Raw genomic sequence first — 172,085 nt, forward strand, 5'->3', positions numbered from 1 at the left:
AATCTGCAACGTTCTTGCCACCAGCTGGTAGATTCTCTTCTTTACGAGGATCGACATATATCTCGTCAGTTTCTTGCGACTCTTGTTGTGGACCATCGATATTAGGTTCGTGCTTACGCCCTTCGTAACTGTCTTTTGTATTATCTGGATGTAATGCTGGCTTATCATTGACCTGTAATTTTTGTTCATTATTCAATTCGTTGGTGGCAGTCATAGCGCATCCCTCACGTCAGTATGTAAAATATGTTCATTCAAGCATTTATGTGGCATGCTATTTATCTGTACGCAAATCATTTTCAATAAAAGAGGTCTGCTCGTCTTTACTTAATACTTCAGGCGCATCGACTGCTTTATTATCTTGAAGGTTTTGCGCAATTTTTTGACTATCTGCGTGTTCAGCAGCTTTTTTGATATCTGATGTGTCATTATTGGTATTGCTCATGATTGCTTCCTATTTTTATAATTCGTTGATTTAGACAGTTTCTACTCTTTATAGTAAAGCTATCAATTGTGCTTAAATTACTAGAATGCTGTCTTTTTATTAAACGATCAAATCAGTTGGCCAATAGCATTGGGGCTGACCTTGATTATAGGGATGAGATAAAGGGCTGCACCAGTGTGCTGCCGTATCAATATGTGAATAAATGTGAGGTTACAAGACAGTTTGTAACTTATGCAGAACGTTTGCCCAAATAAAAACCCAAGCGTAGAGAGTCATCTACGCTTGGGTTTTATGGATCATGCAGACGCCTTTACCGCTATAAAAACGTCGTTAAAATATTGAGCTAGACTGATGCTCCAACGCCGTTAATCACTTTTAATAAATACTCTTGGGCGATATGCGGCGTTTCACCTGCAGCTGGTTGTAGCTGTTGCCAAACACCATCACCATTAAGTTTCCACGCTTGGGTATTGTCTTTCAGGTAATTAAGTAAACCGTCTTGATATACCTGTTCAAACAGTTTTTTATCTTCGATTGGAAATGCCACTTCGACACGATGGAATAAATTACGATCCATCCAGTCTGCACTACCACAATACAAGCGTTCGTCGCCATTATTATAGAAATAATAAACGCGCGTATGCTCTAAAAAACGCCCGATAACAGAGCGTACGGTAATGTTTTCTGACAGACCTTTTACTTGCGGACGCAAACAACACATAGAGCGTAAAATGAGTTCTATTTTGACGCCTGCTTGCGAGGCATCGTATAACTTGCCAATCAATCGACGTTCGGTTAAGGCATTAACCTTAACGATAATGTGGGCGCGCTTGCCTGCTTTTGCATGAGCAATCTCATCATCGATAAAGCGCATCAACTTCTCATGCAAGGTAAAAGGTGCATGCAGTAGCTTTTTGAGATTGGCAGGCTTACCCATCCCCGTCAGCTCTTGAAATATATTATGTACATCCTCTGAGATATCAGGATCTGCGCTAAATAAACCATAGTCAGTATAAACTTTGGCATTGGCAGCATGATAGTTACCCGTACCTAAATGCACATAGCGGCGGATTCTATCATCCTCACGGCGCACAATGAGCATCAGCTTGGCGTGGGTTTTATAGCCAACAATCCCGTAAACAACGACCGCACCCGCTTCTTGCAAATAATTGGCGACGGCGATATTAGAGGCTTCATCGAAACGCGCACGCAGCTCGATAACGGCCGTGACTTCTTTACCATTACGAGCAGCAGCAGCCAATGCTTTAACGATTTCCGAATTGGTGCCTGAGCGGTACAATGTCTGCTTAATCGCTAACACTTTTGGATCGCTCGCCGCTTGCCAAAGCAGATTGATAATTGGTGAAAATGCATGAAAAGGATGGTGCACCAGCACATCACTTTTACGCATGGCGGCAAACATACTGGTCGCTTTGTCCAGCTTATCCATCTCGCGGCGGAACTCTTTTGGCACCACATGGGTAAAAGGCTGATAACGCAGTGCTGGAATATTAAAATCGAATAATAAACGCGTTAAGTTGACAGGACCATTGACGCGGTACAACTGATTGTCGTGCAGCTCAAACTCATTGAGCAAATAGTCACTGATAGGCGTTGGACAGTCGGTGGTGACTTCAAGACGCACCTTATCACCGAAGCGGCGGTTTTCTAGCTCGCCCTCCAGAGCCTTGGCAATATCCTCAACATCATCAGCCAAATCTAAATCCGCATTGCGCGTCAGTCTAAACTGATGGCAGCCTGTCACATTCATCCCAGGGAATAGCTCACCGATATGCTCATGAATAATAGCTGAGAGCATGACGTGATGTTCTTTGCCACCTGTTAGCTCATCAGGCAGACGAATCACGCGCGGCAAACTGCGCGGTGCGGGCACAATCGCTAAATTGATATCACGACCAAAGGCATCTTTACCTTCTAAAGTAGCGATAAAGTTTAAGCTCTTATTGACCAAACGCGGAAACGGATGCGCCGGATCGATGCTAATCGGTGTCAACACTGGCGATACTTGCTCAGTGAAGTAGCGCTTCATCCATGCCGACTGCTCAGCATTTAGCTCATCGCGTTTTAGATAACGGATATCCTCAAGCGCCAGTGCTGGCAAGATATCTTCATTGAGAATACGATACTGCTCAGCGATGGCATCGTGCGTTATTGTAGATATCTCATTGAGCACTTCACTGGGACGCATACCATGAGCACTGGTCGAGACATCACCAATATTGAGCTTTTGCATAATGCCTGCGACACGGATCTCAAAAAATTCATCGATATTTGATGAAAAGATAATCAAGAAAAATAAGCGCTCAAGTAGCGGATGACGAGGGCTTGCCGCCTGCGCTAAGACACGCAAATGAAACTGCAATAAAGACAAGTCGCGATTGATATAACTGCTGGGTGAATAGCTGCCGTCTTCTGAACGTTGCCATGCAACCTGAGTTAAATTGTCATTGCTACTCTCTGTATGGCTTTTATTATCAACTGCTATCACCGTATTATTGATATCAGTGTCCTGCTTATTATTCACATCCGTCACGTCACTACTCCTTTGCCTTATCGATACGCCATCATCTTCAATACCAATTGTCTTTTATAGTCGCTTGTCCACTAAAAAATGTATCACGCTTCTTTCTTCACCCATTACTACTATTCGAAACTATCACTTGACACTACCACTCAAAAACATGGCTCTATTTTTTACAAATTGGTAGGTGCAATCCATTAAGCCGACTGTGGCAACACCGCATTGTTCATGCGCTTTTTGATAATACGTTGCTTATTGCGTAAGCGTCTATCACCCTGATTGTCTTCGTAATATTTTGGATTGGTCAACATAGCAATAAGTAAGGCTGATTCATCACGATTCAGCTTGGCCGCAGACTTATCAAAATAGTGTTGAGCTGCCGCTTCGATGCCATAAATACCATTGCCAAACTCTGCCACATTGAGGTAAGCGGTCAAGATACGTTGCTTGTCCCATAATGTTTCAATCATGACAGTGATAATCGCTTCCTCAATTTTACGAACATACGAGCGATGCGAGGTCAAAAATAAGTTTTTTGCTAGCTGCTGGGTAATCGTCGAGCCACCAGCTGACATCTTACCCGTCTCTTCATTTTTCTTTTGTGCCGCTTTGATACCTTTAATATCAAATCCATTGTGCTGACTAAACGTCGAATCCTCACTCACTATCGCGGCTTGTTTGGCAGATTTTGCGATGGCATCATATTCAGCCCAAGTCTGGGTGACAGTACCGCCGGTCAAACGATGAGTCAGCATAAACATGCTGTTATTAATCGGCTGCGTTTTCCAAATTAATAGTAGCCCAGCGACTAACACATGAAATGCGACGACCAACAGCATGATTGCCATCAATAGACGTTTGAAAAATTTGCCAAAACTTGTCATGCGCGATATCCAAGTGAGTGAAAAGGTAATAAGATAAGATGAGGTGAAGAGTCAGTAATTAAAAACAGCATGTCATCTTACCTAATCTCACAATCGCTGTCATTATTTACCCTACTTCTTTATCATGTCATAGAGTTTAAGTGAAAAAGGTCAGGCAGTATTCATACTGCTAGTCGAAGCCTTAAAAACCATCACTTTGCGACACGTATTAAGACAAGAGAATAAATATGTACGATGATGATAATATAAAAGTGTTACGGGAACGTATGGTTGCCGCAAATCCCAATCTAGGGGATGCTGAAAATAGCGATAAATGGTGGCTACTTGGGACGTCTGGCTGTCATTTATGTGACATCGCAGCGCAATTGCTGACTCAGTTTCAAGCCGTACAGCCGATTGCTTATAAACAGGTCGATATCGCTAATTTCGACGAAGCACTGATGATGGAATTTGCCACCACTATTCCTGTGATTTTGACACCATCAAAACGATTAAACTATCCATTTTCAGTCATGGATTTACAGCGTTTATTGTAACCCTGCCAACGCTGCTCGCTTATTCAACACAGCCGTGAACAAGCTTTATTCCTTCTAATTCAAAACATTACCCATCACTTTATTCGGTTTTAGCCAATATATTGATAGCTAATCTTTCCCTTTTTATTATAAGCTTAAGGTCGTCTGTATAATAATGCAGTGAGTGTCGACAATTTAGTGAGCAAAGGAATGCCACCATGAATCAGAGCTTAAGACCTGACAAAGCTACTCTAGTAGAGTTGTTTCGCGATTTTATTGAGCCTCAATATGTGATCAATGATGAGGAGACTCAAAAGCCTTTTGAGTGTGATGGCTTATCGGTGTATTGCGATATGCCATTCATTACGGTGCTCCCAAAAACCGTTGAGCAGGTTTGCGAGGTGATGCGAATCTGTTATCGCTATCAAATCCCTGTAGTGGCACGTGGTGCCGGTACGGGTTTGTGTGCAGGCGCGATGCCCAATCCTGATGGCATCTTATTAGTGTTGTCGCGATTTAAACATATCCTTGATATTGATCCGCTTGCCCGTAGCGCGCGTTTGCAGCCAGGTGTCCGCAACCTTGCTATTAGTGAAGCGGCAAGTCAATACGGCTTGTACTATGGTCCAGACCCTTCTTCACAGATTGCGTGCTCCATCGGTGGCAACGTCGCCGAAAACTCAGGCGGCGTCCATTGTCTCAAATATGGTCTTACTACTCATAACTTATTAAAAGTTGAAATGGTCACAGTCGAAGGAGATCTCATTACTATTGGTAGTGAAGGTCTTGATAGCAATGGCTTTGATTTGATGGCTCTGATTACCGGCTCTGAGGGTCTACTTGGGGTGATTACTGAAGTGACGGTCAAGCTGCTACCTAACCCTGAAAAGGCTCAGGTCATTATGGCCGCTTTTGATAACGTTCAGACCGCAGGGGACGCGGTTGGTGGCGTGATTGCCAAAGGTATTATTCCAGCCGGACTTGAGATGATGGACAGCCCCGCCATTATAGCCGCCGAAGCGTTTGCTCATGCAGGCTACCCAATTGACGCCCAAGCTTTGCTGCTGTGTGAGTTAGATGGTAGTGAGGCGGAAGTTCAAGAACAGATTGCAGAGGTTGAGCAGCTGTTTATCGAGCTTGGCGCAACCACAACACGTGTCTCGCAAAGTGAGGTGGAGCGCGCCTTATTGTGGAAAGGTCGAAAATCGGCGTTCCCCGCTGTCGGACGAATATCCCCTGACTACTACTGCATGGATGGCACCATTCCGCGTAGCCAACTTGCCCACGTCCTAACAGAAATGCAAAAACTTTCAGATCAATATGGTCTGCGCGTTGCCAACGTATTTCATGCTGGGGACGGCAATTTGCACCCGCTTATCTTATTCGATGCCAATGTCCCAGGAGAGCTTGAGCGCACTGAAGAGTTTGGCAGCCGTATTTTAGAGCTTTGCGTCAAAGTGGGCGGCTGCATAACTGGTGAGCATGGGGTTGGGATCGAAAAAATCCGCCAAATGACGATTCAGTTTAATGATCAAGAGCTGACACAATTTCATGCAATCAAGCACGCCTTTGACCCAATTGGTACGTTAAATCCGGGTAAAGGTATTCCCGTGCTCAAGCGCTGTCAAGAGTACCGTACCCTTGACAGACCGCAACACAGCCATGATTCTCAACCACAGCAAGGAGATCTGGCATGACAGACATCAGTCAAGAGCTGATTGCGCGGGTAAGACAAGCCAGCCATGACGGCACAGCACTACAGATCATGGGCGGGGGCAGCAAGCAGTTTATGGGACGTGAGCCAATAGGCGAACCCATTAGTCTTAGTGAACACAGAGGCATTCTCAGTTATGAGCCGATCGAATTGGTGCTGACTGCCCGTGCTGGAACCCCAATTAATGAAATTAACAACGCCTTGGCCGAACACAATCAGTGCTTAGCATTTGAGCCACCGACATTTAATGGGCAAGCAACCTTGGGCGGCACAATGGCGTGCCATTTATCAGGCCCAGCAAGACCTTGGAGCGGCTCAATAAGAGACCATATTTTAGGCATTCGTCTCATTAATGGCCTCGCAGAAGAGCTGCGCTTTGGCGGTCAGGTGATGAAAAACGTCGCTGGTTATGATGTCTCACGGATGCAAGCAGGTGCTATGGGCACTTTGGGTATTATTACTGAAGTCAGTCTAAAAGTCATGCCTAAACCTGCCGCCACTGTTACTATCAAGCAAGAGATGGATGCTGCAACGGCAATTGAGACTATGAACCGTCTCTCAGGACAATCCAAACCTTTGACGGGGGCTTGTTGGTTTGACAATCATTTGTATTTGCGCTTGGCAGGCGCACGAAGTGCTGTAGATAGTACCGTCAAACAGTGGCAAGGCGCGGCATTAGAAGATGCAGATGCGTTTTGGTCCACGCTTCGTGAGCAGCAATTGGATTATTTCTTAGACGCGTCCTCATTGTGGCGGTTTTCGGTAAAAAGTAGCGCCGCGCACATGCTACCAGATGGGGACTGGCTGATTGACTGGGGCGGCGCACAGCGCTGGCTTCGTGGCGACTTTACCGCGGACAAATTAGAAGCACTCGCTGAGGCCGCAGGCGGTCAGGTTAGCCTTTATCGCGGTGGTGACAGGAGTCAGGAAGTCTTTCATACTCAGTCTGAGGCGCTCCAAAAGCTCCATCAGCGCCTCAAACACGCCTTTGATCCAAATGGGGTTTTCAATCCCAATCGTTTATATAGCTGGATGTAAATTGGCTCGATGACAAGGAAGTCATAATGCGAACTCAAATCAATGTAAAATATTTGGATCATCCAGATATTCAAGAAGCCGACGATATTTTGCGCACTTGCGTTCACTGTGGATTCTGTAATGCCACATGTCCCACGTATCAAGAGCTTGGCGATGAGCGTGACGGCCCTCGCGGTCGTATTTACTTATTAAAACAAATGCTTGAAACTGGTGATGTCAGCGAAAAATCCCAACTTCATTTAGACCGCTGTTTGACTTGTCGTAGCTGCGAGACCACTTGCCCTTCTGGGGTTAAATATGGCCGCTTGGCTGAAATCGGCCGCGATATTATGGAAGAACAGATATCGCGACCTGCCGATCAAAGACTCAAACGTTGGCTTATCAGAAAGATACTACCCTATCCGTACCGATTTGGGTTTCTTTTACGACTCGGGCAACTGTTTCGCTCCTTTTTGCCACACGACTTAAAAGCCCAAGTTCCTGTTAAGCAACTCACCCGTCCGCGACCCTCACAGCAACACTCGCGTCAAATGCTGGTGCTAGAGGGCTGCGCCCAACCTTATGCCACCCCCAACACCAACAATGCCGCCGCCCGAGTACTTGATAAACTAGGCATCAGTTTAATCGCTGCGCCAGATGCTGGATGTTGCGGCGCTGTGAGCTATCACCTACCATCTCATGAAGAAGGGCTTGCGTTCATGCGGCGCAATATCGATGCGTGGTGGCCATATATCGACGCTGGGGCTGAAGCCATTGTCATCAGTGCCTCAGGCTGCGGCTCGATGGTTAAAGAGTACGGCGAAAAACTCAAACATGACGATGCTTATGCGGCTAAAGCCAAGAGCATCAGTGCGCTGACCCGAGACCTAAGCGAGATTTTAATCAAAGAGGATTTGGAGAATTTGGTAGTAAAACAGACGAGTCGCAAGACCGCTGTCCACTGCCCATGCTCGCTACAACATGCTCAACAGTTAGGCGGTTACGTTGAGCAAATATTACAACGCGCTGGGGTTGAGCTCTCTAAAACCCAAAACGGACATTTATGCTGCGGTTCCGCTGGCACTTACTCGCTCCTTCAACCTCAGCTGAGCCAGCAACTACTCACAAATAAAATTATCGACCTGACCATCGATAACCCAGATCAGATTGTGACGGCCAACGTCGGATGCCAATTACATCTAGGCAGTCATGCGTCCGTTCCAGTCAAGCACTGGATCGAATTGTTAGATCCACAATAAAACCAACTATGATGAGTTTATTCGATTATAAATGACAATCATAATCAACTCTTAGCTACTTTAACAAAAGATACAAGGCATCAGCTAATTTCTAAAATAGGTTCTTTACCGCCATTTGGATGACGCCCGCATTACCAAGAAAACTACGGGCTTCTTTTGGCTTAATACTGATAAAGAAAAGAGAAGTATCCTTTAATGATATTTCAAAGATGACTTCAACTACATATACCAAGGATGGTTCATTATGTACACTTTTTTGGCCTTAGCGCCTATTCTAGTAGTCCTAGTTTTGCTTGTAATGTTGCGGCTTCCTGCCAAGATTTCTATGGGCGTTGCATATTTAGTAACTGCGCTATTAGCATTGTTCGTTTGGCAAGCCAGTGGCGCCCAAGTCGCAGCCGCTACCGTAAACGGTATCATCGTCGCACTCACGCTTTTATTTATTGTATTTGCGGCTATTTTATTGCTCAATACTTTAAAGGAAGGCGGTGCTATTGTCGCTATCCGTAAAGGCTTTATGGATATATCACCCGATAGACGCATTCAAGTCATCATTGTGGCCTGGTTATTCTGCTCGATGGTAGAAGGCTCATCAGGATTTGGTACGCCTTCTGCTATCGGTGCGCCGTTGTTGCTCGCTTTAGGTTTCCCAGCGATGGCCTCGGTCATGGCTGTGTTAATTATTCAGTCGACGCCCGTATCATTTGGTGCCGTTGGTACCCCAGTATTACTGGGCGTTTGGACCGGCATCAATGATAAGGAAGACATAACGCAAGCGATTGCGCCGCTCTCAACTGAAAACTATCTATTACAAATTGCAGGTAACATCGGTCTGATACATGCGCTGGTGGGTTTTTTAATTCCGTTACTTTTGAGTGGGTTTTTGACCCGATTCTTCGGGAAAAATCGTTCCTTCGTTGAAGGGCTAAAAGTATGGCCTTTTGCGATATTTGCCGGTCTCAGCTTTACCGTTCCTTATTTTTTAGTCGCTAAATATCTAGGTCCTGAATTCCCATCCTTGGTTGGCGGTTTTATTGGTCTCATGATTGTGCTTCCTGCAGCAAAGCGCGGCTTTTTAATGCCTAAAGAGATTTTCGATTTTGCACCACGTGCTAAATGGGATAAAGACTGGCTTGGCTCATTACCTGAAGAAAAGTTTGATGATTCCATTGCACCAAGATTTTCTCTAGTTCGGGCATTTTCTCCTTATCTCATCGTTATTGGCCTATTAATCATCACTCGAGTCATTGCACCGCTTAAAGCATTCTTGACTGGAGATTTGACCACTATAGAATTTACCAATCTTTTTGGTACAACTATTTCAAGTAAAGTACAACTTGCCTACTCTCCAGGTACTATTCTAATTATTGCTTCCTTAACCTGTATCTTGTTGTTCAAAATGAATGGACAAGCTGTCAAACGTAGTTGGAGTAGTTCTGCAACAACCATGGTAGCCGCTGCCCCAGCCCTACTGTTTTCGGTACCTATGGTACAAGTGTTCATCAACTCTGGGTCAGCTGCTGAAGTCGCGAATTCGCTACCTGCTATGCCCATCTTACTGGCTGAAAGTGCCGCAGAGGCCTTTCAAAACGCATGGCCACTCGTGTCTCCTTGGATTGGCGCGATGGGAGCGTTCATTGCAGGCTCAAATACCGTCAGTAATATGATGTTCTCTTACTTTCAGTGGTCAACCGCCAGTCAAATTGGCTTTGATACCAACCTTGCTGCACAAGTAGTAGCACTACAAGCGGTCGGCGGTGCAGCTGGTAATATGATTGCGGTGCATAACGTCGTTGCTGCTTGCGCGGTGGTTGGTCTGATGGATAAAGAAGGCTATGTTATTCGCAAAACCTTAGTAGCAATGACATACTATGTTATTCAGGCAGGGCTAATCGGTATGGGTATTATTTTCGGTCATATGTGGTGGTGGATTTTGGCTATTATTTGGCCAATCGCATTTTTTGGAATTATGGCAATAACGAGTAAAAAAGCCGTTACTTAGCATGAGCTAGCTATACTAGTGAACTAGTTTAGCCCTATGAATCCACAATAATGACTCAAATTGACGCTATTATCTTAATTGTGATAGCGTCAATTTTATTTCACGGTTAAGATAGTATCCTTCAATAACCAACGACAGAACATTGATGACAACAACATCATAATTAATGAACGGTTACCAAATAAGCATCAGGGAAGACCTCATGAAAAATTTGAGCAAAATTACTGAAATTGAAGACCTGCGCCGCGTCGCCGAACGTAAAGTACCGCGTATGTTTTATGATTATGTCGATTCAGGCTCATGGACTGAGACAACTTATCGTAGCAATGAAACCGACTTTGACCGTATCAAATTACGCCAGCGCGTATTGGTAGATATGGACAATCGCAGTCTAGCAACCCAGATGATTGGTGAAGAGGTAAAAATGCCCGTCGCCATCGCGCCCACTGGCTTTACCGGCATGATGTGGGCGGACGGCGAGATTCATGCTGCGCGGGCAGCAGAAAAATTCGGCGTGCCGTTTTCGTTATCAACCATGAGTATCTGCTCTATCGAAGATATCGCCACCCATACCAGCAAGCCCTTTTGGTTTCAGCTATATGTGATGCGCGATCATGACTATGTGGCCAATTTGATTCAGCGGGCGAAAGAGGCCAATTGTTCGGCATTGATCCTTACCGCGGATTTACAAGTGCTGGGACAGCGCCATAAGGACATCAAAAACGGCTTGTCTGCACCGCCTAGACCTACACTTGCCAATATCGTCAACTTGATGACCAAACCCCAATGGTGCCTAAATATGCTCGGCACCAAGAGACGCACGTTTGGTAATATCGTCGGTCATGCAAAAGGGGTCGAGGACTTGTCCTCACTGACCGCTTGGACGGAAGAGCAATTTGATCCACGCTTGAGCTGGGATGACGTGGCACGTATCAAAGATATGTGGGGCGGCAAATTAATTATTAAAGGTATCATGGAACCTGAAGACGCCATTATGGCTGCTCGTAGCGGTGCCGATGCGCTGGTCGTCTCAAACCACGGTGGTCGTCAATTAGATGGTGCCCTCTCTTCCATCTCGGCGCTATCCGACATCGTACAAGCAGTGCATGCTGAAAATAGTGATATCGAGGTGTGGTTAGACAGCGGCATTCGCTCCGGTCAGGATGTGCTAAAAGCCATTGCGCTTGGCGCGAAAGGCACGATGATTGGTCGCTCCTTTCTGTATGGATTGGGCGCTTATGGCGAAGATGGCGTACGCCGTGCGCTAGAAATCATCCATAAAGAATGTGACATATCCATGGCCTTTTGTGGTCATACCGATATCAATAACGTTACCACTGATATTTTGGTAAAAGGGACTTACGAAAACCTCAAAGTTGCCAATCGTTAAAGATGTCGTTAAAACTATCCACTATTAAGAGCACTACTCCTTAAATCATAATGTCATGCAGATGTATGACATTATTTGACCATACCCTTTATACTCTATTTATAATATTCTAATGATATCTCACCTTTATGACCATTCAACAATTATTAAAAACAGCCCCTGTCACTACTTTGCTATTAATCAGCTTTATTGGGTTATTCATCATGCAGGTACTGACAGGCGTCGATGCCAATAACCCATCGACTGAGGCACTCTTAAAATGGGGTGCCAATGCATTGCCGTTTACCATGGGTGATGAGCCGTGGCGCTTGGTCAGCAGTGCCTTTTTACACATTGGCTTGATGCATTTATTGTTTAATGGATTTGCCATGTATTTCTTTGGGCAGATTGCCGAGCCGATGTTTGGCTCAGCCAAGTTTTTGGCATTGTTTTTACTGGCGGCGATCGGGGGCAACTTACTGAATAACTATGTCACGTGGCACAGTATTTTAGAAGGAACTGGTCAACCGGGTCTATCGGCTGGGGCGTCAGGTGGCATCATGGGTATCGGCGCGGCATTATTAATAGCAGCGCTGTTTAAAATATCGGTCAATGGGATGGTACTCAATCTTAAAAGCTTGATATTTATCATGGGCATCAATCTTGTTTATGGTTTCGCCGTACCGGGTATCGATAATGCGGGGCATATCGGCGGCGCGGTGACTGGCTTAGTGATTGCACTGGCGTTCGCAGTCGCCTACCGTCAGCGTATGAAAATAGCGCTACAAAATACGCCTAACCCAGCTACTTATAAAGACCGCTATCAGACGACTTATATCAATTTTCCAGCAAGCAGCGATACTGATTCTTCTGCTAATAATGAGCACTTTAATAATGATGTCGGTTTTGACAATAACAGCAGTTTCCACCCCGACTCTGCTGTAAACTCACACGTAAATACTCATGCTAATCACAGCCACCTTAGTGAACAAAAAACACCGACTAAATCTATCCTTATTTGGCAATTACTACCATGGCTAGTGATGCTGCTGATTAGTATTGGCTTTGTCTGGTGGTGGCAAGATATTCATGATCAAATACTACAAGTATTAAAAACCATTGAGTAAACCTTCATAGTTATTTATCATTGCTAAACAGTTCATGATAACAACTTATTGGCTTGGTTTTCCCTACTCGCTTCTTGCGATACGATTGCCCCAACTATTTCATCCATTCACGAGACACTATTATGTTTAAACCTGTAGCGCTACCTCATATTCCTACGCGCGCCATGCTTAGCGCATTAACGGCTACTGCGCTATTTAGCGTCACCAGTATGTCCAATGCTGCACTTTTTAAGGACAATTTACCTACTGACCAAGACGCCGTATTAAGCGTGGGTGTCAACGTCATAGCCGTCAACTCAGCCTACGATATGGAAGACAGCCTCGATGTACGTGTGTTGCCAGGCGCGTTTTATGACAACAATAGAGTCTATGTGCGCGGCGCTCAAGCGGGTGTCTACGCGATCAATGATGGGGTCAATCAGTTGTCTGCCTATGCCAAGCTTGCAGGCAGCGAGTTTGATCCTGATGATGCCAATGGCGCACTTCAAGGTCTTGATGAACGTAAGCCATCAGCAGAAGCTGGTTTGAGCTATCAACGCCGCACCCCTATCGGCGGCTTTCGCGCTCAGATAGGTACTGACGTGCTTGACCGTAGCGGTGGTAACACAGCTCGCTTGACGTATCTTGCTAGAATTACTAAGGATAAGCTAACGGTCTATCCAAGCATTGGCTTCGAATACAACGATGCTGACTATAATGAATACTATTATGGCGTCAGTGAAAAAGAGTCGGCGGAGACAGGCGTTGCCGCTTATAAATCCAATTCGAGCTTGAACCCGTATGTCAATATCAGTGCCAACTATGATTTCAATGAGCGCTGGGCATTGTTTGCCAATCAAAGCGTGAGTTATGTACCAAATGAGCAATACGATAGCCCAATGGTCGATTCACGTACTGAGTCAACCTCGACGCTTGGTTTGCTTTATAAGTTTTAATTGAGCTTAGATTTTTGATATGAAAAAGACCTTACCACATCACGCGGTAAGGTCTTTTTCATATCAAAAGTATTAAACACGCTAGATAATAATTCAATCTTAACTTAATAACTTGTCGTATATGATTACTTTTCCTACTCTTAGATATTGCCATCAATCCAACGATACTTTCTTATAAGCGACTCTGTTTTCGTTTCAAACCTTCTTTCGTCTTCAGAAATAACAGCTTTTAACAACCAGCCAGCATCTTTACCCGCTGATTTTACAGAATCTTCTTTATTTTTATGCTTTTCATATAGCTCAATCAAAGGCGTTCCTTGCCAATGAAAGTTATCACCACCCATCAAATCTCTTAACGAAAACCATTCATCTTTTCTATTCTTACACCAACAATAAACTCCGCCTTGCAAGAAAGCTTTTATATTGTCTTTCTGCTCTCTGGTAATTTGGTACACATCGTGTATTCTATGATCTTCATCTACAAACATAATTCATCCTTGGTTTTTGGTTAAAAATCTGAAGTTAATAATCCGTAGGTTGTGTGGAGCTTATGACCCACAACCTATAGGCTGACTATAAGCAATTAAAATACTAGGTCACCAATAGTTTCATGTTGATTAATGACACACTCAATAAGTATCTTAGACAGCTATTTCATCTAAGATTTTTTGACCATCAGACATGCCAGACATTGTACGAAGAAAAACAATGTTACGATCTAGCATGTTTTTAATTTTAGATGCTGGTAATGGTGTTTCTAGTACAACGAAGTCTACTAAATTCTGATAATGACATGCATCTTTATCGCCGTAATGGTCTTTCTTAAGAGTTTCGCCTGAGCCTTTTCCATAGGCTACGATGCCTACGCCATTTTCATATAAAAACACTGTATCATTTTTCTTTATTTTATTAATATTAAACTTCCATGGATCGTAAAAAGCTGCTGCTACACCTTCACTCAACATCTCTCTATGATCGTTCAAATCATGTTTTTTATTAGTATTTAAAACATAGAAGTCTGTTGGAGTTTCATCGGTAATTTCACCTTCTGTAATCGCTTCCTCCGCAACCCTGACTCCTTCTTCAATTAGTTTAAGCATGACTTCTTGCTTTGAAACTGATAAATATTCTGCAAGATCTTCAATCACTAGTTGGAGTTCTTTTGGAATTCTCACTGTGGTTGCCACTAAATCACTTTTCGCTTTTTTCGAAGCGCGAATCATGCTCTTTATGTCTGACATAATAATTTGTCTCTTACTGAAAGTAACTAAAATATACATTAGATTCTATTTTGATGCAATATATATATATTTAATTAATCTAATTGGATTCAATATAATAGAGATTATATAATCCATAATTTTTGTACATCATAACTATTTAACTTAAGCTACAGCAAAAAAAAGACCTTACCATTCGGCAAGGTCTTTTTACTATTCGAAGAAAGCATTAGATCGCTTACTTAGGATGAACCATATCAGCAGGAATGACCCACTCATCGAACTGCTCTTCAGTTAACAATTCTAACTCAACCGCCACTTGCTTCAAGGTTTTGTTTTCTTTATAAGCCGTCTTAGCGATTTTTGCGGCATTTTCATAGCCAACATGACGGTTCAATGACGTCACTAGCATCAATGAGTTGTGCAAGAAGTCATCGATTTTGTCTTTTACTGGCTCGATACCAACCGCACAGTTTTCGTTGAAGCTGTTGCAAGCATCGCCAAGCAGTTTGATAGACTGCAATAAGTTAAACGCGATAACTGGCTTATATACGTTTAGCTCAAAGTTACCTGATGCACCAGCCATACTGATAGTTGTGTCGTTACCCATGACTTGCGCCACAACCATGGTCATTGCTTCTGACTGAGTTGGGTTTACTTTGCCCGGCATGATAGAAGAGCCTGGCTCATTTTCAGGAATCGTCAACTCGCCAAGACCACAACGAGGACCTGAAGCCAACCAACGGACGTCGTTCGCGATTTTGTTTAAGCTAGCGGCTAGCGTTTTTAGGGCGCCTGACGCAAATACTTCTGCATCACGAGCCGCTAGTGCTTCAAATTTGTTTGGTGACGTAACAAACGGCAAGCCAGTCAAGGTTGACAGCTGCTCAGCTGATTTTACTGCGTAGTCAGGATGGGCGTTTAGACCAGTACCAACCGCGGTGCCGCCTAGTGGCAATTCATATAGACCTTGTAGCGCGTTGTCGATACGAGTCAATGAATGGTCAAGTTGGCTAACATAGCCGCTAAACTCTTGACCCAAAGTCAAAGGTGTGGCGTCTTGTAAATGCGTACGACCGATTTTTACGATACTATCGAACTCTTTCGCTTTTGCAGCTAACGTATCGCGTAGTGCTTTTACGGCTGGAATCAATAAACCATTGATCTCACGAGCAGCGGCAACACGAATCGCCGTTGGGAAGCTGTCGTTGGTAGATTGAGCATGGTTCACATGGTCATTTGGGTGAATTGGCGTGTAGCTGCCGCGCTCAGAACCAGCGATTTCGTTAGCACGGTTGGCAAGCACTTCGTTCATGTTCATGTTTGACTGCGTACCAGAACCCGTCTGCCATACGACCAATGGGAACTGATCCGTTAGACCACCATTGATGATTTCGTCAGCGGCTTGAACGATTAAGTCGCGCTTGTCACCTTCGATACGCTCTAGGCTTGCATTGGTGATTGCAGCGGCTTTTTTGACCAGTGCCATTGCTTCAATCATTGGACGAGGCAAAGTCTCACCACCGATTTTGAAGTTCTCACGGCTACGCTGAGTTTGCGCACCCCAATAAGCGTCAGCTGGGACTTCCACGTTGCCCATAGTATCTTTTTCGGTACGAGTTGCCTGATTCTGTGTCGACATAACTACCCTCTTTGATGGTTTGTTGTATAGCTGCTTCGAAAAAAGTGCAACACACGCTGCACATAAAGGAAAATACGCTGTAAAGTGGCGTTATGATAGCATGACTAAGGCGTGTTGAATATTCACAAATCGCCATTGCTGCTCTCTAAAAACAACAGCCATCATCAATTTAATACATTATTGGATAGTATATCTATGCATCCTGAGTTAAAAAATTCTGAGTCTCAGATATCTACAGTGAGTAATCCGCCCAGACGGCTATTTACCCGCCAGCGCCGCCAATTAAGTGATGGCACACGCAGGCAATATGCTCAGTCCGCAAGCCTGCACCTATCTAAGCTACAGCAGCGGCTACCAAAAAACGCACGTATTGGACTGTACTACGATGGCTTTGGTGAATTACCTACCCAGCCACTGCTAACTTGGTGTCAACGCTTAGGCTATTTTCCGTATTTGCCTGTGGTTGGTTCATTGGGAAATGATGATAAACGCCTGCGCTTTGTGCCCGTTTATCAATCAAAGCTGCTCAATATACCGACGCGGATTCACAGTCTGGGCATGAAACAAAATCACCATCGTAGATTGCTTTGGGCGCGCGAACTGGACGTCATTATCTGTCCACTAGTGGCGGTGGATAAACACGGCAACCGTATGGGCATGGGTGGTGGATTTTATGATACGACACTTGGCAAAAGCTATCAGTCAGGGGCGAAAAAGCCATTAAAGATAGGCTGGTGCTATGATTTCCAAGTGGTCGAGCAACTAGAGCGTCAGCCGTGGGATGTGCCATTAGATGGCTTGATTACGCCAAGTGGCATAAGGTGGTTTTGATGAGAGATAATGATAAAAAATCTGATAAAAAAGAATCTAGCGCTGACAATGTGGAAGAGTATTTGCAAACGTTAGGTAACGAGGACGCTAGAGAGTTACGTTACTACAGTCAAGAACAGCCCTTTAGCGCTGAGGAAATGACAAAGTTAATCAATGAAAAACGCTTAAATGAGTTGCTCGCGCAAAGTGATGCATTTTTGAGTAGTTTAAATGGTGAGATTAAAGATTTTGATGAATAGTATTCAAAATATAGACAGTTTGAGCAATGAATAAAAATTAAAAAGGCGAGCATAGTTACTATTTATGATAGTTGCTATACCCGCCTTTTATATCAAACTTAACCATTTATAACATTAACTAAAGCACCATCGCCGCTATCCAACCAAAGACCAGTAGTGGAATGTTGTAATGCAAGAAGGTCGGCACCACGCTATCTTTGATATGGTCATGCTGTCCATCAATGTTTAGACCAGACGTTGGCCCCAACGTCGAGTCTGACGCAGGCGAACCCGCATCGCCAAGCGCGCCAGCCGTACCGATGATGGCAACGGTTGCCAATGGCGAAAACCCTAAAGAGATACATAACGGTACATAAATCGCGGCCAAAATAGGAATGGTCGAGAAAGACGAGCCAATACCCATCGTCACAATTAAACCAATTAATAGCATAATAAATGCGGCTATCGCTTTATTACCTGCGAATAATGATGCGGCACCATCAACCAAGGGCTGAATCTGCTCTGTCGCTTTCATGACTTCGGCAAAACCCTGCGCCGTAATCATAATAAAGCCAATCATCGCCATCAGCTTGATACCGTCATTAAAGACCGTATCAGCTTCACTCCATTTAACGACACCCGTTGCCATAAAGACGCCAAAGCCAAACATCGAGCCAAGCAAAAGTGAATCGGTATACATCTGCACCACAAATGCCGTCACAATCGCGGCAAGCGCCACCAATGTTTTCATCTTGCTTTGTGTTTGCGCACTAGCCGCGGTTTTGCTTAACGCATCACCCTCTAATACTTCATCATGCGCAGCTTTATCAATTGCTAGCTGCTGATACTGGCGCGGTTTACGGTAACTGATAAATACGGCGACGAGCAAGCCTACAAACATACCCAAAGCCGGAATTGCCATGGCTTTGGTGACTGAGATGTTACTGATATCAATGCCTGCTTCACCGACGTTTTTCAGCATGATTTGATTGAGATAAATATCGCCAAAGCCATACGGAATAAACATGTAAGTGGTCACAAGACCAAAAGTCAGTAGACAAGCAATTAAACGTCTATCGATGTGCATGCGATTGAAAGCGAGCAATAATGGCGGTACTAGCAATGGAATAAAAGCAATATGAATAGGGATTAAGTTTTGGCTAAAGCAGCTCATGGTGATTAAGCCTGCAAACAGCATGTATTTAATCATTCCACTCGTACCACCCGCATCAATGCGTTTGATCACCGCCCCTGCCAGTGACTGTGGCAATCCTGAATGCGCAATCGCCACCGCAAAAGCCCCAAGCAGCGCATATGACAGCGCAATTTGTGCGCCATTACGGATACCTTCTTGAAAGGCGTTCAAAGTATCAGTCATACCCAAACCAGCGATGAGTCCGCCTGCCAGCGCCCCGATTAACAAGCTGAGTACCACGTGTACACGCGCCAAAGACAGCCCTAGCATGATGACGACTGCCAGCAGTACCGCATTGATGGTCATATATTGCCTCTTATTCTGTCTGCTATAGCCTGATTAAGACTTATTAATATCTTATGAACGACGGATATTACCCTTGCCTCTAAACCGCTTGATGCTTAAACCACCGTTTAAGACGCGCGTCAGTTTACCTTATTTTGCACATAAATCCTACGTACAGAACCCAATAGGTATTAGCTACGCACTCTTTACCTATGCTCTGTATACATTGAATATCACGTATTATGTCAAATTACGGATAACCACATGACTCGTGGTCTTTGGATAGATATAACTATTTTGCACAGATAAGCGTGTGACTTTGCCAAAAAGCCTTGCAATTTTATCGGTGAGCACCATTTATCTAAACATGAACCACGAACTTGACTTTACAAGTCTGGTGAACGAGGAAGAATATATGAGTGAACATAAAATTGCCCAAGACAATATCGACATCGATGTCGACGTTTCATCTACTGTTGCTGATGATCAAGAGCGAGACAGCACGCTTGACAATACGACAGATGATGTAGCTGTAACAGCTGATCGCGTTGAAGATGGTGATGACAAGGACAGCACTGTTGAAGACGATGACGCGAAAGACGATAGTATAAAAGGTGACGGTACAGAAAACTATTTACCACTACTAGCATTGCGCGATGTTGTCGTTTATCCGCACATGCAGATTGCTTTGTTCGTCGGTCGTGAGCCATCGGTAAAAGCCGTTGAATTGGCACAGGCTGAGTACGGCAATAAAGTATTGGTCGTGGCACAAAAAGACTCGCTGACCGAAGATATCGATCAAGATAACTTGTATCAATATGGCACCGTGTGCCGCATTGTCAGCACCATGCCGCATGATAGTGATGAAAACTGCATCAAAGTATTGATCGAAGGTCAATATCGTGCGCGTGTCGATAACATAGAAAATCATGATGACTTATTGATGGCGAGATTTGAGCGTGCTGATCTCGATGTCAGTATGGATGAGAGCCAACAGAAAAACACGATTCAAGCATTAACCACATTGTTTGAAAGCTATGCGGATGCGCGTCTGCGTAATGCTCGTGAGCTGACTCGTGTGGCGAAGCGCATTGATGATTTGCTTGAACTAGTTTATTTCATCTCGACCCGTGTGTCGATGGATTTAGATATTAAGCAATCATTCTTAGAAAATGACGACCTCAAAACCCATATCAATACCTTAACCGAATATTTGGTGAAGCAGAGCGCTGAACAAAACATCGAGCAAGATATCCAAGAAGCTGTCCGTCAGCAAATGGAAGACAATCAGCGCGAATACTTCTTAAATGAGAAGATGAAAGCCATTAAAAATGAGCTGTCAGATATGAATGACGGCGCATTTGATGGCGAAGATGATGTGGCTGAGCTAGAGCAGCGTTTAGAAGATGCTGACTTGCCTGAAGATGTGCGCAAAAAAGCGGATCAAGAGCTGAAAAAGCTCAAAATGATGCCGCCAGCCTCAAGTGAATCTTCAGTCGTGCGCAACTATATTGAATGGATTTTGGACACGCCGTGGAATGCGACGACCAAAGTCTCGATCAATTTAGACAAAGCTAAAACGGTGTTAGACGAAGATCATTATGGCTTACAAGATGTAAAAGACCGCATCTTAGAGTATCTCGCCGTACAATCACGAGTGAAAAAACTCCGTGGTCCGATTCTTTGTTTAGTCGGTCCTCCGGGTGTTGGTAAAACTTCATTAGGTGAATCGATTGCGCGTGCAACGGGTCGTAAGTTTGTGCGTATGGCACTTGGCGGCGTGCGTGATGAAGCAGAGATTCGTGGTCATCGCCGTACTTATATCGGTGCGATGCCGGGTAAAATTGTCCAATCACTGGCCAAAGTTGAAGTTAAAAACCCGCTATTCTTATTGGATGAAGTCGATAAGATGGCGCAAGACTTCCGCGGTGATCCAGCATCAGCATTGCTTGAAGTACTGGATCCATCACAGAACGATACCTTTAACGACCATTATTTAGACATGGACTTAGATCTGTCGCAAGTGATGTTTATCTGTACTGCTAACAGCATGGATATTCCACCTGCGCTGCTTGACCGTATGGAAGTCATTCGTCTACCGGGTTATACCGAAGAAGAAAAGGTCAACATCGCGCAGAAATACTTAGTACCAAAAGCCATTAAAAATAACGGTCTCAAAGAAGGTGAAATTGAGATTGTCGAAGCGGCGCTACATAGTATCGTGCGTAGTTATACACGGGAAGCTGGTGTGCGTAACCTTGAGCGTGAAGTCAATAAAATCTGCCGTAAAGTGGTTCGCGGTTCGGTTGAAACACATGGCGCGCGTGCTCCGAAAAAAGCAGAGCGTCAGCTAATCGTGGTCGATGACAAAAACATCGATGACTATCTAGGTGTACATCAGTATGACTACGGTCTGGCGGAAGAAGAGCCTGAGATTGGTCGTATTACTGGTCTTGCATGGACACAGGTCGGTGGTGAGTTATTGACCATCGAAGCGGTGGCGATGAAAGGTAAAGGTGAGCTTAGCTTTACAGGTTCACTCGGCGATGTGATGAAAGAGTCGATTCGTGCGGCGATGAGTGTGGTACGTGCTCGCGGTGATAGCTTAGGTATCGATTACGAAACCTTTAAAACCACGGACGTCCATGTACACATGCCAGAAGGCGCGACCCCGAAAGATGGTCCATCTGCTGGTGGTGCATTGACCACAGCGCTTGTATCTGCATTGACTGGTATCGCGATTCGTCCAGATATCGCCATGACAGGTGAGATTACCTTACGCGGTAAAATCCTGCGTATCGGTGGTCTTAAAGAGAAGCTACTTGCGGCTCATCGTGGCGGTATCAAGCACGTCTTGATCCCAGCGACCAACGAGCGTGATTTGGCCGATATCCCTGATAACGTTAAAGCAGGCTTAACCATTCAGCCAGTTGCGACGATTGATGAGATATTAAAAGTTGCTTTGGTCAGTATGCCAACGCCGCTTAAACCTGCAAAAGTAACGGTCGATAAAACCTCAAGCAAAGCATTGCATAATTAATTGAACATTGATTAAGCCATTCCTATAGATTAAAGAGCCGCTCATCGTAATGATGGGCGGCGTTTTTGTATAAGGCTTATTCATTTTTTCAAATTATCCCTCCTATTTCTAATAAACCTTTCACCATGCTAGCTCTGTAATTATAAGTCGTGACTAAGTTACTTTACTTTTTAAACCCATACGATACTTACATTTATTAACCGATTGTTGCGCATTTGATGAATATCTGCTGATACGGCTTAGTTATACTAATGACGAGATTGAGAAAACTCGATAAATTTCAAATATAAATGGAGATAATAATGAATAAGATGATACTTGCAGGCACTTTACTATGTGGTTCAGCGTTAGCGATGACAGGCTGTCAGACAGTAGAAGGTCAAATGCAAACTGGTAATCCTCTTAGCCAACCCGCCCTAAAATCCACTATCCATTCGGTCGATGGTAAAAAGATGGAAGTAGGACAAATATTTTTACGTCCAGTCGATGGCGGTGTGCAAGTTTACGGTAAGCTAATGAATTTGCAACCGGGCAAGACGGTATCACTCCATATCCATGAAACAGGCAGCTGTGCTGATATGGGTAAAGCAGCAGGTGGTCACTTTAATCCAGACAATAAGCCTCACTCTAATCCTGATGATATGAACGGTCATGCTGGCGATTTGCCGAACCTGACCGCCAATGCAGATGGCGTGGCTACTATTAACTATGTGAATAAGAAAATCTCTGTCGCTGATGCAGGTAAATATAGTGTTAATCGTCTCGCCTTTATCGTGCATGGCGGTGTTGACGACTATACTAGCCAACCAGCTGGTAATGCAGGCGATCGAGTTGCCTGCGGTATCATCGAAAAGAACTAATATCATCTGAATTTAGCTATTCTTGATAGCACAAAAAAACCTCTTAGATTCTAAGAGGTTTTTTATTGTTTAAAAATTTATAGCTTAAAACAATATTGGTGATACAGAAGTTCATATATTAACAATCAATCACCAATATAAAAAGCAAAGGAGACTTACTCCTCTACCCACTCGCCGTTACGCCAATATACACCCCAACGCGTGGCCTTACCATTTTTCTCAGAGCCAATATACTGCTCTTTCTTCTTACGTGACCAGCGTAGAATGGTTGGATTGCCATCTGGATCTTCATCTGGACCTTCAAACAGATACTGGAATTTATCTTCCATTTTATCTTTGATTTCGCGGAGCTCAGCCAGCTTTGGTGCACGTGTCTCGCGTACTTTCGGGAATTTAGACGCCGCCAAGAACATCCCAGCCGCCCCTTCACGCAAGATAAAGTAATCATCGTGCTTGGTTGATTTCAGCTCTGGCAGATGAATAGGATCCATGCGCGGCGGTGCTGCTTCACCCGTTTTTAACACTTTACGCGTGTTATCACATTGCTGACAAGCGAAGTAAGGACCAAAACGCCCCGTCTTTAGCTCCATTTGCCCATCGCATTTATTACAGTCGATGGTTGGGGCATCTGAACCCGGTACTTCAAACTTCCCTTCTTCTAAGATATAGCCGTCACAATCGGGATTATTACCACAAATATGTAGCTTGAGACCACCATCGACGATATAACCGTTCATGGCAGTGCTGCATTTCGGACAACGCTTTTTCTCCATCAAATCTTTAACTTCTGCCGCTTCATCGGCGGCATCGCTTTCATCAAGATTGGCAAAAGCCTCAACTGGCATTAAGTTCTTAGTACCTTTGCAGCGCTCTTTTGGCGGCAAATTATAGCCAGTACAACCTAAGAATACGCCTGTTGAGCCAGTACGCAGTTGCATTGGACGATCGCAAAGATCGCAATGCACGTCGGGCACGTCAGTTGGATCATTTGGGCGCATACCATCTTTTTCTTTGGCACGATCAAGCGTCGTTTTGAAGTCGCCATAGAAATTATCGAGGACATCTTTCCAATCTGTATCGCCTTCTGCCACATGGTCAAGCTTGTCTTCTAGCGCGGCGGTAAAGGTATAATCCATCAAATCAGGAAAGCTTGCAGTCAGTCTGTCGGTGACAATATCACCCATTTTTTCAGCAAACAGGCGCTTGTTCTCAAGCTTCACATAGCCACGATCTTGAATGGTCGAGATGATAGAAGCGTAAGTCGATGGACGACCGATGCCTTTTTTCTCAAGCTCTTTAACCAAACTTGCCTCGGTATAGCGCGGAGGCGGCTTGGTGAAATGCTGACTCGGATCGAGCTTATCTAGTATTAATTGATCGCCTTTTTTCACATCCGGTAACAAGGTATCGTCAGTTTTTGCCGGCGGCATAACCTTAGTATAACCATCAAATACTAACGTACGACCGCGGGCTTTTAGCTCAACATCATTAGCACCTACGAATAGATTCACTGACAGATATTTTGCTGGCAGCATCTGACAAGCGACAAACTGACGCCAAATCAGCTCGTACAGGCGGATTGCATCACGCTCAACCCCTTTAAGCTGCGTTGATTTCATATTGACGTTAGAAGGACGAATCGCCTCATGCGCTTCTTGTGCACCTTGTTTATTACCATAGAAGTTAGGCTTTTCTGGCACGTATTTTGCGCCATAGCTGTCTTCGATATAGCCACGTACGGCAGCAAGTGCATCACCAGATAAGAAAGTCGAGTCGGTACGCATATAAGTAATGTGACCCGCTTCGTATAAGCGCTGTGCCAAAATCATGGTCTTTTTAACTGAAAAGCCCAGTCGCGTGCTGGCTGCTTGCTGCAATGTCGAGGTGATAAATGGCGCACTCGGACGCGATTGCGTTGGCTTCTCTTCACGCTCTTTGACGATAAAGTCACTTGAGTTAAGAACTTCTAAAACTTTATCTGTCTGTTCTTTATTTACCAGCTTAAGCGTCTTGCCGCCTTGCTTGGTCGCTTCTAAGCGAATCGCAATTTGCTCAGCGTCCTTTTTGCTACTGGCAACGTGAGTATCAGCATGAATCTGCCAATACTCTTCTGGGATAAAGGCGCGAATTTCATGTTCTCTTTCTACGACCAAACGCATAGCAACGGACTGGACGCGACCTGCAGACAGACCGCGAGCGACTTTTTGCCACAGCAGCGGCGATACCATAAAGCCAACGACACGGTCTAAAAAGCGCCGCGCTTGTTGGGCATTGACACGATCGATATCAAGTTTGGAGGGCTGCTTAAAGGCATTTTGAATAGCCGATTTGGTAATCTCGTTAAAAACCACACGCTCATATTTACTGTCTGCGCCACCGATGACTTCTTTAAGATGCCACGCAATCGCTTCCCCTTCTCTATCCATATCCGTTGCCAGATAGATTTTGTCAGCGTCTTTGGCTAAAGCTTTCAGCTCTTTAATCACTTTGGTTTTATTTGGCAATACTTCATAAACTGCTGCCCAGTCATGTTCTGGATCGATGCCCATGCGCCGTACCAATGCTTGCTGGGTTTTTTCTTCTTTGCTTAGACTGTCATCTTTTTTAGTCGTTGTTGGTTTTTTTGCACTTTTGCTTGCGCCAACCGGTAGATCACGGACATGACCAATACTGGAGCGTACGATAAAGTCATCGCCAAGGTATTTATTGATTGTTTTTGCCTTGGCAGGTGATTCTACAATCACCAAAGACTTGCCCTTTGGACTGCCTTCGGGATTGCCAGCAGTCGGTGCTGGACTTTTTTTGGTTGCGGTTTTTGCCATATGTGACGACACCATTATTATATGAGTAAATTAAAAGTAAGAATAAATACAGCAGCATGGCAATTTATAATTGTGAGTTATAGTAGCGCGGTGAATCATTATAGTAATAGCTGCTTAAAAAAACGTTTATAAAACAAACAATAACCATAAGATAAAGAGTCAGTTATAAAGACGTTACACTGCTAAGCGTTACACTGTCAACTGTAAATGACTGAGAGTTTGCCAAAAGTTCTTGCATATTGCTTATTAATGGAGATTAAAAAATTATTTTCTACCTTGTAGCTATTTTTATAGGCGCTTTTGCATCTCTGACGCCCATTGTTCAAGCTGTTTTTTGAGCACCAACAAATCTGCTTCAATCAATTTTTGCTGATAGGCGGGATTGGATGAAGGACGCACATAAGCGATATCTTCCCAATAAATCACGATACTATTGGCCTTAGTCAGCAAACCTTTGACAAATGGCTCAATACTGACTGGCAAATCTAGCGGTGCTTTATCCAAGCTAAAATTGGTCTTCTTGATAATCGTATTATTAGTGCTGTTATTAGCACGAATGGCGCTTGGAATCGTGAGCTTAACATCATCTCTGGTGGTATCGACAAAACTACTATCTGGTCGCCATTGCCCATCAATCACTTGATAGCGCGTGTGCGGCAGCTGCACATCATCTAACACTAAACAGTATTGACCTAACATTCCACGCCCATATTCGTTGTCTTTACCTTTGATCCAATCAGGACAACTCACCAGCTTTGGATTCAATTGCAAACGACGCGCGGTCATGCGCAGCTTATCCAAACGCTGATCGATACCGTTAGGTTTGAGCGCCATCATACTCCCTAATACAAATAGTACAATGATAACGCCAACGAATGTTCCCATGATGGTCCGGCCTTTTGGATAAATGAAAATGCGACTAAAAAATAAAACTGCCACTATTTATACAACACGCTACAATAAAGATAGCGATTGCCTAGTTAACTATAAAAAAGTAATCGTTGATTGTTTGAACCGTAACTTTTAACCAGTAATTTTCTAACCAGTAGCATCCTGACAAGCGACTGTTTAACAAATGATTGTCTGAATACTGGCTACTATATAGATGCTTATAATGAGCACGAACCATTAAAAATCAAGCATGCTAAGTTGACAACCATTAACCACTCACGCTTTCGAATCTTGATGATTCAGCTATATGTGCTAACAGATCAAACACTTAGCTCGAATAAAAACCAGCATAATAACAAGATACAAAAAGTTGTCAGCGTCAAAAAGTGCTATGATAAACCATAATTTTAAACGCGCGCAGGTTTATTATGAATTATCTTCTTAAGCGAAACTCATCGACCGCTTCACCAGCGAGTAAATGCGTCCATAAACTCATGAGTAAAACTGGGATTACCCTCTCGCTAGTAGGCGCTGCCTTATTGACCTTATCAGGCTGTGCAACGACGCAAAGTCTCACCCCGCAGCAATGTCAGGAAAGCAATTGGCAAGAAGTCGGCTATGCTGATGGCTTGCAAGGGCGTTCAGGTGCTTATTTTGGTCATTATGCTGATAGCTGCGCAAAGGTAGGTGGTCCCATGCCCAACCGCATACAATGGGAGCAAGGGCGACAGCAAGGTCTCAAAAGCTACTGCACCGAGCTCAATGCTTATAAACTTGGTCGTGAAGGCTATGACTGGCAGCCTGTTTGTCCGCTCGAAGGCATCGAAAAGCTAGAAGAAGCTTACTCCCAAGGACGTTACTACTATATCCGCCAACGTGATCTCGATTATCTACGTTCGCCTTATCCGTTTGGCTATGGGCCTGGGCGCTTCGGTTACGGCTATCCCCCCTTTGGCTATGGCTGGTAGATGTTGAACTTGCTACAAGCTAACAGTACTTTACAATAGCCGCACTTTAGAATAACAGAGCTTTAGAACAAAAAATTGCTTGGAAATAAAGACACGATTTACAATAAAGGAAACCTCGCAAGGATACCCAAGCGAGGCAGGAGAAAAAGTTTATTATTTTAATTGTTCTTCTTATTATCTTAGCAATTTTTCTCTTAATAAGCTTATTGGTTTTGCTGGCAGACTTACTGCTATAGAGGATAGGACTGTCATTAAAGACAGCTGTTAATTAGGGCGTGCTCTCATTAGTAAAAGCTACTCATTAACAAAAGCTATCTTCGTAAGTCCTGCTTGACTGGCAGCCGCTAGTACTTGAGCGACAGTGTCGTACTTACTGTCTTTGTCAGCACGCAATTGTACAGAAGGGTCTTTACCTCCCGCACTTTGCTGTTGTAACCGTGCCTCTAGCTCCTCCATACTAATCGCGTCGCTGTCCCAAAATATCCCTGCATCTTTATCGATGCTAATTTGAATAGCCTCTGGTGGCGCCTCATTCAACGCAGCGCTGGTCTTCGGCAATTCCAATGGCACTGTCGGATTCAGTACGGTCGCCGTCAACAAAAATATAATCATTAATACCAGCATGATGTCGATAAGCGGAATCAGGTTCATCTCACTCATGCTTTGACTATCATCATCACCCAATTGAAATGCCATAATCACTCTCAATACATTTGGTTATTCGCAATACAGCTCGCTTGGCTATCGCCAACGGACTGTCTCATCAGTGGATAATCGTTAAGGCTGCGACGATGCTGCTGAACTATGATAATGAGTCGCTTTCTGAGCATCTGCTGTGTTTGAGTGCATACCCTTTGCTAACGGATCTTGGGCAACGGTTGCTTTGCTGTCTGTTAACGGCTGCTGGGTAACGACCATCTCGGCAGAACGTGCCAATAGGTCATGCGCTCTATCGTTGGCGTGATACATCACACGGCGATTGATACGCACTGCAAGGTTATAAAACACCACGGCTGGAATCGCCACGGCAATACCCAGCCCTGTCATGATAAGTGCCTCACCGACTGGCCCTGCCACTTGTCCCAAACCCGCTTGACCACTCACACCAATATTATGCAGCGCATGGAAAATACCCCATACCGTCCCAAACAAACCAATAAATGGCGCAATTGCTGCTGTCGTCCCAAGAATAGGTAAACCGCGCTCGCTGGCAAAACGGTAACGACCAATATGCTTGAGCAAAATCTGCTCAGTAACCAAACGGCGAGTAGAGGCATCTGCTGCTATCATCTCACCCTGTTTTACTTGAATCTGTTGACTCAAATCATCTGCAACATTGGCGGCCAATTTGCGGCTTTGTAGCACACGAATAATGCCAGTCACCCAAGAAAGTATAGATAAAGCAAGCAACAAAAAGAACAAAGTTTTTGTCACCATGTCGCTGATTTGCCAGTATTGCATAAAGTCCATGTCAGACTCCTTAGAGTATTGTTTCATTATCTAGTATCGCTGCGGCTAATAAATCTATGCATATGACAGCGAGGATATTAATATTTATATATACATGTTGAGTCAGAATATTTATGTTTAAGGAACCATATATTCGATCGGCAAGGTCGCATTGCCTACCACTGGCACACCAGCTTCGGTAAAGGGCTTAAACTTACCAGAGCTAGCTTGTTTTTTCGCAGCTTCGTCTAATAATTTATTACCAGAAGATTGAGCAACACGTACGTTATCAATTCCGCCCTGCTTATTTACTCGGAACACTAAAACAACAGTCAACTTATCACCTGACCTAGCTCTGCGTGCAGCACTAGCCGGAAAACTAAAATTCGGTCGTGACGCCCAATTGGCATTAGTGACTGTGAAATTCACAGGAGCATTACTGACGGCGGCCTGTGCTTTTGCAAGAGCAGCGGCTTCTTTTGCCTCAGCATCCGCCTGTGCACGAGCAGCAGCTTCTTTTGCAGCTTTTTCCTCTGCGGCAACTTTAGCAGCTTTGGCTTCACGTGCAGCTTGAGCATCACGGGCAGCTTGCGCCTGTGCATCACGAGTCGCTTGTGCGTCGCGAGCAGCTTGCGCCTGAGTTTTTTGAGCAGCTCTTTCAGCTCTTGCCGCAATGAGTTCACGTTGCTCATTTGCGACAGTTTCAGCAATTTTAGGATCGACCAGTGTCTCTTTTGGTTTATCTTCGGTCTCTTGTTTTTTCACTGGTACTTTAGGTGCTGCTTTAGGCTGAATTTTCGCTTCTGCCACTACTGGCTTTGTGGGCGTTTTTGGCTTAGGCTGTACTACGGCTTTAGGTTTCGGTAATTGTTGCTCTTCAACTGGAGGTCTCGGTTCCTCTTTAGCGACTGTTTTTACTTCTGCTATAGGTGCCGCAGTTTCTGCTGGTAATGATATAAACTCTATCTCGATAGGTGGCGTGTCTTTTTTTGGTTCAACTTTTATCTCAGGCGTCTTGATCGCCACCAATGCGACTGCCGTCAGCATGTGCAAGCCCACAACTATCATAATAGCCGTGAGTATCAGTTTGCGTGATGGCGCGTCTAAATCCGTTGAACTCATAACACCCTAATATTAATTAACCGAGGTAGAATGGCGTAGATAATAATGCAAACGATAATTATTATCAATAATAAATTTATAATAATTTTGCTTAGCAGGCAAATGATAAGTCAATCATTTACCGTTATTTAAAAAGCAAAACCTACTTAGCCATTCAATCAGCCTTTCTCGAATATCGCTCAGACTTATTGAGTTAAGGCGGTAACAACTTGTGAAAACAGTGTCGTAATAAAAATCATTATCATTTGTATTGATAATGAGTCTCAATTAATCTATCATAGCCCCTGATCGATTATTCATCTTATAAGGTTACAAGATATTAGGGCGTGTTAAACGTCTTAATACCTAAGCGTAAAAACAACCAATAAAAGAACCTTAACGTTAAAAGTAATCACGTCGAGCATTGCATGGTGTGAAGCATCACACCATGCAAGCTCTTTTTATTTTTATATGGTCAATTATTTTATACATACTTTGCCCAACCAACTGATATACAGAGTTATTTATGTCTATTACTTTATTGCCTAACCGCCCTGCTCCTTTTTTCAAACGCTCTTTACTGACTGCCATGATGACCGCACTGGTTGCTACTATCAGTGTGACAGGTTGCAGCTCACCTGAGTCTAACGACTCTGAGCCTGCGGATGCTAAAACTGAAAATAAAACGGCAGATAATGCCTCGAATGTCGCCAATAACGATGCTGTCTCTGTTGAGAAAGTCACGGTCGACACAGTAAAAGGCAATGTCGATTTGGCAATGAATCCATCGCCGTTGGTGGTCTATGATATGACTTTGATGCAGGATTTGGCCGCGCTTGATGTTGCTATCGATGGCATGCCAGGTAGTCTAAAATTAGAAAATTTACAGTCTAAGACACAGCCTGAACCAAAAACAGTCGGCACCATATTTGAGCCAGATCTTGAAGCGTTGAACGCGATGCAGCCGCAAGCTATCTTGATCGGTGGACGCATGGCAGAAAAATATGATGCGCTGTCCAGTATTGCGCCAACGCTTGATATGTCGATTGATACTGCAAATATCTATGAATCTAGTAAGCAGCGTTTGCATGATTTGGGTGCATTGTTCGGTAAAAGTGCTCAGGCAGCAAAACTGCAAGGCAATATCGACGGGCTCATTGATGAGACTAAAACATTAACCAAGGATAAAGGTAAGGGCTTAATGGTCATGGTCAATGGCAATAAGCTGTCTGCCTACGGCGACCAATCACGCTTCGGTTTTATCCATACCGTGCTTGATATTCCAATGGCAGATGACCAAATCGCCGACTCGAGCCACGGTCAGCCAATCTCATTTGAATACCTACAAAAAACCAATCCAGACTGGCTATTCGTCATCGATCGCAGTGCAGCCATTGGTGCAGATGGTGCTGGTGCCAAAGCCGTATTGGACAATCCATTGGTCGCACAAACCAACGCTTGGAGTAAGAACCAAGTGGTTTACCTTAGCCCAGACTCATATCTTGCTTTTGGCGGTTATTATCAGTGGATGCAGGATTTAACGACCATTAAAGAGGCTTTTGCTAACGCTAAATAAATAATGCGTTAAATAAGTAATATGCTAAACAAGCATCATTCATTTTTAGGCAACTGTCATGACTGTCAGTTGCCAACCCTCACTTTAAGTCAGTAGCTGCTATGTCGTTATTTTCCTCTCGTGCGCAGACCAGCGTCAAAGCCCGTCCTACTTTACCAGCCGCATCAACAAGCTGGCAAAAAAGCGCAAGCCATGATCTGAGCGCTAAAAATAGCCGTGCACCTATAGCGCCGTGGGTCATTAACACGGGAAGTCTTATTGTTATGGGGCTTTTGGTGTTATTAAGCTTATCAATTGGTGTCGCTGATTTTTCGTGGTCAGGTATCTTTCATAGCCTTATCAACCATAGTGCCAACTCCGATAGCTCACTGCTACTGGTCAGTCGCCTACCACGTACTGTCGCTATTATCTTGACGGGTATCGCCATGGCAGTCGCTGGGATGATTATTCAAGTGGTGCTCAAAAACCGCTTCGTTGAACCATCAATGGTCGGTGCAACTCAAAGCGCCGCACTGGGATTATTGGTGGTTAGCCTGCTATTTCCAGCCAGTGCGCTCATAGTAAAAATGGGTGTGGCTACCATCGCAGCGGTATTTGGCATGATGCTCTTTATGCTACTGATTCACCGCATTCCGCCGACGGATTTTTTGATGATCCCACTGATTGGTATCGTCTTCGGCGGTATCATTGAGGCGGTGACGACGTTTATCGCCTATCAAACTGAGACCTTACAGATGCTCAGCGTTTGGCAGTTTGGTGATTTCTCCGCTGTATTAGCAGGTCGTTATGAGCTGTTGTGGCTGACAGGTGGACTGTGCGTGCTGGCGTATATCATTGCTGATAAGCTGACCATCGTCGGTTTGGGTGACAATATCGCGCTCAATTTAGGCATCAGCAAACGACAAGTGACGTGGATTGGCGTTGGCATGGTGGCGATGATGAGTGCGGTTGTCGTTGTCACCGTTGGGATGATTCCTTTTGTTGGTTTGGTCGTGCCTAATATTGTTAGCCGATTGATGGGGGATAAATTGCGCCGTAGCTTACCAGCGGTCGCATTATTGGGCGCTTCAGCGGTGCTATTGTGCGATATTATTGGCCGCTCGATACGCTATCCATTTGAAATCCCTGTTGCGACAGTTTTTGGGGTGGTCGGTACGGTACTGTTTTTATGGCTGCTATTACGTGCGCCTGCTGAGCAATAAAACAGCTCGCCATAAAACTGTGTATTAATGAAGACTCAATAAGCCTCTTTGCCGCTTCTCTTTCTTTTATTGTTTTTTTTCTGATTAGATAAGCCTAGCACTATAGGATTTACGCATGCTTTCACCGTCTAAGCTTACTTCCACAAAGACTGGTGCTACGAAAACTAGCACAGCGATAGATAGTCCATATTCCACCTCTGCTATTCAGAGTCAGCTAGCAAAATTTTGGGCATTGATAGCCCGTCATCCAAAATCGATGGCAGCGATTATATTGCTGATCTCGACAATCCTATTTTTGACAGTCAACGTCAACGGACATTGGGACTTTGCGCTACCGCTGCGAGGTAAGAAGTTACTGGCGTTAATGGTCGTCGGTTATGCGATTGGTGTATCGACTTTATTGTTTCAGACTTTGACGCACAACCCTATCCTGACGCCATCACTGTTGGGTTTTGACTCGCTATATGTTTTATTACAAAGCCTGTTGGTCTTCTTTTTGGGCGCAATAAGTTTTACCAGTATCAATCCTCTTGCCAAATTCACCCTTGAAATTGTTTTAATGTTCGGCGCCTCTTTACTATTATTTCGACTACTGTTTTCAAAAAGCAGTCAGGATTTGACGCGACTGATATTGGTGGGCGTTATCTTTGGGGTATTGTTTCGTAGCTTATCAGCCCTGATTGCCAGATTGATCAATCCTGATGATTTCGTCGTCGTGCAATCTGCCAGTTACGCGCAATTCAATACGGTCAATCCACAGCTACTTGGTATCAGCATTTTTATCTGTGCCATTAGCGCACTATTTATCTGGCGCTGGCGTTATCAATGTGACGTATTGATGCTTGGCAAATCACAAGCCATTAACCTTGGCATCAACTATCAACGTCTGGCATTTGGGTTATTAACCGTCATTGCGGTATTGGTCGCCACGGCAACTGCCTTGGTCGGTCCAGTGACCTTCTTTGGCTTATTAGTTTGTGCGCTAACCAATCGTATCGCTCGCCATATGTATCACAGCGAGCGCCTGATATTGGTCAGTTTGGTGGCGATGATTTGCTTGGTACTCGGTCAGACGATATTTGAGCAACTATTGGGCATGGCAGGGGTACTATCGGTGGTGATTGAATTGGCTGGTGGCTTGGTATTCTTAATATTGATTTTTATGACTCAGCGTCGTTAATACCGCACTTATTTAATAGTCATTGATCTAGTAGCCAATCATCTAAAAACCATTGATATAGTAGTAAAAAATTAGATCCTTTGTAAAAATAAGAACCATTATGATTAAACTCAATAATATCTCGCACCATATTGGCAAACAGCAAATTCTTCATGACATTACATTGTCATTACCAAGCGCACAAGTGATTGCCTTGATTGGTCCCAATGGCGCGGGTAAATCTACCTTATTTTCGGTCATGGCACGCTTGCAACCGCTACAGTCGGGACAGGTCAGTTTCGGCGAGCATGATATTGTTAGCTGTCATGCGCGAACCTTGTCCAAAACTGTTGCGATGCTTGGACAAGACAATCAAGTGCAAGGCCGACTGCGCGTGCATGAGCTGCTGATGTTTGGGCGCTACCCTTATCATCAAGGGCAACCAACTGCCGACGATCAGCAAAAAGTTCAAGAAATTATCGAACGCTTTGAGCTTGCACCATTAGCCGAGCGTTTTTTATCGACACTATCAGGTGGTCAGCGTCAGCGGGTGTTAATTGCGATGATTGTTTGCCAAGATACGCCGTATTTATTGCTCGATGAGCCGCTGAATAATTTGGATATGTACCATGCTGGTCGCCTAATGCGTGAGCTGCGCGAGTTAAGCCATACTCAGCAAAAAACCGTGGTCATCGTGCTGCACGATATCAATCAAGCCGCACAATTTGCCGATACAGTGGTCACCATGAAAGAAGGTCAGGTGACGGCTGTCGGCCAACCTGCAGAGGTCATCACCCAAGAAACTATGAAAGATCTGTATAACGTCGATGTTACCGTGCTCAGTCATCAAGGTCGCCCAGTGATTATCGATACGGTTTAAAGGCCGTTTTTTAGCAACCGTTTTTTAAATAACCGTCCTCTAAATACCTCTCTTTCACATATCTGCTTTTAAAGTGACGGTCGTTTTATACCGTCACTCTTTACCTGCACTAGACTGCCATCCACATCACTTCAATTTTTGTGCGGCTTTTAATCGACTTTGACGTCCTTTAACCCATAAATACACACCTGTGCCAGACAAGACCACCACGGCTAACCCAGTCAATGCTAAAAACATCTGATACAACAAATGACCTATGCCATGGCCGATATGTCCCATGTGTAGCGTTGCCATCCATTGGTCAGCTTGATTACCAAATGAGCTTTGATAACCAAAGTTGACACGCGCAACACGACCACTTTGGGCATCAACCGTGATAGAGGAAGCACCGCCTTTTTTGCCGATATCTTGATTGGTTTTAAAGCGCATTTGCCATTGATTATCCTCTTCTACCCAGCGTATGCCCAATAGCTGCTGTACGTTGACGCCATTTTTTTGCGCGGCTATCTCTGCCTCCCTGCTTAAATAAGCAATACTATTAGCCTTGTCTACCTTATTAGTACTGTTCATATTAGTGCCAATAGTAGTCGCTTCATCATTAATAGATTCCGTATTCATCGCAGGCTTCTTTTGTTTATCTCCTTTACTTTCTCTACCTTCAAGACCCACCATTGCTTGCATCACAGGCTGATATACCGATTTTAAATTAAAACCGACACTCGACCACGCAATGACAAACAGCATCAACCACAGCCATAAGCCAAATGCATGATGCAAGTCATAATTGAGTTTAAAAGCATTGGTTTTACGACGGATTTTCCAAGCAGGTAGCCAGCGCTTAAAAAATGAAGCGCGGGGTTTACCAGATGGTTTTCTCAATGCTGCTTGCTGAGATTTATTGGTAATAACCGCTCTTGGAAATGTTAAATAAAATCCGATAAAACAGTTAATCGTCCAAATTAAGGACACAATACCCAGTATTAATTTACCGATATCACCCAGCAATAAATCTCGGTGCAACCAGAATACCTTGTACATCGTATTGCGCCATGCCCACTCCTCTTTATCACGTGTACCGATGATTTCACTAGTAAAGGGATCGACATACACCTCTTGGAACGGGGCGTTAGGAGAATTATCTGCTGCCTGACCTCGCGTTCTATCTACCGAAAAAACTGCTGACTTGTTAGGCTCTACTGACGTTGGCATACTAGAAAATTGATACTGTGGATAGGCGCTGATAACAGCATCATGAAGTGTGGCGATCGGTAGTGGCGGCTTATGTTGCGCCTCAATACTTGCCAACCTATGATTGAACACATCATCCAGCTCATCATGAAACGCCAATAGTGTGCCCGTGATACCAGCAATGATCAAAAAGGCGGCCATCGCAAGCCCAGTATAACGATGAATCCATAAACAGCTCTGACGCAACGTAAGGGGAAATGAAGTCATTAGTCTTGATTGTTTATTCATTGGTTATTGGTATTTAAAAAAATTATGATTGCTAGCACATACTTCACTATTTACTGACCATAAAAAAGCCAGCTATCCTATACAGACAGCTGGCCCTTTCATCTATCATCAGGTGACAATAAGATTAGAACTGGTAAGTTAAAGACGTTTTGATGTTACGTCCCATTTCAAAATCCGTGTAATTGTCATCTAAAGCATTGTTACGTGAGGCATGACTGGCATAGGTTTCATCAAATAGGTTATATACTCCAAGTGTGGCTTTTAAGCCTTCAACTTGAGTCGGTGTATAGCTCATATAGATATCATGAACGTCGTAGTTTGGTTTTTTAACGTCATCGCCACCAGTGTTAGGCATGACTGAAGCAACATAAGTACTGCGCCAGCCAAGCTCGGTAGTCTCTGTTGGGGCATAACCAAGGTTGACCATGTACTTATCACCTGACTCAGAGCTACTACCGCTCACTGAAGAAATGTTATAGCCGGTTTCTTCGCCTTTACTGCGGGCGCGTGCATAGCTTAAACCCATGCTAAAGTTATCTGCTTTATAATCCGCTGCTAGCTCGACGCCTTTGATTTTATAATCTTCGTCTTTGTTAATCACACCCTGACAGCTGCCGCCCAACTCTCCTGTGGCACAATCTAAACCAACTCTACTACCACCTGCGCGTACAAACTCAATATAGTTTTCGATATTGGTTTCGAAGTATTTGGCACTCAGTTGTAGCGCATCATTGCTGGTCGTCAGATCGCGTAAAGTCGTAGTGATACCGACTTCGGCATTGTCACCTTCTTCTGCTTTTAGATTGCTATTCACAAAAGTGTCTTTGCCGTCAGCATTAAAGATGGCTTGGCTTAGATCTGGGCCATTGAACAACTGCGTATAACTGGCAAATACTTGCGTACGTGGTGCAATTTCATAGCTGGCAGCCAATGCACCAACGACGTTATCATACGTTTTTCCAGCAGAAACGAACTCTGGCGATTCATAACGGTCATAGCGAACGCCTGGCGTTAGGGTCAACTTACCCATTTGCCATTGGTCTTCTAGATATACTGATGTATTGGTCGCCTCATCCCTACTCGCTTTGGCGAAGTCTCGTGACATCTCGGACTCTTTTTTGTAATGCTCAACGCCAGCGATAAGCTTATGCGTGCCTGTAATGCCCTCGACGATGCTGCTATCAATCACGCTGGTATTTTGAACTTTAGCACCCGTAGTTTTCACCTGTGCATCAAACTCAAAGCCAGGCTCGCCATCAGAGTTACGTAAGATTTGTGTTTCGGATTGATAAACGTTGCTATCAACATCGATTAAGCGGTTACTTGGGTTATAAGTATAATCAAGCACATAAGTATCGCGTTTTACTTCCTGTGGAATGATTGGGTTCCAGCTATCAGGACCTGGGGTTGCTGGAAAGTCTGGACGTAGTGGGAACTTGCCTTTGTTTTCAGTACGGCTAAAGCTAGCGCCTACATGATGGTCGTCAGTAATATAAGCGCTCGCTTTTAATAAGATATTTTCGCCTTTGCTATCTTGGGTTTGAATCTCACGACCCTTACCATCTTCGCCCGCATTCGCATCACGCTTGCCATAATACGCTAGTAAATCAACGTTTTCTGTCGGTGCGCCATAAACCGTGGCTGAGGTTAATAATTCATCATTGTTGCTGCCATAACCTGCATGCAGTTTGGCACCGATTTTTTGACCTGGTTTGAGCAAATCTGCTGCATCAACGGTTTCAAAAGCAACTGCGCCGCCGATTGCGTCGTTACCCAGCGTCACCGAATTATTACCAACCGCAACCTCGACTTGTTTTAACAAATCTGGGTCGATCGTAACGTCGCCCATGTGATAAAACAAAGCGCCTTCTTGACGCGCCCCATCAATCGTGACTTTTAGGTTGGTATCATCTAGTCCACGTACTCGTACACGCTGATTGACAGAGGATGTGCCACCGACACTAACCCCTGGTATGACGTCTAAAAAATCGCTTAAGTGGCTTGCTTGTGCGGCAGGTGTATAGTCATCTATGTAAACAGAATCTGTTTGCACCTTATCACGTATTGAGCCATTGGCTGTCACCGTAATAGTCTGCAACGTGGTGCTTGGCATGTCTTCTGCAGGCGCAGCACTAGCCGCTTGTGACCATAATACCGCTGCCACGCCCATGGACAATACCGTCATTTGACCAGATAGTTTTGATAACTTTACTTCACGCATAACACACTCACTTTATTGACTATCAAAAATTAGAATTTTTAAGAGCTATTTGCTTTTGATAACAGCTTATTATTGAAAACCATTTTTTAGACGATTAGAGTCTTGACAAAGCCTAAAATTTTATACGAATAACAATACTAATGATAATTGTTAGCATTTAAATAACGAGGGGCATAATAACGAAGTATTAACAATTTGGCAATAATTAATGCGAGAAGCTTAATATTGAAAAATAGCTCTAAATCTAGCTGGCTTATTCTGTTTTATTACTTGCTGTTTTTAGATAAATAGAAATAGCTATCAAACCAAATCTGCTGCGCTATGTTCTTCTAATAGACCGTTATTATTTGAAAGATAAAGCCATCAACATGAAAAAAAACATTGCAATAACCAACCCTTTCACTATACCCTTAGATAGTTGACCAATTAGTCAGGTTTAAACCTACGACTATTAGTCATATTGATAAATAATAGCTAGCTGCTGATATTTATTAGCACAAGGATAAGTGCGACTCTTTGTGAGAAAACTAAGCAATATGAATATAAACGGTGTGTCGACATCCACCTCTAAACTCATCACACTGCTTAGCTCTCTCCACAGAGCTTGGACTAAAAGTCACTTTAGGAGGAAGCCAAGATGAGTGAACACACTCAAGGGAACCCCGATTTACTATACGGATTGCATGATCGCCCCACCCCTACAAAAGCCTTTTTAGGCGCAGTACAACACGTACTTGCCAGCTTTGTCGGTATCATCACCCCCTCATTAATCATAGGCGGCGTCTTAGGTTTGGGGGAGCATATCCCTTATCTCATCAGCATGTCATTGATGGTGTCAGGGGTCGCTACCTTTATTCAGACACACAAAGTTGGACCCGTAGGTTCAGGTCTAATGGCGTTACAAGGAACCAGTTTTGGCTTCTTAGCCGCGGTATTGGCCGCAGGTTTTGTAGTAAAAAACAAAGGCGGGAGTCCGGAGGAAATTCTCTCTGTTATCTTTGGCGTCTCATTTCTTGGTGCTTTTGTTGAGATTTTCTTAAGTCAATTTATCACCAAACTCAAATCTCTGATGAGTCCAATCGTCACTGGTTGTGTAATTGTAACTATCGGTCTGTCATTAACCAAGGTTGGTCTGACAGATTTGGCAGGTGGCGTCGGTGCTGAAGATTTCGGGAGTATGCAGAATCTGATGCTCGGTGGCGGAGTCTTGGTCAGTGTGGTGCTGATTAGTATTGTTAATAATAAAGTCATTCGCTCCAGTGCCATTTTTATAGGTTTGATGCTTGGTCTGATCGCAGCGATTCTCATGGGACGTATTGATTTCTCGTTGGTCTCTCAAGCTTCTATTTTTACGCTACCTGTACCATTCAAGTTTGGTTTTGGGTTTGATTGGCAAGCTTTTATTCCCATTGCCTTTATGTATGTCATTACCAGTATTGAAACATCTGGCGATTTGACGGCGACTTCGATGATATCAGGCGAACCTATCAAAGGGCCTCTATACGAGAAACGTATTAAAGGTGGCGTATTAGGAGATGGTGTCAACTCGTTGATTGCGGCGGTGTTTAATACTTTCCCAGTGACGACATTTAGCCAAAACAACGGCGTGATTCAGATGACCGGTATTGCCAGTCGCTATGTGGGCTTTTATGTTGGGGCCATACTGTTCATCATGGGACTGTTCCCTATTTTGGGTGCTATCTTTACCCAGTTGCCAAAACCAGTGGTTGGTGGTGTGACGTTATTGATGTTTGCAACGGTAGCAACCGCTGGTATTCGTATCCTATCAACCGTCAACTTTACCCATCGCAACATCTTAATCATTGCCACTTCGCTAGGTCTGTCCATGGGCGTGGCTTTTGTTCCTGACGTGTTCGCACAGGCGCCGCAGCTTTTCCGTAATATCTTTGGTTCGGCAGTTACTATGTCAGGTATTGTGGCCATTACTCTTGATATGATTTTACCCAAAAACTACGGTGTCGAATTTGATACGGCAGAGCAACATCTGGATGATGGCCTAAAGCCTCTTAGACAAAAGGCTTCTTAAACGTACGTTAGGGCATGTCTAATTCTTTACCAATAAGCATTACTGCCTTTGGTTCTGGTTCTGGTTCTGGTTCTGGTTCTGGTTCTGGTTCTGCACATTGTCTCTTTTAGCTCTCCTTAATACGAAAGCATTCAGAATAATTTCGTATTAAGGGAGTTCTATAGACGTAAAATGATAATAAATAAGCATTACTCAAGACCACAGCCACGCAAAATGAACGGCACCAAAAAGTCTGCCGCCCGCGCTTCATCCTGCTGATCGTACTCACTCTTTTCCATCAAACCAACGATTTCTGTCTCAAATTCCGCATATCGCTGCGTCGTTGCCCAAATCAAAATCAATAGCTGTAAAGGGTCAGCGATGCCAATTTTGCCTTGCTCATGCCAAGTTTTCATCACTTGCGCCTTGTCTAGCGCCCACTCTTTCATGGTCGCCGACATAAAGTCATGCAGATGCGGGGCACCGCCGATGACTTCAAGGGCAAACAACTTATGGCGATTGGGATGAGCAAACGCTTGATGCAATTTGGTACGGACGAACTTTTCGATGACGATTTTAGGATCGCTATCGACTGTCATGGTGACTAAGCCATCGTTCCATTCTTGAATAATAGAGTGCAGCACAGCTTGGTACAGGTTTTTTTTATTCTTAAAGTAGTAATGAACATTGGCTTTTGGTAGCTCGGCTCTATCGGCGATACCTTGCATGGTCGCCCCACGAAAACCTTGTAGGACAAACTCTTCTTCTGCTGCCGCCAAAATGACGGTTTGATTGTGGGCGCGGATATCTTGCTGATTTCGCTGTACAGGCGCGTCAGACGCTGCTTGTGGTTCTATATCGTTATGTTGAGCCATGATGAATGTTACCTGTCATTATTGTGATGAATAGAGAGTCATATACCAGCCAATAACTGGATTCATATGCTAATTTTTATGAAATATCACCAGCCTCAATAAAATATTTGCATAAAGTAGTTGACCAAATGGTCAGGTTTAAGCAGAATAGCTCATAGTAAACCAATTATTATTCGATAAATACTACTTTAGCATGAGATGTTATCGAGAAATGTTACTCCACCGCTTTTGTCAGAAAAGAAAAGGATGTCATTGTGAAATTATCTTTACAGCAATTTAATGAGCTCTCAACAGCTGAGGCAATTTCACATCTATTGACCTGCTGTACCAGCACCCATTGGGCGCAGGCTTTAGAAAAAAAACGTCCTTTTGCCGATATACCCATACTACTTGCCCATAGTGACCACGCTTGGCAACAAGCACAGACAGAAGAAGCCCAGTTACTAGAGGCTTTTGATGGTCATCCACAAATCGGCAACGTTGACTCATTAAAAGAAAAATACCGCAACACTCAAGACAGTGCTGCCCATGAGCAGTCAGGTGCCAATGATGCCAATGACGAGGTGATTGAAGCTTTGGCACAAGGCAATCAAGACTACCTTGATAAATTTGGCTTTATCTTTATCGTGTTTGCCACTGGTAAGAGCGCGCAGCAAATGCTCGATTTATTGTTAGCACGCTTGCCCAATGATCGCGCTACGGAGCTGGTCAATGCGGCGGCTGAGCAAAATAAAATCACCCGCTTACGTTTACAGAAACTGCTGAGTGACGCTTAACGCATTCAGCCTCATCTGACTCATCTATATAAAAGGAATTATTATGTCAGGTACTCTCTCATCACATATCTTAGATACCCATCTGGGCAAACCAGCCGCTGGTATTGCCGTGACGCTACACCGCGTGAGCACAAGTGGCGAGGCGTCACTATTAGCCAATGGCGTCACCAACGCGGATGGACGCGTGACACCAGATAGCTGGTCGTTTGACCCAACGATTGATATTGCTGAGTATCACTTAGATGTTGGTCGTTATACCTTAACATTTGATACGCAGTCTTATTTCGATGCACAAAATCTCACGGCTTTTTATCCGCAAGTAGTCATCGACTTTATGATAAGTGATAACGGTCACTATCATGTACCGCTACTGCTTAGCGCACATGGCTACAGCACGTATCGCGGCTCGTAGTTTTTAACATCACTATATAAAAGAACATCGCCGTAGCAAAGCACATTGAAAGACTGAAAAAAGCTGAACAAAAGAAAATTGTAAAAAGGACATTTGCAACATGGGCGCTTATTATCTCGATTGGTTTAATTTATTTTTTCGCTGGTTCCACGTCATCGCTGGCGTGGCATGGATTGGTGCGTCTTTTTACTTTGTTTGGCTAGATCTTAGTTTACGTAAACCGCCACAGTGGAAAGCCGACAAAGGCATTTCAGGCGACTTATGGGCGGTACATGGTGGCGGCTTTTATGAAATTGCCAAATACAAGCTCGAACCCGAAGAGATGCCAAAGACCCTGCATTGGTTTAAATGGGAAGCTTATACTACTTGGCTGACGGGTATGGCGATGCTCTCTATCGTCTATTATGCCAATGCAACTGCCTACTTGATTGATCCAAGCAAAGTCGCTTTTGGTAGTAGTGTCGGTGCCATCTCGACCAGTTTATTATTTTTATTCGGCAGCTATTTTATTTATGAGGTGATTGTCCGCAGCCATTTAGGCAAAAACTCCTTTATTTTTAGCACCATTATTTTTATCCTATTAATCATCGCCTGCTGGGGTTCTTATCAGCTATTTAGTGACCGTGCTTCGTTCATTCATATCGGTGCTATCTTAGGTACTGTGATGGCAGGTAATGTGTTTTTTGGCATCATGCCCGCTCAACGAGCGCTGGTAGAATGCGTGAGGCGTGGCGAAAAACCCGGCAAAGAAGTGGCGGACTTGGCACTACAAGCAAAAAATCGCTCGCTGATGAACAACTATTTTACCTTACCGCTGATCTTTACCATGATTAGCAATCATTATCCGATGATGTACTCTCATGCTCACGGTTGGTTGGTATTGGTATTTGTGGGTATCATCACGGCCATTGTACGTCACTATTTTAACCAAAAACATTTAGACAATCATAAGCCGCGTTATTTGGTCATCCCTGCTGTCTTAACCGTATTATTAATTATTTGGATGCGCCCAGAACCAATTGAGCCATTACCTGTTGTCGCTGCTGCAGTCGCTGCTGAAACGGCGACACCAAATAGTGTGCCACCAACAAATACTGATAGTGCAGTCGACGGTTCTACTATAAGCACTGACGCTGCCTCAAATGCAAATCTTACTACCGATGCTTTACCAGTGAGTGCCTCCGCGGACGATGCCATTATGGGTGTCGTACACACGCGCTGTAGCACTTGCCATGCCGCGCAGCCAACCCAGCAAGGATTCGCCGCGCCGCCAGCTGGTATCATCTTGCAGACACCAACTGACATGAAAATACATAAAGCAAAAATCGTCACTGCCGTACAAACGGGCTATATGCCACTGGGTAATCTCACACAGTTGACTGATAAAGAGCGCCAACAGCTCGTTGCCTATACGTCGGGATTATAGATAGCAGTCGTATGATTCAACCGCTATCCCTTAATGACGATGATTTTTTGTATAAAAGCCAGCAATGCAATCGGGCACTTTATTCATCTTCACTGCTAGGTGTAAAAAACAGCCCCTCTTGCTAACCCCTATTTTGCTTTAGTTTATCTAGGATATATTGAAAATGAGTAAAAAAATAATCAGCGATTTTAATCAAGATACCTACCCTCGCGACTTAAAAGGCTATGCTGATAAGCCACCAAAAGCCAACTGGCCAGGCGGTGCTAAAATCGCTGTGCAGTTCGTCCTCAATATCGAAGAAGGCGCAGAAAATAGCGTCATCCATGGCGATGCTCAGTCAGAGCGGTTTTTATCGGATGTCTTGGGTACGCCAGAATTTAACAATCGTCATCAGTCGATTGAGTCAGCCTTTGAGTATGGTAGCCGTGTGGGTGTTTGGCGAGTACTGGACACTTTTAAAGAATACGGTTTGCCGATTACAACCTTCACTTGCGCCGCTGCTGCTGAAAAGACGCCGCACATTATCGAACGAGTATTAGAAGATGGTCACGAAATCGCCAGCCACGGTCTACGCTGGATTACGTATCAAGATATGTACCGCGAAACCGAGCGCGAGCATGTGCGCCGTGCCACTGAAATATTCGAGCGTATGATCGGTGGTCAACCCCTTGGTTGGTACACGGGGCGAGATAGCCCGAATACTCGTGAGTTGGTCGCCGAACAAGGTGGCTATATTTATGACTCCGACTCTTATGCGGATGAACTGCCTTACTGGCTCAATGTCAAAGTAGAAGACGGTAACAAAATCGCTCGTAAGCCGCATTTGGTCATTCCCTATACCTTAGAAACCAATGACATGCGCTTTACCTCAAGCCCCGGTTTTACCAACGCCGAGCCTTTTTATCAATACCTAAAAGACAGCTTCGACACCTTATACGAGGAAGGCGCACACACACCCAAGATGCTGACCATCGGTCTGCACTGCCGCATCATTGGTCGCGCAGGCCGCATCATTGCCCTCAAAAAGTTTTTGCAATATATCGCTAGCAAGCCCGATGTGTGGGTATGCCGCCGTGATGACATTGCCAAACACTGGTATAAAAACCATCCAGCCACAGCCGATAACACTGCAAACTGGATGTAACCATAAGTTTAGACACAAATTTATCGAGGCTCAACACCACTAAGGAACATCAATAATGTCAACAAAGAGTACTTATTACGCACCAACTGGCGGATTGCCTCCACAAACACAGCTACTATCTGATCGCGCTATCTTCACCGAAGCTTATGCGATCATTCCCAAACGTGTACTAACCGACATTGTTATTAGCTACCTGCCTTTTTGGACAGGTATGCGGATGTGGGTGATTGCACGTCCTTTGACTGGTTTTTCAGAAACCTTCTCACAATACATCGTTGAAGTGGCACCAAATGGCGGCTCTCAAAAGCCTGAGCTGGATAGTAAAGCAGAAGCCGTATTGTTTGTTGTTGAAGGTGAAATGGATATTACTATTGAAGGCGAAGCGCATCATCTTGAAGCGGGTGGCTATGCTTTCTTACCGCCGGAATGCAAATGGACGCTAAAAAACAATAGCGACAAGCACGTTAAATTTCATTGGATTCGCAAAGCTTATCAATTTGTAGAGGGTATTGATGCGCCCGAAGCCTTTGTAACAAGCGATCATGATGTTGAAGCAATTGAGATGCCGGGTACTGATGGCGTTTGGAAAACCACCAGATTTACCGAGCAGTCTGATATGCGTCACGACATGCATGTGAATATCGTTACTTTCCAGCCAGGTGGCGTGATTCCATTTGATGAAACTCATGTTATGGAACATGGTTTGTATGTCCTAGAAGGTAAAGCCGTCTATCACTTAAATGGTGAATGGGTAGAAGTGGAGGCAGGTGATTTTATGTGGTTACGCGCATTCTGCCCACAATCTTGTTACGCCGGTGGTCCTGGTCCATTTAGATACTTGCTCTATAAAGATGTGAACCGTCATATGCCGTTTATTCGTCCAGCACGATAAGCCATGCGCAATCACAATAACAATCAGAACAACAAAGCATTCAGAACGATGAGCAATCTAGAGGCATAATCATTAATTCGAATATGTCATTTATTCCCAGATGGTGGTTTAAGTCGCGTACGGGTTTATGGCAAAGTGGCTCATAGCAATTATAAACAGTGATCACCAAAAGTAAGGCAAAGTCATGAGTACTCTTATGAAGACTACGATCGTTGCAAGACCTTTAACCAAAGCTGAGTTTGCGCCCTACGGCACCGTAATTGAGCCCTATGACAAGGAAGCACAGACGCCTGAAAATAGCTACCATATCAATAAAGGCTATGCCTGTCGCCATCACGCCATCGCTGAAGCCAAACTTGACGGCGGCGATGTCGGCATGAGTATCTTTCGCGCCAAAAAGCGTGAATTTCCTATTGCGTTGTCGGTCATGGAATATCATCCATTTGGTACGCAAGCGTTTTTCTCAATGAATGGTCAGGATTATATCGTCATCGTTGCGCCTGCTGGTGCGCCGCCACAGTCTGCGGATGATTTGACCGTGTTTTATGTCAAATCTCATCAAGGTGTGCAATACGATGCTAATGTCTGGCATCATCCGCTACTTGCCCTCGGTTGTGACTCTGATTTTTTGGTGATAGATCGTATCAATGGCGAAGGCAAAAACTGTTATGAGCTGGAGATAGATGATTGGCAGGTGCAAATTGAGCTTGCCAGTGAGCAATCTGCCGTTTAATTAGGATCTGCAAACGAGCTATTAACCATTCATAAAGCCAGTTAATAAAGATTAGCTGGCTTTATTGTGAATGTAGGGTCAATCCTATATAAATAATCATCCTCTAGAAAACAGTAAACATTTAGCAGCGACAGCAAAACATCTACCTAGGCTACTTGCCTTTTATGTACTATCGTACTAGAATACTGAAACGAAGTAAGCATCCTTTTTCTTTTCTATTAAGATGAATGTTATGAGCACAGACCCTTATCAAAGCTTATTAAGCCATTTAGCCAGTTGTCATGACAGCGCCGCTATCGACCTGCTATTCAGTGCGCTATTGACAGAAAAAGAGCAGCAGGAAATTGCCAATCGTATCCGCATTTTTGACTTACTTGAGCACGGTGTCACCCAGCGCGAGATATCTGAACAGCTAGGTGTCGGTATTGCTACCGTCTCGCGCGGCGCTAAAGCCATGCAAGTTCACGATGTGAGTGCCTTATTAACGACTCATAGAGAAAGCACACCTATACAAGATGCTTAACTTATTGAAAAATATGATATTAATATACTCTCTTCTTATTTGATCAATCATTGAACCAATTTGGATATTGTTATGACCTCTCCTAACTCAAAACCTAGCCAACCTGCTGATATTGATATTCCTAGTAAACCACAGCGCATTAAACTCACGCAGGATATTGATTTCTTTGCGTTGTTTAAACGTATTGAGCACGCTTTTGAGACTTGTTATTTACTCGAATCACTGGGCGAAGATGGACATATGGCACGTCATCACGCCATTGGTTTCGACCCCGTGATGACTATTGCTGCCATTGATCGTACAACCCTCGCGATTACTGATAATAAAACCGCTGAGACTAGCCACTATCAGACTGATAATCCTTACGAACTACTGCGTAAAATTACGCCGCAGCACGTCATTGCTCGCGACCAAAGCGGTGGTCTCGTCGGTTATTTGGGTTACGACAGTGTCAATTTCTTTGAACCCAGTCTCAATGCTAAAGCCAGCGACGACTTTGAACCGTTTAAATTTGGCGTATATTTGGATGGTCTAACGCTCGATAAGATGACCGGTGAGATTTTCTATTTTTATTATCCTACCGCGCAGCAAGACAATCGCATCGAGCAAATCAAAGCCCTACTTGATGAGTCAATTCCAAGCTATGAGCCGCCTACGGTTGAGTTTTTGGGTGATGGCATGAGTCAAGAAGAGCATGCCAAAGTCGTTATGCAAGTCAAAGAAGACATCATCTCAGGGCGTATCTTTCAATGTGAGGTCGGTTTTAAATCTAAGTATCGCATCGCCGGTGATAAAATGCCCATTTATGAAAAATTGCGTTCGGTCAATCCGTCGCCGCACATGTATTTTATGAAATTTGCTCAGCAATGCATCATTGGAGCGTCACCAGAGCTGCTATTTCGCTTGCGTCAAGGTGAGATGGAAACTTATCCACTGGCAGGCACAGCCAAGCGCGGCGTCGATGTCGTTGAGGACCGACAGCTTGCTCGCGCCTTATTAAATGATGCTAAAGAGATTGCCGAGCACAATATGTTGGTCGACCTGCACCGCAATGACATTGGCCGTGTGGCACAATTTGGTACTGTAAAAGTACGTAGCCTTATGGATATCAAACGCTTCTCACACGTGCAACATATCTCGTCTGAGATCGTCGGGATTTTGCATCCTAATGAAGATATGTTTAGCGCCCTTGCCAGTAACTTTCCCGCAGGTACTTTGTCAGGCGCACCAAAAGTTGAAGCGATTAAAGTCATCAACGAGCTAGAACCAGATGGACGCGGTGCTTATGGTGGTGCGCTTGGATCGTTTAATTTCAATGGTGATTGTATTTTTGCCATTCCTATTCGTAGCCTATTCATCAACGGTGAGTCTGCCTATGCGCAAACCTGCGGTGGTAATGTTTATGACTCCAATCCTGCTGATGAATATCTAGAAATTCAGCGTAAATTGTCTGCCATGAAAGTGGTATTAGACAGTTTTATGAACCCGTAAATTGCTTATATTTTGCCAAAGAGTTGATAACCAATGAATGTTTTAATTATAGATAACTACGACTCGTTTACCTTTAATCTTTACCAATATATCGGTGAGATCTTACAGACGATGGACAATGATAAAGCCACAAACGTCATGGTTAAACGTAATAATGAGATAACGTTAGCTGATGTGCAGGCAATGAATCTTGACCGCATTATCATCTCACCCGGCCCTGGCGCTCCTGACGACCCTTCCTACTTCGGTATTTGTGCCGAAGTAATTGAGGTCATGGGTAAGACGACACCGCTACTGGGTGTTTGCTTAGGTATGCAAGGCATCGCCCATGTATTTGGCGGTGACGTGATACGTGCTGGTGTACCGATGCATGGTAAGGTCTCATCGATTCGCCATGATGGCGCGGGTGTCTATCAAGGCTTGCCACAAGAGATAGAAATCATGCGCTACCACTCATTGATGGTAAAAGCAGACAGCCTACCAGATTGCTTGGCTGTCACAGCCGTCGTCGCCAATGATGCTCATGCTGAGTTAAACCTAACCGAATCTGCGCTAGCAGGTGATGAAATTATGGGGCTACAGCATAAAGACTATCCCATTCAAGGCGTACAGTTTCATCCAGAGTCATTTGCAACTGAAGGTGCCAAACGCTTGCTGACGAATTTTTTGCTACAGTTGTAAGTCATGATGCTTAAGTTTGGGGAATATGACATCAAAGGATAATAAGCTAAAGAGCAGCGTACTTCTAACTCAAATAAATTGAATTTTATGCCTAACTGACTTGTGTTAGTACTTAATTAACGCTTTAATGATAGACTAAAAAAACAAACAAAAGACAGCCCTTACTCGGGTTGTCTTTTTCTTATGTCAGTATTGTATGATGCCATTAGCTAAAAGGCTTGGACAGTTTGAGGTTTTGAGTTTGGGCATGGGTTTTGATATCACATAAAAATAGAGAGCGATATGGCAAATACCGATGGCATAATGTCAGCGCGGCAGTCATGGATAGGCACCATTCAAATCATCACGGCGGCGGTCTGCTGGGGTACGTTAGGGATATTTTCAACCTACCTCAATCAAATTGGCTTTAGTGGTTGGCAGATTACGATCTTACGTATCGTGACCGCTGCTTTTCTTATTCTTGTTATGCTACCGAAATTATGGCCGCGTCTTATCAAGCTTCGTCGAAAGCAGTGGCTTGGACTGGCATTGCAGTCTTTGATTGGCGTACTTGGTATGTCGGTATGCTACTTTTTTGCTGTGATTTATGTCGGTGCTGGGCCTGCGGTTGCCTTGCTTTATACTGCGCCTGTTTTTAGCTTATTGTTTTCAGCATTCTTGCTTGATGAATCCATTACTCGAAAGTCGGCATTATTGGCGCTCATGGCAGTATTTGGTGTCGGCTTGACGATGCTAGGCGAGCAGGCGCAAGTCAACTGGGGTATTTTACTGGGACTGCTAGCAGGCGTGTGTTATTCCTTATACGGGGTGCTCGGCAAGCGTGCGATGCACGATGCACACCCTGCGCCTTTGGTGTTTTTTACCTCTATTATCATCAGTGCCGGTGTACTGCTATTATTACCTGAAACTTATCAAACCTATGGGCAGTTATTGAGCTTACCTTTACATACTTGGGGCTATGCTTTGGGATTGTCTTTGATTGGAACCGTCGTCCCTTTTGCGCTTTATATGAAAGCGTTAGAGAAATTACCTGCCACTCGTGCATCGGTATTTACGATTTTTGAACCATTGACCGCCATTGCCCTTGCGATATTATTACTGCATCAATCCTTATCTTGGATTCAATATGTGGGCGTGGTGTTAATCTTACTGGCAGCTTTGTTTAATGCAATATTAAACGGTACCGCCACTCGCGTACCACGCTGGCTAAAAAGACGACAAAGAATTTAGTCTGCACTCTTCAAAGGTTTTGAATAGCCCTGTTGCCATTGTTATCAAACGAAAAAAGCCCCAACGATAATGTCATCGTTGAGGCTTTTTGTTGAGTATCTTTCGAAATGTTTAAAAACTTAACCAAGTGCTTTAAAATTGATTAAAGTAAAGGATTTACGACGATAGAAACTCAATGAAGACGGTAATTTTTTACCTCATTACTGTTCAATACGCTGCAAAAAGGCCTGCGTACGTGGATGCGTAGACAATTCGAACATCTGCTTAGGACTGCCTTCTTCGACCACGTGGCCATCCTCAATGAGCACCACATGATCTGCCACATCACGAGCAAATTTAATCTCATGAGTGACAACGACCATCGTCCAACCTTCAGATGCCAGTTGCTTCATCGTTCCCAGCACATCTTGTACCAATTCAGGATCGAGCGCAGAAGTCGGCTCATCAAACAGCAATAGTGACGGTTCGATAGCCAGTGCACGAGCAATGCCGATACGCTGCTGCTGACCACCAGACAATTGGAACGGATACAGATCTGCCTTATCTGATAACCCTACTTTATCAAGTAATGCCAGTGCCTGTTCGCGGGCTTGCGCCTTAGTTTGCCCTTGTACCACCGTCGGCCCAAGCATTAGGTTTTCAATCGCGGTCTTGTGTGGAAACAGGTTATAAGATTGAAATACCATGCCTGATTTACGCTGCAACGCCAGCAACGTTTTCTTCTTAGGCTTGGTAGCAAAATCAACCGTTAAGCTGCCATCATCAAAAGCAATGATGCCTTGATCAGGAATTTCCAGCGCATTCAAGCAGCGTAAAAAAGTGGTTTTACCAGACCCTGACGGCCCTAATATCACCACTACCTTGCCTTTTTCGATGGTCAAGTCGATGCCTTTAAGCACTTGATTGCCACCAAAAGCTTTGTGAATATTAGTGACTTGAATCATAAAGCTTCCTGTTGTACTGATATCTATTTGCTAATAACACACGCTTATCGACGCGGTATTACCATCCTATACTGCCCCAATTATCAAGGGTTTATTTCGCCACATAACGATCGAGTCTGGTTTCAAGCTTACCTTGAATAAAGGTCAAGAACAGACAAATACCCCAATAAATAATGGCCGCTTCGGTATAAACCAACATAAACTCATAGTTACGTGCCGTGATGATTTGTGCCTGCTTAAATAGCTCGGTTACCAATACCAATGATGCCAAAGACGTGTCTTTTACTAGGCTGATAAAGGTATTGGATAACGGGGGTACTGACACCCGAAGTGCTTGCGGCAAAATCACGTGGCGAAAGGTTTGTAGATACGTCAAGCCAACGGTTGAGCCTGCTTCCCACTGTCCTTTCGGAATGGACAAAATCGAAGCACGCACCGTCTCCGATGCATAAGCGCCAATATTGAGCGAAAAGGCTATAATTGCTGAAGGAAAGGGATCAAGCTTTACCCCGATACTCGGCAAGCCGTAGAAAATAATAAATAACTGAACAAGCATTGGCGTACCGCGAATGGCGGACACATAAATACGGGCAAGTCTGTAAATAACCTCATGAAACCAACTGGCACGCGGAACGATACGAATCAATGCCACTGTCAATGCAATCATCATCCCAATCGCAAATGAGATCAATGCCAGCGGTATCGAATAATAGATACCGCCTTTGAGCATCGGCCAAAACGAATCAATGACAATTTGCGCCCGCGCAGGATCCATAAATGGCAATAATGCCAATAAATCAGTGAACATTGACGTAATAGACGCTAGCATTATTTTTGTTGACTTATATCAGCACCAAAGAACTCTTCGCTAAGCTTGGTCAGTGTCCCATCAGCTGCTAATGCGGCCATTGCTTCATTCAGTTTTGCCACGACTTCATCATCACCTTTTATGAGTACTAGACCTGACCCAGTCTGCTCACTAGCAGGCGCTGTCAGTTTGATCTCAAGTGCTGCATCTGGGAATTTTTTTAGATAATCCAATACTGCCAGATTGTCATTCATCGTGAAGTCAGCTCGATCTTGCTTAACCAGTTGAATCGCTTGCGCCATACCATCGACAGGGACGATTTCTGCGCCGTAGCGTTCTGCAAGCTCACCATAGTTACTGCTCAATGATTGCGCAGTACGCAGACCTTTTAAACCTTCCCACGAGCTATAACGATTGTCATCAGTCGGTGCTAAAACAACAGCACCTGACCAGCTATACGGCATGGCTTTGTCATACTTTGCCAAACGTTCAGGCGTGGTCAAGCTTACTTGATTGGCCACCATATCGAAGCGTTTTGAGTCCAAACCAGCCAGCATAGCATCCCACTGGGTCTCTTTAAATTCGACGTCTACGCCTAGTTTATCCGCAACCGCACGTGTCACTTCGACATCATAGCCCGTCAGCTTGCCACTCTCATCATGATAGGTGAATGGTGGATAAGTACCCTCTGTACCGACGTTGATGGTGCCACCATTATTGATACGTTGCAGCAAATCAGAGCCACCCGTCGCGGCACTGTCCGTCGCATTGGTTTCTGCTTCATTGGTAGTAGACTGACCACAAGCGGCAAGTAGCATAGTACTGGCGGCAAGGGCTAAAAGAGTACGACGTTTCATAAGACGTCCTTATAAGAGTGAATGAATAATGCAAAAAAGGTGTCGTGCCAATAAGACCATAGCAACAAATAAGGATAAGACCAGCACAGGCAAATACTATAATAAAGTATTTGCGCCGCATTATTTAGCTTTGGCTGCTCGATTTGAGGATGCTCAGCATATTTTTCAATACTGTTTTTATATTATCTTTGAATTTTTAGACATTTTTTAGGCAGGTCTTAATATTATTATTGCCGATTAAATAGCCATTCATTCATATACTAGCGCACTTCAGAAAGAATAAACGTACAAAAACAGTGAGCATGCGTAAGACTATTATAATTCACCTGAGAATTGATAGCGATCACCGGCATGCCACATCGTCACAAAGGTCAATACTCGACCTGCTGAATAAGTCTGACGACGCAATACCAATGTCGGCGACTGCGGTGCGATTTGCAGTAGCGCGGCAATCTCATCTGGTGCTGCTAGTGCACGAATGGTATAGCGACCGCGCTCCAGTGGACTTTTGGCAATGAGGTAATCACTGGTATTGACCACACTGAAATCCTGCTCAATAAATTCTGGCACCTTCTTCGCATCCACCCAGCGCTCTTCATACTGTATGGGCTGACCATCCGCAAAATGAATGATTTTTACCTCGTATAAAACAGGAGTATCGCTGCTACTATCTGCGCCCGTACTGTCATCCATTATGGTTGTATGAGCGTTTGTGTTAGAGCTTGTATTAGAAGACACAGCTACTTCATCAATATCAAATTTACGCCGTAATTCATCGTTCAACATCGCAGCAGTAAGTACACGCTTACTCACCACTTGTGCCTGATAATCACGATTGGCAGATTTTAGATCCTGCGCGATATTACGCACTTCTACAAAGGTATGATTGAACTGCTGCTGCGCGACAAACGTTCCCGATCCTTGCCGGCGCTCTAGCACTCGCTCTTCGCTTAGTTCTTTCAAGGCGCGATTGACCGTCATGCGAGATACGCCAAATTCTTTTGCCAACGCCATTTCTGTAGAAATTGCATTGCCCGCTTGCCATTTACCAGAGTGAATATTGTCTAATATGGCATTTTTAATCCGCTGATATGCCGGAATTGTCTTTGTCATGTCCGTTTTTAACCGTTAATTTCACCAATAAGAGTAGCGCCATAATATCACGAGATAACGTCATGAGCCTTGGCAAAACACCCTGACTTCTGTCTATCCACCAAAACCCTCACAAAAATAATTAAGTCATTTATAAAAAAATTGCTTGCATGAAAAAATAAACTTTGATAATTTGTATATACAACTTTACAGCGGTACTAAAAAATCTGCTTCGTTTAATCTATATTTCGCTGAATGTATAGACTGACTGTAAAACACTGACTTTGATTACTTTATCGCCCTACTAGCTATTACAAGGATATGTTCATGACTACTGACCATGGAACCAACAACACCAAATTGACTCGCCGTGATGAGAGCCGTAATATCGCTGCACCAACTGGCAGCACCCTTCATTGCAAAAGCTGGCTGACCGAAGCACCTTATCGCATGCTGCAAAACAACCTACATCCTGATGTGGCGGAAAATCCAAAAAGCCTTGTGGTATACGGTGGTATTGGCCGCGCCGCCCGTAATTGGGAAAGCTATGATCAAATCTTAGAGTCGCTGAAAGAGTTAGAAGATGATGAGACGTTGCTAGTACAGTCTGGTAAACCAGTAGGCGTATTTCAGACGCATGAAAACGCACCGCGTGTCTTGATTGCTAACTCAAATCTCGTACCGCGCTGGGCAACATGGGAGCACTTCAATGAGCTCGATCGTAAAGACTTGTTTATGTACGGTCAGATGACGGCGGGTAGCTGGATTTATATCGGTACGCAAGGCATCGTGCAAGGGACTTACGAGACCTTTGTCGAAGCAGGTCGTCAGCATTATGATGGTAGCTGGGCAGGTCGCTGGATTTTAACCGCTGGTCTTGGTGGTATGGGCGGCGCGCAGCCACTAGCCGCGACTTTTTCAGGCGCAACTTCACTGAACATCGAATGTCAGCAGTCTAGTATCGATTTCCGCTTGCGTACTGGTTATGTCGATAAGCAAGCAGACGATCTTGACCACGCTTATGAGTTGATCAAACAGCATACCGACGCAGGTGAAGCGGTTTCAATCGCCCTCCTTGGTAATGCCGCAGATATTTTGCCTGAGATGGTCAAGCGTGCTAATGCTGGCGGTATGAAGCCAGATTTGGTCACCGATCAAACCTCAGCGCATGATTTGATCAATGGCTATCTACCAAGCGGCTGGACCGTTGAAGAATGGAAAGCTGCCCAAGAAGATCCAGAGCAACATGCAGCGCTGACCAAAGCCGCTGCTGAATCTTGTGCGGTACACGTCCAAGCGATTTTGGATCTGCAAGCGATGGATATTCCAGCGACTGATTACGGTAATAATATCCGTCAAGTGGCGTTCGATGAAGGCGTCAAAGATGCCTTTAATTTCCCAGGTTTTGTCCCCGCCTATATTCGTCCACTATTTTGCCAAGGCAAAGGCCCATTCCGCTGGGTCGCGCTCTCAGGCGATCCAGAAGACATTTACAAAACCGATCAAAAAATCAAAGAGCTATTCCCTGAAAATCAGCATATCCATCGCTGGCTCGATATGGCAAAAGAGCGTATTCAGTTCCAAGGCTTGCCTGCGCGTATCTGCTGGTTAGGTCTTGGCGAACGTGACAAAGCAGGCTTGGCATTTAATGAAATGGTCAAAAACGGTGAGCTAAAAGGCCCGATCGTTATTGGTCGTGATCATTTGGATACGGGCTCTGTCGCTAGTCCAAACCGCGAAACAGAGAGCATGAAAGACGGCTCAGACGCGGTATCTGATTGGGCACTCTTAAACGGCATGCTGAACGTGGCAGGCGGCGCAACGTGGGTATCACTGCATCATGGCGGCGGTGTCGGCATGGGCTACTCGCAGCATTCAGGTATGGTCATTGTCGCAGACGGTACAGATGCCGCAGCCAAACGCTTGTCACGAGTGCTCGTCAATGATTGCGGTTCAGGCGTTATGCGTCATGCCGATGCAGGTTATGAGTTAGCGATTAAAACAGCAAAAGATTACGGTCTAAACCTGCCAATGATTAAGTAGCATACCCAAACCATCTTATCAAGGAGGATAATATGATTGAGCAAAACACAACATCTGATCTGCACGATGAAAATGCAACGACATCGTCAAAAAAACTGCTATCGACCCCTGTGGCACTGATACAGCTCATTGTCTTTAGTGCTATCGGTCTGGTGATGTTTTTTGTGCCGTTTACCATTGGTGAAAAAAGCACGATTTTGTTCGATCATGGCGCGACCTATTTGGTTACTCAGCAGCATACTCTGTCGGTGACGTTACTGTTTTTACTTATGCTCTATGGCGTGAGTAAACCGTTTATCGACGGCTCGTGGAATAAAAATATCACTCATATGATTATGACTGCTTTTAAAGTGATCGGTCTGATATTGGCGGTGATGTATGTTGCTAGCGCTGCGCCTGCCTTCATGATGGAAGCAGACATGCTGCCGTTTTTGTTTGAAAAACTGGCATTACCAGTCGGTATGATTGTACCAATCGGGGCATTGATATTGGCATTTTTGGTTGGCTTTGGTTTGCTCGAGATGGTTGGTGTGCTCATGCAGCCGATTATGAAGCCTATCTGGAAAACGCCCGGATCATCGGCGATTGATGCCGTCGCTTCCTTTGTCGGTAGCTACTCTATCGGTCTACTCATTACCAATCGTGTGTATTTGCAAAAGCAATATTCAGCGCGTGAAGCCATTATCATCGCGACTGGATTTTCGACGGTATCAGCAGCGTTTATGGTGATTGTCGCCAAAACGCTTGGGATCATGGAATTTTGGAATATGTTTTTTTGGTCTACGCTAGTGATTACCTTTATTGTCACTGCGATCACCGCTCGAATTCCGCCTATCAGTCTTTTTGATGATAAGGTTGACCGTCCAATTCTTGATCACGCAAGAGGTAAACGACTAGCGGCAGCATTTGATTTGGGTTTGTCTACTTCTCGTCAAGCAACTGACCTCAAACAAATTTTATGGTCTAATTTTCGTGATGGTCTGACGATGGCAGCTGCTATTGTGCCTTCTATCATCGCTGTTGGCTTAACCGGATTACTATTAGCAAAATATATGCCCGTGTTCGATGCGTTGGGCTTGCTTCTTTATCCATTTACATGGCTTGGCGGCCTACCAGAGCCTCTGGTCGCTGCCAAAGGAATGTCAGCAGGATTGGCTGAAATGTTCTTGCCAGCCCTGTTGCTAAGTGACGCAGATATACTGACGCGCTATGTGGCAGGGGTCATCTCTATTAGCAGCGTACTGTTCTTCTCAGCCATGATACCTTGTGTACTGGCGACTGAAATTCCAGTCTCTGTTGGTAAAATGGTCATCATTTGGTTTGAGCGCGTGGTTCTTAGTATTTTGCTAGCCGCAGCGTTTGGACAATTGGCGCTGTATATGAACTGGATTACTTAAAAAATCTGAATTGGTTAAGAAAGTTTCGATAACATAACTGTCAACGATTTATAAACGACAGCATATATACAACAAACAATACCATTAATGTAGCTCATAAAATTAGGATTACAGCCATGACTAATATAAAAAAATTAACCCTACACCCACGCCAGCTTAGCTTTGAGATGCTACGTGCTATCTACGATCAGCCCGTTGTATTGACACTGCCTGAAAGTGCTTACGAGGCGATTGATGCCTCGCACGAAGACGTGCGTACCATCATTGCCCGTGACAAAAGCGCTTATGGCATCAATACTGGTTTTGGCTTACTGGCCAAGACGCGTATCAGTGATGACCAGCTTGAGCTGCTTCAGCGCAACCTGATCGTTTCTCACTCGGTTGGTACTGGGGAAGCATTACCAGATGGCGTGGTACGACTGATTATGGTGATGAAAGTTGCTAGCCTAGCACAAGGCGTTTCTGGCGTACGTCGCGAGGTAGTGAATAGCTTACTTGGTTTAATCAACAATCAAATCACGCCAAACATCCCAGCCAAAGGTTCAGTCGGTGCCTCTGGTGATTTAGCGCCTTTATCACATATGACACTAGCCATGATGGGTGAAGGTCACGTCTATGTCGATGGCAAAAAAGTCCTTGCCGCTGATGCATTAGCGCAGCACGGACTTAAGCCAATCACATTGGCAGCCAAAGAAGGCCTTGCGCTCATCAACGGTACGCAAGTATCAACGGCGCTAGCATTACGTGGTTATTTCTTAGCGCGTGATTTGCTTGAGACAGCAACCATTGTCGGCTCACTGTCGATTGATGCGGCCAAAGGCTCAGATTCACCATTTGATGCCCGTATTCATGAAGTACGTGGTCATCATGGTCAAATTGAAATCGCGAAAGCACACCGTCAATTGATCAAAGGCAGTGCCATTCGTGCCTCGCACGATGGCGAGCAAGATGATCGCGTACAAGACCCTTATTGCTTACGCTGTCAGCCGCAGGTTATGGGTGCCTGTCTTGATATCATTAACCAAGCAGGAAAAACGCTACTCATCGAATCAAATGCCGTGACAGACAATCCACTTATTTTTAATAACGAAGATGGCCCTGTCGCTATTTCAGGTGGTAACTTCCATGCTGAGCCAGTCGCTTTTGCCGCAGATATTTTAGCCTTGGCAATCGCTGAGATTGGCTCGATGTCTGAGCGCCGTGTGGCCTTGCTAATTGATGCGACTTTGTCAGGTGGTCTGCCGCCATTCCTAGTTGATAACGCTGGTGTCAACTCAGGTTTTATGATTGCGCATGTGACCGCAGCAGCGCTAGCTTCAGAAAACAAATCTATCGCCCATCCTGGCAGCGTCGATAGTATCCCGACTTCTGCCAACCAAGAAGACCATGTATCCATGGCAACCTATTGCGCGCGCCGCCTATATGAGATGGCTCACAACACCGCCACCATCATCGGTATTGAGCTATTAACTGCTGGTCAAGGTATCGACTTCCATCGCGGACTAGAGACATCAGAGCCGTTGACAGTGGCGCATCAGAAACTACGCGAGAAAGTGACTTTTTATGATAAAGACCGCTACCTAGCCCCTGATATCGAGGCAGCCAAGCAGCTAGTACTAGACGGTACACTTGCTCAACATTGGCAAGAACTACGTCGCGACTGGTACGAGTCTAAGTAACGGTTAATTGGTACAAGGAGAGCAATGATGACAGTAGCAACCACACCCATTAGCCATACACCTGCTGATATGGCTCAGTGGACAGGCCGTGCTGAGCCGTTTGAGACTGCGCGCGCCCGCTATTGGTATCAGCTCGCCCAGCCTTATGAGAATCAAAATATTGGGCTGGTTGGTTTTGCGTGCGATCAAGGGGTTAGACGCAATCAAGGGCGCGTAGGCGCAAGAGCAGCACCACCTTTGATTCGTCGTGCGTTCGCTGCATTGCCAGTCATTGCCGAGTTGCAACAACGCTTTAATGATCAACTACCATCCTTACTCGGTGATGCAGGTGACATTCACTGTCATGACAACGACGGCTTTGCCGAGCGTACCCTTGAGCAAGCTCAGATCAAATACGCCGATGCAGTTAGCACTATCATTAAGCAAGGTGGCCTACCCATCGGGCTTGGTGGTGGTCATGCCATCGCTTACGGTAGCTTTTTGGGATTGTGGAAGGCGTTGAAAGACACAAATGATAAGACTGTCAGCACACACACAGCGCCTACTATTGGCATTATTAATTGTGACGCTCATTTGGATATTCGTCAGTCTGATGTGGCGACTTCTGGGACACCGTTTCGTCAAATTGCTGAGTATCTTGACGCACACGATCAGCCCTTTCATTATTGCTGTATAGGCGTCAGTCGCTTTTCTAATACCGCCGCGCTCTTTGATCGTGCTGAGCAACTGGGCGTACAGGTCATTAGCGATGAAGACTGTCATTATCAGCCTTGGGACACACTTGCCGAGCAGGTCAAAAGCTTCATAGATCAGGTTGATATTATTTATCTCACCATTGATATGGACTGCCTCCCCTCTAGTGTCGTCCCAGGTGTCAGTGCACCTGCTGCCTTTGGTATTGAGCTGGGTTTTGTTGAGCGTATGGTGAAGCTGATTATGGCATCAGGTAAAGTAAAAATGGCAGACATTGCTGAGATCAACCCGACCTTTGATGTGGATAGTCGTAGCTGCAAGGTCGCTGCTCGACTGCTGGCAACGATTGTAGAACAGCACTTACTTGTCACTTAGATCTCACACAACAAGGTCTTACCAACACAGGTCACTCGCCTCCCAATTATTAGGAGCATACTATGAATGAATCAGAAAATTTTAACGAGCAGACGCTCGACGAATCTACTATGACAGCGTTTGACCACCTCATTATCAATGCCAATATTGCGACGTTTTCAGCGCACTATGGTTTTAATATTTATGAAGATGCTGATAGCATCCCATATGGTCAGCTACATAATGCGGCTATCGGTATTAAAAACGGCAAGATTGCTTGGATTGGTGCACATGAGCAAATCACGACGCATCTGCCTCATTATCAAGAGAATCAAGTCACAGACGTCGATGGTAAATGGATAACTCCAGGGCTTATCGATTGTCATACCCATATCGTTTATGGCGGCAACCGCAGCAATGAGTTCGAAGCGCGTTTGCAAGGTGCCAGTTACCAAGACATTGCTGCACAAGGCGGCGGTATCGTCGCAACCGTCAGTGCAACTCGCGCGGCCAGTATTGAATCGCTATTTACGCAAAGTGAGAAACGTTTAATCGCGCTCATAAAAGAAGGCGTCACCAGCATCGAAATCAAGTCCGGTTATGGTTTGGACTTAGACACTGAACGCAAAATGCTTACCGTCGCTCGCCAGCTTGGTGAAAAGCACGGCATTCATGTGAGCACTACTTATCTAGCAGCGCACGCCTTACCACCTGAATACAAGTCTCACATGCAGGACCGTGCGGACGACTATATTGAGCAAGTCTGCGAGTGGCTACCCATTTTACACTCCGAAGGCTTAGTCGATGCCGTCGATGGCTTTTGTGAAAAAATTGCGTTTAGCAGCGATCAAATCAGACGCGTTTTTGAGGTCGCTCGCTCATTAGACCTGCCAGTCAAACTACACTCTGAGCAACTATCTGACATAGGCGGTAGCGCTTTAGTTGCTGAATATAAAGGGTTATCTAGCGACCATTTAGAACACTTATCAGAAACTGACATAGCGAAGATGGCTGCTAGCAATACGATTGCGGTGATATTACCCGGAGCGTTCTATACCTTACGGGAAACCAAGCTGCCACCGATTGAGGCACTGCGTAAGCATCGCGTTCCAATGGCGATTTCAACCGACTGTAACCCTGGCACCTCACCGTTAACGTCGCTGTTATTAACGATGAATATGGGCTGCACACTTTTTTACCTCACGCCTGAAGAAGTACTGGCAGGATCAACGGTTTATGCAGCGCAGGCTTTGGGATTAGCGAGTAAAGGCAAAATAGAAGTGGGTTGTGATGCTGATTTAGCGCTATGGGATATTGCCCGCCCTGCTGACTTGGCCTATCAGATGGGGCTGAACCCTATCCAAGGCATTATGGTTCGAGGACAATGGCGCGAGACAGCATAGTTAATACACCTTTATTTATCATAATAAAAAAAGCCCCAGTCATTTAATAACTGGGGCTTTTTTAATAATAAACGCGCGGCTTTGCTATCCCATTTTCAAAAAATTGAGTAGCAAAAAAACAACTATTAGCGATATCTATCTAAATTCGTTATTTCTTAAACTTATTTTTAAATACGCTGCCGGTATTGGCATCGACATTCAACCAGACGATACTATTACCTTTGAGGATATCAGCCTCATAATAGGACGCATGATCACTATAATCTCGGTCGTTTTTAAACTCAATCTCTATAACACGGCCGCCGGTTTGTTTTTCAGCAATTTTCACTGCCTGTTTAATATCAATCTTCGCTTGTTTAAGCGCCTTATAATCTGCCATATCATCACTGTCTAATCGATCCACATCCGTACTGATTACTTTACCAGTTGTGGCATCGACTTTGATTTCATAGTTTCGGCTACTGGTTATAAATTCCATCTCATACAAACCACCTTGCGCTTTATCATCATCGTGGTCAAAGCTGGCACTCATCAATAGACCGGATGACTTTTTGGCAGCAATATTAATGGCTTGTTGTAAGCTTATTTTACTGGCTTTAGCGGCTTGCACTTCACTTGCTAATGGCGGACTTGCAGAGGCATAGATTGTTGTACTTAACATAGCCGCACCCACTACTACTGCAGCACGAGTACCTAAGGTCGTTAGCGAAAATGACTTAAAAATCTTGCTCATAACGGTCTCCACAAAATTATTTTTATTGACTGTTCTAAATTAATTATCTTTCAAAAAATGCATATTATCAATAGGACAATCGTATCACTTCATAGAGAATGCTTTGACATTCCATGTCATCGTTGATCTATAAAAAACGCGCCTATCGTTAAAATAGACGCGTTATTCTTTGGTGCTGGCAAATAGTAGTATCAAGTAAGTTTAATAAATACTTATAGTAGATAATGATTTAGAGACAACTATTCGTTAGTAGGCGACTATGATAAAAGTGCTTAGTTTAAAATGCCATAAGCAACCAATGCATCGGCAACCCGTTTAAAACCAACGATATTTGCACCCGCCATATAATTGATATAGCCATTATCCGTTTGACCATACTGTTCTGAGGCATCGGCTGCACTGTCATGAATGTTTCTCATGATGTTTTTGAGGCGCAAGTCTATTTGCTCAAAGCTCTTATACTGACGTACTGAGTTTTGTGACATCTCAAGCGCAGAAACGGCCACACCGCCTGCATTGGCCGCCTTACCTGGGGCATAATGCACACGGTGCAAACGAATATAATCGATGGCTTCGGCAGTCAATGGCATGTTGGCACCTTCGACAACGTATGTAATGCCATTTTCAACCATGAGCTTGGCATCTTCTTCACTGACTTCATTTTGCGTCGCTGATGGAATCGCGATGTCACCTTTAAACTGCCATGGTTTTTGCTTCGCAAACCATTCACCGCCATAAACCTCAACGTACTCAGCCAGCGGTTCGCTTTTTGCTTTTTGCGCTTTAAGCCAATCAATTTTTTCTTGATTCAGACCCGCTTCATCATACAAAGTCCCTTGTGAGTCTGACACAGTGACGACAATGCCGCCCAGCATATGGGCTTTTTCAGCAGCATGTAATGAGACATTACCAGCACCCGAAACCAGCACTCTTTTACCTTTAATATCGTCATTTTGCGCGGTAAGCATGTTCTCTAAGAAATATACAGCGCCGTAACCTGTCGCCTCAGTACGCATCAAACTACCACCGAAGCCAACGCCTTTACCAGTCAAAACGCCGCCGTGTTCGTGCGTTAAATTCTTATACATAGCAAACATATAGCTGACTTCACGCCCACCCACACCAATGTCACCAGCTGGCACATCGATGTCTTTATTCACATAGTGATGTAGCTCACGCATAAAGGCATAGCAAAAACGACGGATTTCACTGTCTGTTTTGCCTTTGGGATCAAAATCAGAGCCGCCTTTACCGCCACCCATCGGCAGTCCAGTCAAAGCATTTTTGAATATTTGCTCAAAGCCTAAGAACTTCAAAACAGATTGGTTGACAGTCGGATGAAATCTCACACCCCCTTTATAAGGACCCAAGGCATTGCTGAACTGGACGCGCCAGCCGCGGTTAACCTGAACTTCACCTTGGTCATTTTCCCAATTAATACGAAAAGCAATAATACGGTCAGGCTCAACGAGGCGCTCAAATATTTTAAAAGCATCATACTCTGGATGGGCGTCGTATAGCGGGGCAATCGTGATTGCAACTTCTTTTACCGCTTGAACGAATTCAGGTTGATGGGCATAACGTGCTTCAACTTTTTCGATGGCCTGACTGATACTCATATCTTTTCCTTAAGGTAAAAATGGTGATCGTGATTATTTACACCGACGTCACGTCGTATTGTATTGATAACAAACGAGGGGATTGTGGACACTGATGTAAAACTGAAATTGCCCCTACACGCTGACTTGTGTAGAGACAAATGGGATTAAAAAAGCTGACTGAATTTATGCTTAGAGGCCAAATTCAGAGACAAGAACATTTTTTATCTCATAATATATATCATTTTTGAGGCGTATAAGTCTAGTGAATATCACCATCATGGAAAGTTATAAGCGATTTTTATTGGCCCAGTCTAAAGTGTGCCTTTTTATAGAACCTTGAGGCATCGACTGAGTAGCCTAAAGATACACTTAATTGTGCTAAAAATAGCCATGTATTACTAAAGCATCTTTTTTTCCTAATGCCTGAGTACATCCAATATCAATAGATATTTATATATTGCTCTCCGTTTCAGAGACGAAAGGTCAATAATGAGCATTAAACGGTATAAAAACCCAAAAACTTAGCTTTTCACTTAAGTCCATGTATATCAATATTAATAGCAAGGGTTTATAATGATTGACTTAGTCGACATTTATTTCCCATCATTACTAACCGTTATTTTATCCATTGAATAACCTGTCACAGAGAAAGCGATATGCGTACAGATTCATTCCAGAAGATTTTGGAAGACCTAAACAGCTCATCAGCCGATGTTGAAGCATCTGCCCTCATTTCTAACGATGGTCTTATGATTGCATCAGCACTACCAACGGGCGTTGATGAAGACCGTGTTGGCGCTATGTCAGCGGCTTTATTGTCATTGGGTGACCGCGCAGGTCGTGAATTGGCACGTGGTGGTATCGATCGTATTATGATTCAAGGTGAAAAAGGCTACGTGATTATGACCTCATCTGGAGATGAAGCAGTACTTACCATTATGGCAAAACCGAATGCGAAACTTGGTTTGATATTCTTAGATATCAAACGTGCTTCAGAAGCCCTTGCAAAACTTATCTAATTGGTGACTTTGGATTTTTGTCGATAGCATATTGTTTTATTATTTAACGTCATATAACACATAACGTGACTGATAAAAATCACTTTAAATCAAAATTGAGTGACTGTCTCATAAAAAATATTTAAAAGGGCGCACATTATTTGTATGGGATAATTGCCTAATAAATATTGGGGCTACTACTGAGCTAAAACGCAATATGATGTTATCGACAAGTACCACACCAGATTGGCTTTTTAATCATTATGAATATAACGATAAATGAAGGAGATTACGATGGGTTCTCCAATCCCTGATGCACACAAGCCTGATATGCCCGCTGAGCAGATTACTCTGACTTACTATGATGGTACATCGCGCACTGTCTATGATACTGGTATTGAACGCCCTTATCCTGATGGCAAACTGATTGTATCGCGCACCGATTTGAACGGTGTCCTGACTCACGTCAACGATGCTTTTGTCGAAATCAGTGGCTACAGCGTTGATGAGCTTATTGGTCAGCCACAATCGATTTTGCGCCACCCTGATATGCCAAAAGCCGCTTATAAAGATTTGTGGGATACCGCAGAAGCTGGGCAAAAATGGCATGGCTACGTTAAGAACTTATGCAAAGATGGTAGTCACTATTGGGTCTATGCGACCGTTGTGCCGAACATTCGTCACGGCGAAACAGTAGGTTATACCTCGGTACGCCGTAAGCCATCACGCAGCAAAATCGAAGCTGCGACGGCTCAGTATGCCCAAATGAATCAAAATGAGGAAGGCTAAATCATGACGACACACAATATGTTAATCGCCCCTGATTTTTCGCCTGAGCGTTTTGCAGGCTGGCACATGTTTAATACTTTGATCCAAAAACGTGCCAACCTAAACATGCACCTAAACATACCTGCCTCACATGCTGAGCAAGAGCAGATTATTGAGGCAGGTGACATTCAGGTCATTTACGCCAATCCTTTTGATGCAGCCACTTTGATCCGTGAGCAAGGCTACCGTGCCGTTGCCCGTCCTATTGGCAAATCAGATGAGATGGTCATTGCTGCTGCGGCAAACAGTGAAATCAAGCACTTAGAAGACATTAAAGCAGGTGCGACCATAGCAATGGCGGACAACCGTGATGTTAAGCTGATTGGTTTACGCTTACTAGAAGCTGTGGATATAGAAGAGTCTGATCTCAACTGGGATATCACTGAGACTTATCAGGCAGCCGCCCGTAAAGTCATCAAAGGTGATGCTCAAGCGGCTTTCTTCTTGGCAGAGATTTTTCATAGCTTTTCACGTCTGACCAAAACTCAGCTGTCGGTGCTGATCGAAAGTGATTTGGCGGATATCAGCCATGTATTACTGATTAAAGATGACTTTCCTGATACAGAAATATTCATGAATGCGATTCTAAATTTGCATAATGATGACGATGGTAAAGAAGCATTGGCTGAACTTGGCATGCCTCAAGGATTTGAAGCCATGGATGAAGAAGATGCTGAGTTTATGATAGATTTGATGCAGACCTTGCTTGATTAGTGATTAATTGGCACGTTGCATCGTTTTGCTTAGTGAGGTCATAGCCTATTGTCACGCCATAGTGGCTGTATCATTTTGACCATACGCTATTAGTCATACAATAGACACTATGACTTAAAGGACACTATTATGTCTGATTTAGACCTTATCAAAGAAAATGAGATGGAGGCGCGCCGAGTATTTCGTTTATACTCGCGTAAAGTTTTTTTGGCACCCAATAACCGTCATTTTCATGAACAACGTATCAATGCCGCATTACTTTTAACTGAAAAAGAGCCGCTACAAGGTGCTGTCGCAGACTTTTTTTATGGCTGCTGGTATGATATTCCTTACGATGTAAATAACCTGTTTACGCGTATTAAAGATCGCTTGTATCCCCATGTCCAGCAAGGGTTTCGCGATTGTATTAGTAAGAAAAGATATATTCAACGCAATAGTATGCTGGCGACCCGCTGGAGTGTTCTTATATCACCATCTCTCAATGAGCAAAAACAGCGATTGCTAATCAGTAGCGACGATGCCAAAGAAATTGCTAAAGACATCACCGCTGAGCTCATGCAGGCGCGTGAGGATAAGGATTGGGGCACGATTGAGCAAATCGAAAACGAGTTCTTTGCTCACTGTATCGCTCGCAATGATCGACTTGCCTTCTCGTTAGTATGGTTTCGCTTGGGTAAAAGCGACTGGCAGTTCGATGAGCGCTGGAACAACTGTCAGCAACACCTTGATCAGACCATTAAGACCTAATTTATCGCCGATTTAACACTTTCATCACAATGGTAGCCGCTATGTCCTCTTACTTAAATGCTGATAAAACGTATCTAACCCTCACTCCAGCCGGTATTTTTGAGGCATTTTCACAAAGTGAGCCCACTGATGAACAGCTGTCATTACAGGATTTACTATCCTATGAGCAGACATTGCTTGCCGCTGATTGGCTTAAGCGCCATTCTGACGAATGGCTACAGAGCTTTATAGAACACGGCTGGATTGAAAAGCTGTCTTTGTTGTTACCTGCACCCAATCTACCGTTGGATCAGTTTTTACCGTATGTGGTTGCCAGCTTATCAGGCAAACGCCGTGCCGCCATTGGTTCTGATGAAGGGTTTTGCCTAGCACGAATCGGTTACAGCCAAGAAGAAGCGGACATGCTCAGTGTCGCAGCTGCTGACTTTTCAGGTTTTATGATACGCCAAAAACAACGCGGCTGGGCGGTCGAAAGCCAAGCCATCTCGTTTTTTCAACAAGTCGACTTACTGATTCCTGAGACCAGCTTTGTATTCTTATGGATTGATGGTTCAGGTTACGCCCTCATCATCGATGGTGAGCCTCTGACTAATAGCCGCGCCTTTGTTGAGATGGTATGGGCATTGAAAACGTCTGGCTTAAGATTTCTTAGCTAATTTAACCAAACCGATCGATATATCGTTAACCATCAATACTATACGCTACCTTACTGACCAGTGCGCTTATATCAAACCAAGCGCACTTTACTCTCCCACCCACGTCCGTTCTCTTTTCAATACCTTTCTTTTCAATACCTTGCTTGGTTTCATCTTCTGCTATGATCGATTTAATACGATTTGGATAAAAGAAAAAGCACTACAAATAGCAAACTAAGCGCGCCTAATGCAGCATCCAATTTGGATAGGATTGACTGTACTGGCTAATTTTATGCAGTAATAAGAAAATCATAATAAGTAACAATAACTTGTCAAATGTTAGGTCATACTACCTGCAATCAATGAAGGATTTTTCCTTCTATTAACCTTTTTACCCCCTCTCCAAAATTTAAATCACTCCTTTAATAACGTCTCCTATTGAAAGTGGCAACCTCTGCCAGACCTTGCATTCTTGCTTATTTTTTAGGAAAGTTTATGACTTCGCTGACCACTGTGCGCGTGCGTTATCAAACGATTGAAATTGGCAACACCGACATTCACATCTGTACCTTGCGTGACAACCAACAATTCAGCGACCCTAACAATGAGGCATTAAATCTGGGTATCTGCTCTGCTTCTTGGCCCATGTTTGGGGTGATCTGGCCATCAAGCTTGGTACTGGCCAATCATATGCTTAACTACGACATTGCTGGTAAGCGTATCTTAGAGGTTGGCTGCGGCATGGCATTATCAAGCTTACTATTAAATCACCGGCATGCAGACATCACGGCGACCGATTATCATCCGACCGTTGAGTATTTTTTGGATAGAAACACCACGCTAAATAATAATAAAGAGATTAACTTTGAGCGCTTAGATTGGGCGGAAGACAATAGTCATCTTGGCAAATTCGATATCATTATCGGTAGTGATTTGCTTTATGAAGATCAGCATATCGATATCTTGGCGGATTTTATAGGACGCCATGCCTTGCCAACATGTGAGGTCATCGTGGTTGACCCTGGTCGCGGACGCAAAAACAAGCTGACCCATAAAATGCTTGAGTTTGGTTTTAGCAGCAAACATATCAAACCTGAAGACACCACCTATCTTGAGTTACCCTTTAAAGGGCATATTTTGACGTTTTCGCGTGAGACGTTATAAATTGTACGTAGGCTTTTCGTATTGTCAGGCTGTGATATTCCAATGAATCATAAAATAAAAAAGACGCCCTTTTGCAGCGTCTTTTTTATTTTTCTAAGGTAATTTATATCCGTCCAACTGAAAATGGTTGTATACGTGAATACATGATTAATGATATGCCATTAGATATCAACTCGACGGCTAACAGTATCCCAAGAATATATGTCGCTGACTGCGGATAGCTGGTAAATATCATGATAGCCAATATAATCGCGAGCAGCCCTGATAATAATATTGGGACAAAAGCCACTGTCCGACGTAGACCGAAAGCAACAACGACTCTGACTATACCCGTTGCCATAAATAAAATAGCAATCACCATGGTCAACGTTAGTATGCCTTGTAACGGATCTTGTAGTAACTCAATACCAATCAATACACCCAGCACACCGCCGATGGCAGCCAACACTTTTCCAGTGGTACTATGTGCTCGAAATAAGGCAATAAACTGTAAGACACCCACTAAAAGAAAGATAAAACCTGCTAACTGCTCAGCGGCCAAAGTGGCGCTAAGAGGATTAAAAAATGCAAAGATACCGCCAACAATACTGATGATGCCAATTATTAACCATAATGTACGATTCATAAGATGACCTTATTTTACATTTAGTAGAAAATAAATTATATCGCAAACCTTACTTTACGTTGTATGACGGTAGTAATATATTCGAGTAGTACTGTTAATAACAGGGTGTGGGCGTTGATTTATCGTCACAAGCCTGATAATTGATTGTTCCACTGCTGCTGCGTAATGTTATAGAGCACATGCTCAGCCAACTGATGGTTAACGTCAAGAGCGGGATGATAGAAGTTGGCTCGGGTATTAATCATGCCAATGCGCTCCATCACTCGCTGCGAGCGCTTATTGATAACCGCCGTAAATGACACAACTTTATCGAGCGACAGCTCATTAAAAGCAAAATTCAACGCCGCACTTGCCGCCTCGGTAGCATAACCCTGTCCCCAGCAATCTTTATGTAGTCGCCATGCAATCTCGACAGCAGGGGCAAAAGACATATCCGCATGAGTATCATTCAAGCCGACAAACCCAATAAAAGCCCCCTTCTCTTTTGATCGGTCTTTTAAACTGACGGCCCAAAGCCCCCAGCCTTTATCGATGATAAGCTGCTGGCACTTATGGGCAATGGCATTACTCACTGCTGTGGACAATAACTTGGGGAAATACTTCATTACTTCAGGATCAGCATTTATTTCAGCAAAAACAGCAAAGTCACTTGCTTGCCACTGCCTAAGGTAAAGACGTTCTGTTTCTATCACTTTTTTCATTTTTATCACTTATGAATCGATAGTACCAATAGGGCTAATACTGCTCATCAAGCCAGCCTTGTTGCTTAGCATGTATCAGTTGCTCAGGCGTGTCAATATCATAGCTCAATTGCTTATTACTGACTGTACTTACCTGACTGGGTGGCAACTCTCTAATGAAATATCGTAGGCCGCTATCTCCTGATAGCACTGCCTGCCATCGTTTGAGCAAACCATAATCAATCGTTAAAGGTAAACCGATAATATTTTGCGTCGATGCATTGGCAGCAGTCGTTTCATTTAAATTCTTATTATTTGAATGCTGCCAGCTACTATAATTACTTGCCACTACAGACCGCTTATCTGCTAGCAATTTTGCTAAATGCTGCTCATCGAGTAAAACTTGATCAACACCCATAATGACGACACGCTCGATTGATGCGCTTGTCAACTGAGTGACTGCCTCGATGGCCAAGGTCAAACTATACGCCATACCTGTTTTAGGCGTAGGATTGACCACCATTTGAATAATAGAGTACTGAAAAGCCAATTTATTCATCGCACTGGCTATCAATGGTTGATTATCAGGAATAACGATAATAATTGCTTGCGGCTTTGTAGAAAGTGCGAGTTTGGTCATGAAGCAAATTAACGGTTCTCCAGCTTTGCACAGTAACTGCTTTGCTTGACCTAAGCGCCGGCTCAGCCCACTGGCTAAAATAATGACCGCATGATTTGATCGCCTTAATGGACTCGTCGGCTTTAGTTGCGTAGATGCTAAGTTAGAAGGATCGCAGGTCATAACAAACTTATCGCTGCACGAGCACTTGTAGCAGTCGTCTCTGTAGAGTCAATATGAGTAGAAAATAGCGTTGCAAAGTTAGTATTTGAAAGAGGCGTGTCTGAAAACTCTGCTGGCGACTTCTGATTATGCACGACCGCATTGACTTGTGCCATGATACCAAGTGCTAAGGCTTCAGGGCCATCTCCGCCAAGCTTATAGCCAATCGGATAATGCAGTTTATTAATACCTAGGTTTAAGATGGCAGGATTTGTAAGCCTTGTACTAATTTCTTCGATTAAACGCTCGGTACGGTAGCGTGGTCCTAATTGTCCAAGATATTTATAGTGATTAGCGTGCTTTAATAATACGCCAAGGCGAGCACGGTCTTGGCTGAGACTATGCGACATCAAAGCAACAGCAGCATTTTCGCTAAGCTTTAGTAAAGTGGCGCTATCATCTAATGCCAATACCATCACCCTATCTGCTTGAGGGAAACGCCGTCGCTTGGCATATTGCGCTCGACTGTCTACCACTGTTACATGCCAATCTTGCAGTTTTGCCATCGTAACCAACGGCATCACATCATTGCCAGCACCGCAAATCAGCAAGCGGATTTGTGGTTGTAGACGCTGGATTAGCCATTCTGTGGCTAGATCATCATGGTCATCTTTTACGACGACGTACTCAGAATTTTTATGGAGCAACTTATTTTCTGACAAATTTTTAACTATATTAATAAGTGTGCTTGAAGCCTTAGACACTATTTCGTTTACATTATTCGCGCCCATAGCAGCGATATTTGCGGTGCTGGCATCAGCATCTAGGCTAAGCCGCATACCGATTTGAAGTTGAGAGTTTGAATGATTGCGCTTATCAAAATGAGTGGTAGAGCGAATGAGTGTTGCAATTGTTAAAGGCTGCTGAGACTGTCGAACTTGACTGATAACATTTAGTAAAGGCATTGCCGTCGCCAACCGTTCAAACAACACGTGTACTCGCCCATTACAGCCTAATCCAAAATTTAACTCGTCCAAATCAACATCTTGTTCATCATATTTATGATCCGTGTCTTTATTATCACTGCCTCTATCAAAGTCAGGATTATCTACTGATACACTCGCTCGCACATTACCATTTTCAGCATATTCAATGTCATCACCCGTCTGGTAAACTTGCACGTTCGCACCGTTACGAGTGAGCCAAAAAGCACGTTTAATAATATGTGGCTCCAAGCAACCGCCGCTAATCATCCCAACCGAACGACCATCCTCACAGATGAGCATCATCGCGCCTGCGCGGCGATAGGCTGACCCTTGGGTATTTACAACGGTTGCCAATACCGCGTCAACCTGTTGTTGCTGAGCCTCGCGTGCCAGCTTAAGAATATCAGCAATTTGATTCATAATATCTCTTATATACTATCTATCATTGATGTCTATATACGGTCTATATCCATCATGGCCAACTTATAAAACCCGCTAACGACTACAATTAGCGGGTTCATATTGTCTATTTATTTGAATAAAAACCTACTCTGGTAGCTCATAAAGCAGCTTATCAAGGGTGATTGGAAAATTATAAACTCGTACACCCACGGCATTGTAAACGGCATTAGCAATAGCAGCAGCAGCACCTGCAATTGCCGTTTCACCAATACCTTTTATGTGCATTGGATTGGTATACGGATCGTCTTCTTCTACCAAGATAACATCGAGCTGAGGAACGTCAGCATTGACTGGGACATGGTATTCTGCAAGGTTATGATTACATAGCCGACCGTCACGCTTATCGTGAATCACCTGCTCCATCAATGCAGAACCAATACCAAATATCATACCGCCATAACACTGCGAGGTCGCGGTTTTATGATTGAGGATACGCCCTGCTGCAAATGCCCCTGTCATACGTTTGACGCGTATTTCACCTGTGACTCTGTGCACCGCAACTTCTGCAAAATTAGCACCAAACGACGCTTGACGATGGCTTTTGGCATTTTTACCTGGTGCAATTTGACCTTTTGCACTGAGTTTTTGATCGTCGTATTGAGCAATGAGATCGGCTAAGGCATATGTCTGAAAATTACTAAAATCATATTTTTCTGATTGAGGCTGTGAATTGCCAATCGTGCCTGCTACTTTATTGGTCGCTTTATCTGTTAAACCAGCCACTTTATCTGCGATATTAGCGCTCAAACCTGCTACTTTTTCTTTTCCTGCGTCTATAGCGGTTTCTACAAAGTTAGCACCATGCTCACCTACCTGCTTAATTTGACCATTATCCAGCTGAATGGTATCGGCATATAGCCCGACCTTTTCTGCGATGGTTTCACGTAGCTGCTGACAAGCAAGATAAATACTACTGCCTGAGCTGGCAGCGCCCATGCTGCCCCCTGAGCCAACCGCAGGCGGCAAGCTGGTATCGCCAAGCCTCATTTCAATATGATCTATGGGAAGCCCTAATAAATCAGCGGCAACCTGAGTAAATACAGTATAAGAACCTGTACCGATATCGGTCATATCCGTCTCGATTACCGCCTTTACGCCCAGCGTTTTTGAGCCATCTACTTGCAGGGTCGCCCGTGCTTCTGATGGTGCTAAGCTGTTGCCGCGAGCTGCCGCTGCCATACCCATGCCCACCCACCAATCGCCTTCTAAGCGGCTGGCAGGTTTGGCATGACGTTGATTCCAGCCAAACTGTTCAGCCGCTTGATCGATACAAGCGATAAGCTGGCGCGTGGAAAACGGGATGTCTTTACTGGGATCTTGTTCAGGCTCATTACGACGGCGCAGCTCGACAGGATCTAGGTTGAGTTGCTCGGCCAATTCATCCATCGCACATTCAAGGGCAATCTGTCCGACTGCTTCGCCAGGGGCACGCATTGAGCCTGACAATACTTGGTTTATATCTACTTGTTTGTAATCGACTCGGCGATTGTCACCGCGATACAAATAATGAGTAGAAAGCGCTGCTGGCTCAAAGAAGGCTTCTCCTGGCAAGTTGCTAGAAACCGTCTCATGGATCATGGTATCGATAATACCGTCTTCACTACAGCCAATTGCGATGCGTTGACGCGTGTTTGAGCGTCTAATCGTCGCCTCCATTACTTGCGGACGTGTCATAGTGATTAACACTGGACGACCCAAATCCTTTGCGGCGAGTGCGGCGGCTATTGATTCTGGTGAAATACCAAGCTTGCTACCAAAACCACCACCGACATAGCGAGCGATCAATTGCACCTTGTCTTCGTCCAAATCTAAAGCATCAACAATTTGTTTTTTGCACGAGGCAAGCATCTGATTAGAGGAATACATAATCAGCTTATCGCCCTCCCAATGGGCAAGCGTTGCATGTGGCTCCATCGCCGCGCTGTTTTGACTTGGCGTATGATAAAAGCGGTCAAGGGTTACCGCAGCATCAGCAAGACTTTGTTCTGGATGTCCTTGTTCTGAATTTTTATCTGAGCCCTTTTTTTCATTGACGTCATGAGCATAGGATAGCTCTGTCGCAAAGTTCAATGACGCCTGAGCGGTCTCATCTTCATAAGTCACTTTGAGAGCTTTTGCACCTTCGGTCGCCGCCTCAAACGTCTCAGCGATGACAACCGCTATCGGCTGACCATGATAAAAAATCTCACTAACGCCTTGCACAGGAGCTTTTTTTGCGCCGCCCTGTTGGGCATTACGTAAAAAGTGCTCAGGATCGGTCACCACTTTAATAATGTCAGGCATACCATCCAAAGAGCGGCTATCGATTTGCTTGACCCACCCTTTGGCAATCGTTGCGCTCACCAAAACACCATATGCTTGATTGTCTAAATGAATCTCTGCCGTATAAGGTGCTTGACCACTAACCTTCAGTGATCCCTCAACACGGTTGATTGGCTTACCCACCAATTTGCTCGCTGTTTTATCAAAAAGCGACTCAACCGGCCCATTCATCATCATTTTTTTGGTCGGTTCTGCTGGCAATATTGAATCCAATAACGACATAATTATGCTCCCTTGCCCACTAATGCGCGTTGAATAACTTGTTTGAGTAGACGGCGGGTCAGTGGTATTTTAAAATCATTTTGACCGCTACCTTTAGCATCCTTTAGCAATAAATCCGCTGCTTGTTTAATGACATTTTCGTTGCCATCAGTACCCGTCAGCAATGCCTCAACGGCTTCGTTGCGCCATGGCTCAGTACCAATACCGCCGAATGCTAGGCGCACTGTGTCCAAACGACCATTATCAGTCACGTCTATTACCGCTGCACAGGAGACTAAAGCAAAAGCATAGGACGCGCGATCACGCACTTTGTCATAAGTGTGCATACCGTTGACAGGTGCTGGCAACACAACATGAGTGATAAGCTCACCAGATTCTAAAATGTTTTCGATATGTGGCGTGTCTTTGGGCAAACAATAAAAGTCTTTAATCGCGATTTTACGCGTTGAACCATCTGCTTTTAGTGTCTCAACAGTAGCATCGAGCAAACGCATCGCTACAGCCATATCGGAGGGGTGCTGAGCAATACAGGCATCGCTAGTACCTAAAATTGCCAACGTACGATTTTCACCATTTATAGCTGGGCAACCAGAACCTGAGTTGCGTTTATTGCAGGCACTATCCGTCTGGTAAAAATAGTAGCAACGAGTACGTTGTAATAGATTACCGCCCGTCGTCGCTCTATTGCGCAATTGTCCCGTCGCACCTGCCAAAATCGCCCGTGAGAGTACAGGATAGTGAGCAATCACTTGCGGATGCGCGGCCAAATCACTATTGGTCACTAGCGTACCGATGCGTAGGCCACCATCTGTAGTCTTCTCGATTTGTGCTAATTCTAAGCGAGTGATATCTACCAGCTTGATTGGCGTCTCAATCTCTAGTTTCATTAAGTCTAAAAGGTTGGTACCCCCTGCGATAAATGAGGCATCTATAGAGCTGGCAGAAGTGGCGGCTTGCTCTGGCGCGGTAGCACGGCTGTATTCAAAGCGTTTCATGAGCGACCTCCTGACGTATTATTATGGTTCGTCGTTTGGCTACTTAGCTGCGCTTCACTAGGTGGTGGCGACCAAATACCCGTCACCTCTGATTTTTGTACTGCGTCAGTTTTAGATAAATCATTCATTTCATTTTCTAAAACTTGTGAAATGGCTTTGATAATGTTGGGATAAGCAGAACAGCGGCAAATATTACCACTCATACGCTCAGCGATTTCTTGTACCAACAACCCATCCGGATTTTGCAAATCTGTAGTGACATGACTGGGCCAGTTTTGTTTAATTTCATCGATGAGCGCGGTCGCTGAACAAATTTGCCCAGGCGTACAATATCCACATTGAAACGCGTCATTGTCCTCAAAAGCCTGTTGCAATGCTGATAATGATTCGGGCATGCCAATACCTTCAATCGTGGTAATGTCATCGCCATCGTGCATGATCGCTAGGGTCAAACAAGCGTTAACCCGTCGCCCATTGATAAGTATGGTACAAGCACCGCACTGACCATGGTCACAGCCTTTTTTGGGACCTGTAATTTTGAGGTGTTGACGACAGACATCTAGCAACGTCGTACGCAGATCAAGATTATCGAGCTGATAATTTTGCTTATTGATGGTTAAGGTCAAAGTAGACATGCTGGCTTCCCGCTGGCAAATAAACATAAAAGAATGGTGGTAAACGCCTCTTAAAAGTAGCGCCAATCGATTTATTATGGCTTATCAAAAACGTTGTTTTGTTTTTACTTTGTAGTTATTGCAGTGTAGTTTTTAATCTATGAGACTTTTAACAGTCAATCTACTTTATGTGGGACTGGTTCAATAAACCACACTTGATACGGCCGTTTTTTAGTGTAAAAAACCCCATAAACTCAATGTTTACAGGGCTATTCGACATCTATGCCTGGCTAAACGGATCGGATATACGTAACACGTTAGGCTTTAGTAATAATGCTCGCTTCACTCAATCGAGACTTTGGTAAATTTGCATTAAAGTCATCTTCACTACGATAACCAAGCGCAATGACGGCAACGGCTGTGTAGCCTTTGCTACGTAGGTCAAACTCTTCATCGAGTGCCTTTAGATCAGCGCCTTCCATCGGTACGGCATCAATCCCTAAAGTAGCAGCACCCAGCAATAATGCACCCATATTTAGATACACTTGCTCGACCAGCCAATGCGGCTCGTCTTTTTGCTCATAACGGCGAATGTCCAAAAACATCTTGCGCACTTGATGCATTTGCTCTTTGAGTTTTGGTTCTGCGAAGCGACCATCCGCCTCTTCTTTATCCAATACTTCATGCAAAAATTCATCATCAGCATAGATACGGCTACAGAAAATGATGACGTGGGAGGCATCTTTCACCTTTGCTGTATTGAACTCAAACATCCCCTCCGTACCTTTTGCGATACGTGCCTTGCCAGCCTCATCATCAGCGATCACAAAGTGCCAAGGCTGTATATTGGTGCTTGATGGACTCAATCGTAGGATATCCTTTAAGCTTTGAAAGTCTGCTGCTGATATTTTTTTATTGGCATCAAACTCTTTGGTGCTATAACGCCAGTTCATGGCTTCAGTGATATTTTTCATTTACTACTCCAAGATTTTTATATCGTAACCTTAAGCAAAAACCAGTTTTATGACCGTTACAGATTGGTTAAGTAATCACCTATTTTGTTAATAAGGCACTTATTAAACAGTCACTTAGACGATATTGTAATCGTTCCCTTATTCTCTTAGCATTGATTTATAAGGCGGTCGACCACAGACAGCTTATATAAAAAACAAATCATGAACTAGGCAGATAAATATGGAACATTCAAAACAGTTACCCTCAGAGCAGTTACCCTCAAAGCAACCACTACGCATAGATATCGTCTCAGACGTTGTTTGTCCTTGGTGCGTCATCGGTTACCGCCAGCTTGCTGAAGCCCTTAAACAAACCAACACCGAACATGAGATTCACTGGCATCCGTTTGAGCTTAATCCAAATATGCCAAGCGAAGGACAAAATATGCGTGAACATATCATGGAGAAGTATGGTTCCAGCAAGCAAGAATCTGATGCTAGCCGTGCTCGATTAATGGAAGCCGGTAATGAGGTTGGTTTTACCTTTAACTTTAACGATGACACGCGTATGCACAACACGTTCAACTTGCATCAACTGCTGCACTGGGCAGATCAGCAAGGTCGCATGCATGAATTAAAGCAGGCGTTATTCGTCGCTCATTTTACCAATGGTCGCAATATTTCCGACAATGCCGTGCTTGCCGATATTGCAGCAGAGATTGGACTAGATCGTGATGAGGCGCTAGCCGTGTTAGCAGACCAAAGGTTCGCTAAAGAAGTGCGCGCAGAAGAGCAACATTGGCAACAACAAGGCATTCAAAGCGTGCCAGCGGTAATTTTTAATAAGCGTCATCTGGTTAGTGGTGCGCAAGGCGTGGAGAATTTTAAGAATATCTTGCAGCAGTTGGCTGACATGCCAGACTAGACTTTCTGACAAGGTTTCGTTAGCTATTCATAAAAGGATCTCTTATGTCTTCTGATACATCTGTCCCTATTATCGTGTTTGATGTCAATGAGACGCTACTCGACATTACCACTCTTGAACCATTATTCGCTCGCCTATTTGGCAATAAAATGCTACTAAGAGAATGGTTTGCGCAATTGGTGCTATATTCGCAAACCATGACGTTGTCAGGACTGTACACACCTTTTGGTGAGCTTGGCGTCAGTGCCTTACAGATGACCGCTGATATTTATAACGTCAGGCTGATAGATAGCGATATCGATGAGTTAAAGGAACGCATGAGCGAAATGCCTGCCCACCCTGATGTAGTACCAGCATTAACCAAGCTGCGTGAGGCAGGGTTTCGACTGGTAACGCTGACCAACTCAGCAAGTAGCGCTTCCCCGACCTCGCTTGAAAAGGCAGGCATCAGCCATTTCTTTGAACAGCATTTTAGTGTTGAAACTGTCAGTAAATTCAAGCCTGCGCCTGAGACTTATCAAATGGTCGCTAAGGAGCTGTCTGTTGAACTGTCAGATTTGTGCTTAGTCGCTTGTCATCTTTGGGATACGATTGGCGCTCAAGCAGCTGGCTGCCGAGGGGCGTTTCTCACACGACCGCACAATACTTTATTATCAGCGCCAAACGTTCCAGCGCCGGACTTTGTAGCAGCAGACCTAACCACGCTTGCCGAACAGATAATTTTTTCCGCTCAAAAATAATTGCCAATGCCAAAAAAATGCCGCCCTATATAAGGACGGCATCTTTGTTTTATAGCATTGTTATTTGATAGCGCTAAATTTATAACCAATTTTGTTACGACTAATTTTTAAAAATGAATCACCGTACGAATACTTTCACCTTTATGCATCAAGTCAAATGCTTCGTTGATGTCTTCTAATGGCATGGTATGGGTAATGAAATCTTGTAATGGAATGTCACCCGCTAGGTAACGCTCAACGTAGCCCGGCAATTCGCTGCGACCTTTTACGCCGCCAAATGCTGAACCGCGCCAGACGCGACCAGTCACTAACTGGAATGGGCGGGTAGAGATTTCTTGTCCAGCACCTGCGACACCGATGATAACTGACTCACCCCACCCTTTATGGCAACATTCAAGCGCTGAACGCATGACATCAACATTACCGATACATTCAAATGAATAATCAACGCCGCCATCGGTTAGCTCAACAATGACTTCTTGAATGGGTTTGTCGTAGTCTTTCGGATTGATACAATCCGTTGCACCCAGTTTTTTAGCCAGTTCAAACTTACTTTCATTGATATCAATTGCAATGATACGGCTAGCTTTTGCCATCGCAGCACCGATGACCGCTGACAGTCCAATGCCGCCTAGACCAAAGATAGCGACCGTTGCGCCCTCTTCAACCTTGGCGGTATTCATGACCGCGCCCATACCAGTCGTGACACCACAACCAAGTAAGCAAACTTCTTCTAATGGCGCGTCTTTATTGACCTTAGCCAATGAAATCTCTGGTAAAACGGTATATTCAGAAAAAGTTGAGCAACCCATATAATGATAAATTGGCTCGCCGTCTTTATAAAAACGTGTCGTGCCATCTGGCATCAAACCTTTACCTTGCGTCTCGCGTACTGCTGAGCAAAGATTGGTTTTACCTGAAGTACACATTTTGCAAACGCCGCACTCTGCCGTGTATAACGGAATGACGTGATCGCCGACTTGCACACTGGTCACGCCTTCGCCGACTTGCTCAACGATACCACCGCCTTCATGACCTAGAATCGCTGGGAACACGCCTTCTGGATCTTCACCAGACAAGGTAAATGCATCGGTATGGCAAACGCCGCTTGCCACGATTTTTACCAATACTTCGCCTTTACGTGGCAGCATCACATCCACTTCTTCGATAGATAGTGGCTGGTTTGGCCCCCAAGCGATGGCAGCTTTCGATTTAATAAATTTATCTGACATAACACTCTCTCTCTTTTAATTAGTTTTATCATTGATTAAACGCAGACCAATTTAGCTTATAGTGCTTACTGAGTAGAGGCAAGCCACCGTTGTCGCAATCTATAAAAGGTTTGATGCTTACCATTATAGTCATTTCTGAAATGATAACAATGTGCTATATTTGCAAATATCTTTTACACAGTGGTAATAATCATGCGCTGGGATGGTATTAGCGAGTTTGTTTATGTGGCAGAGTACGAGAGCTTCACACGTGCGGCAAAAGAGTTGGGCATCTCAACCGCGCAAGTCAGTCGGCAGATAAGCGCCTTAGAGAAGCGACTCAATATTAAACTGCTGTATCGCACGACTCGTAAGGTATCACTGACTGAAGAAGGTCGCGTGTTTTATCAGCACTGCCGCGGTGTGCTCGATGGCTTGGATGCGGCTGAACAAGCAGTAAGTAACTTACAATCAAAACCCCAAGGTAGAATCAAACTGACCGCTCCTGTCACCTATGGCGAGCAGCAATTATTGCCGCTGGTCAATGACTTCATGGTGCAATATAGTGATATCGAAGTGACGGCTTTTTTGAGCAATCAAAAAATTGATTTGGTTGATGGCGGCTATGATTTAGCGATTCGTATTGGTAAATTAAGCGACTCAACCATGATGGCAAAAAAACTTAGCCATCGTACCAATTTCGTCTGTGCCGCGCCTGCTTATCTCAAAAAACATGGCACACCCCATTCTTTGAGCGAGTTGAGTCAACATAACTGCTTACTTGGTACGCGTGATTATTGGCATTTTATAGATTCTAAAAAAGATGCTGATAAAGAAAAAAACATGCGCGTGTCTGGCACTGTGCAATATAACAGCGGTCACAGCCTAGTTGATGCCGCTCTAAAAGGTTTAGGTATTGTGCAGCTACCTGATTATTATGTGCAAAAATACTTAGCATCAGGTGCGCTGGTTAGCTTATTAGATAACTACAGAGAGCCTGAAGAAAGTATCTGGGCCATATATCCGCACAATCGTCATTTATCGCCAAAGATTAGATTGCTGGTAGATTATCTAGCAGAGTGCTTGGCTTAGTGATCCGTTAAATCGTGATGAATTGCGAGCAAAGCGTCGCCATCGACTTACCACAAAAAATCCTCATCAGTGAAGACGCCGATAAAAAGGTCTGGTTGTCTTACAACAATCCTGAATATCTAAAAGAGCGTCATAATATAAAAGGTTGCGATACTGAGATAGATAATATCGCAAAAGCCCTTAATGGCGTTAGTAAAGCAGCAGTTGCGAAATAATCTTTAGGTGCAAACCTGAATAAACAAAAAGGTGAATAGCAAAAGCATAATCCACCTTTTTTATATCCTTAAAAGATTAACTTATTAACAATCCTCAGAAAATGCTACTTGCTCATATAACTCTGTTTTGATCATGTAGCTCTATTTTTAACTTCTTCGCACACTCGATAATCTTTTTTCGACCAGCAGGTATAGCGCCATATTCAATCGCCGTTTCTCGCATTTGTACCGTGACGTCATAGTGCGGATAACTGGCATTACGGTGAAATAAGCGCTTATCCACTTCAATCAGTGCGGCAAAATCATGCAGCTCTTGCAATGTATCAGCCAGCATATGGCACCATTTATAGCCTTTAAATTCTATCTGCATAAAATCTACGTATATCGCCATAGAGCGGCCTCCTTTATTATCTTTAATCTCTTACCATGTGCTAAACAACGCTTTCACAAAATAGCCATCAAAATAATTCACTCGCATCTTTCTTTAGCTGTTTGAGTACAGTTTGATATTCGCTATTGCTGATTTCAAGTGTGCTTAGACGTCCATAACGCAGTTGACGATAGTCCTGCCTCATCTGCATGATTTTTGCTTGGACAATATCTGAATGGCCACTATCTGTTAGCTTACAAGCTTTACTGCTATCAGTGCTACGTGAAACATTTACATCGCTATTTGCATCACTATTGATATCATTGGCTCGATCATTAACAGCCCTAGCCAAGCGCTCAAGCCAAGCCAACTGTCCTTCACTTTCATCACGAGCAAGTGATTTATCCGCTTTACCAATACGTTTTGATAGCTGTGCAAGCGGCAGGTCTGCTGGATGCCAGCGCTTGCGGCGGCGTTGCCAAATGACAAAGACTAAAATAGTCATGACGGTAATAGCACTTGCTGTCAACCAAATAATTTGCTGCATTACTGAGCGGATGTTAAACCATTTGAGCAGCGAGTCAGCTTGTTTGTCCTGATCGTAACCGACGACGTCTTTTTGCCAATAATAACTGGCTTGATCTGAGAGGCGGCGTAAGGTTTGTAGCATTTGATACTGCTGATAGCTGATTTGTGCGCTAGTGCCATCACCGAACATTGCCGCTCCTCGTGCCTGCGTCAGCGCATCCATCCCTTGCTCGACACGCTCAGGTGCAACAAAAGCAGTCGGATCGACACGTACCCAGCCTTGACCCTCAAGCCAAACCTCCGTCCAAGCGTGCGCATCCTTTTGCCGCACTTCCCACACATTGCCACCGCGGCTCAGCTCACCACCTTGATAGCCTGCGACGACGCGTGCGGGTATGCCCGCAGCGCGCAGCATAAAGGTAAAACTGGAAGAATAATGCTCACAAAACCCCGCTTTAGTCTCAAATAAAAACTCGTCAATACGGTTATTATTCAGCCGTGGCGGTGATAGTGTATAACGAAATTCTGTTTGGTTAATCCAGCGTTCAATAGCCGCCATATAGCGTACAGGATCTGATCCTGATTGCGCAAATAACTGCTGTGCCAGTGCTCGTGCTTGCGGATTTCCGTCATCTGGCAAGGCAAGATTCAGACGCCGCAACTCATCTGAAAGAACAGGGTCAATACGCATCGGTGCAAATTGAAATACTTCATAGCGTAACTGCTGAGTGACGGGCTGATCTTTTAATAAGGTAAAGTTTGAAGTAATACTGACATCTTGGCGCTGGGCAAAAGGATAATCAAGTCCAAATAGCCAGTTTTGCTGCGTTGGCTCTAGGATAATCTCATAGCTGGTAGGGGCAACTTTTACTTCATCAGGGACAGTTGCAAAGGCATTCTCAATCCAAGATGGCATTTGCGGTGCAGGCCGCCATTGTTGTTGCTGAGGGCTAGGACGCCAAGTAATTCCATCAAAGTCGCTAAAAACCAAACCGCGCCAATACAACTGCTGTTGCGGCGGGCGATTCTCTGTAAACTCTACCCGAAACGCCAGCTCAGTCGATTGTCCCAAATTGGCAAAATCACCGGGCGACATACTGTCGGAAACGCCAGTGGTTGCTTGCTGACCTGATAGCTGCACTGACCATAATGGTGGCAAACGCGGGAAGAACAAAAATAGCACGACTAATAATGGTAATGCCCCAATAGCCAGCACACCTAAAGTACGCAAGCGACCATCACCGCGAGTGTTGCCATCATCATTGAGCGCAATAAATGCCAATAATATGATAACCGCACCCACAATCACTTCTAAAGTCGTAACCAGACCTTGATCCATCAAAAACAGCGCGGCAAGGACAAACAGTGATAAATTTAAGACCACATAAGCATCACGCCGCTTATACATCTCCCACAGCTTGCTGATGAGACAGAGCACTAAAAATGCCACGCCCATATCCAGTCCAAACGCCGTATTGTAAGTCAGCCATAGACCTGCCAAACCCAATAAAAAGCCGAGCATTTGCATGCCTTGATAGACACGTTTTAAATGCGCTATTTTTTTAAACTTAGCTTTTATAGGCGGCAGCTGTGCGGCGATGCTGACCACCGCAAAACCTATCAACCAAAACGGCAAATGCGCAGCATGAGGTAAGATAATGACAACTTGAGCAATTAGTACCCAATAATAAGCAGGCAAGGCGAATAGCTTACGATACCATTTGGCAGCGCTATCCTGTAGAGAACGATCAGTGACGTTTTGACCCAGTGCCAACTGCTCAAAGCTTGTGGGACTTGTTTCAGGGAAACCTATAAATGTGTTTTCAGCTTCCTTTGTAGGGAATTTTTTAGAGTTGCTCCTATTAGTCATTGTGCTTTCGCCAACCTTAACAAGCACGCTTGTGCAAAACTATCGCCTTCACCCATTGGTGCAGCTAAATGCGTGTCATTTGGTAAGCGCATATGAAATGTCACGCCCAGTTCACCTAATTTCATCACCCCATACGTCAGTTGTGCGAGTTTTTGCTCATGATGTGCTGCTGGCATATCCGCATAATCTAACGTTTGCTCATGACCCACAGGATCCGCAAAGTGCTTGGTAAACATACCCTGACCTCGTGCCACATGCCCCCAAGAGACACGCGCAAGTGACTCACCTTCGATATAATTATCTAGCCGCTCAAAGTCATCCTGTCCTTGTCGATACTGCCCACCTGTTGGTAGATCCTCCAAGCTTGCAACTGAATACTGTACTTGCCAGTCAAATACTTCAGGTTTCGGATATACCCAAGCCTTACGCGCAAAATAGACATAAGACCAAGCACGCATGATTCCTAAAGGATAAACCGTTTTAATTTTTAGCCTTGGTAATTCAAATTGACCACGGTTGTAGGTCTGGACAGGGAGTCGGATAATCTGCTCACCTTGTAACTTCGTGATGAGCATGGCGCTGTACCCATTCGTACTACTTTTACCCTTTTGGTCAGCTGATTGCTCAAATTCAAACAATAACTGCCGTCTTGGTTGACGACTCTCACTGTTCAGTTGCAGTGTAACCAAGGCAGGAGTACCTGCCTCTGTCATAGTTACTTCTAGCAAACGCACTTGTAGACCTGATATGTGCGCAAAAGTGACATGAAAGCTAATCAACCAGACGCTGACAAGATAAAAACACAAGCCAAGCACCAAGTTGTTGCCATAGTTGATACCCGCAATAAAAGTAATCACTAATAGCACGGCAAACAGCAGGCCTTCACGACTAAAAAAAATATAGACATTACGTAGATTGAGGGCAGCACTGTCATTTTTGGGTGCACGTGAGGCAAACCAACGGCTAAGTGCTGACTTGATTGGTACGGTTAAGGCCTTTGGTAAAAAGCTCATGACTACCCTATTCTTGCCATGTAATTGACTATGTGATTAGTATTCGGATAATAGGTTCGAAGATGGTGCCATGTATCGAATCACGGTTTGAACTGCGGACATGGACTGCTAAACGATGACCGGCACTTCTGCTAATATACGTTGTGCGATGGTCTGCGTCGCTTGCCCACCAGTCACATGAGCTGGGACAAAACGCTGACCGAGACGATGATCCGTGACCGCGGCAAACACCGCTTGAATATCCTCAGGTGTCACTTCCATATGCCCCGATACGTACGCATAAGCCTGCGCGGCACGCTGTAGCGACAACACACCACGCGGTGATAAGCCATGATACTCGGAGCTTGCTCGTGTCTTTGCGACCAATCTCTGTAGATAATCTAAGACCACATCCGCAACATAAACTTGTTTAACACCTTGTTGCGCTAATAAGACCGCCTCGGTATCAAGCACCGTATCTAGTCTTTTTAGTAGCTCGCGGCGATCCTGACCTTTTAATAGCTCGCGCTCTGCGTTAGGTGACGGATAGCCGAGCGACAAGCATAGTAAGAATCTATCCAGCTGCGATTCAGGGAGCGGATAGACACCTGCTTGCTGTAGAGGATTTTGGGTCGCAATGACAAAAAACGGCTGCGGCAAAGGATAGGTTTGCCCATCTTGGGTGACTTGCCGTTCTTCCATCGCTTCTAGTAACGCGCTTTGCGTCTTTGGGCTAGAGCGATTAATTTCATCAGCGAGTAGCAGCTGAGTAAAAATAGGCCCAGGGCGAAACTCAAACTGCTGTTTACTTTGATCATAAATACTCATACCTAAGATATCTGCTGGCAGCATATCATTGGTGAACTGTACACGACTAAAGCTCAAGCCTAATAATTGCGCCAAGCCTTGCGCCAACGTCGTCTTTCCCATACCCGGTAGATCTTGCAGCAACAGATGTCCACCTGCCAAAACCCCACTAAGCGCAAGCTTAACCACTTGCGGCTTATCTAGCACAATGTGATTTAACGGCGTTATGAGCTGGGCAATTTTCTGCTGATTGTGACGATAGTCAGCAGCGCTAAAGGTCGACGTATTAATCACCTCTGCTGCTGATTGATGTGGTGTTGTAATGGCTCTATCGATAGCTGCGTGGGTCATAGTCAATTATTGGCTCATTTTTTATGGGATTAATGTTTCTAGGGCGTGTTCTTATTTTGAAAATGGTGATAAAAATGAGATAAATGGCAGCCAAACAAAAGAATAGCGCAGATAATATCAAGATATTAACCAACCGTTTGACGTGGTTTGGCAAGATTTAACCGTTTTTAGCCCATTTAGTCGCTTTCGTTTAGATTGAGGACACGCCATAGATTGGCTATTATTTTGAGTCATCTTCAGCTATCGGTGCGGCGGCACGAAGCGTTGACAGATAAGCGATTACATCCGCGCGTTCTTGGGCATCGGGCATCGGGTTTGACAGCATTTTTGAATCTAGCATGGCTGTTTCCGCATCCGCAATATAAGGGTCGAGTGTTTGCGCATCCCATACCCAACCTGATGTTTTTAACCCGTCACTATAGGTGTAATCTTCTAGCTCAGCGGCTGGCGCACCGTATATATTCATCAGCTGCGGACCTTTTTTATTGAGACCCGCATTCAGCTGATGACATTGACCACAAGCATCTTGATAAATGATCGCACCATTATCAGCATCACCTTCCGTATAGAGCGGCAATGTCACAGGAGCACGATGATCAGGTGGAGTACGTTCCCCGCAAGCACTGAGCAATAAAATAGCAGCAAATATACTGCTTATTTGATATTTATTAATGATAGGCATTTTCGGCAATCTTTGGTTGGGGAATGTCAGCTATAGGTGAACAGTACAAATAATGAAGTCAGGGTCAAACACATGCAAAGTGGAACCCTCTTCACATCTAAACAGCTGCTTGTAAAAACATAACGTTATTTATTAGGATATATCGAGCCAATAAACAACGCTTATAGGACAGTTTGAGTAATGCTGTTGTAATGTATGACCATAAAGAATTTATGAAATATTCAGCCGTGTAGAATATTCTATAAATAAGCACTGTTGATAGTTGCATATCAAACGCACTCTAAATGTCTTTAGGTCGCAACCTTTATCGTACTGCTGGGTTCTTCTAAATAATAGCCTTGTAAATAGCGCACGCCCACGCTCCAAGCAACGGACATGGTCGCCGCATCTTCAATATAAGGCATCAATACGTCCACATTGACTTCATTAGTACGCATAATAAGTGATTTGACAGTTTCTAAATTGTCTGCCGAATCAATACCATCCACATAGCTACGTGCTAAACGCACCATATCTGGCTGCACAAAACTTACAATCTCTATGGATTTGGCAGAAGAGCCGAAGTTATTGATACCCATCTGACAGCTGACTTGATGAAGGGCGGCAAACTGAGTTTTCGCCACTGTGAGATGGTCTGCGACGTCCTTTTCGTTGAACTGCAAGGTTAGCACACCAGCTGCACCGCCCACCGCTTTTATAAGCTGACTGGCGACGCTAGGCAGTTTTTTGTCTATCAATGAGGCACTAGTCAATTGCACTAGCAATCTGGCTTCAGGATGTGTTTTACGTACCTCATTGACTTTTTTACAGGCATTGATGAGCACCCAACGATCTATTTTTTCGAGCAATTTATGCGTCTTGGCGACTGCCATAAATTGATCAGGTGTCAATATCGTGTTGTCCGCATCCGCCAATGGTAACTGCAGATATACTTCAAAAAAGTCGCTTCGGTCATTGTTAATATCATATATTGGCTGGAACGATAACTCAAAACGGCTATTGGCAATGGCATCGATTAAAGACTCAGCAAGTGCATGATCATCACTATTGGCATGCTCGCTTGGGTCATATAAATGATAGGTGCCGCCATGATTAGAGGTTTCTATCATAATCTGATTAATGGCATCTATCGCGCGTTCAAGCAGTATACTTGGCTCTGCGGTATTGGTCTCGATTTTGACAATACCAATACTGACAGTAGTGCTAGTCGTACGCTTATCTACTTCAATGAGCATATCACCGATACGTGAAACAATATGCTCAGCCAGTTTTTCAAGCTCTGTGGTGGTCTTATCCTCGACCAGTATGGTAAAGGCGGTATCACTAAAACGACTCACATGTCCGTCTGATATCAGCTCATCTAATGCATAGGCGACTTGCTTGACGGTCGCATCTACCCCTTGCAAACCTAGACTGCTTCTTATTTTACCAACATTATCGAGTTGAATATACAAAAGCCCAGCCGTTAGTACACCTTGACGTGCTTGCTGGTACACGATTGCCATTTGTTCTTCAAAGCCACGGCGATTATTGATTCCTGTCAGGTTGTCTTTGCATTCAGCGGCTGCCAAACGCTTAGCGACTTCCGCACTATTATTATGGTTTTGTTGGATAATAACCTGCGTCACCGGCTCGCCATCCAAGGTCGCGGCTGCCAATTGTAGCTTTGCTTCAAAAGTACTGCCATCCATCCGCTTACTTTCAAAATTGAATTCGACTTCTTGGCGGCTACCTTTATCAAATTGACGTAAGAACTGTTTGAAACCCTTAACGTTATCACCGCCTGCAATTAGGTCAACGACAGGCACGCCTATAGCATCATTCATCGACTCAAAACCAAAAAGCTGAAGATAAGGATCATTGGCAAAAATATGGATACCCTGATCAATATAGGCGACGGCACTTTTAGAGTTTTTAATCAAGACGTTGGCGCGTTGTTCTGCTTCAGAGAGTACATGTCGCAACGTTTTAAGCTCACGGCGGCTGCGTAAATTATCATGCTGTAGGCAAATAGACATCACTACTGCCATCTCTTGATCTACTTTGAGCGATTTGACCATCGTGCCGCTAATAATATCAGGTAGCCCCTCATCATTATTGGCGGATGCTGCCATCTCTTCATTGAATAGGCAGATCATAGGCAGATCAATACTTTGTTCTTGAACGATGCCCACTACATCGGTAAAACTCATATCATAAGCATTGCCAAACACCAAGACATCCCATGGTTGTCGAAGTGACTTTAATAGCTCTTCTTTATCGTCCAAAAACCCTAAATTGATGGTGTCATAATAGCAACCTAGTAAGTGCACAAGGCGCTCAGCGTAGAGCTGATCGTCATCAATGACTAGTAGGTTTAAGACGGACTGAGTACGCATAAGAAGCCTTTTGAATCTTGTGATCTTATTTTTGTGTTTTAGTTTTGATACCCTACACCTTTTCTAAGCATTAACCTAGCAAGGAAAATACTATCAGGAATAGGCTTAGCAATTTTTATTAGATTGGCATCATTTTCCGAATCAAGGTGACATCTTGGTAAACCAGAAGCATTGTCTAAACGAGAGTAATAAGATCCATCATTATAGACAATAATATGACTGGTTGCAGACTAACTTATCATCATTATTCGGTACAGTTATTCACTGTCATTATTGAACAAAAAAAATTGATGAAGTAACATTTAAGCCAGTATTTATTGACGTTACTATCTGGCGACTTTTTTATAACCACTCAAATAAACTACAGCTGTACCACTTCATACTGGCTGAATTCATCCGTAATCAGCAATCTCTGTCCCAAACGCAAAGGGGTTTGTTTGCTATTAATACGCATAATCACTCTATCATCGGTCTGAAAGTAAGAAGTCGGGACAATCAGAGTACCAGTGGTTTGTAGCCGCTCATTTCTACCAAGGATAAATGCTGGCACAAAATGGCGACTGCGCGTTTCTCCACCTTCTAAACGCAATCCACAAGCCACTAGCTGATGTCCGAGCACTTGCCACTCGATCTCTGGATTTTTGCTATCATAATTAAGCCAGCGCGCCACGCCCATCGACCAATCAGGCGGCGAGATTGTATCAGATCGACAGACTAAAAAGAGGCTCATCATCTGTAATGCTGGCGGTGCAGTCGTCGCAGAATCATTATTATCAGCCACTACGTTAAGATTATCTTTATCAACGCTATCTTTATCAACAATCTCTGTATGAAAGCTGTCTTCATTTAAAGCATCTATTTTCGGTGATAATCGCAAGGTACGAAATAGTGACAAATCATCATTACTATCAAAGGTTTCGCTGGTTAATACGTGGCTGCTGTCTTGTTTTTTATTCACAGTATCATAACGAGGCCGCTGCTCATCTGGTAGCTCTTTCATCGCGATCAAACTGGTAAAGCTATGTGAATGGCTAACCCGATAATGAATATTATTAAAGCCCGTAATCAACACAGCGTCTTCTTTCGCACTATGTTTAGTCGCTAATGTGAGTGGCGGCTGTAGATAGCGGTAATTGAGCGTCATCGCTATCTTATTAAGCAAGTGACTTTCAACCCCTTCACCCCCTTCCTTGACTAAGGCCTGTTTGCGTAATTTAAGATACTCAACCAGCGGGGCAATTTCTATAAATAAACAGTGATAGCGATCGTCGTATGGGTTGATCGTAGAGCTAGCCGTCAGATAAGTTGGTGGATTGTCACTTTGTAAATCAACGAAAACGCGTGTCTCGGTGATTGGCTCAACCGTTGCAACAATATGCTTAGCCCATTCCGGTAACAAACGTTGGACCAGTAGAATATTGGGACGACGCATGGCACGTACATTTAATAAACTGTATAAACAAATTTGGCAGTACAGCTGATGGACCGTCTTGGCACGCTGTGCGCCTGCCGTCACACTCACATTAATCTCAGCCGCATGGTACTGATAGGCAAGATAATACAGCTGATTGATTTTGCACCATAAATAAGATGATGGTTTTTGATAGCACAGTGCTTCTTCACCCAATAGCTTTTGGTACATCAGCAGCGTCTGGTAAATGGCGCTGGCGAGTGTCGTCGATGAAGACTTATCACCATTAAAATAACGCTGCCAGCCATTGCTTGCAGCGTATTTTCGCTGATTATTTAGTAATGAGGTTTTATGGCGTATCACTCTGTCATAAACCATAATCATTGAATAATATAGCGACTTTATTTGAGCCACATAACCCATTTGAATGTCGCTAAGCGGCCCTGTCTCATAAATATAATACTGTCGCAAAGTGGCAATTAACTGATCTGAGGCGTCTATCACCGTCGCCATGAGTGTCAGGCGTTGCGACTCATCTATATTAGCCACACGTAATACTTTGAGTATTTTTGCTAGTTGTTCAGCTTGCTGTGCTTGCGTTTTCGAGGGTAACGTTGCTAACAGTTGTAACAAATATTCTTCTTGACCATTAGCGGATCGCTTAGAGGCTAGTGGCAATGACTCTTCTGTAGAGGATAGGTGCTCTTGAAACGTCGATAAAGTTATCATCAGTATTCCTAGTAACCTTGAGTAACTTGACAGAGGACAAATATTCAACCATGCCGTCTATAACCACACAAGATAAAAGATACAAAGAAGCAGCAATCATCAGAATCGACAGCACCTGTTTTTAGTAATGATTAAGGTATACAGCGCCATATAACTGCATGCCCATCTTCTAAAAACTACTCTTTGTTCACTAATTTTTCAATATACCATAGTGCCTATATTAATGATCATTGTAAATATCAATCGGTACTTTGAAAGGTTTATTTGGTAGCTCTCTCACCAGCTTGGGCACCAAGTAACCGGGGAGTGCCGCTAACAGTGACCAATACAGCTCAATCGATAACCGCTCATCATTATCAAAATGTGCGGCACCAGCAACTTTGTCTAATACATGCAGATAATAAGGCAATACGCCACAAGAGAACAAACGCTGACTTAATTGTGTTTGAACAGCAACGCTATCATTGATCCCTTTCAATAAAACTGCTTGATTTAACAAAGTTATCCCAGCCGCTCGAGCACGTTGCAGATACTCTGCTGTTAAGGCATCGATTTCATTGGCATGATTACAGTGGATTACCATCACAATATGACAGCGACTTTGAGACAGTCTGGTCAATAACGCATTGTCCAAACGTGCTGGTATGACCAGTGGCAAGCGCGTATGTAATCGAATAGTGGTCAATTGTGGAATAGACTCTAAAGTATCTAACCAAGCAAACAACCGCCTATTTGTCACATTCAGTGGATCACCGCCACTCAAAATCACCTCATTAATCTCAGGGTGTGCGGTAATGTAATCAATGATATTTTCTTTGGCATCAGCCGTCGGCATATTGGCACTATAGTCAAAATGCTGACGAAAACAGTAGCGGCAATGAATGGCACAAGCACCTGTAACGGTCAATAATACTCTAGATTGGTACTTATGCAGCATACCCTTGACTGGGTTTTGCGTATTCTCGCTCAAGGGATCCGCCACATAGCCTGTTACTTTGATCTGCTCGCGTTGATCAGGCAATACTTGCTTTAGCAAGGGATCATTACTATCGCCGACACTCATTTTTGCCACAAAACCACGCGGCACGCGCAGCTCAAAATGCTTAGGTACATAAACCTCTGCACGCAATGATTCGAGCTTTAAAATGCTTAACAGCTCATCAATAGACGTAATGGCCTCGGATAATTGCGTTTGCCAGTTTTTTTGTGTGATTAAATGGTTTATCATGACAACCTAATACCTGTGCCCAAAAGTCGATATTATACGCTCTTAGTGCGTAGCCTATCAAAGCATACGACCTATCCTTTAAACACTTAGCGTAATAAGCGATTTTAACGCAGCAAGCTATTCATTCCCTTATCTACCACCATATTTACAATCCCTAGGAGTCTCTTGTGGCAAGTTTTTCTACTAATGAATTTAAAGCTGGTCTAAAAGTCATGCTCGATGGCAACCCTTGTGCCATTCTTGAAAACGAGTTTGTCAAACCAGGTAAAGGCCAAGCCTTTAACCGTGTCAAATTGCGCAATCTTCGTAGTGGTAAAGTATTGGAACAAACCTTTAAGTCAGGCGATAGCTTAGAAGCTGCTGATGTAATGGACACTGAAATGAACTATCTATATAACGATGGTGAGTTTTGGCATTTCATGCACCCTGAAAGTTTTGAGCAGATTCAAGCGGACAAAACAGCGATGGGTGATTCAATAAAGTGGCTAAAAGAAAACAGCAATGCACTATGTACCATCACTTTATTCAACGGTACTCCTCTTTCAGTAACACCGCCTAACTTTGTTGAGTTGCAAATCACCGAAACAGATCCCGGTGTGCGTGGTGATACTTCAGGTGGTGGCGGCAAACCTGCCAAGCTAGAGACAGGTGCTGTTGTCCGTGTGCCATTGTTTGTACAACAAGACGAAGTCGTGCGTGTTGATACTCGCACGGGTGACTATCAAACTCGCGTTAGCCAGTAGCATGTAAACGTCATAGCGCTCGATATAATAGGACTTAACAGCTAGCCTCTAGCTGTTATTTCATAAAAAAGCTGAACCACGGATAAAGCGGTTCAGCTTTTTTTGTGTTTATAAATATTGTCTCTATAGTTGATTTGATTGAAAAATATTCCAAAACGACCGAGTAAAAGTCTATATGGCGTATTTCAAGCAAGGTTCACGCTGTTATTTTTTATAGTGGATGTACTATTGATGAAAGCGATGATAGATAAACTTCTATCAATGTCTTCTGCCAAACCCCTACTCTTCTGCTGATGAATGTTTCTGTATCAGCCAATATTGCACCAATGCATTCAACTGCTCTTGTTTAAAAGGCTTGGTACAATAATCTTGCATCCCAACTTTTAAATACTTTTCGCGCTCACCATCCATTGCATTGGCAGTCAAAGCGATAATAGGTGGCAATGATTGAGGATCGTAGAGTTCATGCAATTTAATCGTGGCCTGTACGCCATCTAAAATAGGCATGTGATGATCCATTAAAATGACATCATAGCGCTCAGGTGAGAGTGCAAAAATCTCAATGGCTTGCTGTCCATCAGTGACATGCGTGACCGTATGACCACTATTATTCAAGGCTTTTTTAGCGATAATGGCATTGACGGTATCGTCTTCAACCAACAATATATGACCGGCACGCTCATGGGTCGGCTCAATCATAGTAAAGTCGTTTGAATTTTGCCACATCTCATATTGGTTTTCATCAATAGTCGTTAGAGGCAAGAAAACACTAAAAGTAGTTCCGACACCCACTTCACTATCCACATCGATATAACCACCCATCAAATTAACCAAAGACTTACAAACAGAGAGTCCAAGACCAGTGCCACCATAAAGACGGTGTGTGAATTTGTTTGCTTGGTCATATGCATCAAATATTGCATCTAATGACTCAGCTTTAATACCAACACCCGTATCTGTGACTTCGAGGCATATAGTCATGACGTCATGATAGATTGCATTATTGATAGCTTCTTGAGCCGTTATTTTATTCAGATCGCTTTCTGAAATACCTTGAGCGCGATATCTATTAATGCTGTCGTTGTCATCGTCAAAATCATCACAATGACAATTGGGTACATGCTTGACCTCAAGACTGACTCGCCCGCCTTCACGAGTGAATTTAATCGCATTATTGACGAGGTTCGCTAAAATTTGTTTGAGGCGTACAGGATCGCCTTGTACATAAGGCGATAACGACTCGGTATAATGATAATCTAAAATGAGCCCACGCTGACGTGCTTTGATAGCAAAGAGGCTGACCACCTCATTACATAATGCGGATAAGTTAACAGGAATAGAATCAATGGTCATTTTTCCAGACTCTACTTTCGATAAGTCTAAAATCCCGTTAATAATCGCCATCAAATGCTCATTGGAAACTTTGATATTGTCCACGTATTCTTGTTGTTCACTGCTAAGTTTGGTTTCACCAAGCATCTCGACCATACCAATAATACCATTCATCGGTGTACGGATTTCATGACTCATATTAGCCAAAAAGTCTGACTTCATCTCATTGGCATGTTTGGCATCACGCTGCTTGTCCTGTAGCTGCAAGGCATCTGCCGCCATCATCGCAAATTGCGCCAATACTTTTGCTTGCTGCTCATTAAAGTCATGATTGGGCTTCATATCCATCACACACAGCGAGCCCAAACGATAGCTTTTATTATCCTCATGCAAGATAATTGGCGCACCAGCATAAAACCGTAGATAAGGCGATTCTGTCACTAATAAGTTTTGGCTAAAACGACTGTCTTCGATCAAGTCCGCCACCACAAAGACCTCGTTAGAGAGTACGGTATAATTACAAATAGCCACTTCACGCGTCGTTCGACAAACACCGCCCAGTCCTTGAACAGACTTTAGATACTGTGTTTCTTCATCCATGAAAGTAATGGCCACGACTGGTACATCAAAAAACAGCTTAGCCAGATCTATCAGACGCTGAAATGCAGGCTCATCATTATCGTTGAGCACATTATACTTCCTAAGCTTATTGATGCGTTCTGCTTCATCTACTGCTACTGGATAGCTGTGTTTAGGTGCGTTAAATATAGACAAGATAGACTCCATTAAATAAGATCAGACGCTTGGCTTAAGACCCGCCTGTTTTATTAATAATTGTAATGCTTCACTCACCATAATCATCGCAACCACCGATGTGACCACTACTGCTGAGCCGTAACCACCACACTGCAAACCGCCCGCCTGACAACTTTTATCTACACGCGGTGGCTCTGTAGAGTAGACACATTTGATACCGAACTTCTCTTTTAATGTACTATTAATGCCTTTTTCGTGGCGCAGCTTATTGCGTAATTTGGCAAGCAAAGGATCTTGATAGCTGTCACGCAAATCGCTCACCCGAATCTGACTAGGGTCTATCTTACCACCTGCCCCGCCTGCACAGACCAGTTTTAGTTTATTAAAACGACAATGTAGCGCGATAGCAAGCTTGGCATTCATATCATCTACGCAGTCCAAAATCACCATAGGTTTGCCTTGGGCAATAGCGGCTTTTGCTTCATCGCGACTTGGCAATAAAGTGGCGACGTTTTCTACGGTTAAAAAATCATCGATCAAATTTAGCGTTACTTTGGGATTTATCTCACGAATACGGGTAGCCATCGCTGCAATTTTACTCTGACCAAAGGTGCTATCTAGTGCAGGCAACTGCCGATTGACATTGGAGGCCACCAGTACGTCCAAATCAATCAAGGTAATGGTACCCACTGCCGTTCTCGCCAAAGCTTCAGCTGCCCAAGAACCAACGCCTCCTACTCCGATAACGTATACATGCGCATCAGCAAAAGTAGTGACAGCTGTCGTACCATAAAGAGTGCGCGTACCTTGAAAACGGCGCTCATATTGTACACTTTCTTCGCTCAGCTCTGCTTTTGTAAAGTCTTCGGTGCCAACTGACTCTGTCATTGTTTGCTCAAATGGTTGTGTTTCATTCATAACAGATTAAATGCTCTTTTAAATTATTTTGATGGCTCTTATATTACTTCAATTTCTTTATTCACGGCTATTTCATTCACTATCATATCAATGGCTAGCAATACAATAAACCATAATTAACCAAGATGTACGACTCTACTATAACGGATAAACCCATTTTGTTTGCAAAGCACAGCAACTGTTGTGCCACAATTGCTTAGCAAGACTGGTGGGTGATACATTGAGCAATTCACTTAAGCTTAGCAACACCCATGGCAGATTGGCCGGTACATTTCTATTATGTACCGGCGCATTACCCCTTTCCTGGTCTGAACTTTGAGTTGGCACTGATGAATTATGGTCTGATATTTGACACATAATAGGCGTCATATCAGGGCAATCTGTTTCTATCACCAAACATTCAACCCCATAGCTATCAACCGCTGCTTGAATAGCGCGGCGCAGTTTCTTAGCATTGGGATTAGTGATTTGACCGGTAACCCCAAGCTTAAAGCCTAATTTAACAAATGCTTTGGCTTCTTGCTTACCACCGCTAAAGCTATGGGCAATACCACCAAGCTTGTGCGCATCGTAATCATGCGCTTTTAGTATGGCTAATGCTTCTGCATGTGCTTTACGAATATGTAGCATCACTGGTAGCTGATGGGTCACCGCCATGTCCAATTGCGACTTAAAAAATCGTACTTGCTTAGCAAATATGTCAGGCGTTTTCATTGCCTCAGTAAAGGTATCTAAGCCAATCTCACCGATTGCTAATGGGCGTTGATCAGCAATCCTTTTTGCCATAGCCGTTAAATGGTTGTCAGTATGCTGTGTAATATAAAAAGGATGCAAACCAACCGCAACATGGCTACTAAAATGTGACACCTTTTGTCGATCGATATTAACTGTCGTAGGTAATGACAGCTTATTTAACAAGCGCTCAGTCTCATACATCCGCTCGAAATGCTGATATAGATAACCCACTAATACGATATGGCGTATACCTTGCTTATGGGCCTGCTGCGCCAGTATTTCTCTATCATCATCAAATATCGGGGCATCAAAATGAGTATGCGTGTCAATGAGAGGATAAATAGTAGGTAATGGCTGTTTGGTCATCTTAGATGAATCTATAGGGGTCATTGATAGACTCCAAAATTAATGTTTTTAAGCGGGGTATTCCGTGGTTTGTCATTTTTATAAATAATCATATTAACGATTACTTTAGTGTGGCTACCTTTTTCGTATAGCTACTTTATTTGAGGTGGTTTAGACAATTAAAAAATCCAGTTAATAAAAGAGCCTTTAAAAAGCAAAAAGACCTTCAATTATTCAAAGCACTTTTATTGAACATGCCCTATTCTTTATTGATATCGTCACTACTTACAACGGTGTGTTCAGTCTTGATATCATGACTATCTTTTACATTTTTCTTATCTAACGGTTTGGTATCAGCTTTTCTACTGCTGCGCCGAGGAATCACCAATAAGGCGGTAGCAGCCACTGCCAACAAAAACCACTTTTTAATATTTGTATGATTCGTCACTGCTTTCGCCTCTACATTTATATCATCATCTGCGATATTTATCAGCAAGTGTTCACATTTACTACTGATTATTCATTAGTATACTGCGATATAAAAACTGCTATGTTTATCTGTGTTATGAATACGCAAACTAATGTACGGTGCGACGCTTATTTATTACACCGTACTTCTATATGCTATAAGAATAGAAGGTGAGCACTTTATTAATGCGTCATTGATAAAGCGCTTTTTTGAGTTCTTAACGATTTAAAGGATAAGTTGTCATACCATTATTGGGACTGTCTACTTTGGTGAAACCTTGAGACTCAGACTTTGCTGCCTGATCGCGCTTAGGAATAAGGGGATTGAGCGGCATCAATTCATAATCTGCGCTAACGTTGCCATTCCAACCTTCCGTACCACTCAATGGCAGTTGTTTAATGGTACCGTTTTTATCAATGACCAGTTGCAGAACGCGCATTTGGTTGAATTTACGCTCGGTGACGCTGGCGACTGCCCCGCCATCACGTAGGATAGTGGGCTGTAAAAATATGATTAGGTTGCTTTTTTGGGTGCTGTCATTATCAGAGCGAAATAGCCTACCAATCACTGGGACATTTCCTAGACCTGGGACTTTTTGTTGACGTGTGGTGCTGTTGTCACGCATCAAGCCACCAAGAGCAATGGTCTGCTGATCATCGGCTAGAATCGTCGTATTGATGAGGCTTTTATTGGTGATCAAACCACTGGCGTTACCCGTACTGCCTGGTACCACCGATGAGACTTCTTGCGAGACCTCCAAGCGTACGGTGCCATTGTCACCAATGTGAGGAATGACATTTAGGTTGATACCAATGTCCTGACGATCAATGGTTTGAAAGGGGTTGCTAGAATCGTTGCCACTGGTGGTAAAGGAGCCTGTAACAAAAGGCACGTTTTGACCCACTAAAATGCTGGCTTTTTCGTTGTCCAACGTCAAAATTGATGGCATAGACAGCAGATTGGCACTGGTAGAAGAATCAAGCGCTTGCAAGATAGCTCCATAAAACTGGGTGTTTCCCTGACTGTCTTTACTACTATTACCAATGCCAATCAAAGCACCAGCTATCGAGCCTGCTGCGGCACTGATACTGGCGGCACCGCCACCTGACAATGCCGCCGCGGCAAGTGATGCAGCACTCGCGCCTACGTTATTGAAGTTGACGACTCCGTAGCCGCTATTGGCATTGCCGAGCGCCCATTGCACACCTAGCTGGGTAGCATCATCACCTGATACTTCTACAATAGCCGCTTGAATCAATACTTGCGCGCGGCGATTATCCAACTGATTGACCGCATCTTCAATCTCAAACATCAGCTCAGGTGCCGCATTGACGATAACGGCATTTTGGGTTTCATCAGCGATAATACTAAAAGGTCGACCGCCAACACCTGTACTACTCGAATTGGTACCAGAAGTCGCTGAGGTCGTCGCGTTGTTATTAGTATTAGTACTACCACCAGACTCATTAGTCAAGGTAGCGCCCGTGCTACTAGACTCGTTCAATGATGCCGACTCTAATGAGGACGTTGCTCCAGAGCTATTAATAGATTGATTGGCGAGCAATCCACGTAGCATGTCTGCAATATGACCCGCACTGGCGTATTTTAATCGAAAAACACGCAGACCACTCAAACGCCTTGTAGGCGTGGTGTCCAATTGATTGACCATCTCTTTGACTTTAGCAATCATCTCCGGACTGCCTTTCACCAACAATCTATCGCTAGAGGTGTCAGCAATGACTTTAAGCTGGTTGTTACCACCTGGTGCTTGCCCGCTACCAGCGCTTGCAACCAAGGCGCTAATCAACTCCATCATACGTTCAGCATCGACGTGACGTAGTGGTATCACTTGCAAACTGTCATTGACGTTGCTATCTAAATCACGGATAAGTGACGTCAGCTGATTAAGGCTATCTGCACGATCGGACAATACCAAGGCGTTGACACCAGGCACAGCGGCAGCATGAGCCGACTGGGGCATGAGCGGACGGATGACACCCAATACTTCTGCGGCTTGGGTATTGGTCAAATAAATAACACGAGTAGCTAACGCTTCACCAACACTGTCACCGCGTAAATCAACGGCTACGCCAGATTGTTTGGCGACATTATCTGGCACCAGTTTAATGGTCGTTCCCGAGTCAATCGCGGCAATACCATTGACTTGCATCACACTCAAAAACAGCTGATAGATTTCGTCACGGGACAAGGCTTTGTTGGAAATTACCGTCACATTGCCATTGATACGCGGATCAAGGACAAAGTTTTGGTCAGTGATGGTTGCCACTTCATTAATAAAGGCTTTGATATCGGCATCTTGTAAGTTGACTTTCCAGCTCTCAGCACTCGCGAAACCCGTACTGGCAGCCCATAATGGTACGGCTAGGCAAAGAGGACGACACAGTCGCATCAGACGCTGTAAAACATGGTACAGAGGCGTGACTGAAAAATTATAAAAACTTACCATATTGATGATTACCTACAGTGATGTCGCTTAGTATGTACTGGATTTATTGTGTACTGAGAGTGCTCAGTTAGCGCCTTTCTCACTTAATTTCTTCTGACAATAACATCATTTAAGTGGCACTATCTAAATGTTCGTTTATTTAAAGTAAGAGTTCTCAACCATTTATTCTGCTCAAAACTGCTGACGAATGGTAATGACTTGATCGCCGCGTTGCACCTCTATTTGCGCCTCACCTGATTGCTGTACCTGTTGCAGCACACCAGCATCTTGAGCAGGATTACTACCCACGCTTTGACCGTTGACCGTTAGCACTTTATCACCTGGCTCAAGTCCTAGGCGATTACGCAGCTTTGCTGGCATTGCAGGCGTCACTTGATAACTTTCCCCTGCTGCCATAACCCCCATTCTGCTCAAATAACTGGCGGGGTTTTCTTGCAATGCTGTCACTGCCTCATCGATAGCGGATTGCGGGCTACTGTCAATGCCTGTCGCAGTGGACTCCTCCTCAGTATTTTGTGTAGGCTGAGGGGCGGTAGGCAACATGCTATTGTCTGGCAAGCGCTGATTACTCACGGCACCTGCGATCATGTCGCTTTGATCTAATGGCATCGCTGCTGGCATACTAATGACGGTTTGCTTGTCGCTGGCATCAGCGATGATGACTGAGTTCCAATCGACAGCGACAAGGGTATACCCACTGTCCTTTAGCGCATCACCGATGCGATAGTTTGTTACCTCACCATTGACATCCAATAGTGCTGAAGACATGCTCTCTGGCATTGCTAACAGAACCCCTTTTAGATTGACATTGGGCGGTGGCTGCACTGCTGCTGCAATAGGATCAGGGTCTGCAAAAATAGCAAATAAACCACTGTAGTCCTTGCCAGATGTCGATGTGTTTTGCAAAGGCGCTAGTGGCAATGTTGGTGCCAATGGGGCTGCGAGCAATAACCATAATAGTCGAGCCGCTGTCCAGCATAGCCAAACAACAGCCAACAATAACACCCAACCTGAAAATCGATTGAGGGTGTTGAGCACAGGTTTTAAGGTGGTAGAAACATTCATCATCTAGCGTGTCCCCAGCCCATTTAGCAGCGGCTGACGCACACTGACGACTGGTGTATCTTGGGGTGCTTGTCCTTTATATTCAGGCATACTTTCTAATAAACGCTGCGTCAAACTGACATCCAACATATTATCGCCATCGATATATAAGTCGCCCAAGCGCTTATCTTGGTTGTTTAATAAATTGATATGGAGTAGGTTTTTATTGTTTTTTTGCTCAGCACTTAGTTCAGCACGCATCGCAGGCATGGTCAGATAAAAAACCTTGCCGCCGCTAGGATAGCCTATTTCACCGCCGACCCATGTCAGCTGACCATCTGCTTGACTGAAACCAGATAGATTTTTTGCTGAATCATTGTCCGCTTTGGCACTTGAGCCAGACTGGCGGGTGAGCGAGACGTTATTGACCTGAATCGGTGTATTGGGCAATTGCCAATCAACCAAATTTGCCAACGTCTCAGGTGCTACCTTGCCGCTCATATTATCCACTTGCCACGAGCTGGTGCCTATTTTTACTTGTCCATTGAGGCGGGTTTGGGCTGAAGTGATATCGACCTCTGCACTTATCTTACCCAATAACAAATGCCATGGCTGCCACGACCATTCTGCCGTACCTGTGAGCGGTGTCGCTGCTAAAGGCATTTGCCAAATGACTGAGCCTTGCCATAAATTACCCGACACATGCTGTACATAAGGCGTTTCCGGAGCATACTTTTCAAGCAGCCACGCCGCTGGCATTTGCAACACAGCAAATAATGCAAATAATACAAACCCAACCAGCCACCACAGCTTACGAGGGCGCTTATGAGACGACGCGGATACTTGGGGCACGGTTGCATAACTCTTGTATAAGACAAAAACGTCATTATCATAACAAACAATGGCATACAGATGACAGAAAAAAAGCCAGTATCTTTTTACCAAAATAATGGCAATAAAGATACTGGCTTTTATCGGCTTATAAGACTGAAAGGCTATTACGATCAAACGGTATAATTACAAAAAACTATGCGTAATAAGCCCGATAATCAGAGTAGATTTTGCTTTGTGCTTAGTTCAAACACTGCTTAGTTAAAATGCTGCTTAATTAAAAGAATATTTAATTAAAATTAATTAAAATTGCACCTTGCTGAATCTAAACCGACATCATCTTGTTGACCACTAAACGATTAGATAGCAAAATCTTCGATACTACGACCTGCTGCTAGTGCTTCAACCAACCACGTTGGCTTACGACCACGGCCAGTCCACGTTTCTTCGTTGTTGTCAGTATTGCGATACTTAATGCTGCGTTTTTTCTCTAGTGTTTCACCAGCTTTCAAAATCTCTTCGATAGAAGCACTGCTGTCTTCTGCAATTTTTTCAAACTGCATATAGGCATCATACAAACGCTGATGTTGTTTTTTGGCAATAAGCTGCTGGGCATTTTCAGTGATGGCACGTAGCTCATCAACGTTTAGGTTTTCTAAATCAATGGCGGTATTTTTGCTCATAGTAAATCCAACTGTAAGATAAAAAATATAACCTTAATAGATCTTATTCACTATTAAGAACTAAGAATGACTTATTCACCATTAAATACAACGATGAATGTCAAAAATCGATATTTTTTCAACCAAATAAAATATTGTTAGCCACAATACCTGAAGGCGTAGACAATATAAACAAAAAATCTTGCTATCACAACAGTAGATTATTATATCTTATATAACAAAAGTCAGCGAATAGTAAAATCAGGTAAATGAAAAAACGGCAATTTATTAATACTTATTCATAAACAGATATTAATTTTAAGATAAAACCAGTCTCTATAAATTATGTTATAAAAACTGCTGAACACATAATTAAATAGACATAAATCCACTAAAAACAGCAATCAATTTTTCCATATTTACCTACCCATTAATAAAAAACATCCTTAATTAATCATGCTGATCACTAAGCTCGCTCATTAAATCGCGGGCTGATTCGGCGCTCAATAAATACGGATTAAAATCAATCGTTGTCGAATACTTTAAATAAATCGCCGCGTTTTTTTCAGTCGGGGAAGCATAATTCATGGACCATTTAGACCATGTGCGATGCTTTAATTCACGTGTCTCAATAACCTGTAAGTCATAATGACGTGGATCAGCAATTAAACTATATAGCAGACGATTGATCTGTGCTCTTGGCCCTTCGATAGTTTGCAAAAAATAATCTTTATTAAATGTCAGCATACCAGTGATGCCATTGGCGGCGTTGTTTAATTGTGCTTGATGCAAAATTTCGTTGAAGTCTTTGGCCGATACATCTGGGTTGGCACGGCTAGCGTATGTCATGCTCATCAAAATGTGCGCATCTTCCATTACTGATGTCATATCTTATCTCTTATAAAAAATCATGGATGTGATGGTTTTTTAGCGTTTATAAATATCAGTCAATTAGCCAATAGAAAACCATGGTTTCTTTTTTGTAGCGGCGCGCACTGCTTCTTGCTCTTGCAGATCTGATAATGTCTCAATCAACATCATGATTTGATTGGTATTCATCAAATAAGGATTAAACTGAGTACCTGTCGAAAATTTGAGCGCAAGCCCTTTATTTTCATCACTCGGAATCAAATAATTCATTGACCATTTACTCCAGTGACGCTGCTCAACTTCACGGCATTCAATGATTTGCAAGCCTTGATGCCGTTCGTCTTTAACCAGTTTTCTGAGCAACTCATTGATGACTGGCCTCGCCCCTTCGATACTTTGTAAAAAGTAATTGTGATTAAATACCAAAGCACCCGTAATACCGTTACGCTCATTGTTTTTCTGAGCTTGTGTCAGGATGCGAGTGACTTCACCTTTAGGATTGTCGGTGTTATAACGGCTAATATAAGTCAAACGTAGAATGATATGCTCACCGTGGTGTATTTTTAGACGATTTAATTCTGCAAGCTCAGCTAATTCCACAAAGTACTCCAATTAATTTGCTAAATTTCTCACCTATAACAGGCTAGCGATTGTCATTCATAACCCGTTATTTGTGGCATAAGTCATTTTTTTCGTACAATAAGTCGTGTATATATTAACGTTGAATTTTCTTGATAAATTCACTCATACCGTGCGATAAATTGCTGCCACTGGTACTCTGTATTTCCTTTACCAAACTCAATAATTGCGAGCTATTCCCGCATTGCTCTAAGCTCAACAAATAACCCCAGGCTTCTACTCGTGGTGCATTTTTTTCAATATAGTTGGCCAACTCCGATTTTATCGTTTCGTAGTTAGCACCAGATAGCTTAGTCTTGAAAATACTACTGAGTGATTTCTTGCCTAGTGCTGCCATTTTATTGGGACTTTTATTATTAAAGGTGCGATCAAACTCTGTCTCAATATTTTGTTCAAACGATGGTAACGATGATTGAGGCTGAGAAGCTGTTGGTGCTTGCGGCGCAGTGGATGTTTGGGAAGCAGCACCCGCTATTTCTATACACTCAAGCCCTAACAGCAACTCAAACAATGGTGCTATGCCGCCAAAATCCGCAAACATTTTGCTGTGGTCAAGCGTATCGAGATAGCTTTGATACGTGCGCTTGCCATCGATCATAATGAGCAATGTTCTCGCTTCACGCGGCAATATACCGAGACTCTGAGATTTAATCTCTTCTCTGCCTAAGTCCGTTTTTTGAAACACATCACCATTATTCATTGTTTGTACTCAGCACTAGCAGTAAGGTGGGCACTCTTATAGTCAATTCATTATAAAAGCGTGATAGCTTTAACCTTTTACATTGCATCAACCCTATCGTAAGCGGTCGACCAGATGAATTTTTATTAATTAATAAAAATCACTTTAAATAAAAGCCCCACATTTAATATTGTGTGAATCGTTGATTCGATTGGATTATATCAACCCACCTAATAGACCGTTAGTATTAATTAAATCCAATAGAACAGACGGTCGATATAGGATATGAAAGGTAGTTTTCATAAATTTCAATATAAAATTTGATAAAATAATGAGAATAGAAAAACCTATAAACTCAATGAAGCAAGCTAATATTTCTTTGCTTTGTATTCTTACTAAATAGTTTACTAACCAATAATTAATTTTTTATTTTTCAAATAATCGCAATGGCATAACCATAAAAACAAACAAACGTTTTACTTAAAAGCACAGCATAGAGGTAAGCAAAATCTATCTTCCTTAACTCTCATATGACTTTTATGCACACTATAGAAGCTTTATTTTTTTAGATCATTTATCACTAGGCATAAAAAAACCCTGCAATTGCAGGGTTCTATAGATTATTCTTAACAGATAACTAAGGTATAAGTTAGAACGGAATGTCATCATCGACAGGACCGTCTGGCATTGCTGTCGGCTTTGATTGCGCAGGCTTTTGAGCAGGTTGATTAAACTGATTCTGCTGAGCAGGTGCACCTTGATTAGTAAAGCTGTTCTGACCACCTTGAGCAGCTGGCTGGTTATAACCGCCTTGCTGTGCTGACTGATTGTTTGCTTGCTGACCAAAGTTGTTTTGATTGCTTTGACCTCCTTGATTGCCATAGCCACCACCTTGACCTTGATTCTGACCGCCAAAGCTATTATCACCTTGACCACCAGTCGCACCATCTAGCATTTGCATTTGCTCAGCACGAATCTCGGTAATATAACGGTCTTGACCATTGGGATCTTGATATTTACGGGTACGCAAGCTGCCTTCGATATAGACTTTGCTGCCTTTACGCAAATACTGCGCGGCAATTTCACCCAAGCGATTGAATAGAGAAATACGATGCCATTCCGTCGCTTCTCTTTTCTCACCACTTTGCTTGTCTGTCCATTGCTCTGACGTTGCAACCGAAATATTGGTCACGCTACCGCCGTTATTAAATTGACGTGCCTCAGGGTCTGCTCCAAGGTTACCGATGATGATAACTTTATTAACTCCGCGCATGATACCGTCCTCTTACTTATGAATAATTTTATGAATCGCTTTAATGACTGTGCAGTTAAGTGCATTCATTAATGATTTTACTTTAATCAATTTTTATTTAAATATCTACAGACTATCTATTAGAGACGACAATCTATGTCGCTTAGATATATATTATAATTTTGGGGTCTAAAAACCATAATCGTGCTATTTTGCCATTTTATTAAACGGATTAATACTATTACAAGTTACTGACTTATAAATTCACTCCGTCCCTTATAAATTTATTTAGAACCATTGCGGTCATTATTGCGATGCATGCTTAAGGTGACACTGCCCAGCTCTACGCCAAACTTTTTCATTACTGAACGATTGAGCATGACATCTTCATTGATAAGATGCATCCAATCATCAAATTTTACTTTGTAGGTTTTATCGTCTACGGGTAACGCTAGCAAGTAATTCCAATGCAAGGTGTTGCCAACCACTTCTCCTGTTGCCTCACCAATGACGTCACCAGCCGTGCCTTTCCAACTACCATCAGCTTGCTTGGTCAATCGCCATATGCGCTGCGATTTTGAGCCATCTGCCCATGAGAATTTTTCGTCCAAAACTATGACGTTATCGCCTTCGTGAGTAGCATTAATATCGACGTAAAAGCGTTTTTTGACCTCGCCATTGCGCCCTTGAAACATGCCCCAGCCATCTATCTGACCTGAGAAAAACTCATGCATATCGAGCGTTGGCGTGGTGTTCTGATAGGCCTGAATATTTTGCGTGGCACAGCCAGAGGTCAGTAGCATGGCTGACAGCCCAAAGCCTATCGCTAGCTTCTTAAACTTACTCATATTAATTCCTTTTAAATAGAGATGAATACTTAGCGGTCACTTATTAATAATGGCTGTCTATACAGTTATTGCCTACTCAGTTCTGCCTATTTATTTTTGTTGCTATAAATCTAAAAATATTACTTATATAGCGTACTAAATATCTAGCGGACTTTGTGCCAAACTCGATAGCTCTTGACGTGAATCATCCGTCAATTGTGTCTTATCAAGTTTCAAATAAGCGACTTGCTCTTTTGCCATCACGACCAGTTCATCAACGCCATCTACTGCCAGCATCTGCCTTGACCAATCTTGAATATTAATGTTTTTGGGAATCGTCACTGTCGTGCTTGATAGATAAGGTGGCTGAGCAATCGGAATGATAATGAGTAACGCAGCGCCCATGATAATCGCCAAGATACCCCATGCTAGCAGATTAGGCTGATTTAATAATAGGCCACCCATCGCACCGCCAACGAACGCCCCAAAAAACTGGCTGGATGAGTTAAGCCCCATCGCAGTCGCTTTATTAGCGACTGGGGCACGCTTAGATATCCACGAGGGAATCGTCGCCTCAAGCAAATTAAAACCCATAAAGTACAGCAGCAAGCCAAATATAATGCCAACGCCGACCTGACTACCCAGCGCAAGTATTGCTAAGGCAGCAGTCATCAAGGCAATCGCACCCAAAAACACTTGGCGCATTTTGCGTTTCTTTTCAGCGATAATAATAAATGGTATCGCGATTGCAAAGCCGATAAACAGTAGTGGCAGATAAACCAATCCCTGCTGACGTACAGACAGGCCTAGCACTTCATTGAGCTGGTGTGGCAGGATAACAAATATCGCGGTCATCGTCAGATGCAGCGCAAAGATACCAATATGTAAGCGATTCAAATCGCCAATCTTGAGGACAGTTGCCAACTGCTGACCGATGGTTTTATTATCTAAGTTGTGTTTGAGCACGCGCATAGGCGTTGGTACAACAACCAACAGCAGCATCGCCAAAATAGCGAATCCTGATGTCAGCCAAAACAGCCCAGAGATACCGAGCGAGCCGACCAATAATGGACCAAAAGCAAAGGCAAGCATGATAGAGGTCGCAATGGTCAAGCCCATCGTCGCCATCGCTTTGGTACGCATCTCCTCACGCGTCACATCAGCCAGTAATGCCATCAATACAGCAGAGACCGCGCCACTACCCGCCAGCGCTCGACCAATGATCACTTCATAGATATCCGTCGCATTTGCCGCAATCATGCCGCCGATGGCAAACAGTATCAATCCCAAAAAGATAATTGGCTTACGAGGGAACTTGTCAGCGGCAAGGCTCATCGGTATCTGAAAAATTGCCTGACCTAACCCATACACCCCAACGGCCAAACCAATCAAAAACGGCGTCGCGTGTGCATAATTGTCTCCGTAAACAGAAAACACTGGCACAATCATAAACAAGCCAATCATACGCAAGGCAAAGATGCCACCGACTCCGAGGATTGCCCGTTTCTCTACGCTATTCATACTTGCCTCACTGGTTGATCATTGCTGGTTTTCACTGCTGGCACTTATGCTGCACCATGATTTATCACTACTGGTTTATCAAGGCATTGGCCTATAAATCAAGCCCCCTAGTATAAGACATTCGCCGTTTGGTTGCCGAGACTTTTGTCTTACTGACGCAGCCTCACATAGCTTATCAACCCAAGCCCTTCATATTACGCGATTATTTTGTTACCAACTGCGTCAGATGCGCAATCACACCTTGAATAATGCGGTCGCCATAACAATAAAGTAAGGGGTCGTAAGTACTGTTACCAAATGCTTTATATGACAAATACCCCGATAAAATGACAATATTTGTTTAAATCTATAACAAACACCACCTGTTACTTGATCCTTATTTGATTTAGATTCGTTCAGTAAAATTAAAATAAAAACACCATTCATATTTTTGATTAATCAGTACATTCATCTCCACTGACACCTTTACTTTTATACCTTTTTTTATAGACATCTTTTTAAATATAATTTTAGCAAATAGGAAACCCATAAACGATGGCACATGACCATATCGCAATACGCGGCGCACGTACTCATAATTTAAAAAACATTGATTTAGACATTCCACGAGATAAATTCGTAGTGATTACTGGCTTGTCAGGTTCTGGTAAATCTTCACTGGCATTCGATACGCTTTATGCTGAAGGGCAACGTCGCTATGTCGAGAGCTTATCGGCTTATGCCCGTCAGTTCCTCTCGCAAATGGAAAAACCGGAAGTCGATAGTATCGAAGGTCTCTCCCCTGCGATTGCGATCGAGCAAAAGTCCACCAACCATAACCCACGCTCGACCGTCGGTACGATTACCGAGATTTACGACTATCTACGTCTACTTTACGCCCGTATCGGTACGCCGTACTGCCCTGAGCATGGCGAGCCGATGGTCGCGCAGTCGGTCACCGAGATGGTCGATCAAGTCATGGCATTGCCAGAAGATACCAAACTCATGATCTTGGCACCGGTGATTCGTGAGCGTAAAGGTGAGCATACCGTTTTACTTGAGCAGCTGATTGGACAAGGTTTCGTGCGCGTGCGTGTCGATGGTGATGTCTACGATACCGATGAGCTACCAACACTGGATAAAAAGAAAAAACATACTATCGAAGTGGTGGTCGATCGCTTTAAAGTTCGTGACGACTTGGGTAACCGTGTCGCTGAGAGCTTAGAAACGGCGCTACGTTTGGGTCAAGGACTGGTCACCCTGCACTTTATGGATGGCAACCCAAAAGAAGGCGGTGACGACAATCAAGTCATGTCAGCCAAACACTCATGCCCTGTCTGTGATCGTGCGGTGCCTGAACTTGAGCCACGTATGTTTAGTTTTAACAATCCATATGGCGCATGCCCTAGCTGTGATGGTCTTGGCAAACGCCAATACTTTGCCGCTGAAAAACTCATTACCCATCATGAAAAATCACTCAATCAAGGCGCAATCAATGGTTGGGACAAACGTCATGCGTATTATTTTGGTTTGCTTAGTACGGTCTGCAAGCACTTCAAAATCGATATGGATGCACCGTGGCAGGATCTGTCTAAAGAACAGCAAGACCTCATCATGCATGGCTCTGGTAAAGAAAAGTTGACCTTTAACTTTACTGATGAGCGCGGCCGAAAAACCAATAAGACGGTACCTTTTGAAGGGGTGCTTCCTTACTTGGAGCGCCGTTATGCCAAGACGCAAAGTAATCTTGTGCGTGATGAGCTGGCCAAATATCTGGCAGATACCACGTGTAATGTCTGTGATGGCGCGCGTCTGAATGAAATCTCGCGTAATGTCCGTGTCGATGACCAAACCATCGCTGAAATCGTCAAGCTCTCTATCGGTGACTCTGCCGATTATTATAAAATGCTAAAGATTGGCGGTCATAAAGGCGAAGTCGCAGAAAAAATCTTTAAAGAAATTAATGAACGTCTAAACTTCCTCGTCAGCGTTGGACTGGATTATCTCACTCTTGCCCGCTCTGCCGAGACACTATCGGGCGGTGAAGCACAGCGTATTCGTCTGGCTAGCCAAATCGGTGCCGGTCTCATGGGCGTGATGTATGTACTCGATGAGCCATCCATTGGTCTGCATCAGCGTGACAATGATCGTCTGCTAAAAACCCTCACGCGCTTGCGTGATTTGGGCAATACCGTACTGGTCGTTGAGCATGATGAAGATGCCATTCGCCAAGCAGATCATGTCATCGATATCGGTATCGGTGCCGGCGTACACGGTGGTCATGTGATCGCTCAGGGTACGGTCGATGACATCATGGCAAACAAAGAATCGCTGACTGGACAATATATGTCTGGCAAAAAGCGCATCGAGATTCCATCTGTGCGTCATAAAGCCAAAACCATAGACGTCGAAGTCAAAGGTAAAGCCAAAGCCCAAAAAGTACCAATGACGATTGAGTTAAAAGGCGCATCAGGCAATAACTTGCACGATGTTGATTTGACGATACCAATTGGCATCATGACTTGTATCACTGGCGTATCTGGCTCAGGTAAATCGACGCTGATCAATCGTACCTTGATGCCACTCGCCGCCACTCAGCTGAATAACGCTTCGACGCTGATTGCGGACAAGCATGACAGCATCAGCGGTCTTGAGCATTTAGACAAAATGGTCGATATTGATCAAAGCCCTATTGGTCGTACGCCGCGCTCAAACCCAGCGACGTATACGGGCGTGTTTACCCCTGTGCGTGAGATGTTTGCCCAAACGCAAGAAGCGCGCGCTCGTGGTTACAAGCCGGGTCGCTTTAGCTTCAACGTCAAAGGCGGACGCTGTGAGATGTGTCAGGGTGATGGTCTTATCAAAGTTGAGATGCATTTCTTACCTGATATGTATGTGCCATGTGATACCTGTGAGGGCAAACGCTATAACCGCGAAACCCTAGAGATTCATTATAAAGGCAAAAGCATCGCAGAAGTACTCGATATGACCGTTGAAGATGCGGTTGATTTCTTCTCAGCGATACCCGCGATCTATCGCCGCTTGCAAGCATTAATGGATGTCGGTCTTGGCTATATTCGTTTGGGTCAGTCTGCGCCGACGCTCTCTGGCGGTGAAGCGCAGCGTGTCAAGCTGGCACGTGAGCTTGCCAAACGCGATACGGGACAGACCCTCTATATCTTGGATGAGCCAACCACCGGTTTACATTTCCATGATATCTATAAGCTGCTCCATATCCTGCATACCCTACGCGACAAAGGTAATACCATCGTGGTCATCGAGCATAACTTAGATGTCATCAAAACAGCGGATTGGGTGATTGATCTTGGCCCTGAAGGCGGTAAAGGTGGCGGTCTGATCATTGCTGAAGGCACGCCTGAGGAAGTGGCGGAAGTGAAAGGCTCTTATACGGGTGAGTTCTTAAAACCGATGCTTGAGCAAGGGTTAAAAGACGTAAGCTAAAACAACTTGGTGAATGATTGATAAAAGGCTACTCTTTCGGGAGTGGCCTTTTTTTGGTGTGGAAAATCAAAGATAGGTGCTATATTTTATTTTTCAAAACTGCAATTACCTTTAAAACCTGCTCACGATTTTTGGCAGCTTTGAGCCATTTGGGCAAACGACTAGCTAATGAACTATTCATCCAAGTATCTACATTTAGATTACGTTGCCTATGTTTAGCCGATACAAAGTCTTCCAAATATTCTAAATGACGCTTGTTGAATGCCCACAAGCTCTCACCCGCACAATCGGTTTGCAACCATAAATTTGCGCCAAAATAACTATCCGTTGGATTTTCCGCGCCCCAATAAAATTTTCTGTGCTCAGCTAATTTTGCTTGATTATAGCAACAACTTGGACAACTCAACCGAGCCTGATCATTATGTAGGGTAACGACTGCTTTAAGTCGACATTTCGGGCAGAAAATTAGCGTGGGATCATCTTTGGTAGGAGTGCTAATAGATAGCCTACTTTCCTCGCTTTCTTGAAACCATTGTTCATTCATAGTGCCGTCCTAGCGCTAATATAAATTTAAAAACAAACCAAGTAAAAAACTGAATATAACGAACCGTATTTAACTATACTAAATCCTTCAAGCAGTGCAAAACGAGACCAAGACATGGCGACAATAGAAGAAAAAATCAGTCAAGCTGAATACATCATTTATCAATTTGAACTAGAAGAGTTAGGAAGAGCTTTTGATATTCTCAATGAAGTTATTGCCGATAATCGAGCAACCGATCTTGAGATCGCTGATGCTTTAAATTTAAAAGGATTTATAGTTGCAGGACCCGCTCCGTGCCATACTGAATATGAAGAAGATGAGACGGGACTGATTTACTTCTTACAAGCTTTAAAGCATAATCCTTACAACCTTGGTGCGTTAATAAACACTGTTAACTCATTTACCGAACATGATATGAGACAAACCTTTACTCGTGAAAATACACCTGCTTTTATAAAGGCTTATGAAGTATTAAGATATGGTATCTACGATACTCTAAATAAAGAATCAAAAAATGATTTGCAAAGACTTTCTGATACATACGATAAATTTAAGCAAAACAGATTGTAACAAACCAGAGAACCCTGTTGAACATTTAGGTTAAATGACTTAAGTAGGTTTGACTAGAAATTCGATAGTAGAGCCTTATATTCTGAGTGATACCATGAAATCTCATCAAAAAATATTAGTAGGATGTTGGTATGGAAAAATTGGTGCCGTATTGCTAATGCTTATGCATCATAAAAGAGAGTAAGCCTAACTTAGCGCAGCAGCTATGGATAATGAGCTTTCCTAAACTGTCGCGATTCAAATAATTAACAATGAGTCTATAATCTTATGAATTTCAATACACATTTAGAAAAGACCAAATTTGCTATTATTAGTGCTCTAGATAGTGACAAATCAGTGTTGATTAGTGAATTTATTGTTATTCTAAAAAATGCGTCTTCTTTACTTAAAGCAGATAATTTTAGTTTTTGGATTGACGAATTGCAAAAAATCGACCATTCAGAAATCCCAATAACAAAGTATGCGGTCGTTGACGCTCAAAAATCATGGAATGAATATGATTCTAGTAGAACAACCTTTGGAAATATATTGTTAGATACATGTGAAAAATTATTTACCTATTGGCAGCAAGATGACCTCTGTAGCACGCAAGGTCAGTTCTACTATTACAAAGATAAGAATACAAATCTAGTCTTCAAAGAAAGTGTGTTTGGTTGTATTCAATATCTTGATAGAGCCATGAATAGGAGTACTGATACTCAATTTGGTATCGCATTGATTTCAGATTTATATGGAGTCGTTATAGTTGATGACTTATATTAAGGGGTCAGATTCTGAGTAACCCTATGAAAACTCATCAAGAAATATTAGTAGAATGTTGGTATGACAAAACAGACATAGAGTCAATTATTCAATGGGCTGATACATTCGTTAAAAATAACGACCACATTCCTGAGGAAGTGTTTGAAATTTTTTATGCGCCTAAACATCATTTTGAAGATATTCTTTTCAGACTGACTGTAGCTACGGAACCAGATTTTTTACCGCAATCATTAAGTACAGAAATTTTAGCAGCTAAATATTTGATCAACTTAATTAAAAGATATTTAAGTGATGAAGTCACTCCTGTAGATATCTGTAGAGTGATTAGCAATATTGATTGTGGTTTTATGAATGCTCCGAGAGATTTACCTGATAACGTTTCATACTACCCTTGTTGGCTTGGCAATTTATACAGTAGCTGTGATTGGTGTGATGAAACATGGACAAAAAATAGTGCTCCTCACTTAAAACAAGATTTGGAGAATCAGTTGCCTTATATTAGTGAGTGGATTAACGATAATAGTCAGTTAAATTAAAAAGCCCTTTTGTTCTGGACCATTAAAAAAGCATCAGCAATTAAGCTGATGCTTTTTTGATACATTAACAATGACTTATGATAGTTTAGCTCACAATAGAATAAAGCCTATTATTTGCTACACTTACCTTTGACGCCCAGCTTAAGCTCTGATATCGCCTCTTTTCCTTCAGCTTCTGAAACCAATTTCAGTCCAGCCCCGCCGACAAATACACCCGGCTTAATGTACTGCTTGATAAAGTAGTTTTGACCAGCTGTCGTATTTACCATCAAGTCGTTTGGAGAAAATTCAGACTCAGTAGAGACTTTATGCGTCATATTTCCTTGCACTTCTTGATGAAAAAATGTTCCGCGTGCTGTCTCACCAACACACTCATCATCAATCCAAACATCTTTCTTCAAACTGGCACCCACAACACTGTTAGAGCGATAAATATATAATCCTGCTTTATCGTTTGAAGGTGATTGAATTTGCTTTAAGGCATCAGATACTTGTGCTTGTTCTGTAGGAATAGAAGCACAACCAGCAAATAGGACTGAAGTCATGGTTAAAAAAGCGATTTTTTTTAGCATAATATTTCTCTAATAATAAAGTTGACCTGACTGACAAAATTTTAATGCCATTGCGGTTTATCATAGAGAAATCAAATCTTAGACTATATAACTCATCATCAGCTTAACGCCTGATTTATAAGCTATAAATGTCTAATACGATCTCTTTACTCCAACTATAATGTATAAATTTTGTTACGGTACAATACAGATTATTTCCTTAAAACTCAACTTAATTTATCAATATTTGCTTATATTATTTTGGAAATCTATTTTTTATTAGGCTCAGGTAATGCCAATAGATAAAAGGTAATACCATCGTGGTCACGGAGCACAACTTGGACGTGATTAAAATGGCAGATTAGGTGTTAGTTTTCTATAAAAGCCACTTCCTAAACAAACTCCCTCTCAATATTCATCACCCGCGCATCTACCGTACGTTCTAGCTTTTCCTCAATCTCACGACACTGCGATTCGACCTCACGTTTAGACAGCCCAACGATCACAAACGTCCATTCGCTAGCGTCATGCCGATCGCGTTCGCTGCTCTCACAGACCGCGACACTTGGCGTATTGCCAAAGCGCGCGTGCAGGCCGCCCATCCGTTGGCGCTTTTCTTTTAGCGAGCCGCAGCCGAGCAATGAAAACGTCAGTGTCAAAATAGCGATGTGCATTTTATCCTCCTTGCCGAAAAAGCTTATAATAGTAGTCAATATAATATTCGATAATGGCTGATAATGGCTGCGCGTCAGCATCCATACCCTTTATAATAGCGTATCAATCGCCAACCAATCTGCGTATCTCACCCATGACCTCTATCAGCTACGTCAAGCAGCAGCGTATCACTCGACTATGCGTGCGCTGCGGCTTACTCCTTATGCAGTATGGCGCTGAATCTGCCGTGGTGGTGGACTTATCCAAGCGCTTGGGGCTTGCTTTAGGCATGAACAGCGTCGAATGTTCGCTGAACTTCAATGCCATTACCCTGACGACCATCTGCGATGAACGCTGTATCACCACCACCAGAGACACAATCAACCAGAGCATCAACGTCAATTTATTGGTACAAATCCAGCAAATCGTCAATAAAACTGAAGCGACTGTCGATCGCAATGAGTTGATTGACCGCACGACGCTTGCTTTTGATGAGTTAGATAAAACGGTCTATCCGACATGGCTAGTCAGTATATTTGTTGGTGCCTCTTGTGCGGCGTTTGCTTATCTGAATGGTGGCAGCTGGTCGATTACGGCGGTGACATTTATCGCAGGTATGGTGGCGATGTTTACCCGTATCTATTTGTCCAAACACCACTTTAACCCTTTTATCACCGTCATTGTGACGGCTTTTATTGCCTCACTCATTGGCGCGACGACGTATTATTTTGATATTGGCAATAATGCCGATATTGCGGTGGCTTCTAGTGTGTTACTACTGATTCCCAGCTTTCCCCTGATTAATTCTTTGTCAGATATCTTAAAAGGCTATGTCAATATTGGCGTTGGACGTGCAGTCTTTACCTATATGCTCACTTTGTCCGCGTGTGTTGGCATCGTAATGGCACTGGTGTTACTGCGCATACAGCACTGGGGGTTTTAGATGTGGTTTATTGAGACCGTTGTGCTGTCTTGCATTATTACCCTTGGCTGGACGCTGATGTTTAGCGTACCCAAACGCTATATCTTGCCGTGTCTACTGATGACGGCTTTGGGATTTGGGTTAAAGACGGCGCTTGTTTATCAGCATGTCCATTTGGTGATCGCCAGCTTTTTTGGGGCGATGCTCGCCAGTTTTTTGGGCGTGTATTTTTCTAAAAAATACACCTTACCACCCAAAGCGCTGATCTCGCCCAGTGTCATTTGTATGATGCCGGGTATCGCCGCTTATAAAGCGATGGTTAGTATGGTACAGATTGGCTATTTTGGCTATTCGGACGAGTTATTTAGCCAAATGATGGTGTATTTGTTTGAAGCCTTATTTGTGACCTCAGGATTGGTACTGGGTTTATCCATTCCGGGATTGTTATTTTATAGACGTCGTCCCATTGTTTAGGTGGGTTTGGGTCAGTTAGACAGGCTTAAATATCTAAAGGCTAGTCTATGCCTAGTTGAATATTGATTGTACTCAAGTCATTCAACATACCCTAACCATAAAAAACTTGTAGGATGGATGGTAAGACCCATTATAGTAGAGTCCAAAACAGCACCAATAATAACTTAACAAAGAGACTTATTATGACCAAACATTATGATTATATCGCCATTGGCGGCGGCAGCGGTGGCATTGCTTCAATCAACCGTGCAGCGAGTTATGGCAAAAAATGCGCCATTATCGAAGCCAACCAACTGGGCGGCACTTGTGTGAATTTGGGCTGCGTTCCCAAAAAAGTGATGTGGTATGGCGCGCAAATTGCCGAAGCCATTCATAAATATGCGCCAGACTATGGGTTCGATGTAGAGGTTAAAGGTTTTGACTTCCAAAAACTGGTGCAGAGCCGTCAACAATATATCGAAAATATTCACCGTTCTTACGACAATAACTTGGCAAAAAATGGCGTAGAAGTAATCAAAGGCTTTGCTAAGTTTGTCGATACCAATACCGTAGAAGTGAATGGCGAACTTATTACTGCCGACCATATTTTGATTGCCACAGGCGGTCATCCGATTCAGCCAGATATTAAAGGCGCAGAATACGGTATCGATTCTGACGGCTTTTTTGCCTTGAATCATTTGCCAAAACGCGTGGCAATTGTGGGAGCTGGATATATCGCTGTCGAAATCGCAGGTGTGTTGAACAGTTTGGGCGCTGAAGTACATTTATACGTACGCCAGCACTCACCGCTACGCTCATTTGACCACAGTGTAGTAGAAGCATTGCTCATAGAGATGGAGCAAGACGGTATTCAATTGCATACCAATACTACGCTCACGGAAGTCAATAAAAACGAAGATGGTAGCCTGACTTTGTGTACCGAAAATGGCAGCCTAGACACGACAGATTGCTTGATTTGGGCGATTGGTCGTGCGCCATCGACAGACAATATCAACCTGCAAGTGACAGGGGTAGAAACGACCGACACGGGCAAAATCAAAGTCGATAAGTTCCAAAATACCAATGTTAAGAACATCTATGCAGTCGGCGATATTATCGAAAACAGTGTTGATTTGACGCCAGTGGCGATTGCAGCAGGTCGACGGCTTTCAGAGCGCTTGTTTAACAACAAGCCTAACGAGCATTTAGACTATACATTAATACCGACGGTTATCTTTACCCACCCAGCTATTGGTACGATTGGCTTGTCTGAAATCGATGCAGTTGAGCGCTATGGCAAAGACAATATCAAATGCTATAACTCAACATTTACCTCTATGTATAGCGCGGTGACCCAGCATCGTCAGAAATGTATGATGAAACTGGTGTGCTTGGGCGATGATGAAAAAGTCATTGGTCTACACGGCCTTGGCTTTGGCGTCGATGAGATGATTCAAGGCTTTGCGGTCGCGATCAAAATGGGCGCGACTAAAGCTGACTTTGACAATACGGTTGCCATTCATCCAACTGGTTCAGAAGAGTTTGTGACAATGCGTTAGTCAAATGCGTTAGTCATTAGCCGCTAGACAGACTGGGCGAGATCACCCACAATTTTAGCAATTAAAAAAAAGGATGCTTATTAGGCGTCCTTTTTATTTTAAGTCATTAAAACAGCCTGTATATCGAAGTGTTAATTACCCAACACCCATTCATCATTCACTTGATAGACCTTAAAATTGGTCTTATTAGTGCGGCTCTCCCCCGCGATCGTCTGGGTGATATCAGCGGTACACATATAAGTATTGTCGCCCTCGACAGTGTCACAGTTGATATTCTCGACGCGTTCAAGCTTTGGCATCATACCTTCCATCATGCCGCTCATGGCTTTTGCCATCTCGTCATTGCCTGCGTTCGCCATCGCATCGTTCATCATGCTATTGGCTTGCTCGTATTGTGCTTCGATTAGGCCTTCAACTGTGCTTTCAGAAGGTGCATTAGAGCATGCGGCAAATAGCGGTGTCAGTAATGCGATGACTGCCAGTTTCTTTAGATTAGTCATGTCAATCTCAATGTATCTGTAATATTACTTCACTATACAGAACTACTTCGAAATGCCCAACTTAATTTTAGAATATAAGTTCAGATTTATGATGAATAGCTCTTACAATGCAAGTGAGATGAAAGAATTAAAGTGCGGCTCATACTGACAGCACATTCACGATACTGCTATGATGCGCTTAACAATGACCGCTGAGAGATGACTGTGTGGCAGGTGTACTTTTTTATATTACCGATTGGTCTGGGAATTATGACCTTGGCAGCAAGCTTGTTATTTTTGTTTGCGTATCTGATGTCTGATGACAATGCCACGCGCTTACCCGCTTTTAACTGGTTCAAGCGCTTAATTATCGTGGCATTTATACTGCTCAGTGTTGGGCTATTTATGACCTTTGGTCATTTTTGGGGTTGATTCAAGCAGATCGGCTGTATTAAATAACCATTTTTTCTAGTTCTAATAGTTCTAAATCTTCACGCTTTGGCTCGCCATTATTACCATCGTTTGGAAACGGCATTTTATTGCCATTCAACTGATAACCACGGCGCTGATAGTAAGCCAACAACTCAGGACGATGGCTTAAAATAGACATGGTCAAATGCGCTGTTTTTTTATCAGCTGCTTGCCCATCTGACTGTAGATGACGAGTAGCAAAGGTTTCTGCGGCGTGTAAAATCACATTGCCAACACCCTTCCCTTGCAACACAGGATGCACCGCAAACATACCGATATAGGCTTTGTGGCTTGAGTCAGCATCGGTTTTGATATCGACAGCGATACAACCGAGTATCTCACCCGTTTCCTCTCCATCACGGTCGCCCGTTGTCGTTTTTGGATAAACGAAGTAATAGTGATTAGGGTCATTGATTACGGCAGCGAGCTCGGCTGACGTGGTTCGAATACCACCAATTAAATCCGCCTCATTGGTCCAGCCTGATGTCTCGCGATAACAGCGATTTAACAATTGCTCAAGTGCATTAATATCATCGGCTTGCGCTTGTCGTAAAAATACGGACTCTCTATCCAAGTGGTCTTTATCTATATGGTTTTTATTCATATTATAGTTTTTCCTTTCCTTGTTTATATTAAAAAAACTGACCCAAATCGATAGGCCAGCCTTAATAGTAATATGTATCCGTTTTGAGTACTAGGGCGATAACGCCTGTGCTTGGTCGATAATATTAAATCCTGCATTGAGCTGTGCACGCGTTGGTGCATGACCACGGCGGAGTAGTTCAGAAAAGGCAACCAACTCTTTATCACGCCCTAAAGTGCTAGCCGCACTAGCACGTGTGTTTTCCCCAACATCATCAAAGTAGTATTCGATATAATCTAACGTATCTGGCGAACCAAACAAGATATTATTATCAGGTGTCTTCGCATGCCCACTATAGCGTAGGCTCTTGCCATATTGCATCGTCCAAAAGAAAGGGATACGCGCGGCGAGCGAGTTGACACTATCATCATTTAATATCGCAGCCGCAGTCACTAAGCCATGTTGCAAAGCCACGCGCCAATGTTCGATGCGCATGCGCCCCATTTGTCCAGAAGCTTTCGCAATATCGCCCAATGCATAAACACCCTCACGCAGCTGCAAATGCTCATCCACTTGCACACCATCTGGCGCGTTTACTCCCTCGAACAATTCTGTACGTGGTGCTACGCCAGTCCCTAAAATGACGATGTCTGCATCGACTTGCTCACCATTTGCTAATTTAATAGCACCAACTTGCGAAAAATTACTGCCGCTATGCTCATTCGCTTTTTCGACCTCAACGATTTCGGTCACGCTGGCATCAAAGACAAACTGAATCCCATTTTCTTCATGCAGCTTGATCAGCGCATTACTGACGGTTTCAGAGACGATATTTCCCATCACGCGATGGTCTTGTCCGATGACCGTAATAGAAGCCGTCGTGCCTGCTTGTGCCAATGCGGAAGCGACCTCCATACCGATAAAGCCAGTACCGACAATCACCACACGCTGATCGTGACTGGCCGCTTTGATCAATTTGGCATCATTCATACTACGTAAGGTATAAACGCCATCAAGTTCAGCCCCTTTAAAGGGAGGAATCTTTGGCTCAGCACCTGTTGCAACCACTAAGAAATCAGCGGTTTGTCTGTCACTATGACCAGTTTTATCTTTAATGACAATCGTACGTTCATTGGGCAATACTTCGCTGACGGTTTGATTCAAGCGCAAATGAATATCGTGTTTGCTCGCCCAATCTGCACCGCCCAGTAGAAGCTTTTCTTCAGGCATATTGCCCGCTAAAAATGCTTTGGACAATAATGGACGGTTATAAGGAGCCTTGTCATCAGCACTAATCAAGGTAATTTTGCCGCCATAGCCAGTGTTACGCAGCTGATGCGCCGTCATAAAACCTGCTGCGCCACCACCCACGATGAACGTATGCGTATCGATAAGCTTATCATTTGCAATCTGTTTATCTATCTTGGCTGAGATATTCACCGTCAAGCTGTCGCCATTATCGGTCACTTCGTATTGAGTCAAGCCTGCTGTCGCTACTGGCTCTAATAGCGTCCCATCGCGGCTATCAAAAGTCGCATGATGCCAAGGACAGACCACACGATTGCCACAACGTAAGCCTGTGCCTAAATCTGCGCCTGCGTGCGGGCATTTACCATCAAACGCCTGAAACTCATCGTCGTCGCGGGTAATTAAAATGATACTATCATCCTCTTGCTTGTACGATTTCATGCCGCCACTGGCAATATCGGCCTTATTAATAGTCACTGTGTGAATCGTTGCATTGGTCATAAGTCTTCCTTAACAGTTATAATGGTTTCCTGAATCAAACGTGTTGAAAATAACCATATCGCATCAGCCAGTTTCAACGAAAAATGTTGTTCTCGATGTGTTTATTTAAATGCTTTTTTAAAACGCTACGCATTGATAGTAGCAAGACACTTTCACACACGCTGTTTTTTTGTATGTTTCCTGCGTTGCAAAACGTAATCTTTAACTGTTAACCCCTATGCTTACCCATTCTTTTTAACTCTTATCCTCAACATAAAAGACGACTTTATGACTTCTCGTGATGACATAACCGATATGAACGCCAGCCCTCAATCTGCTCTTGAAAGCACTCAACCTGATAACGAGTTACCTGCTAATGGGTCGTTTAATAATGAGCAGTTTGATATGGCAAGTGTCGATATTACCGCAGCGACGGATACTGCGCAGTTACCGCAGCCTATTCAACCGCCTGTACAGCAAGCAACCTATAAAGCCCACGCAACAGACTTTATCGTTAACGAGCTATTGCCGCTCGAATTCACAGGCGAAGGTGAGCATTTATGGCTGCATATCCAAAAATCAGGGATGAATACCGCTTATCTTGCCAAACTGCTGTCAGAGTGGGCAGAGATTCCTCTGCGCGATGTTGGTTATTCAGGCCTGAAAGATCGCCATGCCTTGACAACGCAGTGGTTTAGTTTAAGAATACCAAAAAAGCAATTACCAATATCTGAATTTGCACCAGTCGATATCGGAGCTGATGAATCGGTCACTATCCTCGACCAGCAATGGCATAATAAAAAGCTCAATCGCGGCACGCATCGCGCCAATCAATTTATCATCACCTTGCGTGATATCCGCTTTGCTGATTTTGATACAACATTGCCAGTGCCTGAGCAACTATTATCGGCAAAGCAAGATGTCGAGCGGCATTTAGAAAACATCGCTACAACTGGCGTACCCAATTATTTTGGTCCTCAGCGCTTTGGACGAAATGGCAATAATGTCAGAGAAGCATTATCACTGTTTGCGCGCCCACCGCAACAAAGTCGACCACAACCCAAAAAGAGCAAACGCAAGCACGCACCACGTGAGCAAAACACGATGGAATTGTCTGCCGCACGCAGCTTGATTTTTAATGAGATATTGGCAGCACGAGTGCGTGGTGGTAGTTGGAATACTGGGCTGGCAGGTGAAGTGTTTAACTTAGAGGGTTCAGGATCAATATTTACTAGCGACGCCATAGACGACACGTTGCGTACACGCCTTGAGACGGGTGATATTCATCCCACTGCTGCGTTATGGGGCAAGGATAATGATAAAGTCAGCGGCGTGGCGGCAAATATTGAAAAAAACGTGATTCAGCAAAATCCGCTACTAGCTCGCTTGGCAAATGGCTTAGAGCAGCGCGATATAAAAGCACAGCGACGCGCGCTGCGCCTACCTATTGAAGCGCTATCTTGGGAATGGCAGGATAAAGATGAGGCGCAAACATTGATACTCAGCTTTACTTTAACGACAGGTAGTTTTGCGACGAGTGTCTTGGCAAGCGTAACAAAACAATTAATATACTAAAGCGTATTCGATCCTTAAACGATGGCAGCTAGTTATGTGCCATAGAGCGCCGCAATAGTATTGTTTTCTGCCAACATCTCGTTGGCACTCACCACTTGATCACGTCCACAGTCTTTGGCTTCGTATAAAGCCTTGTCCGCCATACAAATTAAGCGCTGGCAAATATCGTGAGGTAGCTGCGCTGTAGGCGTTTGGCGACTCCCGTGTTTACTGCTGTATGATCTAATTCTTTGCGGTTTAGCAAGCGACTGCGCTGCTTCTTTTTTGTTCAGAGTTTCGCAGGCTTGTTTTATGCAAGTACGCTCGTCATGGGTCAGTGTATATAGTCCCAAGCTGGCGGTCACACTAAAGATAATACTGTCATCGACCGTGATGACATGTTTAGCAATAACGCGCCGTAATTGTTCAGCAATTATCATAGCTGTATCGTGAGTCGTATCTGGCAATACAATCAAAAACTCTTCACCGCCATAGCGACTCACGATTGTTTCATCAGTTAAAGACTGCAAGAGCGTCTGCGCAACCTCCACCAAAACTCGGTCCCCTACCTCATGACCGTAGCTATCATTGACATCCTTAAACCAATCCAAATCCAATAAAATAATACTGATGTCTTGATGATCTTCTACTGACTTCAGCACCTGCTTCATTTGCGTCAGACCATAACGGCGGCTTTTTAGTTGGGTTAACTCATCTTGATTAGCATGCTGCAAAATTTCTTTTTTACTGTCATCTAGTATTAGTAACAAGATACGAAACATATAGATGATAAAAATAGCTTTTGGTAGCGCCATATAAATATGTGTCGAACGCCAAAAAAAAGCGGAAGATCGACGCAATTGATTAACACTGTCCCAATGTAGCGTGCCATTTTTAAAAATAGAGGCAGAGATGGCGTTTTCGATCATCGTCATTTCACTATAGTTGATATAACTATAAGTATCGAGAGGAACAACTGTAAGGGTCATTTGACGTAGATTGGGCAAAGTGACGCCAAAATAAGGAATAAATGTGACTGCTAAAATGATGGCTACGTGCCCTAAAAACGCTCGCCATACATAGCGCCGACGTATAAGCATCATCCCTAGCATTGCACCGCCTACTAAGGAAACGCCAGCTACCAAACTACTATGCCCTAACACTAAAATAACAATTGCGATATAGACACTATAGACAGTGATTAGTATGCCTTGCCATTTATACAAATTACGATTGTTTTTTTTGATAGGTGAAAAGTGAGTTGTCATCCATAATAAAAATAAAGCCACCAGTGTCACGCCAAACCATAGTGGATAAAGCAGCCCTATATCGACATAGGTATCATAAACATCGCGGCGCCACCAAACGAACAAACACCACAGCCAGTGTAAAGACACTTCCATCACCATAAATGAAGCTAATAATGAGGTTCTATCAGCAGCTTGCCACTCAAAAATTGCTTGAGAAAGCTTGTTGTAGCCTAGATGGGATATCGATAAAGCCATAATAGGGCTACCGCAAGAGTGAAGGTTATTAAGTCGAAATGAAAACAATTAAGTAAAAATCAAAAGCCTAAATCAACAATAATAATAAATGGTATAAGCTTTTACCTTATTACCATTTCCAAAAACTGGAGTAGATAAGAAAGCGAGTATCAATACTACACTTTGTAAACTAGGTGAGATTTAACACCGACAACTCTATTTATAAAAATTAATACCACACATCTAGTGTGGCGATTTTTGTCGCAGTTATCAACCTATTTAATGGCTTTGTACATCAACATATGACGCCTTGTTTTTGACTAGCTTATCAATTGATACTTCAGGTTAGGCGACTTTTAACACCTTAGCCAGCAATTGACGTTAGACTAAGACAATATCGCAAAAGACTGCCAAACCCCTTGCTGCTCAGGGTTCAATGCCGGTACATCACCCAAACGACGCCACGGCATATTACTACCATGAAAGTCACTGCCGATCGAGGTGACAAGATTGTGCTCAGCGATACTGCGATCAACCATTCTACGCGTGCTGATTGGTTCACTGGTCGCTGGCAGCTCACAGGCATCACCACCAAGATTAGCAAATTCCTCAATCAGCTTACGCACACGGGTGGCTGAAAGCTGATAGCGCGTAGGGTGCGCCAACACTGCCTTGCCACCACAAGCCTGAATCAGCTCAATCCCATGCTGCATCGTGAGCGCTTCGATTGCTACATAAGCGGGCTTATTATCTGCTAAATACTTATCAAAGGCTTTTTGTACCGTCTTGACTTCACCGCGCTCAAACAATACTTGACCAATATGCGCACGCCCGACTGCTTGCGGATTGCCGCCAGCTTTATCAAGTACGGCTTGCCACAGCTCATCATAGTTAATATCTAATAGCTCGCTGAGCTTTTCAGTGATTCGTTGACCACGAGTGGCGCGGCTATCCTGTAATTGCTGCAGCGTTGCATGCATTTTTTCGCGATCGGTAAAATCGAGCCCCAGCACATGGATGATTTTATTGGTTGATTTATTTTTGCCATAACCACCACTGAGCGTGTGCTCACAGCTTATCTCGACCCCATTAATCAGCTGCATATCGCAGGCAATGGCAGCCGCACGCGCCTCATCAATTCCTGCCAGCGTATCGTGATCGGTCAATGCCAATACATTGACGCCGGCCGCATGGGCACGCTGTACTACTTCCGTTGGTGCATAAGTACCATCGGAGCAAGTACTGTGACAATGTAAATCGATTTTCATAAGAGAAGCCTTAGCATTAAAAATTAAAAGTGTAGAAAATAAAAAATGAGCGCATTGGTAAGGAGCCGTTATATTTGGTAGTCGTCACGATTATGAGTCATAATAATCAGGTATTGCTACCCAAGCCCGTGATATAGCATGATTATCGTGTTGATTGCTTTTTTTTGGTGCAGTAGACGTGTAAACTACCCCATACGTTTTTGTCGGACATCCCCTTTGATATGAAAGCTTTATTAGACTTTATTCCCTTAATTGCCTTTTTTATTGCTGCTCGCTACAGTGGTATCCTAGCGGGGGCTGGTGCGTTGCTCATCGCCACCATCATCGTTTATGCCATTCATTTTATTCGCCAAAAAGGCACGTTTGATAAACAGCAATGGGTTGTCTTACTATTAACCATTTTGTTTTGTGGTGGTACTTTATTGTTGCGTGATGATATCTATCTGCGTTGGAAGTCACCTATTATCAACGGTATCTTTGCACTAACACTTTTGGTGAGTGCTGCGATTAATAAGCCACTGATGCAGCTAGCGATGAAAGATGTTTTTTTGCTTACGATGAGTGGCTGGAAAAAACTCACTCTCGCTTGGGCACTGTTTTTTGCCTTTATGGGTATACTGCATTATATCACAGCGTTTACGATGTCAGATGAGGCATGGATTAACTTTAAAACTTATGGCTGGATTCCGATTATGTTGGTATTCGTCATCGCCCAGTTTGCCGTATTAAAAAAGCACCTCAACCCTGCGCTAACAGATAAAACCAGCAAATAATACTCAATTCATCATTTTATAATATAGCCAATGCTATTTCTAAATGCCAATAGTGACAATCATTAATCGCAATTAGCTAGGGCGCATTGAGCAAAAAACTTTAAATTAATCATAATTTTTATTAATCGAGGAAGTCTCATGTCCTTATTTGCCATTATTGGTCATGACGTGGCTAATAGCAGCGCACAACGTCATATTACCCGCGCTGAACATGTCGAACGCTTGCAAGCTTTAGATCATGACAATCGACTGATCATCGCTGGCCCAACACCCATCGAGCATGGCAAAGACGAGATGTCAGGCAGCTTGATTATTGCTGACTTTGACTCTGCAGAAGCAGCGCAAGCATGGGCAAACGATGAGCCTTACTTACGTGATGGCGTGTACAGTCACGTAGATATTAGACCCTTTATCCATACATTGCCGAAAGCTGATGACAACGCATCAGTTAAAGTAGCAAAATCGTGAATCAGTGCCTATCTTTGTTAAAGAGTCGCTCTTATCAGCTTAGCATTGTTAGCGTGATTTTTATGGCGGCTGTTTCAGTACAGGCTGCGCCAACAGTGACGACTATCGATGTGGCTGATCCAGCCATCACGACACCCGTGCCAGCGCAACCCATACCGAACGCTCAACCAACAAAAAACTCAGTGATGAATATCAGCGATACATTAGCGGCGCAATTACAACCATCTGAGAAGGCATTATCTGATGCCAATCAGCAACTTTTAAGCCGTAATGCACAGTTGCAGCGCGAGTTGAATGACTTGCAAACTCAAGTGAATGTTTTGGTCTACGAGAGCAAAGGTCAGATTTTTTTATACGGTGCATTCACGGTCTTAATCAGTTTATTGGTCGGTATTTTTGTTTCTTGGCTGGTGTTTGTCCGCCGTGAACGCTGGTAGCTAGTACCACGCACTTTTTATTGATTTATCTTATGTGACTGTCTATGTCTAAATCCACGTTCGAATCAAAAGATATTTATACATCTTCTTCTACGCCCTCTAAAAACACTCAGTTACTAAGCACCCACTCATCAAATATCACCCCTGCCAAGATTGATTGGCAGATGGATGATACTGGTAATATGGTGCCGGTCTCTGGAGAGTTTGGTGATGTATATTTCTCGCACGCTGATGGCTTAGCAGAGTCGCGTCATGTTTTTTTGGCACATAACCAACTGCCTGAACGACTGGCCAATCTTGCGCCAAAGCAATGCTTTACGATTGCTGAACTGGGCTTCGGTACTGGACTGAATTTTCTTGCTACGTGGCAGCTATGGCAGCAGTTACGCGCACAAAATCCAAAGTTAGCAACTGCAAAACTGCATTTTATTAGCACTGAAAAGTTCCCGATACCCCTTGCCGACCTTACCCAAATACTAGCATTATGGGGACAGCGCGCGCCTGAATTGACAACACTGATCGAGCTATTGCTGGAGGCCTATCCGCCTCTTATCGCGGGTTGCCATCGTTTGAATTTCTTTGATGATAATTTGACCGTTGATATATGGTTGGGTGATGCTGCTGAGAGCTTAGCCAAACTGGCAAATAACCCTTCTAGCTCGCATGCACCTTATGTTGACGCTTGGTTTTTAGATGGTTTTGCGCCCTCTTGCAATAGTACCTTGTGGGCGGATAGTATTTTTGCACAAATGCAGCGCTTATCATGCCCCAATACGACTGCTGCCACCTATAGCTGTGCCGGTATCGTCAAGCGTGCGCTACAAGATTGCGGCTTTCAGATTAAAAAAGTGAAAGGCTTTGGACGAAAGCGAGAAATGCTAACGGCGATCATGACTGACGCTGCAAAGCTAGAAGAGAGCAATAGCGACTCTACTGACCACACTTACAATCAACCTGCTCATAACGCCCATAGCATTGTCATTGGTGCTGGCGTTTCAGGACTGCTAACCGCTTGGTCGCTAGCTAATCGTGGTATTCAAGTCACTTTGCTAGATAAATCAGCGCCTTTGGCGGGCGCATCAGGTAACCCTCGCGCCCTACTTGCACCCAAGATGACGCCCATTCATCATGTCGACGAACATTTGCATACCATAGGCTATCTCTATAGCAGTCGGCTATATCGACGCTTAAATATAGACGCTGAAAAATCAGGATTAGTGCCAATACTTGAACCAACAGGCGCTCTTGATCTGCTTATGAAAGCCAACATTGGCACAGAGCAAATTGCTGATTATCCCGATGAGATGGCCACGACATTATCCTATGAGCAGGCGCAAAATGTCAGCGGGTTAAAAACACAGGATTTATCAGAGAATTTATATTTACCAAAGTCTGGCTTGGTCAATCCACAAGCATTAAAAGCTACTATCCTGATGCATCCGCTCATCCACTTTCAGCAAGTAGACGTTAAGAGTATTAGCGAAACAGAAGCAAGTGTTTGTATTGAAGGCAATAATCAGGATAAGCAGGCGATATCCATTAACGCTGATAATGTGGTAATTTGTGCGGCTTTTGAGAGTCATCAGCTGGACAAGCGTATTTTTGATTGTCGTAAAATTCGCGGTCAGCTTTCTTGGTTTACGCCCACAATCGAGCAGCTCAAAATTTTACCCAAAATACCACTTAAATACAGTGGCTACTGTGCGTTGTTTACCGCGCAAGCAGGCGATGGACAATTGAACACTGTTGTAGAAGAGCAACCTCAGTTTTTACTAGGCGCAAGCTTTATACGTAATGATACCGACATAGATATCCGCCAAGAAGAGCATCAGATTAGCCGCGAAAAACTAGTGACTGCCATTCCCGAGATGGGCTCGGTCATTCCAACAGATCTCAGTTTGTGGCAAGGACGGGCGGGTATTCGCACGCAAACACCTGATTATCATCCCATCGTTGGCGTACTAGCAGACAGTAAACGAATTTGGGTGATGAGTGCCATGGGTGCTAAAGGGTATGCCATTGCGCCAATATGTGCCGAAGCGTTAACAGATATGATGTTAGGAGTATTTGCCCCCTTATCAACAGCGATGCTTGCGCGCCTGTCACCAAATCGCATACGCTTGCAGACACCGCTTACTTAAAAAATTTTAGTCAAAGGTTTAGTGTCTGTCAAACATTAGAGCTGCTGCTCGCTAAAATCGCACCAAAAATTGACTTTCCAGTGTCAGAGTCGTTTGACGTTGAATGGGAAATTATTGATCTTAATTGTAGATGGTTTTACGTGATTTACTATGTTTAAATAAAAGCTCTACCAATGGATAGCCGTATTATTATGAAAGTCTATGCTCTTACAGTTGCAAAATCAAAACCGTATTTTCAGGTTGTTACTGCTATTTTTTTGAGTATCTCACTATTGAGTGCTTGCCAAAAAACACCAGAGCCTGAGACAGACAATGAGAGACCTCCAGAAGTAGCACTACAATCAACACCTGTGACCTCTAACATCAATACGCCTACCGTTGCTGATGAAGCAGGAAATACCGCTGAAACTACTAGCCCAGAACCAGATGTGAGCTTAACTGAGCTAGAAAATGACCTTGGTGCAACAGACTCGGCAGCAAACAATACTGCCCCAGCACCAAATCCAGAACAAGCCATTAAAGGCGCGCAAATTACTGATGTCCGTTATAAAAATGCGGCTGGTGAATCACTCTCTGTCGTTTTTGAAACCTCAGCAGCAGGCGTACTCAATGCTATCGTTACCCTACCCAATAAACCAAAAATGACACTAAGCGCACCAGAAGGTCAAGGTAACAACCCGACTTATCGATCAACCGATGGCAGTATCCAACTGGTCAGTCATGCGGGCGGTGGCAGTATTGATTTTATTAAAAATAATAAAGTCACTAGCTTTGATGCAGTCAGTGCCGAAGCAGAAGTCATCACTGAGTAATTAATTAAAAAATACAACTTAAAATCTTTTAAAAAGTTACGTAACAGAAATCTCTTAAGCATTAAAAAGGCGGCAAATATTTATGGTATTTGCCGCCTTTTTAATGCTATTAACTTTTCTCTATCCAAATCCAGTTACTTTTCCAAACAGACTGACCAGCCAACTGATTACTGCCCACAGTCCCCAACCAACCACCACAATAACGATTAATCCCAACAGATCAGGAATGTGCAAATACAACCACGCAACGATTGGATTGCGCCAAAAGTGACTTTGCTGCTGTTGGTCTTCTAGCGATTGATGCAAAAACGGCCGATCCATGTGCATCGTTTCAGTAATGCCATATTCATCGTGCAGATGCTCATGCACGATGCCTAAGGTCTTACGACTGGGGCGAATAAAAATATCAAGCAGCGTCCCAATACCCGGTATGATACCAACGACCATATCAATGAGTGCCAGTCTGACGGCAGGCGTCATTTTATGTGCTGGCACCCCCAGCTGACGCCCTAATATAAAAGCATAGCTGGTTAAAGCCAGTCCTGCTAAATCTCCTGCCAGCGGAATCGTCGAAAGCGCCGCATCAGCACCCATGCCTTGTTTGGTAAAAGGCACACGTACCAGCGAATCCATCGTATTAGCAAACTTAGCTAATTTACGCTCGGTGGCGATCACTTGTTCGCGTGTTAGCCCATGCTCAGTCAGCTTTGCTTGGTAATCTATGACAGATGCATTGGCATCAGAATTCCTTTTCGCTTTTGACTTTGAGAGCTTCTTAAAGTTATCCATTAAAAGTCGTCCATAGACAAGCGATTGCGATGAGAGCAAAGATATAACGCCCTACCCATATATTGGCTAAAAACGCCTGAAAACAGGCTCTAGCATTACGAGTAGCACAAGTGCTGTTCTGTTTAGCAAACATCATCGCAACTAACGCCAAGCCAAATACTGGCGTCACGCCTAAGCTTGTCGGTGCAAAGTAATGCCAAATGACCGCACCCATAATAAGCAAAAATAATGTTTGTAGCAGCGAGATAATAATCACATCATAGCGACCAAATAATATCGCCGTTGATTTGACTCCAATTTTTAAATCATCCTCACGGTCAGCCATAGCGTACTGGGTATCATAAGCCACGGTCCAACACATATAAGCGACAAATAACAGCCAACACCAAATATCAGGCGCGCCTTGTATCGCTACATACGCCATCGGTATTGCCCAACCAAAAGCGGCGGCTAAAAACACTTGCGGCAAATGGGTAAAACGCTTCATGAATGGATAAATAAACGCCAATAGCACTGCACCAAGCGACCAGTAAAATACCGCAATTGGCAAAAAGAACAGCAAGCCGGCACTGAGTAATACCAATATTAAAAAAGCAGCGATTGCTTCTTTAGCAGACAGACGTCCATCAGCTAATGGACGTCCTTTCGTGCGAGTCACATGACCATCGACCTTACGATCGGCAAAATCATTGATCGCGCAACCTGCCGCCCGCATAAAAATCGCGCCAAGGGCAAATATTACCCATACTTTAAGGCTAGGTAGACCTGCCATCACCCCTTGCTGTTGCGCCTGACCCATCGCCGCCAACATCACGCCCCATAGCGTTGGCCATAGCAATAGCTCAATACCTACTGGCTTATCAAAGCGCGTCAGCTGCAGGTAGGCGTGTAGTTTGTCATTGAATGTCATGGTATTTTAATTATCACTGATAGAATATTCTGTATGCGTATTTTCATAAATCTCTGAAAACTACTAGATTGCATTAATAAATTGACGAACTAATGAATTTGTTGCCACAATTTATTTGCTTCGATGAGCGATAGCTCAGGATATTGCTTGCGTAAGGCTTTAATGGCAGGAATTTTGTCTTTTTGTACGGCTTGTTGACGCAAAAAGGCCAAATAATCTTCAGGACGACTGAACTCTTTTAAACGGGCTTCCAGCCTTAATATTCGGGTGCGCAAAATGATATTTATTAATAATAACCCTGCACCCATGATCCAAATAATTAGCGTCGACATTCCCTGCTCCTAAATCCAATCATTCTCAATTTTGCAAACATAAACTTGCTAACTGCATATGCTAACTCAGCGCACTCATTAGTATAAAAAACAGCCATCAAACAAAATAACCATCAAAGCGTACGGCTTCATTATGCCAGCTCTCACTTGGTTGTTGATGCGCAAGTAACGGCGCAAATTGCGGACGCTTAACGACCACACGCCCCTGTGTTTGTGTGTTTTGTCCGTTTTGACGGACTACTGCTTGCGCACTTTGTAGCAACTGTTTTTCTTGTTCTAGCGTTGGTGGGCTAGCCAATTGGTGTAATGCTTGCATATGCTTGCCCACTTTAGCACCTTTACCCGTTTTGCTATCTTGGTAACTGTCTTCCGGAAACATAGGGTCCAGATACACCACATCAATTGTTTTCGTATCTACTTCTTTAGTGTCATCTATTGTATCAGCTGCTAGAGTTGCAAAATAACCAAGCGCATCAGTATTGATAATATGCAGACGGCTCATCAGCTTTTGCCAATTTGCTAGCCCACTCATACGCTGCTGCTCTACTAACAATAACAATGCCATCAAGGGCTGCTGCTCGAGCATAATGACCTGTGCACCCGTACTGGCTAATATCAAACTGTCATGACCAAAGCCTGCTGTGGCATCGATAACATGACTATCCGATGTTATTTTAGCAGCTTGTAATAATAATTCAGACTTACGCCCCGCGCTCACCACACGGCGTTGCAGCTTATCCCATTCTGGTGCAACGCTTAACCCATCGCTCAGCCATGATAGCTTGTTTTTTTCATCCAACAGCAATATAGGTTGGGTAGCTGTCTGACTTATTTGCTGGCGACGTTTTTGACTGAGCTTATCGGTAAACAGCTCAGTGTCTAAAATGATGGGTAGTTGATAGGTAGTTATCAGCGCTTGTATGCCTGCGACCTGACTATGCTGCGACTCGCTGACATAGCATAGTTGGCAGTGCATAATATTACTACTCTCTTTGAACCCTTGGCGTGAAGCGGTCATCTCTACTTTCCTATTCGCGGCTTATAGACCCATTCCTACAATCGGCTCTAGCCTGCCATTTGATAACCAAAGCCCCAAGCCGCTATTAATACAATAACGCCAGTAATAATGCGTAACCACGCAAATATTTTAAAATCACGACGACTGACCCATTCTACTAGCAAACGGATACAGAGTAAGGCAACGATAAATGACACCACCGTACCTATACCTAATACCAGCCAATCCTCGCTATTGGTCAATACATCATGATGCTTCAGCAAATCCAATAATGCCGCGCCCATGATGACTGGAATACCCAAAAAGAAAGAAAATTCAGCGGAAGCTTTACGTGAGACACCGAGCCATAGCGCACCAATAATCGTCGCGCCTGAGCGCGATGTTCCCGGTATCAATGCCAGACATTGAAACAGACCTATCATCAAGGCTGTTTTTAGACCCACATCCTCAGCTTCTTGCGCAATAATCGTTTTAGGGCGATTTTCTACATAGAATATCAATAAACCACCGATAATCAGCATAATTGCCACGACGATGGGATTAAATAAATATGATTTAATCTCATCAGCGAAGGTAAAACCAACGATCATCACTGGAATAGTCGCCACAATTAAGCTAAGTCCAAGCTGTCTTGGATTACTCATGCCTTCAGCTTTGCCTGTCAGCAAACCCATAAGCGCTTGCCATAGTCTGCCCCAATAATCATAAATGACCGCTAAAATAGCACCAAGCTGCACCACCACCACAAACAAATCAACTTTTTCTTTGGTCCAAAAGTCCATCAAATCCGCTGATAAAATCAAGTAGCCAGTGCTAGAGATGGGTAAAAATTCAGTGATACCTTCAACGATACCCATGATGACAGCTTGAATTAATAAAATGATATCCACGATGGCTTTCCTAAATATGAACCTGTTGGTTAATACCGTTTTTAGAGTATTTTTTTATTTTATATATCGCTGACGATGGCTACGCTTTACCTTGCTCTTTCAGTGTTTTCCACGCTTGATTGCGAAGATACTTTGGTAAAGCTTGCGAGGCTTCTGTGCCGCCTATCGCCATAAATTGAGCAACACCAAGCTGCCCTATCACAGTAGCGTCAGGGTGAATATCTGCCTGAATTATCTGACCGTCATGTAATGTTAATAGCGGCGCACCATTACCAGCGATAGGAATATTAAGCACCGTCTGGCTGTCATAATCGAGCAACTGCTCGGTATCTTCGCCATTTTCTTGATTAACTGCCTGCATAAGGCTATCTATTAGCACATATTGCCCAAAATAAACTTGCTGCATACGCGCATCAAGGGCGCTATACACTTCGGTCAAACCATATTTTTGATACGCCGCTTGCGCAATCACTTGTAGGCTTGAGACCCCCACACAAGGAATATCATGGGCGACAGACAACGCTTGTACCACTGCCGTATTAATTCTTATGCCGCTAAATGCACCAGGGCCGCGGTTAAATATCAAGGCTTGTAAATCAGCAAGGTTGAGCTTAGCCTCAAACAAAGCGGCGTCAATCATCGGCAGAATTTGCTGGGTTTGCTGGCGTTTACCCGTCTCCGTATGACTCGATAGCACTTGACCACTGGCATCTAAAATCGCGATCGAACACTGATCAAACACGGTATCCATTGCTAAAAACATCATAAACTCGGCCTATTCGCTTAGCATTATAAAACAGCGCCTATCATAGCATTTAGGATAGGCAAATTTTATTAATTTCTAAATTTTCATACTTAATCCATCAATATTTATTAGAACACGACAGACGTGAAAAACCCCAAAGCGACTTGCGCCTCGGGGTTTTTATTAACAACTGCTTATTAATACTAGGGCGTGTCCTCAATGCAATAAATTGTTATCTAAATGGGCTAAAAATAGCTAAATTTTGCCAAACGTCGTCAAACAACTAGGTAATATCTCGATATTATCTGCGCTATTTTCTTTGCTTGACTACAAGTTATCTCATTTTTATCATCATTTTCAAAATGAGGACACGCCCTAATTGCTCATTTAATCAAAGACCATTTAAAAACGGGTTTTAAACTTCTTTGGCGCTTGATTCTGCATGTCCTGCATTTGTTTTTGCATCTCTTCAGTGCTTGGCATATTGTTTGGATCCAGACCCATCTGCTTGGCCATTTGTTGTGGGTTCACGTCCTTAACACCGCCTTGCTGACCGCCGCCGCCAAATAAAGGACCGCCACCGCCGCCACCAGCACCGCCGCCACCCATTAGCCCTTGCATTGACTTCATCATTTTACTGATGCCTTCAGGCTTAGAGATCATTTTCATCATTTTTGCCATTTGCTTGTGTTGTTTGAGCAAACGATTGACGTCTTGAATCTCACGTCCAGAACCTGCGGCAATACGGCGCTTACGGCTAGGATTAATCTTATCAGGGTTTTTGCGCTCAAAAGGCGTCATTGAATTAATCAATGCTTCCATTTCACGCACTTTTTCTTCTGGCTTGGCATCTTCGACCGCTTTTTGCATATCCGAGCCGCCCATACCTGGCATCTTATCTAAGAAACCTGCCATGCCGCCCATGCTTTTCATTTGTTGGAATTGGGTTAATAGATCCTCAAGGTCGAAATCGCCGCCCTTTTGCATCTTTTTCGCCATTTTTTCGGCTTTATCACGGTCGATTTTTTGTTCAACTTCTTCGACCAAACTCAGTACGTCACCCATACCAAGAATACGCTGGGCGATACGTTCAGGATGGAACAGCTCTAACGCATCTAATTTTTCACCGCGACCTAAAAACTTAATCGGTTTGCCAGTAATCGCACGTACAGAAAGTGCCGCACCGCCGCGAGCATCACCATCAGTCTTAGTTAAAATCACACCCGTTAATGGCAGCGCATCATTAAAGGCTTTGGCGGTATTGGCCGCATCCTGACCCGTCATCGCATCAACGACAAATAACGTTTCAGACGGATTGACCGCTGCAGTTAACGCCTTAATTTCATCCATCATGCTATCGTCAATATGCAAACGACCAGCAGTATCAATAATCAGAATATCTTGATATTGAATCTTGGCTTCCTCGATAGCACGCAACGCGATATCTATCGGGTTTTCATCAGTGCTTGAGTTGACAAACTTGGCATTCACTTGACCTGCCACTTGCTCAAGCTGGGCAATCGCCGCTGGACGATAGACGTCAGCGGATACTAGCATGACCTTTTTCTTATGACGCTCTTGTAAAAACTTCGCCAATTTACCAGCCGTTGTGGTTTTACCCGCCCCTTGCAAACCAGCCAATAGATAAACAACTGGTGGCTTACCCGTCATCTCAAGCTGCTGATTAGCACTGCCCATCATTTCAGTCAGCTCGTCATGGACGATTTTTACAAAGGCTTGCCCTGGTGCTAACTCTTTGAGTACTTCTGCACCAAGCGCTTGCTCTTTGACGCGCTTTACAAAGTCACGGGTGACCGGTAGCGCGACGTCGGCTTCTAGTAGCGCCATACGCACTTCACGCAGGGTGTCTTTGATGTTGTCTTCGGTCAACTGCCCAGTACCGACGATATTGCGCAGGCTCGACGATAAGCGTTCTGTTAAGGTATCAAACATAAATAACTCTCAGTTAAAATAATTCTTGGTGAAAACAATACTTACTTAAAATAATGCTTACTTAAAACAATACTTAGTTAAACTGGCTTCAGCTCAAATGGCTGATAAATATTATTAGGGAATACCGCAAAATATCCAATCGTATCTTGATAAAAGCAATTATAAAAAAACACTATATTATCAATACTATAGCATCAATACGACGCCAAAATTATAATGGTTTTGCAAATATAGCATTACCTAAGCTTGACGCATCGCTTTATGATCTATGCATATTAGCGCTTATTCAAACAAACTCAGCCAAGCATTTATAAGTAATAAGCAAGATGGTGCTCAATTGGCACCCATTTTATGATAAATTGGACGATTATTCTAATCATTCCGATAATACCACTTTAGCATTAAATTGAGCGGCTATTTTGCGCTCAGTATGAGATGAGGCATTATATCTGTGCACCTTGCATTCTTACTTGCTAGCCTAGCTTATATCTTAGTCAGCGTTTACCTCAGTTGGGCGCTGACTCGGGATAAGCCTATCCATAAAGGCGTCAGTTTGGGATTACTGATGGTCGGCATGCTCGCGCATGCGGCGCTACTTTACCCTTATGTTGTTACGCTTTACGGGCTAAATTTCAATCTTTTTAATATCGTTAGCTTAATCAGCTTATTATTTTTGTTCTTCTATTTTTTATTTTGTTTATATCGCCCTATTGTTAGTCTGGGCATACTGGCAGCGCCAACAGCATTGGTAGGGTTGACAGTTGGCTATATTGGCCGTGCTCCTTATCAACCCATTACGAATATCAGTATTGGGCTTGAAGCTCATATATTACTATCACTTGCCGCCTATTGTGTGCTGCTGATGGCAGCGGTGCAAGCGCTATTTTTGCGCTTACAAATACGGGAACTCAAGCATCATTCTATTCATCGGTTTTGGGTCAACAAACTACCGTCACTGCAAAGTATGGAAAGTCTATTATTCGATATGCTGTTGGTCGGTTTTGTCCTGCTGAGTATCGCATTGGGCATTGGCTTTATCTATGTGGAAGACTTGATGGCACAGCATATTGTGCATAAAACCGTATTTAGCCTGCTGTCTTGGTTATTGTTTGGGGCACTTCTAGTCGGTAACTGGCGTGCTGGATGGCGTGGCAAACGTGCCGCCAACATTACTATTTATGCTTTTATCCTATTAGCCATTGGCTTTGTGGGCAGCAAGTTTGTCTTAGAGATGCTGCTATAAAATCCGCTTTGCAATAGCAATAGGTTTAGAAAAAAGCCGCGAGTATTAATGAATAATACTCGCGGCTTTTTTTAACCTTCTTTTAACGAGCCCTTCCCAATTTGAAATCGCTCTAATTAAAGGCTAATTAAAAACCACGGTTTTATTACCCGCTACAATCACGCGATTTTGTACATGCCAGTTCACAGCGCGTGCCAAGACATTACGCTCGATATCACGGCCAATAGCGCGCAGCTCCGTCACTCCTTGACGGTGAGTGACTCGGTGCACATCTTGCTCAATGATAGGGCCTTGATCAAGCTCAGCGGTGACGTAATGCGCGGTCGCGCCGATGAGTTTCACACCTTTATCATAAGCTTGACGATAAGGGTCAGCTCCCACAAACGCAGGCAAAAATGAATGATGAATATTAATGACTTGCATCGGCCAGCGCTTGACAAAATCAGACGACAATATCTGCATATAACGCGCCAACACTAGCAAATCATTGCCTGCCATCAGCATATGAATCTGCTCTTCTGCCTCTGGTTTATTGTCTTTAGTCACTGGCACATAATGGAAAGTAATACCAAAGTTTTCTACCGCTTGGCGCAGGTCTTCATGGTTACTGACAACAGAGGTGATCTCGCAATCAAGTAAACCTCGCTGATGCCGCCATAACAAATCTAACAATGCATGATCAAACTTTGAGACTAAAATGCCAACCTTCGTCTTAATCGCATTATCATGTAAACGCCACGCCATGTTATGGCGCTTGGCTACCGTATGTGCAAAACTGGCTTCAAAATTATCAATAATCTCGCTCAACCCTGCCAAAGCAAATTCTAAACGCATAAAGTATTGACCGCCCTCATGAGCAGTTGAATACTGATCTAGCGTGATGATATTAGCGCCATAGCGATGAATAAACTCAGATACCGCTTGCACGATACCGGCTTGATCACGGCATTTAATCAATAGCGTGGCAGTATCAATTGCCGTCTTGTTAGACAGGTTACTAGATAGTTTATGAGATGAGTTTTTTGCTGAAGTAATCGTTGCAGTGTCTGACATAGTGCGCCCAATCAAAAAATTAAACTTGCTACTGACTTTCAATATGGTCATTAGCATAGGAAACCGACTATTCTAATCGCTTTTACATAACTTTGCTGATTGAGTTGGTTGTTTTTAGTTATTGAGGTTATGATATGAAAAGAAACTTAATTGTTACTTGTTAGTAACTTAGTGTTTGCTCTTCTATTATTTTATTTATATCACTTGAGGAAAATATTATGAAAAAAATAGTAACTTTATCTTTAATGAGCTTAAGTCTTTTTGGTTGTGGTAGTGATGAGGCTAGGCCAGGAGTAGCACCTAGCATTCCTCCAACGTCAAATCCCTCTATACCACCTACTAACCCAACTGAAGAAGTCTATGATTTAATACCAGGTATTTACACAGGTTTGACCAGTCAAAATGAAGTTGCGGAAGGTTTAGTTGATGATAACAAGAGACTTTGGGTTATTTATTCCGACGACGAAACCCTCTATCCTGATGGTGATGTTTTAGGATTTATTAATAGCAACGAAGGAGTAACAGGTACAAATGGTAAATTTAATGTAATCGGAAAAAACTACTCTTATGAAGCTAGAAATGCTCTCGATACTACTATCACTGGGAATTATCAAATATCAAAAATTCTAAGCGGCGAAGTGTTTGGTTTGCCTATAAACTCTACAACGTACACACTAAATTATGACGATGTTCTTTCTAAGCGAGAACAGACCTTAGCTAGTATTAATGATAAGACATTCACTGGTATCGCATATATTACTGGTGATAGCGAGGCAGGTACCTTAGAAATTAAACTTAGTACTAATGGCGAATTTACTGGTGAAGACGAGCATGGTTGTACAATGAATGGTAAATTAACATTATCTAATTCAAAAAGATATTTTGATAGCAGTGTTACATTTGATGGATCTCCTTGCTATGCTCCGAACGAAACCCTAAAAGGTGTAGGTTTGCTAGATGCAGATAACGAGTTGGTTGTCATTGGTACAGATGATAATAGAAACAAGGGTATCTTCTTTAGTAGTGTAGAATAATACAACTTACAACTAAAAATTAATCTTTACTATTAAATAATCAACAACATAGCCAGTGAATTTCAGGGTATAATAGCCATCCTTTAGATCGACAATAATCATAAAAATATTTGAGTATTCATCTCTTTTATGATATAAATGTCGGCTTTAAAATTTTCTGAATTGGTTAGCCTGTTATTTGCCTTTAGATAGCAGTTTTACCAGCTCAACCTTCATATAGTTTTGTTTGGTGCAAAGCTGCCGCTTGCTGTGTCCATGCCGCAAAAACGTGCAACTTGCCCAGACTGGTATGAGAAAAACTCATACCTCATAGATTAGGAGTTCGCCATGTCTCGAGTTTGCCAAGTGACTGGAAAGCGCCCTATGGTGGGTAATAATGTTTCGCACGCAAACAACAAAACCCGTCGTCGCTTTCTACCAAACCTACACAACCATCGTTTTTGGGTAGAGTCTGAAAATCGTTTTGTACGTCTACGTGTGTCTACCAAAGGTATGCGCATCATTGACAAACTGGGTATCGATAAAGTGCTAGCAGATATGCGCGCACAAGGTCAAAAAGTATAAGTTGAGACTGGCAGCTTAATAGCTCGATAATTTTCGTCATTTAAGCTGCTTTTCTGCTACATCACTACATTTGTAGCTACTTAATATTTTAGATCCGTACCTATCGTTTGAAGACCCCTCATTTACAGGAAAGCTATCATGAGAGATAAAATTAAATTAGTATCAACAGCTGGTACTGGGTATTACTACACCACTACTAAAAATAAGCGCACTATGCCTGGCAAAATGGAGATCAAAAAGTTTGATCCAAAAGTACGCCAGCATGTGATCTTTAAAGAAGCTAAAATCAAATAATTTCCATTTTTATAAATGGTGTTATTTGAACAAAAAAAGGGTTTATCAATTGATAAACCCTTTTTTTATGGCTAAATTTTTAGCTATTTAAATCCGGAAAATTAAAATCAGCTATAGTGTGTCGGCTCTTTGTCATAGACATGCGCATGCCATTGGCTCATCTGCTTTTGCATAATGACCTGAATCGCTGCATGAATCATATGCTGACCTATCGCTTGCGTGTCACTACCGAGCAGCTCTTTAAGCTTTACAGAAAAATCAATGGTCATCAGCGGCGCTTCATCTTGCTCGGTGTCACGTAACAATAAGCGACCATCCTCTGCCTCTACCAACTCAAGGGTAGTCTCTTTGGCAAATCCTGCAAATTGATCCGTACTGTCGTTATCTACTTCTATATCATTATCGATATCATATGGCATGAATTGCTTCCTCATTGTCCCGTCTAATACTGGCAAGAAAAATCGCGCGTCGCAACATTATTGTTTTACAGTAATACGGGTAAAACTATCTTAGTCATAAGATGGATGCTTTGGTCCTGAAATTCAAGGCTTGTCACATAAGTCTTCTACATAAAAGCTTTTTAGGCGTGCTATCGCTGATAGTATTAGCGCCAGTAGCGTAGTTTTGCCACAGTAAATAAGAAGGCAACAAACATACCGAGATAATACATGAGCTTTAACTCTAATGTCGGATCTCGATATTTAAATGGTAAGGCTACAGTAGCGGTGGCGGTCGGAAATATCAACAGCATAAGCAGCCAGTTTTCGATAACATTGAGCCAACCTTGTAAATCTGTACCATGACGCAATGACGCCAGCCCTAACAGCAAACAGGCAATAATTAAGCTGGTAAATAAACCATTTGGTAAGTCTTTTGGATAAATAATATTGGCAATATTGGTCGGTATGATTCTCATGTAAAATTCCAGTCACACTTGTAGCGCGTGACTTAATGATTAAAAATTGTGTAAAAACAGCCTATCATAAATATTGCAGTGCACTACTTATTAAACAGCTTTATCTCTACTAATAAAACGCTAACTGTAAGTACCCATCAACCATAGCATCGATATACAAGACGTCAAATAGCCCAAGCTAATAGCATTCCAGCTCTCTATATGCATGCCTTTAATTTTGTTAAGTATCCGCGAACCTACCCAAAAAAACAGGGGAATACCCAGCATAAATGCCGGCACAATGACCGCAGCATGACGTAATACTTCACCAGTGTCATCGCCGACCATTAGCCGAAAGCCATAACCCGCCAGACTTAGAACCAAGGCAAATACAGCTAAGCCAATGGTAATGCCCTTTGGCACCAAGCTGCGTTGCTGTGTCTCGCCCTGAATTGGCTGCTGAGTGCTTTGCTCTGACTCAGGTAACTCTGACGAATTGATTGAGTTTTTTGTGTCCATATTTCACCTTTACGTAACTTGCCGTTATGCATAGTTATCTGTTATACAGCACATTTTACTACTATTATTTTATGACCAAAATGACTTATGCACGCATTTATCGATCACATAACACTGTTGTTATCCGTTACCATTAGCCAAAGCCAACTCTTCACGCATAGCATCAATAGCCGCTTTATAGTCTTTTTGGTTAAATATCGCAGAGCCTGCAACAAACATATCAGCGCCCGCTTCGGCAATGGCTCGGATATTACTGGCTTTGATACCGCCATCTACTTCTAATCTGATATCACGACCACTGGTGATGATACGCTGACGGACTTGGCGAACCTTGTCTAAAGTGCTTTCGATAAATGACTGCCCGCCAAAACCTGGGTTGACGCTCATCAGTAAGATTTGATCTACCTTGTCCATGACGTAATCTAAATAATGTAATGGCGTTGCTGGGTTCAATACTAAACCACATTCGGCACCGCCATCTTTGATCAGCTGTAAAGAACGATCAATATGCCCACTGGCTTCTGGATGAAAAGTGATAACACTCGCACCTGCTTCCAAAAACTGCTCAATCATGCCGTCAACTGGTGATACCATGAGATGGACATCGATAGGTGCATCAATACCATAATCACGCAGCGCCTTACAAATCATACTGCCAAAAGTCAGATTGGGCACATAATGGTTGTCCATCACATCAAAATGAATCACATCAGCACCTGACTCCAACACCCTTTCAACTTCTTCACCTAAACGTGCAAAATCAGCTGAGAGTATTGATGGGGCGATAAGATAAGGTTTAGAAGGAATAATCATAATTGAGCTACCTAATGTATGTTTGTATAAAAGTTCGATAAAAATATAAAAGAGTTGCTAGCAGTGTTCATAACCGCTACGTATCTATAATAATAACACTGAGTATTTAAATGACTAGCGGGGCTTATACTGGGTTTTACAATAAGCGCGACCGACATCAAAGCCTCGTTTCGCCTGATGCTTGGTGGCTCGGTTGCTCACGCGCTGACGCCATAAGCGAAAAGATGATGGCTTTAGCGATTGGCGCATCAGCTTAATCACGCCTGCTTCATTGAGACCATAGCTATGCTCTATCGCGCCAAACGGTGTTCTGTCCTCCCATGCCATCTCTATCACTCGTGAGACTTGCGCGTCATCTAGCATTTTATCACCCGCTTCATTGACCGCTGTCGCGATAAGCTCATCTGAACTTACCTGTCTGTCATTTGAGCCAGTATAAATATCAACCTGCTGATTATTTTTTAGAGCCGCCGCCATATCGGCTTGCATGATCGCAAGCGATGATTGAACGGTTTGCGATGTGTGAGTTAAACCCCCACTTACTGATGCTGTCAGATTATTTACCATAAAACCTTACCTTTAAAGATGCTTAGCAGATACTCAGCCAACTTCTATTTTATATCAATGAGTGAGCTTGACTAAATAATCAGCGTAACTGACTGTCAATTTTATCTATCAGACTGTCAGTTTAATAATGGGCTTAGCTCATTTGTGCCATACGCCAGTGATGTTCAATATGATCGTTAATCACCGTTTGGATAAAATAGTAGCTATGATCGTGACCCGCCTGATAACGCAAGGTTAAGGGCTGATTGGCTTTGTCACAAGCGCGTTGTAATTTAGCGGTTTGTAGTTGACCCTCTGCTAAAAAATTATCAGCCGCGCCTTGATCTACCAAGATACTTGCATACTGCTGCCCAGATTTTTTAATCATCTGCGCGGCATCTGCCTGTGCCCATCGTGATTTATCATCGCCAAAGTACTCTGTATAAGCGGCTTGTCCCCATGCCGACTCACTGGCCGCACAGACAGGCGATAATGCTGAGACACTGACGAATTTTCCTGGAAACTTAAAGCCCAATAGTAATGCTCCGTGACCGCCCATCGAGTGACCTGTGACACCGATGCTATGGATAGGAAACTCAGAGCGTAACAAGTCGTATAACTCATCAACGATATAGCTTTGCATATTAAAATGCTTTGACCAAGGCGATTGCGTCGCATCAACATAATAGCTTGCACCCTGACCGACAAAATAACGCTCATCATTGGGCACTTCATTGCTATCACTGCCTTCACTACTTCTAGGAGAGGTGTCAGGTGCAATAAAAATTATGCCAAGCTCACTACATTTTTGCTGAAAATGTGCTTTATGAGTGACGTTATCAGCATTACAAGTGAGACCTGATAAGTATAGAATCGCCGGACAACGTCGACCAGCAAGCGCTTCATCTGGCATATAAATGCTAAAGGTCATCGGCGTTTTGGTCGATGACGATTCATGGCTATAGTAATGCTGCTCACCATCGAAACAGCGATTGACGCTGATCTGTGTGATCTTTGAGTTGGTAGATAAACTGTGTTTATAAGAATTATTCATGAGCGATATCCTTTTTATCCAAAGTAAAGTACACGATGACTTATAAAAAGCATTGATAAAGTAATATTAGTACTTTTCCAAAAGCACTTAGTACTCAGTCATTATACCATTCACAAAAATTAGAGTAGTAAGGAAAGCGAGTATCAGTATTACAGATTCTAGACTAAATAAGTTTAATACGGCTCATCGTAATTTTTGGGTTTTGGGTTTACTGTTAGTTGGCAGTGATTGCAGTACTAGCCGCTGGCTGATCAGAAGCACTATCCTCTGCGATATTAATGGCAATAGAATCACTATCATTAATAATGCTGGCAACTGGTGGTCGGGTTTTATCAAACAATACTTGTTCAAATGCTGGCAAAGCAGTCTCCATCAGACTACCTATCACCATCTGTGGCTCTGATGGTTCAAAACCCATCGCACTCTCGCGCTCATTCACACGCAAACGAGCATCCTTAAAGGCCGATTCAAAACTGGTATTGCCACGCAAGCTTTCAGCGAAAAATGCTTGCCCAAAATAGGTCATCTCAGCGGTATTGGTACAGCCAAATGATGCCTTATCCGCCGCTGACGCGGTAATCACCACCGTGGTTGGAGAGGCCAATTCATCGATAAATGAGCCTGAATAGCAGGCTGATACCACAATCACCCGCCAGCGAATACCTGAAGCGTCCAGCGCCTCCCGTAACCATGCGGCGTCTAGATTTTCCATTGCCAATGGTGGATTTGCTAATTGAATGATATTTTCGTTACCGTGTGAAGACAAAGTCAGAAATAACACATCCTCATCGGCATTCATCTGCTGACCAATTTTCTTTAAACCACGCAGAATGCTGGTTTTGGTGGCGATGGGCTCATCTAGCCAACTATAGGTATTATTGATCAACGAGAGTGAATGTCCACTGGTGCCAAAACGCACATCGAACAGCTCACGCACTTTATTAATCTCAGAGCGAAAAACGTCTTGACCAGAGAATCCTGCCACTCCCATAAAATACCAGTCGGTCTTGCCTAAAATGCTAGGATCGATACTATTTAATGCTTGCTGTAGCAAACGAGGCTGCTCATATAATGCTGCTTCTGCTAAAACAGGCTCGACAGGAATCTGCTTAAATATCGGTTGGTCTGCGACATTACGCTGCCAAATCGTCAATAGTGCGACTGCACCTACCAATACAATGACCCGCTCCCACCACGGTATACGTAGACGACGAAAAAAAATCCATAATAATGCTAACGTCTGCCATAAAAACAGCACTAAAAACAGTATGGGTAAAAGCGCATAGCTCCAATCTGGCAACCAACCATAACTGCCCAAAAACTGCACCAAGCTTTGTAATAGTGCAGATAAGGTATCAGCAACTAACCACAATACCACGGGCACAAACATCAGCGTTTGATTGCCAGCGCGCCGTGCCAAAATGATGCCGCCCAATAAAATTATCATCGGCCAAATCAAGTAGCTGACCAACCCTTGCTCATTAAAGATACTGCCATTTTCCGCGGCCAACCACGAAAAAAGCACGTTGCTACCAAGCGCTAAGAGGGCAAAGACAGCAAATTGAATAAAGGTCGGTTTTACCCAAGAAAACGCGCGCGTCGACCCTACTAGCATCCACAAGGTTGCAATAATATTGGCAGCGAAATTGAGTGAAAAACGCTGAAGCGATATAGTTTTTAACGACGCAAGTGACAAAGACTTAGACCTCTAGCCAGCCGAGAAAAGAAAGTGAGCTGATGATGACTTTTGGTGTGGCAGCTACTAAATGTCGTTAATTCACATTTTTTATATAGCGTATGGACATCAATATGACATTCAATTCACAATGAGATGATCATAAGAAACGAATAGCACAGACCAAAAATATGACTAAATAGTTTAGCTCGCTAATCTAACGCGATTGTAACGGATTGTCGGTCAAGAGGATAAGGCTGATTTGTAAAATTCGCTTAAATTTGGTTGAGAACATATAAAAAAGGAGGTCTTGAATCCAAGACCTCCTTTTACTTCAATAATGACTATATTAAAGACCCAATACTATCTCATTAAAAGCTCGTTAACACGTTTTAAATAAGCGGCTGGATCATCTAACTGACCACCATCTGCTAGTAATGCTTGGTCAAAAATAACTTGCGCAAGCTTATCAAAATCGACATCTGATTGCTCACTACTTTCAAGCTTTTTAATCAATGGATGATCAGGGTTAACTTCAAGCGTCGGCTTGCTTTCTGGCACATCTTGACCCATTTGCTTAAGCATTTGAATCATCTGTGGTGATAACTCACCTTCACCAACGACCAAGCAAGCAGGACTATCAACCAAACGCGTCGATACTTTAACGTCTTTGGCACGTTCACCTAATGCCGTTTTCAGCTTATCAACGACAGGCTTCATGGTTTCTTGAGCTTTTTCAGCTTCAGCTTTTTCGGCATCGTCTTGCAAGTCGCCCAAATCAACTGCACCTTTGGCGATGTTTTGTAGCGGTGTCTCATCAAATGAGGTCAAGAAGTTCATTGCCCACTCATCAACACGGCTAGTCATCAAAATAACTTCGATGCCTTTCTTTTTGAACAGCTCAAGTTGTGGGCTGTTCTTTGCTGCCGCTAAATTGTCAGCTGTTAGATAATAGATGGCTTTTTGACCGTCTTTCATACGCGCTTTATAGTCTTCAAAGCTGGTTGTCACACTATCTTGAGTACTGGTTGCATAACGCAGCAATTTGGCAATACGTTCTTGATTGCCCATGTCTTCGCCCAGACCTTCTTTAATAACATCACCAAATTCAGCGTAGAACTGCGCGAATTTTTCTTGCTTATCACTGTCTTCACTGTTGGCTAGACTGGCAAGCAAAGTCAAAATACGACGCGCGTTACCATCACGGATAGATTTCACATCACGCGACTCTTGTAATAGCTCGCGGCTGACGTTCAATGGCAAGTCAGCTGAATCAATGACCCCTTTGACAAACCGCAGGTACATCGGCAACAGTTGCTCAGCTTCATCCATGATGAATACGCGTTTAACATAAAGCTTTAGACCATGCTGCTGCTCACGAGTGTACAAATCTACAGGGGCTTTTTTAGGAATATACAATAGCTGCGTATACTGAACACGACCTTCGACACGGTTATGCGTCCATGCTAGTGGCGCGTCCATGTCATAGGTGATGTTTTTATAAAAATCGATATACTCTTCATCTTCAATCTCAGAAGCTGAACGTGTCCATAGTGCGCTGGCTTTATTAATGGTTTCCCACTCATCAGTCAATACCATCTCGCCACTAGCAGGTGCGTCGTCATTCTCATCTTCCTTGACATCTTCTTGCCAAACTTCTTTACGCATCTGAATCGGCAAGCTGATATGGTCTGAGTATTTATTAACCAACTGCTTAATTTTTCCACGGTCTAAATAGCTGTCTTCGCCCTCACTATATTGTTCTTTTAAATGCAAAGTAATGGCGGTGCCGCGTGTCGCTTTATTGATCGGCTCAACCGTAAAGCTACCCGTACCATCTGATACCCAGCGCACGCCCTTATCCGCAGGCTCGCCAGCTTTGCGCGATTCAACACTGATAGTATCGGCAACGATAAAACCTGAGTAGAAACCAACACCGAACTGTCCGATTAATTGACCATCTTGCTTTTGAGATTCAGATAGCTTGTCTAAAAATGCTTTAGTACCAGACTTGGCAATCGTGCCTAAGTTTTCGATGGCATCGGCTTCATTCATCCCGATACCGTTGTCGGTAAAGGTAATGGTTTTAGCATCTTCATCGACAGCAATGCGAATTTTTAGCTCGCCATCGTCTTCATAAAGGCTGTCATCATTGGTCGCTTCAAAGCGCAATTTATCACAGGCATCAGAGGCATTTGAGACTAGCTCACGGACAAAGATATCCGAATTAGAGTAAAGCGAATGCGTGACTAAGTGTAGCAGTTGCGCCACTTCTGCTTCAAAGGTATGTTTTTTTAATTCAGGGGTGCTTTCATTAGCGGCACTGTCATTAGCAGTGTCTTTATTAACATTAATATCATCAACATTTTTATTGTCTGCTGGGGTCTGTTCACTCATAAAAAACTCCTTTAATTTATGTCAAAAACTTATTATAAAATAGCAATCATTCGACTGTCTCTACTCAGATGCAAATTAAGCAGTTCAGTTTCGAATATCGCTGAGCTGTTTATACTAATAGGGGCGTAGCAGAATATTTCAAGCTAAAAAGCATAATTCAACAAAAACACCGCCCTAGTTTCCTAAGGCGGTGTCGTCATTGCGATAATAGGTTTAGCAATGTCTAATGCCAGTCATATTTTGTGGTTAGATACTATTACAATCCATTACCATTGATTTGTATCATTAATTGATTAAATTCTTTGGTTTTTTTCAGAAAAACCTAACTTGCTTTTGAATCATCCAAGTGCCTTATTCCTTGGAATGACTGTTATTAAGAACGATAAATATTCACAGCGCAAGCACTCTCGATCAGCCTTGCCATCACTTTTTTGAAGCGAATCAACGATGTCAAATCAAATACCGCTGAGCAGTTAACGCGCCATCGGACGAATCGTCAAAATTTGCTCACTACGACCAAAAGGGCCATGGAGGTCATGCAATACAGCACTGGTCAGTCCTATGCCATCATCGCCATACTGTTGCACCGCTTCGATGCCAAGCCAGCGACCTTGCGGCGCACGATGCATATGAATTTGCAAATCTATATTGGGGAACATCCATTCTAACTCTGACAAGCCAAGCCCAAGCCGCGGCACAACGCCATTGGCCGTATCGACCATGCCCAATAGATGCACCAAGTCATCAGTCGGCTCGCCCTCGATCATTTCCACATCATTGGTGATCCAGACCATACCGCGGCCAGGGCGACGCTGCGTATCATCAGCGACCAAGCGCACGCTCTCAATAAAACCGCCTGGCCAGCCTTTCATATCTTCCCAAATGGGCAACTCTTCAGGTTTATGTGCCGCTTTTTGGTCTTCAATGCCTGCAATCTCGCTGGTATCTTGGGTCATTAGACGCCATGCGCGTGCAATAATCGCATCACGGCCGCGACTGCTCATGACTGCTTCAATAAGTTCAATAGTCTTGCCCGGACGAATACAACGCGTGGTAATAGTAAAATCATCCAGTGGAATCAATCCTAAAATATCAAGACTAATGCGCGCAATACGCATGTTTTCTTGCGGCTCATAACCATTGAGCTCAGCTGTGAGCAATCCTGTCGCTGGTGCCATATGCTGTTCATGCTCATTCCAAGCGCCTTGGGCATGTTTAGTAGGCTGATAATGTGCGACGTTGACGCCGTCTTCTCGCTGTTCGCGTTTGGTAAATTTATAATAAGCTGACATGACTGTCCTATGGTTTATTTACTAAGCTCTTGTTGTTTTAATTTAAGAACCTGACGACTCTTAATGACAAAAAATAATGCAATGACCATCGCGGCAATTAATACAGCATAAAAAACATTCTTTTCTTGCATAAAATGTACAATATTACTGCCTAGCACGAATCCCACCACGACGATGACAAACAGATTCACTTTCAATTGTTTGTTAACCTCAGCGAGAGTGGCTTCTGCCAATACAAATCCTTTTTTTTGCTTTTTCATTTTACGTTACCTATTAGATGCCTTGTACAAAGCCTTATCTATTTACCCACTTGGGTGACTGGAATACGCAAGGCTTTAGGCAGACTGAAGATGACATTTTCTTCAATGCCTGACAGCTCACTCGGTAAATCACCACCCCAATCTTGCAGCTGCTGTAGCACTTCTTGAATCAGTACTTCGGGTGCTGATGCTCCAGCGGTGACGCCGATACTCTGCACACCATCCAACCAACTTTTATCCATCTCACTGGCATTGTCGATTAAATATGCACGGCAATTCATCCGCTCAGCCAGCTCACGCAGACGATTAGAGTTTGATGAATTGGGCGAGCCGACTACCAAGACCACCTCACAGCGGCTGGCTAAGTCTTTTACCGCATCTTGGCGGTTTTGAGTGGCATAACAGATATCGTCTTTACGAGGACCTTGAATACTAGGGAATTTTTCACGCAGCGCATCGATGACGCGCGCTGTGTCATCCATAGATAAGGTGGTTTGGGTAACAAATGCCAAACGTTCAGCATTTTGTACGCTCAATGCTGCAACATCGGCTTCGTTTTCAACCAAATGAATGTGGCCGCCATGGCGACGGTTAAAGCGCCCCATAGTACCTTCCACTTCAGGATGTCCAGCATGCCCAATCAATATTGCATCCATACCCTCTTGCGCAAATTTAGCGACTTCGATATGTACTTTAGTGACTAGCGGACAGGTGGCGTCAAATACGGTCAAATCGCGGCGCTCAGCCTCATCTTCGACGGCTTTTGACACACCATGAGCGGAAAAAATAACGATAGAGCCATCTGGCACTTCATGAAGTTCTTCAACAAAGACCGCACCGCGATTGGCCAAATCAGAGACGACAAATTTATTATGTACCACCTCGTGACGGACATAAATGGGCGGCTCAAAACGTGTCAGTGCTTCGTTCACAATCGCAATCGCGCGATCCACACCAGCACAAAATCCACGTGGATTGGCAAGATAAATTTGCATAAGAGGGCCTATCATTAGATAATTTATTATTAAAGCTTAAATACACAACATTAATGTCAAAAGCTTTAATTCAAAAATTGGGATGAATTCATTACGCTACTTTAGCATAATTTGCTTTTATTGCCTTTGAAAATAGCACGGTACTAGAGCCTGTTTTAACTAGAAGCACACACATATTCATACGTTCAAAGTATTTATCCATAGTGGCATCGTTAACTGCACTTAATGCACCAAAAACGTGATTTATGCTAAGTCGTCCTATGCCACCTTTATGCTGCTTCGATCATAACGACTGGCCAATAGCAGCTTTAATTAAAATAAAAGCCAAAAAAGCATTTATAATAGTGCATCAATGACAACTTCTATCGCCATACATGATGGCGATTTTTCTTTTTACCAGTTTTTAGCCGTTTACTAAAACAGCTTTTGCTCTTTTACTCGCACAGATTTTACTAAGACACACTCCATTAGGACAAATTGTATGACAGGTTCATTATTTATTATTACCGCGGCCTCAGGTACGGGCAAAACCTCATTGGTAAAGCAGCTACTTGCCACGACCAATGACTTAACCGTCAGTGTGTCACATACCACACGCGAGCCGCGTCCTGGCGAGATTGATGGTCATCATTATCATTTTACCGACGTCGACAAATTTGTGACTGCCATCGGTGAAAACAAGTTTTTAGAACATGCTGAGGTCTTTGGTAATTACTATGGTACCTCAGAGCAAAGCGTGCGGACGCAGTTAGAAGCAGGGGTCGATGTTATCTTAGAGATTGATTGGCAGGGCGCACTGCAAGTCAAAAAAATCTTTACTGAAGCGATTATGATTTTTATTTTACCACCAAGCCTTTCAACCTTACGTCAACGCCTATCGACGCGTGGGCAAGATACTATGGAGGTGATAGAACAACGCCTAGCCGGCGCAGTGACTGAAATGGCGCAGTACGTCAATTTTGATTATGTCATTATCAACGATAGTTTTGAAGTCGCTTTGACTGAGCTAAAAGCCATTATTGTGGCGGACAGGCAGACACTTAAACGTCAACAGCAGCGTTATCATCGTACCATCAGCAATTTACTCAGCAATAATGTAGAAGAGTAAACCAAGGATAGAACGTCGCTATCAGTTCAATCGATAAGCACTTATTAATAGACACGCAAAAAGCAACTACGCGACTGGGCAAAAAATGCTATAATGTCTCGCTATCCCCCTTTATATTTTGATATTATTTTTATTGAGTGGCGGGCAAGCTCCGTGACTAATAAAAACAACCGAGGTAGCTATATATGGCACGAGTGACGATTGAAGATTGTTTGGATAATGTTGATAATCGCTTTGAACTGATTTTAGTGGCAAGCAAACGCGCACGTCAATTGGCCAAAGGTATCGCAGAACCATTGGTTGATGTTGATAATGACAAGCCTACGGTATTGGCATTACGTGAAATTGCCGCTGGTAAAATCACTCGCGATATCCTAAATCAGCCAGAGCACAACTTTGCCACCAGTTCATTAGATTTGGCACTGTCAGGCGATCATAGCTTTTAAGACACTGTATTGTTAAGATACAGCATTGAAGGTTTGTCGTATGAAAACTATGAAGCTGACAACTGCTTTATAAGATAAATACACACAGTGATGACGTATTGACGAGAGACCACAGCATAGGCTGTGGTTTTTTGCTTGTAATGACAGTTGGCTGTGATATTGTTTTGGCTGTTTTAATCACCATCTATACCTAAAAACCTACCATTGAGTTAGAATTTCTAAACTTTTATAGCGCCTGCTCGCTTAGCAGTTGACATTGAATGCGATTTACGATTAATTAGAGGATGGCCTACCTATTTTTCATAGGTCAGCATTCATTCAGTCACCATTTACCTCGATAGACAGTCAGGCAAATAGGTAATGGAAAATAGGATCGTTACTTTATGAGTCAAACCTTACCCAAACTCAGTCATCATCTAGTCGATGAAGCTCAATATAATTTGCTGCGCTCAGTAGGTTATCTCACTGCTGCTGAACGCCATGATATTATTGATGCCTGTGAGTTCGGTGATATTGCGCACATCAAAGATAAGCGTAAATCAGGAGAGCCTTATATCACGCACCCGATTGCGGTGGCCGAGATACTGGCAGGTTTTCGTTTGGATCGAGATACGATTATTGCAGCGATCTTGCATGATACGGTCGAAGACACCGAAGTGAGTGATGAACAGATTGAGCAGCGCTATGGCAAAATAGTGGCGAGACTGGTCGACGGTGTGACTAAGCTAAAGTCGTCCTCACACAATAAACAGCAAAACAAAGCGGCCACCTTTCATAAAATTTTGACAGCTACCCTTGCTGATCCACGCGTATTAATTATCAAGCTTGCTGACCGCTTACATAATATGTCCACACTGGATGCAGTACGCCCCGAAAAACAACGCACCACAGCACAAGAAACATTGGATTTTTATGTACCGTTTGCACGGCTGATGGGGCTCAATGATATTGCCGATTATATCGAAGTACTCTGTTACCGTAACCTTGATTCTGACATGTACAACAAACTGTCTGATAAGCTGCTACAACACGGGCTTGGGCGTAACTTTCAAAGAGAGGCCATTCATCGATATTTGAGTATTGTCCTCAATAATTTGGGGTTGAATGGTCTGGTCAAAGTTTTAGACAATCGCGTGGTCATCTACCGTCAGTTTTTCCGCAATCGCGGTGAAATCAATGCCCTACTCCGTCATTATGCCTTTGAGATTGTCCTAGATAATATCGAAGCGTGTGACAAACTGGCTTATTATCTGATTAAAAAATATCAAATCGATGATACTCATATCGCTGATAATATTCGTCGTCCGCTACCGGGCGGCAATCAATCGCTCACGCTTATCTATGAGCGTGATAACGATGTCGTCAAAGTGACTATTTTGACCAAACAGATGCAAAGCGCAGCTCGTCTTGGTGTCATCGGTGCAGAGCATGCCTCAGACGTTAGCCAATCGGTTATCCAAGCCTCATTACGCAATATGAAAGACTTGGTCGATGAAGACAACCTAGATGAAAATAGCCCAGACTTTTCAGCGGCGGTCTCTACAATTAATGAGCTGATGGATTACCTACACTCCAGTAAAATCATCTGTTATAGTCCAAAGGGTCGTGCCTATGAGCTACCGCAAGGCGCAACTGCACTAGACTTTGCTTACGCTGTTGGACCTATGGTCGGCAATGTGGCCGTCGGAGCCAATATCGATGGTAAAAAAGCCAAACTTGGCACCGTCGTTAAGAATGGGCAGCTGGTTGAGATAGAAGTCAGTAGCCACTCAGAACCAAAAGCAGAATGGCTAGGATTTGTCGTGACCAATAAAGCGCGTGAAGAAATTTTGCGCTGGTTTAAAGACTTATCCCCTGCTGATAAGCAACACCATGGTCAGCAAGCCTTAGATCGGGCGCTAAAAACCTATCAAAAAAGTCTCGATGATTTGACTGATAGTGACTGGAAGAACCTCACTGAATGGCGTGGCTTGACCGAAAAATCCGAGCTATTTGAGCAGATAAGCTCTGGCACGTTACTACCACAGCTGGTAGTGACTCGCTTGTTTAGCGATGAAGTCAATGATTTACAAGCACAAGAACACAGCGATGATATGACCCAACCGCAACAGCTGATAGTCAATGCGTCTGGGGTTGAGCTTGATTTTGCCAATTGTTGCCACCCTATTTATGGGGACCCTATCGTCGGTCATTTGTCCCGTCATGGTCTGGTTGTTCATCGACACAAATGCTTCTCACTTGATGATATTCGTAAAGACAATCCTTACCAAGTCATTCAACTGCGCTGGCGCAATGATAATGCGGTAAAGCAAGGTGAAGCTGGCGAGCATGACATAAAAAATACTGGAAAGATTCGATTTCCGGCTTATTTAAAGCTATCTATTGCCCTCAGCGACGAACAAATTACTGAAGTAATCTATCATTTGCGCCAATTAAATATAGGGGTAGAAAAAGTAGATGTGCGTAGCAGTGATACCATTATTCATATCATCGTTCGTAGCCGCAATCATCTAGCACAAGGCATCCGTGAGCTACGCTCCTTACTGGGCTTCCCAAACATCATCAGGCTATATCAGCTGTAATGCGCGTGATAGAGTGTAGTGCGTGTAATAAATTATCACCAACACTCACTCAGTAAAACGCTGGATGATAGATTTAGAAAATTTTAGAAAGACCTGAAACAATGATAAACTGTATTTTTTGATTTTTAGCAAATAAACGTAGAGCGTGTCATCATTTGCATGATGAAAACCAAAATGTAAATGATGAATGATACGCCTTTACCTACCAAACCAGAAAAAGACAAAAAGGATATAATATGACTCGTCAAACCATTCAAACTGATAAAGCCCCTGCTGCCGTTGGCACGTATTCGCAAGCCGTCAAAGTCGGTAACACTGTCTATATTTCAGGACAGTTGGGTTTTGACCCTGATACCATGGAGCTAAAAGAAGGCTTTGAAGCACAAGCAAAGCAGGTTTTTGAAAATATCAAAGCCATCTGTGAAGCGGCTGGTGGCAGCTTAAATGACGTGGTTAAATTTAACGTGTCATTAACAGACTTGAATGATTTTGCGACACTAAACGAAGTGTTCGTTGCCAATCTAAGCGAGCCATATCCTGCCCGTGCAGCGGTCCAAGTAGCTGCCCTACCTAAAGGCGGTGTGGTCGAGATTGAGTCAATTTTATATATTGAGTAACTTAAGCCATATCATCATGTAAATGCTAAGGCTTAATACATCAACGTACTTAATTCTCAAACTGTTAAGTCAAAAAGCCATTTCTAAAAAGTAATAATAGCAGTAAGCCCAAATATCACTATTTGGGCTTACTGCTATTATTTTCATCAATATCACGATCTAGATATCTACAAGCTGGTTATCTAACGGCTATTTATTTTAAAACTATTTACCTAAAACTGGGGTGCATGCTATGTTGGTACAAGTTGCTCTACCCGTGCCCCTTTATCGGGTATTTGACTATAGCGTACCAGTAGATATAAACGCCTTATCAAGCCCCTCTTTGCCACATATTGGCTGCCGTGTCGAAGTATCCTTTGGTCGTCAAACTTTAATCGGTATCGTCGTCGCTCATATTCCAGAAGCAAATAGCAGCGTGCCACTCAATAAGCTAAAACCTATCAATAAATGCTTAGATGCTGAACCTATTTTAGAGACCAGTATGCTAAAGCTGGCACACTGGCTGGCGCGTTATTATCACTACCCTCTTGGTGACGTTTTAGCAGTCATGTTGCCAACTCTCGTTCGTCAAGGTAAGCCACTGGATTTACTGATTACCCATTGGCGAATTTTGCCGCAGGTAAGCGACGATGACTTTCGTGCCAATGCCAAAAAACAGAAACAACAATTTGATATGCTTAAGCTGCATGGCGAGCGCGGCGCGAGTGAAGATGTTTTATTGCTAGAGGGGATGGAGAGGAGTTTTTTAAAAGCGCTGGAAGACAAAGGTTTAATCGAGCGCTATATTCAGCCCAAACAATCACCTGCTCCTGTTAAATTAGCAAAATTGCCCCTTGATCTCAATGACGAGCAACAACTCGCCGTTACCGCTATTATTGCGGCTCATGAAGCCAATCGCTACACGGGATTTTTATTAAATGGCATCACTGGCAGTGGCAAGACAGAAGTCTATCTGCAAGCGATGCAAGCCGTATTGGAAGCTGGCAAGCAGGTGTTGATTTTGGTACCAGAGATTGGATTGACACCGCAAACGCGCGCGCGTTTTGCCAGTCGCTTTGCCGCTCACATTGTCCTGCTACATTCAGGTATGAACAATACTCATCGCTTACAAGGCTGGCAAGATTGCCGTACTGGTCACGCTCAAATCATCATCGGCACGCGCTCAGCGGTGCTATATCCTTTTGCAGATTTGGGCTTAATTGTCGTTGATGAAGCGCATGATGGCTCTTATAAGCAGCAAGATACGTTGCGCTATCATGCCGCCGATGTGGCACTTTATCGCGGGCTACAAGCCAATATTCCCGTTGTATTGGGTACTGCTACCCCTTCTCTTGAGCATCTAAAACTGGTCGATGATGGTAAGCTGGTGGAGTGCCTACTACAAACTCGTCCAGGTAATGCGAAGCCTGCAACTATGCAGCTGATTGATGCGCGCCTGCAAAGTACTCATCAACAAACGACGGATGATGGCGCGCGCTATGATACTGGGCTGACCGATGCGCTTATTGGGGCGATACGGCAAACGCTAGAAGCGGGCGATCAAGTATTAATATTTTTAAACCGTCGCGGCTATGCGCCAGTTTTGCTATGCGAAGCTTGCGGTTGGCAGGCAGATTGTCCGCGCTGTGATGCGCATTTAACCGTTCATTATAATAGCCAATCCCAACACAACGCTTATAGTAGCTCCTATTTAAAATGCCACCACTGCGACTGGCAAGCTTATATTCCGACAGTTTGCCCGGACTGTGGCAGTCAAAATTTGGATGCCAAAGGCATGGGAACAACAAGGCTCAGCGAAAACCTGCATGCGATTTTTGCCAATCCACAAACCAGTAAAGTGCTTTATCCCATTATTCAAATCGATCGCGATACGACCAGACGTAAAGACAGCTGGGAGAATATTTATCAACGTATTAATCAAGGCAATCCTGCCATCTTGGTTGGCACACAAATGGTCGCCAAAGGTCATCATTTTCCCAATGTTACGCTCGTCTGCTTGCCCAATGCTGATCGTGGTTTCTTATCCGCTGACTTTCGCTCGCCGGAACATACCGCACAGCTCATGATTCAGGTCGCAGGACGTGCTGGTCGTGGCGATAAATCTGGTCGTGTGCTCATTCAGACGCTGCAACCAGATAATGAGTTACTATTAAAACTGGTAAAAGATGGTTATTTATCCTTTGCTCGCGAGCTATTGCAAGAGCGTAAAATGATGGGTTTACCGCCACACAGTCATGCTGCCCTGATACGCTGTGAAGGCAAAACCCTTACCGCCACGACGCAAGCACTTAAAGATGCGATTGCTATTCTACCAAATGGACATAATTTGGTCGTACTGGGTCCTATCGATGCACCAATGAGCAAAAAGAACAGCCGTTACCACGTACAACTGCTACTTTTAGGCAAAAATCGACAGCAATTACACCATGTATTAAGCCAGTGGTGGCAGCCCGTATTAACTTTGCCCAGTGCCAAGTACCTTAAACTAACTTTGGATATCGACCCTGTCGGTTGGTAGCCTCAGCGTCTTGCATTTATACAGCTCACAGCCTGCTGTTTTCGATAAATAGTATCTGACCTGCATTATTGTACCTCGTCGTTACAGTTTCTAATACCCGACTATGTTAGATTCATAAATGATTGCTTGATGTATCTTGCAAGAATTTATTGTTTAATTTTTATAAAGTCTATTTGCACAAATAATAAACGGATATTCGTTACTTAATCTAAATTAAAGCAAGCTTGAGTATTGTTGTTATGAATCAAAAAAATTCAAACCCTAAACAAGACAATCATTCTCATCAGAGTGATACTGTCAATGTGTCTAATTATCTGTATAAAAATGATGAAAGCAGCTACATTCATGACAATCAAGCCGCTCACAATCACGGTCAGGATAGGCACTTAAAGCAAACAACAGCTCCGCGAGACACTAAAGGTTATCAACGCACCTTACTGTTCAGCTTTATCATTATCACTGGCTATATGTTTATTGAAGCCATCGGTGGCTGGCTGACTGGCAGTTTGGCGCTATTATCTGATGCTGGTCACATGCTCAGTGACGCCGTGGCACTTGGTGCCACTTTGATGGCATTTAAGATTGGTGAAAAAGCAGCTACTCACCAAAAGACGTTTGGCTACAAGCGCTTTGAGATTTTAGTCGCGACAGTCAATGGTGCAACGCTGGTCATTATTGCGCTAATGATTTTTTATGAGGCGATTAAACGTTTCAATTCACCGCCTGAAATTGCTACCCAAGGCATGCTTATCGTGGCCACTATCGGTATGCTAGTCAATATTTTGGTCGCTTGGATGATGCATCGCAGTAGTCGCGATGGAGAGGCGCATGGTCACAGTCACGAAGTCAATAATGGGGAAAATGAGGAAAAAGAACCAGTCAACCTTAATATGCAAAGTGCTTACCTGCATGTATTAAGTGACTTAATGGGTTCAGTTGCCGCTATTGTTGCGGCGCTTTTGATGATGAGCTTTGGCTGGGTTTGGGCAGATGCAGTGGCCTCAGTGATTGTCGCCATACTGATTTTATTTAGTGGTTACCGCGTTGTGCGTGATTCCGTACATATTTTGATGGAAGGCACGCCAGAAGGCATATCTTTGGTGGATGTCGAAGAAAAACTACTTGCCCATCCGCAAGTGCAAAAAGTCCATGATTTGCATATTTGGAGTATTACCAGTGGTCTAAATGCCTTATCTTGTCACGTTGTTGTCGATGGCGAGATGAATATTCATGAATCAAGCATATTGATTGCCAATTTAGAACAAAGCTTGCTCACGCTTGGTATTCATCATGCGACCATACAGGTAGAAAGCGCATCGCACCCGCAGACTGAGGCACATAGCGATGCGCTGGTCTGCGATATCTCAGAACAACAAACAGATAATAACAGTCACATTGGTCACAATCATTAAGCATGAGACATTGAAAATCAGACATTAGACATTGAAAATACTATCCTTCATTTAAATATCCATTTAAACGTCGCCTATGATTGGCGACGTTTTATCAAGTGACGGCAATAATAACGCCGTATGCACCAAATTAGCCAAAGCGCTGTGATTAACCGGATACCTAACCCCAATTCTAAGAACGTCATTCGAATACAAAACTCTCATGCGCCAGTCATGATAGGTGTCAAATAAGCGGGGGCCATATTTTACGCATGCAGCAACCAAAATCCCACTGCTTGCGCCATTCCTGCCACGATCATTCTTAATATTATTTCACCACATACTTTCAAGCAGTCACGCCATTTATCACGGGTAGCGACGGGCGATTGTTCATCAGAAAGGCTCCTAAGCAGTGAGTCTCGATAATTCATTCAATGCTGTCTATTGAGAGGTATATCAACCACTCAAAGTAAGTAACTATAGATAAATGAACAGACTGTGTCTTGAATCAATTTATATCACGCTGGCTTTTTTCATTGTAATAGCTTGTTAAAAATGATGGAAAATTCAGCCGTGCCGCCATATTTTTAATATAAATTCTGTATACTTAGGACTTAAAGACCCTACTCATAACCAATTGATGACCTTTTGCCATGTCGAGACGCTCAGCTCCTTTCGTTGCTCCAAGCTACATTGATGCCCCTATCTCAGCAGAGGGTAAAAAGCATGCCAAAGTATTGCTATCAACACTGCAAGAAGACATTGCCAGCTTTCGAGATGAGCAGTTTCCGCCCGATATTTTGCGTCAAATTCGTGATATGCCAATTTATGAAGGCAATCTAGCCGAAGTCCAAGCATACCAGCAGCGTTGGCAGACATTGCTTGAACGCGCCATGGCGTTTTATCCTGCAGCAAACCTGCCGCCCGATCATCTGCCGCTGCCAGCCAGCCTTGAGATACCGCAATTTATCTATCATGTTCAAAGGCTACATCTGACCAAGACCCGAGCAAAAGAATCTAAAAGCTTTGGTTCAGTCGGCGCACTTACGGATAAGTGTGGCGATTATAGTGCTGATGAAATTGCGCGTATGAGCGCAGTATTTGATAATGATGATGAGGCGCGTTTGGTGGCGCATCGTGAATTCATTGATTTGCGCGCTTATGTATTTTGCCGTGATAGCAAGGGCGAGATGCTGGAGCCTGAACGCGTACGTTTTTATCGGACGGGGCTTATCGTTCATGCGCTGCCCGACTTCAAAATCGTAGACAGTCGCCAGACCCCGCGAAAGCGCCGTAACGATGCTTATAATAACCCACTTGCCGATAATGGTGTGTGGAAGATTTATCGTAAAAAATAACGTATGCTAAGATTTTTTTCTTAATGCCATACCCGTATTGTATTGCTTATTTTATCATGACTGCTAAGGATTCCAGATGTTCGCTGCCGCAACCGGCTCACCAAATTTAATGTTACAAGCTACAATCTTCTTGGGAGCAGCCCTGCTCTTTGTACCCCTTGGCAAACGTTTTGGCATTGCGACGGTCTTAGGTTATCTCATTACAGGATTGATATTGGGGCCCAGTGGACTAGACGTCGCAGGCGACGCTGAGAGCTTGTTACACTTCTCTGAATTTGGCGTGGTCATGCTGCTATTCATTATTGGGCTTGAGCTGCAACCCTCGCGGCTTTGGGCGCTGCGGCGCTCGATATTTGTCCTTGGTGGTTTGCAAGTAGGTCTGACTGGCACACTATTAATGTGGCTGTTACATCAGTTTTTTGCTCTACAACTGGATACTGCTTTTATTGTCGGTTTTGGCCTCGCCCTGTCGTCCACAGCTTTTGTACTACAAATCCTAACGGAGAAACAGCAGCTTTCTAGCACCCACGGTCGTGAAGCGTTTACGATTTTATTATTCCAAGATATTGCCGTTATTCCTTTATTAGCCGTCATTCCTTTCTTGTCAGGGGTGCGCGAACAAAGTTATGATTTGATTTATTTTGGCAAAGTTTTTGCGGTTTTTGCTGGACTGATTTTCGCTAGCCGTTATGTCGTTCGTCCCTTCTTTAAGTTTGTAGCATCTAGTGGTGCATCAGAATTGCTGACCGCCGTTGCGCTATTTATCGTCATGGGCGTGTCTATTTTGATGGGGCAAATTGGTCTATCAATGGCATTGGGTGCTTTTTTGACAGGGGTATTGCTGGCAGATTCTGAGTATCGCCATGAGTTAGAAGCTAGTATTGAACCGTTTAAAGGATTGCTACTAGGCTTGTTTTTTATGTCAGTCGGTATGCTAACCGATGTCAAACTCATTTTGGCAAAACCTATCTTTATCATCGGCTGTGCAATGGCATTGATGGCCATCAAATTCGGTGTCATTACCGCCATTGCAAAGATATCAGGTAATCGCTGGCCAACCAGTATCAGACTGGGTGTGACTCTCGCTCAAGGCGGTGAATTTGCTTTTGTTTTATTCAGTGTCGCTACTGCTCAAAATGTCTTGCGACCCGAGCTTGCCAACACCCTGAACCTTATCGTCACTATCTCCATGGCGCTCACACCGCTCGCATTTTTATTACTTGAGAAAATCGGTGAGCCTTTATTTGCCAAAAGCAAACCCAGCCGAGAATACGATGCCATTCCCGATCATGAACATCAAGTAATTATTGCTGGCTTTGGGCGCGTCGGTCAGATTATCGGTCGTGTACTACGCATGCACAATATTGAGTTTACTGCCATCGAACGCTCAGCGAATCGCGTCGATTTCGTTCGTAAATTTGGTAACCAAGTCTATTATGGCGATCCAAAAAACCCTGAGATATTACGCGCGGCTGGTATCAAAAAAGCCCGTGTGTTTATTTTGGCCATCGATGATTTAGAGCGCTCTATCACCACGGCTCAATACTTACGTAAAAACTATCCAGACTTGATTGTCTTGGCACGGGCACGTGACCGTCAGCATTATTATCGATTACGTGAGGTCGGTGTGCGTCATATTTGGCGTGAGACCTACCTATCGTCCTTGGATATGTCGCGTGAGTCGCTACAACTGCTTGGCATCTCACCAGAAAAAGCGCGCGAGACGGTGCAAACTTTCCGGGACTATGACGATGATTTAATTGAACGTCAGCAAGCGATTTATGATGATGAAGCCAGCATGATTGAATCCGCACAATCAGCCATGGCGGAGCTAGAAAGCTTATTTGATGAAGACATTGATAAAGCCCGTAAAATGGACTTAACGGATTTTTATGACGCACTAAAAAGTAAAGCAACACCTGTTGATAAAAAGGATGACATTACAACTGACTCTAACACTTAAGTATTTATATATTTTAATCAGGCATACAGCTTGCAGGTGCCAGCTTTTTATTTAGCGAACTTATACAGTTCCAATTATCGCTGTCTGGCACATGATAAAAAACCAGTGTCTGCTGATTGAGGTAGCGGATAGGGAACTGAATATTTTGGATGGTCGCAATCACTGCACAATCCGTTTTTACTACGCCAGCGGCTTTGCTATCGATATCAATGCGTATCTGCTGAGTGCCTGTATCAATAGGCAAATTAATTGGACATTGCCCTGTCTGTTGATAAATCAGCGCCACACGATTTTGTGCTGTTTTGGCTGTGTCATACGCATCGAACAGCACTTCATTGGCTTTTGGCTTAGCAATAATTGGCAAAAACTGTACCTTAATTACCATTAAAGCAAAGGCAAAAATACCAAACCCCAATCCTAACCCAAATAAACTGACCCCACCTTCTCGGCGCAGATACGCCTTTTGCGCTGCTTCATCGCGCGGATAATCATTGATAGCATCCGCAATCTCACGCCGCGCCATGCGGTAATAATAAGCATCCGTCCAACGCGCCACCATAAATGACCAAAATAACCAAATGAGCGCGGCAATACCTATGCGTGTCGCCATTTGGTAAGCATCAGGGATAAAAGACATCGCCAAAAATTCAAACGCAACCAATACCAGTGCCACATTGAGCTGGATAAACGACCAGCCTGCCACGCTATAGACAATCGCATCCATATAGCGTTTACGATAGAGGAGCCAAGGAAAGGTTACGAAAAATGCTGCCCAATGCCATTTTGGCGACAGATAACCTTGCGCATCGAACTGCTCAAAACGTTTCAAGTAATAGTGCTGGCTACGATGACCGATGAACCATTTATCGAGTTGTGTACGCTTAGCAGGAGTCAGCTGTTCTTGGTAAAAAGGGGGTGGCGAATCCGTCTCGATAAATAGCATAGTGATGAATCCTATTGACTATGAAGAAAAATTTAAATCCATTACGCATGTTGTATGATAACGCCAAAACCTATGTGCAGAATAGTAAAACAACAGATGAATACCGTTGATTCAATGTAAAAGAGAGTCAAGACAGCCGAATGCAGATCTATATGTGATACGTCATACAAGATCAACACTTTCACTTTTTTATGCTGGATGAACGATAACAATATTAAAAAAGCATTGTCCGTTCACAGCTGTATAGATTTAACTTATAATAAGCGTACATCACCCATTTTATGAAGCCTTGTCAATCCTATGAGTCAACATCCTGATATTAATGATAACATCGATAGTACGAGTACTACCGATGAGCAAGAAACCCTCAGCACCAACTCCGAAAGCCTTACTCATACTGACATTGATGCCAGTGCTAGTAATGATATTGAGCCTGAGGAAAGTAAGCATCTACGTATCGTCAACACCTTTATGAAACGACGTACGCACATGAATAAAAATGCCGAACTGGCACTGACCGCGCCAGAATTTGCTGAGTATCTGGTCAATAACAGTTTCGGTGATGGTGATCTTGATGGTATCGACAATCTACGAACGTTATTCGCTGATAGCCCTAACGGTAGTGAAGCACCGCTTACTTTAGAGATTGGTTTTGGACTGGGTGATTCGTTCATTGAGATGGCAGCAGCCGAACCTAGCCGCAATTTCGTTGGTGTCGAAGTGCACGAGCCAGGTATCGGTAAATGCGCCTATATGGCAGGTACGCAAGCGCTAACCAATGTCAAAATCATCAACGGTGATGCCATTCAATTGCTCAAGCAATTACCAGAAAACCATATTGATCGCATCCAGCTTTACTTCCCTGATCCATGGCAAAAAAAGCGCCATTACAAACGCCGTTTTGTCAGCCCTGAGCGCATGGCAATTGTGACTCGCAGTCTAAAACAAGGCGGCTGGTTCCACACAGCAACCGACTGGGAGCATTATGCTTTTTGGATGGTTGAAGTTTTAGATGGTTTTACTGGCTTAACCAATCAAGCGGGCGCAGGTAACTTTACCAACCGCCCTGACTTTCGTCCAATGACCAAATTTGAGCGCCGAGGCTTAGAGCGTGGACATGGTGTTTGGGATTTAATCTATATTAAAGACTAGATTTAGCTCATTGATCTTTGGTGACTTCTACATAGCGGCTAAATTATTTAGCCGCTTTTTTGTGCTTGCAAATTATCTAATGACAATATTATTTGATTTTTTTTCAGCTACAACCCTTAATAGACAAGCTATAACTATTTTTATTGAAAAAAATAAATTTTTTTTAATACGTGAAACATCGCCATTTTCATAGAATCTGCAAATCGATAACGCTGCAGATAAGAGTAAAAAATATATTGCAGTGTCACACTCACAGGTTACCTATCCACTCAAACATTGATAGTATAAGGGATTCATGAGTTCTCCCCATAAGCTGTGGATAACCCTGTGTATAAGTACGCACTTGACAACAATTTCCCTAGATAGCTCAAAGGATGAGGTAAAATCGTTCAATTTTTATACAATTTAAAAATCATTTAAAATCAGTATCTTACGATGTATTTCATAATACTGTAATATATTTTTAATATATTTTTAAATTAAAACAATCCTCACTGATGTTTCACAAATGCTGAATTTAGACACTTCATTTCTTGTGGACAACTTTTAGTGCTATTGACAAAGGACAGCTTTATCCTATCCAAAATTAGGATGTACTCATCAACTAGATTACACAAGTTATCACATATATACAATGCGACAGTTAGTGTCGTTTAGTATTATCGAACTCTCTATATGGTCCTTGGTTTTTGTTATAATCACCTTATCTAATTAACGGTACTTTAGAAAAACAGTTCATGCTCAACGAGCATAATGTAGCGTATAAATTACACCTGTTGCCATTAATTGCGAACTTAATTTCACTTTTATCATTATTCGATTTTACTGTATAGTAGAGTGATATATCCGATATTACTGTCTATATCATCGATACTCTAACCTATTCACTCTAGCTAGATACTGGACAAACGCTGCCTATTATTTAGATAGCCATCAGCACTATTGAGCCGTTAACCTTCATAGCACGAATATTCTATTTATCATAACAAATTCATAATAGTAACCAATGACTAAAGACAAGGAATCCAGTATGGACGACAATAAAGCCAAAGCCCTTAAAGCAGCACTCGGTCAAATCGAAAAGCAGTTTGGTAAGAACACCATCATGCATTTAGGTGACGATTCAGCTATTATGGATGTCGATGTAGTATCAACAGGCTCGCTGGGTTTGGACATTGCACTTGGCATTGGTGGTCTACCAAAAGGCCGTATCGTTGAGATTTACGGTCCAGAGAGCTCAGGTAAAACAACGATGACTCTACAAGCGATTGCAGAGTGTCAAAAACAGGGCGGCACATGCGCCTTTATCGATGCTGAGCATGCGCTTGACCCTGTCTATGCGCGCAAACTTGGCGTGAATACGGATGATTTATTACTTTCTCAGCCTGATAATGGTGAGCAAGCACTTGAAATCACCGACATGTTGGTACGCTCTGGTGCGATTGATATGATTGTCATTGACTCAGTCGCCGCTCTAACGCCACGTGCAGAGATTGAAGGCGAGATGGGCGACTCTCACATGGGCTTGCAAGCACGTCTGATGAGCCAAGCACTACGCAAAATCACTGGTAATGCCAAACGCTCTAATTGTATGGTAGTGTTTATTAACCAAATCCGTATGAAAATTGGTGTGATGTTTGGTAGTCCTGAGACCACGACTGGTGGTAACGCGCTTAAGTTTTACGCCTCAGTGCGTATGGACATCCGCCGTATCGGTGCGGTCAAAAACGGTGATGAAATCATCGGTAACCAAACCCGTGTCAAAGTCATCAAAAACAAAATGGCACCGCCTTTCCGCCAAGCAGAGTTTGAGATCACTTATGGTGAAGGTACTAACCACTTAGCCGAAGTGATTGACTTGGGTGTTGAGATTGGCGCGGTTGGTAAAGCAGGCTCTTGGTATAGCTATGGCGACGAAAAAATCGGTCAAGGTAAAGCCAACTCTGTGCTGTTCTTAAAAGAAAACCCTGCGATTGCGCAAGAAATCGAAGCTAAAATTCGTGAAGAAAAGCTTGGATCAAAAAAAGAGGCCAAGGCCACAGATGCTGAGAAAGTCAATAAAGAACCAGCTTCTGAAGCTGTACAATAACGGCTTAATTATCAGCCGTTATCAATAATCATGACTTGTTATGAAAATTAAATTGTTATGAACATTAAAACCTTAGCTGAAATACTCGCTGAATCGGATGCCGATACAGCGAGTATTACTAATACTGATTCAAAAAAGCCGTCTAAATCTTTTAAACCGTCTAACCGCTCATATAAAGACCAGTCTAAACAATCGGCTAAAATGCTAAAACGCTCAACCTACTCTCGTAAAGATTATTCATTATCTGACGATGCTGACTTTTCAGTAGAATCCGTTGAGGCTCACTCTTCTACCAATAAAAATTCTGCTAAAACCAAGAAACGCGAAAAGCGTTTTCACCCAGCGGCTAACTTTAGCCCTGAGCCTAGTGACGTGCCTGCTTATCAGCAACCAGAAGCGCAAAGTATCAAAGAGATGCTCGCTGAAGTTAAACAAAATATTGATGGTGAACAAGACGATAGTGCGGCTACTGATAATGCATTGAATAAAGAATCACAGTATATAGCCGATGCCGCCATTACCAACACTTCTACGCATAGCACAGTCGACAGTCAGACGGATAACCTACCCGCTGCTCTTAAAGCCTATTTGCGCACGCCTGAACAACGACAAGCAGAAATAGACGAGGTCAAAGCCGAAAGTCGTTTACGTTGGTTAGCTTTTTATTATTTATCGCGCCGTGAGTATGGCAAGGCTGAGCTCAAGCAAAAGCTCATTGATAAAGAGCAAGCCCCAGATAAAATTGATGCGCTGCTCGATGAGTTTGAAGAAAAAGGCTATCAAAGTGATTATCGCACGACTCTCATGCTCATTCGTGAAAATATCCGTAAAGGTCGGGGTCGCGGGCGTATCAAGCAGGAGTTTTATCGTAAAAAAATAGCCATGCCCAGTAATATCGATGAGTTAATCGATATGGCAAATGCGGAGTCAGAAGAGTTTAGTGAGTTTGTAGATGATAGTGCAGATAATCTAGTAGATGGTGTCGATTGGCTCAAACTGGCAGTCACAGCGCGTACCAAAAAATACGGTGATGACATACCCACTGAACAAAAAGACAAAGCAAAGCAGCTACGGTTTTTGCAATATCGAGGCTTTCAGGGCGATATTTGTTTTGCCGCGCTCAATTATACGCTCGAAACGTTAGATGAGCGCTTTTAACCCATACTCACCTTTTCATAAGAATACTCACCTTTTCATAAGAATACTCACCTTTTCATAAGAATACTCATCTGTACATAAGGCAATATGACTGGGTCGCTCTATTAATAATAGCCGAGCACTTTCCACCAAATTAAACCAGCACCTATCCAAATGACTAAATTGACCACACTCATTATCGCGCCAATACTCCACCACTCTCTTAACGTCACATAGCCAGAGTTAAAAATTACTGGCGCGGTACCTGTTGCATAATGAGTAAGCGTCATCATGATGTTACTCGCTGCAGCCAAGATAAGCGCATATAACATCGGCGGTGCACCCAAGCTTAAACCTACTGCATAAAATGCAGCAAATAGTGCAGTAATGTGAGCCGTGGTACTAGCAAAGAAGTAATGAATATATAAGTATACTAGGGTCAAAATAGTCACAGCCCCTATCCAGCCAAGCCCAGTCGTGCCAATCATCGATTCAATATTGCCAGAAAACCAGCTTATCAGTCCAAGCTTATTAAGATAAGCTGCCATCATAATAAGAGCGCCGAACCAAATGATGGTATCCCATGCTGACTTCTCTTTTAAAATATCGTCCCAAGTCAATACCCCAGTCAATATTAAGGTCGTCAAACCAATAAATGCCGTGGTGGTAGCATCAACGCTATATTGCTCACCTAACATCAATGCAGGAATATTTGCCCACAATAACAGCATCAGAGCAAATACTCCGAGCATGATCTTTTCTTGGCTACTTATTTTCCCCATTTCTGCCAAATTGTCCTTGGCAAAACCTTTTGCATCGGGCGTGACTTTAACGTCAGGTGGATAAATTATGTAAATAACCAATGGCATGACGATTAGACAAAGCATTCCGGGTATAAACATCGCCACTGCCCACGTGGTCCATGACAGCTGTATATCACCGCCTGTGGCTTTATTCACCAAATCTACAACCAAAGGGTTGGGCGCAGTAGCCGTAATAAACATCCCAGAAGTAATGGGATTGGCATGATAGTTCACCATCGCCAAATAGCGACCAATCTTATTTTGCGTGCCTTCCTCGGGTGTCGAGTGAAAGCTTTGCGCGATAGACCTCATAATAGGATGAATAATACCGCCGCCACGCGCCGTATTAGAGGGCGTAATGGGTGCTATCATCAATTCAGCCGCGGTCAAAGAATAAGCCACGCCGATGGTTTTTTTGCCAAAAATGGAAATAAAATAATAGGCAATACGTCGACCCAAACCCGTTTTTATCAAGCCACGCGATATCATGACTGCAATACCAATTAGCCAAATCAAC

Annotated in this window: 156 protein-coding genes (1 of these 156 only partly in view); 73 read left to right on the top strand and 83 right to left on the bottom strand. The window is 43.5% G+C overall.

Going from position 1 to position 172,085, the window contains the following annotated elements; translation table 11 throughout:
• From JFC10_RS03785 to mtgA, 4 genes are all read right to left on the bottom strand, one after another.
• Positions 1-214, bottom strand: the 5' portion of a protein-coding gene (locus JFC10_RS03785) for a hypothetical protein (protein WP_198331735.1). 38 nt of this gene lie to the left of the window's left edge; 214 of the gene's 252 nt are visible here — the first part of the coding sequence; it begins with the start codon at positions 212-214; its stop codon lies off the left edge, out of view.
• 57 nt (positions 215-271) lie between these two features.
• Entirely contained in the window at positions 272-442 is a 171-nt protein-coding gene (locus JFC10_RS03790; RefSeq protein ID WP_198331736.1) for a hypothetical protein, read from the bottom strand.
• Positions 443-785: 343 nt separating this feature from the next.
• A complete protein-coding gene (ppk1, locus tag JFC10_RS03795; protein ID WP_406947319.1) occupies positions 786-2,996 on the bottom strand; it encodes a polyphosphate kinase 1 in 2,211 nt (736 codons plus the stop codon).
• A 185-nt stretch (positions 2,997-3,181) separates the two neighbouring features.
• The gene (gene mtgA, locus JFC10_RS03800; RefSeq protein ID WP_198331737.1) at positions 3,182-3,868 is read right to left on the bottom strand and encodes a monofunctional biosynthetic peptidoglycan transglycosylase; all 687 of its coding nucleotides are present in this window, start codon (positions 3,866-3,868) and stop codon (positions 3,182-3,184) included.
• Positions 3,869-4,095: 227 nt separating this feature from the next.
• Between mtgA and JFC10_RS03805 the strand changes: the two genes are divergently transcribed.
• From JFC10_RS03805 to JFC10_RS03840, 8 genes are all read left to right on the top strand, one after another.
• Complete coding sequence (locus tag JFC10_RS03805) at positions 4,096-4,404, top strand: glutaredoxin family protein (RefSeq protein WP_198331738.1); 309 nt, start codon at positions 4,096-4,098, stop codon at positions 4,402-4,404.
• A gap of 197 nt (positions 4,405-4,601) precedes the next feature.
• The gene (locus tag JFC10_RS03810) at positions 4,602-6,080 is read left to right on the top strand and encodes an FAD-linked oxidase C-terminal domain-containing protein (RefSeq protein ID WP_198331739.1); all 1,479 of its coding nucleotides are present in this window, start codon (positions 4,602-4,604) and stop codon (positions 6,078-6,080) included.
• A complete protein-coding gene (gene glcE, locus JFC10_RS03815) occupies positions 6,077-7,135 on the top strand; it encodes a glycolate oxidase subunit GlcE (RefSeq protein ID WP_198331740.1) in 1,059 nt (352 codons plus the stop codon). Before JFC10_RS03810 ends, glcE begins: the two co-directional genes overlap by 4 nt.
• A gap of 26 nt (positions 7,136-7,161) precedes the next feature.
• On the top strand, positions 7,162-8,373 hold the full coding sequence (gene glcF, locus JFC10_RS03820; protein ID WP_198331741.1) for a glycolate oxidase subunit GlcF: 1,212 nt from the start codon (positions 7,162-7,164) through the stop codon (positions 8,371-8,373).
• Positions 8,374-8,617: 244 nt separating this feature from the next.
• Entirely contained in the window at positions 8,618-10,375 is a 1,758-nt protein-coding gene (locus tag JFC10_RS03825) for an L-lactate permease (protein WP_198331742.1), read from the top strand.
• 202 nt (positions 10,376-10,577) lie between these two features.
• A complete protein-coding gene (locus JFC10_RS03830) occupies positions 10,578-11,765 on the top strand; it encodes an alpha-hydroxy acid oxidase (RefSeq protein WP_198331743.1) in 1,188 nt (395 codons plus the stop codon).
• Positions 11,766-11,893: 128 nt separating this feature from the next.
• The gene (locus JFC10_RS03835) at positions 11,894-12,871 is read left to right on the top strand and encodes a rhomboid family intramembrane serine protease (protein WP_198331744.1); all 978 of its coding nucleotides are present in this window, start codon (positions 11,894-11,896) and stop codon (positions 12,869-12,871) included.
• Positions 12,872-12,993: 122 nt separating this feature from the next.
• Positions 12,994-13,806, top strand: coding sequence for a MipA/OmpV family protein (locus JFC10_RS03840; protein ID WP_193011714.1), 813 nt, complete (start codon positions 12,994-12,996; stop codon positions 13,804-13,806).
• A gap of 140 nt (positions 13,807-13,946) precedes the next feature.
• Here JFC10_RS03840 and JFC10_RS03845 read toward each other — a convergent pair whose 3' ends face one another.
• The 3 genes from JFC10_RS03845 to fumC form a co-directional block, all read right to left on the bottom strand.
• A complete protein-coding gene (locus JFC10_RS03845; protein ID WP_198331745.1) occupies positions 13,947-14,294 on the bottom strand; it encodes a hypothetical protein in 348 nt (115 codons plus the stop codon).
• Positions 14,295-14,447: 153 nt separating this feature from the next.
• Positions 14,448-15,047: a hypothetical protein gene (locus tag JFC10_RS03850; protein WP_198331746.1), complete on the bottom strand. Its 600-nt coding sequence runs from the start codon at positions 15,045-15,047 to the stop codon at positions 14,448-14,450.
• A 217-nt stretch (positions 15,048-15,264) separates the two neighbouring features.
• Positions 15,265-16,668 (bottom strand): class II fumarate hydratase, encoded by a 1,404-nt coding sequence (fumC, locus tag JFC10_RS03855; protein ID WP_198331747.1) that lies wholly within the window; start codon positions 16,666-16,668, stop codon positions 15,265-15,267.
• A 111-nt stretch (positions 16,669-16,779) separates the two neighbouring features.
• On the opposite strand from fumC, the gene JFC10_RS03860 reads away from it, so the two are divergent.
• Positions 16,780-17,499, top strand: coding sequence for a 5-formyltetrahydrofolate cyclo-ligase (locus tag JFC10_RS03860; RefSeq protein ID WP_227685917.1), 720 nt, complete (start codon positions 16,780-16,782; stop codon positions 17,497-17,499).
• On the top strand, positions 17,499-17,738 hold the full coding sequence (locus tag JFC10_RS03865) for a hypothetical protein (RefSeq protein WP_198331748.1): 240 nt from the start codon (positions 17,499-17,501) through the stop codon (positions 17,736-17,738). The genes JFC10_RS03860 and JFC10_RS03865 overlap by 1 nt, the downstream gene beginning before the upstream one ends.
• A gap of 118 nt (positions 17,739-17,856) precedes the next feature.
• Here JFC10_RS03865 and JFC10_RS03870 read toward each other — a convergent pair whose 3' ends face one another.
• The gene (locus JFC10_RS03870) at positions 17,857-19,218 is read right to left on the bottom strand and encodes a Na+/H+ antiporter family protein (protein WP_193011719.1); all 1,362 of its coding nucleotides are present in this window, start codon (positions 19,216-19,218) and stop codon (positions 17,857-17,859) included.
• 586 nt (positions 19,219-19,804) lie between these two features.
• On the opposite strand from JFC10_RS03870, the gene lon reads away from it, so the two are divergent.
• Both lon and JFC10_RS03880 read left to right on the top strand, forming a co-directional pair.
• Entirely contained in the window at positions 19,805-22,237 is a 2,433-nt protein-coding gene (gene lon / locus JFC10_RS03875; RefSeq protein WP_198331863.1) for an endopeptidase La, read from the top strand.
• Between the two features lie 302 nt (positions 22,238-22,539).
• Positions 22,540-23,097 (top strand): superoxide dismutase family protein, encoded by a 558-nt coding sequence (locus tag JFC10_RS03880; protein ID WP_198331749.1) that lies wholly within the window; start codon positions 22,540-22,542, stop codon positions 23,095-23,097.
• Positions 23,098-23,252: 155 nt separating this feature from the next.
• Here JFC10_RS03880 and topA read toward each other — a convergent pair whose 3' ends face one another.
• Entirely contained in the window at positions 23,253-25,919 is a 2,667-nt protein-coding gene (topA, locus tag JFC10_RS03885) for a type I DNA topoisomerase (RefSeq protein ID WP_406947320.1), read from the bottom strand.
• A gap of 288 nt (positions 25,920-26,207) precedes the next feature.
• Complete coding sequence (locus tag JFC10_RS03890) at positions 26,208-26,804, bottom strand: hypothetical protein (RefSeq protein WP_198331751.1); 597 nt, start codon at positions 26,802-26,804, stop codon at positions 26,208-26,210.
• Between the two features lie 434 nt (positions 26,805-27,238).
• On the opposite strand from JFC10_RS03890, the gene JFC10_RS03895 reads away from it, so the two are divergent.
• Positions 27,239-27,778, top strand: a complete 540-nt coding sequence (locus tag JFC10_RS03895; protein ID WP_227685921.1) for a DUF2799 domain-containing protein — start codon at positions 27,239-27,241, stop codon at positions 27,776-27,778.
• Positions 27,779-28,072: 294 nt separating this feature from the next.
• On the opposite strand, the gene JFC10_RS03900 is transcribed toward JFC10_RS03895, so the two are convergent.
• The 3 genes from JFC10_RS03900 to JFC10_RS03910 all read right to left on the bottom strand — a co-directional run bounded on the left by JFC10_RS03900 (position 28,073) and on the right by JFC10_RS03910 (position 30,349).
• A complete protein-coding gene (locus JFC10_RS03900; RefSeq protein ID WP_045444454.1) occupies positions 28,073-28,474 on the bottom strand; it encodes an ExbD/TolR family protein in 402 nt (133 codons plus the stop codon).
• 81 nt (positions 28,475-28,555) lie between these two features.
• A complete protein-coding gene (locus JFC10_RS03905; RefSeq protein ID WP_198331752.1) occupies positions 28,556-29,248 on the bottom strand; it encodes a MotA/TolQ/ExbB proton channel family protein in 693 nt (230 codons plus the stop codon).
• 117 nt (positions 29,249-29,365) lie between these two features.
• Positions 29,366-30,349, bottom strand: a complete 984-nt coding sequence (locus JFC10_RS03910; RefSeq protein ID WP_198331753.1) for an energy transducer TonB — start codon at positions 30,347-30,349, stop codon at positions 29,366-29,368.
• Between the two features lie 505 nt (positions 30,350-30,854).
• On the opposite strand from JFC10_RS03910, the gene JFC10_RS03915 reads away from it, so the two are divergent.
• From JFC10_RS03915 to JFC10_RS03930, 4 genes are all read left to right on the top strand, one after another.
• A complete protein-coding gene (locus JFC10_RS03915; RefSeq protein WP_198331754.1) occupies positions 30,855-31,904 on the top strand; it encodes a siderophore ABC transporter substrate-binding protein in 1,050 nt (349 codons plus the stop codon).
• 101 nt (positions 31,905-32,005) lie between these two features.
• Positions 32,006-33,106 carry an ABC transporter permease gene (locus JFC10_RS03920; RefSeq protein ID WP_265089976.1) on the top strand — a complete coding sequence of 367 codons (1,101 nt, stop codon included), beginning with the start codon at positions 32,006-32,008 and terminating at the stop codon, positions 33,104-33,106.
• Between the two features lie 115 nt (positions 33,107-33,221).
• Positions 33,222-34,286: an iron chelate uptake ABC transporter family permease subunit gene (locus tag JFC10_RS03925; RefSeq protein ID WP_198331755.1), complete on the top strand. Its 1,065-nt coding sequence runs from the start codon at positions 33,222-33,224 to the stop codon at positions 34,284-34,286.
• Positions 34,287-34,386: 100 nt separating this feature from the next.
• Positions 34,387-35,145, top strand: coding sequence for an iron ABC transporter ATP-binding protein (locus tag JFC10_RS03930; protein WP_198331756.1), 759 nt, complete (start codon positions 34,387-34,389; stop codon positions 35,143-35,145).
• A 126-nt stretch (positions 35,146-35,271) separates the two neighbouring features.
• On the opposite strand, the gene JFC10_RS03935 is transcribed toward JFC10_RS03930, so the two are convergent.
• The gene (locus JFC10_RS03935; RefSeq protein ID WP_198331757.1) at positions 35,272-36,600 is read right to left on the bottom strand and encodes a PepSY-associated TM helix domain-containing protein; all 1,329 of its coding nucleotides are present in this window, start codon (positions 36,598-36,600) and stop codon (positions 35,272-35,274) included.
• A 145-nt stretch (positions 36,601-36,745) separates the two neighbouring features.
• On the bottom strand, positions 36,746-38,842 hold the full coding sequence (locus JFC10_RS03940) for a TonB-dependent receptor domain-containing protein (RefSeq protein WP_198331758.1): 2,097 nt from the start codon (positions 38,840-38,842) through the stop codon (positions 36,746-36,748).
• 637 nt (positions 38,843-39,479) lie between these two features.
• Here JFC10_RS03940 and JFC10_RS03945 point away from each other — a divergent pair.
• Positions 39,480-40,889, top strand: a complete 1,410-nt coding sequence (locus JFC10_RS03945) for a uracil-xanthine permease family protein (protein WP_198331759.1) — start codon at positions 39,480-39,482, stop codon at positions 40,887-40,889.
• Positions 40,890-41,077: 188 nt separating this feature from the next.
• On the opposite strand, the gene JFC10_RS03950 is transcribed toward JFC10_RS03945, so the two are convergent.
• Positions 41,078-41,743, bottom strand: a complete 666-nt coding sequence (locus JFC10_RS03950) for a TetR/AcrR family transcriptional regulator (protein ID WP_193011728.1) — start codon at positions 41,741-41,743, stop codon at positions 41,078-41,080.
• 254 nt (positions 41,744-41,997) lie between these two features.
• Here JFC10_RS03950 and uraD point away from each other — a divergent pair, with 254 nt between their 5' ends.
• The 10 genes from uraD (at position 41,998) to JFC10_RS04000 (ending at position 51,051) form a co-directional block, all read left to right on the top strand.
• Complete coding sequence (gene uraD, locus JFC10_RS03955; protein WP_193011729.1) at positions 41,998-42,519, top strand: 2-oxo-4-hydroxy-4-carboxy-5-ureidoimidazoline decarboxylase; 522 nt, start codon at positions 41,998-42,000, stop codon at positions 42,517-42,519.
• Positions 42,520-42,562: 43 nt separating this feature from the next.
• Positions 42,563-42,931 (top strand): hydroxyisourate hydrolase, encoded by a 369-nt coding sequence (gene uraH, locus JFC10_RS03960; protein WP_193011730.1) that lies wholly within the window; start codon positions 42,563-42,565, stop codon positions 42,929-42,931.
• Positions 42,932-43,031: 100 nt separating this feature from the next.
• Positions 43,032-44,357: a urate hydroxylase PuuD gene (locus JFC10_RS03965; RefSeq protein WP_198331760.1), complete on the top strand. Its 1,326-nt coding sequence runs from the start codon at positions 43,032-43,034 to the stop codon at positions 44,355-44,357.
• A gap of 163 nt (positions 44,358-44,520) precedes the next feature.
• On the top strand, positions 44,521-45,501 hold the full coding sequence (gene puuE, locus JFC10_RS03970; protein WP_198331761.1) for an allantoinase PuuE: 981 nt from the start codon (positions 44,521-44,523) through the stop codon (positions 45,499-45,501).
• Between the two features lie 55 nt (positions 45,502-45,556).
• Positions 45,557-46,393 carry a bifunctional allantoicase/(S)-ureidoglycine aminohydrolase gene (locus JFC10_RS03975; protein ID WP_198331762.1) on the top strand — a complete coding sequence of 279 codons (837 nt, stop codon included), beginning with the start codon at positions 45,557-45,559 and terminating at the stop codon, positions 46,391-46,393.
• 184 nt (positions 46,394-46,577) lie between these two features.
• Entirely contained in the window at positions 46,578-47,126 is a 549-nt protein-coding gene (locus JFC10_RS03980) for an ureidoglycolate lyase (protein WP_227685922.1), read from the top strand.
• Positions 47,127-47,358: 232 nt separating this feature from the next.
• The gene (locus JFC10_RS03985; protein WP_198331763.1) at positions 47,359-47,649 is read left to right on the top strand and encodes a Trp family transcriptional regulator; all 291 of its coding nucleotides are present in this window, start codon (positions 47,359-47,361) and stop codon (positions 47,647-47,649) included.
• A 72-nt stretch (positions 47,650-47,721) separates the two neighbouring features.
• A complete protein-coding gene (locus tag JFC10_RS03990) occupies positions 47,722-49,140 on the top strand; it encodes an anthranilate synthase component I family protein (RefSeq protein WP_198331764.1) in 1,419 nt (472 codons plus the stop codon).
• A 33-nt stretch (positions 49,141-49,173) separates the two neighbouring features.
• Positions 49,174-49,821 carry an anthranilate synthase component II gene (locus JFC10_RS03995; RefSeq protein WP_198331765.1) on the top strand — a complete coding sequence of 216 codons (648 nt, stop codon included), beginning with the start codon at positions 49,174-49,176 and terminating at the stop codon, positions 49,819-49,821.
• 282 nt (positions 49,822-50,103) lie between these two features.
• Positions 50,104-51,051, top strand: coding sequence for a DMT family transporter (locus tag JFC10_RS04000; protein ID WP_198331766.1), 948 nt, complete (start codon positions 50,104-50,106; stop codon positions 51,049-51,051).
• Between the two features lie 200 nt (positions 51,052-51,251).
• On the opposite strand, the gene JFC10_RS04005 is transcribed toward JFC10_RS04000, so the two are convergent.
• The 4 genes from JFC10_RS04005 to JFC10_RS04020 all read right to left on the bottom strand — a co-directional run bounded on the left by JFC10_RS04005 (position 51,252) and on the right by JFC10_RS04020 (position 54,773).
• A complete protein-coding gene (locus JFC10_RS04005) occupies positions 51,252-51,995 on the bottom strand; it encodes an amino acid ABC transporter ATP-binding protein (RefSeq protein WP_193011738.1) in 744 nt (247 codons plus the stop codon).
• A 91-nt stretch (positions 51,996-52,086) separates the two neighbouring features.
• Positions 52,087-52,824 (bottom strand): amino acid ABC transporter permease, encoded by a 738-nt coding sequence (locus tag JFC10_RS04010; RefSeq protein ID WP_287045581.1) that lies wholly within the window; start codon positions 52,822-52,824, stop codon positions 52,087-52,089.
• The gene (locus JFC10_RS04015) at positions 52,824-53,660 is read right to left on the bottom strand and encodes an amino acid ABC transporter substrate-binding protein (RefSeq protein WP_193011739.1); all 837 of its coding nucleotides are present in this window, start codon (positions 53,658-53,660) and stop codon (positions 52,824-52,826) included. Before JFC10_RS04015 ends, JFC10_RS04010 begins: the two co-directional genes overlap by 1 nt.
• A 315-nt stretch (positions 53,661-53,975) precedes the next feature.
• Positions 53,976-54,773 (bottom strand): UTRA domain-containing protein, encoded by a 798-nt coding sequence (locus JFC10_RS04020; protein WP_198331767.1) that lies wholly within the window; start codon positions 54,771-54,773, stop codon positions 53,976-53,978.
• Between the two features lie 306 nt (positions 54,774-55,079).
• Here JFC10_RS04020 and hutU point away from each other — a divergent pair, with 306 nt between their 5' ends.
• The 5 genes from hutU to hutI all read left to right on the top strand — a co-directional run bounded on the left by hutU (position 55,080) and on the right by hutI (position 62,321).
• Positions 55,080-56,795, top strand: coding sequence for a urocanate hydratase (gene hutU, locus JFC10_RS04025; protein WP_198331768.1), 1,716 nt, complete (start codon positions 55,080-55,082; stop codon positions 56,793-56,795).
• Between the two features lie 32 nt (positions 56,796-56,827).
• Positions 56,828-58,192, top strand: coding sequence for a YjiH family protein (locus tag JFC10_RS04030; protein ID WP_198331769.1), 1,365 nt, complete (start codon positions 56,828-56,830; stop codon positions 58,190-58,192).
• Between the two features lie 116 nt (positions 58,193-58,308).
• Positions 58,309-59,871 carry a histidine ammonia-lyase gene (hutH, locus tag JFC10_RS04035; RefSeq protein ID WP_198331770.1) on the top strand — a complete coding sequence of 521 codons (1,563 nt, stop codon included), beginning with the start codon at positions 58,309-58,311 and terminating at the stop codon, positions 59,869-59,871.
• Between the two features lie 24 nt (positions 59,872-59,895).
• Positions 59,896-60,939, top strand: coding sequence for a formimidoylglutamase (hutG, locus tag JFC10_RS04040; RefSeq protein ID WP_406947321.1), 1,044 nt, complete (start codon positions 59,896-59,898; stop codon positions 60,937-60,939).
• Positions 60,940-61,001: 62 nt separating this feature from the next.
• Positions 61,002-62,321, top strand: a complete 1,320-nt coding sequence (gene hutI, locus JFC10_RS04045; RefSeq protein ID WP_198331771.1) for an imidazolonepropionase — start codon at positions 61,002-61,004, stop codon at positions 62,319-62,321.
• A 148-nt stretch (positions 62,322-62,469) separates the two neighbouring features.
• Here the strand turns inward: hutI and JFC10_RS04050 are convergent, their stop codons facing one another.
• Both JFC10_RS04050 and gdhA read right to left on the bottom strand, forming a co-directional pair.
• Positions 62,470-63,054 (bottom strand): PepSY domain-containing protein, encoded by a 585-nt coding sequence (locus JFC10_RS04050; RefSeq protein ID WP_198331772.1) that lies wholly within the window; start codon positions 63,052-63,054, stop codon positions 62,470-62,472.
• Positions 63,055-63,326: 272 nt separating this feature from the next.
• A complete protein-coding gene (gene gdhA, locus JFC10_RS04055; protein WP_198331773.1) occupies positions 63,327-64,673 on the bottom strand; it encodes an NADP-specific glutamate dehydrogenase in 1,347 nt (448 codons plus the stop codon).
• 638 nt (positions 64,674-65,311) lie between these two features.
• On the opposite strand from gdhA, the gene JFC10_RS04060 reads away from it, so the two are divergent.
• The 6 genes from JFC10_RS04060 (at position 65,312) to JFC10_RS04085 (ending at position 69,741) form a co-directional block, all read left to right on the top strand.
• On the top strand, positions 65,312-65,674 hold the full coding sequence (locus tag JFC10_RS04060) for a roadblock/LC7 domain-containing protein (RefSeq protein ID WP_198331774.1): 363 nt from the start codon (positions 65,312-65,314) through the stop codon (positions 65,672-65,674).
• Positions 65,675-65,947: 273 nt separating this feature from the next.
• Positions 65,948-66,442, top strand: coding sequence for a PAS domain-containing protein (locus tag JFC10_RS04065; RefSeq protein WP_198331775.1), 495 nt, complete (start codon positions 65,948-65,950; stop codon positions 66,440-66,442).
• Positions 66,443-66,445: 3 nt separating this feature from the next.
• Entirely contained in the window at positions 66,446-67,195 is a 750-nt protein-coding gene (locus JFC10_RS04070) for a PhnD/SsuA/transferrin family substrate-binding protein (RefSeq protein WP_198331776.1), read from the top strand.
• Positions 67,196-67,324: 129 nt separating this feature from the next.
• Complete coding sequence (locus JFC10_RS04075; RefSeq protein ID WP_193012387.1) at positions 67,325-67,942, top strand: hypothetical protein; 618 nt, start codon at positions 67,325-67,327, stop codon at positions 67,940-67,942.
• Between the two features lie 41 nt (positions 67,943-67,983).
• Positions 67,984-68,598 carry a hypothetical protein gene (locus JFC10_RS04080; RefSeq protein ID WP_193012386.1) on the top strand — a complete coding sequence of 205 codons (615 nt, stop codon included), beginning with the start codon at positions 67,984-67,986 and terminating at the stop codon, positions 68,596-68,598.
• Positions 68,599-69,072: 474 nt separating this feature from the next.
• Positions 69,073-69,741, top strand: coding sequence for a class I SAM-dependent methyltransferase (locus JFC10_RS04085; RefSeq protein ID WP_198331777.1), 669 nt, complete (start codon positions 69,073-69,075; stop codon positions 69,739-69,741).
• Between the two features lie 103 nt (positions 69,742-69,844).
• Here JFC10_RS04085 and JFC10_RS04090 read toward each other — a convergent pair whose 3' ends face one another.
• The 8 genes from JFC10_RS04090 to nfsB form a co-directional block, all read right to left on the bottom strand.
• Positions 69,845-70,366: an HdeD family acid-resistance protein gene (locus JFC10_RS04090; RefSeq protein ID WP_193012384.1), complete on the bottom strand. Its 522-nt coding sequence runs from the start codon at positions 70,364-70,366 to the stop codon at positions 69,845-69,847.
• Positions 70,367-70,491: 125 nt separating this feature from the next.
• Positions 70,492-71,067: a GNAT family N-acetyltransferase gene (locus JFC10_RS04095; RefSeq protein ID WP_198331778.1), complete on the bottom strand. Its 576-nt coding sequence runs from the start codon at positions 71,065-71,067 to the stop codon at positions 70,492-70,494.
• Between the two features lie 34 nt (positions 71,068-71,101).
• Entirely contained in the window at positions 71,102-71,770 is a 669-nt protein-coding gene (locus JFC10_RS04100) for an NTP transferase domain-containing protein (RefSeq protein ID WP_227685933.1), read from the bottom strand.
• Between the two features lie 74 nt (positions 71,771-71,844).
• The gene (locus JFC10_RS04105) at positions 71,845-73,233 is read right to left on the bottom strand and encodes an XdhC family protein (RefSeq protein WP_198331780.1); all 1,389 of its coding nucleotides are present in this window, start codon (positions 73,231-73,233) and stop codon (positions 71,845-71,847) included.
• 126 nt (positions 73,234-73,359) lie between these two features.
• A complete protein-coding gene (locus tag JFC10_RS04110; RefSeq protein ID WP_198331781.1) occupies positions 73,360-75,819 on the bottom strand; it encodes a xanthine dehydrogenase family protein molybdopterin-binding subunit in 2,460 nt (819 codons plus the stop codon).
• Positions 75,820-75,821: 2 nt separating this feature from the next.
• Complete coding sequence (locus JFC10_RS04115) at positions 75,822-76,814, bottom strand: FAD binding domain-containing protein (protein WP_198331782.1); 993 nt, start codon at positions 76,812-76,814, stop codon at positions 75,822-75,824.
• A complete protein-coding gene (locus JFC10_RS04120) occupies positions 76,811-77,449 on the bottom strand; it encodes a 2Fe-2S iron-sulfur cluster-binding protein (protein WP_198331783.1) in 639 nt (212 codons plus the stop codon). Before JFC10_RS04120 ends, JFC10_RS04115 begins: the two co-directional genes overlap by 4 nt.
• Before the next feature lie 296 nt (positions 77,450-77,745).
• Positions 77,746-78,402, bottom strand: coding sequence for an oxygen-insensitive NAD(P)H nitroreductase (nfsB, locus tag JFC10_RS04125; RefSeq protein ID WP_198331784.1), 657 nt, complete (start codon positions 78,400-78,402; stop codon positions 77,746-77,748).
• A gap of 220 nt (positions 78,403-78,622) precedes the next feature.
• Between nfsB and JFC10_RS04130 the strand changes: the two genes are divergently transcribed.
• Entirely contained in the window at positions 78,623-79,306 is a 684-nt protein-coding gene (locus JFC10_RS04130) for a DsbA family oxidoreductase (protein WP_198331785.1), read from the top strand.
• Positions 79,307-79,350: 44 nt separating this feature from the next.
• On the top strand, positions 79,351-80,046 hold the full coding sequence (locus JFC10_RS04135) for a haloacid dehalogenase type II (RefSeq protein WP_198331794.1): 696 nt from the start codon (positions 79,351-79,353) through the stop codon (positions 80,044-80,046).
• A gap of 107 nt (positions 80,047-80,153) precedes the next feature.
• Here JFC10_RS04135 and JFC10_RS04140 read toward each other — a convergent pair whose 3' ends face one another.
• Positions 80,154-81,263 (bottom strand): S-(hydroxymethyl)glutathione dehydrogenase/class III alcohol dehydrogenase, encoded by a 1,110-nt coding sequence (locus JFC10_RS04140; RefSeq protein ID WP_443510131.1) that lies wholly within the window; start codon positions 81,261-81,263, stop codon positions 80,154-80,156.
• A 207-nt stretch (positions 81,264-81,470) separates the two neighbouring features.
• On the opposite strand from JFC10_RS04140, the gene JFC10_RS04145 reads away from it, so the two are divergent.
• On the top strand, positions 81,471-82,349 hold the full coding sequence (locus tag JFC10_RS04145; RefSeq protein WP_227685924.1) for a LysR family transcriptional regulator: 879 nt from the start codon (positions 81,471-81,473) through the stop codon (positions 82,347-82,349).
• Positions 82,350-82,366: 17 nt separating this feature from the next.
• Positions 82,367-82,564: a DUF302 domain-containing protein gene (locus JFC10_RS04150; protein ID WP_265089982.1), complete on the top strand. Its 198-nt coding sequence runs from the start codon at positions 82,367-82,369 to the stop codon at positions 82,562-82,564.
• Between the two features lie 112 nt (positions 82,565-82,676).
• Here JFC10_RS04150 and JFC10_RS04155 read toward each other — a convergent pair whose 3' ends face one another.
• The 8 genes from JFC10_RS04155 to epmB form a co-directional block, all read right to left on the bottom strand.
• Positions 82,677-82,955: a DUF4031 domain-containing protein gene (locus JFC10_RS04155; protein WP_198331795.1), complete on the bottom strand. Its 279-nt coding sequence runs from the start codon at positions 82,953-82,955 to the stop codon at positions 82,677-82,679.
• A 67-nt stretch (positions 82,956-83,022) separates the two neighbouring features.
• Complete coding sequence (locus tag JFC10_RS04160; RefSeq protein WP_227685925.1) at positions 83,023-85,332, bottom strand: transglutaminase family protein; 2,310 nt, start codon at positions 85,330-85,332, stop codon at positions 83,023-83,025.
• Positions 85,329-86,345 (bottom strand): hypothetical protein, encoded by a 1,017-nt coding sequence (locus JFC10_RS04165; RefSeq protein WP_198331797.1) that lies wholly within the window; start codon positions 86,343-86,345, stop codon positions 85,329-85,331. The genes JFC10_RS04160 and JFC10_RS04165 overlap by 4 nt, the downstream gene beginning before the upstream one ends.
• Positions 86,346-86,453: 108 nt before the next feature.
• Entirely contained in the window at positions 86,454-87,482 is a 1,029-nt protein-coding gene (locus JFC10_RS04170) for an AAA family ATPase (RefSeq protein WP_227685935.1), read from the bottom strand.
• A 220-nt stretch (positions 87,483-87,702) separates the two neighbouring features.
• Positions 87,703-88,164 (bottom strand): c-type cytochrome, encoded by a 462-nt coding sequence (locus JFC10_RS04175; protein ID WP_198331798.1) that lies wholly within the window; start codon positions 88,162-88,164, stop codon positions 87,703-87,705.
• A 290-nt stretch (positions 88,165-88,454) separates the two neighbouring features.
• On the bottom strand, positions 88,455-90,542 hold the full coding sequence (locus JFC10_RS04180) for an EAL domain-containing protein (protein ID WP_198331800.1): 2,088 nt from the start codon (positions 90,540-90,542) through the stop codon (positions 88,455-88,457).
• A gap of 361 nt (positions 90,543-90,903) precedes the next feature.
• The gene (locus tag JFC10_RS04185; RefSeq protein ID WP_198331802.1) at positions 90,904-92,682 is read right to left on the bottom strand and encodes a hypothetical protein; all 1,779 of its coding nucleotides are present in this window, start codon (positions 92,680-92,682) and stop codon (positions 90,904-90,906) included.
• 220 nt (positions 92,683-92,902) lie between these two features.
• On the bottom strand, positions 92,903-93,910 hold the full coding sequence (epmB, locus tag JFC10_RS04190) for an EF-P beta-lysylation protein EpmB (protein WP_193012365.1): 1,008 nt from the start codon (positions 93,908-93,910) through the stop codon (positions 92,903-92,905).
• A 167-nt stretch (positions 93,911-94,077) separates the two neighbouring features.
• On the opposite strand from epmB, the gene efp reads away from it, so the two are divergent.
• Positions 94,078-94,653: an elongation factor P gene (gene efp / locus JFC10_RS04195; RefSeq protein WP_193012364.1), complete on the top strand. Its 576-nt coding sequence runs from the start codon at positions 94,078-94,080 to the stop codon at positions 94,651-94,653.
• Positions 94,654-94,932: 279 nt separating this feature from the next.
• On the opposite strand, the gene JFC10_RS04200 is transcribed toward efp, so the two are convergent.
• The 14 genes from JFC10_RS04200 to JFC10_RS04265 form a co-directional block, all read right to left on the bottom strand.
• On the bottom strand, positions 94,933-96,771 hold the full coding sequence (locus JFC10_RS04200) for a GAF domain-containing hybrid sensor histidine kinase/response regulator (protein WP_198331804.1): 1,839 nt from the start codon (positions 96,769-96,771) through the stop codon (positions 94,933-94,935).
• Positions 96,772-96,780: 9 nt separating this feature from the next.
• Positions 96,781-97,629: a tRNA threonylcarbamoyladenosine dehydratase gene (locus tag JFC10_RS04205; protein ID WP_226914530.1), complete on the bottom strand. Its 849-nt coding sequence runs from the start codon at positions 97,627-97,629 to the stop codon at positions 96,781-96,783.
• Positions 97,630-97,797: 168 nt separating this feature from the next.
• On the bottom strand, positions 97,798-98,784 hold the full coding sequence (locus tag JFC10_RS04210; RefSeq protein WP_198331811.1) for a TatD family hydrolase: 987 nt from the start codon (positions 98,782-98,784) through the stop codon (positions 97,798-97,800).
• Between the two features lie 214 nt (positions 98,785-98,998).
• Positions 98,999-99,187, bottom strand: a complete 189-nt coding sequence (locus JFC10_RS04215; RefSeq protein ID WP_198331812.1) for a hypothetical protein — start codon at positions 99,185-99,187, stop codon at positions 98,999-99,001.
• Positions 99,188-99,425: 238 nt separating this feature from the next.
• Complete coding sequence (gspD, locus tag JFC10_RS04220) at positions 99,426-101,675, bottom strand: type II secretion system secretin GspD (protein WP_198331813.1); 2,250 nt, start codon at positions 101,673-101,675, stop codon at positions 99,426-99,428.
• Between the two features lie 171 nt (positions 101,676-101,846).
• On the bottom strand, positions 101,847-102,743 hold the full coding sequence (locus tag JFC10_RS04225; protein ID WP_198331814.1) for a type II secretion system protein N: 897 nt from the start codon (positions 102,741-102,743) through the stop codon (positions 101,847-101,849).
• Positions 102,744-103,571: a type II secretion system protein N gene (gene gspN / locus JFC10_RS04230; RefSeq protein ID WP_198331815.1), complete on the bottom strand. Its 828-nt coding sequence runs from the start codon at positions 103,569-103,571 to the stop codon at positions 102,744-102,746.
• A gap of 338 nt (positions 103,572-103,909) precedes the next feature.
• Positions 103,910-104,233: an H-NS histone family protein gene (locus JFC10_RS04235; protein ID WP_193012356.1), complete on the bottom strand. Its 324-nt coding sequence runs from the start codon at positions 104,231-104,233 to the stop codon at positions 103,910-103,912.
• Positions 104,234-104,662: 429 nt separating this feature from the next.
• Complete coding sequence (locus JFC10_RS04240) at positions 104,663-105,100, bottom strand: BLUF domain-containing protein (protein ID WP_198331816.1); 438 nt, start codon at positions 105,098-105,100, stop codon at positions 104,663-104,665.
• Between the two features lie 63 nt (positions 105,101-105,163).
• Positions 105,164-105,682, bottom strand: coding sequence for a BLUF domain-containing protein (locus JFC10_RS04245; RefSeq protein ID WP_198331817.1), 519 nt, complete (start codon positions 105,680-105,682; stop codon positions 105,164-105,166).
• Positions 105,683-105,797: 115 nt separating this feature from the next.
• Entirely contained in the window at positions 105,798-106,421 is a 624-nt protein-coding gene (locus JFC10_RS04250) for a hypothetical protein (protein ID WP_198331818.1), read from the bottom strand.
• Positions 106,422-107,049: 628 nt separating this feature from the next.
• The gene (gene ssb, locus JFC10_RS04255; protein WP_193011240.1) at positions 107,050-107,673 is read right to left on the bottom strand and encodes a single-stranded DNA-binding protein; all 624 of its coding nucleotides are present in this window, start codon (positions 107,671-107,673) and stop codon (positions 107,050-107,052) included.
• Between the two features lie 263 nt (positions 107,674-107,936).
• The gene (locus tag JFC10_RS04260) at positions 107,937-108,500 is read right to left on the bottom strand and encodes a DUF3833 domain-containing protein (protein WP_265089993.1); all 564 of its coding nucleotides are present in this window, start codon (positions 108,498-108,500) and stop codon (positions 107,937-107,939) included.
• A 135-nt stretch (positions 108,501-108,635) separates the two neighbouring features.
• Positions 108,636-110,000 (bottom strand): MFS transporter, encoded by a 1,365-nt coding sequence (locus JFC10_RS04265; RefSeq protein ID WP_198331819.1) that lies wholly within the window; start codon positions 109,998-110,000, stop codon positions 108,636-108,638.
• Positions 110,001-110,534: 534 nt separating this feature from the next.
• Here JFC10_RS04265 and uvrA point away from each other — a divergent pair.
• A complete protein-coding gene (gene uvrA / locus JFC10_RS04270) occupies positions 110,535-113,441 on the top strand; it encodes an excinuclease ABC subunit UvrA (protein WP_198331820.1) in 2,907 nt (968 codons plus the stop codon).
• Between the two features lie 79 nt (positions 113,442-113,520).
• On the opposite strand, the gene JFC10_RS04275 is transcribed toward uvrA, so the two are convergent.
• Positions 113,521-113,985: a hypothetical protein gene (locus JFC10_RS04275; protein ID WP_198331821.1), complete on the bottom strand. Its 465-nt coding sequence runs from the start codon at positions 113,983-113,985 to the stop codon at positions 113,521-113,523.
• Between the two features lie 114 nt (positions 113,986-114,099).
• On the opposite strand from JFC10_RS04275, the gene JFC10_RS04280 reads away from it, so the two are divergent.
• The 3 genes from JFC10_RS04280 (at position 114,100) to JFC10_RS04290 (ending at position 115,853) form a co-directional block, all read left to right on the top strand.
• Positions 114,100-114,555 carry a hypothetical protein gene (locus JFC10_RS04280; RefSeq protein ID WP_198331822.1) on the top strand — a complete coding sequence of 152 codons (456 nt, stop codon included), beginning with the start codon at positions 114,100-114,102 and terminating at the stop codon, positions 114,553-114,555.
• A 267-nt stretch (positions 114,556-114,822) separates the two neighbouring features.
• Entirely contained in the window at positions 114,823-115,317 is a 495-nt protein-coding gene (locus JFC10_RS04285; RefSeq protein ID WP_198331823.1) for a hypothetical protein, read from the top strand.
• A gap of 23 nt (positions 115,318-115,340) precedes the next feature.
• Positions 115,341-115,853, top strand: a complete 513-nt coding sequence (locus JFC10_RS04290) for a hypothetical protein (RefSeq protein ID WP_198331824.1) — start codon at positions 115,341-115,343, stop codon at positions 115,851-115,853.
• Between the two features lie 110 nt (positions 115,854-115,963).
• Here JFC10_RS04290 and JFC10_RS04295 read toward each other — a convergent pair whose 3' ends face one another.
• Entirely contained in the window at positions 115,964-116,425 is a 462-nt protein-coding gene (locus tag JFC10_RS04295; protein ID WP_198331825.1) for a DUF2846 domain-containing protein, read from the bottom strand.
• A gap of 371 nt (positions 116,426-116,796) precedes the next feature.
• A complete protein-coding gene (locus tag JFC10_RS04300) occupies positions 116,797-117,078 on the bottom strand; it encodes a DUF503 domain-containing protein (RefSeq protein WP_198331826.1) in 282 nt (93 codons plus the stop codon).
• A 134-nt stretch (positions 117,079-117,212) separates the two neighbouring features.
• On the opposite strand from JFC10_RS04300, the gene JFC10_RS04305 reads away from it, so the two are divergent.
• From JFC10_RS04305 to gorA, 3 genes are all read left to right on the top strand, one after another.
• The gene (locus tag JFC10_RS04305) at positions 117,213-118,001 is read left to right on the top strand and encodes a threonine/serine exporter family protein (protein WP_198331872.1); all 789 of its coding nucleotides are present in this window, start codon (positions 117,213-117,215) and stop codon (positions 117,999-118,001) included.
• Positions 118,002-118,454, top strand: coding sequence for a threonine/serine exporter family protein (locus JFC10_RS04310; RefSeq protein ID WP_058024638.1), 453 nt, complete (start codon positions 118,002-118,004; stop codon positions 118,452-118,454).
• Positions 118,455-118,636: 182 nt separating this feature from the next.
• Positions 118,637-119,992: a glutathione-disulfide reductase gene (gorA, locus tag JFC10_RS04315; RefSeq protein WP_198331827.1), complete on the top strand. Its 1,356-nt coding sequence runs from the start codon at positions 118,637-118,639 to the stop codon at positions 119,990-119,992.
• Positions 119,993-120,123: 131 nt separating this feature from the next.
• On the opposite strand, the gene JFC10_RS04320 is transcribed toward gorA, so the two are convergent.
• Entirely contained in the window at positions 120,124-120,492 is a 369-nt protein-coding gene (locus JFC10_RS04320) for a hypothetical protein (protein ID WP_193011779.1), read from the bottom strand.
• 198 nt (positions 120,493-120,690) lie between these two features.
• Between JFC10_RS04320 and JFC10_RS04325 the strand changes: the two genes are divergently transcribed.
• Entirely contained in the window at positions 120,691-120,903 is a 213-nt protein-coding gene (locus JFC10_RS04325) for a hypothetical protein (protein WP_045444283.1), read from the top strand.
• Between the two features lie 19 nt (positions 120,904-120,922).
• On the opposite strand, the gene JFC10_RS04330 is transcribed toward JFC10_RS04325, so the two are convergent.
• A complete protein-coding gene (locus JFC10_RS04330) occupies positions 120,923-121,546 on the bottom strand; it encodes a GNAT family N-acetyltransferase (protein ID WP_198331828.1) in 624 nt (207 codons plus the stop codon).
• Positions 121,547-121,636: 90 nt separating this feature from the next.
• The gene (locus JFC10_RS04335) at positions 121,637-123,274 is read right to left on the bottom strand and encodes an FAD-dependent oxidoreductase (RefSeq protein ID WP_198331829.1); all 1,638 of its coding nucleotides are present in this window, start codon (positions 123,272-123,274) and stop codon (positions 121,637-121,639) included.
• A gap of 384 nt (positions 123,275-123,658) precedes the next feature.
• Between JFC10_RS04335 and truD the strand changes: the two genes are divergently transcribed.
• Entirely contained in the window at positions 123,659-124,828 is a 1,170-nt protein-coding gene (gene truD / locus JFC10_RS04340; RefSeq protein WP_227686023.1) for a tRNA pseudouridine(13) synthase TruD, read from the top strand.
• Positions 124,829-124,860: 32 nt separating this feature from the next.
• Here the strand turns inward: truD and JFC10_RS04345 are convergent, their stop codons facing one another.
• Together JFC10_RS04345 and JFC10_RS04350 are read right to left on the bottom strand one after the other, a co-directional pair.
• Positions 124,861-126,312, bottom strand: a complete 1,452-nt coding sequence (locus JFC10_RS04345; protein ID WP_198331831.1) for a GGDEF domain-containing protein — start codon at positions 126,310-126,312, stop codon at positions 124,861-124,863.
• Positions 126,313-126,677: 365 nt separating this feature from the next.
• Positions 126,678-127,559, bottom strand: a complete 882-nt coding sequence (locus tag JFC10_RS04350; protein ID WP_198331832.1) for a PHP domain-containing protein — start codon at positions 127,557-127,559, stop codon at positions 126,678-126,680.
• 221 nt (positions 127,560-127,780) lie between these two features.
• On the opposite strand from JFC10_RS04350, the gene ispZ reads away from it, so the two are divergent.
• The 5 genes from ispZ to JFC10_RS04375 all read left to right on the top strand — a co-directional run bounded on the left by ispZ (position 127,781) and on the right by JFC10_RS04375 (position 132,190).
• Positions 127,781-128,332, top strand: coding sequence for a septation protein IspZ (gene ispZ / locus JFC10_RS04355; protein WP_193011785.1), 552 nt, complete (start codon positions 127,781-127,783; stop codon positions 128,330-128,332).
• A gap of 138 nt (positions 128,333-128,470) precedes the next feature.
• Positions 128,471-128,800, top strand: a complete 330-nt coding sequence (locus JFC10_RS04360; RefSeq protein ID WP_198331833.1) for a YciI family protein — start codon at positions 128,471-128,473, stop codon at positions 128,798-128,800.
• A gap of 62 nt (positions 128,801-128,862) precedes the next feature.
• Positions 128,863-129,237, top strand: a complete 375-nt coding sequence (locus JFC10_RS04365) for a hypothetical protein (protein ID WP_226914419.1) — start codon at positions 128,863-128,865, stop codon at positions 129,235-129,237.
• 44 nt (positions 129,238-129,281) lie between these two features.
• Positions 129,282-131,378, top strand: a complete 2,097-nt coding sequence (gene mnmD, locus JFC10_RS04370) for a tRNA (5-methylaminomethyl-2-thiouridine)(34)-methyltransferase MnmD (protein ID WP_198331835.1) — start codon at positions 129,282-129,284, stop codon at positions 131,376-131,378.
• Positions 131,379-131,551: 173 nt separating this feature from the next.
• Positions 131,552-132,190, top strand: a complete 639-nt coding sequence (locus tag JFC10_RS04375; protein ID WP_198331836.1) for a hypothetical protein — start codon at positions 131,552-131,554, stop codon at positions 132,188-132,190.
• 120 nt (positions 132,191-132,310) lie between these two features.
• Here JFC10_RS04375 and JFC10_RS04380 read toward each other — a convergent pair whose 3' ends face one another.
• The 7 genes from JFC10_RS04380 to ffh form a co-directional block, all read right to left on the bottom strand.
• Positions 132,311-132,979 (bottom strand): DUF4112 domain-containing protein, encoded by a 669-nt coding sequence (locus tag JFC10_RS04380; protein ID WP_198331837.1) that lies wholly within the window; start codon positions 132,977-132,979, stop codon positions 132,311-132,313.
• Positions 132,972-133,889: a 4-hydroxybenzoate octaprenyltransferase gene (ubiA, locus tag JFC10_RS04385; RefSeq protein ID WP_198331838.1), complete on the bottom strand. Its 918-nt coding sequence runs from the start codon at positions 133,887-133,889 to the stop codon at positions 132,972-132,974. Before ubiA ends, JFC10_RS04380 begins: the two co-directional genes overlap by 8 nt.
• Positions 133,890-133,978: 89 nt before the next feature.
• Complete coding sequence (locus JFC10_RS04390) at positions 133,979-134,221, bottom strand: hypothetical protein (protein ID WP_198331839.1); 243 nt, start codon at positions 134,219-134,221, stop codon at positions 133,979-133,981.
• A 97-nt stretch (positions 134,222-134,318) separates the two neighbouring features.
• Positions 134,319-135,239 (bottom strand): class I SAM-dependent methyltransferase, encoded by a 921-nt coding sequence (locus JFC10_RS04395; RefSeq protein WP_227686022.1) that lies wholly within the window; start codon positions 135,237-135,239, stop codon positions 134,319-134,321.
• A gap of 47 nt (positions 135,240-135,286) precedes the next feature.
• Positions 135,287-136,129 carry an undecaprenyl-diphosphate phosphatase gene (locus JFC10_RS04400; protein WP_193011799.1) on the bottom strand — a complete coding sequence of 281 codons (843 nt, stop codon included), beginning with the start codon at positions 136,127-136,129 and terminating at the stop codon, positions 135,287-135,289.
• Positions 136,130-136,208: 79 nt separating this feature from the next.
• Positions 136,209-136,892: a tRNA (adenosine(37)-N6)-threonylcarbamoyltransferase complex dimerization subunit type 1 TsaB gene (gene tsaB / locus JFC10_RS04405; protein WP_198331874.1), complete on the bottom strand. Its 684-nt coding sequence runs from the start codon at positions 136,890-136,892 to the stop codon at positions 136,209-136,211.
• Positions 136,893-137,276: 384 nt separating this feature from the next.
• Positions 137,277-138,827, bottom strand: a complete 1,551-nt coding sequence (gene ffh / locus JFC10_RS04410; RefSeq protein WP_198331840.1) for a signal recognition particle protein — start codon at positions 138,825-138,827, stop codon at positions 137,277-137,279.
• A 451-nt stretch (positions 138,828-139,278) separates the two neighbouring features.
• Between ffh and JFC10_RS04415 the strand changes: the two genes are divergently transcribed.
• Complete coding sequence (locus JFC10_RS04415) at positions 139,279-140,070, top strand: cytochrome C assembly family protein (RefSeq protein ID WP_193011803.1); 792 nt, start codon at positions 139,279-139,281, stop codon at positions 140,068-140,070.
• Positions 140,071-140,193: 123 nt separating this feature from the next.
• Here the strand turns inward: JFC10_RS04415 and purU are convergent, their stop codons facing one another.
• Entirely contained in the window at positions 140,194-141,123 is a 930-nt protein-coding gene (purU, locus tag JFC10_RS04420) for a formyltetrahydrofolate deformylase (protein WP_227685937.1), read from the bottom strand.
• Positions 141,124-141,341: 218 nt separating this feature from the next.
• On the opposite strand from purU, the gene JFC10_RS04425 reads away from it, so the two are divergent.
• The 3 genes from JFC10_RS04425 (at position 141,342) to rpmG (ending at position 143,015) form a co-directional block, all read left to right on the top strand.
• On the top strand, positions 141,342-142,157 hold the full coding sequence (locus JFC10_RS04425) for a hypothetical protein (RefSeq protein WP_198331841.1): 816 nt from the start codon (positions 141,342-141,344) through the stop codon (positions 142,155-142,157).
• Positions 142,158-142,484: 327 nt separating this feature from the next.
• A complete protein-coding gene (gene rpmB / locus JFC10_RS04430) occupies positions 142,485-142,721 on the top strand; it encodes a 50S ribosomal protein L28 (RefSeq protein WP_193011807.1) in 237 nt (78 codons plus the stop codon).
• Positions 142,722-142,859: 138 nt separating this feature from the next.
• Positions 142,860-143,015, top strand: coding sequence for a 50S ribosomal protein L33 (gene rpmG, locus JFC10_RS04435; protein ID WP_010201403.1), 156 nt, complete (start codon positions 142,860-142,862; stop codon positions 143,013-143,015).
• 107 nt (positions 143,016-143,122) lie between these two features.
• Here the strand turns inward: rpmG and JFC10_RS04440 are convergent, their stop codons facing one another.
• The 11 genes from JFC10_RS04440 to ispH form a co-directional block, all read right to left on the bottom strand.
• Positions 143,123-143,434 carry a hypothetical protein gene (locus tag JFC10_RS04440; protein ID WP_193011809.1) on the bottom strand — a complete coding sequence of 104 codons (312 nt, stop codon included), beginning with the start codon at positions 143,432-143,434 and terminating at the stop codon, positions 143,123-143,125.
• A gap of 185 nt (positions 143,435-143,619) precedes the next feature.
• Entirely contained in the window at positions 143,620-143,931 is a 312-nt protein-coding gene (locus JFC10_RS04445) for a hypothetical protein (protein WP_193011811.1), read from the bottom strand.
• 120 nt (positions 143,932-144,051) lie between these two features.
• On the bottom strand, positions 144,052-144,429 hold the full coding sequence (locus tag JFC10_RS04450) for a hypothetical protein (RefSeq protein WP_227685938.1): 378 nt from the start codon (positions 144,427-144,429) through the stop codon (positions 144,052-144,054).
• 120 nt (positions 144,430-144,549) lie between these two features.
• Entirely contained in the window at positions 144,550-145,242 is a 693-nt protein-coding gene (gene rpe, locus JFC10_RS04455; RefSeq protein ID WP_193011812.1) for a ribulose-phosphate 3-epimerase, read from the bottom strand.
• Between the two features lie 114 nt (positions 145,243-145,356).
• Positions 145,357-145,605, bottom strand: a complete 249-nt coding sequence (locus JFC10_RS15075) for a TIGR03643 family protein (RefSeq protein ID WP_226914432.1) — start codon at positions 145,603-145,605, stop codon at positions 145,357-145,359.
• 337 nt (positions 145,606-145,942) lie between these two features.
• Positions 145,943-146,842: an S-formylglutathione hydrolase gene (gene fghA, locus JFC10_RS04465; protein WP_193012532.1), complete on the bottom strand. Its 900-nt coding sequence runs from the start codon at positions 146,840-146,842 to the stop codon at positions 145,943-145,945.
• 214 nt (positions 146,843-147,056) lie between these two features.
• Complete coding sequence (locus JFC10_RS04470; RefSeq protein ID WP_198331843.1) at positions 147,057-148,538, bottom strand: C13 family peptidase; 1,482 nt, start codon at positions 148,536-148,538, stop codon at positions 147,057-147,059.
• A gap of 342 nt (positions 148,539-148,880) precedes the next feature.
• Complete coding sequence (htpG, locus tag JFC10_RS04475; protein WP_198331844.1) at positions 148,881-150,914, bottom strand: molecular chaperone HtpG; 2,034 nt, start codon at positions 150,912-150,914, stop codon at positions 148,881-148,883.
• A gap of 473 nt (positions 150,915-151,387) precedes the next feature.
• The gene (locus JFC10_RS04480) at positions 151,388-152,206 is read right to left on the bottom strand and encodes a thioesterase family protein (RefSeq protein WP_198331845.1); all 819 of its coding nucleotides are present in this window, start codon (positions 152,204-152,206) and stop codon (positions 151,388-151,390) included.
• 14 nt (positions 152,207-152,220) lie between these two features.
• Positions 152,221-152,466 carry a hypothetical protein gene (locus JFC10_RS04485; protein WP_198331846.1) on the bottom strand — a complete coding sequence of 82 codons (246 nt, stop codon included), beginning with the start codon at positions 152,464-152,466 and terminating at the stop codon, positions 152,221-152,223.
• Between the two features lie 38 nt (positions 152,467-152,504).
• The gene (gene ispH, locus JFC10_RS04490) at positions 152,505-153,461 is read right to left on the bottom strand and encodes a 4-hydroxy-3-methylbut-2-enyl diphosphate reductase (protein WP_193012527.1); all 957 of its coding nucleotides are present in this window, start codon (positions 153,459-153,461) and stop codon (positions 152,505-152,507) included.
• Between the two features lie 481 nt (positions 153,462-153,942).
• Between ispH and gmk the strand changes: the two genes are divergently transcribed.
• The 6 genes from gmk to JFC10_RS04520 all read left to right on the top strand — a co-directional run bounded on the left by gmk (position 153,943) and on the right by JFC10_RS04520 (position 162,144).
• The gene (gene gmk, locus JFC10_RS04495; RefSeq protein ID WP_193012526.1) at positions 153,943-154,569 is read left to right on the top strand and encodes a guanylate kinase; all 627 of its coding nucleotides are present in this window, start codon (positions 153,943-153,945) and stop codon (positions 154,567-154,569) included.
• Positions 154,570-154,754: 185 nt separating this feature from the next.
• A complete protein-coding gene (gene rpoZ, locus JFC10_RS04500) occupies positions 154,755-155,015 on the top strand; it encodes a DNA-directed RNA polymerase subunit omega (protein WP_057761396.1) in 261 nt (86 codons plus the stop codon).
• Positions 155,016-155,398: 383 nt separating this feature from the next.
• Positions 155,399-157,597, top strand: a complete 2,199-nt coding sequence (locus JFC10_RS04505; RefSeq protein ID WP_198331847.1) for a RelA/SpoT family protein — start codon at positions 155,399-155,401, stop codon at positions 157,595-157,597.
• Positions 157,598-157,833: 236 nt separating this feature from the next.
• Entirely contained in the window at positions 157,834-158,214 is a 381-nt protein-coding gene (locus JFC10_RS04510; RefSeq protein ID WP_198331848.1) for a RidA family protein, read from the top strand.
• Between the two features lie 232 nt (positions 158,215-158,446).
• Positions 158,447-160,732, top strand: a complete 2,286-nt coding sequence (locus tag JFC10_RS04515) for a primosomal protein N' (RefSeq protein ID WP_198331849.1) — start codon at positions 158,447-158,449, stop codon at positions 160,730-160,732.
• A 239-nt stretch (positions 160,733-160,971) separates the two neighbouring features.
• Positions 160,972-162,144: a cation diffusion facilitator family transporter gene (locus tag JFC10_RS04520; protein WP_198331850.1), complete on the top strand. Its 1,173-nt coding sequence runs from the start codon at positions 160,972-160,974 to the stop codon at positions 162,142-162,144.
• Positions 162,145-162,389: 245 nt separating this feature from the next.
• Here the strand turns inward: JFC10_RS04520 and JFC10_RS04525 are convergent, their stop codons facing one another.
• The gene (locus tag JFC10_RS04525; protein ID WP_198331851.1) at positions 162,390-162,554 is read right to left on the bottom strand and encodes a hypothetical protein; all 165 of its coding nucleotides are present in this window, start codon (positions 162,552-162,554) and stop codon (positions 162,390-162,392) included.
• A 222-nt stretch (positions 162,555-162,776) separates the two neighbouring features.
• Here JFC10_RS04525 and JFC10_RS04530 point away from each other — a divergent pair, with 222 nt between their 5' ends.
• Together JFC10_RS04530 and JFC10_RS04535 are read left to right on the top strand one after the other, a co-directional pair.
• Positions 162,777-163,481 carry a hypothetical protein gene (locus JFC10_RS04530; protein ID WP_198331852.1) on the top strand — a complete coding sequence of 235 codons (705 nt, stop codon included), beginning with the start codon at positions 162,777-162,779 and terminating at the stop codon, positions 163,479-163,481.
• Positions 163,482-163,557: 76 nt separating this feature from the next.
• Positions 163,558-165,444 (top strand): monovalent cation:proton antiporter-2 (CPA2) family protein, encoded by a 1,887-nt coding sequence (locus JFC10_RS04535; RefSeq protein WP_193012520.1) that lies wholly within the window; start codon positions 163,558-163,560, stop codon positions 165,442-165,444.
• Between the two features lie 13 nt (positions 165,445-165,457).
• On the opposite strand, the gene JFC10_RS04540 is transcribed toward JFC10_RS04535, so the two are convergent.
• On the bottom strand, positions 165,458-166,387 hold the full coding sequence (locus JFC10_RS04540) for a pilin (protein WP_198331853.1): 930 nt from the start codon (positions 166,385-166,387) through the stop codon (positions 165,458-165,460).
• Between the two features lie 300 nt (positions 166,388-166,687).
• Between JFC10_RS04540 and trmB the strand changes: the two genes are divergently transcribed.
• From trmB to JFC10_RS04555, 3 genes are all read left to right on the top strand, one after another.
• Positions 166,688-167,539 (top strand): tRNA (guanosine(46)-N7)-methyltransferase TrmB, encoded by an 852-nt coding sequence (gene trmB, locus JFC10_RS04545; protein WP_198331854.1) that lies wholly within the window; start codon positions 166,688-166,690, stop codon positions 167,537-167,539.
• Between the two features lie 1,030 nt (positions 167,540-168,569).
• Positions 168,570-169,628: a recombinase RecA gene (gene recA, locus JFC10_RS04550; RefSeq protein ID WP_193012517.1), complete on the top strand. Its 1,059-nt coding sequence runs from the start codon at positions 168,570-168,572 to the stop codon at positions 169,626-169,628.
• A gap of 57 nt (positions 169,629-169,685) precedes the next feature.
• Entirely contained in the window at positions 169,686-170,786 is a 1,101-nt protein-coding gene (locus JFC10_RS04555; RefSeq protein WP_198331855.1) for a regulatory protein RecX, read from the top strand.
• Between the two features lie 104 nt (positions 170,787-170,890).
• On the opposite strand, the gene JFC10_RS04560 is transcribed toward JFC10_RS04555, so the two are convergent.
• The coding region (locus JFC10_RS04560) for a DASS family sodium-coupled anion symporter (RefSeq protein WP_198331856.1) at positions 170,891-172,085 on the bottom strand (1,195 nt) is incomplete at its 5' end.

This window comes from Psychrobacter aquimaris, assembly GCF_016107525.1.
Lineage (GTDB): Bacteria > Pseudomonadota > Gammaproteobacteria > Pseudomonadales > Moraxellaceae > Psychrobacter > Psychrobacter aquimaris.

What these genes read in the sequence shown, in the direction of transcription:
- JFC10_RS03830 (WP_198331743.1), top strand. Translation starts at nt 10,578, where the DNA reads ATGAAAAATTTGAGCAAAATTACTGAAATTGAAGACCTGCGCCGCGTC.
- JFC10_RS04360 (WP_198331833.1), top strand. Translation starts at nt 128,471, where the DNA reads ATGTCCTTATTTGCCATTATTGGTCATGACGTGGCTAATAGCAGCGCA.
- JFC10_RS04185 (WP_198331802.1), bottom strand. Translation starts at nt 92,682, where the DNA reads ATGATAACTTTATCGACGTTTCAAGAGCACCTATCCTCTACAGAAGAG.
- JFC10_RS03950 (WP_193011728.1), bottom strand. Translation starts at nt 41,743, where the DNA reads ATGGCTCAACATAACGATATAGAACCACAAGCAGCGTCTGACGCGCCT.
- htpG (WP_198331844.1), bottom strand. Translation starts at nt 150,914, where the DNA reads ATGAGTGAACAGACCCCAGCAGACAATAAAAATGTTGATGATATTAAT.
- JFC10_RS03975 (WP_198331762.1), top strand. Translation starts at nt 45,557, where the DNA reads ATGTCAACAAAGAGTACTTATTACGCACCAACTGGCGGATTGCCTCCA.
- JFC10_RS04175 (WP_198331798.1), bottom strand. Translation starts at nt 88,164, where the DNA reads ATGCCTATCATTAATAAATATCAAATAAGCAGTATATTTGCTGCTATT.
- gdhA (WP_198331773.1), bottom strand. Translation starts at nt 64,673, where the DNA reads ATGAGTATCAGTCAGGCCATCGAAAAAGTTGAAGCACGTTATGCCCAT.
- JFC10_RS04110 (WP_198331781.1), bottom strand. Translation starts at nt 75,819, where the DNA reads ATGTCGTTATTGGATTCAATATTGCCAGCAGAACCGACCAAAAAAATG.
- JFC10_RS03965 (WP_198331760.1), top strand. Translation starts at nt 43,032, where the DNA reads ATGGGCGCTTATTATCTCGATTGGTTTAATTTATTTTTTCGCTGGTTC.
- JFC10_RS04450 (WP_227685938.1), bottom strand. Translation starts at nt 144,429, where the DNA reads ATGGACACAAAAAACTCAATCAATTCGTCAGAGTTACCTGAGTCAGAG.
- JFC10_RS04240 (WP_198331816.1), bottom strand. Translation starts at nt 105,100, where the DNA reads ATGACATCAGTAATGGAAGATGCGCACATTTTGATGAGCATGACATAC.
- JFC10_RS04095 (WP_198331778.1), bottom strand. Translation starts at nt 71,067, where the DNA reads ATGAAAAAAGTGATAGAAACAGAACGTCTTTACCTTAGGCAGTGGCAA.
- JFC10_RS03925 (WP_198331755.1), top strand. Translation starts at nt 33,222, where the DNA reads ATGCTTTCACCGTCTAAGCTTACTTCCACAAAGACTGGTGCTACGAAA.
- JFC10_RS04485 (WP_198331846.1), bottom strand. Translation starts at nt 152,466, where the DNA reads ATGAAAAAGCAAAAAAAAGGATTTGTATTGGCAGAAGCCACTCTCGCT.
- ubiA (WP_198331838.1), bottom strand. Translation starts at nt 133,889, where the DNA reads ATGACATTCAATGACAAACTACACGCCTACCTGCAGCTGACGCGCTTT.
- JFC10_RS04380 (WP_198331837.1), bottom strand. Translation starts at nt 132,979, where the DNA reads ATGGATAACTTTAAGAAGCTCTCAAAGTCAAAAGCGAAAAGGAATTCT.
- JFC10_RS04070 (WP_198331776.1), top strand. Translation starts at nt 66,446, where the DNA reads ATGACGACACACAATATGTTAATCGCCCCTGATTTTTCGCCTGAGCGT.
- JFC10_RS04180 (WP_198331800.1), bottom strand. Translation starts at nt 90,542, where the DNA reads ATGCGTACTCAGTCCGTCTTAAACCTACTAGTCATTGATGACGATCAG.
- JFC10_RS04365 (WP_226914419.1), top strand. Translation starts at nt 128,863, where the DNA reads ATGGCGGCTGTTTCAGTACAGGCTGCGCCAACAGTGACGACTATCGAT.
- recA (WP_193012517.1), top strand. Translation starts at nt 168,570, where the DNA reads ATGGACGACAATAAAGCCAAAGCCCTTAAAGCAGCACTCGGTCAAATC.
- ispH (WP_193012527.1), bottom strand. Translation starts at nt 153,461, where the DNA reads ATGCAAATTTATCTTGCCAATCCACGTGGATTTTGTGCTGGTGTGGAT.
- JFC10_RS03930 (WP_198331756.1), top strand. Translation starts at nt 34,387, where the DNA reads ATGATTAAACTCAATAATATCTCGCACCATATTGGCAAACAGCAAATT.
- purU (WP_227685937.1), bottom strand. Translation starts at nt 141,123, where the DNA reads ATGTCAGACACTGCAACGATTACTTCAGCAAAAAACTCATCTCATAAA.
- rpmB (WP_193011807.1), top strand. Translation starts at nt 142,485, where the DNA reads ATGTCTCGAGTTTGCCAAGTGACTGGAAAGCGCCCTATGGTGGGTAAT.
- JFC10_RS04285 (WP_198331823.1), top strand. Translation starts at nt 114,823, where the DNA reads ATGAATTTCAATACACATTTAGAAAAGACCAAATTTGCTATTATTAGT.
- JFC10_RS04320 (WP_193011779.1), bottom strand. Translation starts at nt 120,492, where the DNA reads ATGACTAATCTAAAGAAACTGGCAGTCATCGCATTACTGACACCGCTA.
- hutG (WP_406947321.1), top strand. Translation starts at nt 59,896, where the DNA reads ATGATGACAGTAGCAACCACACCCATTAGCCATACACCTGCTGATATG.
- glcE (WP_198331740.1), top strand. Translation starts at nt 6,077, where the DNA reads ATGACAGACATCAGTCAAGAGCTGATTGCGCGGGTAAGACAAGCCAGC.
- JFC10_RS04265 (WP_198331819.1), bottom strand. Translation starts at nt 110,000, where the DNA reads ATGAATAGCGTAGAGAAACGGGCAATCCTCGGAGTCGGTGGCATCTTT.
- JFC10_RS04010 (WP_287045581.1), bottom strand. Translation starts at nt 52,824, where the DNA reads ATGCTAGCGTCTATTACGTCAATGTTCACTGATTTATTGGCATTATTG.
- truD (WP_227686023.1), top strand. Translation starts at nt 123,659, where the DNA reads ATGGCAAGTGTCGATATTACCGCAGCGACGGATACTGCGCAGTTACCG.
- JFC10_RS04510 (WP_198331848.1), top strand. Translation starts at nt 157,834, where the DNA reads ATGACTCGTCAAACCATTCAAACTGATAAAGCCCCTGCTGCCGTTGGC.
- JFC10_RS03840 (WP_193011714.1), top strand. Translation starts at nt 12,994, where the DNA reads ATGTTTAAACCTGTAGCGCTACCTCATATTCCTACGCGCGCCATGCTT.
- hutI (WP_198331771.1), top strand. Translation starts at nt 61,002, where the DNA reads ATGAATGAATCAGAAAATTTTAACGAGCAGACGCTCGACGAATCTACT.
- JFC10_RS04155 (WP_198331795.1), bottom strand. Translation starts at nt 82,955, where the DNA reads ATGGCGATATACGTAGATTTTATGCAGATAGAATTTAAAGGCTATAAA.
- JFC10_RS04525 (WP_198331851.1), bottom strand. Translation starts at nt 162,554, where the DNA reads ATGAATTATCGAGACTCACTGCTTAGGAGCCTTTCTGATGAACAATCG.
- JFC10_RS03870 (WP_193011719.1), bottom strand. Translation starts at nt 19,218, where the DNA reads ATGACCATCAATGCGGTACTGCTGGCAGTCGTCATCATGCTAGGGCTG.
- JFC10_RS04030 (WP_198331769.1), top strand. Translation starts at nt 56,828, where the DNA reads ATGATTGAGCAAAACACAACATCTGATCTGCACGATGAAAATGCAACG.
- JFC10_RS03920 (WP_265089976.1), top strand. Translation starts at nt 32,006, where the DNA reads ATGTCGTTATTTTCCTCTCGTGCGCAGACCAGCGTCAAAGCCCGTCCT.
- topA (WP_406947320.1), bottom strand. Translation starts at nt 25,919, where the DNA reads ATGGCAAAAACCGCAACCAAAAAAAGTCCAGCACCGACTGCTGGCAAT.
- JFC10_RS03905 (WP_198331752.1), bottom strand. Translation starts at nt 29,248, where the DNA reads ATGGACTTTATGCAATACTGGCAAATCAGCGACATGGTGACAAAAACT.
- JFC10_RS03915 (WP_198331754.1), top strand. Translation starts at nt 30,855, where the DNA reads ATGTCTATTACTTTATTGCCTAACCGCCCTGCTCCTTTTTTCAAACGC.
- JFC10_RS04005 (WP_193011738.1), bottom strand. Translation starts at nt 51,995, where the DNA reads ATGATTCAAGTCACTAATATTCACAAAGCTTTTGGTGGCAATCAAGTG.
- uvrA (WP_198331820.1), top strand. Translation starts at nt 110,535, where the DNA reads ATGGCACATGACCATATCGCAATACGCGGCGCACGTACTCATAATTTA.
- JFC10_RS03890 (WP_198331751.1), bottom strand. Translation starts at nt 26,804, where the DNA reads ATGGGAACATTCGTTGGCGTTATCATTGTACTATTTGTATTAGGGAGT.
- JFC10_RS03995 (WP_198331765.1), top strand. Translation starts at nt 49,174, where the DNA reads ATGAATGTTTTAATTATAGATAACTACGACTCGTTTACCTTTAATCTT.
- JFC10_RS03865 (WP_198331748.1), top strand. Translation starts at nt 17,499, where the DNA reads ATGAGAGATAATGATAAAAAATCTGATAAAAAAGAATCTAGCGCTGAC.
- puuE (WP_198331761.1), top strand. Translation starts at nt 44,521, where the DNA reads ATGAGTAAAAAAATAATCAGCGATTTTAATCAAGATACCTACCCTCGC.
- JFC10_RS04135 (WP_198331794.1), top strand. Translation starts at nt 79,351, where the DNA reads ATGTCTTCTGATACATCTGTCCCTATTATCGTGTTTGATGTCAATGAG.
- JFC10_RS04050 (WP_198331772.1), bottom strand. Translation starts at nt 63,054, where the DNA reads ATGAGCAAGATTTTTAAGTCATTTTCGCTAACGACCTTAGGTACTCGT.
- JFC10_RS04115 (WP_198331782.1), bottom strand. Translation starts at nt 76,814, where the DNA reads ATGAAACGCTTTGAATACAGCCGTGCTACCGCGCCAGAGCAAGCCGCC.
- rpoZ (WP_057761396.1), top strand. Translation starts at nt 154,755, where the DNA reads ATGGCACGAGTGACGATTGAAGATTGTTTGGATAATGTTGATAATCGC.
- ssb (WP_193011240.1), bottom strand. Translation starts at nt 107,673, where the DNA reads ATGCGCGGAGTTAATAAAGTTATCATCATCGGTAACCTTGGAGCAGAC.
- JFC10_RS04225 (WP_198331814.1), bottom strand. Translation starts at nt 102,743, where the DNA reads ATGATGAATGTTTCTACCACCTTAAAACCTGTGCTCAACACCCTCAAT.
- JFC10_RS03980 (WP_227685922.1), top strand. Translation starts at nt 46,578, where the DNA reads ATGAGTACTCTTATGAAGACTACGATCGTTGCAAGACCTTTAACCAAA.
- JFC10_RS04260 (WP_265089993.1), bottom strand. Translation starts at nt 108,500, where the DNA reads ATGAGTAAGTTTAAGAAGCTAGCGATAGGCTTTGGGCTGTCAGCCATG.
- JFC10_RS04310 (WP_058024638.1), top strand. Translation starts at nt 118,002, where the DNA reads ATGTGGTTTATTGAGACCGTTGTGCTGTCTTGCATTATTACCCTTGGC.
- JFC10_RS04000 (WP_198331766.1), top strand. Translation starts at nt 50,104, where the DNA reads ATGGCAAATACCGATGGCATAATGTCAGCGCGGCAGTCATGGATAGGC.
- glcF (WP_198331741.1), top strand. Translation starts at nt 7,162, where the DNA reads ATGCGAACTCAAATCAATGTAAAATATTTGGATCATCCAGATATTCAA.
- JFC10_RS04160 (WP_227685925.1), bottom strand. Translation starts at nt 85,332, where the DNA reads ATGACTAATAGGAGCAACTCTAAAAAATTCCCTACAAAGGAAGCTGAA.
- nfsB (WP_198331784.1), bottom strand. Translation starts at nt 78,402, where the DNA reads ATGAAAAATATCACTGAAGCCATGAACTGGCGTTATAGCACCAAAGAG.
- uraH (WP_193011730.1), top strand. Translation starts at nt 42,563, where the DNA reads ATGTCAGGTACTCTCTCATCACATATCTTAGATACCCATCTGGGCAAA.
- JFC10_RS04170 (WP_227685935.1), bottom strand. Translation starts at nt 87,482, where the DNA reads ATGACCCACGCAGCTATCGATAGAGCCATTACAACACCACATCAATCA.
- JFC10_RS04280 (WP_198331822.1), top strand. Translation starts at nt 114,100, where the DNA reads ATGGCGACAATAGAAGAAAAAATCAGTCAAGCTGAATACATCATTTAT.
- JFC10_RS04345 (WP_198331831.1), bottom strand. Translation starts at nt 126,312, where the DNA reads ATGGCTTTATCGATATCCCATCTAGGCTACAACAAGCTTTCTCAAGCA.
- JFC10_RS04480 (WP_198331845.1), bottom strand. Translation starts at nt 152,206, where the DNA reads ATGTCAGCTTATTATAAATTTACCAAACGCGAACAGCGAGAAGACGGC.
- JFC10_RS04390 (WP_198331839.1), bottom strand. Translation starts at nt 134,221, where the DNA reads ATGTCGACGCTAATTATTTGGATCATGGGTGCAGGGTTATTATTAATA.
- JFC10_RS04020 (WP_198331767.1), bottom strand. Translation starts at nt 54,773, where the DNA reads ATGACAAAGACAATTCCGGCATATCAGCGGATTAAAAATGCCATATTA.
- JFC10_RS03835 (WP_198331744.1), top strand. Translation starts at nt 11,894, where the DNA reads ATGACCATTCAACAATTATTAAAAACAGCCCCTGTCACTACTTTGCTA.
- JFC10_RS03810 (WP_198331739.1), top strand. Translation starts at nt 4,602, where the DNA reads ATGAATCAGAGCTTAAGACCTGACAAAGCTACTCTAGTAGAGTTGTTT.
- JFC10_RS04210 (WP_198331811.1), bottom strand. Translation starts at nt 98,784, where the DNA reads ATGACCCCTATAGATTCATCTAAGATGACCAAACAGCCATTACCTACT.
- hutH (WP_198331770.1), top strand. Translation starts at nt 58,309, where the DNA reads ATGACTAATATAAAAAAATTAACCCTACACCCACGCCAGCTTAGCTTT.
- JFC10_RS03850 (WP_198331746.1), bottom strand. Translation starts at nt 15,047, where the DNA reads ATGTCAGACATAAAGAGCATGATTCGCGCTTCGAAAAAAGCGAAAAGT.
- JFC10_RS04535 (WP_193012520.1), top strand. Translation starts at nt 163,558, where the DNA reads ATGTTCGCTGCCGCAACCGGCTCACCAAATTTAATGTTACAAGCTACA.
- JFC10_RS04445 (WP_193011811.1), bottom strand. Translation starts at nt 143,931, where the DNA reads ATGAGAATCATACCGACCAATATTGCCAATATTATTTATCCAAAAGAC.
- JFC10_RS03940 (WP_198331758.1), bottom strand. Translation starts at nt 38,842, where the DNA reads ATGCGTGAAGTAAAGTTATCAAAACTATCTGGTCAAATGACGGTATTG.
- JFC10_RS04200 (WP_198331804.1), bottom strand. Translation starts at nt 96,771, where the DNA reads ATGGAGTCTATCTTGTCTATATTTAACGCACCTAAACACAGCTATCCA.
- JFC10_RS04145 (WP_227685924.1), top strand. Translation starts at nt 81,471, where the DNA reads ATGCGCTGGGATGGTATTAGCGAGTTTGTTTATGTGGCAGAGTACGAG.
- JFC10_RS04425 (WP_198331841.1), top strand. Translation starts at nt 141,342, where the DNA reads ATGAAAAAAATAGTAACTTTATCTTTAATGAGCTTAAGTCTTTTTGGT.
- mnmD (WP_198331835.1), top strand. Translation starts at nt 129,282, where the DNA reads ATGTCTAAATCCACGTTCGAATCAAAAGATATTTATACATCTTCTTCT.
- rpe (WP_193011812.1), bottom strand. Translation starts at nt 145,242, where the DNA reads ATGATTATTCCTTCTAAACCTTATCTTATCGCCCCATCAATACTCTCA.
- JFC10_RS04235 (WP_193012356.1), bottom strand. Translation starts at nt 104,233, where the DNA reads ATGAGCAAAAATACCGCCATTGATTTAGAAAACCTAAACGTTGATGAG.
- JFC10_RS04205 (WP_226914530.1), bottom strand. Translation starts at nt 97,629, where the DNA reads ATGACAGAGTCAGTTGGCACCGAAGACTTTACAAAAGCAGAGCTGAGC.
- JFC10_RS04375 (WP_198331836.1), top strand. Translation starts at nt 131,552, where the DNA reads ATGGATAGCCGTATTATTATGAAAGTCTATGCTCTTACAGTTGCAAAA.
- JFC10_RS04090 (WP_193012384.1), bottom strand. Translation starts at nt 70,366, where the DNA reads ATGAATCGTACATTATGGTTAATAATTGGCATCATCAGTATTGTTGGC.
- JFC10_RS03935 (WP_198331757.1), bottom strand. Translation starts at nt 36,600, where the DNA reads ATGACTTCATTTCCCCTTACGTTGCGTCAGAGCTGTTTATGGATTCAT.
- JFC10_RS04065 (WP_198331775.1), top strand. Translation starts at nt 65,948, where the DNA reads ATGGGTTCTCCAATCCCTGATGCACACAAGCCTGATATGCCCGCTGAG.
- epmB (WP_193012365.1), bottom strand. Translation starts at nt 93,910, where the DNA reads ATGATAAACCATTTAATCACACAAAAAAACTGGCAAACGCAATTATCC.
- hutU (WP_198331768.1), top strand. Translation starts at nt 55,080, where the DNA reads ATGACTACTGACCATGGAACCAACAACACCAAATTGACTCGCCGTGAT.
- JFC10_RS04520 (WP_198331850.1), top strand. Translation starts at nt 160,972, where the DNA reads ATGAATCAAAAAAATTCAAACCCTAAACAAGACAATCATTCTCATCAG.
- JFC10_RS04440 (WP_193011809.1), bottom strand. Translation starts at nt 143,434, where the DNA reads ATGCCATATGATATCGATAATGATATAGAAGTAGATAACGACAGTACG.
- JFC10_RS03945 (WP_198331759.1), top strand. Translation starts at nt 39,480, where the DNA reads ATGAGTGAACACACTCAAGGGAACCCCGATTTACTATACGGATTGCAT.
- JFC10_RS03895 (WP_227685921.1), top strand. Translation starts at nt 27,239, where the DNA reads ATGAATTATCTTCTTAAGCGAAACTCATCGACCGCTTCACCAGCGAGT.
- JFC10_RS03845 (WP_198331745.1), bottom strand. Translation starts at nt 14,294, where the DNA reads ATGTTTGTAGATGAAGATCATAGAATACACGATGTGTACCAAATTACC.
- gmk (WP_193012526.1), top strand. Translation starts at nt 153,943, where the DNA reads ATGACAGGTTCATTATTTATTATTACCGCGGCCTCAGGTACGGGCAAA.
- JFC10_RS04305 (WP_198331872.1), top strand. Translation starts at nt 117,213, where the DNA reads ATGACCTCTATCAGCTACGTCAAGCAGCAGCGTATCACTCGACTATGC.
- JFC10_RS04540 (WP_198331853.1), bottom strand. Translation starts at nt 166,387, where the DNA reads ATGCTATTTATCGAGACGGATTCGCCACCCCCTTTTTACCAAGAACAG.
- mtgA (WP_198331737.1), bottom strand. Translation starts at nt 3,868, where the DNA reads ATGACAAGTTTTGGCAAATTTTTCAAACGTCTATTGATGGCAATCATG.
- JFC10_RS04085 (WP_198331777.1), top strand. Translation starts at nt 69,073, where the DNA reads ATGACTTCGCTGACCACTGTGCGCGTGCGTTATCAAACGATTGAAATT.
- JFC10_RS03790 (WP_198331736.1), bottom strand. Translation starts at nt 442, where the DNA reads ATGAGCAATACCAATAATGACACATCAGATATCAAAAAAGCTGCTGAA.
- JFC10_RS04080 (WP_193012386.1), top strand. Translation starts at nt 67,984, where the DNA reads ATGTCCTCTTACTTAAATGCTGATAAAACGTATCTAACCCTCACTCCA.
- JFC10_RS04275 (WP_198331821.1), bottom strand. Translation starts at nt 113,985, where the DNA reads ATGAATGAACAATGGTTTCAAGAAAGCGAGGAAAGTAGGCTATCTATT.
- JFC10_RS15075 (WP_226914432.1), bottom strand. Translation starts at nt 145,605, where the DNA reads ATGCTAGATGACGCGCAAGTCTCACGAGTGATAGAGATGGCATGGGAG.
- JFC10_RS04075 (WP_193012387.1), top strand. Translation starts at nt 67,325, where the DNA reads ATGTCTGATTTAGACCTTATCAAAGAAAATGAGATGGAGGCGCGCCGA.
- gorA (WP_198331827.1), top strand. Translation starts at nt 118,637, where the DNA reads ATGACCAAACATTATGATTATATCGCCATTGGCGGCGGCAGCGGTGGC.
- JFC10_RS04060 (WP_198331774.1), top strand. Translation starts at nt 65,312, where the DNA reads ATGCGTACAGATTCATTCCAGAAGATTTTGGAAGACCTAAACAGCTCA.
- fumC (WP_198331747.1), bottom strand. Translation starts at nt 16,668, where the DNA reads ATGTCGACACAGAATCAGGCAACTCGTACCGAAAAAGATACTATGGGC.
- tsaB (WP_198331874.1), bottom strand. Translation starts at nt 136,892, where the DNA reads ATGTTTTTAGCAATGGATACCGTGTTTGATCAGTGTTCGATCGCGATT.
- JFC10_RS04395 (WP_227686022.1), bottom strand. Translation starts at nt 135,239, where the DNA reads ATGACCGCTTCACGCCAAGGGTTCAAAGAGAGTAGTAATATTATGCAC.
- trmB (WP_198331854.1), top strand. Translation starts at nt 166,688, where the DNA reads ATGAGTCAACATCCTGATATTAATGATAACATCGATAGTACGAGTACT.
- JFC10_RS04325 (WP_045444283.1), top strand. Translation starts at nt 120,691, where the DNA reads ATGACTGTGTGGCAGGTGTACTTTTTTATATTACCGATTGGTCTGGGA.
- JFC10_RS03825 (WP_198331742.1), top strand. Translation starts at nt 8,618, where the DNA reads ATGTACACTTTTTTGGCCTTAGCGCCTATTCTAGTAGTCCTAGTTTTG.
- fghA (WP_193012532.1), bottom strand. Translation starts at nt 146,842, where the DNA reads ATGAATAATTCTTATAAACACAGTTTATCTACCAACTCAAAGATCACA.
- JFC10_RS04515 (WP_198331849.1), top strand. Translation starts at nt 158,447, where the DNA reads ATGTTGGTACAAGTTGCTCTACCCGTGCCCCTTTATCGGGTATTTGAC.
- JFC10_RS04295 (WP_198331825.1), bottom strand. Translation starts at nt 116,425, where the DNA reads ATGCTAAAAAAAATCGCTTTTTTAACCATGACTTCAGTCCTATTTGCT.
- JFC10_RS04150 (WP_265089982.1), top strand. Translation starts at nt 82,367, where the DNA reads ATGAATTGCGAGCAAAGCGTCGCCATCGACTTACCACAAAAAATCCTC.
- JFC10_RS03985 (WP_198331763.1), top strand. Translation starts at nt 47,359, where the DNA reads ATGAGCACAGACCCTTATCAAAGCTTATTAAGCCATTTAGCCAGTTGT.
- JFC10_RS04105 (WP_198331780.1), bottom strand. Translation starts at nt 73,233, where the DNA reads ATGAATCAAATTGCTGATATTCTTAAGCTGGCACGCGAGGCTCAGCAA.
- JFC10_RS03805 (WP_198331738.1), top strand. Translation starts at nt 4,096, where the DNA reads ATGTACGATGATGATAATATAAAAGTGTTACGGGAACGTATGGTTGCC.
- JFC10_RS04165 (WP_198331797.1), bottom strand. Translation starts at nt 86,345, where the DNA reads ATGAGCTTTTTACCAAAGGCCTTAACCGTACCAATCAAGTCAGCACTT.
- JFC10_RS03990 (WP_198331764.1), top strand. Translation starts at nt 47,722, where the DNA reads ATGACCTCTCCTAACTCAAAACCTAGCCAACCTGCTGATATTGATATT.
- JFC10_RS04335 (WP_198331829.1), bottom strand. Translation starts at nt 123,274, where the DNA reads ATGACCAATGCAACGATTCACACAGTGACTATTAATAAGGCCGATATT.
- ispZ (WP_193011785.1), top strand. Translation starts at nt 127,781, where the DNA reads ATGAAAGCTTTATTAGACTTTATTCCCTTAATTGCCTTTTTTATTGCT.
- ffh (WP_198331840.1), bottom strand. Translation starts at nt 138,827, where the DNA reads ATGTTTGATACCTTAACAGAACGCTTATCGTCGAGCCTGCGCAATATC.
- JFC10_RS04300 (WP_198331826.1), bottom strand. Translation starts at nt 117,078, where the DNA reads ATGCACATCGCTATTTTGACACTGACGTTTTCATTGCTCGGCTGCGGC.
- JFC10_RS03910 (WP_198331753.1), bottom strand. Translation starts at nt 30,349, where the DNA reads ATGAGTTCAACGGATTTAGACGCGCCATCACGCAAACTGATACTCACG.
- JFC10_RS04505 (WP_198331847.1), top strand. Translation starts at nt 155,399, where the DNA reads ATGAGTCAAACCTTACCCAAACTCAGTCATCATCTAGTCGATGAAGCT.
- JFC10_RS04130 (WP_198331785.1), top strand. Translation starts at nt 78,623, where the DNA reads ATGGAACATTCAAAACAGTTACCCTCAGAGCAGTTACCCTCAAAGCAA.
- JFC10_RS03900 (WP_045444454.1), bottom strand. Translation starts at nt 28,474, where the DNA reads ATGGCATTTCAATTGGGTGATGATGATAGTCAAAGCATGAGTGAGATG.
- JFC10_RS04290 (WP_198331824.1), top strand. Translation starts at nt 115,341, where the DNA reads ATGAAAACTCATCAAGAAATATTAGTAGAATGTTGGTATGACAAAACA.
- rpmG (WP_010201403.1), top strand. Translation starts at nt 142,860, where the DNA reads ATGAGAGATAAAATTAAATTAGTATCAACAGCTGGTACTGGGTATTAC.
- JFC10_RS04555 (WP_198331855.1), top strand. Translation starts at nt 169,686, where the DNA reads ATGAACATTAAAACCTTAGCTGAAATACTCGCTGAATCGGATGCCGAT.
- JFC10_RS04120 (WP_198331783.1), bottom strand. Translation starts at nt 77,449, where the DNA reads ATGTCTACTTTGACCTTAACCATCAATAAGCAAAATTATCAGCTCGAT.
- JFC10_RS03880 (WP_198331749.1), top strand. Translation starts at nt 22,540, where the DNA reads ATGAATAAGATGATACTTGCAGGCACTTTACTATGTGGTTCAGCGTTA.
- JFC10_RS04330 (WP_198331828.1), bottom strand. Translation starts at nt 121,546, where the DNA reads ATGAATAAAAACCATATAGATAAAGACCACTTGGATAGAGAGTCCGTA.
- JFC10_RS04530 (WP_198331852.1), top strand. Translation starts at nt 162,777, where the DNA reads ATGTCGAGACGCTCAGCTCCTTTCGTTGCTCCAAGCTACATTGATGCC.
- gspD (WP_198331813.1), bottom strand. Translation starts at nt 101,675, where the DNA reads ATGGTAAGTTTTTATAATTTTTCAGTCACGCCTCTGTACCATGTTTTA.
- JFC10_RS04015 (WP_193011739.1), bottom strand. Translation starts at nt 53,660, where the DNA reads ATGAAACGTCGTACTCTTTTAGCCCTTGCCGCCAGTACTATGCTACTT.
- JFC10_RS04350 (WP_198331832.1), bottom strand. Translation starts at nt 127,559, where the DNA reads ATGAAAATCGATTTACATTGTCACAGTACTTGCTCCGATGGTACTTAT.
- JFC10_RS04250 (WP_198331818.1), bottom strand. Translation starts at nt 106,421, where the DNA reads ATGAATAATGGTGATGTGTTTCAAAAAACGGACTTAGGCAGAGAAGAG.